This window comes from Bradyrhizobium sp. Arg816, assembly GCF_029989365.1.
In the GTDB taxonomy this organism is placed as follows: Bacteria; Pseudomonadota; Alphaproteobacteria; order Rhizobiales; family Xanthobacteraceae; genus Bradyrhizobium.
Genome location: NZ_JAPRAQ010000002.1, coordinates 506,563 through 727,604, shown reverse-complemented (window position 1 = coordinate 727,604; position 221,042 = coordinate 506,563). Strand labels below are relative to the sequence as shown.

Below are 221,042 nucleotides of genomic sequence, written 5' to 3'. Positions count from 1 at the left end.
CCGCATCGAGCCGTTCGCCGGCGACGGTAAATTGCCGTTCAAGGGCCGAGCAGACGCCCGCCAGTTTGTCGGACGAATCGGCCAGCACGTGCACGAACGGGCGAACCGCTTCCGTCGTTCGGATGCCGCCTTCGCTTTTGACGGGGTTGGATATGGTTCGGGCACTCTGCACGGCGGACCGGGACTATGATGACATTGAATGAGCTTCTGGAGCCTATTTGCTTGGCGTGGAGTTGGGCGCAGCAGCCGCTTTTGCGCTCGCCGGCTTCTTCTTGCCGTCTGCGGTGATGAAGTGCACGCCGGCCATGGTGCCGTCGATCCACACCAGTTCGCACCGCCGGTAAGCAAGCCCCGTCGATGACAGCAGCATGAAGAATTCCTTGGCCTGGAGCACGTCGAGAGTTCCTTCGACCTCGATCTTGGCGCCACTTTGCGACACGTCGAGCAGGAAGCAACTGCGTCGCCAGGTGCCGTCGGAGCCCATCAGATTGACCGCCTGCTTGTGATCCATCCGTACGCGAAGCGCCTTTCGACCGTCGAACCTCATCGGTTAACCCCCATTTTTGTGCCGCGATGTCCCGGATCGCTTGGTTTGGCACTCGCTGCAATTTCCCCCCAGCGCACTGTCCATTGGCTGGTCGACAAGAGAAGCGTTTCGAAAATCTGCTGCGCCCGCTCGCGCTCGACGAAGGAGAGCCGTGTGCCGCTGCGGTTGCTCAGGATCGCGAGCGTGGTGGCCCAGTTCAGCCGCGCGGCCCGGCAGGCCATGACGAGGCCCTCGCAATCGTCATCGGTCATGACGTGCTCCACGATCTCGATCGGGGCGCCCGAGAGCACCGACAGCGCCGTGAACAGATTGGCCGTCTCGCCGCGGATCGTGAAGCGGTTCACGGTGGAATCGTTGAGCTTGCCGACGCGGGCGAGGGCGACGATCTCCGGTCTCGCGCTCGCATAGTCGGCCGGGCAGGGCAGTTTGGGCGGAACCGGCGCGGCTTGTTGTGCGGGCGGAATGGCGGATGCGTTCGCCTTGGCCGGCGCCTTCGGGGCCGGTGACACGGAGAGCAGCTTCCGGACGACCAGGTCGGGCGTGCCGGGCCGCAGCACCAGCGCCTTGGCAATCTCGCCGTCCGGATCGGCCCTGGCGATCAGCGCGGCGTAGGCTGCTTCGGAGAATTGGGTTCCCGCGTTCTTGATCAGCGCGAGGCAGATCGGGCCACCGCGTTTGATCAGCGCCTCGGTCACTTCGGGCTCGATCGAGTTGCGCGCGGCGATCGCGCGTTGGTGCCGCTCGCCGCACGAGGCCGCGATCGTCGCGAGATCGGTGGCGGAGACCGCCTGCGATTTGAGCAGGACAGGACAGGCCACGTCCGGGTCGGCGTGTGAGGCAAGGCGCTGCAATGTCTCGGGCGGGGCGACCTTGAGTTCGGCAAGCACTACGCTAAGTTGAACGAGCGCCTTGGCCTCGACGCGCTCCGTCAATCGCAATAGGACGCCGTCAACCACACCGGCGAGCAATTCCTGAGGCCGGTCGCGGTGACCGGTGAGCAACTGCACAGTGCCGGAGAGAATGCGAGCACAGCGGTCCGGCGGGCACGTAGCGACCGCCTGTTCCAGCTCAACCAGAATATCAGCAGGCAAATTTGCCATCATGGCAGGGGCCTGACTCAAAAAAATCTCGACTATCCAATGACCTCCATTGCGCCTGACAGGCGTTAATTTGAAATTTAAAGCTTGATCGACGGGGTATCAGCGCACCGCTGGCAGCGCTGGAAACGTTATCGAAATTCGGCGAGGCTCGATGCGGCGACTTGTCCTTTGAACGGGACCCTCGCCAACTGAACGAGACGAATTAGGATGATTCCTTCGGTCGAACGGGACAACCGAAAGGGGGAAACCCGGACCGGCATCGCCGCCGGACCCGCGTTGGTTGTGACGCGACGTTTCACATTGCCATGAACAGTATTGCGCCCAAGGTATTTCGCTTCTCCGACGTCGATGAATTTCGAAATGCGATACGAGGCCTGAATTTCGAGTTCACGCCCTTCGTACGGAGGATTTCGGCCGAGCAGACCATTCTGTCGCTGCCCGGTTGCGACGTGAATTTCACGCGGGCGTTTCCCCGCGTCGTCGACGCGCAGCTCGTCGAGAATTGCACCGCCATCGGATTCACGATGGACGAGCTCAACGTGCCCATCCGCTTCAACGGCTCGCAGCGCGCCCGACCGGTCATCGTCATCGGCAGCGGCGGCGCCGCCTACACCACCATCGAGGAGGTGCAGCGGCAAATTGCCTCGGTGATGTTCAGGCCGGAGGTGACGGATCGCGGCTGGCCGCACGCGACGTCCAGCTTCAAGATATTTGAAACGACGGCCGCGAGCCTGAACCGGCTGCGCAGCCTGGTTCGGGAGGTGCTGGCTGCTGCGTCGGAGCCGATCGGAGCCGCGGACGTGCCGCTGAAGGCCGCAGCCATGAAGGAGTCCCTGCTTGGCGCCGTCGACGACGCATTCGAAAGCGTCGTTCCCGCGCGATGGACCCTGCGTCCCAATGACGAGCGCAATTTCAGGATCTTCCGGGAGATCCGCGCGCTGCTGTCCGACGACCTCTCGCAGCCGATCTACAGCGAGGAGATTGCGCGCAAGCTCAACCTGTCCGTCCGCACCCTGCACGACGTCGTCCGCCGCTATCGCGGCATGAGCCTGCATCGCTATTTGCGCCTGCGCCGGCTGTGGCTGGTGCGCCAGCGACTGCTCGCCGGTGCCGACAGCGTCAAGGCCGTCGCACTGGCGTTCGGCTTCTGGCATCTCAGCGACTTCTCCAGAAGCTATCGCGACCAGTTCGGCGAGACACCGTCGCAAACGCTGGAGCTTGGACGACAACGGTAGCGCGGTAAATCGGTTGGGGCCGTATCGCTGTTTCGTGCTAGCGTGCCGGCCATGAGCAACCGCATCCTCGTCCTCTACGGCTCCTACCGTTCCGACCGCATGGGCGTCCGCCTCGCGAATTTCATCATCGATCGCCTGCGCCAGCGCGGCGAGGAGGTCGAGTTCATCGACGCCAAGGCGATCGGCCTGCCGATGCTCGATCGCATGTACAAGGAATATCCGAAGGGGGCGGCGCCCGAGGCGCTCGAGAAGCTGGCGGGGCAGATCCGCGGCGCCGACGGTTTCGTCTTCGTCACCGGCGAATACAATTGGGGCATCCAGCCCGGCCTGAAGAACCTCACCGATCACTTCCTGGAAGAGTGGTTCTGGCGCCCGGCCGCGATCGTGAGCTATTCGGCCGGCCGACTGTCCGGCGCACGCGCCTCGACCGCCTGGCATGGCACGCTGTCGGAGATGGGCATGGTCGTGGTGTCGAGCACCATCGGCGTCGGCCCGATCGCGCAGACACTGTCGGCCGAGAGCGAGCCGATCGGCGAGGGCGGCAAGGCACTGGAGCGCTCGTTCCCGCGCTTTGCCGATGACCTCTCCTGGTGGATCGAGGCCGCCAAGGCACAGCGGGCGCGCAAGGCGCCGCCGTACTGACGTCCCGTAGCCCGGATGGAGCGCAGCGAAATCCGGGGCGGTGCCGATGGCGTCAGAGATCCCGGATTGCGCTACGCTCCATCCGGGCTACGAAGCTACTCCTTACGCCGCCCGGACCTCGCCGAGGAAGCGGTCGAATTGGCCGGCGAGATCGCGCGACTGGGTCGAGAGCTGCTCGGCCGCGCCCAGCACTTCCCTCGCGGCCGCACCGGTGTCGTCGGCGGCGCGCTGCACGCCCGATATGTTGCTGTTGACCTCCTGGGTGCCGCGCGCGGCCTCCTGCACGCTGCGGGAGATCTCCCGGGTCGCCGAGCCCTGCTGCTCGATCGCAGCCGCGATTGCGGTGCCGATCTGGTCGATCTCGGCGATGACGTCGGCGACGTTGCGGATCGCGTTCACGGTCTCGTCGCTTGCGGACTGGATCGCGGTGATCTGCTCGGAGATTTCGGTGGTGGCCTTGGCGGTCTGGCCCGCCAGCGATTTCACTTCGGAGGCGACGACCGCAAAGCCGCGGCCGGCGTCGCCGGCGCGGGCGGCTTCGATGGTCGCGTTGAGCGCCAGCAGATTGGTCTGCTCGGCAATGCTCTGGATCAGCGTGACGACGTCGCCGATCTTCTGGGCGCCCTCGGCGAGCGCGCGCGCGGTGTCGCCGGTGCGGCGGGCGTTGTCGACGGCGCGGGCCGCGATCTCGGTGCTTTGTGCCACCTGACGGCCGATCTCGGAGATCGAGGAGGTCAGCTCTTCGGTCGCGCTCGCGACCGTCTGCACGTTGGTCGAGGTCTGCTGCGAGGCGGCCGCGACGACCGCGGCCTGGCTGTTGGTCTGGGCCGCCGTCGAGGTCATCGACTGTGCGGTGCTCTCCATGGTGGAGGAGGCGCGGGAGAGGCCGCCGACGAGCTCGGTGACCTTGGCTTCGAATGCGCGGGTGAGCCCGTCGAGCGCCTGGGCGCGGCGCATCTTGCCGTCATTCTCGGCCTGCTTCTCCGCGGCGAGCCGGTCGGCGCGGATCATGTTGTCCTTGAACACCTGGACGGCGGAGGCCATCGCCCCGATCTCGTCGGAACGCTCGGCGCCGGGGATCTCGTCCGCAACGTCGCCGTCGGCCAGCCGCGACATCCGATTCGTCAGGCTGACGATCGGAGCGCAGACGCGGCGGCGGACCATCACGATCAGGCCGGCGCTGGCGATCAGCACGGCGAGGAGGCCGGCGAGGGCGATGGTGAAGCTGGTGCGCGCGGCGGAGGAAGCGCCGGCGAGGATCTGCTCGGCGTTGTCGTAGAAGGCGTCGCGGACGCCGATGATGGACCCGAGGCCCTTCTGGGACGCCACGTAGAAGGTCTCGACGTCGTGCTCGTACTTGCCGCCGACGGCGCCGTCCTTGACGAGCTTCATCTCGCGGCCGAATTCCTCGACATAGTTCGAGCTCATCGTCTCCAGCGCCGAGGCGACGTTAGCCGGAGTTGCCGCATTGCCACGCAATTCCATCAGCGACATCACGATCTGGTCGTTGCGGCCCTGCATGCGGGCCATGTCGGCCTTCTCGGCGTCGTTGGCCACTTTCTTCGCGCCGACGAGGTTCTTGTGCACGCTGGAATTGAGGCCGCCGACGTCGCGCAGCGTCATGGCGATGTTGGCGTAGTTGGATTGGCGATAGGCGTCGCCATTGAGGATCGCCATGCGGCGGACCTGCTCGTTGAGCAGCGCGGTGACGCCGGCGTTGAGCACGGCATTGTCGGCGACCACCTTTTTGGCGGCGTCCTTGCGGGCATCCGCAGGTCCTGCGATCGCCTTGTCGATGGCCTCGCGGAGCGCGGTGAATTTCGAATTGATCGCGTCGATGTTGCTGCCGATGGTGGCGCCGTCGTCGAACGGGCCGGGCAGCTCCTTGCGCAGCGCGTTCATCCTGTCGCGGGCGCCGTCGGTCTGTTTGCGCAGCTTGTCGTGCTCGGTGAGCTGCGCCGGATCGACCGTCGCGGGCCCGTAGAGGATGTTGGTGGCGAAGCCGCGCTCGGGGTTGAGGTAGCGCGGGATGTCGCTGGCCGCGCGGACGATCGCGAGTCGTCCCTGCGCTTCGGCGATCCTGTCCATGGTCTGGTACTTCGTCACGGCGACGTAGACGGCGAGGCCGCCGCCGACGGTCGAGAGCGAGACGATGGCGGTGGTCAGGAGCGTACCGATTTTCATGATCTGTCCGGCAATTGGCGCGGGGAAGAAAATTATTCTGCGCAAACGATAGGCAGCCGGTGTTAATCCGGAGTTTACGCTGCCGGCCGCCATGCCCCGCCTGCATGCGTCCATTCATCCAAACGCAGGTCGCGCTAGCGCGCCGACCGATCGAGCTTGGCGAGCATCTCCAGCGTCGCGTTGTCGCGCTCGCCTGCGAAATATCGGGCGAGCGCCTGGTCGAAGACGGGTTCGTCGGAGACTGCGCCGAACAACGTCATCGACGAGCGGAATTTGGAGTCATCGGGCGCGCCGAGGATCGCGTTGATGGTTCGTCCCTCGACGGCAAGCACGAGCGTGGTGCATTCAATGAGGCGCGGACCGAGCACGGGGTGGGCGAGGTAGGCTCTGGCCTCCCCGCGCGAGCCGATGGCGTAGCGCTGCGACATGGCGCTGAAGCCGAGGCCGGCGATCTGCGGGAAGACGAACCACATCCAGTGAGTCTGTTTCCGGCCCCGGGCCAGCTCCCCCTGGACGTCGCGAAAAACCGGGTCCTGGGCCCTGACGAAGCGCTCTAGATCGAAAGGATCGGTCATTGGATACCTCAGAGGGGGCTTGCCGGCCGCGATTATGCCTAACTTTTGGCTCCCAATGCGATAGCTGGTATAGAGTCTCCGGACGGGGGTTGGGCCCTCCGGGGGTCGATTTGGGGATCTGATGGTTTCCGACCGCGCAAGCGCCGAAAGGCTGTTGTCGCGCCGCCGTATTGGGCGAGCGGAGACGATACTGCTGTCTTTGGCCGCCGTCGCGCTGGCACTGGGAGCTGCCGCGTGGGTCGCGGATATGGGCGATTCGACGCCGCTGGTCACCGCCTCACTGCCTCCGGCCACCGCACTGCCTCCGGCCAATGGCCCTTCGTTTGACGACCGTTTCGCTTCGGTATCCAGCAGCCCGCCCGCCCGTGATTTCGGCCTGCGGACGCTGGAGCGCTCCGCGGTGAGCGCGGTCCAGCTCAAGCTGCGCGACGCCAGGGCGATGCTGGCCCAAAAGCTCCAGGGCGACGAATGGCGCTCGACCCTGACCGATGACGACCGGCACGTGGTTGACGAGACCAGGGTTGACGAGACCAGGCCGTCGCAGCGCGCCGACGCCGTCCCGGTGCCGCGCTCGCGCCCGGCCCAGGCAGACCTCGCGTCCCAGATCGCCTCGAGCCAGGCCTATGCCGAGACCAATCCCAGGGTCGACAATCGCAACTTCTTCGAGAAGTTTACCGACAAGATCAAGCTGGCCTCGCTGACGCCCGGCGACGGCCTGTTCGCCAAGGCGCCGGATCTCGGCGCCCTCGGCTACGATTCGCGCACGGCGGTCTATGACATCAAGGCCAAGGCGCTTTACCTGCCGAGCGGCGTCGCGCTGGAAGCCCATTCGGGCATGGGCGCGCTGATGGACGACCCCAATCATGTCGACCAGCGCATGGTCGGCGCGACCCCGCCCGCGACCTACGATCTGAAGCCGCGTGAAAAGCTGTTCCACGGCATCCGCGCGCTGCGCCTGACGCCGACCGAGGGTACCAGCGCGCTTGGCCGCGTCGGGCTGCTCACCCACAGCTACATGCTCGGACCGCGCGGCGACTCCAACGGCTGCGTCTCGATCAAGGACTATGATCGTTTCCTGAAGGCCTGGGACAATGGCGAGTTCAACCGCCTGGTCGTGGTGCCGAGCCTGAGTGGATCGGCGATAGCCGCGCAACGCGCCAGCACCGACTCCTGATATTTGCCGAACGGCGGGGCTGCCGTTTTCCCTTCGTTAAGCCGTCATCCTCCAGAAGCAGCCCATGAGTGATCCCCAGAGTTCCGAGACCCCGCTGCGTACGACGTTCAAGATCAAGCTGAATGGCGACACGCTGGCGATTGCGACCGTCGGCCAGGCCTATCAATTCCTCACCAACTTCAAATCGGTCGAGTGGATGGAATTCCGCTCGCTCCATGAAGAGGCGGTCGCGGCGCTCGAAGGCGCCGCCGACAACGCCATGCTCGCGGTGCAGGCGACCAACGCCGTGCGTGCGTTGTTCGTGAGCGCGAAGCTGCTTTAAGGGCACCTCGTCCCCTGTAGCCCGGATTTAGCTGCGCTCCATCCGGGGCTACAGGCCTTCCGCTCCCAGCTTGAACTCCGCTATAGGAACGGGCAAACGGTCCGCGAAGACCGTGGCCAGACGCCGATATGTTTGAAACTAACTTCCAGGGAGAGACCCCAACATGAAACGCCGTACATTCCTCAAGGGCGGCGCGGTCGCGGGCGCGACGACGCTGGTTGCTGCACCTGCGATTGCGCAAGGCGCGCCGGAGATCAAATGGCGCCTGACCTCGAGCTTCCCGAAGTCGCTCGACACCATCTACGGCACGGCACAGACCTTTGCGAAATACGTTGCGGAAGCCACCGACAACAAATTCCAGATCCAGACCTTTGCGGCCGGCGAGCTCGTTCCCGGCCTGCAGGCGCTCGATGCCGTCAGCGTCGCGTCCGTCGAGATGGCGCAGACGCCGCTGTATTTCTACATCGGCAAGGAGCCGGCGCTGGCCTACGCCACCGGCGCACCGTTCGGCATGAACCATCGCCACCAGGAATCCTGGTGGTATTTCGGCGGCGGCGCCGATCTCACCAACGAGGCGCTGAAGCCGTTCAAGACGCACGCCATCCTCTGCGGCAATTCCGGCACCCAGATGGGCGGCTGGTTCCGCAAGGAGATCAAGACCGTCGACGATCTCAAGGGCCTCAAATTCCGCATCGCCGGCATGGGCGGCCATGTGCTGGCCAGGCTCGGCATCGTGCCGCAGCAGCTCGCCGGCGGCGACGTCTATGCGGCGCTGGAGAAGGGCTCGATCGACGCCGCTGAATTCGTCGGTCCCTATGACGACGAGAAGCTCGGTTTCCAGAAGGTCGCCAAGTACTATTACTTCCCCGGCTGGTGGGAAGGCGGTGCGATGCTGCACATGATCGTCAATGACGAGAAGTGGGCGAGCTTGCCGAAGCAGTACCAGGCGATCGTCAATCAGGCCGCCTCGGCCGCCGGTGCCTGGATGCTGGAGAAATACGACAGCGTGAATCCGGCGGCGCTGAAGCGGCTGATCGCCAACGGCGCGGAGCTGAAGGCGTTCCCGCAGCCGGTGCTGGAAGCCTGCTACAACGCGACCCAGGAGCACCTGAACGAGCTCGCCGCCAAGAGCGATTTGTTCAAGCGCACCAAGGAAAGCCATGACGCCTATATGAAGGAGCTGCTGTTCTACACGCAGATCGCGGAAAACTTCTACGACAACTATCTGCTCAGCAAGATGCGCAACAAGAGCTGAGTGTGAAGGGGCGCGGTGACTACGCCGCGCCCCGCTTCCGTAGCCCGGATGGAGCGCAGCGAAATCCGGGATCTCGCACGTCAACGGCACCGCCCCGGATTACGCTTCGCTCCATCCGGGCTACGGACTCAAGCCGCACCCAGCCCCAGCTTCGCATAGATCCGCCGCGCATAGGCGCCGAACGCATCCGTGGTCTTCAGCGGCAGGTCGCGCGGGAAGGGCAGGTCGATCGGGAAGTAGTCGGCCATCTTCGCAGGGCCCGCCGTCAGCACGGCGCAGTGCGAGGACAGGAACACGGCTTCCTGGATCGAGTGCGTGACGAAGATGATGGTCTTGCCGCTCTCGCGCCAGATCCGCAGCATCTCCAGATTCATCTGCTCGCGCGTCAGGGCGTCCAGCGCCCCGAACGGCTCGTCCATCAGAATCAGTTTTGGATCATGAATGAAGGCCCGCGCGATCGCGGTGCGCTGCTGCATGCCGCCTGAGAGCTCTCGCGGATATTTCTGCTCGTAGCCGGCAAGCCCGACCAGGTTGAGCAGATCGCGCGCCCGCTCGCGCGCGGCTTTCATCGGCAGTCCCACGATCTCGGCCGGCAACAGCACGTTGTCCAGGATGGTGCGCCACTTCAGCAGCAGCGCCTGCTGGAACACCATGCCGATGTCGCGGGTCGGATCAAACGGGCTTTTGGCATTGCCAATTCTGATGGTGCCGCCGTCGGCGCCGTGCAGGCCGGCCAAGATCTTCATCACCGTGGTCTTGCCGCAGCCGGAGGGGCCGACCAGCGAGACGAGCTCACCTTCCCGCACGTCCATCGTGACGTCGGACACCGCCAGGAACTCGGCGCCGCCGCTGCGATAGACCTTTCGGACGCCGCTCAGGCTGATGAAGGGCTCGGCGCTCATGCCAGCCATTTGCTCAGATTGGAGGCGACGAACGCATCGTCGCCGAGGTCGGCGTGCTCGCGATAGACGCGGTCGATCTCCTCCTTCTGGCCGGGGCTGAGGCCCTCGTTCGGGTCGAGGCACCACAGGCCCTGCATCAGGCCCTGACGCCGCAGCACCTCGTGGCAACCGGCGATGCAGCCGTGAAAATTGTTGGCGACGTCGAAGAAGGCGCTGTTGCAATCGGTGACGCGGGCATCGAGGGCGAGCAGATCGGCCGGCACGGCCTCCTTGTGTCGCGCCGCCTTGCAGCGCTCGAACTGTTTGATGGCGCTCGCGGTCCACACCGACCAATGGCCGAGCAGGCCGCCTTTGAAGTAAGTGCGCGTGGTGATGCCCTTGTCGCGGAGGTCGAACGGCAGCATCAGGTCGAGCAGGATGTGGTCGTCATTGCCGGTGTAGAGCGCGACGCGGTCGAGCGCACCGGCGGCCGCGACGCCGCGCAGCACGTCGAGCGTGCGATAGCGGTTGAACGGCGCGATCTTGATCGCGATCACATTGTCGATCGCGGCGAAGCGCTGCCAGAACCGGCTCGACAGGACGACCCCGCCGACGGCCGGCTGGAGATAGAAGCCGACCAGCGGGATCTCGGCGGCGACCGCCGTGCAATGCGCAATGATCTCATCCTCGGAGGCGCTCTTCATCGCGGCGAGGCTGAGAAGCCCTGCGTGATAGCCGATATCGCGCGCGGTGCGGGCCTCAGCCGTTGCCTGGCTTGTTGGACCGGCGAGCCCTGCGACCATCGCCAGCGGCCGCCTGGTCCAGTTGGCTGCGGTCTCGGCGGCGAGTTCGAGCACCGGGCGATAGAGACCGACATCGCGGATCGCGAATTGCGTGGTGTGGACGCCGACCGCAAGGCCGCCCGAGCCGGCGTCGATGTAGTAGCGCGTCAGCGCGCGCTGATGCTTTTTGTCGAGCTGGCGCTCCGCCGTGAGCGCGAGAGGGTGCGCCGGTAGCACGGTGCCATCGGCGATCAGCTTGCGGACGTCGCTGTTGATCTGGCTGTGGTGCATGATGTCCTATCCGAATTCAGGGCCGGCGACGGCGAATGGCGTTTCCTTGGCAGCGATGGTGGCGGGGCCAAACCGCATGCGCTGGAACGGTCGCTCGATGGTCCAGCCCGAGGCGGTCAATCCGTCCAGGAATGCGGCTTGCGACGCAACGGCATCGATCAGAATCGGGCCGGTCTCGGAGCGCGCGATCGCATGAACCAGGGCCAGCGCCGGCGTGGCATTGTTGGCAAACAACGGCCCGATATGACGCGCGGTTCGGCCGTCGCGAACCAGCGCGATGGCGCCATGCGCGGCGACGATGCGCGAGCCGGAGCGCAGGGCGATGGCGGAGAGGAGCGCGGTGCGGTCGAAACCGGTGGCGCGCCGGTCCCGCGCCCGCAGCGCATCGATGGTCGTCGATGAAGGCGGCGAGGCTTCGGCTCGCCTGGATTTCACCAACTTCAGCCGGCGCAGTTGCAACGTCGGCGTGAATCCGAGCGGCCCGTAGACGGCGGCGCCGTCGGGCGTCGCGTCGAGCCAGCTCGTCAGGCCGTTCCTGCGCGCGGTTTCCAGGCAGGCATCGACGAGACGGGTGGCGAGGCCGCGGCGGCGATGCGTGCCTGATACCAGCACCATGCTGATCCAGGCGTTGTTGTCGGAATAGGGCAGCAGCGCCGCGGTCGCGACCAGCCGCATGCCGTCGCGAATGCCGAACACCACGCCATCGCGCAGGAAGACGCGCCAGTCGTCCTCGGTCTGGTTCCACTGCGCTTCCGTCGACAGCACGAGCCCGGCGATCGCGTCGTCGACGCCGAGCTTGAGGATGGGCGGACCGTCAGTAGCGTCCATCGCGCACCTCGTATTTGGTGGGCTTGCCGAGGCTTGGCATGGCGCGGGACACCCAGTCCGCGGTCCAGGCGATCAACTGCTCGGTGTCGACCACCGGCAGGTCGAACAGCTCGACGGCCCTGGACGTGTCGGTCAGCCAGGCCGTCGGCTCTTCCTTGCCTGTCAGCTCCGGCGCGCGGCCGAAGCGCGCGCCGAATTTTGCTGCGAGATCTCGCACCGCCAAAATCTCGTGGCCGCTGACGTTGATCGGCGAGGTCGGCGCGGTGCAATGCGCAAGGCACCGCAGCGCCTGCGCGGACGCATCGCCCTGCCAGATGAAATTGACATGGCCGAGGCCGACATCGATCGGGGTGCCCGTGAGCACCTTTGTCGCGATGTCGTGCAGCACGCCATAGCGCATGTCGATTGCGTAATTGAGCCGGAACAGGCGGCCGGGCGTCGAAAACTTGCGCGAAAAGTACTCGAACATGCGCTCGCGGCCGACGCAGGACTGGGCGTATTCGCCGGGCGGGTTCGGCGCCATGTCCTCGGTCGCGCCCTTGCCGTCGATGGGGACGAAGGGATAGATGCAGCCGGTCGAGAACGCCACGATGCGCGACGTCGGGAAGGCCTGTGCGACCAGCGCCGGCACATGCGCGTTCATCGCCCAAGTCAGCGACAGATCGCCCTCGGCGCCGAACTTGCGGCCGGCCATGAAGACGATGTTGGGTGCCTTCGGCAGGGCCTGAACCGCGCTCTCGTCCATCAGGTCGCAATTGATGGTCTCGACGCCGCGCGCGTGCAGCCAGTCCTTGACGCTCGGGTCGCTGAAGCGGGCGACGCCGATGACGCGGCGGTCGGGTGCGGCAGCTTTCGCGAGCCCCGCCAGCGTCGGTCCCATCTTGCCGGCGACGCCGAGGATCATGATGTCGCCTTCGACCTTGTCGAGGTCGTCGATCAGCGCCTGGGTCGGCCGGCACAGGAGATCGTCGAGGGCTGCGATATCCGGGATCGTCTTCGGCAGCGTCTGGCGGGTGAGCAGCATGGATCGTTCCTTTAGCTAAGTTTGCCTGGCGTCGCCGACCACGAACATGCGCTCGAGGGCGAGGACCAGGCCGTAGAGAGCGACGCCGAGCAGGGTCAGAAGCACGACGGCCATCACCATCGCGGGCGTGTCGAGCGACGACTGCACCTGGATCATGAGATAGCCGAGCCCGCGCTCGGAGGCGATGAACTCGCCGACGATTGCGCCGGCCACCGCAAGGATCGCGCCGACCTTCATGCCGGAGAACACGAAAGGCAACGATCCCGGCAACTGGATCTTGCGGAACAGCGTCCAGCGCGAGCCGCGCAGCGATTTGACGAGGTCGAGCAGATCAGGCTCGACCTCGCGCAGGCCGCGCGCGGTGGTCAGCAGGATCGGGAAGAAGCAGATGCTGAAGGCGATCAAGATGTTCGGCACGATCCCGTAGGAGAACCAGACGATGAAGAGTGGGCCGAGCGCGACCTTCGGGATCATGTTCATCGTCACGAACAGCGGCAGCAGCACGAGGCTGAGCAGCGGTGCCCAGCTGAAGATCACGGCCAGCGCGACGCCGACGAACGCGCCGAGCGCGAAGCCGCCGAGGATCTCGATCGCGGTGACAAGGGTGTTGGCGCCCCAGGCATAGCTCGCGGTGCCCAGCGTCTGCATCGTCGCGAGCGGGGAGGGCAGGATGAATTTCGGCACGTGGAAGGCATCGACCGCGACCTGCCAGAGCACGAGCACGGCGAGATGCACGATCAGGATGATCGCAAAGCTGCGCGAGGTGCGTGCGCCGTCTCCGGTCACCGGTTGCTCCCTGTTGCCAGCGGCCACCTTGCCGCTGTTCGTCAGCCTAACCGGCCTCGAAGGAAGTTTCAACCAGTTGGTTGATTAGGCCGGAGCGAATGCAGCACGAGATCGGCGACGTGCCTGCGGCGGGCGCGCCTTGCCGCCCGGCTCGACAGGTCCTTGCCGAAGATCGCCGACAGCGTCGGCGTGTTGGAGAGATAGAAATAGCTGAGGCCGGCGATGGAGATATAGAGCTGGATCGGATCGATCCCCTTGCGGAACACGCCGGTGCGAACGCCCTCGTGGAGGATGTGGGATACGCTCTTCACCAGCGGCGAATGCATCGCCTCCAGCCGGGTCGAGCCGCGGACGTGGCGGGCGCCGCCGCGGTTCTCGTCGTTCAGGAGCACGATGAAATCGGGGTTCGTCGCGAGGTAATCGAATGAGGCCTCGATCAGCTTCCGGATCGCCTTTTCCGGCGGCAGGCCTTCGAGGTTGAGCTGGCGTTCCTGCTCGCGGATATCGGCGTAGACCCATTCGAGCACAGCCAGATAGAGCGCGTCCTTGTCGCCGAAATAGTGGTAGACGAGCTGCTTGTTGACGCCGGCGCGCTCGGCGATCTCGTCGACGCGGGCGCCGGCAAAGCCGTGCCGGGCGAACTCCAGGCGCGCCGCGGTGAGCAGCTTCTTGCGGGTGGCGACGGGGTCGCGCCGCTGCGGCACGGTGTCGCCTGAACGTTTTGCGGGCATTTCCAACCAGACAGTTGACAAGTCGAGAGCGGCTTGTTGCATTGGTAGCCTCACACGGGGAGAGCGACAAGCCGGGTCGCGGCAATGAGGAGGGATGCGATGAAGCGTTTGCAGGCTGCGGGCTCGGCTTTGGTTTTGGCCCTGGCGTTCGGTGTGCCGGCGGTGCCGGCGAGCGCGGGCGAGGCGGTCAACCTGATCCTGAACTGGACGCCGACGGCCGACCATTCGCCGTTCTATTACGCCAAGGCGCAGGGCTGGTTCGAGAAGGCCGGCATCGACCTGACCATCGAGGTCGGCAAGGGCTCCGGCGTCTCCGCCGCCAAGGTAGGCTCCGGCGGCTCGCCGTTCGGCATCGCCGATCTCGCCACCATGCTGGTGGCGAAGAGCAAGGGCGCTGACGACGTCGCGCTGATGAGCATCTACGCCAACACCGGCCAGACCTTTTACTGGCTGAAGAGCTACGGCGTGAATGGCGTGAAGGATTTCCCGAGCCACAAGATCGGCAACCCGCCCGGCGACGCCTCGCGGGTGATGTGGCCGGCTTTTGCCAAGGCCGCAGGCATCGCGCCTGATGCCGTCAGCTTCGTCAATATCGGCCCGACCGCGAAGATCGCCGCGCTGAAGAGCCACACCGTCGACATCATCAGTGACTTCTACAACGAGCACGATCTCAAGGTGATCGAGTTCGGGCCCGATCTCGGCTTCGTCAACTGGAAGGACATCGGGCTCAACCCCTACGGCAATTCGTTGATCGTCAACGGCGCCTATCTCCAGAAGAATCCCAAGCTGGTCGAGGAGTTCGTGCGCGTCTCGCAGAAGGCCTTTGCGGCCTGCGTCGCCGACGTCACGCCGTGCCTGAAGGCGCTGCTCGACCAGGTCTCCGGTCTCGACAAGGAGAACCAGGAACGCCAGTGGGAGCGCATCAAGTATTTGATGACCGACGAGTTCACAACCACCAAGGGTCTCGGCTGGATCGACGGCGAGCGGATGAAGAAGGACTACGAGCTGGTCCAGACTTATCTCGGCATGGAGAAGCCGTTCGACGTGTCGACGGCGTTCACGACCAAGATGCTCGACCCTGCCGTCAAGATGGATGCGAGCAAGGTGAAGAAGTAGGGCATCCGTAGCCCGGATGGAGCCAACGGGTCGGCGCGTAGCGCCGCCCGGCGGCCGAGGTCGCGGCCCAGGGCGCTCGTGACCTCGCGCGAACTCATTTCACCTTGACGACGTCGTCCGGTTTCCAGGTCTGGTCGAAGAACGCGACGCCCGTGCCATAGAGGCGAATCGTCGCCAGGAAACTCCGCCCCTCGACGGTTTGAATCCAGTTCGACTCCGGGGCAGTGCCCGGTTTCGATGGGCCGAACCACAGATCGACGGAGCCATCGCTGTTGGTCGCGACCTTGTTGAAGCTGTTGATCGATGGCATCAGTTGCGGTGCTTCTACCATCGTCCCGTCAGTGATGTTGTAGAGGGTAACGGCCCAGAACAACGCGGCAGGCGGATTGGGAGGCAGGTGCAGCTTGTAGGCGTTCGAGCCGTTCAGGAATTCACCCGCAGCGTCCTTCAAGGTGGATGGATATTTCGAGCCCGCGCCGATCGTGTGCATGACCATGGCCGAAGCCGACGAATAGGCGACCTGGAAGAAGGTGGCGCGTTGATCCACGTCGAGATAGCTGTCCTGCATCCATTCGGCAGTGCCGCCCGCCCACGCGTTGAAATATTGGCGGTCGTTGTAATAGAGTTCGCGCTTGTCTGGCCGACCTAGTTGCCGCTGTGCCAAGATCATCTTCGGCGCCGTCTCAACCGCTTTCTTCAAGAGCTCCTGCTGTTTCGGGGTCGGATTGAACGGCTGCCCCTTGATAATGCCGATCGAGGCCAGCACGCCGCGCAGCTCGGGATCGATGGCCGAGACGGGTTCGTAATCGACGAACGCCTTGAGCTTGGTCCAGAACGCGTTGTCGACCGGATACATCATGTTGACGCGCTTGCCGCTGCCGTTCGGAAACTGCATCGGCTTGACGTCCTTCTCAGGCGTCCAGAGTGGATAGATACGGGTCTGTTCCGCAAGCGCGACCGCCGGCTTCGGGTCCGGCCCGTTGTCGCCCTTGGGCATCACGGTGCGGAAGAAGAGGAAGACGTTGTAGGTCCGCGATTTGAACGCGAAATAACCCTGTGGGATCTCGCCCGTGTAGTCCGGCGGCAGCAGGAGATAGAGCCCGCCGCGCGCGCGATCCGGGCCGATCAGTCCGACGTCGGTGATGGTGCGCTGGAAGAAATCGGTGAACATGCCGATGACGTCGCGCGGCGCTGCGACGACGAGCGGACCGGTCTCCTTGAGGTCTAGATAGTTCATGGAATAGATGACGTCCGCGTTGGGCGTCGGCACCCAGGTGCGCGCATCCATGCGGTCCTTCCAGATCGGCAGGACGTTGTAGCCCTTGCCGAACGCCGCCTCCGATCCATCCCTCATGCCGATGGTGTTGAGCGCGGGCAGCATGGTGATGTAGGCATGAACGGCGCGCTGATAATACAGCTCGTCGCGCATCGCCTCGGCTTCGCTTTGCGAGAGCCAGTTGCCGTTGTTGATCTGGTTGACGAGGGGAGGCGCTTTGGAGTCCTGGCCGTAGCCGGGACTTGTCGATGTGATGATGGTGAGGAGGGTTGAGGCCACGATGGAGGTCGCAGGCATCTTCGGCATCGTTTTTCTCTCCGCAACAGCCGAATGTTCTGCGGCACGTGGGCACGCGCGCGCAGCGGTAAGAGCTTGCAGTGAGAGTAGAACGACGCCGCGAGGCTGGCTATGCAGTTTGTGCCAGAACGCGTGCGGCAATTGTGCTGCGATTTCAAGGAGTGCGTATCTTCGGCTTGTCGCGAGCAGTCCTCGACCGCTTGCCGCGTATCGTCAGCTCTTCTTCATCTCGTAGACGTGTTCGGGCGCGGGAAAGGCGCGTGAGCGCACGTCGGTGGCATAGCCTTCGATCGCCGCTTCAATCGCCGGACCAAGATTGCCGTACCGCCGGACGAATTTCGGGGTTCGTGGCGACAGCCCGAGCATGTCCTCGAGCACGAGCACCTGACCGTCGCAGGCAGCGCTCGCGCCGATGCCGATGGTGGGGATCGCGATCGTCTCCGTGATCCTGCGCGCCAACGGTTCGGCCACGGCTTCGACGACGACCGAGAATGCACCGGCATCGGCGACGGCCTTCGCATCGTCCTCGATCGGGCCCCAGTCCACCTCGTTGCGCCCCTGGGCACGAAACGAACCGAGCGTGTTGATGGATTGCGGCGTGAGGCCAATATGACCCATCACCGGGATGCCGCGCCCAGACAGGAATGCAATCGTCTCCGCCATGCGAACGCCGCCTTCAAGCTTCACCGCGCCGCATTGCGTCTCCTTCATGATCCGCACTGCGGAGTTGAACGCCTGCTCCCTGGAAGCTTCATACGAGCCGAACGGCATATCGACGACGACCAGCGCCTGCTTCGAGCCGCGCATCACCGCGGCGCCCTGGAGGATCATCATGTCGAGCGTAACAGGCACCGTCGTCTCGAAGCCGTGCATGACGTTGCCAAGGGAATCGCCGACCAGGATGACGTCGCAATGCCGATCCACCAGTGCGGCCGTATGCGCGTGATACGACGTCAGCATCACGATCGGCTCGCCCCGCTTGCGTGCACGGATGTCCGGCGCGGTCTTGCGCCTGATGGAAGACTGAATTGACATGATCGGCTCCGTCCACGGGGGACGCGGATCGAAGCCAGATGCCATGAGCATGTCAATGCGGGATGACTGGGGCCTGCGATCACAATGGACGGCGTGAGGGCCCATTGTCTCGACATTCTCCGTGTCATCGCCCGCGTAGGCGGGCGATCCAGTATTCCAGAGGCCGTGCCATGATGCGGATAAGCCGCGGCGTACTGGATGCCCCGGTCAAGCCGGGGCATGACAGCGGTGTGTTGCGCGGAAGCGCTCGCCCAAGCCCTTCCGCACGCCCAGCCCGTCCACCCCCCACGTACCCACGGATAAATTAACCAGCCATTAACCAAATCCGCCGCATCGTTAACCATTCAATAACAGGGATCGAGTCGGCCGCTATGGAGGCTGCAGCAAAAGTCCAACGTCAAATGGTTCGCCTGCGCGGGCGCTCCTATGTGGCCTTCGTGTTCGTGCCGACGGTTCCGATCCAGGACTGGCTGCAGGAGATCGACGCCACGATCGCGCGCTCGCCGGGCTTCTTCGCCGGCCGGCCCGTGGTGATCGATCTGTCCTCGGTCGATCTCAGCCAGTCCGGCATCGGCCATCTGCTCGCCAACCTTCAGGACCGGAACATCCGGGTGCTCGGGATCGAGGGGGTGGAGGAGGGCCGGCTGACGCCGTCTATGCCGCCGCTGCTCTCGGGCGGGCGCAGCTGCGTGGTCGAACCGAGCGCGCCGAAGAAGGCTGAGGTGAAGGCCGAAGCCAAGCCGACCTCGCTGCTGCTCGAAAGCCCGGTGCGCTCGGGCCAGACCGTGATCTTCCCGGAGGGCGACGTCACCATTCTGGGCTCGGTCGGCTCCGGTGCCGAGGTCGTCGCGGGCGGCTCCATCCACATCTACGGCGCGCTCCGCGGCCGTGCCATGGCGGGGGTCAACGGGCACACCAGCGCCCGCATTTATTGTCAGAAGATCGAGGCTGAACTGCTTGCAATTGATGGATTTTACCAGACTGCGGACGACATCGACGCCGCCTTGCGCGGCAAGCCGGCGCAGGCCTGGCTACAGGGGAATACCATGCGAATTACAGCACTGAACTGACCAGCAAAGGAGACATTTCAGATGAGTAAGGTACTGGTCGTGACATCAGGCAAGGGCGGGGTCGGCAAGACCACGACGACCGCCGCGCTGGGGGCTGCGCTGGCGCAGCGCGGCGAAAAGGTCGTCGTCGTCGATTTCGACGTCGGCCTGCGCAACCTCGATCTCGTCATGGGCGCAGAACGCCGCGTGGTGTTCGACCTCATCAACGTGGTGCAGGGCGTCGCCAAACTGCCGCAGGCGCTGATCCGCGACAAGCGGCTGGAAAATCTCTGGCTGCTGCCGGCCTCGCAAACCCGCGACAAGGACGCGCTGACGGAAGAGGGCGTCGGCAAGGTCATCGACGATTTGCGCGACCGCTTCGACTGGGTGATCTGCGACAGCCCGGCCGGTATCGAGCGCGGCGCCTCGATGGCGATGCGCTTTGCGGACGAGGCCGTGATCGTCACCAATCCGGAAGTCTCCTCGGTGCGCGATTCCGACCGCATCATCGGCATGCTCGACTCCAAGACGGTACGGGCCGAGAAGGGCGAGCACGTCCAGAAGCACATTCTCATCACCCGCTACGATGCCTCGCGCGCCGCGCGCGGCGAGATGCTGACCATCGACGACATCCTCGAGATCCTCGCAACGCCCTTGCTCGGCATCATCCCCGAGAGCCAGGACGTGTTGAAGGCCTCCAATGTCGGCACGCCGGTGACGCTGTCGAACGCGGATGGGGCGCCGGCGCGGGCCTATATGGACGCGGCCAAGCGCCTCGGCGGCGAGAACGTGACGATGCATGTTCCCGCCGAGCGCAGAGGCTTCATGGATCGCCTGCTGCGACGGAGGGCTGCATGAGCATGGGTTTGCTTCGACTTCTCCGCGGCAAGAAGGCCTCTGCACCCGTCGCACGCGAGCGGTTGCAGATCCTGCTTGCCCATGAACGCGGATTGCGCGGCCAGCCCGACCTGCTCGGCGTGCTGCGCGAGGAAATTCTCGCTGTCGTGTCCAGGCACGTCACGCTGGACCCGACCAAGGTCATCGTCCGGCTCGAGCGCGGCGACGAGGTATCGACCCTGGAGGTCGATATCGAGGTGCCGAACGATATCGAGCGCAAGCGCGCGGCGGTCGGGTAGGGGGCGCGGCCGAAGACGTCCGATTTGGGGTGGGTGAGAAGGCGGTCCGCTGGGCATAGCGGACCGCCTTTGTCCTGTTTGCGGGCGTCCTGTTTGCGGGCGTCCTGTTTGAAGGCGTCCTGTTTGAAGGCCCGCCGATGTGATCGCTCGTGGGCGGAACGCGACCTGCGGCGAAATCGTTGTCAGAGGCCGCGGAGCGCCGAGCCAGGCGCTGCGGTTTCCTGAACGGGAGAGCGCCCATGATGTCCGAGATCCAGGTTCACACCGTCGCGCGGCAGATGCTGGAACGGCATGGTTTCGCTGCGATAGCGAAGGCGGCCGAACAGGCCCAGGCCTGTGAGGGCCGCGGCGAAGCCGATGACGCCAAGGAGTGGCGTCACATCGAGGACGCCATGAAGATCATCCGCGGCCCGCACCAGAGCTGACACGCGGCCAGAGTGAGCGCGCTCAACGCTCCCCGCGGTCGGCGCCCGGCTGCGAGGTGCGATTTTGTGTCTGCGGCTGGGGGCGCTCGCCTGTCTCTTTGCAGGGCAGCGGTTCCCACGAGCCGTCGGGCGCCTGCTGGTAGGCACTACAGGATGACGAGGTGGATTTTTCCTCGCCTTTCTGGGCATCGGAATTCTTCGCCAGAGCGGGCGCGGTCAGCACCGTGGCGGCCGCAAATGCGCCGGCGAAAACGAAATGGATACTCCGCATGTGGGCTCTCCTGTTCGAATTCGAAGAGGCCGCATGGTGTCGAGGAATATGACGATAGTTAGCCGCCGCGACGGTTCCGCCGCGGGGTGCTTAACGCTGCGAGAGAACGCCTAGCCGCCCTTGCTGCGGATCAGGCCGGCGAGGTTGGTCTTCTGGGCCTCGCACCAGCCGGGCATGCCGAGGCGGCGCTGGTCCATGTCGGTCGCCTGCGTCGCGACCGCGACCTCGGCCATCAAATCGTCGTCCTGCTTCTCGCCCATCTTGCCGCCGGTGTGCATCCAGGCGATCGCCTTGCGCACCTTCTCGGTGGTGCCGTCCGGCAGCTGCATCTGCTGCGCCTTCTGGACGAGATCCTGATAGACGAGATCGGTGTTCGGGCATTCCACCTTGGCGGCGAAGGCCTGCAAGACCAGCGTCACATAGGTCGAGCGTGCACGGTCCGCCGCTTGGGCCGGCGCGGCGAGCAGTAACAGACCTGCGATCAGGAAACCGGTGCGCATCCTTGGTATCTCCTCCGTTTTTTTGGGAGGCTAGCGTCCGGCAAGCCACTCCGCAATGGTGCCGGGACGTATTTGTCGCTCCCCGGTGCGGTGCGCTATCGTCACCCGTCCCTGGCCACGGAGAGCGACATGAGCCTGTTGAGCACGCCGTTCGACCCCGCACGCGACACGGCGCTCGTCACCGGCGCAGGCAACGGCATCGGTCGCGCGATCGCGCAGGCGCTGGTCGGCGAGGGCGTTCGGACCCTGTTCGCCGATGTGAGCCCGGAGCGGGTGAGTGCGGCGATCAGCGCCAGCAGCAGGCCTGAATTGGCGGTCCCGTGGGTCGGCGATCTCGCCAGGGCAGACGCTTGCGATGCCCTGCTGGCCGCCGCAGACGGGCTCGGCGAGGTCTCGCATTTCGTGCACAGCGCATCGCCGCCGCGGCGCGAGGCCGATCATGCGCTCGCGGTCGACCGCAAGACCTGGCAGGAGATGCATGCCGTCAATCTCGATGCCGGATTCCATCTGGCGCGCGGGCTGGCAAACCGGCTGATCGCGGCGAAACGACCGGGCTCGTTCCTGTTTCTCACCTCGCTGCATGCGGGCACGCCGCGCAACCTGCCGCATTATTCGACGGCAAAGGCGGGGATGGCGATGCTGGTGAAGGAGCTCGCGAAGACGCTCGGCCGTCACGACATCCGCGTCAACGCGCTGGTGCCCGGCGCGATCGCGGCGGGCGGGTTCGTTGCCGACGCCTCGCTGGCGAAGCACATCCCGCTCGGGCGTCTCGGCGAGGCCGAGGACCTCGCGCCGATGGCGCTGGCGGTGCTGTCGAACAAGCTCTCGGGTTACGTCACCGGCGCAGCCTTCGTCATCGACGGTGGATTGTCGCTGACGAACTGGTTCGAGCCGCCGGAGCTGGACCACTAAAGCCCCGTTCCGATGACTCGGAACGGTGCTTTTGATTCCCGGTTCGACGCGCTTTTACGCGAACCGGTTTCCATTTCGCTCGAAAACGCTGTGGCCTAGCGTCGCCAGGCGGGCACGGGATCGAGCGGCGTGCGATAGACCTCATTGTGATCGCGATCGGTGACGCGCACCGCGCAACCTTTCCGTTGCAGCTCCGGCTTCACCTGCGACAGCTCGGTAGCCAATTGAACGGCGCGATCGGAAGCGCCCTCGATGTCTTCGAGGATGATTCCACCCTGGTTCTTGAACTCTTCACCAACCACGAGATCGAAGGAATAGTAGGGCATTCGAATTCCCCGGTGTGACGACGTGAGCTTCAGTGGAAGTCTCAACAGATTTCGGATGATACCACTGAGTCGATATTTTCGAATGAACGGGTCGCGCAATCTCTGTGCTTATGGCGCAGAAATCATGTGCAGCATTCGCGTGTGTTAAGATTTTATTAAATATGTCGACGTGATCATAAGGCATGGAATTGCAGCAGAACCGGGCTCCGGGAACCGGCAGCTGCAAGAGAAGGCCGGCGGCATAAATCCCGACGGCCTTTTCTCTTGACGAAAGACGATCGAAATATCGTCTCCGTAATCGCCCGGACTCAACGCATCGCATCGACTCGGACAGCTTGGACGACGTCGCGACAGCGACGCTGCGCTCGCGCCTGGTCTAGCGCAGCGGCATCGGCGGACGCACGACAGGTCCGTCGTCATCGGCAACGGCTTGCGTCGTGGCGACCGGTGCTGCTGTCGGCGCGACCGCGGCAGCCTGCGAAGGCGCAGGCGGCGCGGGCGAATAGGCCGGCATGTAGGTTTGCGACACGACTGGCTTCGGCTTGCGCACCGGAGGCGCCGGAGATCGCGGCGGGAGCGTGGACACGCGCGCGCGCGGATCGACCGGCTTGACCTCAGTCACCGGCTTCGGCGCGGGCGGTTTGGCCATCTCGCGCGCCATCTGCTCCTGCCCGGCCTTCAACTCGGCAATGTTGGCCTTGAGCCCTTCGATCTGCTGCGCCATCGCCGCGAGATCGCGCGTCATCGATTGCACCGACTGCGCGGGATCGGGCTGTGCCGCGACCGGCGCGGCTGCTGCAACCTGAACCGGAGGCGGCGTCGCAGGTTGATCGGCCGCTTGATCCGTTGCGGCTTGCTCAGCGGGCGGCGCGGCCTGCGCGGCGGTGACCGGCTCGGCGGTGACTGGCGCCGCCGTTCGCGATGTCGAAGGCAGCAGCGAGGTCAACGCAGTCAATGCTGGTTTCCATTCGGCGAGCATCTGCCTGGCCGTGTCGCCATGTTTCTCCCAGGCGACGGTGGCGGCCGCGCTTCCGCCCGCAAACAAGATCGTAACGAACGCGCCGCGCAGCCATTTGCCGGCGGCGGATCGCTTCCGCCGGTTGGGACCATCGCCGGCCGCGACGCGCACGGCGGTGTCGACCGAGGAGGGCACTGCCGTCTGCGGCTCCGAGACGGGACTGAACTTCGGCTCCAGATTGATGGTGCGCTCCGGCGCGAACTTCGGATCTGTTTTCGGCTCGGGGCGGGGCGTGATCTCAGGGGCCAACGCGGGCGCAACGCTGATGGGGCGCGAAGCCAGCACCATGTCGGGTGAAATCTGAATGGCGTCGTGCGGATCGTTGTCCTTGACCGTGTCCTTCACGATCTCATCGACGATTTGCCTGGAATTCAGCGTCGCGAGCATTGCAGCTCCTTTGCAGTCCGAGTGTTTAATGTATGGGCGTCCGCATTGGCGCGAGCCGATCTGTCGAGGTGAACCCATCCCAAATCCGGTGAGTCAGCACGATGACCCACGAGTCCAGCCGGGTTTGACCAAAGCAAGGCGAGGGGATGGAGACTGTGCGACGCTTCTCCGCCGTTTGTGGTGATGGAACCATGCCGGTGGAACACGCGCACGTGTTCCGCACTGCCTTTTTTTCAGCACGATTTGGGCAGCATCTGGCGTCGCTGGGAGCGCAACTATCCGCTATCGGGGGGCCGGTGGTGCCAAAATCTTTAATCGTATTGTTCGTCATGGCCATGCTTCCGCTCGCCGGCTGCATGCAGACGACGCTTTCTCCATCGACGGATGCGAGCATGACGCCGCGCGACCGGCAGTTGCTTGCGCACACGCCCTACGCGCAGGCGAACGTGCCTGAGCAATATCTCCGTCATATCGTCGACTATCCGCGCAAGGAGCAGCCGGGCACGATCCTGGTCGATACCGATGCGCGCTACCTCTATTTCGTCCTGCCCGAAGGCAAGGCGATCCGCTATGGCGTCGCGGTCGGCGAGGAAGCCATGGCCTTCTCCGGCGTCGCGCGCGTCGGCCGTCTGGCGGAATGGCCCGACTGGGTCCCGACGGCGGACATCCAGGCGCGACTCGGACCATATCCGGCGCGGGTCGCCGGTGGCCCCGCCAATCCACTGGGCGCGCGGGGGATCTATCTCTATCTCGGCAACAAGGACACGCTCTACCGTATCCACGGCACCAACCAGCCGGAATATATCGGGCAGGCGATCTCGTCCGGCTGCATCCGGATGCGCAACGAGGACGTGATCGATCTGTTCGACCGGGTGAAGCTGAATGCGACGGTGGTGGTGCTGCCGCCCGGGCAGAACGCGCGGGTCGCCGCGGGGTCTAGCTGGCGCGGGTAAGCGCGGTGCGATCGGTGATTCCACTGCTCACGAGGCTTTCGTCGTGGGCAGGGCTGCCGGTCGAGACCTAGTTCTCAGGCCGGGCGACGCGCCATTGCAGCGTCGTGGCATTGCCGTTGGCGTCGCCTGGCGCCTTGTCGGCCGGCGAGGTGTAGAGCGGACGATAGCGGTATGCCCACATCTTGCTGCCGTCGTTGCGGCTGATCACAGTGAAGTCGCCGATGGCCTTGGCGTCGACCGTTGCGGGCAGCGGTACCCAGCTCTCGACGCACTTGCCGTTGCAGTTCGACGTCTTGCCCGTGGTGTCGCGCTCGTAAGTGTAGAGCGTCATGCCCTTGAGGTCGACGAGCGTGGGACCCTGCTTGGTCAGGACCACCTTCGCCGGTGCGCTCGTGGCCTCGGGCTTCGGCGGAGCAGGGTCGCCACCGCCATGGCCGTTGGCAAGCGCGGGACCGGCCGAGAGCGCAATGGCCGTCGCCGCAATGAGGAACCTGAACATCCGAAACTCCCGAGCGGCAAAGTTAATCGCGTGTTAAACGCCGAATGTTGCCGACCGTAGCAGCCGAAGGTTAGTTCCAGGTTTCGCGGCACTGCGACAATTACGGATGGAAATACGGGGTTTATGCCTGCACCTCGCGCAGCGGGGCACGGCTGAGCTCGTTGCCGGCGGCGATGGCCTTGCGCAGCAGCCGCATCAGCTCCTCGCCTTCCTTCGCGCTGAGACCGCGCAGCATGACGCGCTGGGCGGACTCCACCACCGGAGTGATCTTGCGTAGCGTGCGTCGGCCCTCGTCGGTGATTTCGAGCTCGCGGGCGCGGCGGTCGCGGTTGGAGGCGCGGCGCTCGGCAAGGCCTTTCTGGACGAGGCGGTCGATGACGCCGGTGATGGTGGTACGGTCGTAGGCGATCGATCCTGCGAGCGTCACCTGGTCGAGCCCCGGATTGGCCTTGATGGTCGCAAGTGCCGCGTATTGCACCGGTGTGAGGTCGAAGCCGGCTTCGCCGACCTCGGCCAGAAACACCGCCACCGCGATCTGCTGGAACCGGCGCGCCAGATGCCCGGGCATGTCGTTGTTGTCTTTCACCGAATTCTCCGTTTGGGGCAGGGACGGCTCGCGATCATTGACAAGTATACTGATAGTCAGCATACTGAGCAATATCCAAACAGAACGTTTGCCGGGAGAGGTGCTCATGCAATTCCATCTCAATGGATTTCAGCCGGGCGATCCTGAAATCGCCGATCCCGCCGACCGCATTCTGGCTTCGGGCGCAACCGGGGCCGTGCCTGACGAGGTCGACGTCCTCATCGTCGGCTGCGGCCCTGCGGGCCTGACGCTCGCGGCCCAGCTTGCGCAATTCGGCGACATCAAGACCTGCATCGTCGAGCAGAAGCCGGGCCGTTTGCTGGTCGGGCAGGCCGACGGCATCGCCTGCCGCACCATGGAGATGTTCCACGCCTATGGCTTCAGCGCGCGCGTGCTGAAGGAGGCCTATTGGGTCAACGAGACGACGTTCTGGAAGCCGGACGAACGGACGCCGGAGAAGATCTTGCGCAGCGGCCGGGTGCAGGACGTCGAGGACGGGCTGTCGGAGTTTCCGCACGTCATCCTCAACCAGGCGCGCATCCATGATGGCTTTCTCGACATCATGCGCCGAGCGCCGGCCAAGCTCGAACCGCATTACAACCGGCGCCTGCTCGACCTCGAGGTCGATCCGGCCGCGGGCCCCGCCGACCATGCCGTGACGATGCGACTCGAACGCGGCGATGGCGCACACGAGGCCAAGATCGAGACCATCAAGGCGCGCTATGTCGTCGGCTGCGACGGCGCGCGCAGCACGGTGCGCAAGTCGATCGGCCGCGAGCTGCATGGCGATTCCGCCAACCAAGGACGGCAGCCTGCTGATCATTCCGCGCGAGGGCGGCTACATGGTCCGCCTCTATGTCGAGCTCGCAAAACTCGATGTCGGCGAGCGCGTCGCCAATCGCAACATCACCGCCGATGACGTGATTGCGAAAGCGCAGCGGATCCTGAAGCCGCACACGCTGGATGTGAAGGAGATCGCGTGGTGGTCGGTCTACGAGATCGGCCAGCGCCTGACCGACAAGTTCGACGACGTTCCGGAGCCCGAGATCGCCTCCCGCCTGCCACGCATCTTCATCGCCGGCGATGCCTGCCATACCCACAGCCCGAAGGCGGGGCAGGGCATGAACGTCTCGATGCAGGACGCTTTCAATCTTGGCTGGAAGCTTGCCGCCGTCCTCCGGGGGCAGTGTGCACCGAGCCTCCTGCATTCCTATTCGGCCGAGCGCCAGGCGGTTGCGAAAGAGCTGATCGATTTCGATCGTGAGTGGGCGGGCATTCTCGCCTCCGCCGCCAAGGCTGGCGGCGCCGATGCGGCCAAGACGCAGGACTATTTTGTCAGGCACGGCCGTTACACCGCGGGCACGGCGACGCATTACAGGCCGTCACTCCTCACCGGCGCAACGACTCACCAGCATCTCGCCGAAGGACTCGTTATAGGCACGCGCTTCCATTCCGCGCCGGTCATTCGGCTTGGCGACGCCAAGCCGGTCCAGCTCGGCCACGCATCGCAGGCCGATGGCCGCTTCCGAATCTACGCGTTCTCTCCCGCCGAGAATCCCGCAGCGTCGAGCTCGGCCATCCGTGCCTTGTGCAATTTCCTCGCTGAGTCCCGGGAATCTCCGATCCGGCGATATACGCCCAAAAGCACCGATATCGACAGCGTGATCGATCTGCGCGCGGTGTTTCAGCAGGATCATCGCGAACTCGCGATCGAGGCGATGCCGCCGATGTTGCTCCCGAGCAAAGGCCGTTACGGCTTGTACGATTACGAGAAGATGTTCTGTCCGGACCTCAAGAGCGGCCAAGACGTGTTCGCGATGCGCGGCATTGATCGGAAGGCCGGTTGCATGGTCGTGGTGCGGCCAGACCAATATGTTGCGGCCGTGCTGCCGCTCGACGAGTTTGCTGCGCTTGCGTCGTACTTCGATGGCTTCATGCTCCAAGCGAATTGACGGACTAAAACACCCTCGGCGCCCCGCGCCGATGAATGGCGAATGAATATTGAACCGCGCGCGGCGTCCGTCTCAAATCTTTCGACGGATGTGACGACTGCACGCGGAACGGTCATTGCGCCAGCGCGTTCCGACTCGAACGAGGAGGAATTCGCCATGAGACTCAGAACCGCTTTAGTTGCAGCATTGTTGCTTGCCCCGACGGCCGCGCTGGCCGCGCCGGGAGTCGTCACGGTATCGACCGGCTTGCGCGCCGGGCCGGGGCCGGGCTTTCCATTGGTCGACCGCGTTCCCGAGGGCGCCCGCGTCAACATCCATGGCTGCCTGCGCGGCAATGCCTGGTGCGACGTGAGCTTCTCCGACGATCGCGGTTGGGTGTCGTCGCAATATCTCGAATATCTCTACCGCAATCACTACGTCTATCTGCCTGACTACGCCGACCAGATCGATGTGCCGATCGTTCCGTTCGTGCTGACCTCGTACTGGTCGAACTATTACGAGGGGCGTCCCTTTTATCGACGCCACGCCTACTGGAATAATTACTGGACCTCGCATCAGAACGTTGCGGCGCGGATGACGATCGATCCGCGTGCGGCCCGCATCGGCCGTGCGGCGACGCATGACGCCGCAATTGCGCTGGGACGCGAGGGTGTGCGCGGCAAGGGCGACAGGGGCGCCGCCGTGATCTCCGGGCGTGACGCTGGGGCCGCACGGCATGACGCCGCGATGACCAAGCGTGACGCCGCGATCGCGAAACGCGACGCTGTGATCGCGAAGCGCGACGCTGTGGTCACGGCCGACCGGACCCACGCCGGACGGAGCGAGCGCATCGCGCATGAACGCGCCAATGTGCAAACCCGCAATCCGCGTGATGCACAGGCGCGCATGATGCACGAGCAGACACAAAGCCGCGCGGCGCGTGCACAGCCGATGGCCCGCGCGCACGACGCGCCGCGTGTCTCGGCCGCGCCTGTCGCACGTCCTGCAGCGCCGCACATGGCTCAGCCGAATGTGAGCCACGGTTCGCCGATGAATGCGCGTGCGCAGATGCCGGCGCCGCGCGCGGCAGCACCTGCGATGCCGCACGGCGGCGGTGGCGCTCCGCATATGAATGCCGCTCCGCGCGGCGGCGGCGCGCCGGCTGGCGGGCCTGGTGGCGGTCACCAGAAACACTGACATCGCCAAGAAGGCCCGGCCTTCGTGCCGGGCTTTCTGTTGGCGCGCCCTCGGGTTCCCGGCCCGTCTAATTTAAGAAAGTTCTTCGCGGGCAGATTTCATCGATCGTAATATGTGTACTCAAAGCTGTAAGCATCCACTCGGGGCAGCGGGGCAACGGGAGGATGATGATGAGACAGAGCCAGGCGGAGACGCGCCGCCAAAATGTCGCGAAGCGGTCGATGACCAAGGAGGCCAAACAACTGTCCAGCCTGATCGCCGGGCTGCGCAAATCCCTCGACGGGATTCACAAGGAGCGGACGAGCACGAAGCTCACCGGTGCCGAGATGGGCATGCTCGACGAGCGCCGCAACAATCTGCTGCTGACCATCGCAGCATTGGACGACCGCCTCTCGGCGGTGCAGGGGCTGATTGATCTCGGCCGTCCCCATATCATCCGCGTCCACTAAGCGGATCGCGATCCCCTAACGGTTCCGTCGCGGCGGCGATGGACTCGGGCCCGGTGCCCGGCTCCGCAGGGCATAAGGGTTGGCGTAGCACTGGGCGGACTGCCCGGAAGCAGTCGCGGCGCACTGCGCGATCGACGTGAAACTGCAATCGATGCTGCTGCCGTCGATGGTGTAAATTTCGATGCAGACGGGATAGCGCGGATCGTAGGTCTGCGCCCGCGCAGGTGCGATGGTAAGCAGCGCCACGCCAGGCAAGCCCGCGACAAGCAGAATCGCATTTTTGATGCGGCGCACGATCAATCTCCCTCGCTCAGTTGGAACCAAGGCACAATGCTGCCGTCGATGGCACCAAATTGCCACGCTCCCGGCGAATTGCCGCCAAAGCCCGCTGCCACGAGGGAGCGGGTGCAGGACGACGCAAGGGGATGCGCATTGGCCTATAAGATGGTCGCAGAACGCGACAATGAGAAGTGCAGTTTTGCCCGCGAGAGCCGGTTGCTCATCGTGGCGAAGGCAAAAGTGTGGGCGAGCGAGGGATGGAAGGTCGTCATCACCGACCCGGACGGCAAGGCCTATACTCCGCCCGAATTCGATCAGCTATTGGCGGCGTGACCGCGCGACGGAGCCGATTCTTCTTTTGACGCGTTTTCTTTACGCGAACCGGAATCCACTTCGCTCGAAAACGCTCTGGGGGACGACATTGATTTCGCTGTTTCGACCGGGGCGCGATGTGATCGCGCCCTTGCTGACTCTCGCCGCCGCGGCGCTGACGGTGACGGTCGCGTCCGCGCAAAATCTCGATGCCGGCAAGGCGCCCGCAAAGCTTTTCGCGGACGGCTGTGCGACCTGCCATCGCAGCCCGCGGGGGTTGGCGAAAGGGCGCTTCAGCCTGACGCTCACCTGGTTCCTGAAGGACCATTACGCGACCAGTGCCGACTCCGCCAAGACACTCGCCGCGTACCTGGAGTCCGTCGACGGACCGCCGCCGCGCGCGGCGGGCAAGTCCGGAGCAACGTCCGGTGCAAAGCCGGCCAAATCCGCGCCGCGTCCGCCCAAGGCAGTACAGAGCCAATAGCTGTCGTTCCGGCTATCCGCGCCGATAGGTCTGTGCGATCAGGCGGTCGTGCACGGCACGCAAGTCCGCGCCCATGCGCGTCTGTCCCGTCGTGATGTAGGACAGCCAGGCGCCGTCGGCGGCCAGGCGCACGACGTGGAGTTCGGGCGCTGCGTCATTGGTGCGATGGCGCTTCAGGCGCGCCTTCATCCAGTCGTTCCAGAGCCGGCGCAGGGACGGATCTGTGACGACGACCATGCTCAGCGTCGCCCAGGGCGTCGCAAAGCCGAAGGCCTTGCCGGTGAAGACCGCATTGACATAGGCCCGCGTAAAGCTGCCGCGCGGCTTCGGGTCTGCTTCGATCGCGGCGTCGATCTCGGCATCGACACGGGCAAGGAGATCGGCGAACAGGCCCTCGATCAGCGCCTGCTTGCTGCCGAAATGATGGAACAGCCCGCCCTTAGTGACGCCGGCCGCCGCTGCCACCGCCTGCACCGTGATCCCCGATACGCCGTGATCCATGGCGATCGCCGCGGCATGGTCGAGCAGGGCGCGCCGGACCTGCTCGGGTTGCTTGGCGCGGGTGTAGGCGCTGGCCGGCATCAATGCGCCGTCGTCTGCGAGAACAGGTTGATGACTACGACCCCTGACACGATCAGTCCGATGCCGACGAAGGCTGCGGCGTCCAGCATCTGGCGGAACAGCACGAAGGAGACGGTGGCGGTCAGGATGATGCCGACGCCGCCCCAGATCGCATAGGCGATGCTGAGCGGAATGACCCGGATCGCGACCGACAGCGCGTAGAAGGAGGCGACGTAGAACAGCACCATGGCCAGCGTCGGCCATGGCCGCGTGAACTGCGCGGACTGCTGCAGGAAGGCGGACGCGGTCACCTCGAAGACGATGGCGAGGGCAAGCGCGGAGTAGGCATTGAAGGCGGCGGTCATGGCGAGCTCAGATGTGGCGCGCGAAAGATACCGCGCGGTAGGTATGTTTAGCACGCGGAACATGGCTTTTGGCGGGTGGGATTATCACGTGTGAGTGACGAGCCTGCGACAGGGCGGAGCCTGTCGGCGGCGGCTTGCCGGAGTTTTAGCTGTTTCGCCGAGAAGACGAAGCCGCCGCGCGACAGATCGCACGACGGCTCAGAGTGTCGATTTTATGCAGCGTTAGCTGATCCGCACGGAAAGCTCGACGTCGTCGGCGAAGGGCGTGGACATGTAGCCGCTTGCGGGCCTGCGTACGCGCGCGAGATAGTCGGGGCTGTCGTCGGCGTTGTCGGCGACGATGATCGCGCCCGGCTTGAGATGGCCTTCGACCAGATCGAGGATCTCCGGGTAGAGAGCCTTGGCGCCGTCGAGCAGCACGAGGTCGATCGTGTCGGGCAGATCGGCGCTGAGCGTCTTCAGCGCATCGCCCTCGCGGATTTCGACGAGATCGATCAGTCCGCCGGCCGAGAGGTTGTCCCGCGCCCGCGCCGCCTTGGACGGCTCGAACTCACTGGTGATGAGGCGGCCGCCGCCATTGTCGCGCAAGCCTGCGGCAAGGTGCAGGGTCGAGATGCCGAACGAGGTCCCGAATTCGACGATCACCTTGGCGCGCGAACTGCGCGCCAGCATGTAGAGCAGGTGACCGGTCTCGCGAGAGACCGCGAGCGGTGCGTCCTTCAGGCGTGAATAGAGATCGCGGTAGTCGGTCTTGCTTCGCATCAACCGTGCGCGGTCGGCGTCGGTCAGGTGGGCGAAGGCGGCTCGCGTTGCGCCGCGTGCTGCTTCGTCCTCGTCGAACAGGCGATCCAGCAACGGCGCAAGCGAGGTGATAGTAGGGGTACTCATTTGGTGTCTCCAGAGTTCGCGGCAATACGCGTGCTTGCGTGTGAATTGAAATACGACTAATTCGTCGCATTTCCTATTCGCATACCCCGAGCGCACCATGGCCGATCGTCGAAGCCGTTCAGTTTCCTCACGAAAACAGCCGCAACAGGCCCGCTCCAACGAGCTGGTCGCGGCTATTCTGGACGCCGCTGTTCAGGTCTTGGCGAAGGAGGGTGCGCAGCGATTCACCACCGCGCGGGTGGCGGAGAGGGCCGGGGTGAGCGTCGGATCGCTGTACCAATATTTTCCGAACAAGGCGGCGATCCTGTTCCGTCTCCAGAGCGATGAGTGGCGGAGCACAAGCGAGCTCCTGCGCGGCATTTTGGCGGACCCGACGAAGCCGCCGCCGGCGCGGCTGCGCGCGCTGGTCCACCCCTTCATTCGCTCTGAATGCGAGGAGGCCGCGATCCGTAGCGCGCTCAGCGATGCCGCGCCGCTCTATCGTGATGCGCCCGAGGCACAGGAGGCGCGAGCAGCCGGCGAGGGCATCGTCGCGATCTTCATGCGCGAGGCGCTGCCAGAGGCCCCCGAGGCGTCGCGCGAACTCGCCGGGGAGCTGATCAAGACGACATTGAGCGAGATCGGCAAGCGGTTCTCGGAGACGTCCCGCAGCGAGGCGGAGATCGTGCGCCATGCCGATGGGCTGGCCGACATGTTCTGTGCCTATCTCGAAGAGCTTGCACGACGCGGAGATCATTCCTGACATCTGCGTTTGCGGGCCGATTATTCTTCAGATTTTGCCAGGTCATGGGTTAGCCTTCGCTCGCCGTCCCCTATTCGAGCCATCGAGCGCCGCGCCATGCATCTGCTTCGCCCCCAGTTTCGCATCGAGGAGCAGCGTGCGTTGGAATTTGCCGGGCAACGCGGCTTCGGCATGATCGTCGCGGCGGACGAGCACGGTCCGCGCGCCTCGCACGTGCCGTTCGTGCTGGACCAGCGCGACGGGCAGGTGTTCGTGCAGATCCATTTCACCGCCAAGAATCCGCTGGTTGCCCTTGCGGACGGCACGCGGCGCTTCCTGCTGATCGTTGCCGGCGACGACGCCTACGTCTCCAACGACTGGTATTTTTCGCGCGACAATGTCTCGACCTGGCTCTACGAGGCCGTGCACCTGTCGGGCGTGGCGCATCTGCGCGAACTGGACGAGAACCGCGGGCATGGCGATGCGCTGCTTGCGGTGTCCGAGGCGCGGTTGCCGAAGCAGCCCTGGGACCTCGCGCAGATGGAGCCAAGCAAGCGCGAGAGCATGCTGGCTGCGATCCGGGTCGTCGATCTCGTGGTCGACACGGTCGAGGGACAGGCCAAGCTCAATCAGCACAAGAGCGATGCGGACCATGTCGCGGTCGCTGACCGGCTGGCGCGGTCGGAGGAGACGGGGCACCGGCGGCTGGCGCGGAAGATGCAGGCGCTGCGGCCGGGGCTGGGGTATGAGATGCTCTAAACTTGCAGCCCGGATGGAGCGCAGCGTAATCCGGGATTCATGCCGCGATCTGAGAACCCCGGATTAGGCTTCGCTCCATCCGGGCTACGCGAGCCGTTCCTGCTACGCTTGCTTCGCTCAGCATTTGACCCTACGGACCTCTGCATGCTCGTCATCTCCATTCAAAGCCAGGTGGTCCACGGCCATGTCGGCAACAGCGCGGCCGCCTATGCCATGCAGGCGGAGGGTGTGAACGTCGCGGCGGTGCCGACGACACTGCTGTCGAACCATCCGCGTTATCCGACGTTGCGCGGGCGGGTGCTCGAGACCGAGCTCGTCGCCGATCTCCTGAAAGGTGTCGAGGAGCGCGACCTTGTCGACGAGGCCGCGGTGCTGGTCACCGGTTATCTCGGCTCCCCCGGCAATGCGGAGGTGATCGCCGATTTCGTCGAGCGGGCGCTGACGCGGAATTCGAAACTCGTCTATCTCTGCGATCCCGTAATCGGCGATGACGGCCGTGTCTATGTCGCCGACGGCATTCTGGACGTGGTGCAGCACCGGCTGCTGCCGGCCGCCAACCTGACCACGCCTAACCAGTTCGAGCTCGAGCTGCTGTCGGGCGTCACGATCGCGGACACGCAGAGCCTGCGCGCGGCATGCACTGCATTGGCGGGGCAACGTCGCATCGACGTCGTCGCTACCGGCTGCACGCTCGCTGACACGGCAGAAGGGCAGGTGGAGACGGTCCTGTGCGCCGACGGCCAGCTGTCGCGCTTTGCGACGCCGCGGTTGCCGATCCGCCCCTCAGGCACCGGCGATCTGCTCACCGGCCTGATTGCGGCGCATCTGGCCAAGGGCAAGGCGATGCAGGCGGCGGTGCGGCTTGCGGTCGAAACCATCTTTGCGGTGCTGGTGCGCACGCAAGACGCAGGCACCGCCGAGATGCGCCTCGTACCGCTGCCGATCCCCGGGCGGAAGCCGTAACAGGGGTCAGGTCGCGCGCTTGCCGGCCGATTGCGCCGACTTCTGCGGCTTGGCCAAACTCTTCTGCTCGCGCGCGGCGTGTGTCTTTCGCAGCTTTGCGTGGGCCGCGGCCCGCGTCACCTTCTTGGACTTCACGTTGGCCGCTTCCTTGCGGTCTCCCGTGCCACGCTTCGAGAGGTATTCCTGGCCGTCGACCGGGCCGACATGCGGCGGATCGCGGCCGAGATAGGGCCGGCCGATGCCGAACGCCTTGCCGTTGGCGTCAACCCACTTCCACAGGATTTCGGTCGAGACCCAGCGCTGCGCGCGGTTGTTGCCCTGGGTGCTGACGATGTCGGCCGCCATGCCATGGCCGTAGCCACCGCGGGTGCTGCCGCCATGATAGGAGCGGTCGGAGGCGGCCTTCAGGCCGCTCGCGATCGACTGGCGGTAGTCGTCGCGAAACGCGCTGGTGATTCCCGGCGACAGGCCGGCGGCCTCGGCTGCGAGCATCATGCGAAACAGCTTTCGCTTGAAGCTCTTGTCCATGCCGCCGATGACGTAATCCATCATCGGCATGCTGGCGCGCTCGGCCGCCTTCGGATCCTTCCAGCCAAAATCCTGATCGACCAGCTTTGTGAAGCTGCGCATCACCGTGATCATCTTGCCCCTGCGCTTGATGGTGACGGGGCGGCGGTCCTCGACCTTGATCGAATCCTCCTTCGCGGTGCGCTGATAGAGCGTCCACAGATAGCGGTCGATGCAGGCGTCCATGACAAAGCACTCATCGAGCACGGCGACGGTGTCGGCCGGCGGCGACGGCTTGCTCGCGGCAGGCTCTGGGCCGGTCGCGATCGCCGCGGGCGACAGCGCATCTGTCGGCACAATCTCGGTGGGATCGGCGGATGCGAGCTTGACCACGGGCTCCGGCGCCGGTGCGGCTTCTGCCGGTGCAGCCTCGCTGAGGACGGGCGCGGGTTCAGGTGAAATCTGTAGCGCCGGCGGTGCCTCCGCCGGCAAGATCAGCGCCGGATCGGCCGAGGCGAGCTTGATGACGGCGGCGGGCATCTCGGCTGTTGCGGCCTCGGGGGCCGGATCCGGATTCGGTGTCGCAGCGACTGTGGCCGCGATATCGGCGGTCAGGGCGATGCCATCCTCGATGGCCGCAGCATGCGGGACGTCGGCGAGCTCGAGCCGGCCAAGATCTTTCGCGCGCGACGCGGCGGCAGCATTGGCGCTGCTTTTCTCGATGAGGGCTGGAGCGGAGGCGGACAGGGAGAGCACCAGCCAGCCGGCGAGAACGGCCGAGGGGCACGAGACCGCCACCAGAAGAGACCGCCGATCATTCATGATCCCTGCCTCCAAACGGTTCTGTTCGAACCAATCTTGCATAGTCAGGCACGCGACGCGTCAATTGTTCGGAGGATGGTGTGGCGGCGCAATGGCGCAAATGGGCGAAACGGGGCTTTTCGGGCGGGTGTTGCCGAGGTGCAACGCGAGTTCCCTGCGGTTTCAGGGGCGGCAAGTGGCTGAAAAGCAGCAGCCATTCATTGTCATCAAATTGAAGGGATTGAATTTACTCAATCTTGGATTGCGGCTTGGTATCTCTTCCGCGCCGGCAACGTGCGGTAGAGTTGGAAGGATGCGAGTTGTGAAATTGAAATGCCTGTTGACCGAATTTGCCGCCGATGAATCCGGCGCCACCGCGATCGAATACGGCCTGATTGCAGCCGGTATCGCGCTGGCGATCATCGAGATCATCTATGCGCTCGGCACCAATCTCGTCGCAAAGCTGCAATCGCTGGCAACGGCGTTGAAATAGGCTGCGGGGACACGGGCAGCGCTTGGCGGCTGACCGCGGCTCACAAAAGTGTCATGTCGCGTCCGGCGGGGCTTCGACCAAGCGCTTGTGCGCATTAAACATATTGCCATGCAGTGGGCACGTTGTTGCGATGCAACAGTGCATGTCGCAATGCAGCAAATTGCACTTAAATGTGCTCCGAACCTTCCACTCAGGAGCATCACCAATGAACAAGAAGACTCTGTCGATCGCCGCCGCCATCCTGACGATCGCGGGCAGCACCGCGGCTTTCGCCGCCGAACTGCCGACCTATGAGGCCAACGGTTTTCCGGTCTCCCCCCTGCAGGTGCGCGTGCTTGGTGCCGCGCATGTCGTGCAGCAGGCAACCGTGCCGACCACGGTCGCCTCGGTCCACCAGGCCCGCGTGCTGACGCCGCGCAAGGTCAAGACCGCGGACGTCACGACGGGCACGGCCCGCTGATCTCAATCGTCTGAAGACAACACGAAGCAGTCGTCTCCTCCCGAGCCTGCACGGACCGCGCTCTCTTTCGGGAGTGCGGTCTTTTTTTGAGAGGTGAGACGTGATCTGGCGCAGCCGTGCGCGGGTTGAGAAAGTTGCGGCAAGAAAAATCGCCGTCGCGCGCCGGTTGTGTACGGCCGTTCAAGACGAGTGTGATCTCTTTAATAGTTGCTTTGCAGATCGCGGCGCTTGATGCGGGCGCCGCTTATTGGCGGCCAAAAATCGTTTTCATAATGGAGCCGTCATGCCCGTTGCGCAGAAAGCCGTTATTGCCACCACTTCGCCGCGCGCGTTTATTCTCAGGCATCTCGCATTGTTCGCAGCCGCCGCGCTGTTCGTGTTCGTGCTGAGCCTGACCTATGGGCTCGATCTCAGCCCCGGATTTTTCTGAGCGAACTTGCGCAGCTCGATTCGAGCTACGCACGCTTCGATGAGCGCAGGCTGGACGGCGATCTTCCGTAGAGCTCGGCGAACGCGGCGTTGAATCTCCGCAGGCTGCCGAAGCCGGCGTGAAACGCGATGTCGGTCATGGTGTGTTCGCCGGCATCGAGCAGGCGTTTTGCGCGCTGGACGCGCAGCGTCTTGGCAAGCTGCTGCGGCGTCGCGCCGACATGGCGCTCGAACAAGCGCGCCAGGTGACGCGAGGAAATGCCGAGCCGCATCGCGAGCGTCACCACCGAATCGTCATCGAGCGCGCCCTCGTTGATCAGCTTCACCGCGCGCGCGACCGTCGAACGCGTGCCGTTCCAGGCCGGGCAGAACGGCGCGGTTTCGGGGCGGCAGCGCAGGCAGGGCCGGAAGCCGGAGGCTTCGGCCGCGGCCGCCGTCGGGTAATAGACGACGTTGCGCGTCAGCGGCTGCTTGGCCGGACAGACCGGGCGGCAATAGATGCCCGTGGTCTTCACCGCGGTGAAGAAGCGGCCGTCATAGCGGGGATCCCTGCGCAGGCGCGCGGCGTTGCAATCGTCAAAACTCAGCATGGCCGGATGATAACGCATGCCCGCGCGGGCGGAAGGGCCGCGGGATGACCGAGTCCGATTGTGGCGAGCCGCGACGCGCATGCCGGCCTAGAAGGCGGCCCTCAATGCAAGCCCCCTCAATGCCAGTTCAGGAGCGCACCGTGACCAACCCGAAAGACATCGTCCTCAACGCCTGGAAGACCTTTTCGTCGCGCGATGCCGGCCGCATCGCCGCACTGTTCACCGACGATGCCGAATGGATCGCGCCGAAGGGCAACGCCACCGCCGTCGCGCTCGATCACACCGATCACATGGTGGGCGCGCGAGCGATCGCGCGTTTCATCGCGCAGGAGATGCACAGGATGTTTTCCGAGGTCGATATCGCCTTCCGCGGCGTCTACGCCGACGGCGATGTCGTGATCGTGGAGGAGCGGATGCGTGCCACGCTCCCTGGCGGCAAGCCCTACGAGAACGACTATTGCTTCGTGTTCACGGTGGCCGGGGACCGCATTCGCGAAGTGCGGGAATACATGGACACGCGCAAGGGATGGCGGATGGTGTTCGGCGAGGAGGCATGATGATTGGGTGCGCGCCATCCGGGCTACGCCGCGTGCCAGACCTGCAACGGCGTGGGTTGAGGCGGTCCACGCGCTGACATAAGGCTTGCCGATGGATCAGCGAACGAGCGGCGCTGACGCTCTCATTCAGAAGAACGATGCGGCGCCGGCGTTGCTCGGCGTCGTCTGCGGCCTGTCGGCTGCGCTGTTCTGGGCACTGGGTTTTGTCGGCACGCGGCACGGCCTCAAGGTCGGTTTCACCCCGGTCGACCTGCTCGTGCATCGCTATGTCTGGTCGGGCGTCGCGTTCCTGCCGCTGGTTGCGCGCGCCGGAATCGGTGATCTCTGCGGCATCGGCTGGGGCAGGGGCCTTGTGCTGATGGTGCTCGGCGGTCCCGTGATGTCGCTGATCTCCTACACAGGATTTCAGCTCGTGCCGCTCGGCCATGGCAGCGTGATCCAGCCCTCCTGCGCGACGCTCGGCGGCCTCCTGCTCGCCGCGGTCGTGCTGAAGGAGCACATCTCCGCCTCGCGCCTTGCCGGCGCCTTGGTCATCGTCGGCGGGCTCTGCGTGATCGGCGCGGAATCGATCGGGCATATCGGAGCCGACGGCGTGCTCGGCGATCTGATCTTCGTGCTCACCGGATTCATGTTCGCCGGTTTTGGCGCGCTGCTGCGGCACTGGCGCGTCTCCGCCGTATCGGCCGCGCTCGTCATCAACGTGCTGTCGCTGCTGCTGTTGCCGATCTATCTCGCCACCGTCGGTCTCGCCCATGTCGCGGCGATCGGCGTGACCGAGAATGCCATTCAGGCGCTGGCGCAGGGCGTGCTCGCCGGCCCCGCCGCGCTTTATCTGTTCGCCGTCTCGGTCCAGCGCCTCGGCGTCGCCCGCGCCGCCGTGTTCCCGGCCTGCGTGCCGGCACTGACGCTCCTGGTCGGCTGGCTGCTGCTCGGCGAGCCGCCGACGATGATGCAGGCGGCGGGTCTGGTCACGGTGCTGTGCGGGTTCTATCTGGCCCAGCGGCAGCGGTGATCGCGTAGCGCGACCGAAAGGTGCGGCAACATCCCGGATTATGCTCCCGCTCCATCCAGGCTACGCTGCCCGTCATGACCATCCTGCTCAACATCGACGTTCCCGACGCAGCGCAAGCGACCACCTTCTACACCGCCGCCTTCGGCCTGACGGTCGGCCGCCGCTTCGGCACCGACTTCGTCGAGCTGCTGGGCTGGCCTGCGCCGCTGTGTCTTCTGACCAAGCAGGCCGGCACGCCGGGCGCCGGTAGCGACCGCCGCCGCTATGAGCGGCACTGGACGCCGCTGCATATCGATGTCGTCGTCGACGACGTCGATGCCGCAGTCGCGCGTGCACTTGCCGCCGGTGCGACCCTCGAGGCGCCTGCGTGCGATGCGCCCTATGGCCGGATCGCCATGCTGGCCGATCCGTTCGGCCACGGCTTTTGCCTGCTGGCATTCAGCACGAAAGGGTATGACGCGCTGCTGGAGGAATAGCTCGAGCGGACGCGGGCGGCTCAGGCCTTCTTCACGAACTCCGATTTCAAATTCATCGCGCCGATGCCGTCGATCTTGCAGGCGATATTGTGGCCGTCGGTGGCGTCCTGGAGGCGGATGTTCCTGACCTTGGTGCCGCCCTTGACGACCGACGACGCCCCCTTGACCTTGAGGTCCTTCATCACGATGACGCTGTCGCCATCGGTGAGCGCATTGCCATGCGCATCGCGCACGCCGGCCTCCTGCGGAGCCTGCGCGGCCGCATCGCCCGCAGCGCGCCATTCATGGGCGCATTCGGGACAGACCCAGAGATCGCGATCCTGATAGGCGTGCTCGGACTGGCAGTTCGGGCATTTCATCGGTTCGGTCATCGCTTGCCTCGTCGCCCGTCACGGGCGCGCCGCACGCATTCCGCCGGAAAAGATGGATTGGGAGCAAATCCTTTACCATGGCGTCCGGTCCCGGTTGAAGCGCTGGAACCTTAGGAGTTCGAGAAAAATTCCGCGGTATCCATGTCCTGATCATACGGATGCGTCGGATACGCCGTTCGACGCTGCCGCAAGCTTACGGAGTCCAGATCATGAGCGAGCATCGCGCCGCCGTCAGACATCACACGTTGCGAACCGGGATTGTCGAGTTCGACAACGGCACCGGCAGCATCGTCAGCGTGCCCTGCACGATTCGCGATGTCTCCGGCACCGGCGCTCGCCTGCAACTCAACTCGTCGTTATGGGTCGCCGAGCAGTTCACGCTGGTCTTCAGCAGCGGACTGCGCAAGGACTGCCGCGTCGCCTGGCGCAAGGGGAGACTGATCGGCAGCGCGTTCGCCGAGGGTTATGCGAGCCCGGACGAGCAGGCCGTCATGATGACCGCGGACGAGCAGTCCCGGCACCGGCTCGGGATCGGTGCGCGCGTCAGAGCGGCGCGTGAGACCCGCGGCTACACCGAAGCTCAGCTGGCCGAGCGCATCGGCGTCACGCCCGACTTCCTGGCGCTGGCCGAGAACGGCGAGGCCGACATTCCGCTCTACCAGCTGATGCACATCGCCGATTTGCTGATGGTCGGTCTCGACGGGCTCGTGGCAGGTCCGGCGCCTGAAGACGTCGACGCGTAGGGGGCACACCTCGCGGAATCGTCCGCCCGGCAAAAATGTCGAAAACAACCCCATGCACCGTAGAAAACACGCATGACTTCAGGGGGCTGCGAGACCGAATATTGTGTCGATCCGTCGGCAATCTGGGTCGTCGCTTATCCCGGATCGATTTCGGCGATCCCGAATAAAATTTGACTCGTCGGGCAAAACAGGGGCACTATGGCATGGTGGCGCCGGTGCGACGGAGAGGTGCGTCGCCGGGGCCGCGGGGCGACATGCCAAAAAACCTGAAGAGAAAACTGAAGACCTACCAGACCTCGCTCGGCTTCTACGACCAGGCTGTCGCCGCACCCTCGATGAAGGCGGCGCTGGAGGCCTGGGGCGCCAGCTCCAATCTCTTCCATCAGGGCGCCGCGAAGGAGACCGACGACCCCGACATCGTCGCCGCGACCATGGCGAGCCCGGGCGTCGTGCTCAGGCGTCCGGTCGGCTCCGATGGCCCGTTCAGCGAGAGCGCCGAGCTGCCGACCGATCTCGTCGACGGTGAGGCCAAGCCAAAATCCAAACCCAAATCCGAGTCCAGATCCGAGTCGAAGCAGCGTCCGGCCAAGGGCGCAACAACACAGTCACGCAAGATTGACGGTCAAGACGCGCGCAAAGCCGCCGCGGCGTTCGAGAAGGAAGAGCGGCGGCGAGACGCCGAGCGTCGCAAGGAAGAGGCCGCCCGCGCCAAGGAGCGCGCCAAGCAGCGAGTGCGCCGAGACAAGGCGGTTGCCACGGCCCAGGCGGCGCTGGACGCAGCGAGGCGGGAGTACGACGCGAAGGCGGAGGCGATCGAAGCCGAGCGGGCCGCGCTCGACGAACGCGCCGAGGCCGAGCAGGGCCGGTGGGACAAGCAAAGGAAAAAGCTCGAGGAGGCTCTGCGCCGCGCGCGCACGTAGCGCGAGCGAATTTAGCTTGCCTTGCCTTGCGTCCTTTTGCACTCTTCCAGGGAAGGAGACCAACGCATGAAGATCATCACCGCCGCGTGTGCGCTCGGAACGGCCCTGGTGCTGTGCAACCTCGGGATATCAGGCGCTGAAGCGCGGACGCGGAAGGCGCAGGTGGTTCGCGAGCCACAGCAGAGGCTTATCGTCACGGCGCCCGTGCTCAGGCCGACGCCGTGGGATTACTACATTGTTCCACGATATCGTTATCGCCCTGAGGACGACCGGGTCGATCCGAACGGTCCGCCCTATGTGTCGTCATGGGTCCGCTATGAGGGATGGCGGTGGCCGTACTGGTGGTGAAGGCCGTGGACGGACGCGGAACGGAATAGCGTAGAGCGACTTGTCCGCCGTAGCTCGAAGCGCGAAGGCGGAAGCGAAACCGATCGATAGCTGTCGCGGCCCGATGGGTTTCGCAAGCACTCCTCCCATCCTGCGCGCTGCTCCTCGAGGCATCCCCGAGACGTGCTATGCTCCCGGGGGGAGGAATCGGCATGAAGGTCCTTACCACGATACTCGCCTTGCTTTTTTCAAGCCCGGCCGCCGCCCAGGAGTGCCAGACGTGCTCCATGGCCGACGCCTGCATGAAGGAGTACCTCAAGGCGACGTCGGAGGCGCAAAGGGCCACGAAGCAGGCAATCCGGGACTGGAAGCAGAATCTGGACCGAAAGGCCTCCGCCGAATTGTCCAGCAGGGGCATACTCGCATTGCAGGACGCGATGGAGGCGCAGGTTCGTTCCGAGCTGGAGCGGCTGAAGGAGTGCCTGGCGAAGATCAGGTAGGGCGCAAGCGCACGGCGGAAAGCGCGCTCCTACAAGGATGGCTCAAGGACAATGGCTACCGGTTTATGGCGCTCGACATCAACATTCTCGCAGTCCATCAAAGCGATGAATGTTGGAAGGATATCAACGCGCCTCAAAGTGCCGGCCAGCCCGCTGAAGCACGCGCCCTCGCGACTATGAATGTCCAGGCTGGTGCAAGGGACGGGCTGACTGCTCGGAACCATCTCCCGAGCTAATTGCCGTCATCCGCCGATAGCCGCAGGAACTGCCGCTTCATCGCGTTGACTCTGGAGATGTAAGCCGCAACCGAGTGATCGCCGCAGCGCTCGTCGGCGATCATCTGAAATTTGCGGCGCGCATAGGCTGTGGCGGGACCGGCGCCGCAGAGATGGATGAAGGCGGCCAGATCCTGCTTCTGCTGCGCGCTTGCCTTCACATCGCCCGCGCGGGCGAGAACATCAGCCACGTTGCGGTCGAGATACACCGAGGCCAGCTCGATGGCGTGGCTCGGGATCGCGCGGGTGTAGAGGCCCGTGAACCCGCAGCCGGTCTCCGTGACCGCGTTGCCGCGGACACAGAACCGTGCGGCGTCGGCATAAGCCGGATCGGTCATCTGGTAGAGGCCGACGGCGCTGGAGGCGGGCCGGTAGATCGCGAGCGGATTGAGGCTCAATCGCCAGCGCCAGTAGGTGCGCGCCACCGGATTGCCCGAGCTCTCGACCTGCGCCAGCGCGGCCAGCAATTCGGGCGTGATCGTCGCGGTGGAAAAGCTTCGGAACAGCGGCCCGTATTGCCGCCAGTTCTCGGCCGGCTCCTTGTCCAGCGCATTGCCGACGAAGACGAACAGCTCGGTCGGCTTGCGGACCAATTGATAGACGATGTTCAGAAGCGCTGCGGCCGCAAGCAGGATCGCCACGCTGCCCGCGATCCGGACCGCCCGCGGTGCGCGCGCGAACCTCTTTCGTGCCCACCGCGCGCCTCGCCGGACGCCGCGAAGGCGGGGGAGGAGGCTCTTGCTTTTCCTAGGCATGGGTCTGGTGGGAGCGCGTGGATGAGTTGAGGCCTTGCGAAATACATCATCTAGCGAAGTTGATGGGGGGATTCCTGCGAAATCTATCACCTTCGCGAACCGCAACCAGGAGAGGTTGAGCGCTGATGACATCCATCATCGTTGCGTGCTACGGCGGCAACTGCGCAAAAATGGCAAAGTTGCGACTGTCAACGACATATCTGATTGGTAAGGCCGCTTATCCACGTAATACACTCGGTCCCGTTTAGGGTTCGGGGTGCGTATTGGGAGGGTCAATCATGGCAAGTGTTGAACAATTGCGCAGACGTGAAGGAGTAAACCTGGTCCAGCTCGAGGCCGACATTGCATCGGTGCGCACGGGAAGCTCGATTGCTTCCATTGCGCTGCCCGATTACGTCGAGCACACCGAGGGGGTCACGCGGGTGGGCGCGCTCAGTGCAGAGGCGGTCATTCGTGACTATGAGTCCGCTGCAAAAGAGATCGAGGCCATGGGCGCCGAGCTGATCGATGCCGCGCGAAAATGCGAGGCGCTGACAGTCCAGGTCCATGATGCGATTGCCTTCATGCGCGAGACGGCAGCGGGGTATCGCGACGAGGGGCGGAAGATCTTCAAGCGCATCGAGGAATGCGCGCTCTTCACGGAAGACGTCCGCAAGACGTGCGAGGAGGTCAAGCGCAGGATGAAGGACGTCTCGGTCGGCGAGTCCTGCAACGAGGAGCTTGCGACGGAAGAGCCCGAACCGACCGAGATCGCGAAAGTGTCGGTGTACGAGGTACGGTGAGGCGGGCGTAGAGCGTCGTTCGCAGGATGGGGTGAGCGCTCGCGCCCCCATCCTGCGGGCTGGGCTTCAAAGCCAATCGCGCACGGACGGGAAACAAGCCCGTTTGCCGGAGTCCCAGACGTCATCTGAACCGCCGCAAGGCGGACGCGGACGCGACGTGGCCGGACATGCCGAGGCCCGTCGTGACCTCGCACAGATGTGGCCGAGAACGCTGACGGCTCACCAATCCGGATCGCCGTATCCGTAGGGGTCGCCCATATAGGGCGGGGGCATCCAGGGTCCTCGTGGCGGAGGCCTGGGCCGCCGAGGTGCGGCCGCTTGCACGTGCGGCCGTGCGGGCGCCGCCGTCTCGTTGCTCGTCACGCTCCGCACGGCGGGTTTCGCGGGTGCGGGCGCGGATGACGTCGTCGGTTGCGTTTGCAGCGCCTGGACCTGTGCGGCGAGGCGCGCATTGTCCGCCGCATCCTTCTCCTGCGCCGCCTTGAGCCGTTGAATGGTGTCGGCCTGCTCGCGCAGCGCCTGCTCGTTGCGGCTTTTCAGTTGCTCGAGCTTTCCGTTGATGCTCGCAAGCTCGCTCGTGATGGTCTTGAGCGATTGCGCGAGATCGGACGATGACTGGTCAGGCGCCGTGGCGCCCGTTCTTGGCGCGTCAGGTCTTGCAGCGTCAGGTTTTGGAGCGCTTTCCGTTTCCTTGCCGAGCGGCGGTGCGGGCAACGAACCAGGCTCATCCGCAGCAGCCAGTTGCACGGCCGGCGGCTGCGCCGGACTTTCGACCGCGGACGCTCGCCGGGGTTCGCTCACGGCCTGCGGAGCCCATCGCGCCATGATCGATTTGGCCTCATCGCGATATTGCGAAGCAAAGGCGGCACCGAGAAGGCCGATCGCCAGCACGAGGCCAACCAAGGCACGCAGCATGGTCCGATCTCCCTTCAGGCCTTGATTGCGACCCCTGCTATCCGGTGACGGCGCTGCGTCCCTGGGAGTCTCGGCTGCCTTCGCACCGGCGCTGGCTTGCGGGGCCCGCGGGCCTTCGCTGCCGCGTTCCATTCCGGAAACCAGCCGGTCCAGCCGCGCAAGGTCCTGCTCTGCGCTCTTGATCTGGTCATAGGCCCGCGCCAGCCCGCCATCGGCGCGCACCTCGTCCGGCTTGGCGGCATCAGGCTTGTGGGCCTCAGGCTTGTGGGCCTCAGGCTTGTAGGCCTCAGGCTTGGGGTCGTCAGGCTTGGGTTCGTCAGCCTTGGGGTCGTTCGCTTCAGGCACCGATGCGCGCTCCATCCAGTCGGGCGTCAATGGGAGTGCGGCAGTCCGATCGTCGGAAGGATAGGCCTCACCGTTGTCCAACACAACGCGCGTGCGAAGGAGAAATTATGGCGGGGGTGGGGGCGGGCGGATCGAGGCCCGACACCGAACTGGAGTTCGTAGCCCGGATGGAGCGAAGCGCAATCCGGATGTTGCCACCAGGTACACCGGTCCCGGATTTCGCTACGCTCCATCCGGGCTACGCTCGCTGGCTCATGCGTCTTCCGGCCCCGCGGCGTCGGAATACGCAGCTGTCGTTAGTGACGTGTCGCGCGGATTTCGAGCGTCGTCTGGGTGAGCTTGGCCACGAACCCCTCAAAATGCATGACCCTTTGTCTGGTCAACTGTCCATGCAACTCGGTGATTTTCCGGGATTCGGCGATCAACGATCCGCACACTTGTTTCGCGTACTCCATCTGAAGCTCAAAGGCCTCGACGGGTGAGCGCGCCGTCGCGAGCTTTCCCAGGAAGGTCCAGGCGTGCTCAAGCGACGTCCTCGTGTAGTCGCTATAGGCATCGGCAATCGCCTGCGTGCTGGCCTGGGCGGGTTCCACCGGTGCGACGGGCGCGCTTGCAGCGATCTCCATCCCGGAAGCCTCGCCAGGCAAGGCCGCAGCCGAGGGGGCCTGCGCACTGATCTCTCGGCTCGTCTCTTGTCTTATCTCTTGCTCGGTCTCTTGGCTGTGCTGTTGCCTGGTCTCTTGCTTGTTCTCTTGCTTAGTCTCTTGCTTAGTCTCTTGGCTGATCTCCGCCGAGGCATCCGGCAATTGATGGGCCGCAGTTGCGTGTTGCTCGCCGGCCCCGGTCCGTTGCCCGGGCTTTTTCTTCGCGCCGCGCCGGCCGGATTTTCCCCTTGGCTTATTTTCGATCGTACCCAACATTGCAAATGGCTCCCGAATATCGCTGAAGCCGCAAGCCTCCGTCGTGTTTGCGCTGAAATCGCGATTGTGGGTTGTCGCTTGCGTGGCGGCCATGTGGTGAGATTTTGCCGGGCACCGGCAAGGCCATCCTGCCCGGTCTTGACCGTCCTGCGCGCGAGACCATGCTCGCCCCATCCGCGTCATCGATCTCGTGGTTGGCGAGATCGATCCTCGCGCATTCGTCGTCATCCGAACAGGGCGACATAGACCACGTAAAGCCAGCCCAAGATCCCGTGGATGATCGCCCACAGGATCGAATGATTGTTGGTGTAGGAGATTGCGATGGCGAGTGCGGACCCAAAACCCACGCCGTATTTGGCGCCCTCGACCCGAACCCCGTAGTAGCGATTGCCGTTCATGGCGGTCCTTCCTGCGGGCCACGCCTGCTCATCATGCCTTATAAATGTCTTCCGGTAGTTGTGAAATGGCACACAGACGGCAGCCCTGAGGTCTGCTTCAGTGGCTCCGACACCAGACCCTCGTGCGCCGCTCGGCGATGCGCACCGTGTGGGTCGGCATTTGGCAATTTCGGGATGATCGCTATGGACGTTTTCAATCGCACGGCCATGCTTTGCAGCTCTTTCATCGTGTCCACCATGAGCGGGTGAACCGAGAGATTTCGCGTGCGCGCAATGGCGCGTGCAGGGATTTTTCTTGAGGCCCCGCCGGTGACTGACGGGGCCTTTCCATTTTTGATGTCAGCCCACGACTGCCCGGCGGCGCCTTCGCGAAGAAGGATGCAGGGTCATGTGGGAGTATTTTGGACCCGATTTCGCTTTTGACGTGGTGAAGGGATTTGTCGCCGGCGTTGCCTCGATGGCGTTTCAGGTCGTGGCGCCGCGGGCGTTTCATGCCGCGAAGCGATTTCGCGCGCACTGGGTTGCCAGAAAAGACGCAAGACAAGCCGCAAGACAAGCACGCCGCAACGCGCCGGCGAATGATGAGCCGTGAGGTCTCTTAGGATGGGTGGAGCGAACGCTCCACCCATCCTACACCCTTCCCGGATATCGCTACGCTCATCTGGGTTGCGCTCGCTTCGGCCGGTACGACAATTGGATAGAAATAGGCCTGGCAGTGATCTATGCTCGCTTTGGTTGAGCCAGGGGGAGGGCCGTTGAAATGCTCGATCATGTAATGGTTTGGCTTCACGATCCCATCAATCTCGACATCCTTAAACTACTCGGTGGTTTCGCTACCACCGTTATTGGCGGTTTTTGGGCGTTCTTTACGTGGCTGTTAACGCGGCGACAGGCTCAGAGCATCGAGGAATTGAAGAGGGTGGCAACGGACGCGATCAACAAAGCGCGCAGAGAGCCTCCTCCCGCTGAATCCGAATTGCCTCCGTCTCCGCCACCGCTCCTCCTACCAAAACCGAGCCGACGTTCGTTTGCGTTTAGCTTCAGCTTGGTAGTTGCGCTGTTTGTAACTTTAGCAGGGGGAGCGTACGCGCTTGTCGGCTATCTTGGAGTTTCTGATACCGTTACTAACCAAATTAGGGTGTGCACTGGCGAGTACGAGGGCAACTGCGGATTTCCGCACGATGCGTATCTCTATTGCTATGCGGATGTAGGAAAATGGGCCCAACAACGATGCTTAAAGTCAACGGTAACAGTGCTCGGCTCTCATGATGGCAACAAGTGCGGCTACGCGAACTACAGTGTTTTGTGCACTCAGCGAAAGCCATGACTACCCATGATTGGAGCCCTTCGTGCCTGCCAGGCCCAATGACGGATGAGCTCAACAGCAGGGCGAGCCGATTAGTCGACCTTTCCGGTTTGAGGCAATAGTCGGCCCGCGCTTCTGACCATTTCTGGATACTGCCGTACAATGGAGAACGGCTCGGAACCCCTTATCCAGCTGTTTCCATGGTTAGTAGCAAATTCTGCAGATAGTTGTTGGGCAACCCACCGAGAATGGGCCGACGTTCCTTCGTGGTTGATATCATGCAACCCACGCTCGGATTGAATTACAAATTCGCTCGCTAGGCTGAGACCTGAAACTCCGTCAGACGGTTGCCCATAATGGGGCGATGGAAATTGAATTGACCAGTTACCAGTGCCGCCAAGTCTCTGGCGTAGTTGTCCAAGTGAAGAGGAAAAGTTGCGATCGAAAGGTAGGTTCCATCTCTGTTGATGAGCCACCGCGATTGGAAACAGCACACAGATTTCCAATTTTGACTTGTTTGCCCAAACGGTGACCACGCTCCTTAGAATATCATAGATCTGCTCGATATCCCGTAGTGCGAGGCCGAAGAAGTCGAAACATTCAGATAAGTAAGCTATTAAGTCTACCCGAGGAGGTAGCGACAACTTTTCTGTGCGGAGAGCGGTTCGCGTTAGCAAGTCTTCCACGAAATCTTTTCTCGATGCTTGATCGAAATAGTAGGTTCGATTGAAAAAGCGAGAGAGGTAGCCCGCGCTATTGAAAGCGCCGCCATAGATGGCTCCGACGGAGTGGCTGAGCTGCGGAGTGTCAGTCGCAACTACGAACACAAGCTGATCGATCTCAAAGAGATGTTTGACACGCTCCAGCATGGCAATGGCAAATGGCGGGCGACACCGATCAAGTTCATCGATCAAGACAAAGAGTGGGAGGGCTTGGTCCCTGTGTGCTGCCTCTTGTAGGAATTCGTCTAAGGTCGTCCTGAACTTGTCGATCGTCCTTTTTCCTTGGCGAAATCTGGCCAAGAGGACTTTGCCTTGCTCGTCAACAATTTCGCCCAGAGACTTGGCCGCCTCATCTGAGAGTTTTTCGGTGATAGTCGGCGCGTCGATCGAGAGAATTGTGCCAATCTCGTCAACGCCCGATCCTATGAATTTCCGCGCTATCTGAACGGTGGCTCCTTTTGCCGCGGCGACCGCAATTGCTGCGCCGGTTCGTTTAGCTTCGTTCCAACGTTCCCGAACCTTCTTTTCACGCTTTACTAGCGGTGCCACTGCTTGGTCGATGGCGTCCATAACTGAAAGAAGAGGGTCATCTGCATGGTCGTCTTGCCATGCGTTGACCTCGGCGACGATGAAGCCATCCTTGCGCAGCATTCTTCCGAAGCGAGATAAAAAGAACGACTTGCCCTGTCCCCATTCGGCGTCGATGTTCAGCACGTAGGATGCTGGCAGGCTCGATCGCTTTCGTTCGCCTACCCGATTTAGAAGAAATGATTTTAGGAAGGCGGCCTCTTCGCTCCGGCCAAGCTTGTCCTCGGTCCATATTTCACCGGTGCCCGGCTCAGTTGCTGGAGCTGATTTGTTTTGGGGCATGTTGATTAAGCCGAATCGGTGCCTGATGTGCAATCTTTGTTAGAATAAGAGCGAGAGTGGGTGCCCGCTTTCTTAGTCGTCTTCGGGGTGATCGCCCACGTAGCCGCAAGTCTCGCACCCTACCTTGGTCGCGAGGGGCAGTAGCGTTTGGCACTTACAGCTGGGACAGATAGCTTGCAGGTAATTCGCCCGTCGATCGCTTCGTTTCATCAGGGCCTGATGCGCCTCATTTGATTTGAGGACGCGGGCCGCGGCTTCGGCCCTCTCGCGCTCGATTTGGATCCGTTCGTAACAAATTTCCGCGGCGGACAGGCTAACGAGGAACTCAGTTGAAATTTCGAGGGGCGATGTTAACTCCGCTGCACGGCGGTCATCAACGAGGAATGCTGATGCGAAGACCTTCGCTTGATGTTCTGCCGACTCGGAAGCGTTGAGCTTCGATAGGCTGGTCGTACCCGTGGCGCCGGCTGGCCGGTGATCCATCGTTCCGGGAGTGGCGTGCATTACGGCGTGCCCAAGTTCGTGAGCCAAGGTCATTCTTGGCCGATCGTCTCCCCAACAGGCCTGCGAATCGATCGTTCTCTTAACCGTGACGACGATGGTGCCAATGATTTCTTCGGTTCGAGCATCCTTGGTGCCTAGGACGTGATCGTCGACAATTCGGTATTCGAGGGGCTTCTCCCCCCGAAGCGTGAGAACCTTTCCAAAACGCAGAACCTGGCCGATGTAGACCGGCCAGGTTCTCTTGATGCCAAAATAGGCCTTTGTGTTTTGGGCAATGCAACGGCATTCGCCGTTTGAGCGACGGGCAACGCGACGGTCGTCGTGTTCCTCGTAATCCATTGCCTTCCTTATAGTGCTACCGCCTCACGAACATCCCGTCGTCGAGCCGCAAGTGTCGCACTTCATGCAGGTGCCATTCCGCACCAGCGTGAAGTTGCCGCACTCTGAGCACATCTCACCTTCGTAGCCCTTGGCCTTGGCTTCCGCGCGGCGCTCGGCCTTGGTGGGGACGAGCGTCTGTGCGGTGCTGCCGGCCTTGCTCCACTGGAGGGCCTCTAACTTCTCCGTAGGCGAGAGGTCGTGGCTGGCTTCCTGCTTCAGGGCGACGGCGCCTTCGATGGCATCGCCGGCGCGGGCCGAGGTGCCGTGAGAGGCCAGCGCCGTGACCTTGCTGCCGCCGGTCGGGGCGCTGTCGTTGCCCGGGGCGATCGCGGCGGAGCCGCCGCGCATCACGACGAGGTTGTCGGTGCGGGAGCGGGTGAGGCCGCGCGAGACCAGCTTGGTCGCGTGCTGGGTCTCGTCCGGCTCCTTGCCTTCCTCGACGCCCTTGCCGAGCGCGTCGAAATTCGACTCGGTCGGATCGACATGGGCGAGGTCGAAGCGCGACATGTAGCTCACCGCGAGCTCGCGGAAGACGTAGTCAAGGATCGAGGTCGCGTACTTGATGCTGTCGTTGCCCTGCACAGGGCCCGCCGGCTCGAAGCGGGTGAAGGTGAAGGCGTCGACATATTCGTCGAGCGGCACGCCGTACTGGAGGCCCAGCGACACCGCGATGGCGAAGTTGTTGATGAAGGAGCGCAGAGCTGCGCCTTCCTTGTGCATGTCGATGAAGATCTCGCCGAGACGGCCGTCATCGTATTCGCCGGTGCGTAAGTACACCTTGTGGCCGCCGACGACCGCCTTCTGGGTGTAGCCCTTGCGGCGATCCGGCATCTTCTCGCGCTCGCGCATCACGATGATGCGCTCGACCAGTTTCTCGACGATCTTTTCCGAGACCTGGGCGGCACGCGCCGCCATCGGCTTCTCGTAGAGCGACTCGACCGCATCCTCCTCGTCCTCATCGTCGGCGATGAGCTGCGAGTTGAGCGGCTGGGAGAGCTTGGAGCCGTCGCGATAGAGCGCGTTGGCCTTCAGCGCGAGCTTCCACGACAGCATGTAGGCGGACTTGCAGTCCTCCACCGTGGCGTCGTTCGGCATGTTGATGGTCTTGGAGATCGCGCCCGAGATGAAGGGCTGGGCGGCCGCCATCATGCGGATGTGGCTCTCGACCGACAGATAGCGCTTGCCGATCTTGCCGCAGGGATTGGCGCAGTCGAACACCGAATAGTGCTCGGCCTTCAGGTGCGGAGCACCTTCCACCGTCATCGCGCCGCAGATGTGGACGTTGGCTGCCTCGATCTCGCGTTTTGTAAACCCGACCGCCTGGAGGAGGTCGAAGCCGGGGGCCGCGATTGCCTCGGCACCGATGCCGAGCTGATCGCGGATGAAATCTTCGCCAAAGGTCCACTTGTTGAAGGCGAACTTGATGTCGAAGGCGGTCGGCAGGGCCTTTTCGACCTTGGCGATGGCTTCATCGGTAAAGCCCTTGGCCTTCAGCGTCGAGGCGTTGATAGCAGGCGCGTTGGAGAGCGAGCCGTGGCCGACGGCGTAGGCCTCGATCTCAGCGATATCAGCTTCGCGATAGCCGAGCGCGCGCAGCGCCGCGGGGACCGCGCGGTTGATGATCTTGAAGTAGCCGCCGCCGGCGAGCTTCTTGAATTTCACCAGCGCGAAGTCGGGTTCGATGCCGGTGGTGTCGCAATCCATGACGAGGCCGATCGTGCCGGTCGGCGCGATCACCGTGGTCTGGGCGTTGCGATAGCCGTGCTTCTCGCCGAGCTCGAGCGCCGCATCCCAGGCGGCCTGCGCGTGGCTGACGAGGTCAGCCTGCGGGCAGGACACGAGATCCATCGGCACCGGGTTGACCGAGAGCGCCTCGTAGCCGTTGGACTGGCCGTGGGCGGCGCGGCGGTGGTTGCGGATGACGCGCAGCATGTGCGCGGCGTTCTTCTTGTAACCGGGGAATGTGCCGAGCTCGGCCGCCATCTCCGCCGAGGTCTTGTAGGTGATGCCGGTCATCACAGCGGTGAGGGCGCCGCAGAGCGCGCGGCCTTCCTTCGAGTCATAAGACAGACCCATGGTCATCAGGAGGCCGCCGATGTTGGCGTAGCCGAGGCCGAGCGTGCGGAACTCGTAGGAGAGCTCGGCGATCGCGCGCGACGGGAACTGCGCCATCATCACGGAGATTTCGAGCACGATGGTCCAGAGCTGGCAGAGGTGCTCGTAGCCCTTCACGTCGAACTGCTTGGTCTCGGTGTTGTAGAAGGTCAGCAGGTTGGCGGAGGCGAGGTTGCACGCGGTGTCGTCCAGGAACATGTATTCCGAGCACGGATTGGACGCGCGGATGTCGCCGGACGCCTTGCAGGTGTGCCAGTCGTTCATGGTGGTGTTGAAGTGCAGGCCGGGATCTGCCGACGCCCAGGCGGCGTAGCCGATCTTTTCCCAGAGGTCGCGCGCCTTCAGCGTCTTCGTCACCTTCTTGGAGGTGCGCGCGTTCAGGTTCCAGTCGCCATCCGTTTCCACGGCGCGGAGGAAGTCGTCCTTCAGCGAGACCGAGTTGTTGGAGTTCTGGCCCGACACCGTGAGATAGGCCTCCGAATCCCAGTCGGTGTCATAGACGTCGAACTGGATGTCCTTGTAGCCCTGCTTGGCGAACTGCATCACGCGCTTGATGTAGTTGTCAGGCACGAGGCTGCGGCGCGCGAGCTTGATCTCGCGGCGGAGGGCCGGGTTCTTCTCGGGGTCGAAGCAATCGTCGCCCGAGCCTTCGCAGTTCACGCAGGCCTTCAGCACTGCCTTGAGGTGCTTCTGGTTGATCTTGGATCCGGTGACGAGAGCTGCGACCTTCTGCTCCTCCTTCACCTTCCAGTCGATATAGGTCTCGATGTCGGGGTGATCGACGTCGACGACGACCATCTTGGCGGCGCGGCGCGTGGTGCCGCCCGATTTGATCGCGCCCGCCGCGCGGTCGCCGATCTTGAGGAAGCTCATCAGGCCGGACGAGCGGCCGCCGCCGGAGAGCTTTTCGCCTTCGCCGCGCAGGCGCGAGAAGTTGGAGCCGGTGCCGGAGCCGTACTTGAACAGGCGGGCCTCGCGGACCCAGAGGTCCATGATGCCGCCCTCGTTGACGAGGTCGTCACCGACGCCCTGGATGAAGCAGGCGTGCGGCTGCGGGTGCTCGTAGGCCGACTTGGACTTGGTCAGCTTGCCGGTGAAGGGGTCGACGTAATAATGGCCCTGGCCGGGGCCGTCGATGCCATAGGCCCAGTGAAGACCGGTGTTGAACCATTGCGGCGAGTTCGGCGCGACCATCTGCATGGCGAGCATGTAGCGGATCTCGTCATAGAAGGTCTGGGCGTCCTCGTCGGAGGAGAAGTAGTTGCCCTTCCAGCCCCAATAGGTCCAGCAGCCGGCGAGGCGATCGAACACCTGCTTGGCCGAGAGCTCGCTGACGAAGCGCTCTTTCTCAGGGAGAGCGGCGAGGGCCTCGGTGTCGGGCACGGAGCGCCACAGGAAGGAGGGGACGGACTCCTCCTCGACCTTCTTCAGGCGCGCGGCGACGCCGGCCTTGCGGAAATACTTCTGGGCGAGCACGTCGGAAGCGACCTGCGACCACTCGGTCGGGACCTCGACGCCATCAAGTTTGAACACGACCGAGCCGTCGGGATTCCGGATCTCCGACGTGGTCTGCCGGAATTCGATTCCCGCGTAGGGTGACTGTCCCGAAGTGGTGTGGCGCCGCTCAATCCGCATGGTCTTGCCCCGTCCTTTTATGTGCCGGACTGCCTCCGCAAGGCGCCCGGATCGCTATTTCAGTTCGCGATTCCTCCAAGGGCCTCATCGGCCCAAAGGCTTCGCAGTTCAGCCGGTGGATCCGGCCCAGTTTCTCCCGGCGCGATGGCTTGGTGCGAGCACCTTGCATCCGCCGGCATGTCCACACCCATCCGCCCCCAAGGGGATGTGCGCGACATGCGTTCAACGCCCCACACGCTACTTCAACCAATGCCATCCGAGCCTGTTGCCGGCCCGTTCTGGCGCCCGAAGGTCTGCATTTCGAGGGCAGACAAGCCCTCATCCGCGGCCTTTGGCTGGCTTGGCGGAGTGACGATTTGCGAGACCCTTTGGGGGAGTGCCGGCGGGACGCAAACTCACTCGCGCCGAACGGACCGAAAGCTAGGACTCTCCGTTGCGCCCGTCAAGAACTAGTGCGAGTTCCTGAATCAAATACTAAATATGGTGGATTGCGGGGGATAACAGGGGGCAAGCCCGCGCCTGTTGTTGAGCCAAGTATCAGTGAGTCCTCAGGGATTCCCAACCAAAAAAATTTGCATGCCGTGACGATACGGTCCCTTCACCCCACTGTTCACAGGGCAGGTATATTTTTCGGGACCGGGGTTGCCTCAGCGGGACTCACGTAGGGCTACGGAAGGTGAGGGCAGGCATGCCCGCCGGGGTGGTGGCGGGGGCCCCGAATCCGGGCCAAGCTGCCCCGAAATTGCCGGATACCCACATGCTTGATTCGACTCGCCGGGATGCGCGACCGCGCATCGCCCCGGCCGGCCTGATGTTCCTCGCCATCACCTCGATCGGCTGGGGCTTCAACTGGCCGGTGACGAAGTTCCTGCTGTCCGAGCTGCCGCCGCTGACGCTGCGCGGGGTGACCGGCGTGGTCGGCGCGGTGCTGCTCGCCGCCCTCGCGCTGATCCGCCGGCAGAGCCTCAAGGTGGGGCCGGGGATCTGGCCGCGGCTCCTGACCGCCGCCGTCCTCAACGTCACCGGCTGGATGGTGCTGATGGGCCTGGCGCTGCTCTGGCTGCCGGCCAGCGAGGCGGCGCTGATCGCCTACACGATGCCGGTCTGGGCCTCGCTGATCGCCTGGCCGGTGCTGGGCGAGCGGCCGACCGTGCTGCGCACGCTGGGCTTGGTGATGGCCTTCGTCGGCCTGGCCTCGATCATGGGCGGTAACGGCTTTGCCGCGAGCGTGGAGAAATTGCCGGGCATCATCATGGCGCTGGCCGGCGCGCTCGGCTTCGCCATCGGCACGGTGTTTTCGAAGAAGTACCCGATCCATCTGCCGCCGATCACGGCCGCGGCATGGCAGATCGGGATCGGCTGCCTGCCGATCTCGATCATCGGCCTCCTGGTCGAGACCACGCATCTTTCGCTGGTGACGCCGGTCGGCTGGTGGCTGCTGGTCTATTCCACCGTGGTGCAGTTCTGCATCGCCTATGTCAGCTGGTTCGCCGCACTGGCGCGCCTGCCGGCGTCAGTGGCCGCGATCGGCACTATGGCGGTGCCTGTCATTGGCGTGGTGGCCTCCGCGCTGGCGCTGCACGAGCCGCTCGGGCCGGGCCAGATCGCCGCGCTGATCTTCACGCTCGCAGCCGTGGTGCTGGCGACGCGCTAGCTCGAGAACCGGGCATTACCATGCGTAGCGGATCGCGCCCTTGCCGGCATAGCTTTGCGTGACATTCGAGAACTCGCCCTCGAACGTCGCGGCGGCGGACCAGTCGTTGGTCCACTGCCATTCGGCCGAGGCTGTGGTCAGCGCGGAGTCGGGCGCCTGCGCCGCACCGTTGACGACGAAGCTTGCGCCCGGCAGCGACTGGAAGGTCGGAGCAATCGAACGATCCGGATTGAAATCATGCGCCCATGCAAGGCGGCCGCGCAGCGTGACGATGCCGTTCTGCATGGCGAATGATTTGTCGGTGCGAATGCCGAGCTCGCTGCGCGTGTCGGTCACGCTCTTGGCGGCATAGGTCTGTGCAAACAACAGCGAACCGGCGACGACGCTTTCGGCATAGGCCGGCAGGTCGAATGTGGTGAATTGCCCTGCGGCGTAAGGGGTGATGCCGAGACCGCCCAGCGTCGGCATGACGAAGCGGTAGCCACTCTCCACGCGACCCGAATACGCGTTCGCATTGAACTCGGCGCGCAGGTGGTCGATGCCGGCGACCGTGACGATGCGGTTGGTCGTGATGTCCTGCCAGCCATAAGCCAGCGCAGCAATGATGTAGGCCGCACCGATGTTATGGCGAACGAAGGCGCCGGCCTGGAACAGGTCGGAGCTGCCATAGCCGAGGCCGTTGACGTTGAAGCCGGTGCGGCCGCCCGCCAGCGCAAATCCCGCGAGCGTGTCCGGCGAGACCCGATAATCCGCACCGACCGCGATGCCGTAGATGCTGCTCGCGCTGTTGTTCGAGCCGATGATGGCGTTGCCGGCCGTGGTCTGCGACCCGCCGAAGCCGGCGGTCCACACGCTCCAGCGTTGTTCGAAGGTCGGAGCTGCCAGCGCCTTGGTGGACATCGCCGCATAAGCGTCCAGCTCGCCAACAGTTCGACCGCGTGCCGCGTAGGCCGAGCCGTCCTCGGCATACGCATTCGGCGGCCCGCCGGCGCTGACGGGACCTCTGCGACCGGAGATGAATGGATCCGTCATCACGCCGATGAACTGGTTCATCGCGTTGAACGTCGTCTGCTGGGAGCCGGTGGCGCTCTCGCCGGAGACCTGGGTCAAGCCGGCGGGACTGAGTCCGAAGAAGCCCATCGGAAGGCCGCCGTTATTGTTGAAGGCGTAGGTCAGCGCGTTGGCGACGTTCTGCTGGTTGACGTTGAGGCCGGTGTAATTGGTGAAGGCGGCCGTCAGGTTCAGATAGGCGTTGTTGGCGTCATAGCTCAGCGTATCGCTCGCGCCCGCTGGCAGTCCGACATTGGTGATGCCCGCGAACGTCGTGCCGCCACGTCCGCCGGCCGCGGTCAGGATCGTGTATGTCTTCGAGACATAGCTGCCGGGCAGGAAATTCGCGACCACGGTCGCACCCGTCAACGTCGCCGCGCCGGTGACATTGGCGGAGCTCGATGTCGATGGGTTGAGCGCAACGACGTAGAGCGCGCCCGATTGGAAGGCCAGATTGCCGACCACCATCGTTGACGTCCCGGGCGTGTTGACGGCTCCAGGCATGAACGTGCCACCGGCATTGATCGTCGTTGCGCCGATAGTGCCCGTGCCGCCAAGCGTGCCGCCGGCGTTCACGGTCATGGTCGAATTGGCCAGCGAGCCGTTCACCAGCAGCGTGCCGGCGGCGATCGACCACGGCAATGCAGCGCTATTGGTGCCGCTTTGCGTCCAGGTCGAAGCGCCCGTCTTCTCGAAGCTCGCGAAGCCCCGATACTGCGCGGCGGCGCCGATCAGCGAAACGTCGAAAGAAGCAGTGGGGTTGGTGTTGCCGCCGAACTGCAAGGTGCCGTTGCCTGTCTGATCGACGACGTTGCCGCTGAAGCTGTAGCCGGCCTGAAGCTGCAGCGTGTTGGTGCCGCCGGTGAAGGTGATGGCGCTGGCACGCGTGACGCCGTCGCCGGCGAGACCGCCGGAAATCGATCCGCTGTTGATGATGCCGAGATTGGCGCCGATGACGCCGGCGCCGCCTGCACCGACCGCGCCGGAGACCCCGGCGGTGACGGTGCTGCTGCCGGAGCTACCGCTCGCGCCGGCGCTGCCGCTCACGCCGGAGAAGCCGTTCGTCCCCGTGGTGCCGTTCGTGCCGCCGCTGGCGGCCAAGGCCCCGGCACCGCCGACGCCGCCGGAGCCGCCGACACCACCACTGCCGGCGCTGCCCGCGGTGCCGCCGAGGCCACCGCTGCCCGCGGCCCCGGCGATGCCGCCATTGCCGCCGGTGATCGTGCCGCGATTGATCAGCGTGCCGCCGTTGGAGAAGGCGGCGCCAACGCCGCCGGTGCCACCATAGCCGCCATTGCCGCCGCGGCTCGAGGCGCTGCCACCGTTGCCGGCATTGCCGCCGGCACCGCCAAATCCGCCGGTCCCGCCGTTGCCGCCATTGCCGCCATCGGTCGAGCCGACCACGTTGACGCCAGCGGTGCCGTTGCCGCCAGCGCCGCCAACGCCGCCGACACCGCCGTTGCCCGCATTGCCACCGGCGCCGCCGTTGCCGCCACTGCCTGCGGTGCCGCCGCGGCCGCCATCGCCGCCGGTGATGATGCCTTGATTGGTCAGCGTGCCACCGTTTGAAATGGTCGCGCCGGCGCCGCCGGCGCCGCCATGACCACCTACGCCGGCATTGCCGGCGCTTCCTCCGCTCCCGCCGTTGCCACCCATTCCGCCGGCGGCGCCGCTGCCGCCGCTGCCGCCAGCGACGGCCGGGAGAAGGGCACTCGCGCCAGCACCGCCGGTGCCCGCTGTGCCGGCGTCACTGCCGTTGCCCCCGGCGGCGCCGTTGCCGGCATTGCCGCCGGAGCCGCCAATCCCGCCGGTGCCACCAGCGATGCTGCCCGAAACTGCAACAGTCCCGCCGTTCGTGAGCTGGACGCCATCGCCGCCGCTGGATCCGCTGCCACCAATGCCGCCATTTCCGCCGGCGCCACCATTCCCGCCGTTGCCGCCAGCGCCACCAACCAGACCGTTGTTGCCATTGAGAAGGCCAGGGCCGGAGGACCCGTTGGCACCATTGTCGCCTGTGCCGCCGGCGCCGCCAATCCCGCTTGCGCCGCCATTGGCGCCGTTGCCGCCAGCGCCGCCATTGCCACCGGCGCCTCCCATGATCGTTTGGGAAATTGAGAGCGTGCCACCGCTCGTCACCTGCAGACCAACGCCACCGCCGGCACCATTGGCGCCATCGCCTGCGTTGGTGCTAGCGCTGCCGCCAGTGCCACCATTGCCGCCGCGCCCGCCGGCTGCACCGAGTCCGATGCTGGATCCAGCGTTGCCGCCGTTGCCGGCCATGCCGCCGGCGCCGCCTCCACCGCCAGCGCCGCCGCCGCCGCCGGTCCCTGCTGTGACGCTTTGCAAAATCGTCACGGTGCCGCCACCGGTGACCTGGATGCCATCGCCACCGCCGCCGCCGATCGCGCCATTGCCGCCGGCACCAATCCCGCTGTTGCCGCCGCTTCCACCGGTCCCGCCATCGAGCGCACCGAGAACATTGGCGCCGGAAGCGCCCGCACCACCGCTCCCGCCGTGACCCGCTGTACCGCCGCGTCCGCCGCTGCCGCCATCGCCGCCAGCGACCGTTTGCAGGATCGTCGTGGTGCCTCCGCTTGTGACCTGCACGGCGGCGCCGCCATTGCCGCCGCCGCCGGCGGCGCCCCCGCTGCCAAGGACGTCGCCACCGGTCCCGCCGGTCAGACCGGCGACGCCCAGGGAGAGAGCGCTGGCTCCATTGCCGCCATTGCCACCGGCGCCACCACGGCCACCGACCCCACCCGCGCCGCCGGTCACCGCTATCGAAAGCGTGGTGCCGCCGACGGTGACCTGCACGCCGGCGCCACCCGCACCACCGCCGCCACCGATGCCGCTGCTGCCCGTTCCCGCGCTGGCATCAAGGCCACCAATGACAGCAGAACCATCGGCGCCGCTCGCGCTGGCGCCGCCGTGACCGCCAGCGCCACCCGCTCCACCGGAGCCGGCACCGAGCGCACCTTCGCCGCCACCGCCGCCGCCACCGCCACTACCCGTAGTCAGAGCTGAGTTGCCGTTGCCGCCATTGCCGCCGCTGCCACCGACAACGTTGCCGCCGTCACCGCCAAGTCCGCCGTTGCCGCCTGAGGTCGCCGTGCCCCCGGAGCCTCCGGTGCCGCCTGCGGCAGCGCCGCCGCCGCCGCCCGCGCCTTGTCCGATCGCGTTGTCACCGCCATTTCCACCGCTAGGAGAGGCGCTGGTACCGGCCGTGCCACCGCCGCCGCCCGTGCCATTGCCACCGGCTCCGCCAGCGCCGCCGTCGGCGCGCGCCGACGTGATCGTCAGCGCCAGTGCGACAGCCGTGCTCGCCAACAATGTGGGGAGCCTGAAACGGCGCCGGGACGGACAAGAACCAATTCTCGATTCAATTATCAATTGTATTACCGGCAGCCCTGGCACCGACCCGCAGGCCATTCCGAGGTGAAATCCTCAGAAACAGACCGCAACATATTCGCTCGCCGAAGCGGCTCAACGAGAATGGTCTTGCCTGCCAGGAATACCGTTTGATTTCGGTCGCCTGTCACCCGGAAACAACATCGACACCCGCTGCGAGACCGCGGATGACGTCAGTGAGCATTCGTAATTCAGTGCGGTTCTCAGCCGAGCGCACACACAATCCGCGCGCTTTCGAAGCCGAGAGAAAATGCTCTAGCCCGCGGTCATCCCGCCGCCGTTCAGCGCCTTCCTGATCATCTCGGCGAGCTGGTTGCGGCGGTAGGGTTTTGTCAGCAGCAGCACGCCGTCGTCGAGCTTGCCGTGATGGACGATGGCGTTGTCGGTGTAGCCGGAGGTGTAGAGCACCCTCACGCCCGGCCGTCGCTTGGCCACCGCTTCGGCGAGCTCGCGACCGCTCATGCCGCCGGGGATCACGACGTCGGTGAACAGGAGGTCGAAGTCCTGGCCGGCCTCGATCATGTCCAGCGCGGCGCGGCTGTCGGGCGCGGCGACCGTGTCGTAGCCGAGGCTCTGCAGCTGCGCGGTGACGAAGTTGCGCACCAGCGTGTCGTCCTCGACCACGAAAATGGTCTCGGCGCCGCCTTCGGCCTGCGGCGCCAGGGGGGCCGCCGCATCCGTCATGCCGTCGCCCGGCGGCAGGTAGAGCTTGATCGTGGTGCCGTGGCCTTCCTCGCTGTAGATCTTGATGTGGCCGCCGGACTGCTTGACGAAGCCGTAGACCATGGAGAGGCCGAGGCCCGAGCCCTTGCCGACCTCCTTGGTCGTGAAGAACGGCTCGAACGCCTTCTGCTGGATGTCCGCCGACATGCCGGTGCCGGTGTCGCTGACCGCGAGCATCACGTAGGGGCCGGGCTGCACCTCCGCGTGGGCCTGCGCATAGGCCTCGTCGAGCACGACGTGGTGGGTCTCGAGCAGCAGCTTGCCGCCGTTCGGCATGGCGTCGCGGGCGTTGATCGCCATGTTGAGCACGGCATTGGTGAGGCGGGACGGATCGATGTGCGCGGTCATCGGTCCCTGTTCCAGCACGGTCTCGATCTGGATCTGCTCGCCGAGGGTGGGGCGCAGTAGCTTGGCGATATCGGCGATCGCGCCGTTGATCTCGACATTGCGCGGCTGGAGCGGCTGCCGTCGTGCAAAGGCGAGCAGATGCTGGATCAGCTCGGCGCAGCGCTCGGCGGCATCGTCGATCAGCCGTGCCACGCGCTGGAGCTCGGGCTGCTGCTTCAGGCTCGCCACCAGCGTCTCGGTATTGCCGGAGATCACGGTGAGCATGTTGTTGAAGTCGTGCGCGACGCCGCCGGTCAGCTTGCCGATCGCATCCAGCTTCTGCGACTGGTGCAGCTGCCGCTCGGTTTCGCGCGAAGTGGTCGCATCGTGATAGACCAGCACGGCGCCCGAGACGTTGCCTTGTCCGTCGCGCATTGGCCGGCCGCTGATCATCAGATGGCGGGGATCGTTGCCGCTGTGCGGGCGGACGATCATCTCCAGGTTCTCGAAGTGCTCGCCGCGCAGCACGCGCGTCGACGGCAGCTCGTCCGCCCTGAGCGGCGTGACGCCGTCGCCGTGAAACACGTCGGACAGGGCGCGCAGATTGCGCAGGCTCATGCCGGCGCGATGCAGCAAGATGCGCTCCGCGGCCGGATTGGACAGAAGGACAGTGCCCTCGGCGTCGATCACCAGCACAGCCTCGGCCATGCTGTGGAATGTGCTCTGGAGCACGTTGACCGACAGCCGCAGCTCGTCATGCGCGTTGACGAGATGCTCGGTGCGCTCGGCGACGGCGGCCTCGAGTTGCTCTTTCGCCGCCGTGGTCTCCAGCAGCGTGCTCTTCAGCGCGACCGTGGTGCGCCGGCTCTCGCGCATCAGCATTGCGACCAGCAGCAGGATCACCAGCGCGCCGATCACGTCGATGCCGAGCAGGACGATGCCGGTACGGCGGGAACTCTGGGCGCGGGCGGCGAGCAATCGCTCTTCCTCCGCGCTCAGATGATCGAGATTGTCCATCACCGTGTCCATCAGGCCGCGGCCCTCGGCCTTGCCCTGGAGCGCGGCAACACCGGCCTGGTCGTTCTCGGCGCGCAGGCGCATCACCTCTGCGGCGATCTCGACCCGGCGCAGCGCCAGCGGCTCGGTGCCCTCGATGAGCTCGACCTGATCGGGATTGTCACGCAGGCTGCGCTTGAGGTCGGCGAGCGCCGGCGCGATCTGGGCGTGTACCGCCTGAAACTCGTCGCTGAAGCTCGGGTTGCGATAGATTTCGTAGCCGCGCGCGGCGCTCTCTGCGCGCCGCATCAGCACGCGCAGATCGGAGATCTTCTTCTGCGTCTCGATGGTGTGATTGACCCAGGCGGCATCGAACCGCGACTTGACGTCGAGTCCGATCGAGGCGGCGGTGATGATCAGGAGGATTGCAAGTCCAGCACCGAGAATGACGCGCTGCGTTGGGATCAAGGGACTTCTTTCTTGTCCTTCGGCTGCGTGGCCTCGCCGAGGCATTCCCGGATCGTGGTCAGGAGCGCGTCCGGCGTGAACGGCTTGCGCAGGCAGCGTGTCGCGCCCAGTTCCAGTGCCATGCGAAGGAAATCGGGGGAGGGCGAGGCAGACGAGGCGAAGGCGTAGCCGGACATCGCGATCAGAGGGATCGCCGGCGCGCGCTCGTGAAAGATGCGGATGGATTCGAAGCCGCGCATGTGCGGCATGAAGATGTCGACCAGCATCACGTCAAACGTCTGCGCTTCGAGCGCAGCCAGGCCCGTTTCGCCGCCGTCAGCCATCGTGACATCGAAGCCCTGACGTTGGAGCAGAACCTCGATGGTCGCGCCGACCATCGGATCGTCATCTACCACGAGGATACGCGGCATGACATTTCCCAGTAGATCGAAGTCCCAACATTCATCGGTGATATAGGCGAATCGCGGGACGGGTCAATTTGGGATTGGATCATTGTAGATATGCACGGTGCGGTGAATAGAGGTCCCTCGCGCTCGGGTGCATAGATTCTCGCGCGCGATGCGCGGGCTGCGCGCGAAACAGGCGATGAGCGCGCGACAAACGAAAGAGGCGCCGCACCGATGCGACGCCTCTTCCTTCAAGCGTTGTCGATCTGCTTACGGGCAGGGATGACGCTGGCCGTCATACCCAAGATACGTGCCCGAGCCCGGATCGTAGGACCTGTAGCGCTGCGCGCAATAAGCCGACGAGTCGCCACCGCCGTCCGGCACCACCGCGACCGACGGCTCGTCATAGTAGCTGTCGTCACCATAGTAGTAGGGATCGTTGTCGTACCCGCCACCGTAATAGGCGTAGGAGCCGAGGCCGCCGATGGCCGCACCCGCGGCGACGCCGGGCCAGAATCCACCGCGACGATGCCAGCCGCCGCCGTGCCAGTTGCCGCCGCCGCCACGCCAGTTGTTACCCGCGACTGCGAGGGGACGGCCGCCGCCACCACTAAAGCCTGGTCCTGCGGTCGGACGCATGGCTACGCCGGCGCTCGGGCGCATGGCCGCGCCGCCCGCGAAATTGCCGCCGCCGCCACCCATCCGCGCGCCGCCAAAGCTGCCGCCGCCCATGCGGGCGCCGCCACCACCAAAGTGAGCGCCGCCACCGCCACCGCCAAAATGAGCGCCGCCGCCACCGCCGCCGTGGCCGCCACGGCCCTGGGCGAAGCTCGGCGTCGCCAACGGAAGAACCAACGCGATTGCTGCCGCGGCGCTCAAAACTCTCAGACTGTTCATTTTCAAACTCCTTTTCCCGGAAGCAAACCTCTTGAAAGGCCTGCGGTTCCAGGGTTCACGCGGCTGTGCGCGTGTGACGGGGAGATTTTCACGCGGCCGCTGTACCCGGCATGAACGGATCGCGTCCGATTTGCGGCTCTGTCTGCGACGGAGCACACATTTGCGTGGGGCACGGCCGCCCCCGCCGAACTGGACATTTTGCCGCCCGGATGGCATCAGGGCCTCACGAAGCAGGGCCCTAGCCGTATGAAACAATTCTTCCTCAAGTTCTTCACCTGGTGGAGTGGCCAGACCTTTGGCACCCAGCTCTGGACCAAGCGGTACGGCGAACTGGTCGGCCAGGACGAGCAGGGAAACCGCTATTATCGGACCCGCGGCGGCGCGATCGATCCGACGCTCGGATTCGAGCGACGCTGGGTCATCTATAACGGTTACGCCGAGGCAAGCCGCATTCCGACGGGTTGGCACGGATGGATGCATCACGTCGTCGATGTGCCGCCGACTGAAGAGAACTACCAGCCGCGCGAGTGGCAAAAGCCGCACCAGCCGAACCCCACCGGTACGCCCAACGCCTATCGGCCCTCCGGCTCGACGCTTGCCAGCGGCAAGCGTCCCAAGGCGACCGGCGACTATCAGCCCTGGACGCCTGGCTAGCTTCTCCGTCCGAATCCTTGCCGTAGGGGTGGATGCACCAGCATCCGCCTCATTCTGCTGTGGACAACGGGAACAGCGGGGACAGCGCTTGCGCGGGCGTTGCGGCTACGTGGGCGATGCGGCTCAATGGTCCCATCTTACGGAGATGGGAGACCATCGCGTTCGGTTCGGGCAACAGTTCGCGACTGTCCCGAGATGCAGCGGCCGCCGACCAGGACTCGATCGGGAGATAGGCCCCCGGTCTGGAAGTTCGAAATCGCCCGATGGAATGTGCAGCCGCCGTAAGACAGGAAAGGCCGCTTGGGAAACCGAGCGGCCTTTTTCTTTGATCTGTTGCTCTGCTCGCTTCTCAGAGATGGAGCGTCGGTGAGTTGCCGACTGGCATCATCTCATAGGGCGGCTTCCAGCCCGGCAGTTCGGCGACACGCCGGCGCCAGGCATTAATCGCCGGGAAAGTCGCGGCAAGATCAAAGCCCGTCTCCTCGGTCGGATAGTACAGATAGCCCAACATTGAGAAATCGACGATCGTCGGCCGATCGCCTAGCATGAAGCTGCGGTGGGAGAGGTGTCTGTCGACGATCGAGAAGGCGCTGTCGGTCCGCGCGCGCAAGTAAGCGAGCACAGCGGGATGGGCGGGCTCCGGCATGAAGCAGCGCTGAAACCGGTGCTGGGCGAAGTTCGCGGTGAACTTGTGATTGTCGAACAGCAGCCAGCGCGTGGCTTCGAACGTCTCCTCGGGCGTCGGACCGAACACGCCGTGGGTCTCGGCGAGCCACAGCAGGATCGCACCGGACTGGCTCATGTGCCGGCCATCGACCTCGAGGACAGGGACTTCGCCCATGACATTGGTGGCGGCCCGCCAGTCAGGCGTGCGGGTCTCGCCGCCGGCGAAGTCGAGGCCGACCGGCTCCCAGTCGAGCCTGGCGCAGTTGAGGAATAGCGCGACCTTGAACGAATTGCCCGAAGCCCCGATGCAATGCAGCCGGTATCGCGCCATGGTCAGATTCTCCTGTGCGCACGCGACCGTGGGTGTTGGGCGCGATCCGGATTGTCGCGACAGGCTCCTGACAGCGTCATGTCAGCAGTGCGGTGCTGAAGAAGCGGCGCGCTCCGTGAGACAGAAGGCCGCTTGGGAAGCCGGAAGCTTTTTTCTGTTGGGGATTTGTGTTGGTGTCTCGTGCCCGGACGCAGCGCAGCACGAAGTGGTGCGCTGCTGATCCGCGGCCCATTTCTCTCAGCAATCCGTGTGGTGTGGGTCCCGGCTCTGCGGCGCAGCGTTGCACGCTGCACCGCGTCCGGGACATGAGAGCTACATCACCCGCTCAGCCGCGCGCTTGACCGCCTCGAGGCGGCGGGCCTGGTTTGCGGCGCCGCGCTCTCTCAGCAAGGCCAGCACTTCGGCTGGCGCAGTGTCGGGCGAGCCGGACGTGAACGGCGGGGCGGGGTTGTATTCGATCTGGAGCTGGATCGCTTCCGCCGTGGTGCGGTCGACCAGGATCGACACCAGCGTCAGCGCGAAATCGATCCCGGCGGTGACGCCGCCGCCGGTGACGCGGTTGCGGTCGTTGCAGACGCGCGTCTTGGTCGGCGTGGCGCCGAACTGGCCGAGCATCTCCATCGCGCTCCAATGCGTGGCGGCGCGGTAGCCCTTGAGCAGGCCGGCCGCGCCGAGCGCAAGCGCCCCCGTGCAGACCGAGGTGACGTATTTGGCGCCTTCGGCCTGTCTGCGCAGGAAATCCAGCACTTCTTCGTCATTGAGCAGGTCGTTGGTGCCGGCGCCGCCGGGCACGCAAATGACGTCGAGCTGCGGACAGTCGGCGAACGTCGTGGTCGGCGTCAGCGTCAGCACGGAGTCGCTCGGCACCGGCTCGATGCGCTTCCAGATCAGATGCAGTTTTGCGCCGGGCACGTTGGCAAACACCTGCAGGGGACCGGTGAAATCGAGCTGGGTGACGCGCGGAAACACCAAAAGACCGATCTGGAGCGGTGACGACATGGGCAGGTCCTCCAAAGATGAGCTTGACGGACGCAGCCTCTCATGATGCCCTTCCGTCCAAAATGGCGTAATTCCCTCACTTTCGGACATGACCATGATCGGCATCCTGATCTTCCCCGATTTCCAGTTGCTCGATGCGGCGGGCCCGATCTCGGTGTTCGAGATCGCGGCGCGCGCCACCGGCAAGCTACCTGCGATCCGCGTACTGGCACTGAACGCTGGGCCCGTGCGCAGCTCGTCCGGCGTGGAAATGATGGCGCGCGACTTCAAGTCGGCGAACGCGATCACCACACTGGTCATCGCGGGTGGCGCAGGCGTGACGGAGGCCGCACGCTGCGAGGTTACGCGCGCCTTCGTGCAGCGGCTGGCGCGGCGCGGCGTGCGGGTCGCCAGCGTCTGCTCGGGCGCCTATGTGCTGGCCGAGGCGGGCCTGCTCGATGGGCGCCGCGCCACCACGCATTGGGGCCGCACACGGGATTTCGTCGCGCGCTATCCCAAGGTGAAGTTCGAGCCGGACCAGATCTTCACGCATGACGGCAATGTGTGGACGTCGGCGGGCATCACCGCGGGTATCGACCTCGCGCTCGCGATGGTCACCGAGGACCATGGCGAGGAGATCGCGCAACAGGCCGCCCGCCAGCTCGTGCTGTATCATCGCCGCAGCGGCGGCCAGTCGCAGTTTTCATCGCTCTTGGAGTTGAAGACACCGAACGGCCGGTTCGGCGCGCTGCTGTCCTGGGCGCGCGAGAACCTCGATGCCCGGCTGACGGTCGAAGATCTCGCCGATCGTGCCGGCATGAGCGCACGGCATTTTGCCCGCGCCTTTGCCGCGGAGACCGGCACGACGCCGTCGAAAGCGATCGAGCGCTTGCGGATCGAGGTCGCGCGCGAGCGCGTCCAGTCCTCGCGCGAGGCGATCGAGCTCGTCGCGGAGGCGACCGGATTTGGCGACCCCGAGCGCATGCGGCGCGCCTTCATCCGCGCCTTCGGCCAGCCGCCCCAGGCGCTGCGGCGCGCGGCGCGGGCGAGTTAGGGAATCTCACCTGGCACTCGAGCGTGGAGGCGAAGATGACCGGGATGGAGTACAGCAACGAGAACGCAAAACGGCTCCAGAGACTTTATCTCACGGGGGACGTGACCGCCCAGCGCGCGGAGACAATTCGGCAGCTCAATCTTTCTGCCGGCGAGAGCGTTCTCGATATTGGATGTGGTCCCGGCTATCTCTGCGAAAGCATGGCGCAGATCGTTGGGCCTGATGGTGCTGTCGTCGGTATCGATGTGTCGACCGACCTGATTGCGGTCTGCAACCGGCAGAAGGCTTCCGCCTGGATTTCATATGCGATCGGCAACGCCACGGAATTGCGTCAATCCGATGCGTCGTTCGATGTCGTCGTGTGCACGCAGGTTGCCGAGTACGTGCCTGATGTCGACCGCGTCCTCGCAGAGACATTTCGCGTGCTCAAGCCGGGCGGCCGCACGATTTTCGTCGCAACGGATTGGGACGCAGTGGTGTGGCATTCCGAAAGCCCGGAACGTATGGCCGCGGTGATGAAATCATGGGAAGCGCACTGCGCTCACCCGCGTCTCCCAAGGTCGATGGCCCACAGATTGGTGAATGCACGACTTCACCTGGACGGAGCGTCGGTCTTTCCAATCCTGAATTTGCAGTACGATGACGATAGCTACAGCAAGGGGCTGGCCCAGGGCATTCGGGACTTCGTCGCCCGCAGGCACGACGTTTCAGCCGATGATCTCGAAACATGGCACAGTGAGTTCGAGCGTCTCGGCCGGGCGGGACAATACTTCTTCAGCACCAACCGCTATCTCTTCAGGGCCTCAAAGCCGGCTGCGACTGCGTCCTAGGTCGCCTCGCCCGCGGCTGCCGTACCGGCGCCATCCGCGCGGGCCACCAGGCGGCGCGCGATCGGCGTCAGCATGTAGGGCGCAAGATGGATCGGAAACTGCGTCATCGCGAAATAGAGCCAGGTGGTGGGCGGCAGCGCGCCGGCGGTCGCGGCCAGCATCAGGCCCAGATTGCGCTGTGACACCATCAGCCCGAGCGCCAGCGCGCGCTCATAGCCGATGCGGCGGAACAGCAGCGTGGTGACGGCGAGTAGCGTGAAATAGATCGCAAAGGACAGAGCCGCCAGGCCGATCGTGAAGAGCGGCTGGGCCACGAGGTCGCTCACGACATCGCCCATGATCGCGGCTGCGAAGATCAAGAGGATGATAATGTTGAAGCCGTCGATCGGCTTCTTGTGACGCTGGATCGCGTCAGCGCCGAAGACCCATCGGATCAAGGTTGCAGCCAGCAGCGATGCCGCGAGAATGCCGAGCAGCTTCAGGCCGAGCGCCGGCGGCGAGATGGTGAGCATGTCGCCGAGGAAGAGGCCCGCGAACAGCGAGGCCGTGAACGGCACCAGCGCGGTCGAGGTCACCAGCGTGACCAGCACGAGCGTGGCATCGAGGCCCATCAGCGCGGCAAGCGCCGGAGAAGCCATCATCGGCGAGGCCATGCTCTGGAGCATCAGCGCCAGCGCAAGGCCGGGCGAGCGGGCCGTGAGCCCCGTCGCATGGGCGACCAGCCCGACGATCAGCGGCACGCCGATCGTGGTCCAGGCGGTGGCGGTCGCGACCAGCGCCGGCCGGCGCAGATGGCCAACGAGCGCGGCCAGATCGACCCGCATGAAGGAGATGCAGAGAAGCCCGAAGATCGCCTCGGTGACGTAGGGCCGCAGCAGCATCCCGAGCGGCGGCACCGCGGCCGCAATGAACACCACGGCGGCCACCGCACGGGTGCCCTGGCTGCCGAGCCATGTCAGCGCGCGCAGGGGGAGAGCGAAGAGAGTTTGGAGAATGGGTGGCATCCGGGACGGCGGCGTCAGCCCAATCCTTTCAGCCACGCGCCGATCTCGCTGACGGCGAGGTTGGCCTGCTGCAGCAATTTGCCCATCGTGAAGAAGCCGTGGAATTGGCCGGGATAGTGCTTGTACGTGACGGGCACGCCGGCCTGCCTGAGGCGCTCGGCATAGTCGTGGCCTTCGTCGCGCAGGGGATCGGCGCCGGCGGTCAGCACATAGGCCGGCGGCAGCCCGGCGAGGCTTTTCGCGCGTGCCGGCGAGGCGCGCCAGTCGTGGACGTCGGCGGTGCCGTTGAGATAATGATCGCGGAACCAGCGGATCACCGAATGGGTCAGCAGCACGCTGGTCTCGGGCTCGCTGTGGGAGCCGTGCGTCATGGCGAAATCGGTCGCGGGGTAGATCAGGACCTGGCTCGCGATCTTCGGACCATCGCCGTCGCGTGCGGTGAGCGCAACCACGGCGGCGAGATTGCCGCCGGCGCTGTCGCCGCCGATCGAAAGGCGCGAGGCATCGATGCCGAGCTCGCGCGCATTCGCGGCAATCCATTTTGTGGCGGCGATCGCGTCATCGGCGGCGGCGGGAAATTTGTGCTCGGGCGCGAGGCGGTAATCGACCGAGATCACGATCAGCGCGCCCTCGACGGCTAGCTGGCGGCAGACGACGTCGTGGGAGTCGAGATCGCCGATCACCCAGCCGCCGCCATGGAAGAACACCAGCGCCGGCGACAGGCCGTTCTGAAGGCGCGGCTGCCTCGGCACGTAGATGCGGCCGGGGATTTCGCCGTGCGGCGCCGGGATCGCCAGCGCGGCGACGCGCGCCAGTTCCGGCGGCTCGGGGTTGGTGGCGAAGCGGGCCTGCCCGTAATAGGCGCGGGCTTCCGGTGCCGTCAGCGTCTCGTAGGCGGGGCGGCCGGCCTCCTGGAAGGCCTTGTAGACGGCGGCGGCATCGGGATCGAGCACGACGGGCATGGGAGCGACCTTGGGCTTTCTGTTATCGTTGGACGTCGTTTCCGGGGGCGCTGCCCGCCTCGGCCCCGGGGAGGGGCCGGTGAACTATCCCATCCGGCCGCCGGTCTGGCCAGCGGGCGGCGGGCAGGGCAGGGATGCCGCCCTTCCCCCGCCGTATTCGCCGTGTTAACCGGGTGGCCTGCGAGCGGCGGTATCCCGTGTAGAATGTCCAGCAAGCCCGATTCGCTGTTGAAGCCGCGCGAGAAGATGGTTCGAACCTTTACCTTTACAAGACTTGCCCTGCCAGGTCTTGCGGCGCTTCTGGCCGCCACCGCATTGACGGTTGCGACGCCCGCGCAGGCGCAGATCGGCACGATCTTCTCCGACCCGCCACCGCGGCCACCGGGGGCGATTCCGCGTGGCCAGCCGCAGCCTCAGATCCCCGATGACGACGACGAGGAAGTCCCCGCGCTGCCGCCGCAAGGCCGCGTGCTGCCGTCGCGCCCGATGGCGCCGCCGCAGGGACGGCAAGGTAACGTGATGCCGGGGCCGGTCGAGAGCCAGCCCCTGGCGCCGCCGCCGGGCTCAACCGTCGCTCCGCCGAACCAGCCGCCGTCGGTGGCGGTCGCTCCGCCCAATGCGCCGGGAGCCCCGGGTGCGCCCGGTCAGCGCCAGCCCCAGCAGAAGGGCGGGCCGGGCGGCACTGTCCCGCAGACCCCGGCGAGCCTCCAGCCGGGCGACGAGGTCGTGACCGAGCCGCCGGCCCAGAAGATCGTGAACAAGAAGGCGACCTTCTCCGGCCTCGACAAGATCACCGGGCGCATCATCAATTTCGACGAGGACATCGGCGAGACCGTCCAGTTCGGCGCGCTGCGGGTCAAGACCGACGCCTGCTATACGCGGCCGGCGACGGAAGCCACCAATACCGACGCCTTCGTCGAGGTCGACGAGATCACCTTGCAGGGCGAGGTGAAGCGCATCTTCTCGGGCTGGATGTATGCGGCGAGCCCCGGCCTGCACGGCGTCGAGCATCCGATCTACGACATCTGGCTCACCGACTGCAAAGAGCCGCAGCAGACCATTGCGACCGCGGCGCCCGATCCGGCCGCGGCAAAGCCGCCGGCTCCGCCGCCCGCGCAGAAGAAGGCGGCACCACCCAAGCAGGCCGTGCAGCAGCGTCCGCCGCAGCCCTTGCCGCCGATCCAGCAGCAGCAGCCGGCGCCGCCACCTCCGCCGCCGCCGGAGCAGCGGCCGGGCCTGTTCGGTATTCCCGGGTTCGGGCGCTAGGCCCCATCACCGATCATGGCCGCGAGGCGACGATCTCGAGCGCGCGTGCGCCCGGGATCGCGTCACCGGCCGACAGCCTCAGGAAATCACCGGGGTCACCGGCGAGGGCCTTGTCGAGCAGTGCGGTGTAGCGCCGACGCGAAATCTCGACCGCGCCAAAACTCTTCAAATGCTCGGTGACGTACTGCGTGTCGAGCAGCTCGAAGCCGCCATGGATCAGCCGCGCGACCAGGTGCACCAGCGCGACCTTCGAGGCATCGCGCGCGGTGTGAAACATGCTCTCGCCGAAGAAGGCGCGGCCCAGGCTGACGCCGTAGAGCCCGCCGACCAGGTCGTCGCCCCGCCAGGCCTCGACGCTGTGGCAATGGCCGAGCTCGTAGAGGCCGCCATAGAGGTCGCGAATCCGCTTGTTGATCCAGGTGTCCTCGCGCCCCGCCTGCGGCGCGGCGCAGCCGGCGATCGTTGCCTTGAACGAGGTGTTGACGGTGACGCGAAAGGCGTCCGAACGGACGGTGCGCGCGAGCCGTGAGGCCACGCGAAATCCCGCGAGCGGGATGACGCCGCGCAATTCCGGCTCGACCCAGAACAGGGTCGGATCGTCGGCGCTCTCGGCCATCGGAAAGATGCCGCAGGCATAGGCGCGCAACAGCACGGCCGGCGTGATTTCAGACGAAGCGGAGTCGCGCGAAGTCATGGCGCAACAATAGCAGGATCGTGGAGGTGTTGCGAAGGGGGCGAGGGTCAGCCTGCGGCGGCGTTGTTGGTCTTGTCGGGGGCTGCGGGCGTGCGGCGGAACCTCAGCATGACGCGAGTTCCGGAATGGTCGGGGTCGCGCTCGACGGTGGCGTCGAGCTTGGTGGCCATCGCCGCGACGATGCGCTGGCCCATGCCGGTCGAACGTGGATCCGCCTTGACCTTGTCGCCGACGCCGTCGTCGCTAATCGCCAGCAACAGATCCTCGCCCTGCGAGGTCAGCTCGACGTGGATGGGGCCGGCGCCGTCGGGATAGGCGTATTTCACCGCGTTCATCACCAGCTCGTTGACGATGATGCCGACGGCGACGGCGCGGTCCGGATCGATCTCGATCGGCTCGGCCTTCACCGTCAGCCGTGACATCCGGTTGCCTTCGGCCGAGCGCCTGAGATCCTCGAGCAGCGAATCCAGATACTGGTTCAGCACCACGCTCTTCAGGTCCTGCGAGGTGTAGAGCCGGCGGTGCACCTGCGCGACCGCGGCGACGCGGCCCATCGCGTTGGTCAGCGCCGCCTTGACCTCTTCCTGGCCTGCGGAGTTCGCCTGGAGATGCAGCAGCGAGGCGATGATCTGGAGCGAGTTGCCGACGCGGTGATTGACCTCGCGCAGCAGCAGCTCGCGTTCGGCGGCGAGCGCGGCGTAGCGGTCGCGAGATGCATGGATCTCCGCTTCGGCTTCCTCGCGCGCCTTCTGCAATTCGGCCTGGCGCAGCGCGCCTTCGGCGGCGACGTGGAGCAGGGGGATGAAGTCGCCCTTGACGTCCTTGACGAGATAATCGGCCGCGCCCGCCTTCAGCGCGGTGACCGCGATGCTGGAATCCTGCGACGCGGTGACGAACACCACGGGCGGCGCATCAGGGATCGCCATGATCTGCTCGAGCGTCTCCAGCCCGTCGAGGCCGGGCATGTACTGGTCGAGCGCCACGACGTCGATGCAGCGGTCGGCGCTGTTTTGCGTCCCCGCGCGGCGGATGCGCTCCAGGCCTTCCTCGCCGCTCGCGGCATGAATGACCTTGTAGCCGCGCCGCGTCAGGCCGCGATCGACCAGGCGGGCCAAGGCCGCGTCGTCGTCGATGTAGAGCAGTGTTGGCGTGTGCTGGTTCATGAGGCGGCGGGCGGGACCTGGATGACCGAGAAGAACAGGCCGAGCTGCCGGATGGCATTGGCGAAATTCTCGTAGTTCACGGGCTTGGTGATGTAGACGTTGCAGCCGAGCTCATAGCAACGCTTGATTTCCTGGGAATCGTCAGTGGTGGTCAGCACCACCACGGGCGAGGCCTTCAGATATTTGTTCTCCTTGATCTGCTTCAGGATGTCGATCCCGGTCATGTCGGGGAGGTTGAGATCGAGCAGGATCAGGAGCGCATTGCCCTTCTGCACGAGCCCGGTGCCGTCGGCGCCGAACAGGTGCTTCATCGCGTCCGTGCCGTTGGCGAAGGGGATGATCTCGTTGTTGACGCCGGATCGGCGAATGTTTCGCTCGATCAGCCGGGCGTGGCCCTCGTCGTCCTCGATCATGATGATGGTGACGGGTTGAGTCATTGGTCGGCGTTCCGGTTGCTTGCGTTCCAGGTGATAGGCAGCGTGATGGTGAAGGTGCTGCCCGTATTCAGTTCCGATGATACCGACATGGTACCGCCGAGGCGGCGCACAAGTGCACGCACATGCGCGAGACCGATACCCTGACCAGGCTTGTCCTGGGTTCCCGCCCGGCGAAACAGGTCGAAAATCCGCTGGTGATCTTTCGGATCGATCCCGCGGCCGTTATCGCTGATCTCGAAGATAGCGTAGCCAAGCTTGGTGCGCCCGCGGATTCTGATCTCGCCGGGGGCGCCGGCCTTGAGGTATTTGATGGCGTTGTCGATCAGATTGGAGAAGATCTGCTCCAGCGCAAGGCGGTCGCTGACGAGATCCGGCAGCGGCGCGACATGGATCTCGGCCTGCGCTTCGGCGGACTGATGCGCCAGCGTCGAGACGATGGCTTCGATCAACTCGCGGGTGTCGATCTTCTCGGGCACGAATTCGCGCCGGCCCTCGCGGGTGAGGTTGAGGATCGCCGAGATCAGGCGGTCCATCTTGGCGATCGACGACTTGATGAAGCCGAGCGCTTCGGAAAAATCCGCCGAAAGCTCCTTGTCGGGGCCCTCGAGCGTGACCTCGCCGTCAGCTAGCGGCGGGCCATCGGCCGGGACATGGGTGAGGCCGCCAATACGGCGGAAAATGTCGCCGCCAAGCTCTTCGAGTTCGCTGGTGAAACCCATGATGTTGACGAGTGGCGAGCGGAGATCGTGGCTGACGATATAGGCAAAGCGCTGAATCTCGTTGTTGGCCTCGCGCAGGTCTGCCGTGCGTTCGTCGACGACGGTCTCGAGGTTGGCGTAGGCGTCGCGCAGGCGCGCCTCGGCCTCGTCGCGGGCCCGCACCGAGCGCCGCACCAGCCAGATCGAGATCAGGGTCAGCAGCACCACGAGGCCCGAACCGATGCCGGTCATCGAGGCCGCCAGCGTCTGGCTGCGGTCGGAATTGACCGATCGGAGCCGGAACAGGCGCTCCTCCTCCTGGATCATGGAGACCGCGACTTTGCTGATCTCGGCCGTGGTGTCGGTGGAGGCGGCCTCGCGGACCTGCGCTATGGCCTTGTCGGGCCGATTCTGGCCGATGAAGTCGAGCTCCTGCTTGAATTGCCCCAGCCGGATTTCGATGGCCGCGCTCAGCTTCTCGATATTGCCGCGTTGCGCCGGATTATCGCCGGTCAGGCGCGTGAGCTTGTCGAGGGCAGGTATGATCGCTGCCACGGCTTTGTCATGGTCGGCCTTGAAATCCGCTCCTTGCGTCAGGAGATAGCCGCGGGCGGCGCTCTCGGCACGCCGGATTTCCAGCAGCAGGGCGTTGATCTGGTTCTCCGCCTCGATGGTGTGAACCACCCATTTGCTGTCGTCTCTGGCCTTGTTGACCAGGTAGACGGAGCCCGCGCTGATCACGGTCAACACCAGAAGGCCCGCCGAGAAGAGCAGGATCTGCCACATGGAGCGCCGTCGTTGCGCATCAGTCGTCACGACGGTCTCGCTTTGTCACGTCAATGGAAGTCAAAACGCCCCCTCGGGAACTGTCCCCGCCGTCCAGAACGCGTTGGGGGCCAAAGGGTTCCACGGGGAGCGAGGATTACCCCGCGGCCGGTTCCTTCCCGGCGAGGTACTGTTCCAGCCAGTGGATGTGATAGTCGCCGTCGATGATCGAGGGCTGGCGCACCAGGTCGCGGAACAACGGCAACGTCGTCTCGATGCCCTCGACCACCATCTCGTCCAGCGCCCGGCGCAGCCGCATCAGGCATTCGCTGCGGGTCTTGCCGTGCACGATCAGCTTGCCGACGAGGGAGTCGTAATAGGGCGGAATGGTGTAGCCCTGATAGACCGCGGAATCGATCCGCACACCGAGCCCGCCGGGCGGGTGATATTGCGTGATGCGGCCCGGCGAGGGACGGAAGGTCTGTGGATTCTCGGCGTTGATGCGGCACTCGATGGCATGGCCGATGATCTGAATCTCGCTTTGCTTGGCCGGCAGATCACCGCCGGCAGCGATGCGGATCTGCTCCAGCACGAGGTCGATGTCGGTGATGCTCTCGGTGACGGGATGCTCGACCTGGATGCGGGTGTTCATCTCGATGAAGTAGAACTCGCCGTCCTCGAACAGGAATTCGATGGTGCCGACGCCGAGATATTTCATCTCGCGCATCGCCTTGGCGCAGGTTTCGCCGATCTTGGCGCGTGCAGCGGCGGCAAGGACGGGCGAGGGACCTTCCTCCCAGACCTTCTGGTGGCGGCGCTGCAGCGAGCAGTCGCGCTCGCCGAGATGGATCGCGCCGCCGCGGCCGTCACCGAGGATCTGGATTTCGATGTGGCGCGGCTTCTGGAGGTATTTTTCGAGATAGACGGACGCGTCACCGAAAGCGGATTTGGCCTCGTTGGCCGCCGTCGACAGCGCCACCTGGAGGTCGGCCTCGCTCTGCGCGACCTTCATGCCGCGGCCACCGCCGCCGGCTGCCGCCTTCACCAGCACGGGGAAGCCGATCTTCTTCGCGATCGCCATCGCGTCGTCCTCGGGGCCGACCCCACCATCGGAACCGGGCACCACGGGGATACCGAGCCGCTTGGCGGTCTTCTTGGCCTCGATCTTGTCGCCCATCAGGCGGATGTGCTCGGCCTTGGGGCCGATGAAATGCAGATTGTGCTCGGAAAGGATCTCGGCGAAGCGCGCGTTCTCGGAGAGGAAGCCGTAGCCGGGATGCACGGCATCCGCGCCGGTGATCTCGCAGGCCGCGAGCAGCGCGGGGACGTTGAGATAGCTGTCCTTGGACGGCGGCGGCCCGATGCAAACGCTCTCGTCCGACAGGCGCACATGCATGGCGTCGGCGTCGGCGGTGGAGTGCACGGCCACGGTCGCGATGCCGAGCTCCTTGCAGGCGCGCAGGATGCGAAGGGCGATCTCGCCGCGATTGGCTATGAGGATCTTGTCGAACATGGTGCCTCATGGGGCGAATGGGGAATAGCGAATGGCGAATAGGGAAGAGTAACTATTCGCTACTCGCTATTCGCCACTCCCTCACTCAATGATGACGAGCGGCTCGCCGTACTCGACCGGCTGGCCGTCTTCGACCAGGATCTGCGTCACCGTGCCGGCGCGCGGCGAGGGGATCTGGTTCATGGTCTTCATGGCTTCGATGATCAGCAGCGTCTGGCCGACCGAAACCTTGCTGCCGACCTCGATGAACGGCTTGGCGCCGGGCTCCGGCGCCCAGTAGGCGGTGCCCACCATCGGCGAGGTCACCGCGCCCGGATGCTTCGACAGGTCGGCCGCGGCGGGTGCGGCGGCAGCTGCGGCCGCCGGCAGGACGGCGGGAGCGGCCGCCATCTGCATCGGCATGGTCGCGGCAACGCTGATGTTGCGGGCGACGCGCAGGCGAAGGCCGGCCCGTTCGATCTCGATCTCGGTGAGGCTGGTCTCATCGAGCAGGAGTGCAAGCTCGCGGACGAGCGCGGAATCCTCGCTGGAAAACTTTACGGCTGCTTTGTCGTCTGGCTGGCGCGCCATGTTCTGATCCGAATGTTCTGTGTGAAGAGGGAGCGTCAGGCTTTGGACTTGATGCCGAGCTTGGCGGCAAGGCCCTGGATCGCGAGGCGGTAGCCCTCGATGCCGAAACCGCAGAGCGAGGCGAAGGCCGCGCGCGCGGTGTAGGAATGGTGACGGAAGCTCTCGCGGGCGTGGATGTTGGTCACGTGCACTTCGACGGTCGGGATCTGCACCGCGAGCAGCGCATCGTGCAGCGCGATCGAGGTGTGCGAATAGCCGCCGGCATTGATGATGATGCCCTTCATCTTGCGGGCGTGCGCCTCGTGGACGAAGTCGATCAGCTCGCCTTCGCGGTTGGACTGCCGGCAGTCGGCCTTGAGGCCGTACGCCGCCGCCGTCTCCCGGCACAGCGTTTCGACGTCGGCCAGCGTCGCATGGCCATACTTCTCGGGCTCGCGCGTCCCCAACATGTTGAGGTTCGGCCCGTTGAGAACGAGGATCGTGTCGGTTGCTGGTTCGGCCATTCCAATCCCGCAAGAGGTGCTTCGGCGTGGCGGGGGTTATAGGTAACAAAGCGCCCTAGGGGAAGCCTTGAAGGACCTCCCAGGGGGCTTCAAACAGCTCATCCGGGGTGCAAAAACCTGTGCGGAAGTTACGGAAATTGCTTGTTAACCAGTTCTAATCGTGGCTGCCGGGCGGGACAGGCAGGGGAGGCCGCCCAATCGGCCAAAAGCCCCTGCCGATCTCTCGGCAAGGGCTCATTGGGCCGTCAGTCAGGCGGCTTAGCCTTCGATGATGTACACGATCTCGCGCGTCTGCGGACGGACGATGATGTACTGTCCGCGGACGTAGATCACGTCATAGCCGCGCCACTCCGGATAGATTTCCACGATCCGGGGCGGAAGGGGATGGAAGCGAACGGACGCCGGGATCGCGGCGCCGACCGAGATGTTGAAGTTGACGTTGGTGGTCTCTTCGATCTTGGTCGACTTGATCGCCGTCGAGATCTCGGTCCGCTTCTCGGCAGGCGGTGCAGCAGCGGTCGCAGGCGCGGTGCCGGTCGTGGTCTGAGACTTGGTGTCGGCAGCCTTGCCGTCCGCGCCCTTGGTCTGGGCGTTCATGTTGCCGCTCTTGGTGTCAGTCTCGGTGCTCTTGGACTTGTCCATTTGGGACTTGTCCATCGTGCTCTTCGACTTGTCCTGTGTGGCCTTGTCCTGTGCACCCTGGGCGTGCTCGCCCTTCGCCGCGCCGGCCTTCTCGTCAGCCGCGTTCTTGTTCATCGTGCCGGACTTTTCCATCCCGCCTGACTTTTCCATAGCGCCGGATTTCTCCGTCGCGCCGGACGACTTCTCCTCGGCTGCTCCGCCGGGCTTCATGGCGCCGCCAGCCTGGCCGACGGTGCCCTTCTCGGGAGCGGATTCCTTGCCCATCGCGCCACGTTCAGCCGCGCCGCCGGCGGGCTGCGAATGTTGCGTCGGCTGCGCACCGGCGCCACCACCGCTGTCGCGGTTCATGGTGCCCTGTGCGTTCGCCAGTCCGGTGCCTGCGACGAGCGCGAGCGCGGCGACCGAGATCATAAAGCGGTTAGACATCGAGTTCTCCTCACGTGTGTTCTTTGCGTCATTGCCCGCGCCGACAACGAAAGGAGGTATCAGGAGTTCCGGAACATCTAGGGTTCCGCGGCATTTGTTTGTTGAACGCCAGATGAATGCGCGCGCCGGATTCGCGCCAGTATTCGGCCAACGAAAAAGGCCGGCTTTTCAGCCGGCCTCCTTGCATGCGTGAATTCTGAAACGCGCGATCAGCAGCTCGCCTTGTCAGCAGGTCGCTTTGCCGCAGCGGGCAACGCCGATCTTTTCCTTCAGGCTGTCGAGGCCGACGGCGCCGATCACGATCTGCTTTCCGATCACGTAGCTCGGCGTGCCGTTCATGCCCATCGCTTCGGCGAGCTTGAAATTCTCCTCGATGGTGGCGCGCACCTCGGGGCTGCCGATGTCCTTCTCGATCTTGGCGGTGTCGAGGCCGGCTTCCTTGGCCGCCTGAAGCGCGCGCGCCTTGTCGGCGGCGCCGCGGCCGCCGAGCAGCTTCTGGTGGAAGTCGAGATACTTCTTGCCCGAGGGATCCTGCATGCGCACGGCGACGGCGACCTGCGCCGCTTCGACCGAGCCCTGGCTCAGCACCGGAAACTCCTTCAGCACGACCTTCAGCTTCGGATCGGCCTTCATGAGGTCGAGCATGTCGCCCATCGCGCGCTTGCAGTAGCCGCAATTGTAATCGAAGAACTCGACGAAGGTGACGTCGCCGTCCTTGTTGCCGAGCACGACCTGGCGCGGCGAGTTGAAGATCGCATCGGAGTTCTGCGCGATGCTGGCTTCGTGCTTCTGCGTTTCGGCCGCGGCCTGGCGCTTGGTGAGCTCGGTCATCGCTTCCTCGAGCACCTCGGGATGGGTGACGAGATAGTTCTTGATGATCGCCTCGATATCGGTGCGCTGGGCATCCGAGAAGCTGTCGGCCGACGCGGGCGCGGCTGCGCCGAACAGGGCGAGCGCGAACAGCGCGGGAGCAAGCAGGCGCAGCGAAGGCATAGGCAAATCCTCTTATCGAAAGCTGGTTTCGGAAAACGTCCCGGCGGACTTAAGCTCGGTGTCGTGACGTCGTGGTGTCAGGCGTCGTCTTGGTCGCGTTAGTTGCGCGGCGGCTTGGCCGCCACGATGTCGTCGGCCTTGACCCATCCGGGCGTGCCGACGGCGAAACGGGTTTTCGCGCGCGTGGCGAGCTCGCGGGCGGTCTTGTTGTCGCCGCGCAGATAAGCGGCCTGCGCCGACGCCAGATCCGCCTCGGCATAGTCGCCCTTCCGGCCATAGGCCATCGCGAGCTGCATATAGCCGAGCGCAGCCTCCGGTTCCCGTGCCACCGCGGCCCGGAGAATCCGAACGGCATCATCGGTGTAGGCCTTATTATCCGATCCAACCAGAGCCTGCCCAAGTAACATCTCGATGAGGGGGGCGTTGTTGGACAGCTGCACCGCCTTGCGCAGGGCAGGGATCGCCTCGGCCGGCTTGCCGCCCTCCAGCAGGGCCTGGCCGCGCACCTCGTAGAAATACGGGTTGTTCGGCTGGACCTGGATCAGCGCGTCGATCTGGGCCAGGGCACTGCGCAAATCGCCATGCAGATAGGTGCTGATGGCGCGGGCATAGCGCGCCGGCATGCTGTCGTTGGTCTGGGGGTAGCGGCGGTAGACCGTCTCCGGCCGCTCCATGAAGGCGGAAATCTTGGCGCGCACCATGTCGTGGCGGAGTTGGAGCGCGGGATCGTCCTTCTTGTCCCAATAGGGGCTGGAACTGGCGAATTCCTGAAGCGATGCGACGCGCTCGGCGGGCATCGGATGCGACTGGAGATAGGGATCGGTGCCGCGGGCCGCGAACAGGCTCTCGCTGGTGAAGCGCTTGAAGGTCTCGTACATGCCCTTCGGCGACTGCTGGGTCGCGGTCAGGAATTTCACGCCGGCGCGATCGGCGTTCTCCTCCTGCTGGCGCTGATAGGACAGCAGCGTGCGGCGGATCATCTCCTGCGGTCCGGCGATGGCGGCAGCACCGGCATTGGCGAGCCCGTTGTTGCCGGCGCTGTTGCTGCCGCGGGTGCTGCCCACGGCAATCGCGCCGGCCCCGAGCAGCATGGCGATGATCATCTGGGTCTGGGCGTTGGCGAGCTGTTCGCGCAGCTTGGACAGATGGCCGCCGGCCAGATGTCCGGTCTCGTGCGCGAGCACGCCGATGATCTGGTTCGGCGTCTCCGACTGGAGGATCGCGCCGTAATTGACGAAGATGCGGCGGCCGTCCGCGACGAACGCGTTGAACGAGCCCTCGTTGATGATCACCATCTGGATGTTCTGCTTTTCCAGACCGGCAACGCGCAGGATCGGGCGCGTGTATTCGCGCAGCAGCTGCTCGGTCTCGGTGTCGCGCAGGATCGGCGGCCCCTTGGCCTGCGCATGCGCGGCCGGCATCGGCAACAGCGCGATCGCCGCGGCAGTGACGAGGGCGGTGAGGGAGGAGGCCTTCTTGCGCAATGCGATCTGGAGCAACATCAGGCGGGCTTGGTCAACAAGGGGCTTGGTCAAACGGTCTTGATCAAGCAGTTTCGTGAATGGTTTTTGGCGATTGGCGGCGGACCGGATACGAGATATGCCCTTATGAGCCGTACAATGCGGCCAGTCTGGGGCGCAAGCGCCCCGTTTCCGGGACCGAACCGACCGGTTCGCCAGCGAATAGCAGAATTCGATGCACGATGCGACATTGAGGAACCGGGTGGGGCAGTGGCTCGAGCCCTCCCGCCGCAGCGATGTTCCCCCGTTCATGGTGATGGACGTGATGGCCGCCGCGGCCCGAATCGAGGCGGCAGGCGGCCATGTCATCCACATGGAGGTCGGCCAGCCCGCAACCGGCGCCCCGAAGACCGCGATCGCGGCCGCCCACGCGGCGCTCGAGGCCGGGCGGATCGATTACACCTCCGCGCTCGGCATCCCCTCATTGCGCGAACGCATCGCGCGCCACTATCGCGATGCCTATGGCTGTGATGTCAGCCCCGAGCGGATCGTGGTGACGACAGGCTCCTCCGGCGGCTTCATCCTGGCCTTCCTGTCGATGTTCGCGCCCGGCGACCGCGTCGCCGTGACGGTGCCGGGTTATCCGCCCTACCGTCACATCCTCACCGCGCTCGGTTGCGAGCCGGTGCTGATCGAGACCACCAATGACACGCGCCATGCTCTGACCGGCGAGGCGCTGCTGGCGGAGCATCGCAAGGCGCCGCTGAAAGGCGTGCTGGTCGGCAGCCCGGCCAATCCGACCGGGACGATGATGTCCCGCGAGGCGCTCGCCGGCCTGATCGCTGCGGCGGAAGACGCCGGCATCCGCTTCATCTCCGACGAGATCTATCACGGGCTCGACTACGCGTTTCCGGCGGCGACGGCGGCGGCGCTGTCGCAGCACGCACTCGTGATCAACTCGTTCTCGAAATATTTTTGCATGACCGGCTGGCGCGTCGGCTGGATGGTCGTGCCCGAGATCCTGGTGCGGCCGATCGAGCGGCTGCAGCAGAACCTCTCGATCTCGGTGCCGTCATTGTCGCAAATCGCGGCCGAGGCGGCCTTCGACGGTGCGGCCGAGATGGAGGAGATCAAGCACGGCTATCAGGAAAACCGGCGCATCCTGATCGAGGGATTGCCCAAGGCGGGCCTCAGCAAGTTCCTGCCTGCCGATGGCGCCTTCTATCTCTATGCCGACGTCTCGGACTTCACTTCGGACAGTTTCGAGTTCGCCAAGCAGATGCTGGAGCAGGCGCATGTTGCGGCCACGCCGGGTCTCGATTTCGATCCCATCCATGGTCGTTCGTTCATACGGCTCTCCTATGCGCGTTCGGCAGCGGAGATGCGCGAGGCAGTTGACCGGATCGCTCACTGGCTTAAATAGCCGCCAGTTTTGGACAGCCTTCTGGAGTGCCCCTTGTCTGACCGTTCCGTTCCGACCGCCGCTACGCATTCTCCTCTCGCCGCATTGATGTGGCCGACCCGCCCGGGCGAAGCCGTCGGCGCACTGCGCGCCGTCGTGCTGATCGCGCTCGGCACCGCCTTGATGGCGCTATCAGCCAAGGTGAATCTGCCGCTGCCTTACGTGCCCGTGACCCTGCAGACGCTGGTCGTGCTGATGATCGGCGCCGCCTATGGCTGGCGCCTTGGCAGCGCAACCATGATCGCCTACCTCGCCGAAGGCGCGATGGGGCTGCCGGTGTTCGCCGGTCCGGTCGGTGGAATTGCACCGCTGCTCGGCCCGACTGCCGGCTATCTGTATGGCTTCGTGCTGGCTGCCTTCATCACCGGCTGGCTGGCCGAGCGCGGTTGGGATCGCAACGTCGTGCTGCTGTTTGGAGCAATGGCGCTCGCCCATGTCGTGATTTTCATCGCCGGCTTCGGCTGGTTGGCCTACGGCATCGGCCTTGGCGCAACCAAGGCCTGGGCGGTCGGCGTCGCGCCGTTCATTGCGGCATCGGTGGTCAAGAACGCGCTCGGCGCCGCGCTGATGCCGGCGGCCCGCCGGATCGTCGATCGACGCGGGTAAAGCGCACCATTCTGAGCAGTTCCGATTGACAGAGCCGGCCAAGTTGATCTTGGCTGGCTCTGAGTTTGAGGGGGAGTAAAACAATGACGACGACAACGATGGCGGGGGCGCCGGTCGCGCCGGCCGCCGCCAAGCCGTGGTACAAAGTTCTCTACGTCCAGGTGCTGATCGCCATCGTGCTCGGCGCCTTGGTCGGCTGGCTCTGGCCGTCGCTCGCCACCAACGAGTGGATCAAGGCGATGGGCGACGGCTTCATCAAGCTGATCAAGATGGTGATTGCGCCGATCATCTTCTGCACCGTGGTCTCCGGCATCGCGCATATCCAGGACGCCAAGAAGGTCGGCCGCATCGGCGTCAAGGCGCTGGTCTATTTCGAGGTCGTCTCGACCTTCGCGCTGGTGATCGGACTCATCATCGGCAACCTGGTGAAGCCGGGTGCGGGCTTCGGCAGCGCCGCCGCCAACGCGCAGGCCGTCGCCAACTACGCCAAGCAGGCCGAGGGTCAGAGGTCGGTCGACTTCATCCTGCACATCATCCCCGACACCGTGGTCGGCGCTTTCGCGCAAGGCGAGATCCTGCAGGTGCTGCTGTTCTCGGTGCTGTTCGGCTTCGCCATCATGGGCCTCGGCGAGCGCGGCCACACCATCCGCAGCTTCATCGATGACGCCGCGCATGCGGTGTTCGGAGTCATCTCCATCGTGATGCGCGCGGCGCCGATCGGCGCGTTCGGCGCGATGGCCTACACCATCGGCAAGTTCGGCACCGGGGCGATCCTCAACCTGGTCGGCCTGATCGCGACGTTCTACGTCACCGCGGCGCTGTTCGTGTTCGTCGTGCTCGGAACCATCGCGCGCCTCGCCGGCTTCTCCATCTTCAAGTTCCTCGCCTACATCAAGGACGAGCTGTTGATCGTGCTCGGCACCTCGTCCTCGGAAAGCGCGCTGCCTTCCTTGATGGAGAAACTCGAGCGCCTCGGCTGCTCGAAGTCGGTGGTCGGCCTCGTGGTGCCCACGGGCTATTCGTTCAATCTCGACGGCACCAACATCTACATGACCCTGGCGACGCTGTTCATCGCGCAGGCGCTCGGCTTCGATCTCACCTTCGGCCAGCAACTCACCATCCTGGTGGTGGCGATGCTGACCTCGAAGGGTGCCTCCGGCATCACCGGCGCGGGCTTCATCACGCTGGCAGCGACGCTCGCCGTGGTCGATCCGCGCCTCGTGCCGGGCATGGCGATCGTGCTCGGCATCGACAAGTTCATGAGCGAGTGCCGCGCGCTGACCAACCTCTGTGGCAACGGCGTGGCCTGCGTGATCGTCGCCTGGTGGGAGGGTGAGCTCGACCGCGACAAGCTCAACGCCAACCTCGCCAGACAGATCGATCCGACCGACATGGAGACGGCCGTCACGACGGACTGATCTGCCGGTGGCGGCGCCGCGCGCCGTCAGGTCTTGAAGTAATAGGGCTGGTCGAGATCCTCGATCAGCCCTTTTTCTTTGGGCGCCCAGCCGAGCAAAGCGCGCGTCTTGGCGCTCGAGGTCGGAACGTCGATGCCGGCGAACTGTGCGAACCAGCCGAAATGCGTCGCCGCTTCCCCAGGCGATTTGGACACGACGGGGACGCCGAGCCTTCGGCCGATCACCTCGGCAATCGCCTTGAACGGCAGGCCTTCCTCGGCGATCGCATGATAGCGCCGCGCGGTTGTGCCTTGCTCCAGCGCGAGACGATAGACGCGCGCGGCATCGAGGCGGTGCGCGGCCGGCCAACGGTTTTCGCCTTCGCCGATATAGGCGGCGGCGCCTTTCTCCCGCGCGATCGCGATCAGGCGCGGAACGAAGCCGTGGTCGCCCTCGCCATGGGTCGTGGGTGGCAACCGCACGATGCCGGTGCGGACGCCGCGCTCTGCGAGCTCTTCGGCAGTGGCTTCCGAGACGCGCGGAAAGTGGCGGGCCGCTGAATCGTCTTCGGTCGCGAGCCGTCCGGGCGCCAGCAGCGCCACACCGGAGGTGACGATGAGAGGGCGGTCCGAGCCTTTGAGCTCCTCACCGAGCGCCAGGATCGCGCGGCGGTCGAGCTCGCAATTGTCGGCGAATTTCGAGAAGTCGTGGTTGAAGCCGAGATGCAGGACACCGTCCGAAGCGGCGGCGCCGCTGCGTAAGGACGCATGATCCTCCAGCGCCCCACGATGGACCTCCGCGCCCATCACGGTGAGCGCTGCGGCGCCGGCATCGGAGCGGGCGAGGCCGAGCACGCGATGGCCGGCGGCCATCAGGTCTCGAACGACGGCAGAGCCGACGAAGCCGGTGGCACCGGTAACGAAAACACGCATGCGAAATCTCCTGGGTTGGTGGAGAGAACCATCTGCGCTAGAGTTATCCGGGTAAAGTAGTGACGTTATCAGGGTATAAAAGCTAACAGGATGAGCGAGAGCGCTGCTGCCGAGAACTTGCTTGGGGCCTATCTGAAGGACCGTCGCACCCGGCTCGATCCAGCCGCGTTCGGCTTCTCCGGCAGCCGCAGGCGCACGCCGGGTCTGCGCCGGGAGGAAGTGGCCCAGCGTGCCAACATCAGCTCGACCTGGTACACTTGGCTGGAGCAGGGCCGCGGCGGGGCGCCATCGGCCGACGTGCTCGACCGGATTGCGCGCGCGTTGATGCTGACCGATGTCGAGCGCGAGCACCTGTTCCTGATCGGCCTCGGCCGCCCACCCGAGGTGCGCTACCAGGCGAGCGAAGGCGTCTCGCCGCGGCTGCAACGCGTGCTCGATGCGCTCTCATTCAGCCCGGCGCTGGTACGCACCGCGACCTGGGACGTCGTCGCCTGGAATCGCGCCGCAAGCGTCGTGCTGACCGACTACGGCGCGATCCCGCCGGGACAGCGCAACATCCTGCGCTTCATCTTCTGCGATCCGCGCGTGCGCGCCGCGCAATATGACTGGGACAGTGTGGCGCGCTTCGTGGTGGCCGCATTCAGGGCAGACGCGGCGCGGGCGGGCGCCGTCTCGCATGTCGCCGATTTCGTCGACGAGCTCTGCCGGACCAGTCCGGAATTCGCGGCGCTCTGGCGCGACAATGACGTGCGCCATCATGGCGACGGCACCAAGCGGCTGCGGCATCCCGTTCACGGCACGATGTCGTTCGAATATTCGAGCTTCAATGTCGAGGGCCGCTCCGATCTCAGCATGATCGTCTACAATCCGGCGACGCCTGAAGATGCCGACCGCATCAGGAAGCTGCTGGCCGAGCGCGCCGACTGCTAGAACCGCTCGGGCCGGTACGGGGCCGGATCGATCGCCGGCGTCTCGCCGCTCATCATCTCGGCGAGCAGGCGGCCGGTCGCGGGCCCAAGGGTAAAGCCCTGGTGGCCGTGGCCGAAATTCATCCAGAGACCCGGGTGACGCGGAGCTCGCCCGAGCACCGGCAGCATGTCGGGCGTGCAAGGGCGGGTGCCGAACCACGGATCCGGCTCGACGCGCTTGCCGAGATCGATCAGCTCTCGCGCCGAAGCTTCGGCACTGGCGAGCTGCACGGGCGTGGCGAGCGCGTCCATGCCCGTCAATTCCGCGCCCGTGGTGATGCGGATGCCCTTCGCCATCGGACCCATGGCGTAGCCACCGGCCTTGTCGACCAGCGGCAGATCGAGTGATGCGCCGCCGCTGTAATGCATGTGATAACCGCGCTTGCGCACCAGCGGAATGCGATAGCCGAATTTGTGCAGGAGGTTGGGCGACCAGGGCCCGAGCGTCACGACGGCGGCCGCAGCGTCGATGGCTCCCTGGTCCGTGTCGACCGACCAGCCGGTCGCGGTCTGCCGCAGGGTCTGGGCATCGCCGAGCACGATGGTGCCGCCGAGGCGCTCGAATAGCTCGGCATAGGCCGTGACCAGTGCACCGGGATCGGACACGGTCCAGGTGTCGAGCCAATGGATCGCACCGGGCAGGTCGTCGCGCAGGATCGGTTCGGCCTTGGCGAGCTCGGCTCCCGAGAGCGCGCGAAACCTGACGCCGAATTCGCGCTGGTCGTCTTCCGCCGACTTGACGGCGAGATCGAACGAAGCCGCGTCGCGATGCAGATGCCGATAGCCCGCGCGGCGGATCAGATTGTCGGCATGGGCTTCGCGAATGAGGATGTCGTGCTCCGCCGTCGCGTAGGCGATCAGCCGCGCCCAGGCGTCGATCGCCTCGCGATGCCGCTTCGGCGCCGAATGCCACCAGTAGCGGAGCAGGGGCTCGATATGGAGATGAAGCGACGACAGGCTGTAGCGCACGTCGTTGGTGCGGCCGGTCGCGATCTTCAGGAGCGAAGCGAGGTCGCGCGGCATCGGATAGGGACGCACGGCTTCGGCCTGGATCATTCCGGCATTGCCGTAGCTGGTCTCGCGGCCCGGCTCCCTGCGGTCGACGAGCGTGACCGACCAGCCGCGCCGCCGGAGGTGTAGCGCCGCGCTCACGCCGATCATGCCGCCGCCGAGAACAATCGCGCTTTGCATTGGCAGAACTCTCCTGTCAGACCGGTTGCGGGGCGAGCCTCGGCTGGGCTGTGTTGATGGTGGCGGCGACCACGACGGACAACGCCGTCATCGCCACGAGGAAGCCGAAGGCGGCATCGAACGAACCGGTTCCGGTCACGATGAAGCCGATGGCGACGGGGGCGATGAATCCCGCGCTCTGGCCGCCGAGATTGACCATGCCGATCCCGGATCCGATCTGGTCGTCGCGGAGCAGTTTGGTCGGAAGTGCAACCACTGAAGCCAGCACGAAGGATTTGAAGAAATAGACCAGCGACTGGAAGACGATCAGCATCGTGATCGTCTCCGCCTTGTACATGGCGTAGAGGAAGATGCCGGTCAACGCGGAGCTGCCGATCAGCAGGTATTTTTCACGCTCGGCGAAGAACGTCGTCATCACCCAGCCGCCGCTCGCGGTCGCGATCGTCGCCATCACGAACGGGATCGGCGCCACCACGCCGACGGTCTTGAGGTCGAGCCCGCGCTGCTGGAGCAGATAGAGCGGCATCCAGGAATCCAGGCCCTTGTTGACGCAGCTGAGCCCGAACCACACCACCATCAGCTGCCACAGCAGCGGATTCTTCATCAGCTCGCGCATCGGCGCACGGCTTTCGGCCTTGTCGGCTGTACCTGTACCGGCCTCGCCCGGGCGTCCCAGATACGGGACGCAGACGAAATAGACGACCGCGAAGACGATGCCGGCAATGCCGATCGCGTTGAAGGCGTGACGCCAGCCGAGCCAGAGGATCAGCGGCGCCATGATCAGCGGCGCGACCATGCTGCCGGCATAGTTGGACGACAGCAGCAGCGCCGACATCTTTGGCCGGCTGTCCTTCCGAAACACTTCCGCGACGGCGCGAATGCTCGCCGGCGGAAAGCCGCCCTCGGCGATGCCGAAGATAAAGCGGATCGCGATCAGCGAGGTGAGCGACCAGGCAAGACTCGTGAACGCCGTGAACAGCGACCACATCACGATGGTGACGATCAGGACATATTTCGACCCGAAGCGGTCGGAAAGCCATCCGCCGGGCACCTGCATCGCGGCGTAGCCGAGGAAGAACGCGCTGATGACGATGCCGAGATCGGCGGCCTGGAGGTTGAAATCCTTGCCGATCTGCGCCAGTGCCAGCGAGATCGCGGCGCGGTCGATATAGGAGATGCAGTAGGCGATGTAGAGCAGGACGAATGCGGTGACGCTGGTCTTCCTCGGCAATTCCGTCATGCTCATCTCCGTCGCGCCGGCGATCCCGGTCTATTCCCAGGTGAGGAAGCCGGGCGCGGCCGACAGCGGGGGCGCTGCGGCGAGCCGTGCGAGGTCAGGCACCGGCCGGCACAATTGCGCATCGTTCGCGAACGCAGCTTCAATGCTCGCGGCGACCGAGAGCACGATGGCATCGCCGCCGCGCGGGCCCACGATCTGGAGGCCGAACGGCAGGCCGGCTTCATCGAGCCCAAACGGAATGCTGATCGCCGGGTGGCCTGCGAGCGTCACGGCGTAAGCGAGCGCGAGCCAGTGGAAATAGGATTTCGTCGGCACGCCGTCGATCTCGGCGGGATGGGGCTCCGACCATGGTCGCGGACTGAGCGTGATGGTGGGGCTGACCAGCACGTCGCAATTTGCGAAAAAGGTCTGGTAGGCGCGATAGATCCGAGTCTGCGTCGTGGAAGCGCGCGCCTGGTCTTCGAGCGTGTAGCCAAGGCCTTCCTCGACATTGGCGCGCACGTTGGGACCGAGCATCCCGGGACGCTCCTTGTAGTTCTTGCCATGCGTCGCCAGGAACATGCCCGCACGCAGCACGGCAAAAGTATCGTCGGCGCCGGTGCAGTCGGGCGTCGCCTCGCGACTTTCGGCGAACAGCGGTGCAAGCTTGCTCACGCGATGGCGGAACACGCGGCGGATCGCCTGCTCGGTCGGTGCGAAGCCGAAATCTTCGGTGAAAGCGAGACGCAGCTTGGCGAGCTCTGCGGGGCGCGGGTTAGCCCAGCGCTCGGCGCGTGCACGTAGCGGCTCGCCGGGCAGGGTGTAGGCGAGCGGATCGCGGGCATCGTCGCTCGCCATCACCGACAGCATCAGTGCGGCGTCGGCGACGTTGCGGGCCATCGGTCCGTCGGTCGACAGGTTCGACCAGCCGAAGATGCGCTTTTCACTGGGCACGAGACCGTAGGACGGACGCATGCCGACGATGCCGGAGAAGCCGGCCGGATTGCGCAAGGAGCCGCCGGTATCCGAGCCCGAGGCGAGCGGGGCCATGCCGCAGGCGAGTGCGACCGCAGAGCCGCCGGAGGAGCCGGCCGCCGAGCGCGAGGGATCGAAGGGATTGCCGGTCGCGCCGAACACGGGGTTGCGGGTGTTGCCGCCGGCCGCCCATTCCGGCGTGTTGGTCTTGCCGAAGATGATGGCGCCGGCGGCGCGTAAGCGTGCGACCGAGCCCTGGTCGGCGGCGGGCACGTTGTCGCCCAGCAGCGGGCTGCCATAGGTAGAGCGCATCCCGGCGGTGTCCTGGGTGTCCTTGATCAGGACGGGGAGCCCCTGCAGCGCGCCCCGATCGTCTCCGCGCAGGATGGCCGCCTCGGCCGCTTTCGCGGCGGCGCGCGCGCCAGGCTCGTCCAGCGTCACGACGGCGTTGACGGCGGGATTGACGGTGGCGATGCGCGACAGGCAGGCGTCGAGCAGCTCGACAGGCGAGATAGACCGCGCGGCCAGCAGGCGGCGCAGCTCAACGGCGCTGGAATCGCACAGGTCGGACAATGCCAATCCCTTTCAGATTATGAAAACGATTTAGCATATCGGAAAGTAAGCGAGGCGCATCAATATTCGTCTGAGCGGCGTAATTCATGTACAAATGCCGACAAAACTGCCCAATTCGTCGTCAGCCAGGGCGGGTTCGGCCCGACCTTGACGAAAAGATTAGATGGATCGACCAACATTTTTCGGGCCGCCGTGGTAGCCTTGCTGCATGAGCGAGATCACGACGACGCTGGACGGCGCCAATTCCCAGCTCGGCCACTGCCTCAAGGCCGCCCGCCAGGCGCGAGGCCTGACGCTCAAGCAGGTGGCGGAGCGGACCGGCATGGCGCTGTCGACCCTGTCCAAGGTCGAGAACGGCCTGATGTCGCTGACCTACGACAAGCTGCTCCAGCTCACCTCGGGCCTGAAGATGGAGATCGCCGAGCTGTTCAATCCGGCGCCCCCGCGTCCTGCGCAGGGCCGGCCGGTCACGGCGCGCCGGAGCATCAGCCGGGCCGGGCAGGGCCAGGTGATCACGACCGGGTTCTACACCTACACGTATCAATGCACCGACCTGATCGGCAAGCGCATGGTGCCGATCGTGGCCGAGGTCCGGGCGCGCTCGATCGAGGAGTTCGGCCCGCTGCTGCGCCATGCCGGCGAGGAATATTTTCTGGTGACGAGCGGACGCGTGGCCGTGCACACCGAGTTCTACGCGCCGGAAATCCTTGGTGTGGGCGACGGCATCTATCTCGACAGCACCATGGGCCACGCCTACCTCAACGCCGGCGAGGCTCCGTCCGCAACGGGCGTCTGTCTCTGCACCAGCGAAGCGCCCGATCTCTACGACCAGCTTCGCCAGATCGCGGCGCGCGACGCGGTGCCGCTGGGTAACGACCTGCCGCCGGCCTAGTGCGAGCGAAGTGCGTGTCGAAACAAAAAACGCCCGGCTGTGCCGGGCGTTTTGCATTGGATGTTCGGCTTATTCGCCGCCGCCGAACCGGCGAGACCACCAGCCGGCGCGACGCGGCGAGGCCGGAGTTTCGGTTGCCGCTTCCGGCGCGGGCTCAGGCGCCGTTGCGGGCGGGACGGCCGGCTCAGCCGCCTGCGCAACCGGTGTTGCCGGCTCGCTCGCGCTGCTCGACAGGAAGCTCACCTTTTCCCGGACAGTGGAACGGCGACGCGCAGCCTTGTCGTCGGCCGGCTCTTCGTCCGCGGCGGCAGGAGCGGGAGCGGGCTCAGGCTGGGCCGGCGCCTCAATCTGCACCTCGGCGTGCGGCTCGGGCTGGCTGACCTCAGGCTCGGCGGCGGTGTGTTCGGCCTGCGCGATCGAGGGCGCAGCCTCGCCGCCAAAGCTGTCGAAATCGGCCACGGCGTCGGTCGCTTCCGACGGCGCATTGGCTGCGAGCTCGTCGCCGATGGAGCCAGCGAGACCTTCCTCGTTACCACCGCGACGGCGGCGTCCACCGCGACGACCACGCCGGCGGCGGCGATCGCCGTTGCCCTGCTGCTCGCTGCGGGCTGCCTGGTCCTCACCTTCCTCGCCGTCCTGCTCGGACTCGGAATCCTCTTCACCTTCGCTGGCCGCCACGGCCACTTCAGGAGACGTCGGAGCGCCATCCTCGCGCACCTCGCCGTCGCGCGGGCCACCGCGGCCGCGCCGACGCCGGCGGCGCTTGCGGCGCTGGCCGTCCTGGTCGGAAGCCGCTTCGCCGCCAGCCTGCTCCTCGGCGAGGCCTTCGGTTTCTTCGGTCTCGACCTCGGATTCCAGCTCCGGATCGAATTCTTCGTCCTCATAGACTTCTTCGGCTACGGGCGGCGGGCTTGCGGCGGCCTGCGCCGCCAGCAGCGCCTTGGCGGCTTCGAGCGTATGCACCTGCTCGCCGCGGTCGATGAGATAGGCCTGCGGTCCGCTGACGCTCGGGTCGGCGATGACGGCCAGCGTGACCTTGAAGCCGTTCTCGAGGTCGCGCAGATGGCCGCGCTTGTGGTTCAGCACATAGAGCGCGACGTCGGTGCGGGTGCGGACCACGAGATTGTGGGTCGCGCCCTTCATCAGGATCTCTTCAAGGCCGCGCAGCAGCTGGAGCGCAACCGAGGAGACCGAGCGGACATGGCCGGTGCCGCCGCAATGCGGGCAGGGATCGGTCGAGGATTCCAGCACGCTGGCGCGGATGCGCTGGCGCGACATCTCGAGCAGGCCGAAATGCGAGATGCGGCCGACCTGGATGCGGGCGCGATCCTGCCGCAGGCAATCGGACAGCTTGCGCTCGACCGCGCGGTTGTTGCGCTTCTCGTCCATGTCGATGAAGTCGATGACGATCAGGCCGGCGAGGTCGCGCAGACGGAGCTGGCGGGCGACCTCTTCGGCCGCCTCCAGATTGGTCTTGAGCGCGGTGTCCTCGATATGGTGCTCGCGGGTCGATCGTCCGGAGTTGACATCGATCGAGACCAGCGCCTCGGTCTGGTTGATCACGATGTAGCCGCCGGAACGCAACTGCACGGTCGGCGAGAACATCGCATCCAGCTGGCTCTCGACGCCCATGCGCGAGAACAGCGGCTGGCCGTCCCGATACTGCTTCACCGCGCTGACATTGGCGGGCATCAGCATCTTCATGAAGTCGCGCGCTTCGCGGTAGCCGGACTCACCGGCAACCGAGATCTCGTCGATCTCCTTGTTGTAGAGGTCGCGCAGCGAGCGCTTGATCAGCGAGCCTTCCTCATAGACCAGGGTCGGGGCCTGCGACTTCAGCGTCAGGTCGCGCACCGTCTCCCACATCCGGATCAAATATTCGAAGTCGCGCTTGATCTCGGGCTTGGTACGGGCGGCGCCGGCGGTGCGCAGGATGATGCCCATGCCCTCGGGCACGTCGAGATCCTGCACGACTTCCTTCAGGCGGGAACGATCCTGGGCGCTGGTGATCTTGCGACTGATGCCGCCGCCGCGCGCGGTGTTCGGCATCAACACGGCATAGCGGCCGGCGAGCGAGAGATAGGTGGTCAGCGCCGCGCCCTTGTTGCCGCGCTCTTCCTTGACGACCTGCACCAGCATGACCTGGCGGCGCTTGATGACTTCCTGGATCTTGTACTGGCGGCGCGGGCGGAAGGTGCGCTCCGGCACTTCCTCCATCACGTCGTCGCCGCCGACGGATTCGACGTGTTCCTCTTCGGCTTCCTCGCCGTCCTCGTCCTCGTCGTCTTCCTCATCGGCCTCCTGATGACGCGCATCAGTGCTTTCGCCGGCAGCGTAGACGGCGTCGGCCGGTTCGGTGGAGGCGGTCACGGCTTCGGCGAGAGCCTCGGCATGGGCTTCGGAGGCGACAGCCTCCTGCGGTTCGGCAGCGGTCTCGGTCGCGACCACGGGCTCGGCGCCGACGGCCGCGGGCGTCTCGTCGGCATGATCATGGCCGTGATGATCATGCTGGCCGTCATGACCATGGTCATGATCGTGATGATGGTCGTCGTGCGCATGATCGTGATGATCATGGCCTTCGTGGTCATGATCGTGGTGATCATGATCGCCATGTTCGTGGTCTTGATGCTCGTGGCCATCGTGCTCGCCGTGATGCTCCGCATCGACGTGCAGATGCTCGCCCTCGTGCGGCGCGCCCTCGGTGTGCGGAGCCTCGCCCTCGACCGGCTGGGCGGCGGGATCGCTACCTGCGTCGAGGCCTTCGACGATGTCACTACGCACGCGCTCGCCCTGACTGCGGCGGCGGGAGTTGCGGTGGCGCGAGCGGCGGCGGCCGTGGGAGCGGTTCTCGCTCTCTTCCTCGGCCTCGCGATGGGCCTGTTCCTCGGCTTCGATCAGTGCCTGCCGGTCGGCGACCGGGATCTGGTAGTAATCGGGATGGATTTCGCTGAAGGCGAGGAAGCCGTGGCGGTTGCCGCCATATTCGACAAAGGCGGCCTGGAGCGAAGGCTCCACCCGGGTGACCTTGGCGAGGTAGATATTCCCGCGCAGTTGTTTGCGTTGCGCGGTCTCGAAATCAAACTCTTCGACGCGATTGCCGCGGACCACGACGACCCGGGTCTCCTCCGGGTGGGTGGCATCGATCAACATCTTGTTGGGCATGTCTTAACTCTTGGCGGCGGCGGGCGCGATTCACCGTGGGCGCGATCTGCGCTGCCGGGTGACGCGACGGTCGACCTGATTCGGGGGTGAGGGGAAGGCCGAAACGCCGTCTCTCGCGCCTTGCCGAATCGGAAGCTGGAGGACCGAAGCGGCGCGCGGGATTGTCACTCCGCAGCGTCGCGAACGGTCCTTCAGAATTCGTCGGCACAGTCTGGCGCATCAAGCGTCGGCCCGTATGAAACATTGGGCGGCGGGGCCGCCCCTCAATCAGTTGCTGCTGGCCAGGCATGGCGCGAGCGCGCTCGCCTTGGGGATTACGAACCGCTCCCTTGGGATTAAGGGACCGGGTAACGAGTCACGTCGCTGTCAAAACCGTCCCGGAAACGCGGTGGTAACCAGGGACCGTCCGCCACCGGGGCTTGACCCGCTCCACCTCGCTGCCGCGCACCGCGCTGGTCTTTGAGGGGAACGGAAAAACGCTGGAATTCCCAAACCTTGAGAGTTCCGGCGCTGCACCGGGAGGCTGAACGCGACACAACCGGAAATATCGGCCGTCAGCACTCCGTACATACGTGGAATGGACCAACCGTGCAAGGGAGCGTCGCACGGCGGTCACAGTCGGCGAGTTTCGTAAATTTGTCATTAAGCGGCGATTAACCCTGTGGTTCTATTGCGTTAAAAGAGCTGCTCGGAGGCGCGAAATCGGTGGCGAGCCGCACAAATCAAAGGGTTTTGCTGGGATGCGCGGTTCTGTGCGCCGCAGCATTGACATGTGCTGATTCCTGGCGCCTGAGCGCGGCGGAAAGCCAGCCGCAACCCTCTGTTGCGGTAGCGAATTTTCCAACCGCCTCCGCCGCCCGGCTGGCCGGCGATGGCAAGCAGACCCGTTTCATCCTCGACATCGATCAGGCCGTCACCTTCCGCGCCGTCACGCTCGCCGACCCGTACCGGGTGGTGGTCGATGTGCCCCAAGTCAATTTTCAACTGCCTGCGGGCACCGGGGTCGGGGGGCGGGGACTGGTCAAGGCCTTCCGATACGGGCTGGTCATGCCCGGCGGCTCGCGAATCGTGTTCGACCTGACAGGCCCGGCCAAGATCGCCAATTCCTACGTGCTGGAGGCCGCCAATGGCCAGCCGGCCCGGCTCGTGCTCGAGCTGGAGGAGGTCGACCGTGCCGCCTTCGTGCAGTCGCTCGCCCCCGAGAAGCGCCCCGACCTGCGGCCCGCCATCGCCGACGCGCCGCCGGCAACGGTTCCGGCCGCCGCAGCTCCGGAAGCCGGGCAGCAGAAGGTCGATGGGCGCCCGATCGTCGTGATCGATCCCGGCCATGGCGGCATCGACAACGGCACGCAGTCGAGCGGCGAGAGCGAGAAGACCCTGGTGCTGGCCTTTGGCCTGGCGCTGCGCGACCGGCTGGACAAGACCGGCAAATTCCGCGTGGTGATGACACGGGACGACGACACCTTCATTCCGCTCAACGACCGGGTCAAAGTCGCCCGCGCCCTCAAGGCCGCCTTGTTCGTCTCGATCCACGCCGACGCGCTGCCGAAGGCCGAGGGCGATGCGCAGGGCGCGACCATCTACACGCTGTCCGACAAGGCCTCCGACGCCGAGGCGCAGCGACTGGCGGATGCGGAAAACCGGGCGGACGCGATCGCCGGTTTCAACCTCGCGGAGGAACCGACCGATGTCGCCGACATCCTGATCGACCTCACCCAGCGGGAAACTCGTACCTTTTCAAGCCGTTTTGCCCGCCTGTTGATGGGCGAAATGAAGTCGACCGTGCGGATGCACAAGCATCCCCTGAAGTCGGCCGGCTTCCGGGTCCTGAAGGCGCCCGACGTGCCGTCGGTGCTGGTCGAGATCGGCTATGTCTCCAACAAGGGCGACCTCGAGCATCTGGTCTCCGAGGGCTGGCGGTCCAAGGCCGTGGGCTCGATGGCGCAGGCGATAGACGGGTTCCTGACCAAGCGGATGGCCACGGCCGGATCGTCAAATTGACGACCGGGGGATCGTCGAATTGACGACGTCGGGATCGCCAAAAAGGCGACCCGGGGATCGTCGAATTGAGGGGGATTTTCCGTCCCGTTGCAAAAGCCCTAGTTTGGCCACAGCGGGCGCTTTATAAAAATGCCGCAGGGGGTTCCAAAATCGACGAGAATCCCGCTCGGCAAGCGTCTTCAAGTCCGGCACTGATGTCATTGCGTAGGCCGATGAATTCGCGACGTGAGGTTGGCGCCCGGCGCTTCGTTCTGGAATAGATAAAATAGACAATGCGCTTGCTGGTGCGGTTCTTGGGTTTCCTGTTCACCGCAGGAACTGTCGTGTTCCTGGTGGGCGTCGGCGTCGTGGCGGGCCTGATCTGGCATTTCTCCAGGGACTTGCCGGACTATTCTCAGCTTCAGGATTACGAGCCGCCGGTGGTGACCCGCGTGCATGCGGTCGATGGCTCGCTGCTTGGCGAATACGCCAAGGAGCGGCGGCTTTATCTGCCGATCCAGGCGATGCCCAAGCTCGTGATCAATGCCTTCCTCGCCGCGGAGGACAAGAACTTCTACGAGCACGGCGGCATCGACTATAGCGGCATGGCCCGCGCCGGTCTCCTGCTCATCCAGAACTTCGGGTCCAATCGCCGTCCCCAGGGTGCCTCCACGATCACACAGCAGGTCGCGAAGAATTTCCTTCTGACCAACGAGGTTTCGTTCGCCCGCAAGATCAAGGAGGCCTTGCTGGCCATGCGGATCGAGCGCGCTTATTCCAAGGACAAGATCCTTGAGCTCTATTTGAACGAAATCTATCTCGGCCTCGGCGCCTACGGCATCGCGGCGGCTTCGCTGGTTTACTTCGACAAGTCAGTGAATGAACTCACCGTCGCGGAAGCCTCCTATCTCGCCGCGCTGCCGAAGGCGCCCGCGCTGCTGCATCCGGTCAAGAACCGTGATCGCGCCATCGAGCGGCGCAACTATGTGATCGACCGTCTTCTGGAAAACGGCTGGATCAAGCAGGCGGAAGCGGATTCGGCGCGCAAGGAGCCGCTCGTCGTCGCCAACCGCGCCAATAGTGCCCACACCTTCGCCGGAGAATATTTCGCCGAGGAAGTCCGCCGCGATATCCTGGAGCGCTATGGCGAGAAGAAGCTCTACGAGGGCGGCCTGTCGGTCCGCACCACGCTCGATCCCAAGATCCAGGTGATGGCGCGCAAGGCCATGGTCGCCGGTCTCGTGAACTATGACGAGCAGCAGGGCTATCGTGGCGCCATCAGCAAGCTCGACGTATCCGGCGACTGGGGCGTCAAGCTCGCCGATATCAAGTCGCTTTCCGATATTTCACCTTGGCGCATGGCGGTGGTGCTGGAGACCAGCGACCAGTCGGCGCGGATCGGCTTCCAGCCCGGACGTGAACTCGGCGGCGCGGTCAGTAGGCAGCGCACGACCGGCCTCGTCACGCTCGACGGGGTGAAATGGGCGAGGGCTGCCGCGGGACCTGCGAAGGGCAAAGCGCCGACCGCGGTGTCGCAAGTGCTCCAGCCCGGCGACGTGATCTACGCCGACCCTCTCTACAAGGACGGCAACCCTGTGGAGGGCCAATACCGTTTGCGCCAGATCCCGGAAATCTCCGGCGCTATGGTCGCAATGGATCCCTCGACCGGCCGGGTGCTCGCCATGGTCGGCGGCTTCTCGTTCGACCAGAGCCAGTTCAACCGTGCCACGCAAGCCTACCGGCAGCCCGGATCGACCATCAAGCCGATCGTTTATTCGGCCGCGCTCGACAACGGCTATACACCGTCGAGCGTGCTGGTGGATGGACCAATCGAGATCGACCAGGGCCAAGGCGCCGGCGTGTGGCGGCCGGACAATTTCTCGGTGGGCAAGTATCAGGGGCCGACCACGCTGCGCAACGCGCTGCGGCTGTCGCTCAACACCGTGACGGTGCGTCTCGCGCAAGATATCGGCATGCCGCTGATCGGAGAATATGCCAAGCGGTATGGCGTCTATGACGAGCTGCCGAACTATCTCTCTTATGCGCTCGGCACCGGCGAAACCACGGTGATTCGAATGGCCACGGCCTATTCGATGATCGCCAATGGCGGCCGCAAGGTGAAACCTACTCTGATCGACCGTATCCAGGACCGGTACGGTCACACCATCTTCAGGCACGACCAGCGCGAGTGCCGTGGCTGCGATGCGCCGGGCGGCTGGAAGAACCAGACCGAACCGCAGCTGATCGACCGCCGCGAGCAGGTTTTGGACGTCCTGACAGCCTACCAGACCACTTCGATGATGGAAGGCGTGGTGCAGGGCGGTACCGCCATGGCCTTGCGTGAGGTGGGCAAGCCGATCGCCGGCAAAACGGGCACCACGACGGACGCGAAAGATCTCTGGTTCGTCGGCTTTTCGCCTGATCTCGTGGTCGGTCTCTATGTCGGTTACGACAAGCCTCGCAGTTTGGGCCGCAGCGCCCAGGCAGGGCACACGGCGGCTCCGATTGCCAGGGATTTCATGAAGCTGGCGCTCGCGGACAAGCCGGCGACGCCATTTCGGATACCCGCTGGCATCAAACTGGTCCGGGTCGATGCCAAGACCGGCATGCGGGCCGGACCGGGCGATTCCGGCCGAACCATCCTGGAAGCCTTCAAACCGGGCACTGCGCCTTCGGACAACTACTCGGTGATCGGTTTGACCGATGATGACGGACGCACTCAGCAGTTGCCGCCGCCCGAGACCGGTTTCATCATGCGCCCGGGTACCGGCGGGCTGTGGTAGCCCCGATCGGTTGCCGAGCTCAGGGGGGACTAGCTCGATCCGCCCAAAGCCCTAGTTTGGCCACAGCGGACGCTCTATAAAAAGGAAGAATCGAGCGAAAATCCTTTTGGCAGGCAAGTCGAGGCCCCGGCGTCCATGTCAGCCGGCAGGTCCGTGAATTGTTTCGTTGGAGAGCGCCCAATTCGTTGGCGCCCGGATTGAACGGATAGACACATAATGCGCTTGCTGGTGCGGTTCATGGGCTTCCTGTTCGCCGCGGGAACGGTGGTGTTCCTTGTCGGTGTCGGGGCCGTCGCAGGCCTGATCTGGCATTTCTCCAAGGACTTGCCGGATTACTCTCAGCTTCAGGATTACGAGCCGCCGGTGATGACCCGCGTGCACGCGGTCGACGGCTCGCTGCTCGGCGAATACGCCAAGGAGCGGCGGCTGTACCTGCCGATCCAGGCGGTGCCGAAGCTCGTGATCAACGCCTTCCTCGCGGCCGAGGACAAGAATTTCTACGAGCATGGCGGCATCGACTACACCGGCATGGCGCGCGCCGGCGTGCTCTTTATCCAGAACTACGGCTCGAACCGGCGTCCGCAGGGCGCCTCCACGATCACCCAGCAGGTCGCCAAGAACTTCCTGCTGACCAACGAGGTCTCCTTCGCCCGCAAGATCAAGGAAGCCTTGCTGGCGATGCGCATCGAGAAGACCTACTCGAAGGACAAGATCCTCGAGCTGTATCTGAACGAGATCTATCTCGGCCTCGGCGCCTATGGCATCGCGGCCGCTTCGCTGGTGTATTTCGACAAGTCGGTGAACGAGCTGACCGTCGCGGAAGCGTCCTATCTCGCCGCGCTGCCGAAGATGCCCGCGACGCTGCATCCGGTCCGAAACCGCGATCGCGCCATCGAGCGCCGCAATTACGTGGTCGACCGTCTGCTGGAGAACGGCTGGATCAAGCAGGCCGACGCCGACAAGGCCCGCAAGGAGCCGCTCGCCGTCACCAGCCGTTCCAACGGCGCTCACACCTTCGCCGGTGAATATTTCGCCGAGGAAGTCCGCCGCGACATCTTCGAGCGCTACGGCGAGAAGAAGCTTTACGAAGGCGGTCTGTCGGTCCGCACCACGCTCGATCCGAAGATCCAGGTCATGGCGCGCAAGGCCATGGTCTCCGGTCTCGTGAACTATGACGAGCAGCAGGGTTATCGCGGCGCCATGAGCAAGCTCGATATTTCGGGCGATTGGGGCGTGAAGCTCGCCGAGATCAAGTCGCTCTCCGACATCTCGCCCTGGCGCATGGCGGTGGTGCTGGAGACCAGCGACCAGTCCGCGCGCATCGGCTTCCAGCCGAACCGCGAGCTCGGCGGCGCCATCAGCAAGCAGCGCGAGACCGGCATCGTCACGGTCGACGGCGTGCGCTGGGCGAGGGCGGCCCAGGGCAATGCCAAGGGCAAGACCCCGACGTCTGTCGCGCAGGTGTTGCAGCCGGGCGACGTGATCTATGCCGATCCGCTCTACACCAAGGAGGGACAGCCGGTCGAAGGCCAGTACCGCCTGCGCCAGATCCCCGAAGTGTCCGGCGCGATGGTGGCGATGGATCCGTGGACGGGCCGCGTGCTCGCGATGGTCGGCGGCTTCTCGTTCGACCAGAGCCAGTTCAACCGCGCCACGCAGGCCTACCGCCAGCCGGGTTCGTCGTTCAAGCCGATCGTCTATTCGGCCGCGCTCGACAACGGCTATACGCCCTCGACAGTGGTGCTCGACGCCCCCATCGAAATCGACCAGGGCCAGGGCGCCGGCGTGTGGCGGCCCGAAAACTTCTCCTCCGGCAAATTCCAGGGACCCGTCACGCTGCGCAACGCGTTGCGGCAGTCGCTGAACACCGTGACGGTGCGCCTCGCGCAGGACATCGGCATGCCCCTGATCGGCGAATATGCGCGCCGCTTCGGCGTCTACGACGAATTGCCGAACTATCTCTCCTACGCGCTCGGCGCCGGCGAGACCACGGCGATGCGCATGGTCACTGCCTATTCGATGCTCGCCAATGGCGGTCGCCGGGTGAAGCCGACCTTGATCGACCGTATCCAGGACCGTTACGGCCGCACCATCTTCAAGCACGACCAGCGCGAATGCCGCGGCTGCGACGCGCCGGGCGGCTGGAAGAACCAGGTCGAGCCGCAGCTGATCGACCGCCGCGAGCAGGTGCTGGATTCGATGACCGCCTATCAGATCACCGAGCTGATGGAAGGCGTGGTCCAGGCCGGTACCGCCACCGTGGTCAAGGAGGTCGGCAAGCCGATCGCCGGCAAGACCGGCACCACCAACGAGGCCAAGGACGCCTGGTTCGTCGGCTTCTCGCCCGATGTCGCCGTCGCCATCTATATGGGCTACGACAAGCCGCGCGCGCTCGGTAGGGGCAACGCCGCGACCGGCGGCCATCTGGCCGCGCCTATCGCGCGCGACTTCCTCAAGCTCGCGCTCGCCGACAAGCCCGCGGTTCCGTTCAAGGTGCCGGCCGGCATCAAGCTGGTGCGCGTCGTCTCCAAGACCGGCATGCGCGCCGGCCCCGGCGAGACCGGCGGAACCATTTTAGAGGCCTTCAAGCCGGGCACGGCGCCGCCGGACAATTATTCGGTGATCGGCGTTGCCGATGCCGACGGGCGCGGCGTGCCGGCGTCGCAGCAACAGCAGCCGGATTCCGGCTTCTTCATGCGGCCGGGCACCGGTGGTCTGTACTAAGGCTTAGGACAAGACGGACGATCGCGGTTCCGGCGGTTGCGCTTTGCAGCCGCCGCCGCTACATCCCCAACTCACTTGCAAGCGGAACCAATTCCGCGAGACCAGAGCACCACATGCGCGCCGAAATCGAACGGTTGGTAGAAGAGATCAAGCAGTCAGTCGGGCTGCTGAGGAGGCATCTTTGACGTCGAGACATCGACGGCGCGCCTCGCTGAGCTGAACAAGCTCGCAGAAGATCCCAACCTCTGGAACGATCCCCAGAAAGCCCAGAAGCTGATGCAGGAGCGCACCTCGCTTGAGGATTCGCTCTCGGGCATCGGCAAGGTCGAGCAGGAGCTCGAAGACGACATCGGCATGATCGAGCTCGGCGAGGCCGAGGGCGACGCGGGTGTTGTGGCCGAAGCCGAAGCCGCGCTGAAGAACCTCAAGAAGGAAGTCGCGCGGCGCGAGCTCGAGGCGCTGCTGTCGGGCGAGGCCGATCGTTTCGATTCCTATCTCGAAGTCCATGCCGGCGCTGGCGGCACCGAGAGCCAGGACTGGGCGCAGATGCTGCTGCGCATGTATACGCGCTGGGCCGAGACGCACGGCTTCAAGGTCGAATTCCTCGAGGAATCCGAGGGCGAAGAAGCCGGCATCAAGTCCGCGACCATCCAGGTCTCCGGCCACAATGCCTATGGCTGGCTGAAGACGGAGGCGGGCGTGCACCGGCTGGTGCGCATCTCGCCGTTCGATTCCAACGCGCGGCGGCACACCTCGTTTTCGAGCGTGCAGGTATTCCCCGTCATCGACGACAGCATCAAGATCGACATCAAGGAAGCCGACGTCCGCGTCGACACCATGCGCTCGGGCGGCGCCGGCGGCCAGCACGTCAACAAGACCGAATCCGCGGTGCGCCTGACGCATATTCCGACCGGCGTTGCCGTGGTCTGCCAGGCCGGCCGGTCCCAGCACAAGAACCGGGCGCAGGCCTGGGACATGCTGCGCGCGCGGCTTTACGAGATCGAACTGAAGAAGCGCGAGGAGAAGGCCGCCGCCGACCAGGCCGCCAAGACCGATATCGGTTGGGGACACCAGATCCGCTCCTACGTGCTGCAGCCCTACCAGATGGTGAAGGATTTGCGCACGGGCGTGCAGACGTCCGACACATCGGGCGTGCTGAACGGCGAGCTCGACGACTTCATGGCCGCAACCCTGGCGCAGCGCGCCTTCGGCACCACCGGCGCTGACATCGAGGACGTCGACTGATGTCCCGTGTCGCCTTCATCGGGTTGGGGCGGATGGGCCACGGCATGGCCGGCCGCTATCTCGATGCCGGCTTCACGGTGACGCTGTGGAATCGCAGCAAGGCAAAAGCGGACGACCTGATCGCGCGCGGTGCGCATTGGGCGACGTCGCCTGAGGATGCCGCGATCGATGCCGATGCGGTCGTGACCATGGTCGCCGATGACGAAGCCTCGCGCGCGGTCTGGCTCGGGCCCAACGGTGCGGCCAAGACGGCGAAATCAGGCACCATCGCGATCGAATGCTCCACTGTCTCCTATGACCACGCCCGCGAGATGGGCCGTGAGCTCAATGCGCGCGGGCTGATCTATATCGACTGCCCCGTGACGGGATTGCCTGATGCGGCAGCGGCCGGAAAGCTGACGCTGCTCGTCGGCGCTGACGCAGCTGATCTCGAACGTGCACGGCCGTTTCTCGAACCGATCGGCTCGACCATCCGCCATTTCGGCGCGGTCGGCTCCGGCACTGTCTACAAGCTCATCAACAACCTGATGGGGGCGATCCAGATCGCGGGCCTCGCCGAAGGCCTCGCCATCGCCGAGCAGGCCGGGCTCGACATGGACCTGGTGCTGGAATCGATCCAGGCCGGCGTCGCGGCCAGCCCGCAAGTGCAGCGTCACTCCAAGCGCATGGTCGCGCGCGATTTCAGTGGCGCGACCTTTACGGCAGCGCTGCGGCACAAGGATGCCGCCTACGCTGTGAAACTCGCCGAAAGCCTGCTGGCCGACAAGCCGCTGGTCTCGCGTGCTGCGGTCGAGTCCTATGCGCAGGCCAAGGCCGCGATGCCCGACGACGATGAAGGCAAGATGATCGAGCTGGTGTCGCGGCCGAAGAAGCCGACCTAGCTGGACGCATCAACATGGGGCAGCCTCGTTCGGAACGTGGTCTCGGCATTGCTCTCGTCATCGCTGCCGCAATTGCCTGGAGCACGGCGCCGTTCTTCACGCGCCTGTTGCCGTTCGATCCCTGGACCATCCTGTTCTGGCGCGGCCTGTTCGCGGGCAGCCTGATCAGCGTGATTCTCGTCGTGATGCAGGGCCGCGCTGCGCTGTGGCAATTGGTCGTGCCGGGGAGGGGCGGCCTGCTCGTCGCGTCCTTGTCCGCGCTCGGCATGGTCGCGTTCATTCCCGCGCTTCAGATGACCAAGGTCGTCAACGTGGCGGTGCTGATCGCAACCCAGCCCTTCGTTGCGGCTGCGCTGGCGTGGCTGTGGCTCGGCGAAGCCGCGACGTGGCGTACGCTGACCGCGAGCCTGATCGCCTTTGCCGGCGTGGTGATCACAGTCGGCGGCGTTCAGGCCGGCGCCGATCTTGGCGGCGTCGCGCTGAGCTGCCTGATGGTGCTTGCCATCGCCGCCATGACCGTCGTGGTCCGGCGTCACCGCGAGACCTCGATGGTGGCGGCGGCCGCGCTGTCGAACTTCATGGGAAGCCTCGTCAGCCTTCCCTTTGCCCACGACATCGCCCATGTCGGCGGCAATGGCCTTGCGATCCTCGCGATGTTCGGCTGCCTCCAGGTCGCGCTCGGCCTGACCTTCTACATGCTCGGCTCACGCTTGCTGCCTTCGGGACAGGCCTCATTGATCGCGACGCTGGAAACGCCGCTGATGCCGTTCTGGATCTGGGTCGCTTTTCGCGAGCTGCCCGCCGTGCATGCGCTCATTGGCGGGGCGCTGGTGATCGGGGCGGTTGTCGCCGATATTGCCGGTGACGCTCGCTCGCGGCGCCCCTCCTGAGCAACGTTATCGGAAATCGGGTGGCGGGCTTTCTCGCGCCGTCCTAGGCGGCAGGGTCGGCCGCCGAGGTGAAGCACATGTCCCCGAACGACAACAGGATCGATGCGCGAGACTGGTCGCTGCTCGCCGTGCTCTCGGTTCTCTGGGGCGGATCGTTCTTCTTCAACGGCGCGGCGCTGCGGGAATTGCCGCCGCTGACGCTGGTGCTCCTGCGCGTTGCGCTCGGCGCGGCCATGCTGCTGCCGCTGCTCCGTATGCAGGGCATCAGATTTCCCAGGGGGATGGTTGGCTGGAAGCCGTTCGTCGCGATCGGGCTGCTCAACAACGTCATCCCGTTCTCGCTGATCGTGCTCGGCCAGACCTTCATCCCGAGCGGACTGGCCTCGATCCTGAACGCGACCACGCCGCTGTTCACGGTGATGGTGATGGCGGCTGCGGGCGAGGAAGCCCTGCAGTTGCGCCGGGTGGCCGGCGTGGCGCTCGGCCTCGCCGGCGTCATCATCCTGCGGGGATGGGGCATCGAGACGCGGCCGGGGCAGGGGCTCGGTATCCTGCTCTGTCTGGCCGGCGCGTTCAGCTATGGCTTTGCGGCGCTGGCCGCGCGGCGGCTTCTGAAGGACACGCCTCCGCTGGGAACGGCGACGTTTCAGCTGATGGCGTCGACTGTGATGATGGCGATCGTTGCCGGCGCAATGGAGCAGCCATGGCGACTTTCGATGCCGGGCCTGACGACCTGGCTCGCGGTGCTTGGCCTTGCCGCTCTGTCGACGGCGCTCGCGTACATCGTCTTCTTTCAGATCCTGCGGCGCTCGGGCGCGACCAATGTGATGCTGGTGACGCTGCTCATTCCCGTCACCGCCATCCTGCTGGGATGGCTGGTGCTGGGTGAGCCGATCTCCGCGCGCGAGATCGCGGGCGCCATCGTCATCGGCAGTGCGCTGCTCGTGATCGACGGGCGTGTCCTGAGCCTGCTGCGGCGCGTCACGTAAGTTCCAGATTGCCGTTTCATCTCGCGGAAAATCGTGGTGCTTGCCAGCCGCGAGTCTGCTTGCGACACTCTCCGCAAAAGAAGACTACAAAACATAGGGGAGAGAACGATGCCGGGTCGTCGCGGAAACCTTGCTGCCCTCGCCATTCTTGCTGCCGGCGTGCTCGTCACGGCACCGGCCTTGGCGCAGAAGAAATACGATCCCGGCGCCACTGATACCGAAGTCAAGATCGGCAACATCATGCCCTATAGCGGGCCGGCGTCGTCCTATGGCGTGATCGGCAAGACCGAGGCCGCCTATTTCAGGATGATCAACGACCAGGGCGGGATCAACGGCCGCAAGATCAATTTCATCAGCTATGACGACGCCTATTCGCCGCCGAAGGCGATCGAGCAGGCGCGCAAGCTGGTCGAGAGCGACGAGGTGCTGCTGATCTTCCAGCCGCTCGGCACGCCCTCGAACTCGGCGATCATGAAATACATGAACGCCAAGAAGGTGCCGCAGCTGTTCGTCGCGTCCGGCGGCACCAAGTTCGGCGATCCCAAGAGTTTCCCGTGGACCATGGGTTTCCAGCCGAACTACCAGAGCGAGGGGCGGATCTACGCAAAATATATCCGCGATCATTTCCCCAACAGCAAGATCGCCGTGTTCTGGCAGAACGACGACGCCGGCAAGGACCAGTTCAAGGGGCTGAAGGACGGGCTCGGCGACAAGGCGAACATGATCATCGCCGACAAGTCCTATGAGGTCAGCGATCCCTCGATCGACTCGCAGATCGTTGCACTGCACGATTCCGGCGCGGACATCTTCTTCTCGTGGGCTGCGCCAAAGGGATCGGCGCAGGCAATCCGGAAGGTCGGCGAGCTCGGCTGGAAACCAAAGTTCTTCCTCGCCAACACCGCGACCTCGGTCGCCTCGGTGCTCAAGCCCGCCGGGCTCGACTATTCCAAGGACATCATCTCGACCGTCTATCTGAAGGATCCGACCGACCCGACCTGGGACAAGGACCCGGCGGTGGTGAAGTGGCGCGAATTCATGGACAAATATTATCCCGATGGCGACAAGGCCAACAGCAACAACATCTACGGCTATGTGCAGGCCGAGGCGATGGCGCAGGTGTTAAAGCAGTGCAGCGACAACCTCACGCGTGACAACGTGATGAAGCAGGCCGCCAGCCTGAAGGATTTTCACACCGACCTGATGCTGCCCGGGATCATGGTCAACACCTCCGCCGATGACTACTTTCCGATCGAGCAGATGCAGCTGATGCGCTTCAACGGACAGGCCTGGGAGCTGTTCGGCGACGTCATCACCGGCGAGGTCGGCCACGAGCGCAGTCAGTAGATCAGGCGTACCGGGCTTAGCCCGCGCTGAGCCGCACGCCGGCGCGCAAGAATTTCTGCGGATCGACCGCTTCGCCGTCGATGCGGGTTTCGTAATGGAGGTGCGGGCCGGTGGAACGGCCGGTCGACCCGACGAGCCCGATGACCTGCCCGAGCTTGACGATCTCACCGACCTTGACGTTGATCTCGGAGAGATGGCCGTAGCGGGTCGAGAGCCCGTTGCCGTGATCGACTTCGACCATGCGGCCGTAACCACCGGACCAGCCGGCTGAAACGACCCTGCCGTTGGCGGTGACGCGTGCGGGATCGCCGGTCGCGGCACGGAAGTCGAGGCCGGTGTGCATTGCGGGCCGGCCGAGGAAGGGATCGCTGCGCACGCCGAAGCCTGAGGTGAATTCGACCTCGCCGATGACGGGCTTGCGGTAGGGCACCAGCGCCAGCGTGCGATTGAGGCGGTCCATCTCGGCACGGGTGGTGTTGATGCGATTGAGCTGCTTCTCGAACGGCCCGGCATTGGCCGTCAGCTTGACGGGCACGAAAGGACCGCCCATCGCCGAGCGCGGCACGGCGGCTTCGAGGCTGGCGAGATTGAGGCCGAGGTCGCTGACGACGCCGCGCATCCGGCGCATGCGTGAATCCATACCTTCCTCGACGGCGCTGAGCGCCGCCATCTGGCGACGCTCGACCTGGTCAAGCGAGGTCGTGAGCCGGACCAGGACGTTGTCGAAACCCTGGTTCTTGGCGAATTGGCTGGTCGGCGGTGCAGCGACGGTCGGGGCGCGCGACTCAAGCCGCGCTTCGCGATCGGGCGGCGCCACGAAGATCACGGTGTCGCTGATCGGCGACGGCTTCGGCGTCCCCTGCGCAGCGCCCTGGCTCGAATCGCCGCGCTGCGGGGCCACGCGGGGCATTGATCCGGTCACGTCGGGCATGGCTCCGAGCGCCGTGGCCCGGGACTCCAGCGCCGTCTGGCGCTTCATGATCTGGTCGAGCTTCTGGTCGAACTGCTCCTGGTCGAGCAGCTGCCGGCTGGTGGTGCGGTCGACCTTGGCGCGGAGTTCGGCGATGCGGTCCTCGTAGGCGTACTGCATCTCGGCCTGGCGCGCGATCAGCCGGGTCAGGACGTCGTCGCGGAAGGCGAAATAGGTGGCGGTCGCGGCCGACCAGAGTCCGAGCAGCACGACGGTGCCGACCACGATCCAGAACACCACAGGTCCGAGGCGGACCTGCTTGCCGTGGTGCACGATGGTGTAGGCGTCGTCGGCGTCGGGAAGGGGGATCGCGACGGCTGCCGCCGCGGCGGCGGGGCGGCGATGGAAGGCCCGTCCGTGGTCGTGCGCGTGATGTTGGGGGTACTGCGAATATTGGGCAGAACTTTTCGACATCGGCACTCCCGCGCCGGTCGGATGAGTCCGTACGGCCTAATTGCCGCAGCAATCTGGGCCGGTCATGGTTAATTTTCCGGAAACGGAACCGCTCGAACTTAACGGATTGGTTAAAGGCTCCTTGCCGCTTCCAGCACCTCGTCGGCGTGGCCGTCGACGCGGACATTGCGCCAGACCCTAGCCACCTTGCCGTCGGCACCAAGCAGTACCGTGGTGCGAAGAACGCCGAGGAAGCTCTTGCCATACATGGACTTTTGGCCCCAGGCGCCGTACGCCTCCAGCATCTCGTGTTTCTCATCGGAGATGAGCGGCATGCCGAGGCCGTGCTTGTCGCGGAACTTCTCCTGGGCCCTTAACGGATCGGCGGAGATGCCGAGCAGGGCGGTGCCGGCGCCGCTGAAAGCGTCCGCCAGCCGTGTGAAATCGATTGCCTCCTTGGTGCAGCCGGGCGTGTCGGCGCGGGGGTAAAAGAACAGGACGAGCTTCCGACCGGCATAGTCGGCCAGCGAGACCACATCGCCGCCGTCGCGGGGCAGCCGGAAGGCGGGCGCCTTCTGGCCCTCGGTCAGGGCCGGCTTGGCATTCGCGGACGCGGAGGCCGATTTGGAGGAATTTAACTGTTTCGACGCGGCCTTATGTGATCCTGCTTTTGCTACTGTCCTGGTTGATTTGCCCGCCGGCGTCCGCTGTGTTTTCGCGGACTTTGTTTGAGTCGTTGCCCGCTTGGTCGGGGTCTGCTTTTTAGTCGTTGCTATGCCGGAGGGCGTTTTGGACGATTTCTTTCGGGATTTCTTGGACATACGCCTTCCTTTCGTCGCTTTCGGCGGGTCAACCAAAGCGGTATTGCAGCTCTCGTCCGGTGTGCCGGAATCGCGCCCTCGTCTGGGCAAGTCTGGCGACGCCGGGTTATGGTTACAAGGAATTCCACGCACCACCCCACTGCTCGTTGAACGCGCTCCCGGGGCGAAATGACGAACAGCAGGAATATTCGAGGTATGGCGGCAATGCCGGCACAGGGAGCTTCGCTTCCCGTGGACGGCTGCGGTCCCGGCGGCGCTCAATCCTACGATGGGCGCCTGTATCGAGAGGCAATGGCAAGGAATACGTCGCCCGAGGATTACAATCGGGATTTCGATCGGCGCGGCGGTCAACAGCAGCCGCAGGAGTGGGACGACGCCGACTGGGATCCGGATCAGGAAGCAGCGGCGGGCTATCGGGCGCGCCGGCTGTTGTCGCGTTCCAGTTCGGGCTTCCATCGTTTCGGTGACGGATTTGCGTCAATGCGCCGCTGGCTGGCGGCTGATCGCTGGCTGAAGCGGCTGGCCATCGTGGCCGGGGCCCTCGCCGTTATTTTCGTCGGCTGCTTCGGCGCGCTGTGGTGGCGGCTTGGTGCCGGTCCCATCAATCTCGACATCGCGACGCCGTGGCTCGCTGCCGCCATCGAGGACAATATCGGCCACGGCAATACGGTGGAGGTCGGCGGCACCCAGATCGAGCGGGCCGGGCGGATCCGCATCGCCGTGCGCATCCGCGACATCGTCGTCCGCGACCAAGATCACGTCATCGTCGCCACCGCGCCGAAGGCCGAAGTGAAGCTGTCGGGTGCGGGTCTCCTGATGGGGCACCTGCGCGCCGAGAGCCTCAATCTCGTGGACGCGGAGCTGGCGATCCGCATTTCGCCCGACGGCACCGTCACCGTGTCCGCCGGCGACACCGCAAAGCCGCTGGCAACCGGCGTCGCATCCAAGAAGGAAGCGGGCCTGCCGCCGACATTCCCGCGCAACGGTGTCCCGCCGCCGCCATTCGCCACCGGACCTGCAAGTCCGGACGCGTCGCAGGCCGCTCCCCAGGCCGCTGCCCCGAGCGGCATTCTTCAGGGCCTCGACTGGCTCGACAGTCTGAGCATGACCGGCCTCGACGGCCAGAACCTCAACGAGATCGGCCTGAAGAACGGCAATCTGATCGTCGACGATCAGCAGCGCGGCAGCAAATGGAGCTTTGAGAACATCACGCTCAGCCTGCGCCGGCCGAGCCGTGGCGGCGTCGCCCTCAGCCTCGGCGAGGAAGGCGCGCGCCCGTGGTCGCTGCGCGCCACGATCGGCCCTGCCGAGAATGGTGTGCGTTCGGTCGACATCCGCGCCGATAAGCTTTCCACCGCCAACATCCTGCTGGCGCTCCGGGTGAAGGACTTCACCTACACCGCCGATCTGCCGCTGACCGGCGAGCTCAAGGGCGAGCTCGGCCGCGACGGCGTGCCGACCTTCTTCCGCGGCAAGATCGCGGTCGGCGCGGGCAACATCATCGACACCGACACGCCAGATTATCCGATGGCGATCGACTCGGCCGAGATCAACGTCGAGTGGGATTCGAACCGGCGGGTGCTGGTTGCTCCGTTCAAGATTCTCTCGGGCGCGAACCGCCTGACGCTTCTGGCCCATCTCGAGCCGCCCAACGGCACCACCAACGACTGGCAGCTCGGCTTCAGCGGCGGCTCGATCCTGCTGGGCGGCATCGACAACGAGCCCCCGCTGGTCTTCAACCGCATCGCGATCGGCTTCCGCTTCGATACCGACCACAAGCGCATGCTGCTCACGCAAGCCGATATCAGCAATGGCGAGATCGGCGTCGCCGGCACCGGTGCCATCGACTATTCGGGCGAGCCGCGGCTGACGCTGGGCTTTGCGGGAACGCCGATGTCGGCCTCCGCGCTCAAGCGGATGTGGCCGACGCTTGTCGTTCCCGAGTTGCGCGAATGGGTGATCGAGCGGATCGAGCGCGGCACGCTCCAGCGCATCGAGATCGGCGTCAATTCGCCGACGAAGAACCTCCCGCGCAAGGGGCCGCCCATTCCCGACGACGGCCTGTCGGTCAACATCGTCGCGAGTGGCGTCGCGGTCCGCCCCGTGGATGGCATGCCGGTGGTGCACGATGCCGATCTGAAGGCGCGTGTGACCGGGCGCACCGCGACCGTGAATATCGGGCAGGGCATTGCCGATACGCCGGCGGGCCGCAAGGTCACGATCTCCGACTTCGTCTTCGAGGTGCCGGATATGGCGCCCAAACCGTCGCCGTCGCGGACCAGGTTCCGCGTCGATGGCCCGGTGCCTGCTGCCGCCGAAATGCTCGCCAATGATCGCCTGAGCGATCTGTCGTCGACCGTCGTCGATCCCAACACCAGCAAGGGGACGTTCACGGCCAACATCCAGCTCGGCCTGCCGGTCAAGGGCGAGCTGACCAAGGCCGACACCACCTACGCCGTCACCGCCGACCTCAACGGCTTTGCCGCCGACAAGCTGGTGATGAACCAGAAGCTCGAGGCCAACAACCTCAAGATATCAGCGAGCAACCAGGGCTATCAGGTCAAGGGCGACGTCAAGATCAACGGGCAGGCGGCTTCGCTGGACTACCGCAAGCCGGCCGAGGGCGATGCGGACGTCAAATTGCAGACCACGCTGGACGATGCCAGCCGCGCGCGCCTGGGATTCGATCTGAGCCCCGCCGTCAGCGGATCGCTGCCGATCAAGCTGTCGGGCAAGATCGCCGGAGGTCCCGACCAGACGACGAAGCTCGGCGTCGAGGCGGACCTGACCTCGGTCAAGCTCGACAACATCCTGCCCGGTTGGGTCAAGCTTTCGGGCAAATCGGCCAAGGCCAGCTTCAAGGTGGTGCCGACGGCGCAATCAACCCGTCTGGAGGACATCGTCGTCGAAGGCAGCGGCGCCTCGATCAAGGGCTCGCTTGAAGTCGATCCGAACGGCGACCTCATGAACGCGAATTTCCCGATCTACGCTCCGTCCGACGGCGACAAGGCCTCGTTGAAGGTGGAGCGTGGCCAGGACGGGGTCGTGCGCGGCACGATGCGCGGGGACGTGTTCGACGGCCGCGGTTTCCTGAAGTCGGCGATCTCAGGCAATTCCAAGGACGACGCCAAGAACAAGATGAAGAACGTCGATTTCGACATCGACGTGAAGCTCGGTGCCGTCGCGGGCTTCAACGGCGAGGCGATGCGCAGCGTCGATGCCAAGATGTCGCGGCGCAACGGCACCGTCAAAGCCCTCACGCTGAACGGCAAGATCGGCCGCGACACGCCGGTGGCAGCCGATTTGCGCGGCGGCCGCGCCCAGGGCAACCGCGAGGTGATCTACCTCCAGACCAACGATGCCGGCGCGTTGCTGCGCTTCACCGACACCTACACCAAGGCGATCGGCGGCCAGATGGTGGTGGCGATGGAGCCGCCGACGTCGGAGTCGAACACGACGCGCGAGGGCCTCATCAACGTCCGCGACTTCACGGTGAAGGGCGAGGCGCAGCTCGAACGCGTTGCCGCCGGCGCGCCCAACGGCACCGGAAATGGCGTCTCCTTCAGCGCGCTGCGCGCCGAGATCACGCGTCAGAATGGCGCCCTGACGATCCGCGATGGCGTCGTGAAGGGTCCGATGATCGGCGCCACCATCGAGGGCTCGATCGACTATCCCGGCAACCAGGTGTGCATGAGCGGGACCTTCGTGCCGATGTATGGCCTGAACAACATGTTCGGACAGATTCCGGTGCTCGGACTGTTCCTGGGCGGCGGCGACAAGGAAGGCCTGATCGGCGTGACCTACGAGGTCGTCGGCACGCCGGCCGCGCCCGTGATGCGCGTCAATCCGGTCTCGGCCATGGTGCCGGGCGTGTTCCGTAAGATCTTCGAGTTCAACACCGGCAAGCAGAACACGCCGTTCGAGGAATTCCCCTCGCAGTCCAACGACGGCTCGACCGGATCGACCCGTCAGCTGTCGAGCGGCTGCAGCCTCGCGCGGCGGTAGCGGAGAAGCTGCCTTCGTACGGATATTCGCAGACGGTCGTCATGCCCGGGCTTGTCCCGCCTGCGCGGCCGAAGCCGCTTCGGCGCGGCGAAGGCCCGGGCATCCACGTCTTTCGTGCAGAGCGGCTATAAAAACGTGGATGGCCGGGACAAGCCCGGCCATGACGACGTGCAGAGTTAGGTGTACCGGCAGCCTTACGCCGCGCGCACGCCTGCGAGGAATGTGCCGACTTCGCCGGAGAGCTGCTCGGCCTGCTTGGACAGGTTTGAGGCGGCCGCGAGCACCATGCCGGCGGCGTTGCCGGTCTCGTTCGCTGCGGTGCTGACGCCGCCGATATTGGTGGTGACTTCCTTGGTCGCTTCAGCGGTCTGCGAGACGCTGCGGGCGATCTCGGCGGTGGCGGCGCCTTGCTCCTCGATGGCCGCGCCGATCGAGGTGGCGATACGGCTGACTTCCTCGATGGTGGCGGTGATGCCGCCGATCGCGTCCACGGCCTCCTTGGTGGCGCCTTGGATCTGCGCGATCTTGTCGCCGATCTCGCGGGTGGCTTCCGCGGTCTGGCTGGCGAGCGACTTCACCTCGGAGGCGACGACGGCAAAGCCGCGGCCGGCTTCACCGGCGCGCGCGGCCTCGATGGTGGCGTTGAGCGCGAGCAGATTGGTCTGCGCCGCGATGCTGGAGATCAGCTCGGCGACGTGCTCGATCTGCTGCGCGCCGTCCGAGAGCGCGCGCACGATGGTGTCGGTGCGGCGTGCGCTGTCCACCGCGCGCCCGGTCACTTCGGCGGATTGCGCGACCTGGCGGCTGATCTCGGTGATGGAGGAGGAGAGCTCCTCGGCGGCAGCCGCGACCGTCTGGACGCGCTGGCTGGCTTCGGTGGCGGCGGTACCGACCACCGCGGCGCGGCGGTTGGTGCCTTCGGCCGTGGACGACATCGACTTGGCGGTGGTCTCGAGCTCGCCGGAGCCCGAGGCCATCAGGCCGACCAGCTGGCCCACGGACGCATCGAAGCGATCGGCGAGGGCGATCAGGGCGTCACGCTTCTCCTGCTCGCTGCGGCTCTTGGCGGCGACCTGCTCGGACTCCAGCGTGCGCGCCGTCAAAGCGGTCTGCCTGAGCACTTCGAGGGTCTCGGCCATGCGGCCGATCTCGTCACCGCGGCCGGTCTCCTCGACCGGCTTGTCGATGGCACCGTCGGCAATCTCCTGCATGCGGGTCTTCTGGCGGTCGAGCGCACCGAGCACGTCGCGCGCGATCAGCCACGATAACGTCGCCATCAGCAGCATCAGGCCGACACCGACCGCGGCAAGCTCGAGCGTCAGCGCGCGCACATCGGCGTCGATGTCGTCGACATAGAGGCCATAGCTGATCGTCGCGTTCCAGGGGGCGAACTTGCGCGCGAACACGGTCTTGCGCACCGCTTCGGTCTGGCCGGGGCGGGGATAGAGATAGGAGGCTACGCCGCCGCCATTCTGTTCGCCGGCCTTGAGGATCGCGTCGGCAATGAGGACGCCGTTGGCGTCGATCGCGCCGGTGATCTTGCCTTCGAGCTGCTGGTTGGCGCCGTTGACGAGGAGGGACGTGTCGGCGTTGTAGACGACCGGATAGCCCTGGTTGCCGTTGAAGGTCATGCGCCGTCCGCGCATGTGGAACTGGGCCTTGGCCTCGGCCTGCGTCAGCTTGCCGGCGGTGACGTCGTCCTGGACCGACTGGGCGAGATTATAGAGCATGTCGACCGCGGTCTTCATCTGCTGGACCCGGTCCTCCATCATGCGGCTCTTGCTGAGGAAGGCCGATACCGCGATGATGGCCGTGACTGTGAGAGCCGCAAGGCAGACCATGCTGGTAAGCTTGGTGCGGATCTTCAGATGGCTCAGCAGCCTCATCGCAGCCTCTACGAAATGGTTGTTATTGCTCGCATCGGTAGCATGAAGTTCTTACCAATCATGAATATAGGCATGAGGCCGCCGGCTGCGCGCGTGACCGTTCGCAGCCTGATGCGTAACCGTGCAGGCAAAGCGACATGCGTCGGCGCACGTCAGCGCGTATGCAGGAGAAGATCGATCCCGGACCTTGGTGGTCATCGAGCCCGGCGGGAGCGGCAATGAATCGATTCGTTCACCGCCTCATCATGTCCGCGCTGCTCGTCGCGGCCCTCGTCCTGATCTGGAACGTGCTTGGCTCGCGGTAGATGACACCGGCAAAGCTGCCGGTGTCATTCGTGACTTGCGCGTCAATTGCGCGCGTCAGCGTCGCGCGAATGCGCCGCCGGTCGAGGCGCGTTCGTTGCCCAGCGCCGCATCGACGCTGATCGGGCCGCCGCCGGCCGCCGAGAGATAGAGGCAGGCGAAGCAGAACAGGATGGCAAGCGTGCCGTTGTTGAGCAGCGGCAGGAACACCGGCGTCTCGCCCTTGAGCATATGTCCCATGAAGTAGGCGAAGGCCATTTCACCGGAGAGGATGAAAGCGGCGAGGCGGGTGAACAGGCCGAGGATCAACAGCGCGCCAAGCACCAGTTCAAGCGTCCCGGCCGCGCCGTAAAGCGACATCAGTTCGACTTTCGCGAACATCGGCAAAGGCGGAAACTTGAACAGCTTGGCTACGCCGAATTGAAACAGCAGCAGGCCGGTGATGAAGCGGAACAGGCTCAGGAGAACCGGTTCAAAGCGAGTGAGATAGGGAAAGTTCATTGGTTTGTGCCCTCCATCCAATGGGCGACTTGGACCGTATTCAGTTCGGCCTCGCAAGCCACCCGGGGTCAATTCCATGCTGACATTTTTGTCATGTGGACAAAATATCGCAGTTCGTCCCTTAACTCCGGTTGCGCCCAACTGTTTCGCACGCGGTGCCGCGTGTGTCGCCCGTAATTTCCCGGTGACGCGGAGGGATGCAGGTTACGTCGGGGAGATCTACTCCCGCAAGGCGGGGACAATCAGGAATGGAATCATTCCGAGGATCACGCTCGCAAGTGCGAAGACGAGCAGGAGATTGTAGCCGTGCGTGAAGTCGTGGATGAGGCCGCCGCTCCATGAGCCGAACGCCGAGCCCAATCCGCTGCCGATCGAGATGGTGCCGAAGATCGTGCCGACGCGCTTGCCGCGAAAAATCTTCATCGCGGTCGCTGTGATCAGCGGGCCGCGCGAGCCCATCATGCTGCCGAAGCAGACGACGAAGCCGGTGAGCAGGATGATGTTCGGATAATACTGCAAGAGCCAGAGCAGGAAGATGCCGATGATCGAGATCGCGTAGCTGAGCAGCACCGAGGGCCGGCGTCCGATCAGCCCGTCGAGCGCGGATACGCCGAGCATGCCGAACACCAGCACCACGCCCGAAAAACCCCAAGCGGTCGCGGCCTGGAGCGGTGGAAAGCCGGCGTCGATGAGATAGGCCACGATCTGTGCGGCGATCGAATACATGCCGACCGCGGTGAAGAAGAAGGTCGAGAACAGCGCCCAGAAAGCGTGGTGGCGCATCGCGCTCGCAAGCGTCCAGCCGTTGTCGATGAAATCAGGATCGGTCTTCTTGGTGACATGCGGCGAGCCGACCGCGAACATGCGCCAGGGCAGAAGCAGCAGCGGCACGAGCAGGCCGAGCGCGGCGAAGCCGTAGACCTGATAGGCTTCACGCCAGCCGAGATGATCGATCAAGAGCTGCGAGGTCGGGAGCAGCGCCAGCACGCCGCCCCCCATTGCCGAATAGACCACCGCCATCGCGGTCGGCAGCCGTGGCCCGAACCAGCGGCCGAGCAGGATCGAGTTCGGCACAATGCCGATGAAGGCGACGCCAATGCCGACGCAGAGGCCGATCGAGAGCTGAAATTGCCAGAGCGCCTGCGCGTGCGCCGCGATCAGGAAGGCCGAGCCGAGCAGGAAAAGCCCGACTGCGTAGACGATGCGCGGTCCGGAATGGTCGAACAGACGCCCGACCAGTGGCGCGGTCAGCCCGCTGATCAACCAGGTCAGTGAGTAGATCGAGACGACCTGCGCGCGGTCCCAGCCAAAGTTTTCGGAGATCGGCTTGAGGAAGACAGTGAAGCTCTCGCTGAGGCCGCGGCCGAGGACGGCGAGCGTGAAGCACAGTGCGAGCACGACGAGTGCGGTGCGCACCGCATCTCGCTGCGTGCGTCCGGCTTGTTCCCGCGAAGCTTCCCTGGGCGTGTTCTGATCCATTGCCGGTCAGGGAGCGCGCTTCGGCGCGCCCTGACAAGCATCAAAAGCTCATACGCCTATGCAGGCCGGATGAGGACGTGCTTCTTCTTGCCGAAGGACAGCTTGATCACGCCCTCGGGTGTCAGATTGGCCGCCGACAGCGTCATCTTCTCGTCGCTTACGGACTCGTCGTTGACGCGCAGACCGCCGCCCTTGATCTGGCGCCGTGCCTCGCCATTGGAGGCAACCAAGCCTGCCTTGACGAAGGCGTTGAGCACGCCGAGGCCGGCGTCCAGCTCGCCGCGCGGAATTTCCACCGTCGGCAGGCTTTCGGCCAGCGCGCCTTCCTCGAAGGTGCGGCGCGCGGTTTCAGCGGCTTGGTTTGCCGCGTCGCGTCCGTGCAAGAGCGCGGTCGCCTCGGTTGCAAGCACCTTCTTGGCCTCGTTGATCTCCGAGCCGCCGAGCGCCTCGAGCTTCCTGATCTCGCCCATCGGCAGCGTCGTGAACAGTTTCAGGAATTTGCCGACGTCGGCGTCCTCGGTGTTGCGCCAATATTGCCAGAAGTCATAGGGCGAGAACTGGTCGGCGTTGAGCCAGACCGCGCCCTGCGCGGTCTTGCCCATCTTGGCGCCGGACGCCGTGGTCAGCAGCGGCGTCGTCAGCGCGAACAGCTGGTGGGTGCCCATGCGGCGGCCGAGATCGACGCCCATGATGATGTTGCCCCACTGGTCCGAGCCGCCCATCTGCAATTTGCAACCGGTGCGCTTGGCGAGCTCGACGAAGTCGTAGGCCTGGCAGACCATGTAGTTGAACTCGATGAAGCTCATCTCCTGCTCGCGCTCGAGGCGCAGCCGCACGGAGTCCATGGTCAGCATGCGGTTGACCGAGAAATGCCGGCCGACGTCGCGCAGCATCTCGATCCAGTTGAGCTTGGTCAGCCACTCCGCATTGTCGAGCATCACGGCGTCGCTGTCGCCGTCGCCGTAGCGCAGCACTTTTGCGAACACGCCGCGGATCGATTCCTTGTTGGCTTCGATCTCGGCGACGGTGCGCATCGCGCGGGTCTCGTCCTTGCCGGAGGGATCGCCGACCATGGTGGTGCCGCCGCCCATCAGCGTGATCGGCTTGTTGCCGGACTGCTGGAGCCAGTGCAGCATCATCATGGTCAGGTAGTTGCCGATGTGTAGCGAGCGGGCGGTACAATCGTAACCGACATAGGTGGTCGCTTCGCCCTTGGCGGCGAGCGCGTCCAGCCCCTCGAAATCGGAGCATTGGTGGATGAATCCACGTTCCTGCAGGGTGTTGAGGAAATCCGATTTAAATGCAGTCATCTGTCGGCGTGCCTGACAATTCTTGGTTTACTGTTTCGGGTGCAATTTAAGGGTCTTCCGTGGGAACTCGATTGCCACCCGCCACTTTGCCTGTGGCATTATAAGATGTGTCCCTCTGGCACAAGATCGGCATGCCGGAGGGGGTCTCTTGAGGACGCTGATCCATGATGTTGACGGCACTCGGTTTGATGAGCGGCACCTCGCTGGACGGGGTGGATGTCGCGCTGATCGAAACCGACGGAAAGCAAGTGAAGGCGTTCGGGCCATCCGGCTACCGGGCCTACAGTCCGGCGGAGCGCAATCTGCTGCGCCAGGCGCTGAGCGAGGCCGTGCACCTGCCGCGACGCGACGCCCGCCCGGGCGTTCTGGCCGAGGCCGAGCGCGCGGTGACGCTGGCCCATGCCGAGGCTGTGGCGTCCTTCATCGCCCAGAACCGGATGAAGCCGGAGGACATCGACATCGTCGGCTTCCATGGCCAGACGGTGCTGCATCGCCCCGAGAAGCGGCTGACGGTCCAGATCGGCGATGCACCGGCGCTGGCCAGGGCGATCCATATCCCGGTGATGCACGACTTCCGCGCCGCCGACGTCGAGGCCGGCGGGCAGGGCGCGCCGTTCGTGCCGGTTTACCACCGCGCGCTCGTCCATTCGCTGGCGCGCGAAGGGCCGATCGTCGTGGTCAATATCGGCGGCGTCTCCAACGTCACCTATATCGACGGCAACGACACGCTGATTGCCTGCGACACCGGGCCGGGCAACGCGCTGCTTGACGATTTCATGTACCGCACCATGAACCAGGCCTTCGATGCGGAAGGAAAGTTCGCCGCGCTCGGCAAGGCGGACGAGGCCTGGATCGCGCGGGCACTGGACCTGCCGTTCTTCGCAGCTCCGCCGCCGAAATCGCTCGACCGCAACGACTTTGCCGCGCTGAAGCTCGGCGACGTCCCGCCGGCCGACGGCGCCGCGACGCTGACCGCCTTCACCGCGGCGGCGATCGCCCGGATCATCTCGCTCCTGCCGCGCCGGCCGCGGAGCTGGATCGTCTGCGGCGGCGGCGCCCGCAACCTCACCATGCTGCGCATGCTGCGGGAGCGGGTAGGGTCGGCCACCGTCGAGGCCGCCGAGACGCTCGGCTGGGCCTCCGACGCCATCGAGGCGCAGGCCTTTGGCTTCCTGGCCGCCCGCGGCCTCAAGGGGCTGCCGCTGTCCTACCCGGCCACCACCGGCGTGCCGATGCCGATGACGGGCGGAGTGATGGCGCGGCCCTGAGGTCCAGGCCTTACGATCAATGTCGGTTGATGCAAATGCATTGATCTTGACGAGTGCATGCAATTGCATCTATGTTGGATGCAGTTGCATCCAACCGCCGGGATCATTGCCATGACCGCGTCACTGAAACTCATCAGCCACAAGCTTTGCCCGTATGTGCAGCGCGCCGTGATCGCGCTCAACGAGAAGGGCGTGCCGTTCGAACGGATCGACATCGATCTCGCCAACAAGCCCGACTGGTTTCTGAAACTCTCGCCGCTCGGCAAGGTGCCGGTCCTGGTGGTGACGACGGAGAAGGGCGAGGTCGCGCTGTTCGAGAGCAACGTGATCTGCGAATACATCGAGGAGACGCAGGCAGGCCTCAAGCTGCATCCGGCGGATGCGTTGAAGCGCGCCGAGCATCGCGCCTGGATGGAGTTCGGCTCGGCGATCCTGGGTGACCTCTGGGGTCTGGAGACCACGACCGATCCGGCGACGTTCGAAAGCAAGCGCCAGGCGGTTGCGGCGAAATTCGCGCGCGTGGAAGCCGCGCTCGGCGCAGGGCCTTATTTCGCGGGCGAGGCGTTCAGCCTCGTGGATGCAGTGTTCGCACCCGTCTTCCGCTATTTCGATCTGTTCGACGAACTGACAGAGCACGGCATCTTCAGCGATCTGCCGAAGGTCCGCGCGTGGCGAGCCGAGCTTGCGAAACGTCCGAGCGTGCGCACCGCAGTCGGCGCGGACTATCCGCAATTGCTGCGTGCCTTCCTGGTGCGCCACGACGCGCATCTGCTGAAGCTTGCGGCCTGAGCGCGCGCCAATGTCGCAATCCATGGCCTGGCTGATGCTGGTGATCGCCGGTGCGCTCGATGTCGGCTGGGCGATCTCGATGAAATATGCGGAAGGCTACACGCGGGCAGGCTGGAGCATCACCTCGCTCGTGCTGCTCGCCGCCTTCGTCTTTCTGCTCGGACGCGCTTTGCAGGTGCTGGAGGTCGGCGTCGCCTATTCGGCGTGGACCGGCATCGGCGCGGCCGGCACCTTCCTGCTGGGCGTCGTGCTGTTCGGCGAGACCTTGAGCGCGATGAAGCTCGCCGGCATCGCGCTCGTGCTGATGGGGATCGCCGCGCTCAAGCTGGCCTAGATCTCCGCGGCCATCTTCGCGAGCGTTGCGACGGTATTCATGTTGCGCGCGGTGCCGGTCTTGGCGGCGGGGATGACGAGCTTCGACGTCCCCATGCCGTCGCCATAGTGCACGTAAATCTCGCGGCGGCCGAGGCGGAGCTCTTCGTTGTTCTGGCCGCGGATGCTGGTAAGCGCGTCTTCAGGTGGCGCCCTCTCGAGGAAGATCGCGACGGTGCGATTCGGCGCAGCCTTTGGAAAAGGATTGTCGGCCGAGACTTGCGCCATCTCGGCGGCGCTACGCACGAGCACCCCGACCGGCGCGCCGGCGTAGGCGCGCAGGCGCTTTTCGAGGGCGGTCTTGATTGCAGCTTCCGACTTGCGGCTCGTGAAGACGACGTTGCCGCTCGCAATATAGGTGCGCACGGCGGCAAGGCCGAGCTCCTCGCACATGGCCTTGAGCTCGCTCATCGGCAGCTTGCCGGTGCCGCCGACATTGACGGCACGCAGCAAGGCGACGAAGGAGCCCATTTGAGGCCTTAGCGCACGTTGGCGAGGCGCATGTCGAGATAGGCCGTGATGGTTTCCATCAGCGGCTCGAGCTTGGCGTCGAAGAAGTGGTTGGCGCCGGGGATGACCTGCTGGTCGATCACGATGCCCTTCTGCGTCTTCAGCTTCTCGACCAGCGTGTTGACGTCCTTGGGCGGAACCACCGCATCCTTCTCGCCATGCACGATCAGGCCCGACGAGGGGCATGGTGCGAGGAACGAGAAGTCGTAGAGATTGGCCGGCGGCGCGATCGAGATGAAACCCTCGACCTCGGGACGGCGCATCAACAGCTGCATGCCGATCCAGGCGCCGAAGGAGAAGCCGGCGACCCAGCAGGCGCGCGCTTCGGGATTGATGGTCTGCGCCCAGTCGAGAGCTGCGGCCGCATCCGACAATTCGCCGGTGCCGTGGTCGAACGAGCCCTGGCTGCGGCCGACGCCGCGGAAGTTGAAGCGCAGCACCGAGAAGCCGCGATGCGCGAAGGCGTAGTAGCACTGGTACACGATCTGATGGTTCATCGTGCCGTGGAACTGCGGATGCGGATGCAGGATCATCGCGATCGGCGCGTTCTTCTGCTTGGCCGGGTGATAGCGGCCTTCGAGACGGCCAGCAGGGCCGGTGAAAATGACTTCGGGCATGATGATCTCTTGATTGATCCCTTGAAGACGGCCTTCAGCAATCAACCGATTGTGCAGACTTCATCGGCAGCTCGGCCGATCAAACCGCGAATGGAAGGGTGGAGCGGCGCCCTCGGATGACGCGCGAGCGGCGCGCGGTGAACTGACGCGCGCGTTCTAACATGAGGCGAGGGTCAAAAAGCAAGCATCTTGAACATCCCGCAATGCGCTCAAGATGTTAGCGCGTCATGGCGGCGTCATTGAGCGGTCGGGATTCGGAATCGAGTTGCCAAGCGCTCCATGGGGGCCCATGTCGGGCTCGGGGACGGGCACACCAGCCCGATCCATGGAGTAATATAATACCTCATGCCGAGTCGTGCTTATCTCGACTGGAATGCGACCACGCCGCTGCGTGCTGAAGCGCGGACCGCGATGCTTGCAGCCTGGGAGCTGATCGGCAATCCGTCCTCGGTTCATGCCGAGGGGCGCGAGGCGCGCCGGCTGGTCGAGGAGGCCCGTGCCACGCTCGCGGCGGCCGTCGGTGCATTGCCGAGGAACGTCGTCTTTACATCCGCAGGGACCGAGGCCAACGCGCTCGCGCTGTCGCCCGGTCTGCGGGCGCCGTCCGGCGGCCCTGTCGAGCGCCTGTTGGTCTCGGCCGTCGAGCATGCCTCGGTGCTGTCGGGCGGCCGGTTCCCTCCGGACAAGGTCAGCCAGATCCCGGTTACACGCGCCGGCGTCATCGACCTCGAGCGCCTGGAGGCGTTGCTCGGTGACGGCCCGCCGGCGCTGGTCTCCATCATGGCTGCGAACAACGAAACAGGCGCAATTCAGCCGATTGCAGAGGCCGCAGGGATCGTCCATGGGGCGGGGGGGCTCCTGCACGTCGATGCGATCCAGGCGCTGGGGAAAATCCCGTTCGATATCAAGGCTGTGGACGCAGACCTTGCGACCTTTTCCGCGCACAAGATCGGCGGCCCCAAGGGCGTCGGCGCGCTGGTCCTGGCCGAGGGGATCGCTGGACTGGAACCCGTGCTGCGGGGCGGCGGACAGGAGCTGAGCCGGCGCGCGGGAACCGAGAATGTCGCGGGAATCGCTGGCTTTGGGGCAGCGGTGAAGGCTGCCCTTCAGGCTCTGCCGGAGGATGCGGAGCGGATGGCAACCCTCAGAGATTCCTTGGAAAATGGTATCCGCGGGATCGCCGGGGCGATGGTCTTCTCGGATGACATCAAGCGGTTGCCAAATACCATCCTTTTCACTGCCCCCGGCCTCAAGGCCGAAACCGCCGTGATCGGCTTCGATCTCGAAGGCGTGGCGGTATCCTCAGGCTCGGCCTGTTCATCGGGCAAAGTGCAGCCGTCTCACGTGCTGTCGGCAATGGGGTATGATGCCACCGTTGCCCAGGGAGCGGTGCGTCTCAGTCTGGGCTGGTCCACGAAGCCAGATGACATCAACACGACGTTAGAGGCTTGGCGAAAGCTTGGTAATACCCTACTTAGAGCCTAAGCGACGAAACACGGCTTGAATGGTTCTAAGCACGTGCTTTCTGCCGAAAAACATCGTAATACTCGTCCAAGTTTGATCCACCGCGGTCCTTGAAACCGCGAGCGGAGGATAGAATGCCAGCCGTGCAAGAGACGGTCGAGCGCGTGAAGCGCATCGACGTCGATCAGTATCGTTATGGGTTTGAGACCCTGATCGAGTCCGACAAGGCCCCCAAGGGACTGTCGGAAGAGACCGTCAAGTTCATCTCCGAGAAGAAGAACGAACCCGCCTGGATGCTCCAGTGGCGGCTCGAGGCCTATCGGCGCTGGCTGACCATGACCGAGCCGACCTGGGCGCGCGTCGACTATCCCAAGATCGACTTCCAGGACCTCTATTATTACGCGGCGCCGAAGCCGAAGAAGACGGTCACCTCGCTCGACGAGATCGATCCGGAGATCCTCAAGACCTACGAGAAGCTCGGCATTCCCCTGCGGGAAGTCGCCATGCTCGAAGGCGTCGAGCCGAAGCCCGGCGAGGAAGATCCGGCCCGGCGCAAGATCGCGGTCGATGCGGTGTTCGATTCGGTCTCGGTTGCGACCACGTTCAAGGCCGAGCTGAAGAAGGCCGGCGTGATCTTCATGCCGATCTCGGAGGCGATCCGCGAGCATCCTGAATTGGTGCAGAAGTATCTCGGCTCGGTGGTTCCGACCTCGGACAATTTCTACGCGACGCTGAACTCGGCGGTGTTCTCCGACGGGTCGTTCGTCTACGTGCCGCCGGGCGTGCGCTGTCCGATGGAGCTGTCGACCTATTTCCGCATCAACGAGCGCAACACCGGCCAGTTCGAGCGCACGCTGATCATCGCCGACAAGGGCTCCTACGTCTCCTATCTCGAAGGCTGCACCGCGCCGCAGCGCGACGAGAACCAGCTGCACGCGGCCGTGGTCGAACTCGTCGCGCATGACGATGCCGAGATCAAATATTCGACGGTCCAGAACTGGTACCCCGGCAATTCGGAAGGCAAGGGCGGCATCTACAATTTCGTCACCAAGCGTGGTGACTGCCGCGGCAACAATTCCAAGATCTCCTGGACCCAGGTCGAAACGGGTTCGGCGATCACCTGGAAGTATCCGAGCTGCATCCTGCGCGGCGACAATTCGCGCGGTGAGTTCTACTCGATCGCGATCTCGAACGGCTTCCAGCAGGTCGATTCGGGCACCAAGATGATCCATCTCGGCAAGAACACCTCGAGCCGGATCATCTCCAAGGGAATCGCGGCCGGCAAGTCGCAGAACACCTATCGCGGTCTCGTCACCGCGCACCGGAAAGCGACCGGCGCGCGCAATTTCACCGCCTGCGATTCCCTGCTGATCGGCGACAAATGCGGCGCGCACACCGTGCCGTATATCGAGGCCAAGAACTCGTCCGCGACGTTCGAGCACGAGGCGACGACCTCGAAAATCTCCGAGGACGTGCTGTTCTACTGCATCCAGCGCGGCCTCAGCCAGGAAGAAGCCGTCGGCCTCGTCGTCAACGGTTTCGTCAAGGACGTGCTTCAGCAACTGCCGATGGAATTCGCGGTGGAAGCACAGAAGCTGATCTCGATCTCGCTTGAAGGGTCGGTCGGCTAATCGCCGGCCCTCGCGGTGCGCTACGGCGCTCCATGCATCATTTGAATGGACTGGACACCAAGATGGCTTTGCTTGAAGTGAAGGATTTGAAGGTTCGTGTCGAGGAGCGTGAGATCCTCCACGGGCTGACGCTGACCGTGAACGAGGGCGAGGTTCACGCGATCATGGGGCCGAACGGCTCCGGCAAATCGACGCTCTCCCACGTCATCGCCGGCAAGCCCGGCTATGAGGTCACCGACGGCCAGATCCTGTTCAAGGGCGAGGACCTGCTGGAGATGGACCCCAACGAGCGCGCCGCGAAGGGCGTGTTCCTGGCGTTCCAGTATCCGGTCGAGATTCCCGGCGTCGCCACCATGACCTTCCTGCGCACCGCACTGAACGCGCAGCGCAAGGCGCGCGGCGAGAGCGAATATTCGACCCCGGACTTCCTGAGGAAGGTCCGCGAGGTCTCGAAGTCGCTGAACATCCCGCAGGACATGCTCAAGCGCGGCGTCAATGTCGGCTTCTCCGGCGGCGAGAAGAAGCGCAACGAGGTGCTGCAGATGGCGCTGTTCGAGCCGAGCCTGTGCATCCTCGACGAGATGGATTCGGGCCTCGACATCGACGCGCTGCGCATTGCGGCCGACGGCGTCAACGCGCTGCGCTCGCCCAAGCGCGCCATGGTCGTCATCACCCATTATCAGCGGCTGCTGAACTACATCGTGCCCGACGTCGTGCACGTGATGTCGAAGGGCCGTGTCGTGAAGAGCGGCGGCAAGGAATTGGCGTTGGAGCTGGAAGCGTCCGGTTACGCCCAGTTCGAGGATGCCGCGTAAGGAATTTTGCGATGAACGTTGCTGTGGCAAAGACCGGAAACGGCCGTGCGGTGAGCGATCTCTTCGCCAGCGCCGAAGGCCGTCTGCCGGGTTCGCCTTCTGTGATCGCGGTACGCCGCGAGGCGTTCGAGACCTATGAGCGTCTCGGCCTGCCGCATCGCCGGATCGAGGAATGGAAATACACCGACCTGCGTGCGCTGGTCGGCGAGGTGCTGCCGCTAGCGGCCAGCCCCGATGCGGCCGCGTTGAAGCGTGCAGCTGACGCGATAAAGGCGCATGCAATCGCAGGCGCCCGCAAGCTGGTGCTGGTCGACGGCGTGTTCGTAGCCGATCTCTCCGACGTCAAGGCGCTTGCCTCCGAGGCGGGCCTCAGGACGTTGCGGGAAGCGCTGGAGAAGGACGCAGGTCTCCTGGAGGCCGCGGCCACCGATGCCGTGATCGCACTGAATGCGGCGCTGGCAACCGACGGCGTCGTATTGTCGATCGCCGACGGCGCGCAGCTGTCCGCGCCGATCCAGATCATCCACATCGCGACCGCTTCGTCCGCGTCGGCTTTCAGCCGTTCGCAGATCGCGGTCGGGAACGGCGCTCGCGCCACTATCATCGAGAGCTTTGTGGCGGCCGGTGCCAAGGCCTACCAGGTCAACGACGCCGTCATCGTCTCGGTCGGCGACAATGCCGACGTCGCGCATATCCGCCTGTTGGACGATGCGCCCGACGCGGTGAACGTGACCTCGCAATTCGTCACGGTCGGCGCGAACACGAAACTCAATTTCTTCAACATGACGACTGGCGCTGCCGTCAGCCGCCTCCAGGGCTTCATCACGCTGGCAGGCGAGGGCAGCGATCTCTCCATCAACGGCGTGAACCTGCTCCAGAAGACCGAGCACGGCGACACCACGCTGGTGGTCGATCATGCCGTGCCGAACTGCGTCAGCCGCGAGGTCTTCCGCGCCGTGATCGACGATCGCGCCCATTCGGTGTTCCAGGGCCGTATCATCGTCCGTCCCGATGCGCAGAAGACCGACGGCAAGATGATGACCCGGGCGCTGCTGCTTTCGGACGAAGCCGAGGCCGACAACAAGCCCGAGCTCGAGATCTTCGCCGATGACGTCTCCTGCGGCCACGGCGCCACTGCCGGCGCGCTCGACGACAGCCTGCTGTTCTATCTGAAGGCGCGCGGTCTGCCGGAGAAGCAGGCCCAGGCGCTGCTGATCCAGGCTTTCGTGGGCGAAGCGATCGAGCAGATCGCCGATGACGGTTTGCGCGAGCACGTGATCGGTATCGCCGAGCGCTGGCTGGAGCGGCGCCAATGAGCATGCATCCCGCAGTCAAGAACGGTGCCTACGACGTCGCACGCGTGCGCCAGGATTTTCCGGCGCTCGCCATGCAGGTCTACGGCAAGCCGCTGGTCTATCTCGACAACGCCGCCTCGGCGCAGAAGCCGAGCGCCGTGCTCGACCGCATGACGCAGGCCTATACGTCCGAATACGCCAACGTGCATCGCGGCCTGCATTACCTCGCCAATGCCGCCACCGAGGCCTATGAGGGCGGTCGCAGCAAGGTTGCGCAGTTCATCAACGCGCAGCGGACCGAAGAGGTCATCTTCACCCGCAACGCGACGGAGGCGATCAATCTGGTCGCGTCGTCCTGGGGCGAGCCGAACGTTGGGGAAGGCGACGAGATCGTCATCTCGATCATGGAGCACCACTCCAACATCGTGCCGTGGCATTTCCTCAGGGAACGCCATGGCGCCGTGATCAAGTGGGCGCCGGTTGACGACGAGGGTAACTTCCTCATCGACGAGTTCGAGAAGCTGCTGACCGCGAAGACCAAGCTGGTCGCGATCACGCAGATGTCGAACGCGCTCGGCACCATTGTCCCGATCAAGGACGTTGTGAAGATCGCGCATGCGCGCGGCATTCCCGTGCTGGTCGACGGCAGCCAGGGGGCGGTGCATCTGCCTGTCGACGTCCAGGATCTCGGCTGCGATTTCTACGTCTTTACCGGCCACAAGGTCTACGGGCCGACCGGCATCGGCATCCTCTGGGCCAAGTACGACCACCTCGTCGCGATGCGGCCCTATAACGGCGGCGGCGAGATGATCCGCGAGGTCTCGCGCGACATCGTCACCTATGGCGATCCCCCGCACAAGTTCGAGGCGGGCACGCCCGCGATCGTCGAGGCCGTGGGCCTTGGCGCGGCCATCGACTACGTCAATTCGATCGGCAAGGAGCGCATCGCCGCCTACGAGCACGATCTCACCACCTATGCCCAGGACCGGCTGCGCGAGATCAACTCGCTGCGGCTGATCGGCACCGCCCGGGGCAAGGGCCCGGTGATCTCCTTTGAACTCAAGGGCGCCCACGCCCACGACGTCGCCACCGTGATCGACCGCCAGGGCATCGCCGTGCGCGCCGGCACCCATTGCGTGATGCCGCTTTTAGAGCGGTTCAACGTGACTGCCACCTGCCGGGCGTCGTTCGGCATGTATAATACGCGGGAAGAAGTCGATCATCTGGCACAGGCGCTGTTGAAGGCGCGGGATTTGTTCGCATGAGTGACACGGCCGAAATCAAAGCCAATCCGATGGAGACCCAGTCGGCGCTGCCGCCTGAGGAGACCGAGCGTCTCACCACCGAGATCATCGCGGGCCTCAAGACCGTGTTCGATCCGGAGATCCCGGCCGACATCTACGAGCTCGGCCTGATCTACAAGGTCGAGATCAAGGACGATCGCTCGGTCGACGTCCAGATGACGCTGACGACGCCGAACTGCCCGGCCGCCGGCGAGCTGCCGACCATGGTCGAGAACGCGGTCGCCAGCGTCCCCGGCGTCGGCGTGGTCGACGTCAAGGTTGTCTGGGAGCCGCCGTGGTCGCCGGAACGCATGAGCGACGAGGCCCGCCTCGTGCTCAACATGTGGTGACAGTCTCAGCTCGGATTGAATTCGCTTCGCAACGGACCACATGGATAACATGACCCAGGCAACACCAGCTTCGACACCAAAGCCCCGGCGGCCGCGCCCGCAGGTGATGCGGCTGACGGATGCCGCGGCCCAGCGCATCAGCGAGCTGACCCAACGCGCCGATTCCGAGATCGTGGGTCTGCGCGTCGGCGTGAAGAACGGCGGCTGCGCCGGTCAGTCCTACACTGTCGAATACGCCCATGATGTCCGCCCGACCGACGAGGTCGTCGAGGACAAGGGCGTCAAGATCCTGGTCGATCCCAAGGCCGTGCTGTTCCTGCTCGGTACCGAGATGGACTACAAGGCCGACAAGATGCAGGCCCAGTTCGTCTTCAACAACCCCAACCAGGTCTCCGCCTGCGGCTGCGGCGAGTCGGTCGAGCTGCGGCCCGCGAAGATCGACGGGTAAGCCGCTGTCGTCCCGCGAACGCGGGGACCCATACCGCGTGATCTGGCGATGACGCTCGGTATCAGTACCAAGCTTTCCTGGCTGGTAGTCTTCGCTAAACTGCTCCCTGTGGTTATGGGTCCCCGCGTTCGCGGGGACGACCTTGGGGAGACAGCTTGGCTATGGACCGCGAATTCCTGATCGACCTGTTCGCCGATTTCGGCCCCGTCGCCATCCGAAAGATGTTCTCCGGCTACGGCATCTCCGCCGACGGCATCAACTTCGCGCTCGCCTTGCGCGCGGGCCTGTTCTTCCGTGCCGACGAGGTCACCATCCCGGACTTTGAAGCGGAAGGCTCGAAGCCGTTCCAGTATTCGACCCGCGCCAAGACCGTGCTGGTGAATTCCTATTGGGAATTGCCGGCGCGCCTGTTCGACGATTCCGAGGAGCTTGCGCAATGGGCGAGGGCAGCGCTTGCCGCCGCCCAGCGCGCCAAGGTGAAGAAGCGGCCGAAGGGGAAGAAGGCGGCGGCGAAGAAGGTCGTGAAGAGGCCGCCGGCGAAGAAACAAGCAACCAAGAAGGCGGTACGTAGGGTGGGCAAAGCGAAGCGTGCCCACCGTTAGGTTCAGTCCACCGCCTTGGTCAGTCCGACCCTCATATCCTTGGCCATGAAGACGCAGGTGCCGTCGGCAAGCACGCGACCGTCGGCAATTCCGAGCACCAGCTTGCCGCGGCGGACCATGCGCATGGCGACCTCGTAGCGCACGCAGCCCGTGCCGGGCGTGATCGATCCCGTGACGTCGACCTCGCCGACGCCGATGGCGCGGCCCTTGCCCGGTGAGCCCGACCAGCCGAGCCAGTAGCCGATCATCTGCCACATCGCATCCAGGCCGAGACTTCCCGGCATCATTGCGTCACCACGATAGTGGCAGTCGAAGAACCAGTGGCCGGGGACAATATCGAGCTCGCCGACGATGTGGCCCTTGCCGAACGCGCCGCCGTCCAGGCTGATCTCGGTGATGCGATCCATCATGAGCATCGGAGGGGCCGGCAATTGCGCGTTGCCCGGGCCGAAATAGCCGCCGTCGCTCGATCTCAGCAGTTCGTCCCTGGTGTAGGACGGTTGCGGTGTGTGAAAGTCATGGGGATTGGGCAAGACGACAAATCCTCTCGACGCTCGCAGTCGGGCGGCGGGGAAGATGTCGTTCGGCGGGTTGGAATGTCAAGCGCCGGCCGTCTCTTCGGCGCACTGCTTCGGCGTCAGGCCACCCGGCTGTGCGACTCGATCGCGAACTCCGGATCGGCCTCGCAGATCACGCGGTTGCGGCCGTTGCGCTTGGCGGCATAGAGGCAGGCATCCGCACGTTCGATCAGCGCGTCGGGGTCGTCGCCCTGCTTGAGCATGGAGACGCCGACGGAGATGGTGACGCGGCCGAGTATCTCGCCGGTCGATTTCTTCTTCAATTCCTTCGCCATCACGGCGCGGCGGATGTGATCTGCAACGGTGAGGGCTTGGCGCAGCGCCGTGTTGGGCAGCAGGACCGCGAATTCCTCGCCGCCATAGCGCGCGGTGATGTCCTGTCCCTTGATGGTCTGCTTCATGGACAGGCCGACCAGCCGCAACACCTGGTCGCCGGTGAGATGGCCGTAGGAATCGTTGAACGATTTGAAATGATCGATGTCGAACAGCAGCAGCGACAGCGGCTCGCCCGAGGCGAGCGCGCTCTGCACGGCCATGCCGATCATGCGATCGAAATATTTGCGATTGCCCAATCCCGTCAGCGGATCGGTCAGGCTCTCGGCGCGGATCGCCTCCAGGCTCTGCTGGAGATTGCTGATCTCGTTCTTGGACAGGGTCAGCCGGTCTTCCAGCGCCTTGTTGGTCTCGCGCATCTCGCTGGTCGAACGCAGCAGCGTCTCGACGATCGACTTGATCTGGTCGCGGTTCTTGGCCGCCGACAGTCGCTCGGTCGCGCCCGACAGGCTGGCATCGTAGGAGCCGGTCATCCCGAGCGCCTCGCTCAGCACCGTCATCACGTCGTCGATCTCGCCGATGACGCGCGCGCCGACCTTGTCGATGCGGTCGGTGGTCTTGATGTGGGAAAGATAGGTCTCGTAGATCTGCTCGAGATCGCCTTCGGTCAGCTTGCCGTGGCGCGCAAGCGTCTCGTTGATGATCTTGTTGAGCGGTGCGTTATAGCCGGTGGCGTAGACGTACCAGATCTCGTAATTGCGGGGAATTGCGGTCTGTCGAAGCGAACGGATCTGACCGAGAGCAACTTCGGCGAACGCCATCGTGCGTTCGTGTTCGTCGAGCACCTTGACCACTGAACATACCCCACAGCGGTCGGTGCGCCATCGACCGCAGCAATGCTTTAAATTATGTTCGTAGGCTAACGGACGATCATGAACGCTCTGTAAACAGAGGTTCGCGAATGCATCAGAAAAAGTGTGAGGCGGCGCTTTTCAACCGAAGCTGAATCGCGCCGGCGCGTCAGGCGCCGGCGGGAGAACGCACTGGCCGGAGCAGAAACGCCGGAAGGTGCGAGTGATCGCCGGGCTCGGTATCGGCCTCGCGCTGGCGGCGCGGCTCGGGGCGGCCGATCGACGGCACATGCGACGCACTGGCCTGCTGGCGCGAGCCATGACGCGGTTCGGATGACGGCCTGGCTTCACGCGGAGGCCTTGGCTCGCGTGCGGGCCTCGCCTCGGGCGCGGGCCGTGCTTCGGCCGAAGGCCTTGGTTCGGAAGCGTGTCTTGTCTCGCCACGCGGTTCGCGCGGCTCGTGGCTGCGCTCACGGTCGCGACCGCCGCGCTGCGGCTTGGCGCGTCCGCCGCGCGAACGCTCGCGGCCGCGCTGCTCGCGCGGGCGCTCGGTCGCATCGCCAGCTTCAGCGTGGATCTCGTAATCGCCCTCGGCGCGCGGAATGTTCTGGCCGATCAGCTTCTCGATCGCCACCATCGACTTCTGGTCGAGCGGCGTCACGATCGAGATCGCGGTACCGGTGCGGCCAGCACGGCCGGTGCGGCCGACGCGATGGACGTAGTCGTCCGGATGATGGGGGACGTCGAAATTGAAGACGTGGCTGACCTCGGGAATGTCGAGGCCGCGGGCGGCGACGTCGGATGCGACCAGCAGCGGCAGCTCACCCTTGCGGAATTGTTCGAGCGCCGCCATGCGGGCCGGCTGGTCCATGTCGCCGTGCAAGGCGCCGACGCTGAAGCCGTGCTTCTGGAGCGATTTATGAACGATCGCGACCTCGCGCTTGCGATTACAGAAGATGATCGCGTTCTTGAGATCCTTGGCCTCGCGCAGCAGGCGGCGAAGCAATTCGCGCTTCTCATGCGCCTCGCGCCCCGCGGGCACCTGTGACTGCGTGACTGTCACGGCGGTGGTGGCGGGCTTGGAGACCTCGACCTTCTGCGGATTATGCAGGAAGGTTTCGGTGATACGCCGGATTTCCGGCGGCATGGTCGCGGTGAAGAACAGGGTCTGCCGTGTGAACGGGACCAGCTTGCAGACGCGCTCGATGTCGGGAATGAAGCCCATGTCCAACATGCGGTCGGCTTCGTCGATGACGAGCAGCTCGACGCCGGTGAGCAGGAGGCCGCCGCGCTCGGTGTGGTCGAGCAGGCGGCCGGGGGTTGCGATCAGCACGTCGACGCCGCGCGTCAGCTTGGCATCCTGGTCGCCGAAGGAGACGCCGCCGATCAGCAGGGCGACGTTGAGCTTCTGGCCGGCGCCGTAGCGGTCGAAGTTTTCCTTCACCTGCGCCGCGAGCTCGCGGGTCGGCTCCAGGATCAGCGTGCGCGGCATGCGCGCGCGGGCGCGACCCTTTTCGAGGATGGTGAGCATCGGCAGCACGAAGGCCGCGGTCTTGCCGGTGCCGGTCTGGGCGATGCCGAGCACATCCTTGCGTGCGAGGACGTGGGGGATCGCCTGTTCCTGAATGGGGGTGGGGGTGGTGTAACCGGTGGCCGCCACTGCGGCGAGGACTTTTTCGGACAGTCCGAGATTTGAAAAGGACATTGAGCCTCTGGTCGAAACCGCCGTTCGGAATCGAGGGTAATTAAGGCTGTCGCGTTCCACCCCGAAACGGCGCGCTCTCAAAGAAGCTGGGGGTGCTGACTCACGCGAACAAAGCGCAAGGCTCAAGAATCGGTCTTCGATCTGAGCCGCGTCGCCCCGGAACATAGGCGGGAATCGGCCAAAGTCAATGGAGCGGGCGCGGGAAGACCCTAAAAAACCTGAGGTTTTTGCCCAAATAGCGGGCCCGGTTGGGCTTTTCCGCTTCCACCGTTAACCGGGCGATAGCGGCCGGAGGGACGGCTAACGCCCTTCCGGGCCCTGCGCCCGGAAATCGCCGGGGGCCATTCCGTAGGCGGCGTTGAAGACCCGGTAATAGGTCGCCAGGCTCTCGAAGCCGCAGGAGGTCGCGATGTCGGCGATCAGCCGGTCCGGCGCCTCGCGCATCAGGCGGCGGCTCTGTTTCAGGCGTTCATCGGTCACGGTCTGCGAAAAGCTCTTCGCTGCGGTTTCGAACAGCATGTGCAGGTGACGCACGGACACGCCGAGCTGGTCGGCCACCATCGCCGGCGCCAGATCGGGGTCCTGCAGGTGGCGCGCGATCAGGCGACGCGACTGCGAGAGCCGGGCGGTCCGCAGCGCGGCCTGCCCACGGCGGCTGCCGGGCCGCACGATGCCGCGCTCGATCAGGGCCAGATGGGCCAAGGCCTGGACGAGCGAGGCCTGATCCAGGGAGGCTTGATCCAAGGAGGCCTGGGCGACTGAGGTCGCATCAGTGGCACCGTCATCACCCGCGGCGGCCTCATCGAGGTCGGCGAAGCAGGCGCCGAGCAGGGGCGCCAGGCCGGGATCGCCGAACGTCCGGGGCGCAAGCTCGCGCATGCGCCTGTCCTGCGTGGAGAGGCTGCTCACGGGGATCTTCAGGATGCGCAGGTGGAAGCCGCCTGCGCCGAGCGGCGCGGTACGATAGGGCTGGTCGGTATGGCTGGTGGCAAAGCTGCCGTTGGCGATCGCAAAGTCGCTCGCGCGCATGCCGCCGAACCAGCCGCCGCTGCCGAGCTGCTGGTAGACGCAGATGCTGTCGCCGGGCGCGTAGGCGATGTCGGAGTTGCTGCGCTCGACCGTGTAGTGCGAGGCCTTCAGCTCGACGAGGCCACCGCCGCCGAGCTGGCGCAGCGAGAATTCGCCGTAGAAGTCCGCACGGCGTTCGCGCTCGAGTTCAGCGGTGACGCCGAACAGGCCCTTGGACCGGACCTCGCGCCAATAGTCGAACCGGTCATGCGACTCGACCTCGTCAGTACACCATCGATACACGGCAGCCCCCGCTTGCAGCGCAACTGCCCTAGAAAAAAGCAGATTCCGGAGGAATCTGCCATAGTGCTGATGACGGAACCCGAGGGCTATCGGTGTTGAACCGTCGACATGGCTGGACCGACTATCATCAACGGCAGAGGGTTCCCATGAATCGCTGCTCGAGGGGGTCCCGGCGGAGCGCCGTTCTACAACGGGAATTTTACGATGACGCGTCGGCTTTTCAGAATTCTGGCGGCCCTTGGCCTTGCGGCGAGCCTGAGCGGCTTTGCGCTGCCTGCACAAGCCGAGAAGCGCGTTGCGCTCGTCGTCGGCAACAACGACTACAGGAACGTCCCCAAGCTCCTCAAGGCGGTCAACGACGCCCGCACCATGGGCGATACGCTGAAGCAGCTCGGCTTCTCGGTGATGGTCGCCGAGAACCAGAGCCGGCAGCAATTCTCCGAGACGCTGCTCGCGTTCGACAGGGCGATCGAGCCCGGCGACACCGCATTCTTCTTCTACGCCGGCCACGGCTTCGAGATCGCGGGGCAGAACTACCTGCTGCCGACTGACGTGCCGGCGGCGACCGAAGGGCAGGAAGAGCTGGTGCGCGACGCTTCCATCCTGGCCGACCGCATCGTCGAGCGCCTTCAGAACAAGAAGGCGCGCACGTCGATCCTGGTGTTCGACGCCTGCCGCAACAACCCGTTCGAGCGCAAAGGCACCCGCGCGGTCGCCGGCGGCGGCGGCCTCGCGCCGATGGTGCAGCTGCCCGAAGGCGTGTTCTCGGTGTTCTCCGCAGGTCCCCGCCAGACCGCACTCGATCGTCTCTCCAACGACGACGCCAATCCCAATTCGGTGTTCACGCGCACCTTCGCCAAGGAGCTTCTCCAGCCCGGCGAGAACCTGGTGCAGGTGGCGCAGCGCACCCGCCGTCTCGTCAGCGAGACGGCCGACACCGTCAAGCACCGGCAGGTGCCGGTCTATTTCGACCAGATGGTCGACGACGTCTTCCTGAGCGGCGTTGCCAAGGACGCGACGGCCGCTGCGCGCCCGGCCGATCCGGCGCCGCAGAAGCTTGCGGCTCTCCCGCCGGTGTCGGTACCGCGCGTGCCGAAGGAGGAAACCACCAACGCGCCGATCGCCAGCTTCTCGCGGCACAATGGCGGCTGGAGCGTGGTGTTCTCCTTCGCCGACCCGACGCTCAGCATTTCCTGGCGCATGGCCGGCAATGGCGATTTCCGCGAGACCGGCTTCATCGACACGCTCGATCCGCGCACGCGCAAGCGGATGCCGAACCCGTCGATCGAATTGCCGCCGGATGCGCAGGCCGGCACCATCGAGGTCCGCTATGTCGATCAATCCGGCGACATGCATGGGCCATTCCCGATCAGGTTCGATCCCGAGGCCGCGCTGATCCGCGACCAGCGCAAGATCCTCGACATGACCGCGACGAGCTGGCTGTCGTTCCGCGAGTTCAACGGGCTGCTCGTCTACTACACGCACCTCGTGTCCTACCGCTGCGCCATCCGCGAGGTGCGTATCGGCATCGACACCGCCGTTCCGAACCAGGTGTTGAAGATGCCGGGCTGCGACATGCGCGATCCCAGCGCGATCAGCGCCGGCATGCCGCTCTACATGAAGCTTGCCCCGGCTACGCAGTTCGTCTCGGTGGAACTGACCTATCGCGACGGCAGCGTGTCCGAAATCAAGAGTTTTCGGGCCGCGAACCGCAGCAACAACTGATCACGGGAGCCTCGGCGCCTCTAGAGCGCTGCCAGAACATGACTGATCCTTAGTCACACCCGAACGGTACCGAATTTGGCTTCGGGGTTACCCGAACCGTTGCTACGATGGCCCGAACCTCCCGGACGACAACTCACATCGCGGCCGCAATGACATCTGACCAGCCACCGGACCGAACGACGAAAGTGCGGTGTTGCATCGTCGGCGGCGGGCCGGCCGGCATGATGCTCGGCTATCTCCTGGGACGCGCCGGCATCGACGTCGTGGTGCTGGAGAAGCACGCGGATTTCTTCCGCGACTTTCGCGGCGACACCGTGCATCCTTCGACGCTCCAGGTGATGGACGAGCTCGGCCTGATCGATGGGTTCCTGAAGTTGCCGCACCAGCGCCTGCAGACGATGGACGGCCTGTTCGGCGGCACACCGGTGCGGATCGCCGATCTCCGCCGGCTTCACACCAAATACCCGTTCATCGCCTTCATGCCGCAATGGGACTTCCTGAATTTCCTGCGCGAGGCCGGCCAGCGCTTCGCCTCGCTCAAGGTGATGATGAATACGGAAGCCGTCGATCTGATCCGCCGCGGCGAGACCGTTGCCGGCGTGCGCGCGATGACGCCGGAGGGGCCGATCGACATCGAAGCCGATCTCACCATTGCCTGCGACGGCCGGCATTCGACGGTGCGCGAGCGTGCGGGGCTCCACGTCGAGGAGATCGGCGCGCCGATGGACGTGCTGTGGTTCCGCGTCGGCCGCAAGGCGGACGAGACCGAGAACCTGTTTGCGCGCGTCGAGCCCGGAAAGATGATGGTCACGTTCGACCGCGGCGACTATTGGCAGTGCGCCTATGTCATCGCGAAGGGACAATACGAGGCGGTGAAGGCGAGGGGATTGCAGGCGCTGCTCGACGACGTCGTGCGCATGGCGCCGATCCTTCGATCCGGCATTGCCGATGTGAAGAGCTTTGACGACGTCAAGCTGCTCACCGTCGCGATCAACCGCCTGGCGCGCTGGACCCGGCCGGGCCTGCTTTGCATCGGCGATGCCGCGCATGCGATGTCTCCGGTCGGCGGCGTCGGCGTCAATCTCGCCGTGCAGGATGCAGTCGCGACCGCCAATCTGCTGGCCGACAAGCTTCGGCAGGGCTGCCCTTCCGATGACGAGCTCGATGCCGTGCGGCGCAGGCGCGAGTTTCCGGTGAGGATGACGCAACGCATGCAGGTGATCGTGCAGAACAACATCATCAGCGGCGCCCTGCAGGGCGGCGATCGGCCGCTGAAGGTGCCGCTGGTCGTGCGCCTGATCACTGCGCTGCCCTGGCTCCAGGGCATTCCGGCGCGCCTGATTGCGCTCGGCGTGCGGCCCGAGCACGTGCGGTCGAACGCCGCACCGGCATCGTAGTGCAGGAGGTCGGTAGGGATAACGCGGCGTTAAATCGCGTGCCGCGCGTTGCGTGCGTGCAACAGCGCAGACGGATTCACGGCGCGCGGCTTGGCAATCCGGCATCTTAACTTTCTTGATTCAAATTTGAGTAAGACCTGCGTGTGACCGTGCACCCATCAAAGGACACGGGGTGTACCATGCGTAACAAATTGATTGCCGCCTTCGCCTGCACGACCGCTCTGGTTTCGACCGGCGCTGCTTCCGCTGCTGACCTCGGTGCGCGCTACACGAAGGCGCCCGCCTATGCGGAGCCGCTGTTCAACTGGACCGGTTTCTATGTCGGCGGCCATATCGGCGGTGCATGGACCAACGAGCAGTTCATCAACAACGGCACCGGGGCGCCGTTCGGCGATCTCTCGCCCGGCGAGGGCTTTCGTCAGCGCAAGTCGGGCATCATGGGCGGCGCCCAGATCGGCTACAACTGGCAGGCCAACAACTACGTGTTCGGCATGGAGGGCACGATCTCCGGCCTCGACAACAAGGGCTCGATCACGAACACCGTGTTTGGCGCCGGCCTCGACGATCAGTTCAGCTGGCGCGCAAACGTGCTCGCGACGGTCGTCGGTCGTGCCGGCTTTGCCGTGCAGAACAATTTGTTCTACATCAAGGGCGGCTATGCTGGCGTGAACAACCGTCTCTCGGTGGTCGACAACGTTCCGAATCCGGCGACCGGTTCGGGCGGTCAGACCCACTGGGCCAACGGCTGGACCGTCGGCGCCGGCTGGGAATACGGCATCACCCGCAATTGGATCGTCGGCCTCGAGTACAATTACGCGGCCTTCGGCAGCCAGACCTATCAGCTCGGCGGCACCTCGGGTAACTACACCTTCGATGCCAAGCCGCGCGACATCCAGTGGGCCGTCGTGCGCGCGAGCTACAAGTTCGACGCGCCGGTCATCGGCCGCTACTGAGCAACGAACGACCAATCAGCAAAAAAAGACGATCACTGCCAAATTCAAAAGCCCCGGCATCGCCGGGGCTTCTTTTTTGCGTGCAAGTTTTCTTGGGTACAAGACGGCTTCAGGCCATCACGGAGAATCCACCGTCGACGGGGATCGCGGTGCCCGTGACGAAGTTCGAGGCGGGCGAGGCGAGGAACACGGCGATGCCGGCGAAGTCGTCGATATCGCCCCAGCGACCCGCGGGCGTGCGTGCCAGCACGCGCTCGTGCAGTCCCGAGACCTGCTGCCGCGCACCGCGGGTGAGGTCGGTGTCGATCCAGCCCGGCAGGATGGCGTTGACCTGGATGTTGTCGGGCGCCCACGCATTGGCGCACGCGCGCGTGTCGAAGCTCGCGCCGAAGATCGACATCATCGAGCCGATATTGATCACCTTGCCGTTGCCCGACGCCTTCAGCGCCGGATAGGCCAGCTTCGAGCACACGAAGGCGCTGGTGAGGTTGGTGTCGATCACCTTGTTCCACTCGTCGAGCTCGAGCTCGTGCGGCGGCTTGCGGATGCTCATGCCGGCATTGTTGATGAGGATGTCGATACGGCCGAGTTCCTTGACGACGCGGTCGATCATGGCCGCGACCGCCGCCTTGTCGGTGACGTCGGTGGTGACGGCAATCGCCTTCACGCCGCGCTCTCTGAGATCGGCAACGGCAGCGGCCGATTTGGTTTCGTTACGTCCGACCACGGCGATATCGGCGCCGGCATCGGCGAGTCCGTGGGCGAGGCCAAGACCGATGCCGCCATTGCCCCCTGTGACGATCGCGACTTTGCCGCGGAGATCGAACCGGTTGGATGTCATATTTGTATTCCCTGGTTTCTTCTATTGGTTGCTCTGCCAGATCAGGACCAGTCCGAAGCCGGCCATGGCTACGCCGTAGCCGGCCCATTGCAACTGGTTGACCATGAAGCTCGACCGCGGCCAGGCGACGGTGCCCGTTCCCTGTCCGATCCAGAGCAGCCCGACGGCGAGGGCAAACAGGCCTGCGATCAGCAGAAATCTGCGCATGCATTCCTCCCCGTTGGTTTGCTTCTGTCGTGGCCCACGGCATCAACGATCGCCGCTTGTCACGAAAACTTCCCGCCAGACTAGCCGTAGCTTCGGTTTGGATACAATGGCTGCGGATGCAGGGTCGCTGGGAGGATCCATGTCCGTGCGGAAGATGATCCTGGGCGGGGATCGAGAACCGGCTTGAAGAGCGTACCGATCCCTGAAGGCGAGCGTGAGCCGCCGACAGTCCGGCAACGAAAAAGCCCCGGACGATGCCGGGGCCTTGACGTCTCTGGACTTGTCTCAGGAGTTGGGTCGCTTCAGTTGAAGCGGTAGACCAGCGACGTGCTGATGGTCTGGACCCAGGGCTTGAAGGTAATTGCGGTGCCCGTCAAACCCACCGCCGGCGCGCCGAAGTTATTGCCCGGAGCAAACGTCGTGGGCCGGGAAATGCGGTCATAGTAAGCCGAACGGTATTCGGTTTTCATGAACCAGCCGGGCGCAGCAATTCCGAAAATGTCGAGGTTGTTCTCGACGCCACCGCCAACGAAAAAGCCATTGCGGTGGAAGGAGCCAGTGGTCGTCTGCGTCGCGGTACTGGCGCCCGGTCCCACACCCAGAAACGTCTGAGACGTGCCGGACCATTCCGAACCCGAGTAACCGGCGTTGACGTAGGACAGGACATTGGGCGCAACGAGATAGCCTAACCGTGCGCCGGCCGCGTAGCTGGTGCGAAGCTTTTCGCGGCCTTCGGTTTGCCAGAAGGCGGGGTCGCTCAGCGAGCCACTGATGTCACCGAACTGTCCGTCAGCAAACACGCCGGCCACCCAGCGGCCGTTGAATTGCCAATCGTAACCGGCGCCGACGGTTCCAAACCAACCGCTGCCACCCAGGCGCGTATCGCGGGTCAGAGCGGTGCCGGCAGGCCCGAAGGCACCGAACCCTCCAGCAACACCGGTGCTCTGGATGTTGCTGTCAGCGGACCACAGACCGCCGCCGCCACCGCCGAAGATGTAGAAGCCGGTCCAGCTATGGACGGGCGCGGGCGCCTGAGCCTTCACATAGGGGCGGGCCCCAAGGTCGGCCGCCGAGGCCGAACCGGTCATCGCCGCCATTGCCGTCAGCGCGAGCAAAAACTTCTTCATGATAAAACCCCCAACCTTGGTCTGTTCGGCGCGAGCGCGCTGAACTTCGAGTCATCGGATGACCAAGCTATAGGCGGTTCCAGCCAAAAAGCTGTTGCCGGTCAGGTACATATGAACTGGGAACGCAGAGCTTCAGACGACGCCTCCGGACTGGCACGACCCGCTGGGGCGCGGCGCACCGCCGCTCTCGACGTATCGAGCCTTGAGCTCCGCAAAAACAGGAAGCCGCAAACGAAAAAGCCCCGGACAATGCCGGGGCTTTGACGTCTGAATTTTAGTTCAGATCAGATCAGTACTTCGCGACGACCGGACCGGTCCAGTTGAAGCGGTAGACCAGCGAGGTCGAGATCGTCTGGTTCCAGCTGTTGGCGCGGATGTCGCGGCCAACCAGCGCGTTGCTGACGTCGAACAGTTCGTTCGAGGTCTTGGCGTTGTAGAAGGCCGAACGATACTCGGTCTTCATGAACCAGCCGGGCGAAGAGATGCCGAAGAAGTTCAGGCTGTTCTCGACGCCGCCACCAACGAACCAGCCGTTGCGGTTGTAGCTGTTGAGGTGGATACCGGCGGGCACGCCGGCCAGCGTCAGGAAGTTGGTCTGACCGAAGTGAGCGCCGGAGTAGCCGCCGTTGACGTAGGTGAGAACGTTCGGAGCAACCAGCCAGCCGAGGCGCACACCGGCGGCCCAGGAGTCTTCCAGCTTCTGGTTGCCGGTGATGCCAGCAATCGGATCCTGGATGGTGGCGCGGATGCTGCCGAACTGACCGTCAGCGAACACGCCGGCGACCCAGGTGCTGTTGAACTGCCAGTCGTAGCCGAGACCGACGGTGCCGAACCAGCCCGAACCGCCCTGACGCTGATCGATCGTCAGCGGAACCGCACCGACAGTGGTCTGGACGCGCTGGTCAGCGTTCGAGAGGCCGCCACCGCCACCGCCGAAGATGTAGAAGCCGGTCCAGTTGGCGACGGGCGCAGCAAGCGGGGCCTTCACGTAGGGACGGGCAGCCAGATCGGCCGCCGACGCCGAACCGGTCATCGCGGCAACCGCGGTCAGTGCGAGCAAAATCTTCTTCATGTTAAAATCCCCAACCTTTGGTCTGTCCGGCAGGCGCGAGCGCACTGAAGTCCGATTGATCTGATGCCCGGACTATAGCCGCTTTCCGCCGAAATGCTGTTGCCTGACAGGCACAGTCGCCGGGAAACGCCGCTCGGCAGGGATTCCGGGCGTGATCGCCGAAATCAAAAATAACTATATCATTACAATATGTTGCGCCATTTTCAGAAGATCGAATTCAGGTAACTTCTCGTTAGCAAATCCGGCTCTGTCCGAAACGGTAACAATCCTGCCTCAGCCTTGGCGTTGGTGAGTCGTTGGCCGAGTCGTTCCGCCTCAAGATGAGTCGGGCAGCGGACGCGGCCTAGTCGGGCGCCTCCGCGAGCAGCCGCAACCAAAAAGCCCCGGCCGTGGCCGGGGCTTTTTGCGTGACGTCAGAAGACTGCCTCAGACGTCCAGCAGCTCCTCGCTCGCAAACTCCGCCTTGTCCGAGATGAACGCGAAGCGCGCCTCGGCCTTGGTGCCCATCAGGCGCTCCACTGAATCCGCCGTGGTGTCGCGGTCGTCGGCGAGCAGGACCACCTTGAGCAGCGTCCGCTTGCGCGGATCCATGGTGGTTTCCTTGAGTTGCGCCGGCATCATCTCGCCGAGGCCTTTGAAGCGGTTCACTTCGACCTTGGCGTTGGCGTTGAACTCGCTCTTGAGCAGCGTCTCCTTGTGCTTGTCGTCGCGCGCGTAGACGGACTTCGAGCCATGGGTCAGCTTGTACAGCGGCGGCACCGCGAGGAAGAGGTGGCCCTCGTCGATCAGCCGCGGCATCTGCCGGTAGAAGAAGGTGATCAGGAGCGAGGCGATGTGGGCGCCGTCGACGTCGGCGTCGGTCATGATGATGATGCGCTGATAGCGCAGATCCTCTTCGCGATATTGCAAAAGCTGGCCGCAGCCGATCGCCTGCACGAGGTCGGAGAGCTGTGCGTTCGCCGTCAGCTTGTCCTTGCCGGCCGAGGCGACGTTGAGGATCTTGCCGCGTAGCGGCAGCACCGCTTGCGTCTTGCGATCACGGGCCTGCTTGGCGCTGCCGCCGGCCGAGTCACCCTCGACGATGAAGAGCTCGGAGCCCTCGGTGCCGGCATCGGTGCAATCGGCGAGCTTGCCGGGCAGGCGCAGCTTCTTGCCGGCGGTCTTGCGTGCCGTTTCCTTTTCCTGGCGACGCCGCAGCCGCTCCTCGGCGCGGTCGATCACGAAGTCGAGCAGCCGGTTGGCCATGTTCGGATTGCCCGACAGCCAGTGGTCGAACGGATCCTTCATCGCCTGTTCGACGATGCGCTGCGCTTCAGCGGTGGCGAGACGATCCTTGGTCTGGCCCTGGAATTCAGGCTCGCGCACGAACACCGACAGCATCACGGCCGCGCCCACCATCACGTCTTCCGACGTAATGGATGACGCGCGCTTGCCCTGACCGACGCGCTCGGCGTGATCCTTCAGGCCGCGCAGCAGCGCGCTGCGCAGGCCGGATTCGTGCGTGCCGCCATCGGGCGTCGGCACGGTGTTGGTGTAGGACGACAGGAAGCCGTCGGCATCCGCGGTCCAGGCGACAGCCCATTCGCAGGCGCCATGCGCGCCGTTGCGGCCCGATTTGCCCGAGAAGATGTCGGGATGCACCAGCGTGTCGGCGTGGATCGCAGCGGCGAGGTAATCCTTGAGGCCGCCGGGGAAGTGGAACGTCGCTTCCGCCGGCACGTCCTCGACGCCCTTCAAGAGCTCGGGTGCGCAGTTCCAGCGGATCTCGACGCCGCCGAACAGATAGGCCTTCGAGCGCGTCATCTTGAACAGGCGCTGCGGCTTGAACGCGGCCTTGGCGCCGAAGATGTCGGTGTCGGGCTTGAAGCGCACGCGCGTGCCGCGGCGGTTGTTGATCTTGCCGAGATCCTCGAGCTTGCCCTTCGGGTGCCCGCGCTCGAACGTCATGCGGTAGAGTTTCTGGCTGCGCGCGACCTCGACCTCGAGCAGCGAGGAGAGGGCGTTCACCACGGAGATGCCGACACCGTGCAGACCGCCGGACGTCTCGTAGACCTTGCTGTCGAACTTGCCGCCCGAATGCAGCGTGCACATGATGACTTCGAGCGCCGACTTCTTCGGAAACTTCGGATGCGGATCGATCGGGATGCCGCGGCCGTTGTCGGTGACGGTCAGGAACCCATCGGCGCTGAGCTCGACTCCGATGAAGGTCGCGTGCCCGGCCAGCGCCTCGTCCATCGAGTTGTCGATGACTTCGGCGAAGAGGTGATGCAGCGCCTTCTCATCGGTGCCGCCGATATACATGCCGGGCCGGCGGCGCACCGGTTCCAGGCCTTCGAGCACCTCGATATCGGCCGCAGTGTAGTCGGCTTCGCCGCCGGTCCCGCGCGAAGGCGCCTTGGCAGGCGCGCGCGACTTCGGCTCATCGCCGCCGAAAAAATCGTCTTTTGCTTTTGGCTTCAACTGCTTGGACATATATCTTGATACACTTTGAGGGCCGCGCTGGCGGCGAATCGGTTAGGCCGACTATGCCACGGCTGGCCTGCAAAGGTCATCGCAGGTCCGCCGGGCGGGTGTGGGTGGGAGCCAATCCCGGCGATTTTACGCCGCAGGCCCACCAATTCCCGGCAATTTGACACCTGGGCCCGGCTCAGGCCCGGCTTTGTGACTTGATGTCACACAAGTCCTTGGCTTACCAGTCCTTTTATCTGACAGGACCGTGACGGGGCGGGGAAGGCAATCTGGAATGGAGCAGTACGCGCACGCACTGGCCGATTTCGTGCGTGCTCACCAGGCCTGGGCGGCTCCGATCGTGTTCCTGCTCGCCTTCGGGGAGTCGCTGGCCTTCATCTCGCTGCTGATCCCGGCTTGGGGGGCGCTGGTTGCGATCGGCGCGCTGATCGGAGCGAGCGGCATCAGCTTCTATCCGGTCTGGATCGCCGGCGGCATCGGTGCTGCACTCGGCGACTGGGTCTCCTACTGGTTCGGCTATCGCTACAAGGAGCAGGTCGCGCAGATGTGGCCGCTCTCGCGCTACCCGGAACTGCTGCCCAGGGGCGAAGCCTTCGTGCGGAGCTGGGGCGTGCCCAGCATCTTCATCGGCCGCTTCTTTGGCCCCTTGCGCGCCTCGGTGCCGCTCGCAGCCGGCATTTTCGAGATGCCCTATTGGAGTTTTCAGGCCGCCAATTTCGTCTCGGCGCTGGTCTGGTCCGCGGCGCTGCTGCTGTTCGGCGACGTGATCGCGACGATCATGGAATGGATCTGGCGCCTGATCTGACCGGGCAGCTCGGTCGCCCGGTCAGCGCATATGGCAGAGCCTAAAGCGAAGCGTTCCAGATCGACGGAATCCAGCGATAGCCCGAACCATCCTTCTCCTTCTCGACGCGGACGAGACCGGGGAAGGCGGCATGGAAGGCCTGGATCGGCATCTTCTCGGCAATCGCCATGTCGTAGAGCCTCCGCCGCGTCTCTTGCGCCAGCGGCTTGTCGACGTCGGAGGCGATGTTCCATTCAGGGTGCTTCACGAACAGGAACGCTGCGCCGGCGGTGATGTCGACCTGCACAAGTACCTTTTCCGCGCCGGACGCAACGATGAAGGAGTTGTGTCCCGGCGTGTGGCCCGGGCTCGCCACCGAGGTGATTCCGGGCGCGACTTCCTTGCCGGACTCGTATTGCGTGACCTTGCGGCCGAGCGCATCGAACACGCGGCGGATGTTCTTGAAGTTGGCTTCGAGGATCGGATTGCCGGTCCCCTTGCTCATCTCGCCGTCATCCATCCAGAACTTCCATTCCACCGCCGGCACCATGATCTCGGCGTTGGGGAAGGCCGGCTTGTTCTCGGCCGCGAGCAGGCCGTTGATGTGGTCGCCGTGGAAGTGCGAGATGATGACGGTGTCGACTGCCGCGCGGTCGATGCTGGCCGCCGCAAGGTTATTGTGGAACTGGCCGACCTTGCCTTTGGTCTGTGTGAACTGGTCGGGCCCGAGACCGGTATCGATCAGCACGAGCTTCGGCCCGGTGTTGACGACGACCGGATTGAAGGTGTGGGTGACCTTGTCGGTCGGCAGATGGTTCTCGGCGAAGATCTTGCTGATGTCGTCCTTGCTGGCGCCGGCCGCGTAATTGTCCGTCAGGTTGACGGTGGCGACGCCGTCGCAGACCACCGTGATCTGGTGGGTGCCGACATTGTAGCGGTAGAAGCTCGCATTCTGGTTCGCGGCCGGCGGCGCGGCGGCGCTTGCGGGCGAGGTCTTCACGAAGGGCAGGAGCGCCGAGGCGGAGGCGCCGGCCAGCGTTGCGCGACGGGTGATCTCGGTCATAGCGATGTCCTGGGGCTGGGTTGCGAACGAAAGGCACGGACCGGCGGGGTTGTGGCGCGCCGGTCTTTGTCGGGAACCCCCATGCTTATGGGAAATTCCGCTGCGACCCGATGACACCAGTGCGGCATCGTGCCGTCACCCGTGCGGCAGCCGTCACGCCCCATCGATTTGGACTTGACCCTGGAACCCGCCGGCCTTATAGCCGCGCGCCATGATCAACGCCGCGACCATCCTGTTCGCCCGTCGCCGCCGCCGCTCTTTAGCGGTTTGGGCGGTCGATCGCGTTTGAGATCATCGTCTTTGCCGCTGGATCCGATCCGCGGCATTCTCTCTCCTGTCAGCGCGATCTGATCCGGCGGCCCCCCGAGGAGGCCCAGCAGGAGACCACGATGTACACGCCACCCTTTTTCAAGCAGGACCGCGCCGCGAGCCTGAAATTCGCCGAGGAGCGCGGCTTCGGCACGATGTGCGCCTTTGACGGCCACAAGCCGGTCGCCTCGCCGCTGCCGTTCTACCTGACTTACGCCGCTGACGGCACGCCGCAGGCCGCCTTTCATGTCGCCCGTCACAATCCGCTGCTAAAGCTGGCGGACGGCGCGACCTCCTGGCTGCTCGCGGTCAACGGCCCCGATGCCTATGTATCGCCCGACTGGTACGTCTCGCCGGATCAGGTGCCGACCTGGCTCTACCAGTCGGTGCATCTGAGCGGGCCGGTGCGCCTGTTGTCGGACGATCAGCTGGCGGTGCAGATCGACACGCTGAGCGACAAGTTCGAGAGCTGGCTGTTGCCGAAAGCGCCGTGGACATCGGCGAAGATGACGGCAGGCCGGCTGGAAGCGTTGAAGAAGGGAATCGTGGGGCTGGTCATGACGGTTGAAGAGGTCGAAGGCAGCTTCAAGCTCAACCAGCACAAATCGGACGCCGACTATACCGCGATCGCCAACGCGCTCGGTGCGCAACCCGCCGCCGACGCCAGGGAGATTGCACAGCTGATGCAGGACGTGAGGCCGGAGGCCTTCGCGAACGAAACCAACATGCTCGAAAGGAGCGCGCCATGAGCCTCACCGAAACCACCAAGGCCCCGACCACCGGCGCGGCCACGAAGCCCGCCACCGTCTTCGTCGACGGCGGCTCCGGCACCACCGGGCTCGGCATCAATGAGCGGCTGAAGCTCCAGAGCGACGTCACCGTGAAGACGATCGCCGACGACAAGCGCAAGGACCCCGCGGCCAAGAAGGCGCTGATGGAGGAGGTCGATCTCGTGATCCTCTGCCTGCCTGACGACGCCGCGAAGGAAACAGTGGCGCTGGTCGACAGCATGGGCACCGCAGGGCCGAAGGTGCTGGACGCTTCCACCGCGTACCGGGTCGCGCCCGACTGGGCCTACGGCTTTCCCGAGCTGACGCCGGACCAGGCCGGCAAGATCAAGGCCGCGAAGAAGGTCTCCAATCCCGGCTGCTATCCGACCGGTGCGATCGCGCTACTGCGGCCGATCGTCGATGCCGGTCTGTTGCCGCCCGATTATCCCGTCACCGTCAACGCGGTGAGCGGCTATTCCGGCGGCGGCAAGTCGATGATCGCGAGCTTCGAAGACGGCAGCGCGCCGTCCTTCGAGCTCTACGGCCTCGGCTTCGAGCACAAGCATTTGCCGGAGATGCAGCTCTATTCGAAACTGACGCGGCGGCCGATCTTCATTCCCTCGGTCGCGAACTACCGGCAGGGCATGCTGGTCTCGGTGCCGCTCCAGCTCGACGCGCTGCCCGGCAAGCCCAGCGGTGCGGACCTTCAGGCCGCGCTGGCTAAGCGTTACGCCGGCTCAAAATATGTCTCGGTGATGCCGCTCCAGAACGAGGCGACCAAGGGCGGCAAGCTCGAGCCGGAGGCGCTCAACGAGACCAACACGCTGGAGCTCCACGTCTTCGCCAGCGACAAATATCACCAGGCGGTACTGATCGCCCGGCTCGACAATCTCGGCAAGGGCGCGTCAGGCGCAGCCGTGCAGAACATGCGGCTGATGTTGGGCCTTGCCGACAATAGCTGATCGAACGTTGCTCGGGAGGCCAGCCCGGTGGACGAAGCGACGCTGCGACTTTCGACCCCGGCAAGACGATCAAATGACGCCTGAAAGGTACGCGTGATGAGCTCGAAGAAGATCGGCATTCTCGGCGCCTCCGGTTACACCGGGGCCGATGCGGTGCGCCTGTTGGCCCGGCATCCGAATGCCGAGATCGTCGCGCTCACCGCCAACACCCATGCCGGCAAGTCGATGGGCGACGTGTTTCCGCATTTTTTCATGCTGGACCTGCCGAAACTCGTGGAATGGGAAAAGGTCGACTGGAGCAAGCTCGATGCGGTGTTCTGCGGACTGCCGCACGGCACCACGCAGGAAATCATCGCCGCGGTCCTCAAGGCAAATCCCAAAATCAAGGTCCTCGACATGTCCGCCGATTTCAGGCTGCGGGACAAGAGCACCTATGCGCAATGGTACGGCCATGAGCACCGGGCGCTCGAACTGCAGGGCGAAGCGGTCTACGGTCTCACCGAATTCTATCGCGAGAAGATCACGTCGGCGCGGCTGGTCGCCTGTCCCGGCTGCTATCCCACGGCGGCGCTGCTCGCGCTGGTGCCGCTTGCGAAAGCCAAGCTGATCGACGTCGACGACATCGTCATCGACGCGAAATCGGGCGTCACCGGCGCCGGCCGCGGGCTGAAACAGAACACGTTGTTCAGCGAGGCGGGCGAGGGGCTGTCGCCCTATTCGGTCGGCACCCACCGGCACGCGCCCGAGATCGAGCAGGAGATCGGCGTCGCCGCCGGTTCCGCAGTGACGATCAACTTCACGCCGCATCTTATTCCGATGGCGCGCGGCGAACTCTGCACCTCCTACGTCAAGCTCAACGGCGCGACGCCGGACGATCTGCGAAGCGCGCTGGAGCAGGCTTATGCCAACGAGCCCTTCGTGCATGTCGCCAGGAAGGGCGTGCTGCCGCAGACCCAGAATGTGCGCGGCTCCAACTATGTGCAGATCGGCGTCGTCGCCGACCGCATCAAGAACCGGGCGATCGTGATTTCCACGCTCGACAATCTGGTGAAGGGTTCGGCCGGGCAAGCGATCCAGAACATGAACCTGATGTTCGGGCTGCCCGAGACGGCGGGGTTGGAGCAGATCGCGCTGTTTCCATGACACGAGGTACTGCGGTGGACGAAGCGACCTTGCAATTCTACCGGCAGAACCCCGAGGTCTATGCCGGCTGGGCGAAGGCCGTATCGACGCGGTTGCGGGGCTTTCTCGCCCTGCTGCCGCCGGGAGGCGCGATCCTCGAGCTCGGTTGCGGTGCCGGCAATCATTCCGCAGTGATGCTCGCCGAAGGTTTTTCAGTGCGTGCGACCGATGGCTCGCCCGAAATGGCCGAGATCGCCTCGCGCCGGCTTGGTCATCCCGTCGAGGCGATGCGGTTCGACCAGCTGGATGCGCACGAGGCCTATGACGGCGTCTGGGCGAGCGCCTGTCTGCTGCATGTGCCACGCGACGAACTCGCCGGCATCCTTGGAAAGATCCACCGTGCGCTCAAGCCATCAGGCGTGTTCTACGCCAGCTACAAGATGGGTGAGGACGATGGCCGCGACAGCCTCGGACGCTACTACAGCTACGTCTCGCGGGAGTGGCTCGAGATGACTTACGCCAGCGCAGGTTCGTGGATCACGCTGTCGTCGGACACCAACGTGATCCAGAGTTTCGACGAGACGCCAGCCAACATGCTGAACCTCGTCGTACGCAGGGCCTGATCCCTAAGAGACCCGATTTCTAGAGCACCTTGAAGATTGCCAGCGCAAGCACGGCCTGGGCGAGGAAGCCGACGGTGAAGGCGAGAGTCCGGAACACCGGGATTCCGAGCGCATAGACGATCAGATGCGCGACACGCGACCAGAAATAGACCGCGCAGGCGAGCACGGTCCATTTCGAGGAATAGTCGATCGCGTTCAGGATCAGCACCAGCGGCGCGAAGAGCACGAGGTTTTCGACGGCGTTGTCATGCGCGAACATCAGGCGGTTCGCCCACTCCGCCTGCGGCTTGTCGCCGCGCGAGGGATTGGCCAAGGCGCCACTGAGCCCCCGAACCTGGCAGCGGTTGATGGTGTAGGGAATCCAGAGGATCCCGGTCAGGATCACCGTCAGTGTCAGCCAGAACAATTCGCGCGTCATAACCCGGTCCCCTCTGTCGTCGCTGTGTTGAACGCGAGATTATACAAGCGCGCAGGATTGCGCCATGCGCAAAGAAATCCCGCTAGGCGCGAACCCTGACATAGCTGCCGGGCGCGTCCTCGATCGCGGGCAGGGCCTCGCTGCCGACTACGCGCGCCGGGACTTCCTCGGGATCGAGCCCGCCCAGCCATTCGCGCCAGTCCGGCCACCACGAGCCCTTGTGCTCCACCGCGCCCTTCATCCATTCGGCGACGTTGACGTCCTTGACGTTGTCGTTGGTCCAGTACTGGTACTTGTTCGAGGCGGGCGGGTTGACCACGCCGGCGATGTGGCCCGAGCCGGACAGGACGTATTTCACCGGGCCGCCGAAGAACTGCGAGCCGTACAGCACCGATTCGGCCGGCGCGATGTGGTCCTCGCGGGTGGCGAGGTTGTAGACCGGCACCTTGACCTTGGAGAGGTCGAGCAGCGTGTTGTCGAGCACCATGGTGCCGGTGGAGAGCCGGTTCTCCAGGTAGCAGTTGCGCAGGTAATAGGAATGGTTCGACGCGGTCATGCGCGTCGCATCCGAATTCCAGTGCAAGAGGTCGAACGCGCTCGGCTGCTGGCCCTTCAGATAGTTGCTGACGACATAGGACCAGATCAGATCGTTGGAGCGCAGCATGTTGAAGGCCATCGCCATCTTCGAGCCTTCGAGCACGCCGGCGGCCTTCATGTCCTGCTCGAGGGCTGCGATCTGCTCCTCGTCGACGAACACGAGGAGATCACCGGCATGGGTGAAGTCGACCTGCGCCGCGAAGAATGTCGCCGAGGCCACGCGCTGGCGGCGCTTCTCGGCGAGCCAGGCCAGCGTGGTCGCGAGCATGGTGCCGCCGACGCAATAGCCGGCGGTGTGCACCTTCAACTCGCCGGTGACCTTCTCGATCACGTCCATCGCCGTGAGCGGGCCTTCCTTCATGTAGTCTTCCCAGCTCTTGGTGCCGAGCCGCTTGTCGGGATTGACCCATGAGATCACGAACACGGTGATGCCCTGGTCGACGCACCACTTGATGTAGGATTTCTCCGGCTTGAGATCGAGGATGTAGAACTTGTTGATCCAGGGCGGCACGATCAGGAGCGGCGTGCGCAGCACGTTCTCCGTGGTCGGCGAATACTGGATGAGCTGCATCATCTCGTTCTGGTAGATCACCTTGCCCGGCGTCGTCGCCATGTTGACGCCGACGACGAGGTTGTCCGGATTGGACTGGCGGATCTTCAGCATGCCCTTGCCGGCCGCGATGTCCTCGGCCAGCATCTTCAGGCCGCGTGCGAGATTTTCGCCGCTGCTCGCCACCGTCTCGCGCAGCACTTCCGGATTGGTCAGCACGAAGTTCGACGGCGAGATCGCATTGGTGACCTGCTGGACGTAGAACTCCGCCTTGCGGCGGGTCTGCGGATCGAGCTCGGCGTCCTGCACCAGCTCTTGCGCCCATTTGGCTGTGAGCAGATAGAGCTGCATCACGAAATCGAAGAACTGGTTCGACTTCCATTCCGGATCGGCAAAGCGCTTGTCGCGCGGCGAGGGCGCGATCGCGGGTGAAGCGTCCTGGCCAGCCATGCGGCGTGCCGCCGAGCCCCAGAGGTCGAGATAATCCTTGGCGAGCTTGGTCTGCAGATCCGACGCGCGGGACGTATCCGCCAGCCAGTATTCGGCGACCGACGTGAAGGTCTTGACCACTTCCGTCAGCTCGGCCGGCGGGCGATCCTGCACCTCGCCGCTCTCGCGTGGCTTCAGATACGCGGCGAGCGCCTTGCCGCCGCTCTCCATCGCCCGCGCGACATTCATCGCGAAGGCTTCCGCATCGAACTTCGTTTCGGATTTGGTTGTGTCGGTCGTGGCGCTACTCATGAGCAGAACAGTAACGATTCATTCCGTATTCGTCACCGCGAAGCTCGCATGTTTGGCGTTAAACAAGCTCCAACATGTGCTGCACTGCGACAAAGCCCCTTGGTTTTGTCACAATCAGCGTGCACCTCTTCCACCGTGGGCCTTGGCAGTATTCTCGCTCGTACCATTTGTGGGCAGCAATGGTTTGAGCTTGGGCAGGTTGTCGGGTTAAGCTCCGGCAGCCTTGCGTTGGGATGAGTAGGGGATTTCCCAAGTGTTGGCGTTGAGGGACCTGCAAAAGTCGCTGCCGATCTGTGGCGCGCTGCTGATGGCGGCGCTTGCCTTGGGCGGCTGCTCGAGTCAGCTGGCTGACTATACGCCCACCGACGCGCAGGCCCATCCCAGGGAGCCCGGCTCCTACCTTCCGGTGCACGATCTGCCGCCGGATCGTGATCAGGCGATCATCCCGCCGGACCAGCGCGCCAAGATCGAAGCCGAGCTGGCCGCCGCGCGCGAGCGCCAATCGGTTGCCGCAAAAGACGCCAAGTAACGCGGCGTAATCGCTGGCGCCCCCGCCATGCCGTGCTAAAAGACCTCAGTTCAGCCGAGAGTCAGGGCGAACGACCTCAGCTCCTGCCGTCGAATATTGCTCTAAGCGTTTGATTTTGAGTGATTTTCGCGAGGGGGCGAGAGCTTTCCCGAGCGGCTGTCATGGCCGGTCGATTCTGTCCTGACCGGATGCCCGGAGCCCAGAGAGCCATGGAAGAGTTTTACCGCATCCGCCGCCTTCCGCCTTACGTGTTCGAGCAGGTCAACCGGGCCAAGGCGGCCGCGCGGAATGCCGGCGCCGACATCATCGACCTCGGCATGGGCAATCCGGACCTGCCGGCGCCGGCGCATGTGCTGGAGAAGCTGAAGGAGACGCTGGGCAAGCCGCGCACCGACCGCTACTCGGCCTCCCGCGGCATCCCCGGGCTGCGCCGGGCCCAGGCCGCTTATTACGCCCGCCGCTTCGGCGTGAAGCTCAACCCCGACACCCAGGTCGTCGCGACACTCGGTTCGAAGGAGGGCTTTGCCAATGTGGCGCAGGCGATCACCGCGCCCGGCGACGTCATCCTCTGTCCGAACCCGAGCTACCCGATTCACGCCTTCGGCTTCCTGATGGCGGGCGGCGTTATCCGCTCGGTGCCCTCGGAGCCGACGCCGCAATTCTTCGAGGCGGTGGAACGGGCGATCGTGCATTCGATCCCGAAGCCGCTCGCGCTCGTCGTCTGCTACCCCTCGAACCCGACCGCCTATGTCGCGAGCCTCGACTTCTACAAGGACCTCGTCGCGTTCGCGAAGAAGCACGAGATCCTGATCCTGTCCGATCTCGCCTATGCCGAAGTCTATTTCGACGAGAACAACCCGCCGCCCTCGGTGCTCCAGGTGCCTGGCGCGATCGACGTCACGGTCGAGTTCACCTCGATGTCGAAGACCTATTCGATGGCGGGCTGGCGCATGGGCTTTGCGGTCGGCAACGAGCGCGTGATCGCCGCGCTCGCCCGCGTCAAATCCTACCTCGACTACGGCGCCTTCACGCCGGTGCAGGTCGCGGCGACCGCCGCGCTGAACGGCCCCGACGATTGCATCAAGGAGATGCGCGACACCTACCGCAAGCGCCGCGACGCGCTTGTGGAATCATTCGGCCGTGCCGGCTGGGAGATCCCGCCGCCGGAAGCGTCCATGTTCGCATGGGTGCCGCTGCCGGAGGCCTTCCGCAGCGTCGGCAGCATGCAGTTCGCAACCCTGATGGTGGAGAAATCCGGCGTCGCGGTCTCGCCCGGCGTCGGCTTCGGCGAGCACGGTGAAGGATATGTCCGCATCGCCATGGTGGAAAACGAGCAACGGATCAGGCAGGCCGCGCGCGGCGTGCGCCGCTTCCTTGAAAGCGGCATCGAAACGTTGCACAACGTCGTTCCGCTCGCCAATCGGCGTTAAGTTTCTCTTCGGCAGGTTTTCTAAAGCATCATGGTTGCACCCCTGAAAGTGGGCATAGCGGGGCTCGGCACCGTGGGCGCCGAAGTTGTCCGTTTAATCGAGACCCAGGCCCGCGTGCTCGCGGGCCGCAGCGGCCGCGGCATTCGCGTCGTCGCCGTCACCGCGCGTTCGAAGGCGAAGAAGCGCGGCGTCGACCTGCGCGGCGTCGAATGGGCCAGGGACCCCATGGCACTGGCCACGCATCCCGGCATCGACTGCTTCGTCGAGCTGATGGGCGGCGCCGGTGATCCCGCTCTCTCTGCGGTCGAAGCGGCACTGAATGCGGGCAAGTCGGTCGTCACCGCCAACAAGGCGCTGCTCGCCAAGCACGGCCTGAAGCTTGCCAAGGCCGCCGAAAAGCACGGCGGCGCGCTGAATTTCGAGGCAGCGGTCGGCGCCGCGATCCCTGTCATCAAAACGTTACGCGAAGGGCTTGCCGGAACCGGGGTCACCCGCGTCTACGGCATCCTTAACGGCACCTGCAATTACATCCTGACGCGGATGGAGCAGGAGGGGCTGTCGTTCGCCGAATGCCTCAAGGATGCGCAGCGGCTCGGCTACGCCGAGGCCAATCCGTCCTTCGACGTCGATGGCCATGACACCGCGCAAAAACTTGCCATTCTCGCCAGCCTCGCTTTCGGCACGAAAGTTGCTCAAAGCGCGGTGTATGTCGAAGGTATCTCATCCATCGCGCCGGAAGATCTGCGCGCGGCCGACGATCTCGGTTACCGGCTCAAGCTGCTCGGTGTTGCGGTTCGCACCGCCAAGGGGATCGAGCAGCGCGTGCACCCGACCATGGTTCCAAAATCCTCCTCGATCGCGCAGGTGATGGGTGTCACCAATGCGGTCACGATCGATGGCGAGGGCATCCCTCCGATCACGCTGGTCGGCCCCGGCGCCGGCGGTGCTGCGACCGCATCCGCCGTCGTCGCCGACATCGCCGACGTTGCGCGCGGCATCCGCGCCAATCCGTTCGGCCGGCCGATCTCGCATCTGCGCGACACCAAGAAGGCGCCGATGGAGCGGCATGAGGGCGGCTACTATATCCGCCTGCTGGCGCGGGATTTCCCGGGCACTGCGGCCGCGATCGCGACCCGGCTCGCGGAGCAGAAGATTTCGATCGAGTCGATCGTGCAGCGTCATCCCAATGGCGGCGCTGCGCCGGCGAACGGCAAGGCGGTGCCCGTGCCCGTCATCCTGATCACCTATGCGACGCATGAGGACGCCGTGCGCCGCGCGCTCTCCGCCGTGCAGAAGGACAAGGTGATCAGCGGACGGCCGCAGGTGATCCGGATCGAGAAGAACTGAGCATGCCCCGGAAAAATGTGAAGCGGTTTTCCGGAAAGGTCATGCTCAAACAATAAGACGCGGTTCGAACGAACTGTGGGTGTTACGAGTTGATGCGGACGGAGATTTCCGTCCAAAACTGTTCCGAAGGAGTTAGCCGATGTCGACCCATATTTCAGTCCCGCCGCACGCGTTGCTCGAGCGCATTCTCACGCTGGAGATCGTGCGGGTGACGGAGCGGGCGGCGGTGTCTTCGGCGCGGCTGCGCGGGCACGGCAACGAAAAGGCGGCCGACCAGGCCGCCGTGGACGCCATGCGGCGCGAGCTCAACAAGCTGCCGATCGAGGGCACCATCGTGATCGGAGAGGGCGAGCGCGACGAAGCGCCGATGCTGTTCATCGGCGAGAAGGTCGGCATGAACGCCGGCCCGCAGGTCGACATCGCGGTCGACCCGCTCGAAGGCACCACGCTGTGCGCCAAGAACATGCCGGGCTCGATTGCCACCATGGCGATGGCCGACGGCGGCACGCTGCTGCACGCGCCCGACGTCTACATGCAGAAGCTTGCGATCGGGCCGGGCTACGACAAGGGCGTCGTCGATCTCGATGCGACGCCGGCTGACAACGTCCGCCGCCTCGCCAAGGCCAAGGGCGTCCAGCCGGATGGCATCACCGTTCTCGTGCTCGACCGTCCGCGCCATGCCAGCATCATCGAGAGCGTGCGCTCGACCGGCGCCGCCGTCCGCCTCATCACCGACGGCGACGTTGCCGGCGTGATCCACTGTGCCGACCCTGACAACACCGGCGTCGACATGTATCTCGGCACCGGCGGCGCGCCGGAAGGCGTGCTCGCGGCCGTGGCGCTGCGCTGCATCGGTGGCCAGATGCAGTGCCGCCTGATCCTGGATTCCGACGAGAAGCGCGAGCGCGCCGCCAAGATGGGCGTCAACGATCCCAAGATGATCTACGGCATCGAGGACATGGCGCGCGGCGACTGCCTTTTCGCCGCCACCGGCGTCACCACCGGCTCGCTGCTGTCGGGCGTCAAGTTCCGCAAGGACGGCGTGATCGAGACCGAGACGGTCGTGATGCGCTCCGTCACCGGCACCGTGCGCTACATCAAGGCCGAGCATCGTGAGTTGGCGAAGTTCCATCTGGACTGACGCCCTCCGTCATTCCGGGGCTCGGGAAGCGAGAACCCGGAATCTTGCGCAACAACTTCTGGATTCCGGGCTCGATGTGGAGCTGTCATCGGGCTGGCCGAAGGCCGGCCCCGGTGCCATCGCCCCGGAATGACAACAAGAACAATCAGGGGAAGCGCCCATGTCCGATCTCTCCGCCGTCAAAGCCCTCGTGTTCGACGTGTTCGGCACCGTAGTCGACTGGCGCACCAGCCTGATCACCGACTTCATGTGGTGGGCGAAGGGCCGCGGGATCAGCGCCGACTGGACCGCTCTGGTCGACGGCTGGCGCGGCATGTACATGGCCTCGATGGACGACGTGCGCAAACATCCCGAGCGCGGCTATGTCATGCTCGACGATCTGCACCGCCGCTCGCTGGAAAAGCTGGTCGCGCAATTCTCGATCAAGGGCCTCACCGACGCCGATCTCGACTATCTCACCAAGGGCTGGCACCGCCTCAATCCCTGGCCCGACAGCGTCGCCGGCCTGACCCGCCTCAAGACCAAATTCGTGATCTCGCCGCTGTCGAACGGCAACGTCGCGCTGCTCACCAACATGGCGAAATTCGCAGGCCTGCCGTGGGACCTCATCATGTCGGCCGAGCTGTTCGAGCACTACAAGCCCGATCCCGAGACCTATCTCGGCGCCGCGCGCCTGCTCGGCCTCAAGCCGGAGCAGGTGATGATGGTCGCCGCCCACAACGGCGATCTCGCCGCCGCCCAGAAGAACGGGCTGAAGACCGCGTTCGTGGCGCGGCCGACCGAATACGGTCCGCTCCAGAAGGTCGATTTCGAGGCGACCGGCAATTGGGACATCGTCGCCAAGGATTTTGGCGGGGTCGCCGACAGGCTCGGGTGCTGAGCGGCACTCCTTCAATTTGACATCCTTCAAGACAGCGCCTTTCATATCGACAATGTCGATGTGTGAGGTGCGCCCCTGGATACCGAGCTCGCGCGTACATTCCTGACCGTGGTCGCGACCGGCAATTTCATCACGGCCGCCGAGCGCCTTCACGTCAGCCAGTCCACCGTCAGCACGCGGATCCACAGCCTCGAAGAACTGCTCGGTTGCACGCTGTTCGTACGCAACAAGGCCGGTGCCGCGCTGACGGCGGCCGGGCGACAGTTCCAGCGCCACGCTTCGACGCTTGTTCGCACCGTCGAGCAGGCCCGCCACGACGTCGGCGTCCCCAAGGGATTTAGCGGGGCGCTGGTGGTCGGAGGCCGCATCGGCCTGTGGGAGGAGTTCCTGCTGCTTTGGGTACCGCGCATGCAGGAGGCCAATCCGCAAATCTCCATCCGCGCCGAGAGCGCGCTCGAGCCGGAATTGATGCAGGGGCTGGTCGAGGGCCGCATCGACATCGGCGTGATGTACACCCCGCAAAGCCGCCCCGGCCTCAAGGTCGAGTTGCTGATCGAGGAGCAGCTCGTGCTGGTCTCGACCAATCCCAGGAGCGATCCGGAGCCGCAGGACGGCTACGTCTATGTCGACTGGGGGCCCGAATTCTACGCCCGGCACAGTGCCGTCTTTCCCAATTTCGCCGGGCCTGCGCTGACCGCCAACATCGGCTGGCTCGGGCTGCAGCACGTTCTCGCCAACGGCGGCTCCGGCTATTTTGCGCACCGGATCGTCGAGCCGCTGCTGAAGGCGCGGCGGCTGCACTTGGTGGTGGGAGCGCCGAAATTCTCGATGCCGGCCTATGTCGTCTATTCGGTCGACCAGCCCGACGACCACGTGCAGAGCGCGATAGCGATCATGCGCGATCTCGCGGTCGAACAGAGCCGGCGCGTGACGGAAACGCCGGCGCGCGGCGCCCGCAAGCGCCGCTGACGGCTGGTTTACGCCCCCGAGGGATTGTTGCTCGCCGCGGCCGCGGCCGCGATTTCGCCAGCGCGGTGCACCGGCGCGATTGCCGCCATCGTTTGTGCCAACCGATAGGTGACCCAGCGGAGCAGCAGGTGGAAGAATGACGCTTCGCCCTGTGATGTCGTAATCATGATCACTCCTGGTGTGCGTGAGGCGTCTGCAGGAAGCGGCCTTCGCGGGCAACCGGCGATGCCACGCTGCCCAAGCTACGCAGAAGAGTGATTTTGACAAACGAATAATATTGGCGGTTACAATCGAATTATTCGATATTAGGAAACGCAGAAATTGTATTGTGTATTTGGCCAATGGTCCGGTCGGCATGCGCCGCCCGGACCCGATTTGAAGAACGACATTGGCTTGGACGGCTAATGTCACTTCGCCGCGATCGCACTCGCTGCCTTACGGATCACGTCCAAAACCACATCCGGCTTCGACAGCATGGGGACGTGGGACGAAGGCACTTCGGTCACGGTGGCGTTCATGCGCTTCGAGACGAAGTGCTGCAGATCGGGGTGAACCGTCTGGTCCTTGCTGGCGAGGATGTACCAGCTCGGTTTCGCGTTCCACGCGGTGCCATCGGCCTTCTGGGTAAGGAGATCCGCAACCGGCGCCCCTTGCGTCGCGTAGACCAGCTTCTGCTCGGCCTCGGGCAGGTCGCCGGCAAAGTGCGTCAGGCCGCTTGGCTTGAGCCAGACACGGCCCGCCGGCGCGTCGATGTGGCCAAACACCTGCGTCGTCGGAAATTTTGCAATCTGGCTCTGCGAGGTTTCATCGGCATCGGGCGCGAGCGCTGCGATGTAGACCAGCGCGGCCACCCGCGGATCGGTGCCGGCGTGCGTGATGAGCGTGCCACCATAGGAATGGCCGACGAGGACCACGGGTCCGGGAACACGGCCAAAACACGCCGTCACGCAGGCGACATCTGTTGCGAGTGAATCGAGCCCGTGCTGGCTCGCCATGACCTCATGGCCTTCGGCTTGCAGCGTCGGGATCAGCTTGCCGAAGCACGATCCGTCGGCCCAAAGGCCGTGTGCGAAAACGATGCTGGGTTTGGTCATGATGGTCTCCGTTGGCTGCGCAAGGGCGAGCGGACTTGCTCGCAGAGCGTGAAGCAGGGACGCTTCACGTCTAACGCGCTACCGATTCAGCCGACAGAGGGCGGCGAGGATAATCGGGCGAAAGTGAAATCGGACGGTTCGGATGTTCGAGGCGGTTATCGCGGCGAAGCGGCGCGAAGGCCAGAGGCGGAATGAATGAATGCTCGCCGGGCGAGCCCGCCTCACGCGATCCGCAGTGCCGGGTCGTTTCCTTCCGTTTCGGCAAAGCCCGCCTGCAAGACCTCTTCGCGCTTGTGGCGCAGATGCGCGCGCAGGATGTGGGAGAGGCCGGCGCCGTCGCGCCGCTGCAGCGCGTTCAGGATCGCCTCGTGCTCCTTCACGGCGAACGCCCAGCGCTGCGGTGTCATCGGCGTGACGTAGCGCGCGCGGCGGATGCGCGCGGTCACGGAGGCATAGAGCCCGGTCAGCGCGGGATTTTCGGCTGCGGCGACGATGGCCTCGTGAATGGCGCGGTTGCCGCGATAATACTGGATCAGATCGCCCTCGCGATAATGCCGAACCATGTCGTCATGCGCGGCGGCGATTTCGCCGATCCCGGCGTCGCTGATGCGCTCGCAGGCGAGCTCGCCGGCGAGCGCCTCGAGACCCTGGCAGACCTCGAACAGGTCGCGCATGTCCTTGTCAGTCAGCTTTGCCGCGCGCGAGCCGCGATGGGGCAGGAGCTGCACGAGCCCTTCGGCGGCGAGCACCTTGAGCGCCTCGCGCAGCGGCGTGCGCGAGATCTGGAGTCGGTCGCACAGCTCGCGCTCGGGAATCCGCGCGCCCGGCGGGATTTCACCGTCGAGCAGGATGGCGCGGATGCGGCCGACAACCTCCTCGTGAAGCATGGGCAAACGCTCCAGTTTGAATGCAAAAATGAAGTTATACGCCACTATTCGGAAGTTCCAGCTTGAAAATTGCAAATTTTGCATTCAAAAATGCAAAAAACAGAAGGACACGAGGAAATGGACCATGCCGCGGAGACGGACGACCTCGTTTTTGAATGCAAGGACAGTATCGGGTGGATCACTTTCAACCGCCCGCAGGCGCGCAATGCCTTCACCTTCGCCATGTACGAGCGGCTGGCGGCGATCTGCGAAGAGGTCAACGACGATCATTCGATCAAGGTGCTGGTGCTGCGCGGGGCCGGCGACAAGGCCTTTGCCTCGGGCACCGACATCAATCAGTTCCGCGAATTCAAGACGCCTCAGGACGCCATCGACTACGAGAACCGGATCGATCGCGTGCTCACGACCCTCGAGCAGTGCCGCGTGCCCACGATCGCGGCGATCAACGGGTTCTGCACGGGCGGCGGCGCCGGCATTGCCGCGGCCTGCGACCTGCGCATCGGCACCAGCAGCACGAAAATCGGATTTCCCATCGCTCGGACCCTCGGCAATTGCCTGTCGATGTCCAATGTCAGCCGTCTCACCGCGCTGATCGGCGCTGCGCGCGTCAAGGATCTGATCTTCACCGCGCGCCTCGTTGACGCCGCCGAAGCCGCCAGCGTCGGGCTGCTCGGCGAGGTCGTCGATGACATCGCAGCGCTCGACCAGCGAGCCGATGAACTTGCCCGGCTCTTGGCCAGCCACGCGCCGCTGACATTGACCGCGACCAAGCAGGCCGTGGCCCGCCTGCAAAGGCGGCTGACGCGGGACGAGGGGGACGACCTCATCCTGATGTGTTACACGAGCCAGGATTTTCGCGAAGGGCTCGATGCTTTCCTCAACAAGCGCGCGCCGCAATGGCGCGGCCAATAGGACGCCCCGATGCAAAGCGATCGAGCACAAACCAACTCCGGCCGTCCGGGGCCGCTTGCCGGCCTCAAGGTTATCGATCTCACCCATGTCATGGCGGGGCCGACCTGCACCCTGATGCTCGCTGACATGGGCGCCGACGTCATCAAGATCGAGAAATCGCCGAACGGCGACGACACTCGCCATTCGGTGCCGCCGAAGATCGGCGAGGAGGCGGCCTCCTTCCTGATGATGAACCGCAACAAGCGCGGCATCGTGCTGGACCTCAAGACCGAAGGTGGTAAAGCGGTGCTGCGACGGCTGATCGCGGGCGCTGACGTACTGGTCGAGAACTTTGCGCCAGGGGCCATGGAACGCCTGGGCTTCGGCTACGAAGACCTGCACAAGCAGCATCCGACGTTGATCTACTGCTCGCTGTCGGGCTTCGGCCGCACCGGCCCCTACAAGCATCGCCGCGGTTTTGACCTCGTCGCGCAGGCCATGAGCGGCATCATGAGCTTTACCGGCGAACGCCCGGATGGGCCGCCGGTCAAATGCGGCCCGCCGCTGTCCGACATCACCGCCGGCCTGCTCGCGAGCATGGGTATCCTCGCCGCCTATACGCACCGCCTCAAGACCGGCGAGGGGCAGTGGGTCGAGACGTCGCTCTATGAGGCGGCGCTGGTGCAGACCTACTGGCAGTCCACGATCGCGCTGGCCGCAGGCACGGCGCCGCGCGCGATGGGCTCGGCCCATCCGCTCAACGCGCCATACCAGGCTTTTGAAGCTTCGGACGGCTGGCTCGTGGTCGGTGGTGCCAACAAGAAGCATTGGCTGTTGATGTTGGAAGCACTCGGTGCGAGCGAACTGGCCGCCGATCCGCGCTTCGCCAACGGCTCCGACCGCATGGCGAACCTGAAGGAGCTCGAGGCGGTCCTGGGCGAGCGTTTCCGCACCAAATCGCGGGCTCATTGGCTGGCAGCACTGGACGAAAAGGGCGTGCCGTGCGGACCCGTGCACGACATGCTGGAGGCGCTCAGCGATCCCCAGACGCTGGCGCGCGAGATGGTCGTCGAGGTCGAGCACTCCACGCTCGGCCCCGTGAAGACGATCGGGCTTCCCGTCAAGTTTTCGGAGACCCCAGGCAAAGTGCTGTCGGGCGCGCCGGTCTATGGTGAGCACACAAGCGAGGTTTTGGCCGAGCACGGGTTCGACCAGAAGCAGATCGAAGCGCTCGAGAAAGAAGGCGCAATCGTTCTGGGCTTAGCGAGGCGCGAGGAACGCGTCGCCTGACCGGACGTCGGTAGAACAAAAAAACATAAAAGCTGGAGGAAATCATGGGTGGGACGTCAAGGCTTCTGCTATCCGCGGCTGCGGCCGTACTCGCCGGCACCATGCCGGCGCTCGCCGCCTGGCAACCGCAAAAGCCGATCGAGTTCGTGGCCACGGCAGGGCCGGGCGGCGGCACCGACAATCTCGCCCGCGCTGTGCAGAACATCATCACCAAGTACAAGCTGACGGAGCAGCCGATCGTCGTCGTCAACAAGGGCGGCGGCAGCGGCGCGGAAGGCTATGTCTACGGCAAGGCTTCCGCCGGCGATCCCTACAAGGTGATCTTCGGCACCTCGAACGCCTGGCAGCAGCCGCTCGTCTCCAAGGTCGCCTTCAACTACACCGATCTCACCCCGATCGCGGCGATGGCGCAGGACGAGTTCCTGCTCTGGGTCAAGCAGGATGCGCCGTACAAGACGGCGGGTGACTATCTGAAGGCGGCCGCATCCGGCGAATTCAAGATGGGCGGCGCGCAGTCAAAGGACACCGACGAGGTGCTGACCCGCATGATCGAGAAGGCCGGTCACGTCAAGCTGACCTACATCCCGTTCAAGAGCGGCGCGGAGACCGCGGTGCAGCTCGCCGGCGGACACCTCGATTCCCACGTCAACAATCCCAGCGAAAGCCTCGGGCAATGGCGCGGTGGGACGCAGCGCCCGCTTTGCGTGTTCAGCCCGAAGCGGCTGGCGCCGGGCGCCAAGGTCACGGCGACCGAAGGCTGGGGCGACGTTCCAACCTGCGTCGAGCAGGGTCTCGACATCAAGCAATACGAACAGCCGCGCACGGTGTGGCTGCCCGGCAAGGTCACTCCGGAGCAGGCCGCGTTCTACGTCGACTTGATGAAGAAGGTGCAGGCGACGCCGGAATGGAAGGACTACATCGAGAAGACCTCCCAGGTCGACACGTTCCTGACCGGGGCCGAGTTCGACAAGTTCATCAAGGAGGACCTCGAGCACGTCAAACAGGTCGCGGGCGAGCAGGGCTGGCTGGTCAAGTAAAGCGGAAGGTCCCGCACCATGATATCGCGCCGCGCTCTTGAACTTGCGACCGCCGTCCTCACCGGGAGCTTTGGTGCGGCCGTCGTCGTCTCCAGCCTCGACAACGGCATCGGCTGGTCGAGCGCGGGCGTCGACGCCGGCACGTTCCCGTTCCTGACCGGCATCATCATCGTGCTCGGAAGCCTCTACAATCTGGTGCGGGGCGTGCTGCCGGCTGCGACGCTTGCAAATGTCCCCATCGCGATCACGCCGATCGAGCTGCGCCGGCTTGCCGGCCTGTTCGTGCCGGCCGCGATCTTCGTTGCCGCGATCCCGCTGGCCGGGATGTACATCGCCTCGGCCCTGTATGTCTTCGCGGTGCTGGCGATGCCCCGGCATCAATCCGTGCCACGTGCGCTGGCGATGGCGGCGGCCACGACGCTCGCCCTCTACGTCGTGTTCGAGCGCATGTTCCAGGTCAGTCTGCCGCATGGCGCGCTGGCCGCCGCATTCGGCTTCTGAGGGCGGGGCCGATGGATAATCTCGGAGAACTCCTGCACGGCTTCACCATCGCGGTCACCGTGCCGCATCTGGCCCTGATGGTCGTCGGCGTGTTGCTCGGCATTCTCGTCGGCGTGCTGCCGGGGCTGGGTGCGCCGAACGGGGTGTCGCTGCTGCTGCCGCTGACGTTCGGCATGCAGCCGGTGTCGGCGATCATCCTGCTCTCCAGCATGTACTGGGGGGCCCTGTTCGGCGGCTCGGTCACCTCGATCCTGTTCAACATTCCGGGCGAGCCATCGTCGGTCGCGACCACCTTCGACGGCTATCCCATGGCTCGTGATGGCCGGCCGACGACGGCGCTCGCCACTGCCTTCGGCTCGGCGGCGTTCGGCGCGCTGATCGGCGTCATCCTGATCACCTTCCTCGCATCCTGGGTGGCGCAGGTCGCGCTCGCCTTCGGGCCGCCGGAATATTTCGCGGTCTATTTCCTCGCCTTTGCGAGCTTCGTCGGCATGGGCGGCGCGGCGCCCATCAAGACCGTCGTGGCGCTGGCGATCGGCTTCGCGATCGCCGCGATCGGAATCGACACCGTCTCCGGCAGCGTCCGCCTCACCATGGGCATCGACGAGCTGGTGAAGGGCGTGAACTTCGTCGTCGCGGTGATGGGCCTGTTCGGCATCGGCGAGCTGCTGGTCGCGGTCGAAGAGGAGTTTCATGCCCGCGCGGTCTCCTCGAAGATCGATTGGCGCGAGGTGTTTCGTGCTGTCGGCCGACTGCCGCGGCACAGCGTTGCATTGTTGCGGAGTGCCGCGATCGGATGCTGGATGGGGATCACGCCGGGCGGCCCGACCGCGGCGTCCTTCATGAGCTACGGCATCGCCCGCCGCTTCTCGCGCCGTGGCCGGTACTTCGGCACGGGTGAGGTCGAAGGCATCATCTCGCCGGAGACGGCCGATCATGCCGCCGGCACCAGCGCGCTGCTGCCGATGCTCTCGCTCGGCATTCCCGGTTCGGCGACCGCCGCCGTCATGATGGGCGGGCTGATGATCTGGGGCCTCAATCCCGGGCCGATGCTGTTCGTCGACCAGAAGGACTTTGTCTGGGGGCTGATTGCCTCGATGTATGTCGGCAACATCGTCGCCGTCGCGCTGGTTCTGCTGACCGTCCCCGTATTCGCGGCCTTGATGCGGATTCCCTTCGTGGTGATCGCGCCCCTGATCGTGATCATCTGCGTCGTTGGTGCCTATTCGGTGTCGAACTCCTATCTCGACGTGGTCATGATGCTCGGCTTCGGGATCGTCGGCTATCTCTTCAAGAAGCTGTTCTATCCGCTGGCGCCGCTGGTGCTCGCGATCGTCATCGGCGACAAGGCCGAGGATGCGTTCCGGCAATCGATGCTGATGTCGAAGGGATCGCTCGGGATCTTCTTTGCGAACAAGCTGGTGACGTGCCTGATCGTGGCCGGCATCGCACTGCTGCTGCTTCCGCTCGCATTGCAGCTCGCGCGCCCCTGGCGCAAACCCATATCCCCAACGGCTGAGACGACGGCCCAGGAGAAGGTGATCATATGACTGCAAAGCCGCTCATTGCGCTGGCGATGGGAGATCCCGCCGGCATCAGCCCGGAGTTGACCGCCAAGCTCGTGGCGCAGGACGACATCCGCGCCCGCAGCCGTCTCGTCGTGATCGGCGACCGCCGCATCTTCGACGAAGGCGCGCGCGTCGCCGGCATCAAGCCGGAGCTGAAGACAGTGGAGCAGGGAGCCGACTTTCGCGCGACGGAGGGCGATGCGCTGTTCGTCGATCTCGGGCATCTCGATCTTAAAGAGGTCGAACCGAAAACCGCGACCCTTTCCGGCGGCAGCTTCGCGCTCGCCAACTACAAGCATGCGCTCGAACTCGGTCGCGACGGCCGCGTCGATGCCGTCTGCTTCACCCCCTTCAACAAGCAGGCGATGCGGCTCGCCCGCGCCGAATATGACGACGAGATCGCATTTTCAGCCGAGGTGGTCGGGCTCAAGACGGCGGCGAGCGAATTCAACGTTCTGGATCAGCTCTGGAACGCACGGGTCACCTCCCACATTCCGCTCAAGGACGTCGCCGCGCGGCTGTCCAGCGATCGCATCCATCGCGCGCTCAAGCTGACCGACGCCTGCATGCGCAATGCCGGCTTCGCGCGACCGCGCATCGCGGTCGCGGGTCTCAATCCACATGCCGGCGATGGCGGCAATTTTGGCCGCGAAGAGATCGATGTCATCGCGCCCGTGGTCGCGGCCGGCCAGCGCGAGGGCATCGCTGCCGAGGGGCCGTTCCCGGCCGACACCGTGTTTCTGCGCGCCAAGGGCGGCGCCTTCGATGCGGTGCTGACGATGTATCACGACCAGGGCCAGATCGCGATGAAGCTGATGGGCTTCGATCGCGGCGTCACCTTGCTCGGTGGCTTCCCATTCCCGATCTGCACGCCCGCGCACGGCACCGCCTACGACATCGCAGGGCGAGGCATCGCGTCGATCGGCGCCAGCCGCGCCGCGTTGTTGCTCGCCGCGGAGATGGCCGCGCGCCGCGCTGCGTGACGGCCAGTGCTACTTCGTGATCGGCGTGACCAGCTCCTTGTCTGCTGAATCCACGACGAAGACGGCCAGCAGCTTCGCAGGTTCGGTATCGCTGGCATTCGCACTTATGGCGTGACGGTCGCCGGGCTTTTCGAAGAAATTCTCTCCTTTGCGATAGACCTTGGCGGGGTCGTCATTGACCTGACTGCGGATCGCTCCTTCCAGGATGGTCGCATAGATGAATGCGGAGCGCGGATGCATGTGGGCCGGCGAGGAGCCGCCGGGACCATACTCGACCAGCACGCCCTTCATGCTCTTGCCTGGGACGTTCGGCAGCGCCTGGTCGAACACGACCGTCACTTTGGCCAGAGGTGCCGGTTCGGCCGCATGGCCCGTCAGGACTGATGCGGCATAAACCGCCGTTGCGATCAGCAATCTGCGCATGGGATTTCCTTCATTGCAGTGGTTGTCGTGATGGAAGGTCCGGCGGACCCTCAGAGCCTTGCGAGCCATGTTGCGAGCGACGTTTTTCCAAGCCGCGCCTCGCCGAGCGGGTTCAGCGATGTGTCGTCGATGGGGGCGCCGTAGTACGGTGCCTTCGGGTCTCCCACCACCGGTCGGGCGTCGCCGGACGCCTTCAGGCGCCGCGCAATGAATTCATTGAAGGGGGCCTTCTCGGGTCCTGCGATATCGATGGTGCCGTTGAGCGGCCGGCCCATGGCGACCTCCGCGAGGCGATCAGCTACGTCTTCGGCGGCGATCGGCTGAAACAGTGCGGACGGGACGACGATCTTTCCTTCGACCACAGCCGTATCGGCGATGGCGCCGAGGAATTCGAAGAACTGGGTGGCACGAACGATGGAGTAGGGGACGGAAGACGATTTGATGATGGTCTCCTGGGCGAGCTTGGCCCGAAAATAGCCGTTGTCGGGCGACCGTTCGGTCCCCACGATCGACAGCGCCACGTGATGATTCACGGCTGCTGCCGCCTCTGCCGCGATGAGGTTTGTGCTCGAGCGCTGGAAGAAATCGAGCACGGCGGCGGGCTCCCAGGACGGCGCGTTGGCGACGTCGACGACAACATCCGCGCCAGCCAGCGCTGCTGCGAGGCCTTCCCCGGTCACGGCGTTCACGCCTGATTTCGGCGAGGCTGCAACGGCCTCGTGGCCGTGTTGGTTCAACTTCGTCACGAGCTTGGATCCGATCAATCCGGTCCCGCCGATCACGACGATCTTCATGGCATGTCTCCTCGGCATGTGACGAGCGTGAGTGATCCAGGTCCGTGAACCGATCACGTCACGTCGCCCAACGTGATGCGAAGCGCAGCTTAGCCGAGCAATGCGGCGAGCTCTTGCCTGTAACCGGCCTGCTTTGCCGGAAAATGCTTCAGAGACTCGTTGCGACGGGGGGACGCCGCGCCTGCCGCGGTCGGATCGAAGCCCAACGCAAAAGTTTGCTGCATCTGCTCTGCTCGTGCGGAGGCGGCTAAATTGCACCGAGATCAATGTTCTTAGTGTACTGAGATATGTACCGGTTCATATTGCGCCGCACCGACCCTCAAATGCACCGAGAGGTGGTCGCGCTCGACAAAGCGGAGCAACAGAATGAGCATGAATTATCTTGATGTGTTTCTGGCATTCCTCGGAATGACCTTTGGCCTGCCTTCAGTGCTGCCCGGCCTCTTTTTCCAGCGGAAGGCCGAGCCGCCTCGAACCTCGCAAGCGACGTCGACCGACGCCGGCCCACCAGCAACCGATGACGACGTCAGGACTACCTGAGCCGAGTCTCGCCCGCGATGTTTCGACGTGACGCGGCGCCGAGGCGCGAGCGTGACGATCATGGAGATGCGCAGATGGATTTGACGGTCGCCACGGTGATCATCGCCTTTTCCGGCGTCTTCCTGATCTGCTTCATGAAGGGCGCATTCGGCGGCGGCTTCTCCATCGTCGGCATTCCGTTGCTGTCGTGCGTGATGGATCCGGTCACGGCGGGCGGCCTGCTCGCGCCGCTCTTCATCGCCATGGACCTGTTCGCGCTGCGCTACTGGAAGCCCTCGACATGGTCGAAGCCGGACCTGGTGCTGCTGTTGCCCGGGCTCGTGATCGGCATTGCCCTCGGCTACCTCTTGTTCCGTGTATTGGACCATCGCGCCGTCGCGATCGTGATGGCAGTCGTGACGTTGAGCTTCGTTGGCATATGGCTCGTGCGTGATCCGAAGGTGGTAATTCGTCCGCGCTCCTCGCCGAAGGCGGTTGCTGCCGGTCTTGCCTCGGGTGTCACGACCATGGTAGCGCATTCCGGCGGACCGCCGCTGGCGATGTACCTCCTGCCGCTTGGCCTCAGCAAGGAGGTCTACGCGGGAACGACGAGCCTGTTCTTCACCGTCGGCAACGCGATCAAGGCGGTACCTTGGCTGTTGCTGGTGCGGCCGGCGGGCAACGTCTGGATCGTGATGGCGGCGTGCCTCCTTGCCATTCCCAGCGGCGTCTGGCTCGGCTGGCGGCTGCACGGAAAGCTGGACCAGCGGCAGATCTACCGGGCGTGCCATGGCTTGCTGGCCGTGACGGCGTTGAAGCTGTTGTGGGACGGCGTGTCTGGTTATCTCGGATAGGCCGCAAGTCGCTCCGCATCACGGCACGACCATCATTCGACGGTCACGCTGCCCCGCTCACAGATCACGCGATGATGTCGTCATGCTCCGCAGACGATCACGCCGTACCAGCCGAGGCCGCGATAAGTCTCGTAGCCTGGGGTCGCATGGAACGCGACCAGCGCGCCCGTGCGGTCGTGATAGAATCCGGAGCGCTGGCCGTTAAGCGAGATCGAGATGCGCTCGCTCAAAATTCCCTGGCCGTCGGAAGCCGCGATGACACGCAGATTGGAGTCGACCAGCAACACGCGCGCCTTGTCGCTGTCGCCGACGCGCACGCCCTGCACGATGGCGCGGGCCTGTGCCTCCCAGTCGAAATGGATGGCGAGCACGCCGATCGGCGCGCCGTTGGCCTGGCCGCCGGCGCGGACGCTGGCACAATAGGTCGCGACCTGCGCATTGCCGAGCAGCGGCTGGTTCTCGACGTCACCGGCGACATAGTCGTCGCCGGAGCGCAAGGTTCGCGCCTCGCGAAACCACTTTGTGTGGGCGACGTTCTGGCCGACGACGCGAAAGCGGTCGGAGCGGCCGTTGGCGATGACATTGCCGTCGAGATCGCAGAGCCAGAGGTCGAGATAGACGGTGTAGGCGCCGAGGATCACGCCGAGGCGCTGCGAGGCATGGGAGACGGCTACGGCGCTCGGCGAGGCCGCGCAATCGACCACGGCGGAGTCGGTTGCCCACCAGCGCACGTCGCAGGTGCGTTCATAGAGATTGCGATCGATCAGCTCGATGGCGTTGAGCGACAGGTCGACCATGCGCTCGCCGCGCGAGCGCTGGCTCATGCGGTCGATCGAGGCGACGAGATCGCCGGTGCGCTTCGTCAGCTGGCTCTCGAGCTCGCGCGCGATGGTTTCGACCTGCTGGCCGACGCCGCGCACCTCCTGCGCCACCACAGCGAAGCCCGCGCCCTGCGCGCCGGCGCGCGAGCTCTCGATCAGCGCGTTGAGCGCCAGCATTTTCATCTGGTTGGTGATCTGCTGGATCGCCTTGGTCTTGTCGACCGCGATCTGGTTGACCTCCGCGGTGAGGCGATTGATCAGCGCGGAGATGTCGGAATCATCATCTGCGGGTTCGGAGGCGATCGGCTTGGCTTTCAGACCCAGCGCAGCAGACATCGGGGACTTCCCTTGGCAATGAGGCCAGATCTGCAACGAACCCGGAACAACAAATTACAGATCGAATACGAGTCTTTTTCGAAGATTCCGCCTAACGCCTGCTTAATTTGCTGTTCCACGGAATGCCCAAATGATAGTCAGTCCGCGCAGCAAAGCGGCAATCCACCGCTTTGTGCGCGGCGGACATTGCAAATCCCGGGGGATTCCAGGTCAATCGTCATTGCCGGCCGATCGCCGCAACGCCCAGTCCGAATCCCGGGTTCCTCAAGCCAGTCTCGACTCATGACGCCGCCCGCAACCGCCTTGCCCGTCGAAGTGCCCCAGGCGTTTCTGGGCGTCGCGCGCTCACTCACCGACAAGCTCTGGCTCGACCGGCTGGATGCGCGCGGAGCGGCCAAGGCGCTCGCCATCGTGCAGCGGCACCAGCTGCCGGAGTTGCTGGCGCGGGTGCTGGCGGGCCGCGGCATCGACATCGATGGCGTCAGCGACTTCCTGGATCCGACCATCCGCAAGCTGTTGCCGGACCCGTACACTGTGACCGAGATGGAGGCCGCCGCGAAGCGGATCGCGGACGCAGCGGGGCGCGGCGAGAAGGTTGCGATCTTCGGCGATTACGACGTCGACGGCGCCACCTCGGCGGCGCTGCTGGCCTGGCATCTGCGCCATTGCGGGCTCGATCCGCTGATCCATATTCCCGACCGAATTTTCGAAGGCTACGGCCCGAACACGGAAGCGATCCGCGCGCTGGCCGCGAAGGGCGCCACGCTGCTCGTCACGGTCGATTGCGGTACCACCAGCATCGAGCCGCTCGCGGAAGCCAAGCGCCTCGGCATGTCCGTCGTCGTGATCGATCATCACCAGGCCGGCACGGAGCTGCCGGAGGTCGATGCGCTGGTCAATCCGAACCGGCTCGACGATCTCTCGGGCCTTGGCCATCTCGCCGCCGTCGGCCTCGTGCTGGTGACGCTGGTCGCCGTCAACCGCGAGCTGCGCCAGCGCGGCTTCTGGACGAGCGAGATGCCCGAGCCCGATCTGCTCGGCATGCTGCATCACGTCGCGCTCGGCACGGTTGCGGATGTCGCGCCGCTGATCGGGCTCAATCGTGCTTTCGTCGCAAAAGGCCTGATCGCGATGCGGCGGCGCGACCATGTCGGCCACACCGCGCTGATGGACGTGGCGCGGCTCAACGGCCCGCCGGAGGCCTGGCATCTCGGCTTCATGCTGGGGCCGCGCGTCAATGCCGGCGGCCGCATCGGCCGCGCCGATCTTGGCGTGCGGCTCTTGCTCGAAGGCGACAGCGTCGAGGCGGCGCGGATTGCGGCCGAGCTCGATCGCCTCAACAGCGAGCGCCGCGTCATCGAGCAGGCGGCCGAAGCCCAGGCCGAAGCCGAGGCGCTGGCCTCGATCGGGCTCGAGGACAAGATTGGCGTCATCGTCACGGCCTCCGAAGGCTGGCATCCCGGCGTGGTCGGCCTCGTCGCGTCCCGCCTGAAGGAGAAGTTTTCGCGGCCGGCCTTTGCGATTGCACTGGAGCCCGGCGGCATCGGCACCGGCTCGGGCCGCTCCATCGCCGGCGTCGATCTCGGCAAGGCTGTGCGGCAGGCGGTGACTGACGGCATCTTGCTGAAGGGCGGCGGCCACGCGATGGCCGCGGGCGTGACGCTGCGGAAGGAGAAGCTCGCCGAATTCCGCGCCTATCTCGAAAATGCGCTGGCGCGGGACGTTGCCGAGGCGCGCCATGTCAACGAGCTCTATGTCGACGGCGCGGTGTCCGCGCGCGCCGTGACAACGGAGCTTGCGACCACGCTCAACCGCGCCGGTCCGTTCGGCAGTGGCAACCCGGAAGTCGTGCTGGCGCTGCCATCGCATCAGCTCGTCTATGCCGATGAGGTCGGACAGGCGCATTTGAGGCTGCGCTTCAAGTCGGGCGACGGCTCGATCGTCAACGGCATCGCATTCCGCTCGGTCGGCCAGAAGCTTGGCAATGCGCTTCTTGCCAATCGCGGTCAGCAATTGCATGTCGCGGGATCGTTGTCGGTCGACCGGTATCAGGGCGCCGAGCGCGTGCAATTCCGCGTCGTCGACGTCGCGCTACCGGACCAGGGGCCATCCGTGATTAGATAACGGCCCTAAACAACAAAAAAGAAAGGGAGTGAATATGGCAGGGCAGGTTGAGGGCAAGGTCGCGTTGGTCACAGGCGGCGCCTCCGGCATTGGCGAGGCCATCGTCGAGCTGTTCGCGCGCGAGGGCGCTACCGTCGTCATCACCGACATCGACGAACTGCGCGGGCCCGAACTCGCCAAGCGCGTGACAAAAGCCGGCGGCAAGGCGATCTTCCTGGAGCAGGACGTCACCAGCGAGGAGCGCTGGATCGAGATCGTCGCCGAGATCGCCAAGCGCTACGGCCGGCTCGACATCATGGTCTCCAATGCCGGCATCGGCATTGCCGTGCCCTCGATCGTCGATATGACGCTCGCTGACTGGCACAAGCAGAACGCCATCAATCTCGACGGCGTGTTTCTGTCGGTGAAGCATTGCCTGCCGCCGATGCGCAAGACCGGCGGCGGCTCGATCGTGATGATGTCGTCGCTTGCAGGCCTGCGCGGCTCGCCGGGCCTCTCGGCCTATTCGCTGACCAAGGGCGGCGTGCGGCTGTTCGCAAAGTCGATCGCGATGGAGTGCGCGGCCGCCGGCGACGGCATCCGCGTCAACTCCGTTCATCCCGGCATCATCGACACGCCGATCTGGGGCAAGATCCCGACCGGTGCAGCTGGTGCCGGCCAGAACGCGCCGATCGATCCCGAGGAGCGCGCCCGGCTTGTCACGCCGCTCGCCCGTGCCGGGCAGGCCGCGGAGATCGCCTCCGGCGTGCTGTATCTGGCCTCCGATGCCTCGCGTTACGTCACCGGCAGCGAGCTCGTGATCGACGGCGGCATGAACGCCGGCGGCGTGCCGCGGCGGCAATAAGCCGCCGCGCAAGACGCGAAGGGCAGGGTGGCGCCCGCAGGGGCTGACGCAGAGGCGTCGGCCCTGTACAACGCGGGCCTCTTCCGGCCGAAAGAGGTTTCCTTCGCCATGGCGCACAGCCTTCAGTCTTCCTCATCCGCACCTGCGCCGTTCCGCTCGAACCGGCCTGATCTCGCCACCGACGCGATCCGCACCGCGCGCGAGGACCTCGCAGCCTGCTTCCGCATGGCCGCGCGCAATGGTTTTGAGGAGGGCATCTGCAACCATTTCTCGGCCGTGGTGCCCGGCCATGACGATCTCTTCCTGGTCAATCCATACGGCTACGCCTTCCGCGAGCTGACGGCGTCAAAGCTCCTGATCTGCGATTTCCACGGCAACGTGCTCGACGGCGATGGCGCACCCGAGGCAACCGCGTTCTACATCCACGCCGAGATGCACAAGCGCCTGCCGCGCGCGAGGGTCGCCTTCCACACCCACATGCCCTACGCCACGGCGTTGTCGATGACCGAGGGTGATCCCCTGATCTGGGCCGGCCAGACCGCGCTGAAATTCTACGGCCGCACCGCGGTGGATCGCGATTACAACGGCCTTGCCCTCGACAACCGCGAAGGCGCGCGGATCGCATCCGCCGTCGGCGATGCCGACATCGTCTTCATGAAGCATCATGGCGTGATGGTGCTGGCGCCGACCATCGCGGAGGCCTGGGACGATCTCTATTATCTCGAGCGCGCCGCCGAGGTGCAGGTGCTGGCGATGTCGACGGGACGAAAGGTGCTGCCGGTCGATCCCGCGATCGCGGCGGAAACCTACAGGCAGATGCGCGACGGCGATTCCGAATCCGCGCGATTGCATCTCGCTGCGGTTCGGAGGCAGCTTGACGCGGAAGAGCCGCAGTACCGGCACTAGGGTTGTTGCCGTAGCCCGGATGGAGCGAAGCGCAATCCGGGGCCGTCAACCACGGATGCGGCGCTCCCGGATTACGCTGCGCTTCATCCGGGCTACGGGCTCGCGGCCTACGACCCCTGCCGCAACTTCGCCAGCACCTTCAGCCCGCCATAGCCATCGGCGGGCGTGATCCCCGCGCGCTGCTGGAAATCCTTGATCGCCTTCATGGTGTCGTTGCCGACACGGCCGTCGGTGCCGCCGGTGTCGAACCCGGCCTTGGTGAGCCGCGTCTGCATTTCCTGCACCTCGGCGAGCGTCAGCGCGCGCTCTGAGCCGGGGAAGGGCTGGATGAAGGGCGGCGCGCCGAGGCAGCGGTCGCCGAGATGGCAGATTGCGAGCGCATAGTTCATCGAGGGATTGTAGCTCTTCACCGAATAGAAATTCGGTCCCAGCAGGAACGTCGGCCCACCCGCAACCGGCGTCCACATCTGCGCGGATGCATTCGGTTGCGGAAACGGCTGGCCGTCGGCGCGGGTGACGCCAGCCGATGCCCACGCCGCGTAGGTGCGGTTGCCGCTCGCCTCTCCGGACGCGCGGACCTCGTAGCCCCAATGCTCGCCACGGCGCCACTTGCCGCGATTGACCAGATACTTTGCCGTTGAACCCAGTGCATCGTCGGGCTTGCCGAACGGCGACACCTTGCCGTCACCGTCATAGTCGATGCCGACATTGAGCCAGACTTCCGGCATCCATTGCGAATGGCCCATCGCGCCGGCCCAGGACCCCTGCATCTGCTCCGGCGTGCTCCAGCCCTTGTCGACGATGCGCAGCGCGTTGATCAGCTCGGTCTCCCAATAGGCTTTTCGCCGCGGCTCGTTCCAGGCGAGCGCGGCGAGCGAGGGGAATACCGGCGTCATGTGGTTTTGTTGCACTAGCGGATCGCCGTAGGCCGACTCCACGCCCCACAGCGCCAGCAGGGTGCCGCGCTCGACGCCGAAATCGCGCTCGATGCGCGCGAGCAGCGCCTCGTTGTTTTTCAGCGCGATCTTGCCGTTGATGATGCGCCAGTCCGAGACGCGGCGGTTGATGTATTGCCAGACCTGCTCGTGGAATTCGGGCTGGTTGCGCATCTGCTTGAACACGCTCATGTCGGGCTCGACCCGCGCCATCGCGCGCTGCCAGGTCGCGGCCGAAATGCCCTTCGCCATGGCGCGTGCACGAAAACCCTCGCGCCATTCGTCGAAGCCCGGAGGCGCGGCGAGAACCTGCGTAGGGAATGTGATGAATGCGGCTGCGCCGAGCGTGGATCGAAGCAGGGCGCGGCGGCTGTGATTGGCCGAGGAATCAGCTTGTTTCATGGACCCATTCTAGCGGGAAACACGGCTGCTGTGGGCCGGTTCCTGGAACACCGGGAACAGGCTCGGGCCCGCGTTCCGCCGGAACAAAGTGTCGCAGTCCCGCATTCCCTCCGCATACACTGGAGGATGAAGATGAAAAGATATCTGTTTGCCGCCGCCATGGTCACGGCCATCGCCGCCCCTGCATTCGCCGATGAAGTCGGCGTTCACGTCGGCCCGGTCGGTGCCGGCGTGACGGTCGGACAGTCCCACGAATATCGTGAGCGGGACCGCGATCGCGATCGCACCACGGTCATCAAGGAGCGCGAGCCAGCCGACCGCACCACGGTGATCAAGAAGGAAGATGAATTCGGCAATCGCAGCAAGACCGTGATTCATCACGACAACGACTGACGGAGCTGGGCCCCGGCCGATCGCCGGGGCCCGCCTTCTGCACGCAGTCTGCTCATCGAGAATTCGGGGTGGAATGAAGATACGGGCACATGCGGAAAGCCATGTCGTCGAACTCGACGACGGATCGCGATGGCGGATCTATCCCGCCGATCTCGCGACCACGTTGAGCTGGAAGCCCGAAACCGATTTGCGTATCGAGCCGAGCGGGGATCGGACGAGTTCGCATGTGCTGGTGAATGCTGCCGATCAGAGCCGCGTGCGCGTGAGCGCGGCGGGCGATGCCTGGCCCGACGGCGAGGTTAAGAAAGCGTTGAAGGGCGGCTGAGCGTCCCTGCGCTCGCCAGGATATCCACAATTTTAAGCCTGTCGCTTTACGGTCGGTTTGCTTCCGTCTGCGTAAGAATGCGCGCATGCGGGAGCTGTTGGACATCATCCGTACAAATCCTTGGCCGTTCGGCGCCGGGCTGTTTGTCGTGATCCTGATGATCATCGCCGAGAACTTCGGTCGTGGCATTCAGGGCGACGGCGCCGTCAGCGATTTCTCGGATACCGATGGAGGCGACGGCGGCTGCGGTGGTGACGGAGGCGGCGGCGACTAGGGCCGGTTAATCCTCCTGCAAATCGGCGGCGATGCCGGCGAGCCAGCGCCGGATCGCGGCTTCTGCCTTGGCGTCCAGATTTGCGGCAAGGCGCTTCTCCAGCGCGATCACGCGCTCCCTGCAAGCCTTCAACAGCGTCGTTCCCCGCTGCGTCAGCGCCCATTGCTGGATCCGGCCGTGGACCGGATGAGGCGTCATCACGATCGCACCGTCGCGAGCGAGGTTGCGAATGATCACGCCGACCGTCTGCGGGGTCAGGAAAGTCAGCCGGGCGACGTCGGCGCCGGAGAGACCCGGATAGGCGTTCAGCATGGTCAGCACGGCAAATTGCGGCGACGTCACGCCGAGGTCGGCGAGCGTCCGTTCCATCGTCAGGCGGACCGCGGCGTGGGCCTGTCGCAGCAGATAGCCGAGATAACCTTGCTCGCCGCGCTTGCCTTCTCCGGGCGCGGGCACCCGAACGGCAACGATTTCGGCAGGCGCGGTCGGCTTCCGCGAGGCCTTCGATTTCGTGATGGCAGCGGTCTTGCGCGTCATGTAAGAGCTCTTATAATATGTAAGTGGTCTTACAATACACGAGGTGAACGCCAATGTCACACGCCCGCAGCGAATACGAGGATTTCAAGAAGATCGCGCCCGATGCGTATGAGCTTGTGCTGGCGCTCGGCCAGGTGGCGGCCAAGGCGGGCCTCGACAAGCAGCTGCTCGAGCTGGTCAAGCTGCGCGCCTCGCAGATCAACGGCTGCGCCTTCTGCGTGCAGCACCACGTCCTGTTGTCGGAGCGGATCGGTGTGCCCGTGGACAAGCTCAATCTGGTCGCGGTCTGGCGCGAGGCGCCGGTCTTTTCCGCGCGCGAGCGCGCCGCGCTGGCCTGGGCGGAGGCGCTGACCTTCCTGCCCGATGGCGTCAGTGAAGAGGTCTATGCGGACGCTTCCGGCGAATTCTCCGAGACCGAGCTGATGTACCTGACCTCGGCGGTCGCCTCGATCAACGTCTGGAACCGCTTTGGCGCCGCGTATCGCTGGACGCCGGCGAAGCGGCCGGTCGCAGCCAGCGCTGCGGCATCTTGATTGCAACAACGAGAAAACAAGGGGAGGTTGTCATGACTGCAATGAGTTTGGCCCATGCGCAGCGTCCGGTGCCATCGCGCTCGATGGCGCTGGCCGTCGTCGGCGGGCTCGCCTGCGCGCTTGCGATCGGCAAGGCGTTGCCGGTGACGATGGACACCATATCCGGCGCGTTGGCGCCGCTTTGCGCGACCGCGGCGGAGAGTTCGCCGCTCGACAAGGTCGAGCCGATCGGCTCCTACGCGCTGCCGAACGTCCCGGGCAAGCGCGTCACCATCGTGCGTGTGTTCTACGGTCCCGGCGGATTCTCGCGGCCGCATCGTCACGCGGGTTCGGTGACCGCCTACATCACCAAGGGTGAAATCCGTTCCCAGCTTGGCGGCGGTCCTGTCGAGACATTTGGTGTCGGCCAGTCCTTCTTCGAGCCGCCGGGATCGACGCATCTGGTCTCGGCCAATGCCAGCGCGACCGAGCCGGCGGAATTGATCGCGGTGTTCGTGGCGGACGAGGGCGCGCAGCTGACGACGCTGTTGGAGTAGTCCGTCGCGGCCCTATGAGCGAACTCGCCCTCAATTCTCCTCGCCGCTCGATCCCTCCCGCAGGTCCGGCTTGATCACGTCCTCCGGCAACGCGTGCGCCACCGGCTGCGGCGTGCCGGCGATCTCCGGGCCGACTTCGCGGCCGCGGGCGTGGATCAGGCGTTCATAGGCCGAGACCAGCGTGAGGTAAGGACTGACCCAGATCCAGCCGTCGCGGGTAAAGACCTGCACGTCGAAATGCAGATGCATCGATGTGCCGGCGGGATGGTCGAGATAGTTGGAGACCACGCCGATCTTCTCGCCTTCGGTGACGATGCGGCCGTTGAGCATGCCGTCGGCGGTCAGCGCCTGCGGGTTCATGTGCATATAGCGGAAGCGGATATGCTCGGTGCGGCTGTTGACCTCGAGCGTCGCGGCCTGATCCCTGGCGCCGCGGATCACGATGGCGTCGCGCACCGCGACGACGCCGCGCTGCTTGGGATCGCAGGGTTCGCGGCCTTCGCCGGACGGTGGGCACCCGGCGGCGCGGATGTCCTCGCCCTGGTGACCATAACCGCCGCCGCACTGCCAGACCTCGAAACTGCGGGACTCGCAGAAATTGTCGCGCCAGGGATAGGCCGTCGGGCCGTCGCTCTTGTCGCGCTTGCCGTAGGATTGCGAACGCACGAAGGCGGGCGCCTTTTCGAGCGGAAAACGGATCTGCGCATAGGCCATCACATCCGGATGGCCGGCCTTGTTGCGATAACCGGTGTTCGGGATGATGTCGCCGCTCGGTCGGTAGGTGAAATCCGGCGAACGCGCTGAAGGACGATCGATGATGCTGGAGGCCATGTCCGTCAGCGGCCGCATGCGCTGGCCGCCGGCGATGCGCAGCCCTTTCAGGAAACGCTCGGCAACCGGATAGGCTTCCTTGCAGGCGAGCCTCCGCGGCTTTGCGATGCTGTCCAGGCACTGGATGGAGACGACATAGGCAACGCCGAAGCGGGTGAAGGCGTAGCGCACATAGCCTTCCCGGATGAACCTGCGCAGGTCCGGATAGGTTGCCGCAAGCGGCTTGACCTGCTCGCCCTTGCCGCCGGCGGGATCGGCGACGTCGTAAACGAGTGCCGAGCCCGTGATCTGCACCTCGACCGGCCTTGCGTAGACGCGGCTCGGCGTGCCGTCGCCGGCGCCGGGTTCGAGCGAGAAGCTGGCACTGTAGCCTGAGGGGCCCGCATCGAACATGTCGACGGGATTGAAATCGGCCTGGTAGCGCGAGAGCGCGAGTGTCCCCGGCGCGCGGTTGCGCTGCGCCTCGAGATATGCGGCAGCATCGAACGGCAGCAGCACGGGCACGGAGCTGCGGGCGATACCGGTGAAGAATTGCGATGAGACCGCGTTGAGCTGCACCAGCGCAGGCATCGCGCGCGGATCGTAGCGTGGCACCGAACGGCGGGGTACGAAGATGAAGTCGCCCGCGATCTGGGGACGGGTGTTGACCTCGGTGCGGAGCTGGTCGAGCGCTGCGCGCCAATCGACGCGCAGGGCCGTGAGCGAAGGGCTGCGGATCTCATCCGCAGCGAGCGGTGTGGCAGGGAGGAGCGACAGCGACGCCAGAAGCAGCAAGACGAAGCGGAAACTCTTCCCAACCACTGTCTCGCCCCCCGGCGGCACCTGCTCTGATCCCTCGCTTAGTCTTTGGCGCGCTCGGAGTAGGAGCCGTCTTCGGTCATGACGACGATGCGGGTGCCGACCGCGATGTGCGGCGGCACGGTGGTCCGCACGCCGTTGGAGAGCACCGCGGGCTTGTACGAGGACGAAGCGGTCTGACCCTTGGTCACCGGCTCGGTCTCGACCACTTCCAGCGTCACGCGCTGCGGTAGCGCGAGCGAGACCACGTTGACGTCGTGGGTCGACAGCTTGACGGTCATCTCTGGCTGAAGATAGGCGGCCGAGTCGCCAACCACGTCCTTGGAAACCTGGACCTGGTCGTAGGTCTCGGGGTTCATGAAGTGGTAGCCGTCACCATCTTCATAGAGAAAGGTGAAGTTGCGCTCTTCGATCGTGGCCTTCTCGACCTGGTCGGTGGTCTTGTAGCGCTCGGAGATCTTTACCCCGTCCGAGATTCGGCGCATTTCGATCTGGCTGACCGGCGTGCCCTTGCCGGGATGGATGTTCTCGGCGCTCACGACGACATAGAGCTTGCCGTCTTGCTCGATCACGTTGCCCTTGCGAATAGAACTGGCGATGACTCTCAAAGCTATATTTCCTGCTTGCTTGGCCCGGCTCGGGCCAGGACGTGGTCAAATCTCGGGGGGACTCGGGGTCTCAAATCGGACCGCAGCGCCCGTTTCGGGGCGCAACATACTGATTTTGCCGTTGGATGCCAGCACTTTGCTGGGCCGGGGAGCGGTCGGTTGATGGTTGGGGACAAGCCGATTTCGCCGTTCTGGTCGCCCGGGCGGCACCTCGACCGGCGGCCGTTCCTTCAGGCCAGGGGGGCCATTACCGGGTCTCTCAGGGGCTTTTTCGCCGAGCAGGGGTTCCTCGAGGTCGAAACCTCGGTCCTTCAGGTCTCCCCGGGCAACGAAACCCATCTGCACGCCCCCCGCACCGAGATCATGCGGCCCGATGGCAGCCGCGCCAGCCGGTACTTACGGACCTCGCCGGAATTCGCCTGCAAGAAGCTGCTGGCGGCGGGCGAGGAGCGGATTTTCGAATTCGCACGAGTGTTCCGTGATCGCGAGCGCGGTGACCTGCATCTGCCCGAATTCACCATGCTGGAATGGTATCGGGCTCGGGCCCCCTACGATGCCATCATGGCGGACACCGTCGTGGTCATCGCCCGCGCCGCGGAGGCGACCGGAATCGGGACGTTCTCCTTCCGCGGCCGGACAGCGGATCCCTTCGCTGAGCCGGAGCTTGTGACGGTCGCCGGCGCCTTCGAACGGTTCGCAGGGATCGACCTGCTATCGACAATTTCGGGCGGCGAGGGTAACCGTGCCGCGCTCGCGCAGGCGGCCGGCGGCAAGGTCCGCGTCGCCGAGGACGACACCTGGTCCGACATCTTTAGCAAGGTCCTGGTCGAGCATGTCGAGCCGCATATGGGGCAGGGACGTTTGACCATTCTGTTCGAATACCCATCTCCAGAGGCGGCGTTGGCGCGCGTGAAGGCCGATGACCCGCGGGTCGCCGAGCGGTTCGAGGTCTATGCCTGCGGCGTCGAGCTCGCCAACGGCTTTGGCGAGTTGACCGACGCCGAGGAACAGCGCAAGCGCTTCACGGAATCGATGGCGGAGAAGCAGCGCCGCTATGGCGAGGCCTATCCGCTGGACGAGGATTTTCTGGCCGCGGTCGCCGAAATGCCGGAGGCGAGCGGTGTCGCGCTCGGCTTTGACCGGCTGGTGATGCTGGCGAGCGGTGCAACGCGGATCGATCAGGTGGTGTGGACTCCGCCTGCAAATGAAACGTTAAGTGAAACATGACGAAGACCAACCTTGCACGCACCCTGCGTGAGCCGGCCGAACTTGTGGCAGCGCAGCTTGCGCATGCCGAAGCGCTGCCCGCGCTCGAGCGTGTCGCCGCGCGCTATGCGGTGGCGATCACGCCGGCGCTGGTCGAGCTGATCGACACGTCCGATCCCGACGATCCGATCGCGCGGCAATTCGTTCCGACCGTCGCGGAGCTGGAGATGCAGCCAGGCGAGAGCGCCGATCCGATCGGCGATCACCCGCACTCGCCGGTTCCGGGCATCGTGCATCGCTATCCCGACCGCGTGCTGTTCAAGCTCGTTCACGTCTGTGCGGTCTATTGCCGCTTCTGCTTCCGCCGCGAGATGGTCGGGCCCGGCAAGGAGAACGCGCTCTCGGACGGCGCCTATCGCGCGGCGATCGACTACATCCGTTCGCACAGCGAGATCTGGGAAGTGATCCTGACCGGCGGCGACCCCTTGATGCTGTCGCCGCGCCGGATGGGCGAGATCATGGCCGAGCTCGCGGCAATCGATCACGTCAAGATCATCCGCCTTCACACCCGCGTGCCGGTAGCCGATCCCGGGCGGATCAGCGACGAGATGGTGGCCGCGTTGAAGGTCGAGGGCGCGACCACCTGGGTCGCGGTGCATGCCAATCATGCGCGCGAGTTGACGGGGCCTGCGCGCGCGGCCTGCGCACGGCTTGCCGATGCCGGGATTCCCATGGTGAGCCAGTCCGTGCTTTTGCGCGGCGTCAACGACAGCATTGCCACCTTGTCGGATTTGATGCGAGCTTTCGTCGAATGCCGGATCAAGCCCTACTATCTGCATCACGGCGATCTCGCGCCGGGCACCGTGCATTTGCGAACGACGCTGGCCCAGGGGCAGGATTTGATGCGGCAGTTGCGCGGACGAGTGTCAGGACTGTGTCAGCCCGACTATGTCATCGACATTCCCGGCGGCGCCGGCAAATCCCCGGTGGGGCCGAATTATGTGTTGGCGGTGCAAAATACCGCAGCTGACACGCGTGAAGCGGAGACGGAAACGCGCTATCGTATCGTGGATTATTGCGGCGACGTTCACCTCTATCCGCCCGAGACATGAGCGGCGATGCAGAGAACGTGGGTTTGAGAACGGAGGAACGGACATGAAGAAGATCATGGTGGTGGCAGCGTCGCTCGTGGTCTTGCTTGGCGGGGCGGCGGTTGCACAGCCCAGCGGCTCCAAGGGGTCGACATCCAGCGGCGCGACGTCCGGGTCGGTGCCGCAAGCGCCGATCGGGCATCGCCAGCCGCGCGCCGGCGACGTACCGAACGAGAAAAATCTGAGCGATCCGAATAATCCCGTAAACAAGGAAGACGCGGCGCTCGACAAGAAGATCAAGAGCATCTGCCGCGGCTGTTAGCTTGTGGCTAGCGGCGGGCAGGGCGCGACAGCTCGCCCCGCCCGCTTTGGCTTTGGCCTTACGCCGAGCGCTCGTGCAGCCCCGCGCGCTGCGTGTTGCGCCGGATCTCGACCGCGTCAGCGAGCTGCTCGAGCGCGGTTGCCGTGGTCGCCCAGTCGATGCATCCGTCCGTGATGCTCTGCCCGTAGTTCAGCGGCTTGCCCGGCACCACGTCCTGGCGGCCGGCAACGAGATTGCTCTCGATCATCACGCCCATGATGCGGTTCTCGCCGCCCGAGATCTGGCCGGCGATGTCGGCCACGACCAGCGGCTGGTTTTCCGGCTTCTTGCTCGAATTGGCGTGGCTCGCATCCACCATCACCAGCGGCGCGACGCCGGATTTGGCCAGATCGTTGCAGGCCGCCGCGACGCTTGCCGCATCGTAGTTCGGCTTGCTGCCGCCGCGCAGGATGATGTGGCAGTCCTCGTTGCCCGCGGTCGAGGCGATCGCCGAGCGGCCGAGCTTGGTCACCGCCATGAAATGATGCGGATGCGAGGCCGACTTCACCGCGTCCGCCGCAATGCGCACATTGCCGTCGGTGCCGTTCTTGAACCCGACCGGGCACGACAGCCCCGAAGCCAGCTCGCGATGGATCTGGCTCTCGGTCGTGCGCGCGCCGATCGCGGCCCAGGACACGAGGTCCGCAATGTATTGCGGCGTCGTCATGTCCAGAAATTCTGCGCCGGCGGGCAGACCGAGATTGTTCACCGCGGACAGCACATTGCGCGCCAGCCGCAGGCCCTTGTTGATGTCGAAGCTGCCGTCCAGGTCGGGATCGTTGATCAGGCCCTTCCAGCCGACGGTGGTGCGCGGCTTCTCGAAATAGACCCGCATCACGATCTCGAGCTGGTCGGCAAGGTCTTCGCGCAGGCTCGCGAGGCGCTCGGCATATTCGAGCGCGGCCTTGGGATCGTGCACCGAGCAGGGGCCGACCACGACCAGCAGGCGGTCGTCCTGGCCGTTGAGGATGGCATGGATGGCGTTGCGCGCCGCCATCACCACACGCGTTGCGGTGAGCGTGCGCGGGACTTCCCGCATCACCTCTTCCGGCGTGCTCAGCTCTTTCAGTTCGCGGATACGAAGATCGTCGGTCGTGCTCAGCACGGCAGGCTCCTGTTTGGTTGAACCTGCCGGCAATAAAAAAGCCGCCAGGTCTGGCGGCTTGTTCGGACGTTTGCTTCAATATTCAGATTGAGCGCGATCCTCCTGCCGCCAGCGAGCTGTCGTAGCTAAAGTACCAAAAATAGCTGGTGACGAGGGTGATCATGGCCGCTGATATAGCGTGCGATTGGCGGGTTGTCACCCCCCAATCGGCGCGAGGGGCCACGAGGCGCCTCAACTGTTGCTATTGCGTGCCGCCAGCGCCATGCCGATCAGGGTGGCGCCGCCGAACAGCAAATTGATACCGACGAGGATGCCGATCGCCCATTCCGCCGAGCTCGGCAGCCCCGTGATCACCATGAACGCGATGGCGATGTCGACGAGGCCCGAGATCAGGAGCCAGGACCATCGGCTGTTCAGCTCGCGGCGGTGCTCCAGCGCATACATGATGGTGGCGACGCCCTCGGCGAGGAAGTAGGCGCCGAGCACGATGGTCAGCGTCAGCACGGCCTGCATCGGCCGGGCCAGCAGGAGCATGCCGGCGAGCACGGCCAGCGCGGCCGAGATCAGCGACCACCAGAAGCCCGGCGTGCTGCGCGCCCAATAGGTCACGATCAGTCCGCCGATGCCGCTGATCAGGAACATCCAGCCGAGAAAGATCGCGATCGCAAGGCTTGCGAGCGGCGGCAGGATCAGCGCGGCGATACCGAGAACGGCAAGCAGGATGCCTTCGAACAGGAAGGCCTTCCAATGCGCCTTGACCGTTTCGCTCATGGCGGATTGCAGCCGGGAAAAATCCTCAGGCGATGTCATCGGCAGGCTCCAGATCGAAAGCTGTGTGCTCAATCTAGTATGCACACACTCAGCTTGCCATCCCGTGGCTCAACCGCCGCCGTGCGCTGACGAAAAACCTTCGCCGCTGGTGCGAACGCGGTTGCGGCCGAGAACGTAGATCGCGATCGTGACGATCAGGAGCGCGAGGCCGAGCAGGATCGAGACGAAGCCGATCGGGATCAGGGCCAATGTCAGATTACGCTCGGGATTGATCAGCCAGTGATGGATCGAGGTCAGCACGAAGGCGAGGCCGAGAAAGCCGACGCCGCCGCCGGCGAGCAGCAGCGCCCACATCCGGCGCAGCTGGCTGAGCCGCTCCCGCGCGATATCGGTCCGCGGCGCGTGATGGCGCGCGACCCGCCGCACCAGGCGGATGGCGAAGGCGATCGAGCTGAAGCCGATCAGCAGGCTCGCTCCGCCCAGCCACATCCGCAGCGTCGGATCGAGATCGGGCATCCGCTGCAGGGTCAGCAGCGGGAAGTCGAAGGCCGAATGCAGCGCGAGCGGGCCGGCGAAGATCAGCAGGCGGCTGGACAGGCGGGCCCAGTCGCGATGGTGGCGGTTCGCACCCAGCGCCGTGCCCGCGCGTGCGATCGTCAGGTAGGCACCGGCGATGATGCCGAGCGCGCCGTGGAACGGCACGGTCAGCACGCTGCGCAGCGCTGCCAGCGAGCGCCACATCTCGGCATGCTGGACGAGGTAGGCGAGGTTCTCGTAGGCGGCGAAGCCGAGGCCGACCGCGGCGCCGTAGACCACAGTATCCATGGGGTTCGCAAAGGTCCGCCGCTTGGTCGAGGAGACCAGCACGATGGCGATCACCTTGACGGCTTCCTCGGGCAGCGCGACCCCGAAGACCGAATGCATGGCGAGCGCCGCCCAGGGGTTGTCAGGGGCTGCAACCATCTTGGCGAAGGGCGCGCGGGCAAGGCCGAGCAGCGAAATGCTGGCCGCGCCGAGCAGGAACGCAGTCCAGACCTGGGCCGGCGGTCCCGGGCGCTCCTCGGCCGCAATGACGAGCCACAGCATCAGCAGCGCCGGGGCGATGGCGGCAGTTCCGATGACGGTGGGCAAAGCTTCAATCAGGTACATCGGCGCCGAAAATAGGTTCCCTTGGTCCGCTTATCTACGTCTACCGATGCGACCATGTGTCATGCATTCGCTGTCGCGTCACTTAACAGGCGCGACAGCCAGCGTTCATCGGGATCGGCGCCGAACGTGTAGAAGACGAGCGCAATCAAGCGCATGACAGAACCAATCGTCATCGATGGCAGCGGTCCGCGGCCGCCACGGGATCGCGATTGGTAAGTCAGATCAAGGCACTGCGCAGGTTTCTTCGATTCACGATGCACGTGGCTGAGCGGCGAGTCCAGAGGCGGCGTGGCTGCCGCCTGGACGACGCTCGGCCGGGCCAACCGGCCTAGTCACGCTTCGTTGTGCGCCCACGGGGCGGCGCAGCGACCCAGCGTGCGCGCACCTGCTCCAGCTCCCAGAAGGCGCGTACGAGGCACGTGCCAAGGCAGAAGACAATGAGCAGCAGCAGGAAGGCCTGGTCGACGGCGGGGATATGTATCATGACGTTGATTAAGCAACGTGCATGCCATGTGTTCCCGCAGTCGCCTGCGCCGGGGGCGCAGCCCGCAGGGCGATTGGGCCGGTGTTTCCCGCGCTTCAATGCGTGGTGAACGGCGGCGGTTCGTCCGGGGCGATGTCGAAGGCGCCGAGACGGAATTCCTCGCCGACGGCCTCGTCCGGCTCGGCGTGGTGCGCGAGCAGCGTGAAGGCGGCTTGCGGATATTGCTTCCAGATATCGAGGTCGCCGGCCGTAATCGTCAGCCAGCCAAAGGTGTACATATAGCGTCCGGGCTCGGTGACCCGGCCAACCCTGTCCCAGGTGATCTTATCAACCGTAATCTTGTTGACTGCCATTCGGTCCCCCGATCGCAAGTCTGCAAATGAGGTCCGGCACGAGGCACAGACCCTCAAAAGCTGATCCCGCAATGGGGCCGCGATAGGGCAGCGGAGCGGAGGCAAGGCGGCTGGAGGAACGGCCGCCGCCTGTCGCCTTAGCGCGCCGTCGTGGCTGCCTGCGCCTCCGCTTCGGACGCCAGCTCGAGCTGACGGTGCGAGGCGTGGAAGACGTCGTGGACGAGGCCGATCTTCTCCATGCCCAGAATGATCAGGCCGTTGAGATCGATCTCCCACCAGGCGTGCGAGATATAGGCGTCCCGCGGGAAGCGGTGATGGTTGTTGTGCAGACCCTCGCCGAAGGTGAGGATCGTGGTCACGAACTCGTTGGTCGAGGCGTCCTCGACCTCGAAGCGGCGATAGCCGTAGGCATGACAGACCGAGCCGGTGAGCTGGCTGGTGAGGATCAGCAGATACGCACGCAGCAGGCCGGAGAACAGCACGCAGCCGATCATGGTGTGCACGCCGCCGAAAACGTAACCGATCATGCCGGGGATGAAGACGGCCGACATCCCGTACCAGACCCAGCGCGTGCGCACGAAGAACATCGCAATGGGATCGGCGAGGATGTCCTTGGCGTAATATTCGTTCTCGGTCGTCGCCTGGTCGAACACCCAGCTGCCCTGGGCGTGCAGGAAACCCTTGAGCGCGCTGACATAGCGATTGCCGAAGCCGTCGAATTGCGGGCTGTGGGGATCGCCGACGTCATCGGCATAAAGGTGATGGCGGCGGTGGTTGGCGACCCATTTCGCGATCGAGCCCTGCACCGCCATCTGGGCAATGGCGCAGAAGAACACGCGCATGATCGGGCCGGTGCGGAAGCTGCGATGGACGAACAGGCGGTGCATGCCGGCGCCGATGCCGAATGTCGTCAGCGCGAACATCCAGGCGAAGGTAAACAGCTCCACCTTGCCGACGCCTTGCGTGATGGCCCAGATGATGCCCGCGACAGCGCCGACATAGAGAATGCCGAGGAGGAGATAGCTTTCGCGCAACTTGGCCTGAACGAGCGGTCCTTCAGTGACGACGCCGGGCGGGAGCTGTGGCTTTGCGGCGGGCGCGTTTTGGGCGGTCTCTGCCGGGGCGAACTCAGCGATGGACATTCCGGGACTTCCAATAACTCGGGGCCCGCAGTGATTGCGGACGTACTGGGTCACACCCTACCGCGCGGGGATCAGCACCTCCAGTATTTAGTTAAAATTGAGTTAAAATCGATCGGGCCGATTCAGGCCGATTGCAGCATGGGCGTACGGACGACGAGGCGGACGAGGTCGTCCCGCTGCTGCTTTTCGGCGAACTTGACGGCAAAGCCGTTGTCGAATTTGCGAATGACGCGCCCGACGCAGGCGCCGACCGCAAGCGGGGTTCCGATCGGCGGGTCGTATTCGCAGGATATCGCGACGCCGGCCGTGGAGACGTCGATGATGAAGCAGGCATGGGTGCTGCCGTCGGCGAGCGTCAGAAAGGTGTGCGAGACCTGGGGAACGAAGCGCGCGTCATTGCGCAGTTCTAGAATGCTGGCGTCCTTCTGCTTCTTCTCCAGCCAGGTCAGCTTTTCCGACATCCAGGCGCGCCGCTCCCGCGTCATGTCGAGTTCCATCAGGAAGCCCGCCTTCAGCGTCGCGCTGATGGTGCACTGGAATTCGCCAAAGTCCTGGAAATAGGAGGTCACGCGCTCGCCGACCTTGCCGACGACAGGCACGTCGACGATCATGCGGAACGGAGAGACACGCTTGGTGCGGCAGGCGAAGGTGCGTAGCTGGCCCTCGCAATCGTACCAGCGCGGCAGCGAGTAGCTGCCGCTCACGCTGACTTCCACTGCGCGCTGCCTGAGGAACTCTGAGACGGACATGACGCCAATCGTGTTTCGGAGTGTTTCCGTAAAATCACGTAGCGGGCAACGTCTAAGCAAACGATACGCCGATCAAATAGCGAGGGTAAATTTTCGGTAAATGGACGTGGCGTGTCACGACAGTGTGCCGCTCAGAGAGATCCGAGCAGCACCAGCAAGGCGAGCAGGCCGACGGCCATGAGGAGCTTGATCGCCGTCGCAGTCAGGCTGTCCGGCCTGATCTGAAATCCGAACCACGGCAATGCGTGCCGCATCGCCAACCCCGCAGACGCTTCGACGGTCGCGAACACGAATGCGATGCCGGCAATCGCGGACCAGGATGTGTCCGGCGGCATCCATGCCGCAAGCGAGGCCGGGACGGAGCCTTGCAAGGACGCGAGCAGCGCGAACCACCCGAACAGGGATGCGAAGCCCTTGATGATGTCGGGGCCGACCGTATCCCGCTCGAGCCGGATGCCGATCGTTCCAAGCGCGTGCTCGATGCGCTCGCCGTCGGTGAGGAAGAGGAAGGCACCGAGATTGAGCGGAATGCGCGACTGGAAGAACAGGGCGATGACACCGAACAAAACTAAGTAGCCGAAGGCATCGCCGAGAATGTCCAGGCCGCTCGTGCGCGACGGCGTCGGCGCCGTCGCGGCCTGGGGCTGCGGAAGCGATCGGGCCCGCGCCATGTGCTCCAACATTCCGGCGCGCCGCTCCGGCGCGTAGGCCGCGGTACGGTGCATCCAGGACGGCGGAGCCGGCGAGGCGGCGCCGATCTGGCGGTCCGAGGGGGATTTATGCAGCACCATGGCCTGTACCGGTTCCAACGGGACATTGGTCGTCGGTCAGGGGCGGGGAGGTTCATGCGGGGCAGCGGATTTCGCCGCATCAGCGGCCGCCGGTTCACGCTGGCGGGCTCCAGCCTTGTTGCATGCGCTAATCATTCGTGAATTGCCCACCCCTGACGCCGTGGAAATACTGATCCAGCTATGATGGCGGTGGTGTTGATTACCGGCTGTGTCAGCGTTTTGGCTCTAGGCGCCACATTCGCGGTGGTCATCTATTTCGATGCTAGAGCTGATCGCAGGCGCCAACAGTAAGGCCGCGCCGGAAGGTGATTGCCTGATGAACAGGATCACTCGAACGTTGGGCCGGACGGGGATGTCTCTTGTTGTCGTTTCTCTTGTCTCTGCCTGCTCCAGCTCAGAACATGCCGCTCCGAAGTCAGTTGCTCGATCTGGCGCGCAGTGGGCCCGAGACCTCAATGAGCCGCCCCCAAATCGAGAGCCCGCGAGTGCCGCAACTGCGCAGACAAAGGCAGACCTGAACGCGGCGCGCCAGAAGGCGGTTACCGGGCGGTAGGGGTCTTTCGCGCTGAGTCGTCCGCAAGCTTACCGGTGCGGGCAGAACTTCACGAGCCGCGGGGCTTTGGTCCCGCCCTAGATCAGCGGAAAATGGTTGTTCTTATATTGAAGGGCTGACGGATCCGCAGGGCTCATGGGTTAGGAGCACGTGCCCGTGCCAACATTCATGGTGCGTTTGGGCGAAGCCAATCAAGGCCAGGATAATCAAAGCCACTGCGACGCATCCGGCTACAACGTTCTGCATCATGGCTGCCACTCCAGGTAAACTGTGACTGGCTTACTCGGCCAGGCACCGGCGAGCAGGCCTTCGAAGTCCGCGCTGGGCGCCCGGTCACCGAGGGTCCACCGCGGAGGACCGGGCGGACAAGCTATCTGGCGAAACCGGAGTCTAGAAGCTTCAGAGTCGAAATCGGCCACTTGCCGTCGTGGCCACCGATCGAGATCCGGAGCCCGTGCACCTCGTCAAGGAAGACGTGATCAACCGTCCCCGCCTTACCGTCGGTCAGGATAACACCCCTGCCGATTAGCTCCGTCTCGGCAGCATGAAGTTCTCGAAGGATGTTCGTCGCTCGTTTGGTCCAGTCATCGGACATGGTCATGCCCTACGCGGCTGGCGGATTAGTGAAGATCAGTCAGAGCGGCAGATGCATTGAGGCCATCGCCGCTTCGCGCGAGTGAGTGCCGCCAGCCGTCCTTGTCGAGCTCGACCCTGAAACCTTCCGGCAGCCGCGGCTTCTCGCCTTCGGTCACGACTTGCAGCGCGGGTTACTTCGGTGGGTGCAAATCGCCTTGAAGCCAGCGGCCATTGGAATGCATGGGATCTTCATGCGCTGCGAAGGTCGTAAGTGCGTGATTGCAGACAGCGCAGCGAAACATGTGCAAGTCCACGCTTAGGCTTTTTGGCTCGATGCTGACGAGCATCATCTGGGCCTTGCAGCTCGGACAGGCTGGGCGCGCAAATGGAGCCGGCGGAATGGGCCGCGCGAATCTGGCGGCCCACCGTTGTTCGAACTTTCTTTCGAGGTCCGCAGGGATCGTGCTCATGATCCGAACTCCGGGGTTCGCGATCCTGCCCCGGTGCTAACGCCTCAACGCTCACCGCGCCCTAAAGGTCCCAAACAGCACCGGAGGGAACCATCGCGTCCGCAGCGGCGCGGTAGTCGGCCGCCAGCGCGTTCAGGCCGCCGCGCGCGAGAACGAGATCGTCATCGTCCGCCCAATCCGAGCAAAGGCGCTCCATCTCGCGCAGCTCCGCGACCCGGCGCTGTGAACGAGTCCATACCCGTATATTGGACAGGTGTTGGACACGGCGGCGGAGGAGGCGGCAAGTGATTGATTTTGTTGGCGCTCCCTAGCGGAATCGAACCGCTCTCTCCACCGTGAAAGGGTGGCGTCCTAACCGATAGACGAAGGGAGCAAACACAAGGCCCCGCCGCTTTTCGCGGCACGGCCGCCGGCCACCCGAGTCGAGCCCGGCGGCTGCAGCGGGCGAACGTATAGTGGCCTTTGGCGCCGTGGGCAAGCCGTTCGGGAACGGTCTTTTGACACCGGTGGATAGCCCACAGCCCCGTTACATTCGCAGGCGATTTCAACGGTTTCTTAGGCCCCCTGAGCTAGCGCTGGAACCGGAGAGATTTTGTCCATGCCCCAGCCCAAGAAGCGCGCAGCCCGCAAATCGCTGTCGCGGCACGCCTGGATCACGCTCGACGGAGGGTTCGCGGCGCGGCATTGCCTGGTCCAGGACATCTCCGATACCGGCGCGAAGATCACGATGGACGAGGACGCGACCCAGCTCCCGGGCGTGATCCGGATGGCGTTCGCGCGCGATGCCCGCACCGGGCGGAGCTGCCAGGTGGTCTGGCGCCGCGGCAAATCGGCCGGCGTCAAGTTCATCTGATCCCGGACGAGGCGACCCGGATGGCGCGTGGCGCCGGTCCGGGCTAGAACGGCTGCATGCGCGCGCCGCTCCTCATCCTCATCCCGTTGCTGGCCACCTCCGCGGCCGCAGCCGAGGCCCTGCGCCTTCCGCCTGCCGAGCGGCCGCAGGCCGGCAAGGCGCTGCCGCTGAAGGGCGCGGGCGGTGCAGCCAAGGCCGGCTCCTGCGCCGCCTATGGCCCGCGCTTCGTCATGGTCGAGAGCACCGGCACCTGCGTGAAGATCGGCGGCTCGGTCAGCGTCGAGACCACGGTCAGGCGCTGAAGCCGATGCCGCCGGATCTCATGCGGCCCGACATCATCGTCCCCTTCGTGATGTATTGCGCGCTGCTGTTGTGGGTCGGCCGCGGCCTGAGCTGGACGGCCAAGCTCGCCACCGCCGCCGTGACGCTGGTGCTGATCATCTGCGTGCTGCTGGTCGAGCGCGGCTGGCGCTAGGCACCACCTAAAACAAAAAAACGCTAAAACAACCCCATGCACAGTAGCCGTCAAGTCCCGGCGCGGCGCTTGATGCGTGCGTCATGACGACGATTCATCGCGCGTTCAGCGCAGCTTAGGCCGCGCCGCCGGCTCACGACATCGGCGGTGCGACAAACTGGGCAAATCCGGGCCGCTTGCCGAGCTCGGCGAGCCAGCGCGTCAGATGCGGCTGGGCCGGGCGGGTGATGCCCTCGACGCCGAGCCAGCGCCGCGCATAGGCGCCGACCGCGATGTCGGCCAGCGTGAACTGGTCGCCGTCGATGAAGCGGCGCGACGAGAGCAGGCGGTCGGCGATGGCCCAGACCTCGGCGGCGGCATCGGCATCCCGCTGCACCTGGATCATGTCGCGCTCGGCGGGCGGCGTGCGCACGATGCCCCAGAACACCGGGCGGTCGACCGGCTGCACCATCGACAGCGTCCAGTCGAGCCAGCGGTCGACGCTGGTGCGCAGCTTCGCGGCTTCGGGATAGAGCGGCGTGCCGCGGCCATGCGCGAGGCAGAGATAGCGCATGATGGAGTTCGATTCCCACAGCACGAAGTCGCCCTCGACCAGCGTCGGGATCCGCGCATTGGGATTCATCGCGAGATAGTCGGCCTCGCGGGTCTTGCCGAAACTCATGCCGGCATCGATGCGCTCATAGGGCAGGTCGAGCTCGGCGAGGCACCACAGCACCTTCTGCACGTTGACCGAGTTGGCGCGGCCCCAGATCGTCCGCTTGGTGTCCGGCATGAAGTTCTCCCGCGGCGTTTTCGGTTTCGTAGCCCGGATGGAGCGAAGCGAAATCCGGGGTGCTTCGGCTGCAGCGGTCCCGGATTACGCTTCGCTCCATCCGGGCTACGAGCAAGCTCGCGCGCGTGATAGCCGAATTCCTCAGGCGGAGCGACGGCGATTGCGGCGCGCCCCTCATGCAAAAAGCTCCGCCGTCGGCGGAGCTTTCATTGCAAGCCAAACTCGGCAAATCGAACTTGGCAAATCGAATCTGGCAGATCGAGCCCGATGATCAGTGGCCGAAGAACAGCCACAGCAGAATGATCACAGGAATCGGCACGCCAAGCATCCACAGCAACAGTCCTCGTCCCATTGTGTCCTCCTCCAATCGTTATGTCGGAGGGACAACACCGGTCGCGAGGGCTGGTTCCTGTGGCGCGGCCCTACCAATGGCCGGTATTCGGCATCGACGACCACGGCTCGGCCGGCGCCTTCGGCTCGCCCTTCTGCAGCAGCTCGATCGAGTGCAGATCCGGCGAGCGGACGAAGGCCATGTTGCCGTCGCGCGGGGGACGGTTGATGGTGACGCCGGCCTTCATCAGCTGCGCGCAGGTGGCGTAGATGTCGTCGACCTCATAGGCGAGATGGCCGAAGAAGCGGTCCTCGCCGTAGGTCTCCTCGTCCCAATTGTAAGTGAGCTCGACCAGCGGCGCGCCGCGCGTTTGCGGCTGCTTCTTCAGCGCCTCGAGATCGTCCGCCGAGCACAGGAAGACGAGCGTGAAGCGCCCCTTGTCATTCTCGATCCGCCGTACCTCCTTCAAGCCCAGCGCATCCTGGTAAAACTTCAGCGCGGCATCGAGATTGCGCACGCGCAGCATGGTGTGGAGGTATCGCATGGTTGTTGCTCCCTTGAACGGATGGGGTTTTGCTTTGGGCCGGGGCGGCGGGGGTAGGAGATAGCAGGAAAGTGGGGCGAGGGGCAGGGGGCGCAGGCACATCTGCGTGAGGGAGAGACGCTGGGCGCGGCAAGCTAGGACGTGTACTCATTAAACGGTTGGCCGACTGATGTCCGCTCAACCCCCAACAGCGGCGGAAGAGCGGACGTTGTCCAAGGTCGCACAAGGGCCAAAGTCGGACTCAGGCGGCTACTAGGATGGGCTGTCCGAGTCTACCGGAACCGTGAAGTGAAAAATGGCGCCGCGGCCTTTATCGGCGGTCACCCATACTTGTCCTTCATGCGCCTCGATGATCGACCGGCAGATTGACAGCCCCATGCCCATGCCATCCGTTTTGGTCGTGAACATCGGGTTGAATATCCGATCCACGGCGCCGCCGGGCTCTAGACCCTCCCCCGTGTCTTCTACCGATACCATCACGTGTCTGGAGTGATGGACTTCAGACCTTATGGATAGGACCCGCTCCCCATTCTTCTTGGCCATGGAGTCAATTGCGTTCGTAATCAAATTCACCAGCACTTGCTGGAGCTGAACCTGTTCGCCTCTTATCCGCGGCAGCCGTTTGTTAACGTCGGCTTGAACGGCGACCCGATGTCTCCGCAATTGGTCACGGACGACGGTCAGAGCTTCCTGGATGACATCGTCGATATCGAGCGAAGTCCGGGTCCGTGCACCCGTCTTGAAATGCATCCGGATATTTTCAATCACGGCATCCGCACGGTGTCCGGTGGTCACGACGCGCCGAAATGCATTCCTGGCACTATCGAGGTCAGGCTCGACACGATCAAGCCAGTGCAATCCCGCGTTGGCACTGGCTATGATCGCCGTTAATGGCTGTTTGATTTCGTGGGCAATTGAAGCCGAGACGGCGTCGCCGGTCATCAGCCGCGCCTCACGTTCGCGACGTTGCGCCAGGACCGCGCCGAGCAGCTGCGCGTGAAGCGTCGTTATCTCATACAGCAGGACAAAGAGTACAAGAATGCTGGACACGAACCCGAAGACCCGGCCAGCATACCAGCCGGCGCTGAACCGGGCAAAACCGGGAAACGAGACCAGATAGATCTCAATTGCATATGCGCAAACAACCACCATCAGCCACAGATCGAGCACCGAACGCTGGCGCATCCAGAGCAAAGTGAGCGCAACTACGTTCCACAGGATTAGACAACTGGCAATATAGAGCGCGAGGTTAGAAAAATGGACCGGGTCGAGCATGATGCGGGGCAAGTATGCCTCACCCACTGTGACAAGAACTGTCACGGCACACACAACGGCTGACGTCATCGCAACACTCGAAAGAATCGTCGCGCCCACTGAGCCCTCCCACAATCGCTTGGGCGGATCGGCAACCTTCAAAAGGGTATATGCGATGACGAACGTAGGAAAACCGGCGTACCTCAGAGCGTTGAGCCAATCCGTGCTCTGTAGCCCCGCGCCAAGCAGGCCAACTGGCGCGAACGCCCCTGGAAAGACCAGCATCCAGGGGACAAGCATGAGCCCCGTGAAGAGATACCCGGTTGAGATTGCGAGGAGGGCACTCGAACGCAGGGTGGCGAACTGGTTGAACAGCAGGACCGCGGTGATCATGTCATTCACGAACATCGCCGTGCCGTAGGCCGGGACGAAGCTATCGATCCTCGCCAGCTGGACGTTCGAGAGCGCCCCTGCCAAGATTAAGACGACGCCCAGGAAAGCGAGCATGACCGCAAGGGCAAGCCGTTTCTGCGCCCGGCCGGGCGGTACGGTCGCAAGGGCGAAAGACTGATCCTCCGGGACAATGACGGCGGGTTTCATCATCGGAGCGAATCTTCCCAGCGGCTGGAACGCGCGGCACGAAGCTGCCCTGAGTTTCGTCTGGACGGAGCGTATGTTTTCGAGACGATGTTTTCAACTTGCCGAAGACGCGCTTGCAGGGTTTCAGTGGCCTGCTGCTAGTCCGGACCGGGCGGCACTTAAAGGTCCGCTTCGGGTCAAAACCGGTGATGCTCTGATCGATCCGAATATTTCCGCTTAGTCCCAAGATCGGACATCTGCGAGTTAATGAGTACACGCCCTAGCTAAGCGTGGACGGCCGAGCCGCAGCGTCGGCCGGGACTCGCGGATGAGTTCAATGCACTGTCACCGCTTTTCGTAAATGAGCAAGCCCGGTCCTGCCGATGAACCATCCTCAATGTCACGGTCACTAATGCCCATATCTGGAAGGTATTTCGCCGTGAAATGGTTCAAGCGATATGCAATTGGCTGCCTGATCTGGTTGATCCTCGGCGGCATCAACGATGGCTACAGACGGCCCGGCGAAGACATGCGTTGGGGCGCTATCGTCATGGTGGCGGGTTTTTGGCCAATCGTGACCGCCGTCATCGTTGGCAGCTCTGTTGGCGAGGTTGCGCACAAGATCAATGAAGGGAATCTGGGGTGACTGACGTGTCCGACACCCAGAAACTGATGCCCGCACTCTCGACGCCTAGGCGCGACCTGCTGAGGCGAGAAATATATAGGCAATTCGGAGTTGATGGTCGAAAGACGCTCTTCTTGCTCCTTCTCCTTTTCGCGATCCCCGCGGACGACTGCTCCGCGCAGACACCGCCGCCCCCAGTCGACGAACATGCGTTCGAGCGCGTGCCGCCGACAGTCGTGAAGAGATTGGCGACCCGCTTTTCGCTAGGCGCATTCGCCGGCCGCTTCGAAGAGACGCGGCTCGGCGCGGTTCGCGAAGCCGTGGGCGAAGGGACCATCCGACACCAAGGCGACGCTGGAGATAGCATCTATTGGCTGTGTTATCGGCGCGCGCAGCATCGATTATGGGTGGTGTCCAGCGGAGAGATGGGCGGCCCGGACCATCTCGTCACGGAGATCGTTGAAGAGCTCACCGAGAACGACGCCGGGGCCTCGGCCGATTGCGCCATCATCCCGGAAAAGTTCTCGCCCGTCGTCCTCGACAGCAAGCTGCATTTAGGTATGTCGCGTCAGGAGGTCATCACGGCGTTGGGACCGCCGTCGAAGTCGGAAGCTGCTCAGATCGTGTATTCTCACGAGGGAAAGCTCGCAGACGGTTTCGATGAGACCGCTTGGCTCATTCTCGGATTTGGTGAGGACAAGCTCGTGTCCATGCGCGGCGGCAAGACCACGACGAATTGAAGTGGCTGGAGTTACGGTGACAGTGCACTCAATTGGCGCTAGCACCAAGCTGTCGGCCGAAGCCCCAGAGTCAGTAGGGCTGGCGATCGGGAATCAATTTAGTGCACTGTCACCGCAACGCGCGCTGACGCTGATCAGGGACCGCTTCTCGTGTTCGCCGACCTGCTCGACAGTTCGCCGGAGGTAGGCCTGTTCACTCAGGAGCGCGCCGCGGAGAGTACCGGTCGTCCACTGGGAGACGACCGCTTCATCGCCCGCCTCGAGCGACTGACCGGGCGGCTCTAAGCGTGGACCGAAGCCGCAGGGCGGTCGGCGACGCCGAATGAATTTGATGCGCTGTCACCGCAATTGTCAGCAAGCGGGAGCAGTTGATAGCCAGCTACGCCCGGTAGCATAACCCACGGAGTTGGTTAGAATAGTGCTCTCCGGGGCGTTTTTTCTTTGAGAACAACATGGTGTTCGATACGGACTATCTCGGCCGCTCTCTCGACAATCGGTTACCCGATGTCCACGAAGCGGTAACACGCGACGTGAAGGCGCTGCAGAACAAGCACGCCGCTGCGGGAAGATTGAAGAGCGGGGCAACCCTTATTGCCTTTGAGGACATCGCGACGAACCTGCTCAAATCGACGATCACGGATGCGTCGAAATTCACCTTTGAGTTCACTGGGGGCCACGAGCCTGGAGCCTTAGTGTATCTCAAGAACTTCGCTGACCGGGTGCAGCACCTGATCTGGGCGGAGATCACTGAAAAGGCCGAACGACTGGGATTGGGAGAGGTTAGCACCAACCATCTCGAAATGGTCCGTGGTAAACTGGACCGGTTCAAACAGCAAGCTTTGGACGATTTCTCACACGGGATGCAAGGGAGTGAGCGGTTGAAGAAAGATCCTGTGGTCAACGCGGTCATCAATCAGTCCAATAGTCCAGGTGCGGTGGCGCAGGTGGGAGCGGGGACGTTTTCCCAATCGGCATTTGTTCAACAACAGCATCAGCTAATTGAGGCCATCGACCAAGCGATAAACTCCCCAGAGTTCGCCGCCCTGAACCCCGATCAACAGCAAGGCTTTCGGGACATCGCTGATGTCCTCAAAGCGGAAGCATCAACTGCAAAGCCGGACACCGGCAAACTTCAGCGATGGGGCAAGACCCTCGTTACGTTCGCGGCCGATATCGGGATGAAGGCTGCAAGCAGCACGATTGCACAAGTGTTGACCAAGATATTCACCTAGGGGCGCCCAGTGACTACGCGATAAGTCGGCGTCCCGACGTTGGAAATTACGGTGACAGTGCACTCAATTGATGCTGTCCGCCAAACGCGGTCCGAAGCCGCAAGCCAACAGGGTGCCGATGGCGAATGAATTTGATGCACTGTCACCGCAATTCCGCCTATCGCTTGTCTCCCGTCACCTGTTCGCCCGGCAGGTTAGGCACGGCTTTCCGGATCCAGTCTGCATAGGACGACACGCGAGTGTAGACACCGAGGCCCGCCTTGGGGCTGTTGCAATCCTCGCCCAAACTGACGATCCCGACTTGATATTTCCGGCCCGCGCTGTTCAGCAGCACTGCCGGTCCTCCGGCACCCCGGTGCGCACATGCAACGGCGCCACCGTGTTCGAAGCCAGCGCAAAAGGTCCCCTCGGGCATGACCTTGCCTGGATACATTGCGGCACACATTGCGGCGTTGGCGATCGGGACCGGACTCTGCAGAAGGCTTGCCGGTTGCGATTTGAAGTCGAACCCTGCGACCAGGGTCAGTTCGCCAATTCTCGGATCAGCCGATTTCTGGGTTGCAATCGTGATGAAGGGCGGCGGCAATGCCGTGCCGATTTCAAGAATGGCGATGTCATCCCGCGCGGTGTCCTCCGAAAACGTGGGATGAACGACGAACTTGGTGACCGGAATCCGCCGGCCAATTCTGACGTTTGGTCCATTATCGGTCGCGGTGGCCACCTCGAACTTGCCGCGCCGTTCACCGGACATGCAGTTGGCGGCCGACAGCACCGCCTTCGGAGCAATCACGGTCCCGTTGCAAATGAACGTGCCGTCCTCAAAGACGGACACCAGCCAGGGCCATTCCGCAGCGGACGTGCCGGTTCCCCCGAGTATCGCCGGCGAAACGGACGATGGCAGCGGCGCACGCTGCTTGGAGAGAATCTCGACTTCTTCGTCGGGAACGGAGACCGGCGAGAGCTTGAACAGCACCCGGTAGGCCCAGTTCGTAATAACAATGTTGGCATCCGGTGTTACGCTGGACGCGACGTCCTTCGCGATCTTGACGTACTCCAGGTCGATCTTCTTTTTCTCGATCTCGCCCTGTCGATTATTGAGGATCTCGTTGCCGAAATATCCGATGAGCGCCACCACGATCGGGATCAGGAGCGGGACCGATATGCGCGAGATTTGCTCGAGCGTGTCGAGCGGTTGCCGATTCCGGGCCGGCGCTTTCTCAGTCGCAACCTGAGAATCGTCCTTGGGGGTCGCCATCGATCCGGGCTCCTGTACGGAACACCTTCTCCACCCCAGCCCAACGCCGCGCCCTGCGGAACATGAATAGCTTAACGACCGCATCTTCTGGTCGCAAGCGGCGAAGTAGCCTGCGGGACTTTCTACCTATGGGCCTACCAGCCCGTCACCGGCGCCGGTGGACTCGGCGCCGATCGCGGCTTCGGAATTACGGTGACAGTGCACTTAATTGCGCTGCCGCCGAGCACCGACCGAAGCCGCGAGCCAGCTAGGTGGCGATCGCGAATGAATTCAGTGCACTATCACCGCAATTCGCGCGTCAACCAGGCCCCAGGGGATCTGGTCCGGCAATTCATAGGTGACGGCGGCGGTTGCGAAGGCAACGCGCGGGCCGCGCATGCGTGACCGTCTGTCCGCGCGAGGACATGACACGACGCGGCTGCAATATCAAAAAGGAGGATTGCGATGTGCGCGCGACAGCTAGCTCACTTGGCTAGCTCACTTGGCGTAACCTTGGGAACGGAGCCATGCGATCTTGCGATCGCCGTTGATCCAGTCGTCGGCATCTGCCTTGCTGGCGAATCCGGTGATTTCGCGCTGTTCGTGGTCGGGGTAGTCCGCCAGTATCTTCCAGTCGCTGTCTGAGAGGCGGACGGTTTTGAAGGTCACTCTTGCTTTGGCCATGCCGCACTATGCAGGGAATTCTCTCAAAAGAGAACCCGCCTTGCGGTGGGCTTTCCGTCAATCCGCATCGGCATCACTCACGGTGACGGAAAACCAATCCGGCCCGATCGGCCCGTTCCTCGGCGGTGATGGCTGTTTATGAGTGTCGAGCAGTGACCACGCCAGCAACCTATCAAACCGGCGCCCTCAATGGTCAAATCCTCGGCAGTTGAACCCCGGCAGAAGCGGGGGCGACTAAACGCCATGGCCGCTTTCCTTGCAGAACTTCTGTTTGATCTCGTCGGAAGCCTCGTCGGTAGCTGGCTGAGACAGGCTGCGGCGGCGGTTTGTGCGTGGCTCGATACGAAGATTCACGGCCGCGCGGCGCGCTTTGTCGTGGGCGGCCTTCTCGGGCTCGCCGCCTATTTCCTCGTTCCTGTTATCGCCGGGCTGCTGGGGTTTTGATGCTCTCCGTGAAAGCCAACTTCATCATCGCATTGGCTATCGGGGCGCTCATCTCCTCAGTGCTCCTCGCCATCGAGCCGCTGACCGACTTCGCTTTTCTTTCGCTGGAATGGCCCGGCATCACCGTAGCGTATTTGTTCTGGGGAGCGGTCGGAGGCTCCAGCTTCGCAGGGATCGCCATATCCTGGGTCGTGAATGCACTCACCTACGGTCTTTGTGCTTTCGCCATTCTCAGTGTTCTCAGCGCTCTCAGGCTGCTGGCCGGGCCGAAGACTTGAGAAGCGTGGCTGCCTCCTGGAGTTTATGAAGGCTGTTCCGGACAAAGGCGCAGCGGAGATCCACGCCATGATGAGGGCGGCATGAAGCGCTGGCTTCAAAGCATCGGAAAGATTGCGAGGATTGCTGCGCTTTGCGGGACCGTTGCGTGGCTTGTGCTTTTGACTGTCTCACCCCAGCAGCCGGATGCCGCGCATCCTGAACGCTACGCGCACCGACACGATGTCCGGTATGTGAGCCAGGAGATGGGATCGACTCTGCGAATTCTGCTCGGCTCGACGTTTGCTCTGGTCCTGGTGGCGTTCGGATGTCACTTCGCGACCAGGGACATGCGAGATGGGACGTAGCCGCGGCGTGTTCGTCGCTGCTGGACCCTGCTTCGCATCGCGCCGAGGAGCGCTGCGTCCGGGCAGGAGCGCACATGAAAAGCCGCCCCTGACATGGCCAGGGGCGGTCTTCGAAAAGTCGGTCTAGTGACCGGTGCCGGGCTTCGTCGTCTTCGGCGGCTTGCCGTCTTCGACGCGGCCTTCGTTCCTGAGGTCACGACCCTCCTGAGCCTTCTTCTGGCTCTCGGGCGACTTGCCGTGCTCGTTCAGCTCTTCCTTGATGTAGCCGGCGGCTTCCTTGGCTTTACCTTCAACGCTCATTGCAATCTCCTCATCTGGAGATGGGTCAATGTGCGGGAGAGCCAACCGTTCCTATGCGCCGGTCATCGTGAGGATGCGCTTGCCGTCGGCAACTACGCAGCAATCCGTCGTTCGACAGGCGCAGTCAGATATCTGAGCATCCGCGCATGCTCGAGGTCGGGAACCGCAGCCGCCGTATTCGGGCGAAGTTGAAATAGATCATCCTTGATGATGTGCATAGTCGATACCGGAAAATGTTGCTTGCAGTCTCTTCGGTAGGAAAGAGCCGCAAAGGATAGTCAGTCGTTCAATCATTGACACATAAGGAGACGCGCAAATGAGGAAGCTTGCTTCGGTAGGATTGATCGCCGCGGCCATGTTCGCTAATCCGGCCATGGCCGCGTGGTACGACCAGAACGGCGCAGCCGTCCATCCGTCCCGCGTCGTTCACTGCATCCGGGCTCCAGACGTTGGCAGTTTTGCCGGAGCTCCGTTCAATAAGCCTCCCTGCGAACCGGCAACCTGGCGTCGGGCGGCGTGGCACGACAAAACCGGTGCAGTCGTCCCTGCCTCCAACGTCGTTCACTGTGTCCGGGCTCCAGACGTTGGCAGTTATGCCGGAGGTCCGTTCAATAAGCCTCCCTGCGAACCGGCAATTTGGCGCTGAGGGGCCAGGTAACACAAAAAAGCGCTTATGGCTGGGCGAAGTCCGACGCTGCCTTCTTCGACCTCTACACCGACTTGCTCGAAGGGAGCGGCAAGATGCCGCCAACGTTCCCTGCGAAGTGAATGTTCAATGTCGGGACGGTTCGTTGACGCTGCGCGCTGGCGCCAAAATCGCCGAGCGCAGACAAGAGAGCAACTGGCTGCCCGCGAGTGGCCAGTTCTCGCTTTACATTCGCGTCTACTGGGCAGGCGTATCATCCGTTCGGCAGGCGCCGTCAGATATCTGAGCATCTGCGCATGCTCGAGGTCGGGAACCGCAATCGCCGTGTGGCTGTAGATCAATTACCGTTTCTACAGCTTCCCGAACTCATCCAGAGTTCTGATGACCAAAGGCATGAACTCATTGCCGCCGCCGTGGCCGGCGTCTCCGAGAATATGCAGCCTGGAAGTCGTCCATCGCTTGTGCAGTTGCCACGCCGTGGACAACGGTCCGCTGACGTCGAAACGGCCATGGATCAGGGCGCCGGGAATGCCGTTCAATCTCGATGCGTCGCGGATCAATTGATCCTCCTCGAGAAATGCGGCGTGGCGCCAATAGTGAGTGACCAGACGCGCAAATCGTAATCGAAACTCCGCGTCGTCAAATCGGGGATTTGGCCGATGTCCCGGGGTGAGCGAGACGTGCGCATCCTCCCACTCGCACCATGCCCGGGCGGCTCTGTCACGAACGGTCTCGTCGGCATCGGCAAGCAGGATTGCGTAGGCATCGACGAGCGGCATGCCGCGGAGATGCCGGGGGACAGTCTTGGAAAGGCGCTCCCATTCCCTTGGAAAGATGCGCCCGACATCCCTGGTGATCCATTGCACCTCTGCGCGCGATGTCGTCGTCACGAATCCGAGCGCCATCGCTTTGACGCGTCCCGGATGAGCTTGTGCGTAGGCCAGGCCAAGCGTGGTTCCCCAGGACAAGCCCAGGATGATCCAGCTTTCGACACCGAGCAGCTCGCGCAGCCTCTCGATGTCTGCGACAAGGTGAGAGGTGGTATTGCTTGCCAGGCTCGAACTCAACTGACTTGCGAGTGGAAGGCTGCGACCGGAGCCACGCTGATCGAACAGCACGGCTCTATAGACGTTCGGATCGAAAAATCGTCTTTGACCAACAGAGCAGCCCGTGCCCGGGCCGCCATGCAGGAAAAGCGCCGGCCTGCCCGTGGGATTGCCGCAACATTCCCAATATATCTGGTGGCCGTCCCCCACATCCAGCAAGCCAGTCTCATATGGCTCGATAGGCTGGAACTGAGCCATCGCTTTCTCCTGATGCCTTTTGGCAGCCCTTCTCTATAGCGGGCTTTGGCAGGCCGGATCCATAGGGTGAACGAATTGAGTGCGCGGTCGCCGGGGCGCACGAGCTGAACCGCCCCGGCATTGCCGAGAGCTATCGCGTATGAAGAAAACGCTGCTGGACGCTCGCCTGCAGCTAGGCTGCGACCCGCTGCTCGACGGGGGCCGTCAGATATTTGAGCACTTCGGCATGCTCCAGGTCAGGGACCGCAATCGCGGTATGACTGTAGGTCGTATGGGTCCGTGAGTTCGCGATTCTGTTCAGGATCTCTTTGCCCTTGATGACGTGGAGGCCCATGCCCTCCTGCGAGGGGAAGATCGCCAGCACCACGTCGTAGGCCGCGATGACGGCCTTGAGCGCTTCGGCCTTGTCCTCGGCGATGTCAACAAACACGCGAACATCTGCCGCGAGTTCACGCAGCTCGTCAAAATTCAGCACTGTGGGTTTACTCCAACGCAACGATACTGGCGGGGAGAGTGGATGGGTTAGGTTACCGAAGTCTCAACAAGGTGTGCCGGGCCGCAGGTTTCACGATGAGGTGACGCGTTGGCTGGGGATAACCGGATTGCGATGACGGTCCGCTCATTTCGGCGCAGCGCGGCTAGCGCTTGGCTTCGTCGTTGCGAAGCCTGTTATCCCAGGCCTCGTCCACGAGCTTCAAGGCGTTTCCGTCGTAGCTCAGCTTGAGCCCACGGCCGACGATCCACGTCCATCCCCCGCCGGCGTCCCTGGTCGGCCGGGCGTTGAACTGGTCGGAGATCGATTTGACGGCCGCGTCCTGCGGCCCCGGATTGTTCAACTCGGCATTGACGCGCCGGATGGGGTGGCCGGCGTCGACGTCGTCATTATAGACCGTGACCTTGGCGCCGTTGATTTCGCATTCGAGGATGTACGAAGCTCGACCCTGTCGGCAGCGGTAGTGACGTTGCGTGACGAGCTTGTTGGTCTCCTCGAATGTCATCCCGGGCGAAAAGCCGAAGATGTCGGATTTCTTGACCTGCGCCAGAGACGCAGGCTTCAAAAACTCCGGCTGGATGGCGACCAGGGCGGCGACCGCAACGACGATCAGGCCGGCGATAACAATGGCAATCTTCATCAGCCCCTCACGAGAAACATCCGACCATATACCAGCCGGCGCGCTCCACGAGGCAACCAAAAGCGAAAGCCCCGCCTGGGGGAAGCGGGGCTCGCTGATGGGGGTGAAGCTTGGGGACTTCAATTAGTTAGACGCGCCAGCGGCAGAATGGTTCAAAGCCAGCGCGGCAGCATGCCGCGACACTTTCACGGTAAGGGGTGGAACCCCCGCACAAGGCATGCTTGTGTTTTGGGCCTCAATGGGTTCTAAGCCCCGTGACTTCATGACCTCCGGCGTGAATCGGCATCACACTTGCGTGGTTCAGCCGCGTCCTGAGCAGGATTTGCTCGCCCGCACAAAAGGAATTCAGACATGGCGAAGATGACGAAAACTCAATTGATTGATGCAATTGCCGAGGGCACGCAGCTGTCGAAGAACGACGTGAAGTCGGTCATCGAGTACATGGCGACGGTCGGCTACAAGGAGCTCAACGAGTCCGGCGAGTTCGTCATTCCCGGCTTCGTCAAGATGTCGGTCGTGAACAAGCCGGCGACCGAAGCCCGCATGGGCGTCAATCCCTTCACCAAGGAGCCGATGCAGTTCGCGGCGAAGCCGGCGAGCAAGTCGGTGAAGGCCTCGCCGCTGAAGGTGGCCAAGGACTCCGTCTAAGCGGCCCGCGACGTCGTCGCGGCGCGGAGCGCCGCAACGACCGCCGGCTGGTGTGCTGGACACGGACAAGGAACTCTCGGGCGTCGTCAGGCTTTGCTTCCCAAAGGGAGACGTCACATGGCCAGTCTGAGCGAGGAACAGATCCGGGACCGCGCCTATCATCTCTGGCGGGAAGCCGGCGAGCCCGCGGGGAGGATGGACACTTTCTGGTATGAGGCCGAAAAGATGCTTCTCGCTGAGCGGGCCGCGCAAGGCGAAGTCCCGCCGGGGCTGAACGACAATTTGCCGGTCTGACGGTCAACAAAGGCCGCACAGAAATTTGCCGCGCGCCGGAACGTTGCCCGGCGTCCGGCGGTTGAGATCACGGCGACGGAATCTTGCGCGGAGCTGACAGTCGTCAAAGCAGCCACCCGGTGTAACGCCCGTGTGGCTGCTTTGTTGTTTGCTGCCTTGTTGTTCGAGGCGCGACAAAGAAAAACCCCGGCGTTGGGGACCGGGGCTTTTCAAAGCTGGACAGCCGCGTCGCACAGCCGCCAGCACCACTGAACTCGGCCCGACAACGCGGGGCGGGGACATTCGTTCCGGCCGCTACTCCGGCGACACCGACACATCGATGATCGCCGGCGGATCGATCTGGCGCTCGCGCCAGACGATGAATTCGCATTTGGGATTGAGCCACTGATATTCGGAGCCGCGCGCCTTCAGGTGCGCAAGCGCCGCATCGTGCGCCGTGGTCTCATCCGGTGCCTCGACCATGATCTCCACGGTCTCCTCGATCTGACGAACCACCTCGACGGCGTAGAATTTCCTGATCACGGTCCCTCGCTCCGGAATGGCTAACGGCGAGGGCGACGGCGCGTTCCCAAAAGAAAAACCCCGCGCTTGCGCACGGGGCTCTCTTGGCCGGCGGCGATGGGATTTCAGCGCCTTGCCGCCAGCGCCTCGAACTTAAGGTTGAAAACCCAAAAAGCAACCGCGCTGTGGCGACGGAGTGTTCGTCAGACGGCTTTCCACGCGAGTGGGCGCGGAAATCCCCAGTTTCCACGCTCCGCGCTGCGCCCGTCGAGTTCAAGGCGATATGCGTGGGAAATCGCGCGCGAGGGCTGGACTTTTTGTTCTCATTTTGTTCTAGTCGGTCATCACGTTGGAGGTGACGCATGACCATCGAGAAACAGCGCGAAGTGATCAGGCTCTGGAACCAGCTGAGGAAGGTCGAGGGGCCGGCCGCCGAAGAGCTCCGCATCCAGATCCTCGAATGTTTTTCCGAGAAGAGCAACGCCAAGCGAGCGGCGTGAGGCGCGCTGGCGGGCCACGACGGCGACCCAGTAAACGCGATCTCGCTCGCCGTTGAAAATCCTGCCGTTGAAAATCTTGCCGGTGAAGCCGTGACGGCGCGCGCCTTCATCGATCGTTAGGAGTCGCGCCGCGCTGATTTGCTCGACTCCGATTCGTTCTTTGCGAACGAAATGGAGTCGGATGCAGAACAAGGCGTGGCTTCTGTGTCGATGCGGGACAGGCCTCGTTGCCGCGCGTGCGCGTGATGCTTCGCACGATCCAGCCCTCATGTCCTCGCTATCGAATGAAGCGAGGGAGAGCGACATGGATGCGTGCTGGTTTCTTGCCGAGATCGTCAAAGTGTTCTGGTCCGACAGGCACACGCGGCTCCGCAAAGGCGGGCCCTCGGTGCCTCCCACCGAAGCCCGACGACACCGAGTGATCGGACCTTCGCTGCGATCGCGCGTTCGCTTTCGCGGCGATCCACACCACTTGTTAAGAGACGCTCCGCGCCGATTTCTTCGATTCCGATTCGTTCTTCGAGAACGAAATGCAGGCGAAGCTGGAACAAAGCCGTACCTGTCCAGGAGTTTTGGTGACGTGGTCTGAAGCGGCGCGCCGGGATCTCAAGAGCAGATGTCTCAAGCCTTGCGCAAACTCCTAACGAAAATTTGCGGGAAAGCCGATAACCCTATTCGGTTAGGTTAAAACCCCAATCGCGTTGCGCTTGCCGCTGCTTGGGATAGGTGTCTGACAAGGACAAGAAACGACTTTGCCAACGAGCACGTTTGCATGACACCTTTTTCAGAACCATCCTTTTTCCAGGGCGACCGCCACACCTACCGGCGCGTCGCCGTCGTCGGCTCGCTGTTCTGCCTCGCCTTCGTGGTGATCAGCTTCTCGCTGCGGCCGCAACTCGAGGACACGCGCGTCGCGGTCAAGGCCGACAGGCTGGTGCGCACGGCAGGCCACGCGCCTCACACCAATTAGCGCTCGTCACCATAGCTGCGATCGTCGGCGGAATGGCCCGGGCACGCGGTGCCGCGGCGCGCAAGCGCGACGAAGCCGGCATAGCCGGACAGGTTGAGCAGAATTTCAAGCCACGCGGGCATGTCGGGTCCCTTCTTGCGTGAAGAGGGCTCAACGTGCGCGCGAAACATTTGTTCCCTACCCGCGAGAAAACAAGCTGGCTTACAGCGGAGAGGAGGGGTCCAGCCGCCGGCCGAGGGTCGCAACCGACGCGCTCGACGGCTGCTCCTTGAGGAACTCGGCGATGGCCCGCGCCAGCTCGCCGTCGCTCATCGGCGTCGGCGGCGGGCGTAGCGCGCCGACGCCGAAGTTGCGGACGATCTCGTCGTAATGCTGGTCGCGCGATTTGGGAACGAGCCTGCGGATGCGCCCCAGCAAAGCGGATAGCGGCAATGTGTCCTCCTCGGCGTCCGTCCCGTTGGCAGCCATTGATGTCTGCTGCCATTTTCTTTCGCTGAAACCAAAAACCCCGCCAGCATCGCGGAGATGCTGACGGGGTCTTCATGCTGTCGCCTCTACCGGATAGCGGAGGCTTCCGCACTCAAAGAAGAAAACCGCGGAACGCGCATTCGTTCCACTCGTGCCGATATTTTTGTGCCGCCCGGGTTCCACTCCTGCGCGCAACCATCGCGGGCCCCCGACGTTGTCCCTGCGAGACGCGAAGGAGGAGAGTCATGAAGAAGACACTGGCAGTTCTGGCCACCGTTGCCGCCGTCGGCGTGACCGCGGTTGCGGCACCTGCGCCTGCAGAGGCGCGTGGTCGCGGCATTGGCCCGGGCCTCGCATTCGGCCTCGCCGCCGGCGCGATTACCGCAGGCGCGGTCGCAGCGTCGCATCCGTACGGCTACGGTCCGGGCTACGGCTATTATGGCGGGCCCGCCTATTACAGCCCTGGCCCGTACGCCTATTACGGCGATGGGCCGTACTACCACCGCCGCCACTACTATCGCGGCTGGTAACGGCTGACCAAGTGAAAAGCCCGGAGCGATGCTCCGGGCTTTTTTCATGCGTGGCGATCCGGAGATGGCTTAGGGCCAGAGCGAGGGCCGCTCAGCCTTGCGCGCATTGTCGAGCGTCGAGACGAAATACTCCTCGCGCTCGCGCTGGAATTTTTCCTGCGTGGCACGGAAGGCGGCGACACGGGCGGCGATCTCTTCGCGTTCGCGGATTTTGCGTTGTTCGTCTTCGGTCATGTCAAATCCCCTCTACACGTCAGTATGTGTGCACTTCAATATGTGTGCACGGCCGAACTCAAGCACTGCCGCCGCAATCACGTTGAGTCGCGTTAACACATGCATTGGCGCTTCTGATTGGGGCGTCAATGGGGAGGAGGCATTGCAGGATTGTGATAAGCGAAGGTCGGAAAAAATTACCCACCGCGGCTTGCGTGATTCTTGCGCGGCAGTGGATAACAGCGTCAACGATCTTGTCGCGGGCGCATGGTGCGGCTGGCGCAAGGTCAACCCGGGGGGCCGCAAGTGATTGCATCGGATCTTCGCAGCGGCGTCGAGCGACTCGGCGACATGATCGCCGACTCCAGGACCATCGTGCCGTTCACCGGCGCGGGCATCTCCACCAAATGCGGCATCCCGGACTTCCGCTCGCCGGGTGGAATTTGGACGCGCAACCGTCCGATCCCGTTCGACGAATTCGTCGCCAGCCAGGAAGCTCGCGACGAATCCTGGCGCCGCCGCTTTGCGATGGAATCTGTCTTTGCCGCGGCCAGGCCCGGCCGCGGTCATCGCGCGCTCGCCTCGCTCTACCGCGCCGGCAAGATTCCCGCCGTCATCACCCAGAACATCGACAATCTGCACCAGGCCTCGGGCTTTGCCGCCGAGCACGTCATCGAGCTTCACGGCAATACCACTTATGCGCGTTGCATCGGATGCGGGCAGGCCTATCAGCTCGACTGGGTGAAGCGCCGCTTCGACGAAGATGGCGGCGCACCCAACTGCACCGCGTGCGACGAGCCGGTGAAGACCGCGACGATCTCGTTCGGCCAGATGATGCCCGACGACGAAATGCAGCGCGCGACCGCGCTGTCGCAAGCCTGCGACCTCTTCATCGCGATCGGTTCCTCGCTCGTGGTGTGGCCGGCGGCAGGCTTTCCGATGATGGCGAAGAACGCCGGTGCGCGTCTGGTGATCATCAATCGCGAGCCGACCGATCAGGACGACATCGCCGATCTCGTCATCCGCCACGACATCGGCGAGACTCTCGGGCCCTTTGTCGCAAATTGAGGCATCAATTTGATTCGCGGCTGTGCAAGCTGTTCATAGGTTCCGGCGAATCTCTTTTTTATCTATGCCTCGCAACCGGGAGTGTTATCTTTTGAGTCGAAAGATTCGCATCGCGTCGAATTGAGAATATTCTCTTAAGACGCGTGATTCGACGCCGCCGCTGAGGCGGGTTGCAATGGGCAGTGTGGGGTCCGGGGTTATGGGGTCGTCGGACGGATTTGAGTCCAAGAAGATCGGAGTTCCCGCTGTGGGCGAGCACGGCGGCGGTGGTCGCGATAGCGCGCTAAGCCCGTTCAGCGGACTTGGTGAAGGCAGCGCCAACCTCGTCGAGGTCCACGGCGTCATCAAATGGTTCGACGCTTCAAAGGGCTACGGCTTCATCGTTCCCGACAATGGCTGGCCGGACGTGCTGCTGCACGTCACCGTGCTCAGGCGCGACGGTTTCCAGACCGCCTATGAGGGCGCCCGCATCGTCGTCGAGTGCATCCAGCGCGCCAAGGGGTACCAGGCCTTCCGGGTGGTCTCGATGGACGAGTCGACCGCGATCCATCCGGCGCAGATGCTGCCGCCGCGCACCCACGTCACGGTCACCGCGACCAGCGGGCTGGAGCGGGCCCAGGTCAAATGGTTCAACCGCCTGCGCGGCTTCGGCTTCCTGACCTGCGGCGAGGGCACGCCCGACATCTTCGTGCACATGGAGACGCTGCGCCGCTTCGGCATGACCGAACTCCGGCCCGGCCAATATGTCCTGGTCCGCTTCGGGCCCGGCTCCAAGGGCATGATGGCGGCCGAGATCCATCCCGAGACGGGATCGCCAGGGCTTTCTTCGCACTAGAAAGCTTGCAGTCGCACTAGCGGCCGCCGATCGCCAACTCCCGCAATCGTGACAAGAGGCGCGCAGGCCGTCCGGCGCGCCTCTGGCTTTTGTCACGGTCGCCGCGTAAGGACTGGTCCAGTCCCACGCCCCCTCGAGTACCGTCCCATGAATTTTGACCGAAAGGCCGTCTGGTCCATTGCAAGGGGCTGGCTGGCCGCCATCCTCGTCGTCGGCTGTGCCGTCGCGAGCGCGCCGGTGCGCGCCGCCAGTTTCCAGCCGCTCGAAATCGTCACCAGGAACGGCGTGCAGGTGTTCTCGGTTGAAATGGCCACGACCGAGGAGGAGAAGCAGACCGGGCTGATGTACCGCAAGGAACTGGCCGACGGCAAAGGCATGCTGTTCGACTTCAAACCCGAGCAGGAGGTGTCGATGTGGATGAAGAACACCTACGTCTCGCTCGACATGATCTTCATTCGCGCCGACGGCCGCATCCTGCGCATCGCCGAAAACACCGAGCCGCTGTCGACCAGGATCATCTCGTCCCAGGGGCCCGCGCGGGCCGTGCTGGAGGTGGTGGCGGGAACGGCGCAGAAATACGGCATCCGTCCCGGCGACCGGGTCGGCCACCCGCTGTTCGGCACCAAGTAGGGCGGGCGGGGTTATTGCCGCCTTGCTGGCGGCTTGAAAGCTTGCTGGCGCTTTGGGAAGCGTGTATCGACGGGGCTCGCCGGACATTCGGGGTATAGCGCAGCCTGGTAGCGCGGCAGTTTTGGGTACTGCAGGTCGTTGGTTCGAATCCAGCTGCCCCGACCAGTCAACCCTTTGAAACTGCATATACATTTTGTCTCCCTGTTTGACGTGATTGCGCCCGTGCTACCCGCGGGGAAGCACCGGGGAAGCACGAGCGCCGATTCTAGGCCGGTCGGGCGGGTTTTGCGCCGCCCGTCGTAGCCCTTTCTTAGTTCAAGTGCCGGCTCTCCGCGGCGGCTTTTGCCTCCAGCATTCGGATTGCGGTGGCTAGCGTCACCGCGGCGTCGATCTCGACCAGGTTGCCGGACAGGGCGCGGAACAGGCCGGCGGCCCGGCCCTTGAGAGGCGCCAGCATCGCCGCGGCGGTCGCCGAGCTCACATGGCACCGAATCAAGGCGTTTCCGTCCTCAACGGCCAAGATTAGGTCAGTCCCACGGCGGGCAAGCAGGGCGCCAAGGTCATTTGAATTCGTCGGGGTCTGGAGGGCGATTGAGGTGCGCATGATGTTTGCCTTTCGAGCAAGACGGCAGTCCAGGGGCGAAATGACCGACATCAGACGGCCCCGCGCGCCTTTGGGCGTGCGCCTTGGACATACGCGCGCGGCCCCTGGACAAGATTTGTGATCGCCGCTGACCGGATTGGCTATCGGCTGATGTTTGGGCTTTCGACCCGCGATCAGGATGGGGCTTGCGGAAAAATCAGCAACGAAAATTTTGTCTGGAAAAGTCTAATACGTAAAACCAGACAGTGGAGCGCTTGATCGCTTTGCGCATTTAATCGATTTGAGCGCTTTTGTCGGGTTTTGAAACCTCGCATCATCATACAAGAAATGCCTGTCTCGCAATGGCTTTTGCGGCTCTAAGTGTCGAGTAGCGTCAATGACTTAGCTCGCTCGCGCGACGCGCAATCGCGCTTGCAGCGCTCGACAACGTCCACGGACGTCTCGCCAATGCGAAAGACGAAAGGCTGGCATTGTTGGTGCGAGCCGGCATGCGCAAGTGGAGCGTGCCCCGGCCGGCCCCCGTCCGGGTCCACCCCCACCCCTCGGGGGGAGGGGCCCGATTGCAGTCCAGAGTCCGCAAGGCCGCTCGGCTAATTCTGTGAAGCTGGAAAGTTCAGGGCAATCAATTTTCAACACCAGATTGGTGGAGGCAGTCACCAAATCAAATGAAGTATCCAACCCTCATAGTTGCCGGGAGCACCTGCCTTCCAGGATGGTTATAAAGCTCTTGACTCTCAACCTGGGCGCGCGGGATTCTCGAGAACGGCCCGACAGGGATTAGCACCTCGGCGGAGAGCCGAAGCCACTCTCGGGGAGGAACGAGATTGGATGCAGACGGCAACAAGAATGTGCGGGACGACGCGCGCACACTCATTGTGATCAGCGATCTCCACATCGGAGCCGGCGCACTCGATGACTTCGACGTGCCGATCGAACTGGAGTTCACGGTGTTCATCGGCGATATCAGCCAGCGCGCAGCGCCGGTTGAACTGGTGATCAACGGCGACTTCCTTGAATTTGTACAAGCGATACCGTGGGAGGACGCCGCTCTCCGCTCTGTCACTCCGGAAGGACAACAACTCTGCTTCACCCAGACGCAGTCGGTGGCGAAACTCGAAAGTATCATTCGTCACCATCCGAACGTCTTCAAGGCGCTAGGTTGGTTTTTGGCGAAGCCGGCGAACCGCCTCGTGATCTTGCCGGGCAACCATGACGCTGACCTCTTCTGGCCGGATGTGCGTGCGCGGTTGCGGGCGATCCTGGACGAGACTGCAGGCGGTCCGGTCGGTGATCGCCTGGTCCTTCATCTCGATCGAGTCTACAGGCCGCCGCAAATGCCGGGGGTATGGATCGAACACGGGCATCAGTATGATACGAACAACCGTTTCTACTTCGACGATGGCGAATGCTGGAGCGACGCGAAGCCGCCAATCGTGCAGATTGACGGCACAGGGCGGCTGCTGGCCTGCGTTGGCACTCAGTTCCTTTGCGATTACCTCAACAAACTGGATGAGACCCACCCGTTCGTCGACAACGTGAAACCGTTCAGCAAGTTCGTGAAGATGTTTCTCGTAGGATCTGCGCTATTCCGTTTCGGTACCCCGGTCCGAGCGGCAATCGCTGCATGGGGGATCCTGCGCTTTCTCGCAACACTCCGGCAGCAGTCGCTCGGCGCGCTACTCTCGGAAGGCGGGCGGGACGTTCCGTCCGTTGCCGAGGCCGTGCGGGATGCGTGGAAAGAGTTACCAGAGCCGCAACAAGACGCGTTCGTCAACGCGCTGGAATGTCGTGGCATCGAGTTCGTCATGCCTATACCGGACTTGCTATCCCACGAAGCGTCCGCAGCCGCTGTCCTCGATAGTATGGCTGAAAATTTCGACCTAGTCGTTGCCTTCTTTCCGCCGCCGCCGGAAGGGTTGCTCTCAATCGAAGGCGGCGATGGCACGCTAGGATTCGTTGTCGATTTCGTCGCCGACGAAAGTAAAGCCCTTCGAGAAGCCGCCGAGAACCTGCTTCGACACGCTGGGGCGAAAGTAGTCATCATGGGCCATACACATGAACCTCAGGATCATCCGGCCGGCCTCAACTACATTAACACTGGAAGCTGGACTCGCTATCTGCGGGTCGCCGAGCAGCAGGTCGAGCCAAGCTCATGGTCCTTGCTGGCCCCCGGAGCCATCGAGCATTTCCCGTATCGGCTTTTGTTTGCCGAGATCGTTGCCGCCGCGCCCGATAGCGTGCGGCTCAACGAGTGGAAGGCGGGATCATGACGTACTCTTACCGAACCCCCGAAAAGAAGGTGACCGTCACGGTCACCGACGGCCATGATGGAGCTCTCAAGCTTGCCTGGGGCATCAACAAGCCAGGTGGTCTTGGTACGTACCTGGTCAGCAAGCAAGAGGTCCTTTCTGATGCTGAAAAAGTGCGTACTGAATTGGGGAATTTTGTCATCGCAAAGATGAGTTCGCAGAACGTGAGTTCGGCACTCAGGCAGGTCGCGCGAGGGGGCCACTTCCTTTACAATTCGTTGTTCCGGGCGTTGGAAGTTGGGGGGCAATCGGAAGCAGAGCGCGTCCAGCGCTGGCTGGCTCAACGCGACCTGCCGATACTCCTCAATATCAACGTCGATACCTACACGCGAATCCCATGGGGCTTGGTTTACGAAGCCGATCCCGAGCAAATAGCCAATGATGCAAACACCAAGGATTTCGCAAACTATCCCGGTTTTTGGTGCCTGAAGTACCTAATATCGTGCCTGCATCATCGGGTTCGTGACATCAACGAACGAAGGGCCAAGTTCCACATATTCTCGGTCGTCCATCGTAAGGAATACGACAAGGTACATGGCAGTCTCAATCTCCAGCAGCAGGGATCGATCGCAGACCTACTTAAGGAGTTCGGTGGAGAAATCGACAACAAGCAGGACCTCTACAAGAAATGGGTTGATGCAGGCGGCGTCGATCGAATTCTGATGTTTTATTGCCACGCGAACGGTGCCGCGCTCGGGCTCGGTAAAGACTCGGTCTCACCGGAAGACTTCGGCCGCTACCTCAGCATCGAGAGCCGATACCCTGACGCGATCACGCTTACATTCCTCAATGGCTGCGCCACGGCAATCGGCGCAGCTGACCGAGGCTACCTTGAAGCTACTGGACAGCGCGGTTTTGTCGGCTTTGTAGGAACGGAAGCCAAGATTCCCAACCTATATGCACTAAGATTCGGCGCAGAGTTCCTGCGCTGCTTTCTAGAAGCAGGCTGGCCGCTGGTGAACGTAATGGACGCGATGTGGCGGCTGCATTGGCCACTGAGCCTAGTCTACAGCCTGAATGGCTATGCCGACCTCCAGCTCAAGCGCGCGGATGTTGCAAAGGAATGGCCGCCTACTAAGCTGAAGAATTTTTCCGATGACGATATCGGGATATCAGCGATATGACCTTGCCGACCTTCGTGATTAAGGACGCGGAGCCATTGGTCTCGGAATGGCCGCCGGAGCCATACAAGGGCCTCAACTACTACGAGTCGGAAGATACCCCGCTTTTTGCCGGCCGTCGGGACGATCTTTCCATATGCGCTAGATTAGTCGGGGCTCCCGGTACGCGTCTGTTCGTGCTTCATGGCAGCACCGGCAGTGGCAAATCCTCGTTCTTGCGTGCGGCCTTGGTGCCACTTCTCGAGCGGAGTGAAAACGGATTCTTGTTCATTCGCGACAAGGATCGCGATGCACCCATTTTTATTCGGTGCACCGATGATCCATTCTCGCGTCTTGCGGAGGCCATACACTACCTATCGACGCAATCTCGCACGTTGGCGAACGAGGCCGACCCTGACCAACCGAGGGTTGTCGATTTTTCCGAGATTCTTGATGTCGACGCTAACTTATCCGCCTTCATCCGGCGCATCAGAGCAAAAGAGCTGGTTGAACTGTTGGCGCGCCTAGCCTCCGCCCTTCCGGAGACGCTGACCGTAGTGATCGATCAAGTGGAGGAGCTCTTCACTCTCAAGCCTGGCAAGGAGGGCAATGCGGAACGAGAACGCTTCTTTGACTTTATGCATGAGTATCTCCGCGCAGAAATGGATCTCAAGATCATACTTACCTTGCGCACCGAGTACTTTGGACGCCTATTGGCTCGCCTACGCCACACCCCTTTTGACGCTACCAGGGTCGCCGACTATTTACTGACTGATCTTAATGAGCAGCAGCTTATTGAAGCTATCGTGCGTCCCACCGCAGCTAAACCGATCGACGGATTTTCTGCTCCGCCATACCGGTTTCGCTACGAGCGCCACCTCGCAGAGCGTATCGCGCGTGACTTAGAAGAAGCAGTCCCGACCGGGGGAGTTCTTCCTGTCATGCAGCTCGCGTGCAGCCGTATCTACAAGACGGCGCGCGAGCGGCGGGGAGAAGGATTGATCACAATTAAGCGTGGCGACTACGAGGGGGTCGAGCAACCGATCGAAGCCTACGTCAAGGAATCACTAAAAGACCTCTGCAATGACAAAAACCTGGACCAAGAGCGCATTGACCGGGAGACAGAAAAATGGCGTTCGGTCCTGTTGAAGTTGACGAAAACGCAGGTTGACGGCACGGTGACGACCGAACTAGTACCGGAACAAAAGCTTGCCGACGAAGTGGCTGTCGCCGAGTGCGAGATTCCGCTAGATGAGGCGACGATCAAGTTTCTTGACGAGCGGCGCATCATTCGACCCGTCAGCGTCTACAACGCGGCCTCGAACAGATCGATCAATTGCTTCGTGCTCGGGCACGATGTCATAGGACTAGCTTTAGTGAAGTGGGAGGTTCTTCCACCGAAGGTCCCTCTTGAGACAGTGCAGCGGGTAGGTCGGATACTCGCCGGATTATCTATTTTAGGCGGCGTGGGATATTTCTTATTCGACCTAACTGTTTCTTTAGTCAAGGGTGGGCGAATAACGTACGCCGATGTCTACGGCGCGGCTCTCTTTTACGGATTGATCGGAATCGTTCTAAGCACGCGACAAGGCGTGCGGGTGGCGACACTGATCTTGGCGGCCGCTGCAGCCGCCGTTGCAGGCGTGTTGGGCCATCTAGGCCAACCTAGAGACGCTGCCAAGTACGAGCGATTGGCTACGAGGCTCAAGTTAGCGGTGCGTGAGGACGACGACGAGGAAGCAAAAGTTCCCAAGGCTCAAGGGTTCGATAAAGCGCTGGGCGACGAGAAGCAGCTTCGCTAGTTTATAAATCCTAGAGTTCAAGAGCCGCGCTCACTGCGGGTCGTCGGCAATGTCGGCTAATATTCCGCTCCGTTCGATGGGGTCTATCACTTGCCTATTGAGGACCTCTACGGCGCACCTCTTGAGCACCTTCTTCACCAGCTTGTATTTTTCTAGGTAGAATTTGAGCCCGCGAGCTGTCTTCTTATTTTTCGGATCACGTTCCAGCGTTACGCTTTTGGTTGCAGCAGCGATATCCTGTTTTAGGCTCTTGAGACCGCTTTCGAAGGATTCATCCCTGCACTTCTTCGCGTAGTCTTCCGGGTCAAGGTCGGTGATCTCTCGCGGCGGATCTTGAGGGACGTCGGCAGCCTGTTGAGACAGCGGGTTATCGGAAAACGACTTTGCTTCCACTATGGCTGGGCGCTTCTCCGCTTCTTTGAGTACCGGCTCTTTGACGCGCGAAGGGTCAATCTTCGCATTCTCCAAGCTGAGCGATGCGTTCTCAAGCGCCTTCTTGAGCTCCGGCGAGATATCCGCGATGGCATCCATAGCGCGCTTCGATCCGGCCACCGTGCCGGAGGTAACCTGCGTTGGTTTGGCTGGTTCAGCATTTGGCGCAGGCGCCAGTGCAGCGGCCCTTGGTGCTGCGTCGTCACACTTCATCGGCGTGAGTTCGACGCCGTTCACCTTTCCGCTGACGCCGCTACAATCTTTCGTCGACTTAGCAGGTTTTGAGTTTTGGTTGCCGACTACAGCTGCTTCGCTCGAGCTAATCTGAGCGGACTTGACGGGCGCCGGGGGCGCTCTTCCAATCCGAACGGCTCTCGCGATGCCACCATTTGCCGTAATCGAGCCGTCAGGCTGTAGCGTGTAGACCCACGAGCCCAAGCTCGTATTGTAGGTCATATTGTTACCGGAACAGGTCCAGGTCCCCTCGGACTGACACGCCGCGTGCTCACTACAGATGGCCCTTCCGTCAGCGGTGAGTGTCCCCTTATTTCCTCCGGAGTGCCGCCATTCACCGATGAACTTTGAGGCGCAAGTCGCCGGCGGAGCGGCAAACGCCGGTGTCATGGAAACAGCAGCTGCGAAAGGCAGGCAAAGCAAAAAGCGCACTGAAATCTCCCCCAAATAAATATGCTTGGACGTTACGGCTGCGCGAGCTCCCATCAAACCGCCAGCGGTGAGCTATCACCAGGAAAATTGTGCTTGATTCTCTGTC

The 221,042-nt window shown here is 64.2% G+C and carries 226 protein-coding genes, 2 tRNA genes and 1 pseudogene (1 of these 229 running past the window's edge); 116 read left to right on the top strand and 113 right to left on the bottom strand.

The genetic code is table 11. The features are described 5' to 3' along the window. The 3 genes in view from OWC48_RS08535 to OWC48_RS08525 are tightly spaced (at most 42 nt apart) and all read right to left on the bottom strand, a layout consistent with a single transcriptional unit that may run on beyond the window. A protein-coding gene (locus tag OWC48_RS08535; protein WP_282519559.1) for an HD-GYP domain-containing protein crosses the window boundary here: on the bottom strand, window positions 1-172 show its start. 950 nt of this gene lie to the left of the window's left edge; only the first 172 of its 1,122 coding nucleotides appear in the window; it begins with the start codon at window positions 170-172; its stop codon lies off the left edge, out of view. A gap of 42 nt (window positions 173-214) precedes the next feature. After that, a complete protein-coding gene (locus OWC48_RS08530; protein ID WP_028152715.1) occupies window positions 215-547 on the bottom strand; it encodes a PilZ domain-containing protein in 333 nt (110 codons plus the stop codon). After that, window positions 544-1,650, bottom strand: a complete 1,107-nt coding sequence (locus OWC48_RS08525) for a DUF2336 domain-containing protein (protein WP_282519558.1) — start codon at window positions 1,648-1,650, stop codon at window positions 544-546. Before OWC48_RS08525 ends, OWC48_RS08530 begins: the two co-directional genes overlap by 4 nt. A 302-nt stretch (window positions 1,651-1,952) precedes the next feature. On the opposite strand from OWC48_RS08525, the gene OWC48_RS08520 reads away from it, so the two are divergent. Next, on the top strand, window positions 1,953-2,882 hold the full coding sequence (locus OWC48_RS08520) for an AraC family transcriptional regulator (RefSeq protein ID WP_282519557.1): 930 nt from the start codon (window positions 1,953-1,955) through the stop codon (window positions 2,880-2,882). 51 nt (window positions 2,883-2,933) lie between these two features. Beyond that, window positions 2,934-3,524, top strand: coding sequence for an NADPH-dependent FMN reductase (locus tag OWC48_RS08515; protein WP_282519556.1), 591 nt, complete (start codon window positions 2,934-2,936; stop codon window positions 3,522-3,524). A gap of 102 nt (window positions 3,525-3,626) precedes the next feature. Here OWC48_RS08515 and OWC48_RS08510 read toward each other — a convergent pair whose 3' ends face one another. After that, on the bottom strand, window positions 3,627-5,708 hold the full coding sequence (locus OWC48_RS08510; RefSeq protein WP_282519555.1) for a methyl-accepting chemotaxis protein: 2,082 nt from the start codon (window positions 5,706-5,708) through the stop codon (window positions 3,627-3,629). Window positions 5,709-5,842: 134 nt separating this feature from the next. Next, window positions 5,843-6,283, bottom strand: a complete 441-nt coding sequence (locus OWC48_RS08505) for a DUF1810 domain-containing protein (protein ID WP_282519554.1) — start codon at window positions 6,281-6,283, stop codon at window positions 5,843-5,845. Window positions 6,284-6,473: 190 nt separating this feature from the next. Between OWC48_RS08505 and OWC48_RS08500 the strand changes: the two genes are divergently transcribed. The 3 genes from OWC48_RS08500 (at window position 6,474) to OWC48_RS08490 (ending at window position 9,034) form a co-directional block, all read left to right on the top strand. Then, a complete protein-coding gene (locus OWC48_RS08500; RefSeq protein WP_404979722.1) occupies window positions 6,474-7,457 on the top strand; it encodes a DUF2778 domain-containing protein in 984 nt (327 codons plus the stop codon). A 64-nt stretch (window positions 7,458-7,521) separates the two neighbouring features. Further along, window positions 7,522-7,779 carry a hypothetical protein gene (locus tag OWC48_RS08495; RefSeq protein ID WP_014495671.1) on the top strand — a complete coding sequence of 86 codons (258 nt, stop codon included), beginning with the start codon at window positions 7,522-7,524 and terminating at the stop codon, window positions 7,777-7,779. Window positions 7,780-7,942: 163 nt separating this feature from the next. Next, complete coding sequence (locus OWC48_RS08490; RefSeq protein ID WP_282519552.1) at window positions 7,943-9,034, top strand: TRAP transporter substrate-binding protein; 1,092 nt, start codon at window positions 7,943-7,945, stop codon at window positions 9,032-9,034. A gap of 128 nt (window positions 9,035-9,162) precedes the next feature. Here the strand turns inward: OWC48_RS08490 and OWC48_RS08485 are convergent, their stop codons facing one another. The 6 genes from OWC48_RS08485 to OWC48_RS08460 all read right to left on the bottom strand — a co-directional run bounded on the left by OWC48_RS08485 (window position 9,163) and on the right by OWC48_RS08460 (window position 14,357). Continuing rightward, window positions 9,163-9,945, bottom strand: a complete 783-nt coding sequence (locus tag OWC48_RS08485) for an ABC transporter ATP-binding protein (RefSeq protein WP_282519551.1) — start codon at window positions 9,943-9,945, stop codon at window positions 9,163-9,165. Then, window positions 9,933-10,988 carry a dihydrodipicolinate synthase family protein gene (locus tag OWC48_RS08480; protein ID WP_282519550.1) on the bottom strand — a complete coding sequence of 352 codons (1,056 nt, stop codon included), beginning with the start codon at window positions 10,986-10,988 and terminating at the stop codon, window positions 9,933-9,935. The genes OWC48_RS08485 and OWC48_RS08480 overlap by 13 nt, the downstream gene beginning before the upstream one ends. Window positions 10,989-10,994: 6 nt before the next feature. Further along, complete coding sequence (locus tag OWC48_RS08475) at window positions 10,995-11,816, bottom strand: GNAT family N-acetyltransferase (RefSeq protein WP_282519549.1); 822 nt, start codon at window positions 11,814-11,816, stop codon at window positions 10,995-10,997. Then, complete coding sequence (locus tag OWC48_RS08470) at window positions 11,803-12,840, bottom strand: NAD(P)-dependent oxidoreductase (protein WP_282519548.1); 1,038 nt, start codon at window positions 12,838-12,840, stop codon at window positions 11,803-11,805. The genes OWC48_RS08475 and OWC48_RS08470 overlap by 14 nt, the downstream gene beginning before the upstream one ends. Window positions 12,841-12,855: 15 nt before the next feature. Then, entirely contained in the window at window positions 12,856-13,626 is a 771-nt protein-coding gene (locus tag OWC48_RS08465) for an ABC transporter permease (RefSeq protein WP_282519547.1), read from the bottom strand. Between the two features lie 68 nt (window positions 13,627-13,694). After that, entirely contained in the window at window positions 13,695-14,357 is a 663-nt protein-coding gene (locus OWC48_RS08460; RefSeq protein WP_306664245.1) for a TetR/AcrR family transcriptional regulator, read from the bottom strand. A 99-nt stretch (window positions 14,358-14,456) separates the two neighbouring features. Between OWC48_RS08460 and OWC48_RS08455 the strand changes: the two genes are divergently transcribed. Further along, window positions 14,457-15,473 (top strand): ABC transporter substrate-binding protein, encoded by a 1,017-nt coding sequence (locus OWC48_RS08455; RefSeq protein ID WP_282519545.1) that lies wholly within the window; start codon window positions 14,457-14,459, stop codon window positions 15,471-15,473. 94 nt (window positions 15,474-15,567) lie between these two features. On the opposite strand, the gene OWC48_RS08450 is transcribed toward OWC48_RS08455, so the two are convergent. Together OWC48_RS08450 and panB are read right to left on the bottom strand one after the other, a co-directional pair. Beyond that, on the bottom strand, window positions 15,568-17,055 hold the full coding sequence (locus OWC48_RS08450; RefSeq protein ID WP_282519544.1) for a DUF1254 domain-containing protein: 1,488 nt from the start codon (window positions 17,053-17,055) through the stop codon (window positions 15,568-15,570). A 204-nt stretch (window positions 17,056-17,259) separates the two neighbouring features. Further along, window positions 17,260-18,081 carry a 3-methyl-2-oxobutanoate hydroxymethyltransferase gene (gene panB, locus OWC48_RS08445; RefSeq protein ID WP_282519543.1) on the bottom strand — a complete coding sequence of 274 codons (822 nt, stop codon included), beginning with the start codon at window positions 18,079-18,081 and terminating at the stop codon, window positions 17,260-17,262. 371 nt (window positions 18,082-18,452) lie between these two features. Here panB and minC point away from each other — a divergent pair, with 371 nt between their 5' ends. The 4 genes from minC (at window position 18,453) to OWC48_RS08425 (ending at window position 20,691) form a co-directional block, all read left to right on the top strand. Beyond that, on the top strand, window positions 18,453-19,151 hold the full coding sequence (gene minC / locus OWC48_RS08440; protein ID WP_282519542.1) for a septum site-determining protein MinC: 699 nt from the start codon (window positions 18,453-18,455) through the stop codon (window positions 19,149-19,151). 21 nt (window positions 19,152-19,172) lie between these two features. Next, complete coding sequence (minD, locus tag OWC48_RS08435; protein ID WP_282519541.1) at window positions 19,173-19,988, top strand: septum site-determining protein MinD; 816 nt, start codon at window positions 19,173-19,175, stop codon at window positions 19,986-19,988. After that, window positions 19,985-20,266: a cell division topological specificity factor MinE gene (gene minE / locus OWC48_RS08430; RefSeq protein WP_028151783.1), complete on the top strand. Its 282-nt coding sequence runs from the start codon at window positions 19,985-19,987 to the stop codon at window positions 20,264-20,266. The genes minD and minE overlap by 4 nt, the downstream gene beginning before the upstream one ends. Window positions 20,267-20,505: 239 nt before the next feature. After that, a complete protein-coding gene (locus OWC48_RS08425) occupies window positions 20,506-20,691 on the top strand; it encodes a hypothetical protein (protein ID WP_282519540.1) in 186 nt (61 codons plus the stop codon). Between the two features lie 22 nt (window positions 20,692-20,713). Here OWC48_RS08425 and OWC48_RS08420 read toward each other — a convergent pair whose 3' ends face one another. Together OWC48_RS08420 and OWC48_RS08415 are read right to left on the bottom strand one after the other, a co-directional pair. Next, on the bottom strand, window positions 20,714-20,962 hold the full coding sequence (locus tag OWC48_RS08420) for a hypothetical protein (protein ID WP_282519539.1): 249 nt from the start codon (window positions 20,960-20,962) through the stop codon (window positions 20,714-20,716). Window positions 20,963-21,072: 110 nt separating this feature from the next. Further along, window positions 21,073-21,462: a hypothetical protein gene (locus OWC48_RS08415; protein WP_282519538.1), complete on the bottom strand. Its 390-nt coding sequence runs from the start codon at window positions 21,460-21,462 to the stop codon at window positions 21,073-21,075. A 129-nt stretch (window positions 21,463-21,591) separates the two neighbouring features. On the opposite strand from OWC48_RS08415, the gene OWC48_RS08410 reads away from it, so the two are divergent. Further along, window positions 21,592-22,374: an SDR family NAD(P)-dependent oxidoreductase gene (locus OWC48_RS08410; protein ID WP_282519537.1), complete on the top strand. Its 783-nt coding sequence runs from the start codon at window positions 21,592-21,594 to the stop codon at window positions 22,372-22,374. A 95-nt stretch (window positions 22,375-22,469) separates the two neighbouring features. Here OWC48_RS08410 and OWC48_RS08405 read toward each other — a convergent pair whose 3' ends face one another. After that, entirely contained in the window at window positions 22,470-22,700 is a 231-nt protein-coding gene (locus tag OWC48_RS08405) for a DUF6894 family protein (RefSeq protein ID WP_282519536.1), read from the bottom strand. 376 nt (window positions 22,701-23,076) lie between these two features. Then, window positions 23,077-24,105, bottom strand: a complete 1,029-nt coding sequence (locus OWC48_RS08400; RefSeq protein WP_282519535.1) for a hypothetical protein — start codon at window positions 24,103-24,105, stop codon at window positions 23,077-23,079. 335 nt (window positions 24,106-24,440) lie between these two features. Here OWC48_RS08400 and OWC48_RS08395 point away from each other — a divergent pair, with 335 nt between their 5' ends. After that, window positions 24,441-25,058: a L,D-transpeptidase gene (locus OWC48_RS08395; RefSeq protein WP_282519598.1), complete on the top strand. Its 618-nt coding sequence runs from the start codon at window positions 24,441-24,443 to the stop codon at window positions 25,056-25,058. Between the two features lie 67 nt (window positions 25,059-25,125). Here OWC48_RS08395 and OWC48_RS08390 read toward each other — a convergent pair whose 3' ends face one another. Together OWC48_RS08390 and OWC48_RS08385 are read right to left on the bottom strand one after the other, a co-directional pair. Next, window positions 25,126-25,557 carry a hypothetical protein gene (locus tag OWC48_RS08390; RefSeq protein ID WP_282519534.1) on the bottom strand — a complete coding sequence of 144 codons (432 nt, stop codon included), beginning with the start codon at window positions 25,555-25,557 and terminating at the stop codon, window positions 25,126-25,128. Between the two features lie 121 nt (window positions 25,558-25,678). Next, on the bottom strand, window positions 25,679-26,143 hold the full coding sequence (locus tag OWC48_RS08385; RefSeq protein ID WP_282519533.1) for a MarR family transcriptional regulator: 465 nt from the start codon (window positions 26,141-26,143) through the stop codon (window positions 25,679-25,681). A gap of 106 nt (window positions 26,144-26,249) precedes the next feature. Between OWC48_RS08385 and OWC48_RS08380 the strand changes: the two are divergent. The 3 genes and pseudogenes from OWC48_RS08380 to OWC48_RS08370 all read left to right on the top strand — a co-directional run bounded on the left by OWC48_RS08380 (window position 26,250) and on the right by OWC48_RS08370 (window position 29,720). Beyond that, a pseudogene (locus OWC48_RS08380) lies at window positions 26,250-28,095 on the top strand (FAD-binding monooxygenase). 156 nt (window positions 28,096-28,251) lie between these two features. Further along, complete coding sequence (locus OWC48_RS08375) at window positions 28,252-29,271, top strand: SH3 domain-containing protein (protein ID WP_282519532.1); 1,020 nt, start codon at window positions 28,252-28,254, stop codon at window positions 29,269-29,271. Between the two features lie 221 nt (window positions 29,272-29,492). Then, on the top strand, window positions 29,493-29,720 hold the full coding sequence (locus OWC48_RS08370; RefSeq protein ID WP_224580733.1) for a hypothetical protein: 228 nt from the start codon (window positions 29,493-29,495) through the stop codon (window positions 29,718-29,720). 15 nt (window positions 29,721-29,735) lie between these two features. Here OWC48_RS08370 and OWC48_RS08365 read toward each other — a convergent pair whose 3' ends face one another. Further along, window positions 29,736-30,014: a DUF3551 domain-containing protein gene (locus tag OWC48_RS08365; RefSeq protein ID WP_282519531.1), complete on the bottom strand. Its 279-nt coding sequence runs from the start codon at window positions 30,012-30,014 to the stop codon at window positions 29,736-29,738. Window positions 30,015-30,125: 111 nt separating this feature from the next. On the opposite strand from OWC48_RS08365, the gene OWC48_RS08360 reads away from it, so the two are divergent. Both OWC48_RS08360 and OWC48_RS08355 read left to right on the top strand, forming a co-directional pair. Continuing rightward, window positions 30,126-30,332, top strand: a complete 207-nt coding sequence (locus OWC48_RS08360; protein WP_167768232.1) for a hypothetical protein — start codon at window positions 30,126-30,128, stop codon at window positions 30,330-30,332. Window positions 30,333-30,420: 88 nt separating this feature from the next. Then, window positions 30,421-30,795 carry a hypothetical protein gene (locus OWC48_RS08355; RefSeq protein ID WP_282519530.1) on the top strand — a complete coding sequence of 125 codons (375 nt, stop codon included), beginning with the start codon at window positions 30,421-30,423 and terminating at the stop codon, window positions 30,793-30,795. Between the two features lie 12 nt (window positions 30,796-30,807). Here OWC48_RS08355 and OWC48_RS08350 read toward each other — a convergent pair whose 3' ends face one another. The 3 genes from OWC48_RS08350 to OWC48_RS08340 form a co-directional block, all read right to left on the bottom strand. Next, window positions 30,808-31,377 carry a TetR/AcrR family transcriptional regulator gene (locus OWC48_RS08350; protein ID WP_282519529.1) on the bottom strand — a complete coding sequence of 190 codons (570 nt, stop codon included), beginning with the start codon at window positions 31,375-31,377 and terminating at the stop codon, window positions 30,808-30,810. After that, window positions 31,377-31,721, bottom strand: coding sequence for a multidrug efflux SMR transporter (locus OWC48_RS08345; protein WP_282519528.1), 345 nt, complete (start codon window positions 31,719-31,721; stop codon window positions 31,377-31,379). The genes OWC48_RS08350 and OWC48_RS08345 overlap by 1 nt, the downstream gene beginning before the upstream one ends. A 222-nt stretch (window positions 31,722-31,943) precedes the next feature. Continuing rightward, complete coding sequence (locus tag OWC48_RS08340) at window positions 31,944-32,609, bottom strand: O-methyltransferase (RefSeq protein ID WP_282519527.1); 666 nt, start codon at window positions 32,607-32,609, stop codon at window positions 31,944-31,946. A gap of 97 nt (window positions 32,610-32,706) precedes the next feature. Here OWC48_RS08340 and OWC48_RS08335 point away from each other — a divergent pair, with 97 nt between their 5' ends. The 3 genes from OWC48_RS08335 to pdxY all read left to right on the top strand — a co-directional run bounded on the left by OWC48_RS08335 (window position 32,707) and on the right by pdxY (window position 35,052). After that, window positions 32,707-33,351 carry a TetR family transcriptional regulator gene (locus tag OWC48_RS08335; RefSeq protein WP_282519526.1) on the top strand — a complete coding sequence of 215 codons (645 nt, stop codon included), beginning with the start codon at window positions 32,707-32,709 and terminating at the stop codon, window positions 33,349-33,351. A gap of 96 nt (window positions 33,352-33,447) precedes the next feature. After that, on the top strand, window positions 33,448-34,089 hold the full coding sequence (locus OWC48_RS08330) for an FMN-binding negative transcriptional regulator (RefSeq protein WP_282519525.1): 642 nt from the start codon (window positions 33,448-33,450) through the stop codon (window positions 34,087-34,089). Window positions 34,090-34,233: 144 nt separating this feature from the next. Then, entirely contained in the window at window positions 34,234-35,052 is an 819-nt protein-coding gene (gene pdxY, locus OWC48_RS08325) for a pyridoxal kinase (RefSeq protein ID WP_282519524.1), read from the top strand. A 6-nt stretch (window positions 35,053-35,058) separates the two neighbouring features. Here the strand turns inward: pdxY and OWC48_RS08320 are convergent, their stop codons facing one another. Continuing rightward, the gene (locus tag OWC48_RS08320) at window positions 35,059-36,381 is read right to left on the bottom strand and encodes a hypothetical protein (RefSeq protein WP_282519523.1); all 1,323 of its coding nucleotides are present in this window, start codon (window positions 36,379-36,381) and stop codon (window positions 35,059-35,061) included. A 307-nt stretch (window positions 36,382-36,688) separates the two neighbouring features. Between OWC48_RS08320 and OWC48_RS08315 the strand changes: the two genes are divergently transcribed. The 3 genes from OWC48_RS08315 to OWC48_RS08305 all read left to right on the top strand — a co-directional run bounded on the left by OWC48_RS08315 (window position 36,689) and on the right by OWC48_RS08305 (window position 37,743). Continuing rightward, window positions 36,689-36,853, top strand: a complete 165-nt coding sequence (locus tag OWC48_RS08315) for a Flp family type IVb pilin (protein ID WP_028169565.1) — start codon at window positions 36,689-36,691, stop codon at window positions 36,851-36,853. A gap of 205 nt (window positions 36,854-37,058) precedes the next feature. After that, window positions 37,059-37,313, top strand: coding sequence for a hypothetical protein (locus OWC48_RS08310; protein ID WP_282519522.1), 255 nt, complete (start codon window positions 37,059-37,061; stop codon window positions 37,311-37,313). Window positions 37,314-37,596: 283 nt separating this feature from the next. Beyond that, entirely contained in the window at window positions 37,597-37,743 is a 147-nt protein-coding gene (locus OWC48_RS08305; RefSeq protein ID WP_167541704.1) for a hypothetical protein, read from the top strand. A gap of 25 nt (window positions 37,744-37,768) precedes the next feature. On the opposite strand, the gene OWC48_RS08300 is transcribed toward OWC48_RS08305, so the two are convergent. After that, window positions 37,769-38,350, bottom strand: a complete 582-nt coding sequence (locus tag OWC48_RS08300) for a bifunctional transcriptional activator/DNA repair enzyme AdaA (protein ID WP_282519521.1) — start codon at window positions 38,348-38,350, stop codon at window positions 37,769-37,771. A gap of 122 nt (window positions 38,351-38,472) precedes the next feature. On the opposite strand from OWC48_RS08300, the gene OWC48_RS08295 reads away from it, so the two are divergent. The 3 genes from OWC48_RS08295 (at window position 38,473) to OWC48_RS08285 (ending at window position 40,377) form a co-directional block, all read left to right on the top strand. Further along, window positions 38,473-38,889, top strand: a complete 417-nt coding sequence (locus tag OWC48_RS08295; RefSeq protein ID WP_282519520.1) for a nuclear transport factor 2 family protein — start codon at window positions 38,473-38,475, stop codon at window positions 38,887-38,889. Window positions 38,890-38,980: 91 nt separating this feature from the next. Beyond that, entirely contained in the window at window positions 38,981-39,901 is a 921-nt protein-coding gene (locus OWC48_RS08290) for a DMT family transporter (RefSeq protein WP_282519519.1), read from the top strand. 74 nt (window positions 39,902-39,975) lie between these two features. Beyond that, entirely contained in the window at window positions 39,976-40,377 is a 402-nt protein-coding gene (locus tag OWC48_RS08285) for a VOC family protein (protein ID WP_282519518.1), read from the top strand. Between the two features lie 20 nt (window positions 40,378-40,397). On the opposite strand, the gene OWC48_RS08280 is transcribed toward OWC48_RS08285, so the two are convergent. Continuing rightward, on the bottom strand, window positions 40,398-40,748 hold the full coding sequence (locus OWC48_RS08280; protein ID WP_282519517.1) for a zinc ribbon domain-containing protein YjdM: 351 nt from the start codon (window positions 40,746-40,748) through the stop codon (window positions 40,398-40,400). A gap of 209 nt (window positions 40,749-40,957) precedes the next feature. On the opposite strand from OWC48_RS08280, the gene OWC48_RS08275 reads away from it, so the two are divergent. The 4 genes from OWC48_RS08275 to OWC48_RS08260 all read left to right on the top strand — a co-directional run bounded on the left by OWC48_RS08275 (window position 40,958) and on the right by OWC48_RS08260 (window position 43,238). After that, window positions 40,958-41,491 carry a helix-turn-helix domain-containing protein gene (locus OWC48_RS08275; RefSeq protein ID WP_282519516.1) on the top strand — a complete coding sequence of 178 codons (534 nt, stop codon included), beginning with the start codon at window positions 40,958-40,960 and terminating at the stop codon, window positions 41,489-41,491. Between the two features lie 254 nt (window positions 41,492-41,745). Beyond that, entirely contained in the window at window positions 41,746-42,411 is a 666-nt protein-coding gene (locus tag OWC48_RS08270) for a cell envelope biogenesis protein TolA (RefSeq protein WP_282519515.1), read from the top strand. A gap of 66 nt (window positions 42,412-42,477) precedes the next feature. Then, window positions 42,478-42,759, top strand: a complete 282-nt coding sequence (locus OWC48_RS08265) for a hypothetical protein (protein ID WP_071914421.1) — start codon at window positions 42,478-42,480, stop codon at window positions 42,757-42,759. Between the two features lie 191 nt (window positions 42,760-42,950). Beyond that, the gene (locus OWC48_RS08260) at window positions 42,951-43,238 is read left to right on the top strand and encodes a hypothetical protein (protein ID WP_282519514.1); all 288 of its coding nucleotides are present in this window, start codon (window positions 42,951-42,953) and stop codon (window positions 43,236-43,238) included. 232 nt (window positions 43,239-43,470) lie between these two features. Here the strand turns inward: OWC48_RS08260 and OWC48_RS08255 are convergent, their stop codons facing one another. After that, the gene (locus tag OWC48_RS08255; RefSeq protein WP_282519513.1) at window positions 43,471-44,268 is read right to left on the bottom strand and encodes a transglycosylase SLT domain-containing protein; all 798 of its coding nucleotides are present in this window, start codon (window positions 44,266-44,268) and stop codon (window positions 43,471-43,473) included. Between the two features lie 278 nt (window positions 44,269-44,546). Here OWC48_RS08255 and OWC48_RS08250 point away from each other — a divergent pair, with 278 nt between their 5' ends. Further along, window positions 44,547-45,050, top strand: a complete 504-nt coding sequence (locus tag OWC48_RS08250; protein WP_282519512.1) for a hypothetical protein — start codon at window positions 44,547-44,549, stop codon at window positions 45,048-45,050. 219 nt (window positions 45,051-45,269) lie between these two features. Here OWC48_RS08250 and OWC48_RS08245 read toward each other — a convergent pair whose 3' ends face one another. The 6 genes from OWC48_RS08245 to OWC48_RS08220 all read right to left on the bottom strand — a co-directional run bounded on the left by OWC48_RS08245 (window position 45,270) and on the right by OWC48_RS08220 (window position 55,161). Beyond that, window positions 45,270-46,325, bottom strand: a complete 1,056-nt coding sequence (locus OWC48_RS08245; protein ID WP_282519597.1) for a hypothetical protein — start codon at window positions 46,323-46,325, stop codon at window positions 45,270-45,272. A gap of 281 nt (window positions 46,326-46,606) precedes the next feature. Beyond that, window positions 46,607-47,323 carry a phasin family protein gene (locus tag OWC48_RS08240; protein WP_282519511.1) on the bottom strand — a complete coding sequence of 239 codons (717 nt, stop codon included), beginning with the start codon at window positions 47,321-47,323 and terminating at the stop codon, window positions 46,607-46,609. A gap of 131 nt (window positions 47,324-47,454) precedes the next feature. Further along, window positions 47,455-47,628 carry a hypothetical protein gene (locus OWC48_RS08235; protein WP_166096372.1) on the bottom strand — a complete coding sequence of 58 codons (174 nt, stop codon included), beginning with the start codon at window positions 47,626-47,628 and terminating at the stop codon, window positions 47,455-47,457. Between the two features lie 1,398 nt (window positions 47,629-49,026). Further along, the gene (locus tag OWC48_RS08230; RefSeq protein WP_282519510.1) at window positions 49,027-50,526 is read right to left on the bottom strand and encodes a P-loop NTPase fold protein; all 1,500 of its coding nucleotides are present in this window, start codon (window positions 50,524-50,526) and stop codon (window positions 49,027-49,029) included. 72 nt (window positions 50,527-50,598) lie between these two features. Continuing rightward, entirely contained in the window at window positions 50,599-51,369 is a 771-nt protein-coding gene (locus OWC48_RS08225) for an ImmA/IrrE family metallo-endopeptidase (RefSeq protein WP_282519509.1), read from the bottom strand. A gap of 24 nt (window positions 51,370-51,393) precedes the next feature. After that, entirely contained in the window at window positions 51,394-55,161 is a 3,768-nt protein-coding gene (locus OWC48_RS08220) for a vitamin B12-dependent ribonucleotide reductase (protein ID WP_282519508.1), read from the bottom strand. A 757-nt stretch (window positions 55,162-55,918) separates the two neighbouring features. Here OWC48_RS08220 and OWC48_RS08215 point away from each other — a divergent pair. Continuing rightward, the gene (locus OWC48_RS08215; protein ID WP_282519507.1) at window positions 55,919-56,815 is read left to right on the top strand and encodes a DMT family transporter; all 897 of its coding nucleotides are present in this window, start codon (window positions 55,919-55,921) and stop codon (window positions 56,813-56,815) included. Window positions 56,816-56,830: 15 nt separating this feature from the next. Here the strand turns inward: OWC48_RS08215 and OWC48_RS08210 are convergent, their stop codons facing one another. From OWC48_RS08210 to OWC48_RS08195, 4 genes are all read right to left on the bottom strand, one after another. Continuing rightward, a complete protein-coding gene (locus OWC48_RS08210) occupies window positions 56,831-61,192 on the bottom strand; it encodes an autotransporter domain-containing protein (protein ID WP_282519506.1) in 4,362 nt (1,453 codons plus the stop codon). 336 nt (window positions 61,193-61,528) lie between these two features. After that, complete coding sequence (locus OWC48_RS08205) at window positions 61,529-63,787, bottom strand: CHASE3 domain-containing protein (RefSeq protein ID WP_282519505.1); 2,259 nt, start codon at window positions 63,785-63,787, stop codon at window positions 61,529-61,531. Continuing rightward, complete coding sequence (locus OWC48_RS08200) at window positions 63,784-64,197, bottom strand: response regulator (protein ID WP_282519504.1); 414 nt, start codon at window positions 64,195-64,197, stop codon at window positions 63,784-63,786. Before OWC48_RS08200 ends, OWC48_RS08205 begins: the two co-directional genes overlap by 4 nt. Window positions 64,198-64,443: 246 nt before the next feature. Further along, window positions 64,444-65,070, bottom strand: coding sequence for a BA14K family protein (locus tag OWC48_RS08195; RefSeq protein WP_282519503.1), 627 nt, complete (start codon window positions 65,068-65,070; stop codon window positions 64,444-64,446). A 246-nt stretch (window positions 65,071-65,316) separates the two neighbouring features. Between OWC48_RS08195 and OWC48_RS08190 the strand changes: the two genes are divergently transcribed. Next, complete coding sequence (locus tag OWC48_RS08190) at window positions 65,317-65,724, top strand: NADH:ubiquinone oxidoreductase subunit NDUFA12 (protein WP_028148726.1); 408 nt, start codon at window positions 65,317-65,319, stop codon at window positions 65,722-65,724. A 349-nt stretch (window positions 65,725-66,073) separates the two neighbouring features. Here OWC48_RS08190 and OWC48_RS08185 read toward each other — a convergent pair whose 3' ends face one another. Together OWC48_RS08185 and OWC48_RS08180 are read right to left on the bottom strand one after the other, a co-directional pair. After that, complete coding sequence (locus tag OWC48_RS08185) at window positions 66,074-66,721, bottom strand: glutathione S-transferase family protein (RefSeq protein ID WP_282519502.1); 648 nt, start codon at window positions 66,719-66,721, stop codon at window positions 66,074-66,076. Between the two features lie 312 nt (window positions 66,722-67,033). Continuing rightward, on the bottom strand, window positions 67,034-67,720 hold the full coding sequence (locus tag OWC48_RS08180) for a DJ-1/PfpI family protein (RefSeq protein WP_282519501.1): 687 nt from the start codon (window positions 67,718-67,720) through the stop codon (window positions 67,034-67,036). 94 nt (window positions 67,721-67,814) lie between these two features. Between OWC48_RS08180 and OWC48_RS08175 the strand changes: the two genes are divergently transcribed. Together OWC48_RS08175 and OWC48_RS08170 are read left to right on the top strand one after the other, a co-directional pair. After that, window positions 67,815-68,753: a GlxA family transcriptional regulator gene (locus tag OWC48_RS08175; protein ID WP_282519500.1), complete on the top strand. Its 939-nt coding sequence runs from the start codon at window positions 67,815-67,817 to the stop codon at window positions 68,751-68,753. Window positions 68,754-68,788: 35 nt separating this feature from the next. After that, window positions 68,789-69,583, top strand: a complete 795-nt coding sequence (locus OWC48_RS08170) for a methyltransferase domain-containing protein (protein WP_282519499.1) — start codon at window positions 68,789-68,791, stop codon at window positions 69,581-69,583. Here OWC48_RS08170 and OWC48_RS08165 read toward each other — a convergent pair. Next, on the bottom strand, window positions 69,580-70,587 hold the full coding sequence (locus OWC48_RS08165) for a Na+-dependent transporter (RefSeq protein WP_282519596.1): 1,008 nt from the start codon (window positions 70,585-70,587) through the stop codon (window positions 69,580-69,582). The two genes, OWC48_RS08170 and OWC48_RS08165, sit on opposite strands and share 4 nt — an antisense overlap. Window positions 70,588-70,601: 14 nt before the next feature. Next, a complete protein-coding gene (locus tag OWC48_RS08160; protein ID WP_282519498.1) occupies window positions 70,602-71,549 on the bottom strand; it encodes an alpha/beta hydrolase in 948 nt (315 codons plus the stop codon). Between the two features lie 204 nt (window positions 71,550-71,753). On the opposite strand from OWC48_RS08160, the gene OWC48_RS08155 reads away from it, so the two are divergent. Continuing rightward, complete coding sequence (locus tag OWC48_RS08155) at window positions 71,754-72,815, top strand: DUF2155 domain-containing protein (protein WP_282519497.1); 1,062 nt, start codon at window positions 71,754-71,756, stop codon at window positions 72,813-72,815. Window positions 72,816-72,828: 13 nt separating this feature from the next. Here OWC48_RS08155 and aat read toward each other — a convergent pair whose 3' ends face one another. From aat to OWC48_RS08105, 10 genes are all read right to left on the bottom strand, one after another. After that, entirely contained in the window at window positions 72,829-73,509 is a 681-nt protein-coding gene (gene aat, locus OWC48_RS08150; RefSeq protein ID WP_282519496.1) for a leucyl/phenylalanyl-tRNA--protein transferase, read from the bottom strand. A gap of 47 nt (window positions 73,510-73,556) precedes the next feature. After that, on the bottom strand, window positions 73,557-74,672 hold the full coding sequence (locus OWC48_RS08145) for a sensor histidine kinase (RefSeq protein ID WP_282519495.1): 1,116 nt from the start codon (window positions 74,670-74,672) through the stop codon (window positions 73,557-73,559). Next, window positions 74,669-75,109, bottom strand: a complete 441-nt coding sequence (locus OWC48_RS08140; RefSeq protein WP_014495596.1) for a response regulator — start codon at window positions 75,107-75,109, stop codon at window positions 74,669-74,671. Before OWC48_RS08140 ends, OWC48_RS08145 begins: the two co-directional genes overlap by 4 nt. Beyond that, window positions 75,106-76,623, bottom strand: a complete 1,518-nt coding sequence (locus OWC48_RS08135; RefSeq protein ID WP_282519494.1) for a CHASE3 domain-containing protein — start codon at window positions 76,621-76,623, stop codon at window positions 75,106-75,108. Before OWC48_RS08135 ends, OWC48_RS08140 begins: the two co-directional genes overlap by 4 nt. Window positions 76,624-76,729: 106 nt before the next feature. Next, window positions 76,730-78,085: an acetyl-CoA carboxylase biotin carboxylase subunit gene (gene accC / locus OWC48_RS08130; RefSeq protein WP_282519493.1), complete on the bottom strand. Its 1,356-nt coding sequence runs from the start codon at window positions 78,083-78,085 to the stop codon at window positions 76,730-76,732. 81 nt (window positions 78,086-78,166) lie between these two features. Beyond that, on the bottom strand, window positions 78,167-78,655 hold the full coding sequence (gene accB, locus OWC48_RS08125) for an acetyl-CoA carboxylase biotin carboxyl carrier protein (protein WP_282519492.1): 489 nt from the start codon (window positions 78,653-78,655) through the stop codon (window positions 78,167-78,169). A gap of 35 nt (window positions 78,656-78,690) precedes the next feature. Then, window positions 78,691-79,158: a type II 3-dehydroquinate dehydratase gene (gene aroQ / locus OWC48_RS08120; RefSeq protein ID WP_282519491.1), complete on the bottom strand. Its 468-nt coding sequence runs from the start codon at window positions 79,156-79,158 to the stop codon at window positions 78,691-78,693. 258 nt (window positions 79,159-79,416) lie between these two features. Then, complete coding sequence (locus OWC48_RS08115) at window positions 79,417-80,226, bottom strand: DUF1236 domain-containing protein (RefSeq protein ID WP_282519490.1); 810 nt, start codon at window positions 80,224-80,226, stop codon at window positions 79,417-79,419. A gap of 225 nt (window positions 80,227-80,451) precedes the next feature. Next, window positions 80,452-81,219 (bottom strand): DsbA family protein, encoded by a 768-nt coding sequence (locus OWC48_RS08110; protein ID WP_282519489.1) that lies wholly within the window; start codon window positions 81,217-81,219, stop codon window positions 80,452-80,454. A 98-nt stretch (window positions 81,220-81,317) separates the two neighbouring features. Next, window positions 81,318-82,721 (bottom strand): M48 family metalloprotease, encoded by a 1,404-nt coding sequence (locus OWC48_RS08105; protein ID WP_282519488.1) that lies wholly within the window; start codon window positions 82,719-82,721, stop codon window positions 81,318-81,320. A 193-nt stretch (window positions 82,722-82,914) separates the two neighbouring features. On the opposite strand from OWC48_RS08105, the gene OWC48_RS08100 reads away from it, so the two are divergent. The 3 genes from OWC48_RS08100 to OWC48_RS08090 all read left to right on the top strand — a co-directional run bounded on the left by OWC48_RS08100 (window position 82,915) and on the right by OWC48_RS08090 (window position 86,165). Beyond that, window positions 82,915-84,102, top strand: a complete 1,188-nt coding sequence (locus OWC48_RS08100) for a pyridoxal phosphate-dependent aminotransferase (protein WP_282519487.1) — start codon at window positions 82,915-82,917, stop codon at window positions 84,100-84,102. Window positions 84,103-84,189: 87 nt separating this feature from the next. Next, window positions 84,190-84,747 carry a biotin transporter BioY gene (locus OWC48_RS08095; protein ID WP_282519595.1) on the top strand — a complete coding sequence of 186 codons (558 nt, stop codon included), beginning with the start codon at window positions 84,190-84,192 and terminating at the stop codon, window positions 84,745-84,747. Window positions 84,748-84,830: 83 nt separating this feature from the next. After that, on the top strand, window positions 84,831-86,165 hold the full coding sequence (locus OWC48_RS08090; RefSeq protein WP_063983546.1) for a dicarboxylate/amino acid:cation symporter: 1,335 nt from the start codon (window positions 84,831-84,833) through the stop codon (window positions 86,163-86,165). A 26-nt stretch (window positions 86,166-86,191) separates the two neighbouring features. Here the strand turns inward: OWC48_RS08090 and OWC48_RS08085 are convergent, their stop codons facing one another. Further along, window positions 86,192-87,076: an SDR family oxidoreductase gene (locus OWC48_RS08085; RefSeq protein ID WP_282519486.1), complete on the bottom strand. Its 885-nt coding sequence runs from the start codon at window positions 87,074-87,076 to the stop codon at window positions 86,192-86,194. A 90-nt stretch (window positions 87,077-87,166) separates the two neighbouring features. Between OWC48_RS08085 and OWC48_RS08080 the strand changes: the two genes are divergently transcribed. Beyond that, complete coding sequence (locus OWC48_RS08080) at window positions 87,167-88,006, top strand: helix-turn-helix transcriptional regulator (protein ID WP_282519485.1); 840 nt, start codon at window positions 87,167-87,169, stop codon at window positions 88,004-88,006. Here the strand turns inward: OWC48_RS08080 and OWC48_RS08075 are convergent. From OWC48_RS08075 to OWC48_RS08065, 3 genes are read right to left on the bottom strand one after another with little or no spacing between them, the layout of a single operon-like run. Further along, window positions 88,003-89,235, bottom strand: coding sequence for an FAD-binding oxidoreductase (locus tag OWC48_RS08075; RefSeq protein WP_282519484.1), 1,233 nt, complete (start codon window positions 89,233-89,235; stop codon window positions 88,003-88,005). The two genes, OWC48_RS08080 and OWC48_RS08075, sit on opposite strands and share 4 nt — an antisense overlap. Before the next feature lie 16 nt (window positions 89,236-89,251). Next, window positions 89,252-90,475 (bottom strand): MFS transporter, encoded by a 1,224-nt coding sequence (locus tag OWC48_RS08070; RefSeq protein WP_282519483.1) that lies wholly within the window; start codon window positions 90,473-90,475, stop codon window positions 89,252-89,254. Between the two features lie 30 nt (window positions 90,476-90,505). Continuing rightward, window positions 90,506-92,002, bottom strand: a complete 1,497-nt coding sequence (locus OWC48_RS08065) for an amidase (RefSeq protein WP_282519482.1) — start codon at window positions 92,000-92,002, stop codon at window positions 90,506-90,508. 208 nt (window positions 92,003-92,210) lie between these two features. Here OWC48_RS08065 and OWC48_RS08060 point away from each other — a divergent pair, with 208 nt between their 5' ends. Further along, entirely contained in the window at window positions 92,211-92,894 is a 684-nt protein-coding gene (locus OWC48_RS08060) for a helix-turn-helix domain-containing protein (RefSeq protein WP_282519481.1), read from the top strand. A 69-nt stretch (window positions 92,895-92,963) separates the two neighbouring features. Here the strand turns inward: OWC48_RS08060 and OWC48_RS08055 are convergent, their stop codons facing one another. Beyond that, window positions 92,964-95,342, bottom strand: coding sequence for a ribonuclease E/G (locus tag OWC48_RS08055; protein ID WP_282519480.1), 2,379 nt, complete (start codon window positions 95,340-95,342; stop codon window positions 92,964-92,966). 36 nt (window positions 95,343-95,378) lie between these two features. Here OWC48_RS08055 and OWC48_RS47040 point away from each other — a divergent pair, with 36 nt between their 5' ends. The 9 genes from OWC48_RS47040 (at window position 95,379) to OWC48_RS08010 (ending at window position 108,892) form a co-directional block, all read left to right on the top strand. Then, window positions 95,379-96,146 (top strand): hypothetical protein, encoded by a 768-nt coding sequence (locus OWC48_RS47040; RefSeq protein WP_282519479.1) that lies wholly within the window; start codon window positions 95,379-95,381, stop codon window positions 96,144-96,146. Between the two features lie 615 nt (window positions 96,147-96,761). Next, window positions 96,762-98,057 (top strand): N-acetylmuramoyl-L-alanine amidase, encoded by a 1,296-nt coding sequence (locus OWC48_RS08045; protein ID WP_282519478.1) that lies wholly within the window; start codon window positions 96,762-96,764, stop codon window positions 98,055-98,057. 272 nt (window positions 98,058-98,329) lie between these two features. Beyond that, window positions 98,330-100,819, top strand: coding sequence for a penicillin-binding protein 1A (locus OWC48_RS08040; RefSeq protein WP_282519477.1), 2,490 nt, complete (start codon window positions 98,330-98,332; stop codon window positions 100,817-100,819). Window positions 100,820-101,035: 216 nt separating this feature from the next. Then, window positions 101,036-103,543: a penicillin-binding protein 1A gene (locus OWC48_RS08035; RefSeq protein WP_282519476.1), complete on the top strand. Its 2,508-nt coding sequence runs from the start codon at window positions 101,036-101,038 to the stop codon at window positions 103,541-103,543. A gap of 113 nt (window positions 103,544-103,656) precedes the next feature. Next, window positions 103,657-104,788, top strand: a protein-coding gene (gene prfB / locus OWC48_RS08030) for a peptide chain release factor 2 (protein WP_282519475.1) whose coding sequence is annotated in 2 segments (ribosomal slippage) — window positions 103,657-103,725 and window positions 103,727-104,788 — 1,131 coding nt in all. Because the reading frame shifts where the segments join, the coding sequence is not laid out codon by codon here. Next, window positions 104,788-105,669, top strand: a complete 882-nt coding sequence (locus tag OWC48_RS08025; protein WP_282519474.1) for an NAD(P)-dependent oxidoreductase — start codon at window positions 104,788-104,790, stop codon at window positions 105,667-105,669. The genes prfB and OWC48_RS08025 overlap by 1 nt, the downstream gene beginning before the upstream one ends. 14 nt (window positions 105,670-105,683) lie before the next feature. After that, on the top strand, window positions 105,684-106,559 hold the full coding sequence (locus OWC48_RS08020; protein ID WP_282519473.1) for a DMT family transporter: 876 nt from the start codon (window positions 105,684-105,686) through the stop codon (window positions 106,557-106,559). 77 nt (window positions 106,560-106,636) lie between these two features. Continuing rightward, window positions 106,637-107,548: a DMT family transporter gene (locus OWC48_RS08015; protein ID WP_282519472.1), complete on the top strand. Its 912-nt coding sequence runs from the start codon at window positions 106,637-106,639 to the stop codon at window positions 107,546-107,548. A gap of 108 nt (window positions 107,549-107,656) precedes the next feature. Then, entirely contained in the window at window positions 107,657-108,892 is a 1,236-nt protein-coding gene (locus OWC48_RS08010) for an ABC transporter substrate-binding protein (RefSeq protein ID WP_282519471.1), read from the top strand. A 16-nt stretch (window positions 108,893-108,908) separates the two neighbouring features. On the opposite strand, the gene OWC48_RS08005 is transcribed toward OWC48_RS08010, so the two are convergent. Continuing rightward, window positions 108,909-110,276: a M23 family metallopeptidase gene (locus tag OWC48_RS08005; RefSeq protein WP_282519470.1), complete on the bottom strand. Its 1,368-nt coding sequence runs from the start codon at window positions 110,274-110,276 to the stop codon at window positions 108,909-108,911. A gap of 110 nt (window positions 110,277-110,386) precedes the next feature. Beyond that, a complete protein-coding gene (locus tag OWC48_RS08000) occupies window positions 110,387-111,076 on the bottom strand; it encodes a peroxiredoxin (RefSeq protein WP_282519469.1) in 690 nt (229 codons plus the stop codon). A 204-nt stretch (window positions 111,077-111,280) separates the two neighbouring features. On the opposite strand from OWC48_RS08000, the gene OWC48_RS07995 reads away from it, so the two are divergent. Further along, window positions 111,281-115,081, top strand: a complete 3,801-nt coding sequence (locus tag OWC48_RS07995; protein ID WP_282519594.1) for a DUF3971 domain-containing protein — start codon at window positions 111,281-111,283, stop codon at window positions 115,079-115,081. Window positions 115,082-115,275: 194 nt separating this feature from the next. On the opposite strand, the gene OWC48_RS07990 is transcribed toward OWC48_RS07995, so the two are convergent. The 4 genes from OWC48_RS07990 to tyrS form a co-directional block, all read right to left on the bottom strand. Continuing rightward, window positions 115,276-116,967 (bottom strand): methyl-accepting chemotaxis protein, encoded by a 1,692-nt coding sequence (locus OWC48_RS07990; protein WP_282519468.1) that lies wholly within the window; start codon window positions 116,965-116,967, stop codon window positions 115,276-115,278. Window positions 116,968-117,327: 360 nt separating this feature from the next. Continuing rightward, a complete protein-coding gene (locus OWC48_RS07985; protein WP_282519467.1) occupies window positions 117,328-117,771 on the bottom strand; it encodes a DoxX family protein in 444 nt (147 codons plus the stop codon). A 219-nt stretch (window positions 117,772-117,990) separates the two neighbouring features. Next, a complete protein-coding gene (locus OWC48_RS07980; protein ID WP_282519466.1) occupies window positions 117,991-119,250 on the bottom strand; it encodes an MFS transporter in 1,260 nt (419 codons plus the stop codon). 56 nt (window positions 119,251-119,306) lie between these two features. Further along, window positions 119,307-120,560 carry a tyrosine--tRNA ligase gene (gene tyrS / locus OWC48_RS07975; protein ID WP_282519465.1) on the bottom strand — a complete coding sequence of 418 codons (1,254 nt, stop codon included), beginning with the start codon at window positions 120,558-120,560 and terminating at the stop codon, window positions 119,307-119,309. Window positions 120,561-120,724: 164 nt separating this feature from the next. Here tyrS and OWC48_RS07970 point away from each other — a divergent pair, with 164 nt between their 5' ends. From OWC48_RS07970 to OWC48_RS07960, 3 genes are all read left to right on the top strand, one after another. Then, window positions 120,725-121,828 carry an anhydro-N-acetylmuramic acid kinase gene (locus OWC48_RS07970; protein ID WP_282519464.1) on the top strand — a complete coding sequence of 368 codons (1,104 nt, stop codon included), beginning with the start codon at window positions 120,725-120,727 and terminating at the stop codon, window positions 121,826-121,828. 111 nt (window positions 121,829-121,939) lie between these two features. Next, entirely contained in the window at window positions 121,940-122,617 is a 678-nt protein-coding gene (locus OWC48_RS07965; RefSeq protein ID WP_282519463.1) for a glutathione S-transferase family protein, read from the top strand. Window positions 122,618-122,627: 10 nt separating this feature from the next. Beyond that, complete coding sequence (locus OWC48_RS07960) at window positions 122,628-122,951, top strand: multidrug efflux SMR transporter (RefSeq protein ID WP_282519462.1); 324 nt, start codon at window positions 122,628-122,630, stop codon at window positions 122,949-122,951. On the opposite strand, the gene OWC48_RS07955 is transcribed toward OWC48_RS07960, so the two are convergent. Together OWC48_RS07955 and OWC48_RS07950 are read right to left on the bottom strand one after the other, a co-directional pair. Next, complete coding sequence (locus OWC48_RS07955) at window positions 122,948-123,460, bottom strand: DUF1697 domain-containing protein (protein WP_282519461.1); 513 nt, start codon at window positions 123,458-123,460, stop codon at window positions 122,948-122,950. The two genes, OWC48_RS07960 and OWC48_RS07955, sit on opposite strands and share 4 nt — an antisense overlap. An 8-nt stretch (window positions 123,461-123,468) precedes the next feature. After that, on the bottom strand, window positions 123,469-124,116 hold the full coding sequence (locus tag OWC48_RS07950) for an alpha/beta hydrolase (RefSeq protein ID WP_014495555.1): 648 nt from the start codon (window positions 124,114-124,116) through the stop codon (window positions 123,469-123,471). A gap of 345 nt (window positions 124,117-124,461) precedes the next feature. Between OWC48_RS07950 and OWC48_RS07945 the strand changes: the two genes are divergently transcribed. The 8 genes from OWC48_RS07945 to OWC48_RS07910 all read left to right on the top strand — a co-directional run bounded on the left by OWC48_RS07945 (window position 124,462) and on the right by OWC48_RS07910 (window position 132,004). Continuing rightward, on the top strand, window positions 124,462-125,601 hold the full coding sequence (locus tag OWC48_RS07945; protein WP_282519460.1) for a cysteine desulfurase family protein: 1,140 nt from the start codon (window positions 124,462-124,464) through the stop codon (window positions 125,599-125,601). Between the two features lie 113 nt (window positions 125,602-125,714). Further along, window positions 125,715-127,211: a Fe-S cluster assembly protein SufB gene (gene sufB / locus OWC48_RS07940; protein ID WP_014495553.1), complete on the top strand. Its 1,497-nt coding sequence runs from the start codon at window positions 125,715-125,717 to the stop codon at window positions 127,209-127,211. A 62-nt stretch (window positions 127,212-127,273) separates the two neighbouring features. After that, complete coding sequence (sufC, locus tag OWC48_RS07935; protein ID WP_212483961.1) at window positions 127,274-128,026, top strand: Fe-S cluster assembly ATPase SufC; 753 nt, start codon at window positions 127,274-127,276, stop codon at window positions 128,024-128,026. An 11-nt stretch (window positions 128,027-128,037) separates the two neighbouring features. Beyond that, window positions 128,038-129,342, top strand: coding sequence for a Fe-S cluster assembly protein SufD (gene sufD, locus OWC48_RS07930; protein WP_282519459.1), 1,305 nt, complete (start codon window positions 128,038-128,040; stop codon window positions 129,340-129,342). Further along, window positions 129,339-130,586, top strand: a complete 1,248-nt coding sequence (locus OWC48_RS07925) for a cysteine desulfurase (protein ID WP_282519458.1) — start codon at window positions 129,339-129,341, stop codon at window positions 130,584-130,586. The genes sufD and OWC48_RS07925 overlap by 4 nt, the downstream gene beginning before the upstream one ends. Next, window positions 130,583-130,954 carry an SUF system Fe-S cluster assembly protein gene (locus OWC48_RS07920; protein ID WP_008558582.1) on the top strand — a complete coding sequence of 124 codons (372 nt, stop codon included), beginning with the start codon at window positions 130,583-130,585 and terminating at the stop codon, window positions 130,952-130,954. Before OWC48_RS07925 ends, OWC48_RS07920 begins: the two co-directional genes overlap by 4 nt. A 40-nt stretch (window positions 130,955-130,994) precedes the next feature. Further along, complete coding sequence (locus tag OWC48_RS07915) at window positions 130,995-131,402, top strand: HesB/IscA family protein (protein ID WP_404979717.1); 408 nt, start codon at window positions 130,995-130,997, stop codon at window positions 131,400-131,402. A gap of 161 nt (window positions 131,403-131,563) precedes the next feature. Next, window positions 131,564-132,004: a TfoX/Sxy family protein gene (locus OWC48_RS07910; RefSeq protein WP_282519593.1), complete on the top strand. Its 441-nt coding sequence runs from the start codon at window positions 131,564-131,566 to the stop codon at window positions 132,002-132,004. Between the two features lie 2 nt (window positions 132,005-132,006). On the opposite strand, the gene fabA is transcribed toward OWC48_RS07910, so the two are convergent. The 4 genes from fabA to OWC48_RS07890 form a co-directional block, all read right to left on the bottom strand. Beyond that, window positions 132,007-132,537: a bifunctional 3-hydroxydecanoyl-ACP dehydratase/trans-2-decenoyl-ACP isomerase gene (gene fabA, locus OWC48_RS07905; RefSeq protein ID WP_282519457.1), complete on the bottom strand. Its 531-nt coding sequence runs from the start codon at window positions 132,535-132,537 to the stop codon at window positions 132,007-132,009. Between the two features lie 104 nt (window positions 132,538-132,641). Then, complete coding sequence (locus OWC48_RS07900) at window positions 132,642-133,709, bottom strand: GGDEF domain-containing protein (RefSeq protein WP_282519456.1); 1,068 nt, start codon at window positions 133,707-133,709, stop codon at window positions 132,642-132,644. Between the two features lie 166 nt (window positions 133,710-133,875). Continuing rightward, the gene (locus tag OWC48_RS07895) at window positions 133,876-135,411 is read right to left on the bottom strand and encodes a DEAD/DEAH box helicase (protein WP_282519455.1); all 1,536 of its coding nucleotides are present in this window, start codon (window positions 135,409-135,411) and stop codon (window positions 133,876-133,878) included. 300 nt (window positions 135,412-135,711) lie between these two features. Continuing rightward, window positions 135,712-136,722 (bottom strand): AraC family transcriptional regulator, encoded by a 1,011-nt coding sequence (locus OWC48_RS07890; protein ID WP_282519454.1) that lies wholly within the window; start codon window positions 136,720-136,722, stop codon window positions 135,712-135,714. Between the two features lie 204 nt (window positions 136,723-136,926). Between OWC48_RS07890 and OWC48_RS07885 the strand changes: the two genes are divergently transcribed. The 3 genes from OWC48_RS07885 (at window position 136,927) to OWC48_RS07875 (ending at window position 140,797) form a co-directional block, all read left to right on the top strand. Next, window positions 136,927-138,447: a caspase family protein gene (locus OWC48_RS07885; protein ID WP_282519453.1), complete on the top strand. Its 1,521-nt coding sequence runs from the start codon at window positions 136,927-136,929 to the stop codon at window positions 138,445-138,447. Window positions 138,448-138,596: 149 nt separating this feature from the next. Continuing rightward, window positions 138,597-139,844, top strand: coding sequence for an FAD-dependent oxidoreductase (locus tag OWC48_RS07880; RefSeq protein ID WP_282519452.1), 1,248 nt, complete (start codon window positions 138,597-138,599; stop codon window positions 139,842-139,844). A 179-nt stretch (window positions 139,845-140,023) separates the two neighbouring features. Then, window positions 140,024-140,797, top strand: coding sequence for an outer membrane protein (locus OWC48_RS07875; protein ID WP_282519451.1), 774 nt, complete (start codon window positions 140,024-140,026; stop codon window positions 140,795-140,797). 109 nt (window positions 140,798-140,906) lie between these two features. On the opposite strand, the gene OWC48_RS07870 is transcribed toward OWC48_RS07875, so the two are convergent. The 5 genes from OWC48_RS07870 to parE form a co-directional block, all read right to left on the bottom strand. Continuing rightward, entirely contained in the window at window positions 140,907-141,638 is a 732-nt protein-coding gene (locus OWC48_RS07870) for an SDR family NAD(P)-dependent oxidoreductase (RefSeq protein ID WP_282519450.1), read from the bottom strand. 21 nt (window positions 141,639-141,659) lie between these two features. Beyond that, the gene (locus OWC48_RS07865) at window positions 141,660-141,845 is read right to left on the bottom strand and encodes a hypothetical protein (RefSeq protein ID WP_248883202.1); all 186 of its coding nucleotides are present in this window, start codon (window positions 141,843-141,845) and stop codon (window positions 141,660-141,662) included. 302 nt (window positions 141,846-142,147) lie between these two features. Beyond that, entirely contained in the window at window positions 142,148-142,972 is an 825-nt protein-coding gene (locus OWC48_RS07860) for an outer membrane protein (RefSeq protein WP_282519449.1), read from the bottom strand. Between the two features lie 289 nt (window positions 142,973-143,261). After that, window positions 143,262-144,044, bottom strand: coding sequence for an outer membrane protein (locus tag OWC48_RS07855; protein WP_282519448.1), 783 nt, complete (start codon window positions 144,042-144,044; stop codon window positions 143,262-143,264). A gap of 426 nt (window positions 144,045-144,470) precedes the next feature. Beyond that, complete coding sequence (gene parE / locus OWC48_RS07850; RefSeq protein ID WP_282519447.1) at window positions 144,471-146,516, bottom strand: DNA topoisomerase IV subunit B; 2,046 nt, start codon at window positions 146,514-146,516, stop codon at window positions 144,471-144,473. A gap of 271 nt (window positions 146,517-146,787) precedes the next feature. On the opposite strand from parE, the gene OWC48_RS07845 reads away from it, so the two are divergent. Continuing rightward, window positions 146,788-147,318, top strand: coding sequence for a DedA family protein (locus OWC48_RS07845; RefSeq protein WP_282519446.1), 531 nt, complete (start codon window positions 146,788-146,790; stop codon window positions 147,316-147,318). A gap of 40 nt (window positions 147,319-147,358) precedes the next feature. On the opposite strand, the gene OWC48_RS07840 is transcribed toward OWC48_RS07845, so the two are convergent. Next, window positions 147,359-148,360, bottom strand: a complete 1,002-nt coding sequence (locus OWC48_RS07840) for an MBL fold metallo-hydrolase (protein WP_282519445.1) — start codon at window positions 148,358-148,360, stop codon at window positions 147,359-147,361. 389 nt (window positions 148,361-148,749) lie between these two features. Between OWC48_RS07840 and OWC48_RS07835 the strand changes: the two genes are divergently transcribed. From OWC48_RS07835 to OWC48_RS07820, 4 genes are all read left to right on the top strand, one after another. Beyond that, window positions 148,750-149,418: an FMN-binding negative transcriptional regulator gene (locus OWC48_RS07835; protein WP_282519444.1), complete on the top strand. Its 669-nt coding sequence runs from the start codon at window positions 148,750-148,752 to the stop codon at window positions 149,416-149,418. Further along, window positions 149,415-150,401, top strand: coding sequence for an N-acetyl-gamma-glutamyl-phosphate reductase (gene argC, locus OWC48_RS07830; protein ID WP_282519443.1), 987 nt, complete (start codon window positions 149,415-149,417; stop codon window positions 150,399-150,401). Before OWC48_RS07835 ends, argC (OWC48_RS07830) begins: the two co-directional genes overlap by 4 nt. Window positions 150,402-150,497: 96 nt before the next feature. Beyond that, window positions 150,498-151,544, top strand: a complete 1,047-nt coding sequence (gene argC / locus OWC48_RS07825) for an N-acetyl-gamma-glutamyl-phosphate reductase (RefSeq protein ID WP_063983503.1) — start codon at window positions 150,498-150,500, stop codon at window positions 151,542-151,544. A 14-nt stretch (window positions 151,545-151,558) separates the two neighbouring features. Beyond that, entirely contained in the window at window positions 151,559-152,146 is a 588-nt protein-coding gene (locus OWC48_RS07820; RefSeq protein ID WP_282519442.1) for a class I SAM-dependent methyltransferase, read from the top strand. 19 nt (window positions 152,147-152,165) lie between these two features. Here the strand turns inward: OWC48_RS07820 and OWC48_RS07815 are convergent, their stop codons facing one another. Both OWC48_RS07815 and OWC48_RS07810 read right to left on the bottom strand, forming a co-directional pair. Next, on the bottom strand, window positions 152,166-152,564 hold the full coding sequence (locus tag OWC48_RS07815; protein ID WP_071914281.1) for an MAPEG family protein: 399 nt from the start codon (window positions 152,562-152,564) through the stop codon (window positions 152,166-152,168). An 82-nt stretch (window positions 152,565-152,646) separates the two neighbouring features. Continuing rightward, complete coding sequence (locus OWC48_RS07810; protein ID WP_282519441.1) at window positions 152,647-154,452, bottom strand: alpha/beta hydrolase; 1,806 nt, start codon at window positions 154,450-154,452, stop codon at window positions 152,647-152,649. 253 nt (window positions 154,453-154,705) lie between these two features. On the opposite strand from OWC48_RS07810, the gene OWC48_RS07805 reads away from it, so the two are divergent. The 6 genes from OWC48_RS07805 to OWC48_RS07780 all read left to right on the top strand — a co-directional run bounded on the left by OWC48_RS07805 (window position 154,706) and on the right by OWC48_RS07780 (window position 160,748). Then, window positions 154,706-154,981 carry a hypothetical protein gene (locus tag OWC48_RS07805; RefSeq protein ID WP_135213523.1) on the top strand — a complete coding sequence of 92 codons (276 nt, stop codon included), beginning with the start codon at window positions 154,706-154,708 and terminating at the stop codon, window positions 154,979-154,981. 209 nt (window positions 154,982-155,190) lie between these two features. Continuing rightward, entirely contained in the window at window positions 155,191-156,411 is a 1,221-nt protein-coding gene (locus OWC48_RS07800; protein WP_282519440.1) for an LL-diaminopimelate aminotransferase, read from the top strand. A 30-nt stretch (window positions 156,412-156,441) separates the two neighbouring features. Next, window positions 156,442-157,758: a homoserine dehydrogenase gene (locus OWC48_RS07795; RefSeq protein ID WP_282519439.1), complete on the top strand. Its 1,317-nt coding sequence runs from the start codon at window positions 156,442-156,444 to the stop codon at window positions 157,756-157,758. Window positions 157,759-157,897: 139 nt separating this feature from the next. Beyond that, window positions 157,898-158,899, top strand: coding sequence for a class II fructose-bisphosphatase (glpX, locus tag OWC48_RS07790; RefSeq protein WP_282519438.1), 1,002 nt, complete (start codon window positions 157,898-157,900; stop codon window positions 158,897-158,899). A gap of 160 nt (window positions 158,900-159,059) precedes the next feature. Then, window positions 159,060-159,779 carry a haloacid dehalogenase type II gene (locus OWC48_RS07785; protein ID WP_282519437.1) on the top strand — a complete coding sequence of 240 codons (720 nt, stop codon included), beginning with the start codon at window positions 159,060-159,062 and terminating at the stop codon, window positions 159,777-159,779. Window positions 159,780-159,854: 75 nt separating this feature from the next. Continuing rightward, on the top strand, window positions 159,855-160,748 hold the full coding sequence (locus OWC48_RS07780; protein WP_282519592.1) for a LysR family transcriptional regulator: 894 nt from the start codon (window positions 159,855-159,857) through the stop codon (window positions 160,746-160,748). A gap of 8 nt (window positions 160,749-160,756) precedes the next feature. On the opposite strand, the gene OWC48_RS07775 is transcribed toward OWC48_RS07780, so the two are convergent. From OWC48_RS07775 to OWC48_RS07765, 3 genes are all read right to left on the bottom strand, one after another. Further along, on the bottom strand, window positions 160,757-160,915 hold the full coding sequence (locus OWC48_RS07775) for a hypothetical protein (protein WP_282519436.1): 159 nt from the start codon (window positions 160,913-160,915) through the stop codon (window positions 160,757-160,759). Window positions 160,916-161,155: 240 nt separating this feature from the next. Then, a complete protein-coding gene (locus tag OWC48_RS07770; protein WP_282519435.1) occupies window positions 161,156-161,842 on the bottom strand; it encodes an alpha/beta fold hydrolase in 687 nt (228 codons plus the stop codon). A gap of 221 nt (window positions 161,843-162,063) precedes the next feature. Beyond that, the gene (locus OWC48_RS07765; RefSeq protein WP_282519434.1) at window positions 162,064-162,729 is read right to left on the bottom strand and encodes a GntR family transcriptional regulator; all 666 of its coding nucleotides are present in this window, start codon (window positions 162,727-162,729) and stop codon (window positions 162,064-162,066) included. A gap of 117 nt (window positions 162,730-162,846) precedes the next feature. Here OWC48_RS07765 and OWC48_RS07760 point away from each other — a divergent pair, with 117 nt between their 5' ends. Genes OWC48_RS07760 through OWC48_RS07735 form a run of 6 tightly spaced genes read left to right on the top strand, consistent with a single transcriptional unit; the run spans window position 162,847 to window position 168,999 of the window. Further along, entirely contained in the window at window positions 162,847-163,641 is a 795-nt protein-coding gene (locus tag OWC48_RS07760) for an enoyl-CoA hydratase/isomerase family protein (RefSeq protein WP_282519433.1), read from the top strand. A gap of 9 nt (window positions 163,642-163,650) precedes the next feature. Further along, window positions 163,651-164,910, top strand: a complete 1,260-nt coding sequence (locus OWC48_RS07755; protein WP_282519432.1) for a CaiB/BaiF CoA-transferase family protein — start codon at window positions 163,651-163,653, stop codon at window positions 164,908-164,910. A 44-nt stretch (window positions 164,911-164,954) separates the two neighbouring features. After that, window positions 164,955-165,947 (top strand): tripartite tricarboxylate transporter substrate binding protein, encoded by a 993-nt coding sequence (locus OWC48_RS07750; protein WP_282519431.1) that lies wholly within the window; start codon window positions 164,955-164,957, stop codon window positions 165,945-165,947. A gap of 18 nt (window positions 165,948-165,965) precedes the next feature. Next, window positions 165,966-166,448: a tripartite tricarboxylate transporter TctB family protein gene (locus OWC48_RS07745; RefSeq protein WP_282519430.1), complete on the top strand. Its 483-nt coding sequence runs from the start codon at window positions 165,966-165,968 to the stop codon at window positions 166,446-166,448. Window positions 166,449-166,459: 11 nt separating this feature from the next. Then, window positions 166,460-167,998 (top strand): tripartite tricarboxylate transporter permease, encoded by a 1,539-nt coding sequence (locus OWC48_RS07740; protein ID WP_282519429.1) that lies wholly within the window; start codon window positions 166,460-166,462, stop codon window positions 167,996-167,998. After that, a complete protein-coding gene (locus tag OWC48_RS07735) occupies window positions 167,995-168,999 on the top strand; it encodes a 4-hydroxythreonine-4-phosphate dehydrogenase PdxA (protein ID WP_282519428.1) in 1,005 nt (334 codons plus the stop codon). Before OWC48_RS07740 ends, OWC48_RS07735 begins: the two co-directional genes overlap by 4 nt. Window positions 169,000-169,008: 9 nt before the next feature. On the opposite strand, the gene OWC48_RS07730 is transcribed toward OWC48_RS07735, so the two are convergent. Both OWC48_RS07730 and OWC48_RS07725 read right to left on the bottom strand, forming a co-directional pair. Then, complete coding sequence (locus OWC48_RS07730; protein ID WP_282519427.1) at window positions 169,009-169,422, bottom strand: cupin domain-containing protein; 414 nt, start codon at window positions 169,420-169,422, stop codon at window positions 169,009-169,011. 50 nt (window positions 169,423-169,472) lie between these two features. Next, window positions 169,473-170,216 carry an SDR family oxidoreductase gene (locus tag OWC48_RS07725; RefSeq protein WP_282519426.1) on the bottom strand — a complete coding sequence of 248 codons (744 nt, stop codon included), beginning with the start codon at window positions 170,214-170,216 and terminating at the stop codon, window positions 169,473-169,475. Between the two features lie 366 nt (window positions 170,217-170,582). Here OWC48_RS07725 and OWC48_RS07720 point away from each other — a divergent pair, with 366 nt between their 5' ends. After that, window positions 170,583-170,756: a hypothetical protein gene (locus OWC48_RS07720; protein ID WP_282519425.1), complete on the top strand. Its 174-nt coding sequence runs from the start codon at window positions 170,583-170,585 to the stop codon at window positions 170,754-170,756. Between the two features lie 74 nt (window positions 170,757-170,830). Then, on the top strand, window positions 170,831-171,589 hold the full coding sequence (locus OWC48_RS07715) for a sulfite exporter TauE/SafE family protein (RefSeq protein WP_282519424.1): 759 nt from the start codon (window positions 170,831-170,833) through the stop codon (window positions 171,587-171,589). 80 nt (window positions 171,590-171,669) lie between these two features. Here the strand turns inward: OWC48_RS07715 and OWC48_RS07710 are convergent, their stop codons facing one another. Beyond that, window positions 171,670-172,746 carry a methyl-accepting chemotaxis protein gene (locus OWC48_RS07710; RefSeq protein WP_282519423.1) on the bottom strand — a complete coding sequence of 359 codons (1,077 nt, stop codon included), beginning with the start codon at window positions 172,744-172,746 and terminating at the stop codon, window positions 171,670-171,672. A 282-nt stretch (window positions 172,747-173,028) separates the two neighbouring features. On the opposite strand from OWC48_RS07710, the gene recJ reads away from it, so the two are divergent. The 3 genes from recJ (at window position 173,029) to OWC48_RS07695 (ending at window position 176,620) form a co-directional block, all read left to right on the top strand. Then, window positions 173,029-174,870 carry a single-stranded-DNA-specific exonuclease RecJ gene (gene recJ / locus OWC48_RS07705; protein WP_282519422.1) on the top strand — a complete coding sequence of 614 codons (1,842 nt, stop codon included), beginning with the start codon at window positions 173,029-173,031 and terminating at the stop codon, window positions 174,868-174,870. A gap of 34 nt (window positions 174,871-174,904) precedes the next feature. Beyond that, window positions 174,905-175,714 carry an SDR family NAD(P)-dependent oxidoreductase gene (locus OWC48_RS07700; RefSeq protein WP_282519421.1) on the top strand — a complete coding sequence of 270 codons (810 nt, stop codon included), beginning with the start codon at window positions 174,905-174,907 and terminating at the stop codon, window positions 175,712-175,714. A gap of 108 nt (window positions 175,715-175,822) precedes the next feature. Continuing rightward, window positions 175,823-176,620 (top strand): aldolase, encoded by a 798-nt coding sequence (locus tag OWC48_RS07695; RefSeq protein ID WP_282519420.1) that lies wholly within the window; start codon window positions 175,823-175,825, stop codon window positions 176,618-176,620. A 107-nt stretch (window positions 176,621-176,727) separates the two neighbouring features. Here OWC48_RS07695 and OWC48_RS07690 read toward each other — a convergent pair whose 3' ends face one another. Further along, window positions 176,728-177,957 carry a lytic murein transglycosylase gene (locus tag OWC48_RS07690; protein WP_282519419.1) on the bottom strand — a complete coding sequence of 410 codons (1,230 nt, stop codon included), beginning with the start codon at window positions 177,955-177,957 and terminating at the stop codon, window positions 176,728-176,730. A gap of 132 nt (window positions 177,958-178,089) precedes the next feature. Between OWC48_RS07690 and OWC48_RS07685 the strand changes: the two genes are divergently transcribed. The 3 genes from OWC48_RS07685 to OWC48_RS07675 all read left to right on the top strand — a co-directional run bounded on the left by OWC48_RS07685 (window position 178,090) and on the right by OWC48_RS07675 (window position 178,949). Then, window positions 178,090-178,350 carry a hypothetical protein gene (locus OWC48_RS07685; RefSeq protein WP_254138445.1) on the top strand — a complete coding sequence of 87 codons (261 nt, stop codon included), beginning with the start codon at window positions 178,090-178,092 and terminating at the stop codon, window positions 178,348-178,350. A gap of 73 nt (window positions 178,351-178,423) precedes the next feature. Next, window positions 178,424-178,675 carry a hypothetical protein gene (locus tag OWC48_RS07680; protein WP_282519418.1) on the top strand — a complete coding sequence of 84 codons (252 nt, stop codon included), beginning with the start codon at window positions 178,424-178,426 and terminating at the stop codon, window positions 178,673-178,675. A gap of 85 nt (window positions 178,676-178,760) precedes the next feature. Next, window positions 178,761-178,949, top strand: coding sequence for a hypothetical protein (locus OWC48_RS07675; protein WP_282519417.1), 189 nt, complete (start codon window positions 178,761-178,763; stop codon window positions 178,947-178,949). A 6-nt stretch (window positions 178,950-178,955) separates the two neighbouring features. On the opposite strand, the gene OWC48_RS07670 is transcribed toward OWC48_RS07675, so the two are convergent. After that, window positions 178,956-179,486: a MarR family winged helix-turn-helix transcriptional regulator gene (locus tag OWC48_RS07670; RefSeq protein WP_282519416.1), complete on the bottom strand. Its 531-nt coding sequence runs from the start codon at window positions 179,484-179,486 to the stop codon at window positions 178,956-178,958. 53 nt (window positions 179,487-179,539) lie between these two features. Here OWC48_RS07670 and OWC48_RS07665 point away from each other — a divergent pair, with 53 nt between their 5' ends. Further along, window positions 179,540-180,019, top strand: a complete 480-nt coding sequence (locus OWC48_RS07665) for a carboxymuconolactone decarboxylase family protein (protein WP_282519415.1) — start codon at window positions 179,540-179,542, stop codon at window positions 180,017-180,019. Between the two features lie 32 nt (window positions 180,020-180,051). Beyond that, window positions 180,052-180,555, top strand: coding sequence for a cupin domain-containing protein (locus OWC48_RS07660; RefSeq protein ID WP_282519414.1), 504 nt, complete (start codon window positions 180,052-180,054; stop codon window positions 180,553-180,555). A gap of 30 nt (window positions 180,556-180,585) precedes the next feature. Here the strand turns inward: OWC48_RS07660 and OWC48_RS07655 are convergent, their stop codons facing one another. Both OWC48_RS07655 and efp read right to left on the bottom strand, forming a co-directional pair. Next, window positions 180,586-182,208, bottom strand: coding sequence for a M23 family peptidase (locus tag OWC48_RS07655; RefSeq protein WP_282519413.1), 1,623 nt, complete (start codon window positions 182,206-182,208; stop codon window positions 180,586-180,588). Between the two features lie 17 nt (window positions 182,209-182,225). Next, the gene (gene efp / locus OWC48_RS07650; protein WP_282519412.1) at window positions 182,226-182,792 is read right to left on the bottom strand and encodes an elongation factor P; all 567 of its coding nucleotides are present in this window, start codon (window positions 182,790-182,792) and stop codon (window positions 182,226-182,228) included. Between the two features lie 162 nt (window positions 182,793-182,954). Here efp and epmA point away from each other — a divergent pair, with 162 nt between their 5' ends. The 3 genes from epmA to OWC48_RS07635 are packed head-to-tail and all read left to right on the top strand — an operon-like array spanning window position 182,955 to window position 185,411. Further along, complete coding sequence (gene epmA / locus OWC48_RS07645; RefSeq protein WP_282519411.1) at window positions 182,955-184,019, top strand: EF-P lysine aminoacylase EpmA; 1,065 nt, start codon at window positions 182,955-182,957, stop codon at window positions 184,017-184,019. Beyond that, window positions 184,016-185,110: a lysine-2,3-aminomutase-like protein gene (locus tag OWC48_RS07640; RefSeq protein ID WP_282519410.1), complete on the top strand. Its 1,095-nt coding sequence runs from the start codon at window positions 184,016-184,018 to the stop codon at window positions 185,108-185,110. The genes epmA and OWC48_RS07640 overlap by 4 nt, the downstream gene beginning before the upstream one ends. A gap of 43 nt (window positions 185,111-185,153) precedes the next feature. Then, window positions 185,154-185,411, top strand: coding sequence for a hypothetical protein (locus OWC48_RS07635; protein ID WP_282519409.1), 258 nt, complete (start codon window positions 185,154-185,156; stop codon window positions 185,409-185,411). Between the two features lie 58 nt (window positions 185,412-185,469). On the opposite strand, the gene OWC48_RS07630 is transcribed toward OWC48_RS07635, so the two are convergent. From OWC48_RS07630 to OWC48_RS07580, 11 genes are all read right to left on the bottom strand, one after another. Continuing rightward, entirely contained in the window at window positions 185,470-186,555 is a 1,086-nt protein-coding gene (locus tag OWC48_RS07630; RefSeq protein WP_282519408.1) for a 3-deoxy-7-phosphoheptulonate synthase, read from the bottom strand. Between the two features lie 231 nt (window positions 186,556-186,786). Further along, a complete protein-coding gene (locus OWC48_RS07625; RefSeq protein WP_282519407.1) occupies window positions 186,787-187,365 on the bottom strand; it encodes an HdeD family acid-resistance protein in 579 nt (192 codons plus the stop codon). 69 nt (window positions 187,366-187,434) lie between these two features. Next, complete coding sequence (locus OWC48_RS07620) at window positions 187,435-188,475, bottom strand: PrsW family glutamic-type intramembrane protease (protein ID WP_282519406.1); 1,041 nt, start codon at window positions 188,473-188,475, stop codon at window positions 187,435-187,437. Window positions 188,476-188,534: 59 nt separating this feature from the next. Further along, window positions 188,535-188,798 carry a hypothetical protein gene (locus tag OWC48_RS07615; protein WP_282519405.1) on the bottom strand — a complete coding sequence of 88 codons (264 nt, stop codon included), beginning with the start codon at window positions 188,796-188,798 and terminating at the stop codon, window positions 188,535-188,537. Between the two features lie 256 nt (window positions 188,799-189,054). Continuing rightward, window positions 189,055-189,312, bottom strand: a complete 258-nt coding sequence (locus OWC48_RS07610; RefSeq protein ID WP_282519404.1) for a hypothetical protein — start codon at window positions 189,310-189,312, stop codon at window positions 189,055-189,057. A 137-nt stretch (window positions 189,313-189,449) separates the two neighbouring features. Next, a complete protein-coding gene (locus OWC48_RS07605) occupies window positions 189,450-190,454 on the bottom strand; it encodes an acyl-CoA desaturase (protein WP_282519403.1) in 1,005 nt (334 codons plus the stop codon). A 122-nt stretch (window positions 190,455-190,576) separates the two neighbouring features. Beyond that, window positions 190,577-191,203, bottom strand: coding sequence for a PilZ domain-containing protein (locus OWC48_RS07600; protein WP_282519402.1), 627 nt, complete (start codon window positions 191,201-191,203; stop codon window positions 190,577-190,579). A 131-nt stretch (window positions 191,204-191,334) separates the two neighbouring features. Next, a complete protein-coding gene (locus OWC48_RS07595; RefSeq protein ID WP_282519401.1) occupies window positions 191,335-191,994 on the bottom strand; it encodes a hypothetical protein in 660 nt (219 codons plus the stop codon). A 923-nt stretch (window positions 191,995-192,917) separates the two neighbouring features. Next, window positions 192,918-193,148: a photosystem reaction center subunit H gene (locus OWC48_RS07590; RefSeq protein ID WP_081369264.1), complete on the bottom strand. Its 231-nt coding sequence runs from the start codon at window positions 193,146-193,148 to the stop codon at window positions 192,918-192,920. A 506-nt stretch (window positions 193,149-193,654) separates the two neighbouring features. After that, the gene (locus tag OWC48_RS07585; protein WP_282519400.1) at window positions 193,655-193,789 is read right to left on the bottom strand and encodes a hypothetical protein; all 135 of its coding nucleotides are present in this window, start codon (window positions 193,787-193,789) and stop codon (window positions 193,655-193,657) included. Between the two features lie 102 nt (window positions 193,790-193,891). After that, a tRNA-Glu gene (locus tag OWC48_RS07580) sits at window positions 193,892-193,966 on the bottom strand. Between the two features lie 225 nt (window positions 193,967-194,191). On the opposite strand from OWC48_RS07580, the gene OWC48_RS07575 reads away from it, so the two are divergent. Genes OWC48_RS07575 through OWC48_RS07565 form a run of 3 tightly spaced genes read left to right on the top strand, consistent with a single transcriptional unit; the run spans window position 194,192 to window position 194,921 of the window. Continuing rightward, complete coding sequence (locus tag OWC48_RS07575; RefSeq protein WP_282519399.1) at window positions 194,192-194,446, top strand: PilZ domain-containing protein; 255 nt, start codon at window positions 194,192-194,194, stop codon at window positions 194,444-194,446. Window positions 194,447-194,502: 56 nt separating this feature from the next. Further along, window positions 194,503-194,748 carry a hypothetical protein gene (locus OWC48_RS07570; RefSeq protein WP_282519398.1) on the top strand — a complete coding sequence of 82 codons (246 nt, stop codon included), beginning with the start codon at window positions 194,503-194,505 and terminating at the stop codon, window positions 194,746-194,748. 5 nt (window positions 194,749-194,753) lie between these two features. Then, window positions 194,754-194,921: a hypothetical protein gene (locus tag OWC48_RS07565; RefSeq protein ID WP_014495480.1), complete on the top strand. Its 168-nt coding sequence runs from the start codon at window positions 194,754-194,756 to the stop codon at window positions 194,919-194,921. Between the two features lie 133 nt (window positions 194,922-195,054). On the opposite strand, the gene OWC48_RS07560 is transcribed toward OWC48_RS07565, so the two are convergent. From OWC48_RS07560 to OWC48_RS07550, 3 genes are all read right to left on the bottom strand, one after another. Next, a complete protein-coding gene (locus OWC48_RS07560) occupies window positions 195,055-195,693 on the bottom strand; it encodes a glutathione S-transferase family protein (RefSeq protein WP_282519397.1) in 639 nt (212 codons plus the stop codon). Between the two features lie 422 nt (window positions 195,694-196,115). Continuing rightward, on the bottom strand, window positions 196,116-196,568 hold the full coding sequence (locus tag OWC48_RS07555; protein WP_282519396.1) for a VOC family protein: 453 nt from the start codon (window positions 196,566-196,568) through the stop codon (window positions 196,116-196,118). Between the two features lie 252 nt (window positions 196,569-196,820). Continuing rightward, on the bottom strand, window positions 196,821-198,425 hold the full coding sequence (locus tag OWC48_RS07550; RefSeq protein ID WP_282519395.1) for an MASE4 domain-containing protein: 1,605 nt from the start codon (window positions 198,423-198,425) through the stop codon (window positions 196,821-196,823). Between the two features lie 415 nt (window positions 198,426-198,840). Between OWC48_RS07550 and OWC48_RS07545 the strand changes: the two genes are divergently transcribed. The 4 genes from OWC48_RS07545 to OWC48_RS07530 all read left to right on the top strand — a co-directional run bounded on the left by OWC48_RS07545 (window position 198,841) and on the right by OWC48_RS07530 (window position 200,998). After that, on the top strand, window positions 198,841-199,047 hold the full coding sequence (locus OWC48_RS07545; RefSeq protein WP_282519394.1) for a hypothetical protein: 207 nt from the start codon (window positions 198,841-198,843) through the stop codon (window positions 199,045-199,047). Window positions 199,048-199,052: 5 nt separating this feature from the next. Then, window positions 199,053-199,766 (top strand): hypothetical protein, encoded by a 714-nt coding sequence (locus tag OWC48_RS07540; protein WP_282519393.1) that lies wholly within the window; start codon window positions 199,053-199,055, stop codon window positions 199,764-199,766. A gap of 150 nt (window positions 199,767-199,916) precedes the next feature. Then, complete coding sequence (locus tag OWC48_RS07535; protein ID WP_282519392.1) at window positions 199,917-200,051, top strand: hypothetical protein; 135 nt, start codon at window positions 199,917-199,919, stop codon at window positions 200,049-200,051. A gap of 167 nt (window positions 200,052-200,218) precedes the next feature. Further along, entirely contained in the window at window positions 200,219-200,998 is a 780-nt protein-coding gene (locus tag OWC48_RS07530) for a hypothetical protein (RefSeq protein WP_282519391.1), read from the top strand. A gap of 157 nt (window positions 200,999-201,155) precedes the next feature. Here OWC48_RS07530 and OWC48_RS07525 read toward each other — a convergent pair whose 3' ends face one another. Both OWC48_RS07525 and OWC48_RS07520 read right to left on the bottom strand, forming a co-directional pair. Continuing rightward, complete coding sequence (locus OWC48_RS07525; RefSeq protein WP_161495823.1) at window positions 201,156-202,253, bottom strand: trypsin-like serine protease; 1,098 nt, start codon at window positions 202,251-202,253, stop codon at window positions 201,156-201,158. Between the two features lie 477 nt (window positions 202,254-202,730). Next, a complete protein-coding gene (locus OWC48_RS07520; RefSeq protein ID WP_282519390.1) occupies window positions 202,731-202,916 on the bottom strand; it encodes a hypothetical protein in 186 nt (61 codons plus the stop codon). A gap of 243 nt (window positions 202,917-203,159) precedes the next feature. On the opposite strand from OWC48_RS07520, the gene OWC48_RS07515 reads away from it, so the two are divergent. Then, window positions 203,160-203,360: a hypothetical protein gene (locus OWC48_RS07515; protein ID WP_282519389.1), complete on the top strand. Its 201-nt coding sequence runs from the start codon at window positions 203,160-203,162 to the stop codon at window positions 203,358-203,360. Then, window positions 203,360-203,638: a hypothetical protein gene (locus OWC48_RS07510; protein WP_282519388.1), complete on the top strand. Its 279-nt coding sequence runs from the start codon at window positions 203,360-203,362 to the stop codon at window positions 203,636-203,638. Before OWC48_RS07515 ends, OWC48_RS07510 begins: the two co-directional genes overlap by 1 nt. 468 nt (window positions 203,639-204,106) lie before the next feature. On the opposite strand, the gene OWC48_RS07505 is transcribed toward OWC48_RS07510, so the two are convergent. Beyond that, a complete protein-coding gene (locus tag OWC48_RS07505; protein ID WP_254119220.1) occupies window positions 204,107-204,283 on the bottom strand; it encodes a hypothetical protein in 177 nt (58 codons plus the stop codon). A 593-nt stretch (window positions 204,284-204,876) separates the two neighbouring features. Here OWC48_RS07505 and OWC48_RS07500 point away from each other — a divergent pair. Next, window positions 204,877-205,215, top strand: coding sequence for a DUF1214 domain-containing protein (locus OWC48_RS07500; protein WP_282519387.1), 339 nt, complete (start codon window positions 204,877-204,879; stop codon window positions 205,213-205,215). 64 nt (window positions 205,216-205,279) lie between these two features. Here OWC48_RS07500 and pip read toward each other — a convergent pair whose 3' ends face one another. From pip to OWC48_RS07485, 3 genes are all read right to left on the bottom strand, one after another. Beyond that, a complete protein-coding gene (pip, locus tag OWC48_RS07495) occupies window positions 205,280-206,233 on the bottom strand; it encodes a prolyl aminopeptidase (RefSeq protein ID WP_282519386.1) in 954 nt (317 codons plus the stop codon). 172 nt (window positions 206,234-206,405) lie between these two features. Then, entirely contained in the window at window positions 206,406-206,708 is a 303-nt protein-coding gene (locus OWC48_RS07490) for a hypothetical protein (RefSeq protein ID WP_282519385.1), read from the bottom strand. Window positions 206,709-206,871: 163 nt separating this feature from the next. Beyond that, window positions 206,872-207,366, bottom strand: coding sequence for a hypothetical protein (locus OWC48_RS07485; protein ID WP_282519384.1), 495 nt, complete (start codon window positions 207,364-207,366; stop codon window positions 206,872-206,874). A 351-nt stretch (window positions 207,367-207,717) separates the two neighbouring features. Here OWC48_RS07485 and OWC48_RS07480 point away from each other — a divergent pair, with 351 nt between their 5' ends. Both OWC48_RS07480 and OWC48_RS07475 read left to right on the top strand, forming a co-directional pair. Next, window positions 207,718-208,014, top strand: coding sequence for an HU family DNA-binding protein (locus tag OWC48_RS07480; RefSeq protein ID WP_007591377.1), 297 nt, complete (start codon window positions 207,718-207,720; stop codon window positions 208,012-208,014). Between the two features lie 117 nt (window positions 208,015-208,131). Then, window positions 208,132-208,308 (top strand): DUF2934 domain-containing protein, encoded by a 177-nt coding sequence (locus OWC48_RS07475; protein WP_282519383.1) that lies wholly within the window; start codon window positions 208,132-208,134, stop codon window positions 208,306-208,308. Window positions 208,309-208,602: 294 nt separating this feature from the next. On the opposite strand, the gene OWC48_RS07470 is transcribed toward OWC48_RS07475, so the two are convergent. Next, complete coding sequence (locus OWC48_RS07470; RefSeq protein ID WP_282519382.1) at window positions 208,603-208,830, bottom strand: hypothetical protein; 228 nt, start codon at window positions 208,828-208,830, stop codon at window positions 208,603-208,605. 323 nt (window positions 208,831-209,153) lie between these two features. Beyond that, window positions 209,154-209,501 carry a hypothetical protein gene (locus OWC48_RS07465; protein WP_282519603.1) on the bottom strand — a complete coding sequence of 116 codons (348 nt, stop codon included), beginning with the start codon at window positions 209,499-209,501 and terminating at the stop codon, window positions 209,154-209,156. Window positions 209,502-210,081: 580 nt separating this feature from the next. On the opposite strand from OWC48_RS07465, the gene OWC48_RS07460 reads away from it, so the two are divergent. Continuing rightward, window positions 210,082-210,279 (top strand): hypothetical protein, encoded by a 198-nt coding sequence (locus tag OWC48_RS07460; RefSeq protein ID WP_282519381.1) that lies wholly within the window; start codon window positions 210,082-210,084, stop codon window positions 210,277-210,279. On the opposite strand, the gene OWC48_RS07455 is transcribed toward OWC48_RS07460, so the two are convergent. Then, entirely contained in the window at window positions 210,276-210,401 is a 126-nt protein-coding gene (locus tag OWC48_RS07455; RefSeq protein WP_282519380.1) for a hypothetical protein, read from the bottom strand. The two genes, OWC48_RS07460 and OWC48_RS07455, sit on opposite strands and share 4 nt — an antisense overlap. 79 nt (window positions 210,402-210,480) lie before the next feature. After that, the gene (locus OWC48_RS07450) at window positions 210,481-210,747 is read right to left on the bottom strand and encodes a hypothetical protein (protein WP_175627352.1); all 267 of its coding nucleotides are present in this window, start codon (window positions 210,745-210,747) and stop codon (window positions 210,481-210,483) included. A gap of 245 nt (window positions 210,748-210,992) precedes the next feature. On the opposite strand from OWC48_RS07450, the gene OWC48_RS07445 reads away from it, so the two are divergent. Further along, window positions 210,993-211,277, top strand: a complete 285-nt coding sequence (locus OWC48_RS07445) for a hypothetical protein (protein WP_282519379.1) — start codon at window positions 210,993-210,995, stop codon at window positions 211,275-211,277. A 69-nt stretch (window positions 211,278-211,346) separates the two neighbouring features. On the opposite strand, the gene OWC48_RS07440 is transcribed toward OWC48_RS07445, so the two are convergent. After that, a complete protein-coding gene (locus OWC48_RS07440; protein WP_282519378.1) occupies window positions 211,347-211,511 on the bottom strand; it encodes a hypothetical protein in 165 nt (54 codons plus the stop codon). Window positions 211,512-211,796: 285 nt separating this feature from the next. Between OWC48_RS07440 and OWC48_RS07435 the strand changes: the two genes are divergently transcribed. The 4 genes from OWC48_RS07435 (at window position 211,797) to OWC48_RS07420 (ending at window position 214,188) form a co-directional block, all read left to right on the top strand. Beyond that, the gene (locus tag OWC48_RS07435; RefSeq protein WP_282519377.1) at window positions 211,797-212,558 is read left to right on the top strand and encodes an NAD-dependent protein deacetylase; all 762 of its coding nucleotides are present in this window, start codon (window positions 211,797-211,799) and stop codon (window positions 212,556-212,558) included. Between the two features lie 199 nt (window positions 212,559-212,757). Further along, on the top strand, window positions 212,758-213,393 hold the full coding sequence (locus OWC48_RS07430) for a cold-shock protein (RefSeq protein ID WP_282519376.1): 636 nt from the start codon (window positions 212,758-212,760) through the stop codon (window positions 213,391-213,393). Between the two features lie 147 nt (window positions 213,394-213,540). After that, window positions 213,541-214,023 carry a DUF192 domain-containing protein gene (locus OWC48_RS07425; protein ID WP_282519375.1) on the top strand — a complete coding sequence of 161 codons (483 nt, stop codon included), beginning with the start codon at window positions 213,541-213,543 and terminating at the stop codon, window positions 214,021-214,023. A gap of 88 nt (window positions 214,024-214,111) precedes the next feature. After that, window positions 214,112-214,188 (top strand) — tRNA-Pro (locus OWC48_RS07420). Window positions 214,189-214,333: 145 nt separating this feature from the next. On the opposite strand, the gene OWC48_RS07415 is transcribed toward OWC48_RS07420, so the two are convergent. Further along, window positions 214,334-214,678: a hypothetical protein gene (locus OWC48_RS07415; protein WP_282519374.1), complete on the bottom strand. Its 345-nt coding sequence runs from the start codon at window positions 214,676-214,678 to the stop codon at window positions 214,334-214,336. A 773-nt stretch (window positions 214,679-215,451) separates the two neighbouring features. On the opposite strand from OWC48_RS07415, the gene OWC48_RS07410 reads away from it, so the two are divergent. The 3 genes from OWC48_RS07410 to OWC48_RS07400 are packed head-to-tail and all read left to right on the top strand — an operon-like array spanning window position 215,452 to window position 219,838. Then, entirely contained in the window at window positions 215,452-216,897 is a 1,446-nt protein-coding gene (locus OWC48_RS07410; RefSeq protein ID WP_282519373.1) for a metallophosphoesterase, read from the top strand. Beyond that, window positions 216,894-218,060, top strand: a complete 1,167-nt coding sequence (locus OWC48_RS07405; RefSeq protein WP_282519372.1) for a hypothetical protein — start codon at window positions 216,894-216,896, stop codon at window positions 218,058-218,060. Before OWC48_RS07410 ends, OWC48_RS07405 begins: the two co-directional genes overlap by 4 nt. Further along, entirely contained in the window at window positions 218,057-219,838 is a 1,782-nt protein-coding gene (locus OWC48_RS07400) for an ATP-binding protein (RefSeq protein WP_282519371.1), read from the top strand. The genes OWC48_RS07405 and OWC48_RS07400 overlap by 4 nt, the downstream gene beginning before the upstream one ends. Window positions 219,839-219,868: 30 nt before the next feature. Here OWC48_RS07400 and OWC48_RS07395 read toward each other — a convergent pair whose 3' ends face one another. Next, window positions 219,869-220,726: a hypothetical protein gene (locus OWC48_RS07395; protein WP_282519370.1), complete on the bottom strand. Its 858-nt coding sequence runs from the start codon at window positions 220,724-220,726 to the stop codon at window positions 219,869-219,871. Window positions 220,727-221,042: the final 316 nt, after the last annotated feature.

Bases quoted from the DNA above. Each gene is read 5' to 3' on its own strand.
- OWC48_RS08530 (WP_028152715.1), bottom strand. From the start codon at position 547: ATGAGGTTCGACGGTCGAAAGGCGCTTCGCGTACGGATGGATCACAAG.
- OWC48_RS08525 (WP_282519558.1), bottom strand. From the start codon at position 1,650: ATGATGGCAAATTTGCCTGCTGATATTCTGGTTGAGCTGGAACAGGCG.
- OWC48_RS08520 (WP_282519557.1), top strand. From the start codon at position 1,953: ATGAACAGTATTGCGCCCAAGGTATTTCGCTTCTCCGACGTCGATGAA.
- OWC48_RS08515 (WP_282519556.1), top strand. From the start codon at position 2,934: ATGAGCAACCGCATCCTCGTCCTCTACGGCTCCTACCGTTCCGACCGC.
- OWC48_RS08510 (WP_282519555.1), bottom strand. From the start codon at position 5,708: ATGAAAATCGGTACGCTCCTGACCACCGCCATCGTCTCGCTCTCGACC.
- OWC48_RS08505 (WP_282519554.1), bottom strand. From the start codon at position 6,283: ATGACCGATCCTTTCGATCTAGAGCGCTTCGTCAGGGCCCAGGACCCG.
- OWC48_RS08495 (WP_014495671.1), top strand. From the start codon at position 7,522: ATGAGTGATCCCCAGAGTTCCGAGACCCCGCTGCGTACGACGTTCAAG.
- OWC48_RS08490 (WP_282519552.1), top strand. From the start codon at position 7,943: ATGAAACGCCGTACATTCCTCAAGGGCGGCGCGGTCGCGGGCGCGACG.
- OWC48_RS08485 (WP_282519551.1), bottom strand. From the start codon at position 9,945: ATGGCTGGCATGAGCGCCGAGCCCTTCATCAGCCTGAGCGGCGTCCGA.
- OWC48_RS08480 (WP_282519550.1), bottom strand. From the start codon at position 10,988: ATGCACCACAGCCAGATCAACAGCGACGTCCGCAAGCTGATCGCCGAT.
- OWC48_RS08475 (WP_282519549.1), bottom strand. From the start codon at position 11,816: ATGGACGCTACTGACGGTCCGCCCATCCTCAAGCTCGGCGTCGACGAC.
- OWC48_RS08470 (WP_282519548.1), bottom strand. From the start codon at position 12,840: ATGCTGCTCACCCGCCAGACGCTGCCGAAGACGATCCCGGATATCGCA.
- OWC48_RS08460 (WP_306664245.1), bottom strand. From the start codon at position 14,357: ATGCCCGCAAAACGTTCAGGCGACACCGTGCCGCAGCGGCGCGACCCC.
- OWC48_RS08455 (WP_282519545.1), top strand. From the start codon at position 14,457: ATGAAGCGTTTGCAGGCTGCGGGCTCGGCTTTGGTTTTGGCCCTGGCG.
- OWC48_RS08450 (WP_282519544.1), bottom strand. From the start codon at position 17,055: ATGCCGAAGATGCCTGCGACCTCCATCGTGGCCTCAACCCTCCTCACC.
- panB (WP_282519543.1), bottom strand. From the start codon at position 18,081: ATGTCAATTCAGTCTTCCATCAGGCGCAAGACCGCGCCGGACATCCGT.
- minC (WP_282519542.1), top strand. From the start codon at position 18,453: ATGGAGGCTGCAGCAAAAGTCCAACGTCAAATGGTTCGCCTGCGCGGG.
- minD (WP_282519541.1), top strand. From the start codon at position 19,173: ATGAGTAAGGTACTGGTCGTGACATCAGGCAAGGGCGGGGTCGGCAAG.
- minE (WP_028151783.1), top strand. From the start codon at position 19,985: ATGAGCATGGGTTTGCTTCGACTTCTCCGCGGCAAGAAGGCCTCTGCA.
- OWC48_RS08425 (WP_282519540.1), top strand. From the start codon at position 20,506: ATGATGTCCGAGATCCAGGTTCACACCGTCGCGCGGCAGATGCTGGAA.
- OWC48_RS08420 (WP_282519539.1), bottom strand. From the start codon at position 20,962: ATGCGGAGTATCCATTTCGTTTTCGCCGGCGCATTTGCGGCCGCCACG.
- OWC48_RS08415 (WP_282519538.1), bottom strand. From the start codon at position 21,462: ATGCGCACCGGTTTCCTGATCGCAGGTCTGTTACTGCTCGCCGCGCCG.
- OWC48_RS08410 (WP_282519537.1), top strand. From the start codon at position 21,592: ATGAGCCTGTTGAGCACGCCGTTCGACCCCGCACGCGACACGGCGCTC.
- OWC48_RS08405 (WP_282519536.1), bottom strand. From the start codon at position 22,700: ATGCCCTACTATTCCTTCGATCTCGTGGTTGGTGAAGAGTTCAAGAAC.
- OWC48_RS08400 (WP_282519535.1), bottom strand. From the start codon at position 24,105: ATGCTCGCGACGCTGAATTCCAGGCAAATCGTCGATGAGATCGTGAAG.
- OWC48_RS08395 (WP_282519598.1), top strand. From the start codon at position 24,441: ATGCTTCCGCTCGCCGGCTGCATGCAGACGACGCTTTCTCCATCGACG.
- OWC48_RS08390 (WP_282519534.1), bottom strand. From the start codon at position 25,557: ATGTTCAGGTTCCTCATTGCGGCGACGGCCATTGCGCTCTCGGCCGGT.
- OWC48_RS08375 (WP_282519532.1), top strand. From the start codon at position 28,252: ATGAGACTCAGAACCGCTTTAGTTGCAGCATTGTTGCTTGCCCCGACG.
- OWC48_RS08370 (WP_224580733.1), top strand. From the start codon at position 29,493: ATGACCAAGGAGGCCAAACAACTGTCCAGCCTGATCGCCGGGCTGCGC.
- OWC48_RS08350 (WP_282519529.1), bottom strand. From the start codon at position 31,377: ATGCCGGCCAGCGCCTACACCCGCGCCAAGCAACCCGAGCAGGTCCGG.
- OWC48_RS08345 (WP_282519528.1), bottom strand. From the start codon at position 31,721: ATGACCGCCGCCTTCAATGCCTACTCCGCGCTTGCCCTCGCCATCGTC.
- OWC48_RS08340 (WP_282519527.1), bottom strand. From the start codon at position 32,609: ATGAGTACCCCTACTATCACCTCGCTTGCGCCGTTGCTGGATCGCCTG.
- OWC48_RS08335 (WP_282519526.1), top strand. From the start codon at position 32,707: ATGGCCGATCGTCGAAGCCGTTCAGTTTCCTCACGAAAACAGCCGCAA.
- OWC48_RS08330 (WP_282519525.1), top strand. From the start codon at position 33,448: ATGCATCTGCTTCGCCCCCAGTTTCGCATCGAGGAGCAGCGTGCGTTG.
- pdxY (WP_282519524.1), top strand. From the start codon at position 34,234: ATGCTCGTCATCTCCATTCAAAGCCAGGTGGTCCACGGCCATGTCGGC.
- OWC48_RS08320 (WP_282519523.1), bottom strand. From the start codon at position 36,381: ATGAATGATCGGCGGTCTCTTCTGGTGGCGGTCTCGTGCCCCTCGGCC.
- OWC48_RS08310 (WP_282519522.1), top strand. From the start codon at position 37,059: ATGAACAAGAAGACTCTGTCGATCGCCGCCGCCATCCTGACGATCGCG.
- OWC48_RS08305 (WP_167541704.1), top strand. From the start codon at position 37,597: ATGCCCGTTGCGCAGAAAGCCGTTATTGCCACCACTTCGCCGCGCGCG.
- OWC48_RS08300 (WP_282519521.1), bottom strand. From the start codon at position 38,350: ATGCGTTATCATCCGGCCATGCTGAGTTTTGACGATTGCAACGCCGCG.
- OWC48_RS08290 (WP_282519519.1), top strand. From the start codon at position 38,981: ATGGATCAGCGAACGAGCGGCGCTGACGCTCTCATTCAGAAGAACGAT.
- OWC48_RS08285 (WP_282519518.1), top strand. From the start codon at position 39,976: ATGACCATCCTGCTCAACATCGACGTTCCCGACGCAGCGCAAGCGACC.
- OWC48_RS08280 (WP_282519517.1), bottom strand. From the start codon at position 40,748: ATGACCGAACCGATGAAATGCCCGAACTGCCAGTCCGAGCACGCCTAT.
- OWC48_RS08275 (WP_282519516.1), top strand. From the start codon at position 40,958: ATGAGCGAGCATCGCGCCGCCGTCAGACATCACACGTTGCGAACCGGG.
- OWC48_RS08270 (WP_282519515.1), top strand. From the start codon at position 41,746: ATGCCAAAAAACCTGAAGAGAAAACTGAAGACCTACCAGACCTCGCTC.
- OWC48_RS08265 (WP_071914421.1), top strand. From the start codon at position 42,478: ATGAAGATCATCACCGCCGCGTGTGCGCTCGGAACGGCCCTGGTGCTG.
- OWC48_RS08260 (WP_282519514.1), top strand. From the start codon at position 42,951: ATGAAGGTCCTTACCACGATACTCGCCTTGCTTTTTTCAAGCCCGGCC.
- OWC48_RS08255 (WP_282519513.1), bottom strand. From the start codon at position 44,268: ATGCCTAGGAAAAGCAAGAGCCTCCTCCCCCGCCTTCGCGGCGTCCGG.
- OWC48_RS08250 (WP_282519512.1), top strand. From the start codon at position 44,547: ATGGCAAGTGTTGAACAATTGCGCAGACGTGAAGGAGTAAACCTGGTC.
- OWC48_RS08245 (WP_282519597.1), bottom strand. From the start codon at position 46,325: ATGGAGCGCGCATCGGTGCCTGAAGCGAACGACCCCAAGGCTGACGAA.
- OWC48_RS08240 (WP_282519511.1), bottom strand. From the start codon at position 47,323: ATGGCCGCCACGCAAGCGACAACCCACAATCGCGATTTCAGCGCAAAC.
- OWC48_RS08235 (WP_166096372.1), bottom strand. From the start codon at position 47,628: ATGAACGGCAATCGCTACTACGGGGTTCGGGTCGAGGGCGCCAAATAC.
- OWC48_RS08230 (WP_282519510.1), bottom strand. From the start codon at position 50,526: ATGCCCCAAAACAAATCAGCTCCAGCAACTGAGCCGGGCACCGGTGAA.
- OWC48_RS08225 (WP_282519509.1), bottom strand. From the start codon at position 51,369: ATGGATTACGAGGAACACGACGACCGTCGCGTTGCCCGTCGCTCAAAC.
- OWC48_RS08220 (WP_282519508.1), bottom strand. From the start codon at position 55,161: ATGCGGATTGAGCGGCGCCACACCACTTCGGGACAGTCACCCTACGCG.
- OWC48_RS08215 (WP_282519507.1), top strand. From the start codon at position 55,919: ATGCTTGATTCGACTCGCCGGGATGCGCGACCGCGCATCGCCCCGGCC.
- OWC48_RS08200 (WP_282519504.1), bottom strand. From the start codon at position 64,197: ATGCCGCGTATCCTCGTGGTAGATGACGATCCGATGGTCGGCGCGACC.
- OWC48_RS08195 (WP_282519503.1), bottom strand. From the start codon at position 65,070: ATGAACAGTCTGAGAGTTTTGAGCGCCGCGGCAGCAATCGCGTTGGTT.
- OWC48_RS08190 (WP_028148726.1), top strand. From the start codon at position 65,317: ATGAAACAATTCTTCCTCAAGTTCTTCACCTGGTGGAGTGGCCAGACC.
- OWC48_RS08185 (WP_282519502.1), bottom strand. From the start codon at position 66,721: ATGGCGCGATACCGGCTGCATTGCATCGGGGCTTCGGGCAATTCGTTC.
- OWC48_RS08180 (WP_282519501.1), bottom strand. From the start codon at position 67,720: ATGTCGTCACCGCTCCAGATCGGTCTTTTGGTGTTTCCGCGCGTCACC.
- OWC48_RS08175 (WP_282519500.1), top strand. From the start codon at position 67,815: ATGATCGGCATCCTGATCTTCCCCGATTTCCAGTTGCTCGATGCGGCG.
- OWC48_RS08170 (WP_282519499.1), top strand. From the start codon at position 68,789: ATGACCGGGATGGAGTACAGCAACGAGAACGCAAAACGGCTCCAGAGA.
- OWC48_RS08165 (WP_282519596.1), bottom strand. From the start codon at position 70,587: ATGCCACCCATTCTCCAAACTCTCTTCGCTCTCCCCCTGCGCGCGCTG.
- OWC48_RS08160 (WP_282519498.1), bottom strand. From the start codon at position 71,549: ATGCCCGTCGTGCTCGATCCCGATGCCGCCGCCGTCTACAAGGCCTTC.
- OWC48_RS08155 (WP_282519497.1), top strand. From the start codon at position 71,754: ATGTCCAGCAAGCCCGATTCGCTGTTGAAGCCGCGCGAGAAGATGGTT.
- aat (WP_282519496.1), bottom strand. From the start codon at position 73,509: ATGACTTCGCGCGACTCCGCTTCGTCTGAAATCACGCCGGCCGTGCTG.
- OWC48_RS08145 (WP_282519495.1), bottom strand. From the start codon at position 74,672: ATGAACCAGCACACGCCAACACTGCTCTACATCGACGACGACGCGGCC.
- OWC48_RS08140 (WP_014495596.1), bottom strand. From the start codon at position 75,109: ATGACTCAACCCGTCACCATCATCATGATCGAGGACGACGAGGGCCAC.
- accC (WP_282519493.1), bottom strand. From the start codon at position 78,085: ATGTTCGACAAGATCCTCATAGCCAATCGCGGCGAGATCGCCCTTCGC.
- accB (WP_282519492.1), bottom strand. From the start codon at position 78,655: ATGGCGCGCCAGCCAGACGACAAAGCAGCCGTAAAGTTTTCCAGCGAG.
- aroQ (WP_282519491.1), bottom strand. From the start codon at position 79,158: ATGGCCGAACCAGCAACCGACACGATCCTCGTTCTCAACGGGCCGAAC.
- OWC48_RS08115 (WP_282519490.1), bottom strand. From the start codon at position 80,226: ATGTCTAACCGCTTTATGATCTCGGTCGCCGCGCTCGCGCTCGTCGCA.
- OWC48_RS08110 (WP_282519489.1), bottom strand. From the start codon at position 81,219: ATGCCTTCGCTGCGCCTGCTTGCTCCCGCGCTGTTCGCGCTCGCCCTG.
- OWC48_RS08105 (WP_282519488.1), bottom strand. From the start codon at position 82,721: ATGTTGCTCCAGATCGCATTGCGCAAGAAGGCCTCCTCCCTCACCGCC.
- OWC48_RS08100 (WP_282519487.1), top strand. From the start codon at position 82,915: ATGCACGATGCGACATTGAGGAACCGGGTGGGGCAGTGGCTCGAGCCC.
- OWC48_RS08095 (WP_282519595.1), top strand. From the start codon at position 84,190: ATGTGGCCGACCCGCCCGGGCGAAGCCGTCGGCGCACTGCGCGCCGTC.
- OWC48_RS08090 (WP_063983546.1), top strand. From the start codon at position 84,831: ATGACGACGACAACGATGGCGGGGGCGCCGGTCGCGCCGGCCGCCGCC.
- OWC48_RS08085 (WP_282519486.1), bottom strand. From the start codon at position 87,076: ATGCGTGTTTTCGTTACCGGTGCCACCGGCTTCGTCGGCTCTGCCGTC.
- OWC48_RS08080 (WP_282519485.1), top strand. From the start codon at position 87,167: ATGAGCGAGAGCGCTGCTGCCGAGAACTTGCTTGGGGCCTATCTGAAG.
- OWC48_RS08075 (WP_282519484.1), bottom strand. From the start codon at position 89,235: ATGCAAAGCGCGATTGTTCTCGGCGGCGGCATGATCGGCGTGAGCGCG.
- OWC48_RS08070 (WP_282519483.1), bottom strand. From the start codon at position 90,475: ATGACGGAATTGCCGAGGAAGACCAGCGTCACCGCATTCGTCCTGCTC.
- OWC48_RS08060 (WP_282519481.1), top strand. From the start codon at position 92,211: ATGAGCGAGATCACGACGACGCTGGACGGCGCCAATTCCCAGCTCGGC.
- OWC48_RS47040 (WP_282519479.1), top strand. From the start codon at position 95,379: ATGATCATGGCCGTGATGATCATGCTGGCCGTCATGACCATGGTCATG.
- OWC48_RS08040 (WP_282519477.1), top strand. From the start codon at position 98,330: ATGCGCTTGCTGGTGCGGTTCTTGGGTTTCCTGTTCACCGCAGGAACT.
- OWC48_RS08035 (WP_282519476.1), top strand. From the start codon at position 101,036: ATGCGCTTGCTGGTGCGGTTCATGGGCTTCCTGTTCGCCGCGGGAACG.
- OWC48_RS08025 (WP_282519474.1), top strand. From the start codon at position 104,788: ATGTCCCGTGTCGCCTTCATCGGGTTGGGGCGGATGGGCCACGGCATG.
- OWC48_RS08020 (WP_282519473.1), top strand. From the start codon at position 105,684: ATGGGGCAGCCTCGTTCGGAACGTGGTCTCGGCATTGCTCTCGTCATC.
- OWC48_RS08015 (WP_282519472.1), top strand. From the start codon at position 106,637: ATGTCCCCGAACGACAACAGGATCGATGCGCGAGACTGGTCGCTGCTC.
- OWC48_RS08010 (WP_282519471.1), top strand. From the start codon at position 107,657: ATGCCGGGTCGTCGCGGAAACCTTGCTGCCCTCGCCATTCTTGCTGCC.
- OWC48_RS08005 (WP_282519470.1), bottom strand. From the start codon at position 110,276: ATGTCGAAAAGTTCTGCCCAATATTCGCAGTACCCCCAACATCACGCG.
- OWC48_RS08000 (WP_282519469.1), bottom strand. From the start codon at position 111,076: ATGTCCAAGAAATCCCGAAAGAAATCGTCCAAAACGCCCTCCGGCATA.
- OWC48_RS07995 (WP_282519594.1), top strand. From the start codon at position 111,281: ATGCCGGCACAGGGAGCTTCGCTTCCCGTGGACGGCTGCGGTCCCGGC.
- OWC48_RS07990 (WP_282519468.1), bottom strand. From the start codon at position 116,967: ATGAGGCTGCTGAGCCATCTGAAGATCCGCACCAAGCTTACCAGCATG.
- OWC48_RS07985 (WP_282519467.1), bottom strand. From the start codon at position 117,771: ATGAACTTTCCCTATCTCACTCGCTTTGAACCGGTTCTCCTGAGCCTG.
- OWC48_RS07980 (WP_282519466.1), bottom strand. From the start codon at position 119,250: ATGGATCAGAACACGCCCAGGGAAGCTTCGCGGGAACAAGCCGGACGC.
- tyrS (WP_282519465.1), bottom strand. From the start codon at position 120,560: ATGACTGCATTTAAATCGGATTTCCTCAACACCCTGCAGGAACGTGGA.
- OWC48_RS07970 (WP_282519464.1), top strand. From the start codon at position 120,725: ATGATGTTGACGGCACTCGGTTTGATGAGCGGCACCTCGCTGGACGGG.
- OWC48_RS07965 (WP_282519463.1), top strand. From the start codon at position 121,940: ATGACCGCGTCACTGAAACTCATCAGCCACAAGCTTTGCCCGTATGTG.
- OWC48_RS07960 (WP_282519462.1), top strand. From the start codon at position 122,628: ATGTCGCAATCCATGGCCTGGCTGATGCTGGTGATCGCCGGTGCGCTC.
- OWC48_RS07955 (WP_282519461.1), bottom strand. From the start codon at position 123,460: ATGGGCTCCTTCGTCGCCTTGCTGCGTGCCGTCAATGTCGGCGGCACC.
- OWC48_RS07950 (WP_014495555.1), bottom strand. From the start codon at position 124,116: ATGCCCGAAGTCATTTTCACCGGCCCTGCTGGCCGTCTCGAAGGCCGC.
- OWC48_RS07945 (WP_282519460.1), top strand. From the start codon at position 124,462: ATGCCGAGTCGTGCTTATCTCGACTGGAATGCGACCACGCCGCTGCGT.
- sufB (WP_014495553.1), top strand. From the start codon at position 125,715: ATGCCAGCCGTGCAAGAGACGGTCGAGCGCGTGAAGCGCATCGACGTC.
- sufC (WP_212483961.1), top strand. From the start codon at position 127,274: ATGGCTTTGCTTGAAGTGAAGGATTTGAAGGTTCGTGTCGAGGAGCGT.
- sufD (WP_282519459.1), top strand. From the start codon at position 128,038: ATGAACGTTGCTGTGGCAAAGACCGGAAACGGCCGTGCGGTGAGCGAT.
- OWC48_RS07925 (WP_282519458.1), top strand. From the start codon at position 129,339: ATGAGCATGCATCCCGCAGTCAAGAACGGTGCCTACGACGTCGCACGC.
- OWC48_RS07920 (WP_008558582.1), top strand. From the start codon at position 130,583: ATGAGTGACACGGCCGAAATCAAAGCCAATCCGATGGAGACCCAGTCG.
- OWC48_RS07915 (WP_404979717.1), top strand. From the start codon at position 130,995: ATGGATAACATGACCCAGGCAACACCAGCTTCGACACCAAAGCCCCGG.
- OWC48_RS07910 (WP_282519593.1), top strand. From the start codon at position 131,564: ATGGACCGCGAATTCCTGATCGACCTGTTCGCCGATTTCGGCCCCGTC.
- OWC48_RS07895 (WP_282519455.1), bottom strand. From the start codon at position 135,411: ATGTCCTTTTCAAATCTCGGACTGTCCGAAAAAGTCCTCGCCGCAGTG.
- OWC48_RS07885 (WP_282519453.1), top strand. From the start codon at position 136,927: ATGACGCGTCGGCTTTTCAGAATTCTGGCGGCCCTTGGCCTTGCGGCG.
- OWC48_RS07880 (WP_282519452.1), top strand. From the start codon at position 138,597: ATGACATCTGACCAGCCACCGGACCGAACGACGAAAGTGCGGTGTTGC.
- OWC48_RS07875 (WP_282519451.1), top strand. From the start codon at position 140,024: ATGCGTAACAAATTGATTGCCGCCTTCGCCTGCACGACCGCTCTGGTT.
- OWC48_RS07870 (WP_282519450.1), bottom strand. From the start codon at position 141,638: ATGACATCCAACCGGTTCGATCTCCGCGGCAAAGTCGCGATCGTCACA.
- OWC48_RS07865 (WP_248883202.1), bottom strand. From the start codon at position 141,845: ATGCGCAGATTTCTGCTGATCGCAGGCCTGTTTGCCCTCGCCGTCGGG.
- OWC48_RS07860 (WP_282519449.1), bottom strand. From the start codon at position 142,972: ATGAAGAAGTTTTTGCTCGCGCTGACGGCAATGGCGGCGATGACCGGT.
- OWC48_RS07855 (WP_282519448.1), bottom strand. From the start codon at position 144,044: ATGAAGAAGATTTTGCTCGCACTGACCGCGGTTGCCGCGATGACCGGT.
- parE (WP_282519447.1), bottom strand. From the start codon at position 146,516: ATGTCCAAGCAGTTGAAGCCAAAAGCAAAAGACGATTTTTTCGGCGGC.
- OWC48_RS07845 (WP_282519446.1), top strand. From the start codon at position 146,788: ATGGAGCAGTACGCGCACGCACTGGCCGATTTCGTGCGTGCTCACCAG.
- OWC48_RS07840 (WP_282519445.1), bottom strand. From the start codon at position 148,360: ATGACCGAGATCACCCGTCGCGCAACGCTGGCCGGCGCCTCCGCCTCG.
- OWC48_RS07835 (WP_282519444.1), top strand. From the start codon at position 148,750: ATGTACACGCCACCCTTTTTCAAGCAGGACCGCGCCGCGAGCCTGAAA.
- argC (WP_282519443.1), top strand. From the start codon at position 149,415: ATGAGCCTCACCGAAACCACCAAGGCCCCGACCACCGGCGCGGCCACG.
- argC (WP_063983503.1), top strand. From the start codon at position 150,498: ATGAGCTCGAAGAAGATCGGCATTCTCGGCGCCTCCGGTTACACCGGG.
- OWC48_RS07815 (WP_071914281.1), bottom strand. From the start codon at position 152,564: ATGACGCGCGAATTGTTCTGGCTGACACTGACGGTGATCCTGACCGGG.
- OWC48_RS07810 (WP_282519441.1), bottom strand. From the start codon at position 154,452: ATGAGTAGCGCCACGACCGACACAACCAAATCCGAAACGAAGTTCGAT.
- OWC48_RS07800 (WP_282519440.1), top strand. From the start codon at position 155,191: ATGGAAGAGTTTTACCGCATCCGCCGCCTTCCGCCTTACGTGTTCGAG.
- OWC48_RS07795 (WP_282519439.1), top strand. From the start codon at position 156,442: ATGGTTGCACCCCTGAAAGTGGGCATAGCGGGGCTCGGCACCGTGGGC.
- glpX (WP_282519438.1), top strand. From the start codon at position 157,898: ATGTCGACCCATATTTCAGTCCCGCCGCACGCGTTGCTCGAGCGCATT.
- OWC48_RS07785 (WP_282519437.1), top strand. From the start codon at position 159,060: ATGTCCGATCTCTCCGCCGTCAAAGCCCTCGTGTTCGACGTGTTCGGC.
- OWC48_RS07775 (WP_282519436.1), bottom strand. From the start codon at position 160,915: ATGATTACGACATCACAGGGCGAAGCGTCATTCTTCCACCTGCTGCTC.
- OWC48_RS07770 (WP_282519435.1), bottom strand. From the start codon at position 161,842: ATGACCAAACCCAGCATCGTTTTCGCACACGGCCTTTGGGCCGACGGA.
- OWC48_RS07765 (WP_282519434.1), bottom strand. From the start codon at position 162,729: ATGCTTCACGAGGAGGTTGTCGGCCGCATCCGCGCCATCCTGCTCGAC.
- OWC48_RS07760 (WP_282519433.1), top strand. From the start codon at position 162,847: ATGGACCATGCCGCGGAGACGGACGACCTCGTTTTTGAATGCAAGGAC.
- OWC48_RS07755 (WP_282519432.1), top strand. From the start codon at position 163,651: ATGCAAAGCGATCGAGCACAAACCAACTCCGGCCGTCCGGGGCCGCTT.
- OWC48_RS07750 (WP_282519431.1), top strand. From the start codon at position 164,955: ATGGGTGGGACGTCAAGGCTTCTGCTATCCGCGGCTGCGGCCGTACTC.
- OWC48_RS07745 (WP_282519430.1), top strand. From the start codon at position 165,966: ATGATATCGCGCCGCGCTCTTGAACTTGCGACCGCCGTCCTCACCGGG.
- OWC48_RS07740 (WP_282519429.1), top strand. From the start codon at position 166,460: ATGGATAATCTCGGAGAACTCCTGCACGGCTTCACCATCGCGGTCACC.
- OWC48_RS07735 (WP_282519428.1), top strand. From the start codon at position 167,995: ATGACTGCAAAGCCGCTCATTGCGCTGGCGATGGGAGATCCCGCCGGC.
- OWC48_RS07730 (WP_282519427.1), bottom strand. From the start codon at position 169,422: ATGCGCAGATTGCTGATCGCAACGGCGGTTTATGCCGCATCAGTCCTG.
- OWC48_RS07725 (WP_282519426.1), bottom strand. From the start codon at position 170,216: ATGAAGATCGTCGTGATCGGCGGGACCGGATTGATCGGATCCAAGCTC.
- OWC48_RS07720 (WP_282519425.1), top strand. From the start codon at position 170,583: ATGAGCATGAATTATCTTGATGTGTTTCTGGCATTCCTCGGAATGACC.
- OWC48_RS07715 (WP_282519424.1), top strand. From the start codon at position 170,831: ATGGATTTGACGGTCGCCACGGTGATCATCGCCTTTTCCGGCGTCTTC.
- OWC48_RS07710 (WP_282519423.1), bottom strand. From the start codon at position 172,746: ATGTCTGCTGCGCTGGGTCTGAAAGCCAAGCCGATCGCCTCCGAACCC.
- recJ (WP_282519422.1), top strand. From the start codon at position 173,029: ATGACGCCGCCCGCAACCGCCTTGCCCGTCGAAGTGCCCCAGGCGTTT.
- OWC48_RS07700 (WP_282519421.1), top strand. From the start codon at position 174,905: ATGGCAGGGCAGGTTGAGGGCAAGGTCGCGTTGGTCACAGGCGGCGCC.
- OWC48_RS07695 (WP_282519420.1), top strand. From the start codon at position 175,823: ATGGCGCACAGCCTTCAGTCTTCCTCATCCGCACCTGCGCCGTTCCGC.
- OWC48_RS07690 (WP_282519419.1), bottom strand. From the start codon at position 177,957: ATGAAACAAGCTGATTCCTCGGCCAATCACAGCCGCCGCGCCCTGCTT.
- OWC48_RS07685 (WP_254138445.1), top strand. From the start codon at position 178,090: ATGAAAAGATATCTGTTTGCCGCCGCCATGGTCACGGCCATCGCCGCC.
- OWC48_RS07680 (WP_282519418.1), top strand. From the start codon at position 178,424: ATGAAGATACGGGCACATGCGGAAAGCCATGTCGTCGAACTCGACGAC.
- OWC48_RS07675 (WP_282519417.1), top strand. From the start codon at position 178,761: ATGCGGGAGCTGTTGGACATCATCCGTACAAATCCTTGGCCGTTCGGC.
- OWC48_RS07670 (WP_282519416.1), bottom strand. From the start codon at position 179,486: ATGACGCGCAAGACCGCTGCCATCACGAAATCGAAGGCCTCGCGGAAG.
- OWC48_RS07665 (WP_282519415.1), top strand. From the start codon at position 179,540: ATGTCACACGCCCGCAGCGAATACGAGGATTTCAAGAAGATCGCGCCC.
- OWC48_RS07660 (WP_282519414.1), top strand. From the start codon at position 180,052: ATGACTGCAATGAGTTTGGCCCATGCGCAGCGTCCGGTGCCATCGCGC.
- epmA (WP_282519411.1), top strand. From the start codon at position 182,955: ATGGTTGGGGACAAGCCGATTTCGCCGTTCTGGTCGCCCGGGCGGCAC.
- OWC48_RS07640 (WP_282519410.1), top strand. From the start codon at position 184,016: ATGACGAAGACCAACCTTGCACGCACCCTGCGTGAGCCGGCCGAACTT.
- OWC48_RS07635 (WP_282519409.1), top strand. From the start codon at position 185,154: ATGAAGAAGATCATGGTGGTGGCAGCGTCGCTCGTGGTCTTGCTTGGC.
- OWC48_RS07625 (WP_282519407.1), bottom strand. From the start codon at position 187,365: ATGACATCGCCTGAGGATTTTTCCCGGCTGCAATCCGCCATGAGCGAA.
- OWC48_RS07620 (WP_282519406.1), bottom strand. From the start codon at position 188,475: ATGTACCTGATTGAAGCTTTGCCCACCGTCATCGGAACTGCCGCCATC.
- OWC48_RS07610 (WP_282519404.1), bottom strand. From the start codon at position 189,312: ATGGCAGTCAACAAGATTACGGTTGATAAGATCACCTGGGACAGGGTT.
- OWC48_RS07605 (WP_282519403.1), bottom strand. From the start codon at position 190,454: ATGTCCATCGCTGAGTTCGCCCCGGCAGAGACCGCCCAAAACGCGCCC.
- OWC48_RS07600 (WP_282519402.1), bottom strand. From the start codon at position 191,203: ATGTCCGTCTCAGAGTTCCTCAGGCAGCGCGCAGTGGAAGTCAGCGTG.
- OWC48_RS07595 (WP_282519401.1), bottom strand. From the start codon at position 191,994: ATGGTGCTGCATAAATCCCCCTCGGACCGCCAGATCGGCGCCGCCTCG.
- OWC48_RS07590 (WP_081369264.1), bottom strand. From the start codon at position 193,148: ATGACCATGTCCGATGACTGGACCAAACGAGCGACGAACATCCTTCGA.
- OWC48_RS07585 (WP_282519400.1), bottom strand. From the start codon at position 193,789: ATGGAGCGCCTTTGCTCGGATTGGGCGGACGATGACGATCTCGTTCTC.
- OWC48_RS07575 (WP_282519399.1), top strand. From the start codon at position 194,192: ATGCCCCAGCCCAAGAAGCGCGCAGCCCGCAAATCGCTGTCGCGGCAC.
- OWC48_RS07570 (WP_282519398.1), top strand. From the start codon at position 194,503: ATGCGCGCGCCGCTCCTCATCCTCATCCCGTTGCTGGCCACCTCCGCG.
- OWC48_RS07565 (WP_014495480.1), top strand. From the start codon at position 194,754: ATGCCGCCGGATCTCATGCGGCCCGACATCATCGTCCCCTTCGTGATG.
- OWC48_RS07560 (WP_282519397.1), bottom strand. From the start codon at position 195,693: ATGCCGGACACCAAGCGGACGATCTGGGGCCGCGCCAACTCGGTCAAC.
- OWC48_RS07555 (WP_282519396.1), bottom strand. From the start codon at position 196,568: ATGCGATACCTCCACACCATGCTGCGCGTGCGCAATCTCGATGCCGCG.
- OWC48_RS07550 (WP_282519395.1), bottom strand. From the start codon at position 198,425: ATGATGAAACCCGCCGTCATTGTCCCGGAGGATCAGTCTTTCGCCCTT.
- OWC48_RS07530 (WP_282519391.1), top strand. From the start codon at position 200,219: ATGGTGTTCGATACGGACTATCTCGGCCGCTCTCTCGACAATCGGTTA.
- OWC48_RS07525 (WP_161495823.1), bottom strand. From the start codon at position 202,253: ATGGCGACCCCCAAGGACGATTCTCAGGTTGCGACTGAGAAAGCGCCG.
- OWC48_RS07520 (WP_282519390.1), bottom strand. From the start codon at position 202,916: ATGGCCAAAGCAAGAGTGACCTTCAAAACCGTCCGCCTCTCAGACAGC.
- OWC48_RS07515 (WP_282519389.1), top strand. From the start codon at position 203,160: ATGGCCGCTTTCCTTGCAGAACTTCTGTTTGATCTCGTCGGAAGCCTC.
- OWC48_RS07510 (WP_282519388.1), top strand. From the start codon at position 203,360: ATGCTCTCCGTGAAAGCCAACTTCATCATCGCATTGGCTATCGGGGCG.
- OWC48_RS07505 (WP_254119220.1), bottom strand. From the start codon at position 204,283: ATGAGCGTTGAAGGTAAAGCCAAGGAAGCCGCCGGCTACATCAAGGAA.
- OWC48_RS07500 (WP_282519387.1), top strand. From the start codon at position 204,877: ATGCCGGAGGTCCGTTCAATAAGCCTCCCTGCGAACCGGCAATTTGGC.
- pip (WP_282519386.1), bottom strand. From the start codon at position 206,233: ATGGCTCAGTTCCAGCCTATCGAGCCATATGAGACTGGCTTGCTGGAT.
- OWC48_RS07485 (WP_282519384.1), bottom strand. From the start codon at position 207,366: ATGAAGATTGCCATTGTTATCGCCGGCCTGATCGTCGTTGCGGTCGCC.
- OWC48_RS07480 (WP_007591377.1), top strand. From the start codon at position 207,718: ATGGCGAAGATGACGAAAACTCAATTGATTGATGCAATTGCCGAGGGC.
- OWC48_RS07475 (WP_282519383.1), top strand. From the start codon at position 208,132: ATGGCCAGTCTGAGCGAGGAACAGATCCGGGACCGCGCCTATCATCTC.
- OWC48_RS07460 (WP_282519381.1), top strand. From the start codon at position 210,082: ATGACACCTTTTTCAGAACCATCCTTTTTCCAGGGCGACCGCCACACC.
- OWC48_RS07455 (WP_282519380.1), bottom strand. From the start codon at position 210,401: ATGCCCGCGTGGCTTGAAATTCTGCTCAACCTGTCCGGCTATGCCGGC.
- OWC48_RS07450 (WP_175627352.1), bottom strand. From the start codon at position 210,747: ATGGCTGCCAACGGGACGGACGCCGAGGAGGACACATTGCCGCTATCC.
- OWC48_RS07445 (WP_282519379.1), top strand. From the start codon at position 210,993: ATGAAGAAGACACTGGCAGTTCTGGCCACCGTTGCCGCCGTCGGCGTG.
- OWC48_RS07440 (WP_282519378.1), bottom strand. From the start codon at position 211,511: ATGACCGAAGACGAACAACGCAAAATCCGCGAACGCGAAGAGATCGCC.
- OWC48_RS07430 (WP_282519376.1), top strand. From the start codon at position 212,758: ATGGGGTCGTCGGACGGATTTGAGTCCAAGAAGATCGGAGTTCCCGCT.
- OWC48_RS07425 (WP_282519375.1), top strand. From the start codon at position 213,541: ATGAATTTTGACCGAAAGGCCGTCTGGTCCATTGCAAGGGGCTGGCTG.
- OWC48_RS07415 (WP_282519374.1), bottom strand. From the start codon at position 214,678: ATGTCGGTCATTTCGCCCCTGGACTGCCGTCTTGCTCGAAAGGCAAAC.
- OWC48_RS07405 (WP_282519372.1), top strand. From the start codon at position 216,894: ATGACGTACTCTTACCGAACCCCCGAAAAGAAGGTGACCGTCACGGTC.
- OWC48_RS07400 (WP_282519371.1), top strand. From the start codon at position 218,057: ATGACCTTGCCGACCTTCGTGATTAAGGACGCGGAGCCATTGGTCTCG.
- OWC48_RS07395 (WP_282519370.1), bottom strand. From the start codon at position 220,726: ATGACCTACAATACGAGCTTGGGCTCGTGGGTCTACACGCTACAGCCT.